This window comes from Methylophilus sp. 14, from assembly GCF_015354345.1.
Taxonomy (GTDB): domain Bacteria; phylum Pseudomonadota; class Gammaproteobacteria; order Burkholderiales; family Methylophilaceae; genus Methylophilus.
In genome coordinates this window covers 1-164,653 of record NZ_JADKYS010000005.1, presented here as the reverse complement: position 1 = coordinate 164,653, position 164,653 = coordinate 1, and the positions used below count along the sequence as shown (strand labels likewise).

Genomic DNA, 164,653 nt, shown 5'->3' with positions numbered 1-164,653 from the left:
TGACGCGCCGAGTAGCGCAATCAGCGTGGGAGTATTCGGCCATTGGCTGTTTGAGTTCCGCAACAAGCCACGAAGTGTGTGGCTTGTCAGGGCGAGTTTCGTGACTGGCTTATTTTGTTGATAACTAAGACTGCGCAGCAGTCTGTTACGGCGTAGGCTAACTCGCGAAGCGATGTTAAGCGTAGCGGCCGTAGCCAACAACGCAAGGGAGCCGAAGGCCGTGATGGCTGGATGTCGTCCTCTTTGGTTACTTTCTGGGGGACAAGCACCAGAAAGTGACTCGCCAATAGGCGAAATAAATGTCACAAGTATCTCAGAGATATAAATTCAAAGCGGCTAATCCTTAGAGCGGCGCTCTTCCAAAACACCCCAAACCAAACTCAACACCAGCAACAATATCGCACTCACCACAATCACCGCTAACTGCGGTGCCTGATAAAGCTGTTTCACAGGCGTCCGCGCAATCGCCTGAGCATTCGCCTGATAGGTTTCCACAATATGTGATTTCACTGCCGAAATGCGTTTCGTCAAATGTCCCGCAGAAAAAGAATACCCTTTTAACGAGAGTTCTTTTGGCAGACTCAATGCAGGCAAATGCCAGCTTGAGGAGGTTTGCTGTGCTTCTTGCGTAAGTTGCACACTCATCACAAGGCCCGGCGTGACAAAAGCTTCAGTATCGACTTCATCGGCTTTTTTAATCCTGTGCGTGAGGGTATGCAGGGTTTGTGCATTAGGCACGGCGATGAGTTGCGCGGTGCCACTGCGTTCATCTGGACGCAACAAGATGCCGCGACTGCGGCTTAAGGTGATGGATTGTTGCACAAAGCGCTGCTGTAGCACCGGGCTTTGCGGATAGAGTTTGGCGGCCAGGCTGTTGACACTTTCGCCTGGCAATAGCGGCCACAGCATGGCTTGTTCGTGTTTGGGATTCGCAATGCCAAGGGCTGCTAGGGCAGGTTGGCTAGCCAACAGGCTAAAAGCTAAAAGCAGCCCCATCATCACCGGGTATGATTTGCACTTACTCGGTTGATGATGGCGGTGGGTCATCAGCTGCCTAATTGCTGCCTGGCTTGCGCGATGGCGCGGCGCACTTGGTCTGGCGCGGTGCCACCCGTGTGGTTACGGCTGGCGACGGAGCCTTCTAGTGTGAGCACTTCAAAGACGTCTTCGCTGATGGTGCTACTAAAGGCTTGTAGCTCAGCCAGGCTAAATTCGGCGAGGTCTCGGCCTGATTCCACACCGGCTTTCACGGCGTGAGCGACCACTTCGTGCGCATCACGGAACGGCATGCCTTTTTTCACCAGGTAATCGGCCAAGTCGGTCGCGGTGGCAAAACCTTCCAGTGCGGCCTGGCGCATATTGTCGGCTTTGACAGTGATGCCGCGCAACATGTCGGCGTAAATCTGCAAGGTCACCAGCAAGGTGTCAGCGACGTCAAACAGCGGCTCTTTGTCCTCCTGGTTGTCTTTGTTGTAGGCCAGTGGCTGGCCTTTCATTAAAGTGAGCAGGCCGATTAAGTGGCCATAGACACGGCCGGTTTTGCCGCGCACTAACTCTGGTACGTCGGGGTTTTTCTTTTGCGGCATGATGGAGGAGCCGGTACAGAAACGGTCGGCAATATCAATAAAGCCGAAGCGCGGGCTCATCCATAAAATCAACTCTTCAGAGAAACGTGACAAATGCATCATGAGCAATGAGGCCGCGGCGTTAAATTCAATCGCGAAGTCGCGGTCAGACACGGCATCCAGCGAGTTTTGGCAGACGCTGTCAAAGCCTAATAATTCAGCCACCAACTCACGTTTGATCGGATAGCTGGTGCCTGCCAGTGCGGCGGCGCCCAATGGCAAGCGGTTGATACGTTTGCGCGCATCGGCAAAGCGCTCGGCATCGCGGTTGAGCATTTCAAAATAGGCCATCAGGTGATGGCCAAACGTCACAGGCTGGGCCACTTGCAAGTGGGTAAAGCCAGGCATGATAGTGGCGGCGTGTTGATCGGCTAAATCCAGCAATGAAGTTTGCAGGGCGCGGATGCCGGCAATGGCATCATCGACCACACTGCGCAGCCACAGGCGCACATCGGTCGCCACCTGGTCGTTACGTGAGCGGCCAGTATGCAAACGTTTACCCGCATCGCCGATTTTTTCGGTCAGGCGTCTTTCAATGTTTAGGTGCACGTCTTCCAGGTCCAGCAGCCATTCAAATTGCCCAGCTTCAATCTCGGCCAGAATCTCGCCCAGGCCGCGTTTGATGTCGGTGACATCTTGCGCTGAAATAATCCCTTGTGCGCCCAGCATGGTGGCGTGGGCGATCGAGCCTTGAATGTCGAATGTGGCCAGACGCTTGTCGAAATCGACAGACGCTGTGTAGCGTTTGACCAGCTCGGCCACTGGCTCGTTAAAGCGGCCAGACCAGGCTTGGTCTTTTTGGTGCAAAGATGACTGTGTATTGGAATTGGACGTTGTCAAAACAAAAATTCTTTCTGCCAGAAATAGGGCGCACAGCGCATGCTTGCGCCAGTGGCACTTAATACTTATGATGCTGGCACGACATTATAAACGAACATCACGCCGTGCGTAAAAGTAGCCGCATCCCCAATTTTCGCAATCTGGGCATACACTTACGTGTATTGTTGTTGCACCTGTGTTTGCTGGCCTTGCTCACGGTGTATGACGGCCAGTCTGGCTGGAATGTCACGTTGTGGGCCAGTGACCTGGCGCGTATAGGCAGTCAGTGGTTGCCGCCACTGTTGCTGGTGTTGGGCGCGCTCACGATGGCATACCCTGTGATTAGCCGCTGGCCTTATCGACAAGCCTTGTCAGCCCTGTTTTTGCTGGCGATTGGCATCACTGCACTGTCTACCTATGGTTACCAGCGCTGGATTGCGCCATTGAGCGCCGCACAATATTGGCAGGTGATGTTGCTGTGTGTGGCCGATGTGCTGATGTGTTTGTATTATCTGGATTTATTGCAGCGCGCTTATTCACCGGCGATTGCCGAGGCGCGTTTGCAGGCCTTGCAGGCGCGTATCCGTCCCCATTTTTTGTTTAATAGCCTGAATGCTGCTTTGTCGCTGATCCGCAGCCAGCCGCAACGGGCTGAAACGGCGTTGGAAGACATGGCCGAACTGTTCCGCGTGCTGATGGCGGATAACCGTGATCTGGTGCCGTTGTCACAAGAAATTGCCTTATGCCAGCAATACCTGAATATCGAAAAACTACGACTAGACGAGCGGTTGCAATGTGACTGGCAACTCTCTGACATCCCTGCCGAGATGATGATCCCGCCGCTGATTCTGCAACCCTTGCTGGAAAACGCCGTATATCACGGGATAGAGCCGCAATCGCAGGGCGGCGTGGTCGTGATTGAAATCCACCCCAGCGGCAAAAGTTTGCTGTTGCGTATCAGCAATCCGCTGCCGCCACGTAGTGACAAGTCCGGTGGCAATAAAATGGCGCTCAAAAATATCCGTGAGCGTTTGCGCCTGCACTACGACCTGGAGGCGCAATTGCGGCAATATGAGGCCGACCAGCGTTACATCGTAGAAATCGTGATCCCGACGCGTCCCTTATCTGAGGTTGTGCATGGCTAACCAGCGTTTGCTCATTGTAGATGACGAGCCACTGGCTCGGCAGCGCTTGCGGGATTTGGTCGGCGATGTGGGCGGCTACGACGTCGTGGGCGAAGCCGCGAACGGCGTGGAGGCCATGGCGCTGTTGCAAACGTATGGTGTAGATATTGTGCTGGTGGATATCCGCATGCCTGTGATGGATGGCATTGAATTGGCGCAGCATTTACGCGGCTTGCCACAACCGCCCAACCTGATTTTTACCACCGCTTATGATCATTATGCGGTGCAGGCCTTTGAGCTCAGTGCGATTGATTATTTGCTCAAGCCCATCCGCAGTGAGCGCCTGGCAGCAGCCCTGGCCAAGGCAAAACCGCTGCAGACTAGCCAGTCACAAGCGTTGCTGTCTTTGCAGCAAACACACGACCATTTGAGCATACACGAGCGTGGCAAAGTGGTGCTGGTGCCTATCGCAGATGTGCTTTATTTACGGGCTGAGTTGAAGTACGTGACCGTACGCACGCGTGATAAAAGCTATTTGCTTGAAACCTCACTTAACCAGCTTGAACACACCTATGCTACGCAGTTTGTGCGTATCCACCGCAATGCGCTGGTGGCGCGCAATGCCATTAGCGGGTTTGAAAAACAGCGTATTGCCGAAGGCGAAGATGCCGGGGAGACCGCATGGGTGGTGCTGGTAAAAGGGATTCCGGAGACGCTGGTGGTGAGTCGTCGCCACCAGCATGTGATCAAGGCCGCCTGAGGGTGGCCTTTTTGAGGGGTTATTTTTTCTTCTGTTGCGCTTGATCAATCACTTTGGCTGCCCAGTCGCGGCCGCCCAGGCCAAAGGCGATGGCCAGTGCCAAAAATACGGCGCCAAACACAATCACAAACAATGAGTGAATCAATTGCATGCCAATGCCCAGTTGTTCCAGGGCAATGAAAATGGCCAGAATCTGGATGCAATATTCCGCAGACGTACTGATGATCAGCGCTTGCTCGAACTTGATGCTATGCAGCCAGGCAAACACCAGGCGGTTGATAAAGCGGGCAAACAGGGTGCCGAAAATCACCACCAAGATGGCGACAATAATATGCGGCAGGTAGCTGGCCAGCTCTTTGAGCAATGAGGCCACTTCTGTCAGCCCTAATGAATTGGCGCCGGTGATGACAAACAGCAAAATGACTAGCCAATAGACGACCTGGCTGATGATGCCGCTCAGCGTGACTTTATAGTTGGCGCTGCGCATAAAGGCCTCAAGGCCAGACTTTTGGGCAAAGGTATCGAAATGCGTCAATTCAAGAATGCGTTTTACGCCTAATCTCACCGCTTTTGCGACCAGCCAGCCGAAAAACAGGATCACCATGGCAGCCAGTAATTTAGGCACAAAATGGACCAGTTCGACCCAGAATTGATTGAGAGAAGAAAGGAAAATGTCGATTTGGTATTGCATGGATAGTCCTCCATTTTTATCATTGAATAGCGACTTTTCTAGCCACTTCGGGTTGCTATGCAGGTGTCAGCATAACTCAATCCGACTGCCTTGGGGAGCAAAAGGTTCATCTGTATCGGGCCGGTAATGCGCACGGAACAATCGTCTTGCCGTGCTAAAATGTTGCGCTAAATCCATTAAAGGTCAGATCGTTGTGAGTACATTCAATCCTCCTGCCAAGCTCGTTATTGCCTCACGTGAGAGTGCGCTTGCCATGTGGCAGGCCAAGCATATCCAGGCCAGGTTACAGGCCTTATATCCACAATGCGAAGTCAGCATTTTAGGCATGACCACCACTGGCGACCAGATTCTGGATTCCCCGTTGTCCCGCATAGGCGGTAAAGGCTTGTTTGTGAAAGAGCTGGAAAATGCGCTGGCCGATGGCCGGGCTGACCTGGCGGTGCACAGCATGAAAGATGTGCCCATGCATTTGCCCGACGGCTTCGTGCTGACGGCGACCGGTGAGCGTGAAGACCCGCGTGACGCATTTGTTTCTAACGACTATGCAAATCTGGAAGCCTTGCCTGAGGGCAGCGTGGTGGGCACCTCCAGCTTGCGCCGCCAAAGCCAGATACAGGCGCGCTTTCCGCATTTAAAAATCGAATCATTGCGCGGCAATGTGCAAACCCGTTTGCGCAAACTGGATGAGGGCCAATATGCGGCGATTATCCTGGCGGCCGCTGGGCTCATCCGCCTGGAGCTGGGCGATCGCATCAAAAGTTTCATTAGTCCGGCAGAGAGTATTCCAGCCGTGGGTCAAGGCGCATTGGGGATTGAAATTAATGCGGATCGCAGTGACCTGATGGCCGTGTTGGCGCCATTGAATCATGTGGATACGCAATTGTGCGTGGAAGCTGAACGCGGATTCAGCCGTGCGCTGGCAGGAAGTTGCACGGTGCCGCTGGGTGCTTATGCGACCAAACAGGGTGACACCATCACTATGCAAGGGTTTGTCGCCAGTGTGGATGGCAAGCAGATGCTTAAAGAAACTGTCACCGGCCATGCGGCTGAGGCAGAGAAACTGGGCCAGCAATTGGCGCTGCAACTGGTGGCACGTGGTGCCGATAAAATTTTGGCCACGCTGGATGGCGTGAAATGACTTTGCCCTTGGCCGGGATGCATATCGCGGTGACGCGGCCACCCGAGCAAGCCACCAAGCTGACTGCGGCGATCACTGGCGCGGGCGGCACCGTGATTTCCTTTCCGCTGCTGGATATTAAAGGCCTCGACGACCTGAGTGCTTTTCATGCGGCCGTCACGCCGTTAAGCCAGTTTGACTGGGCCGTGTTTATCAGCAGCAATGCCGTGCAATATGGTATGCCTTTATTGCAACAGGCAGGTATTGCGCCTGCGCTAAAATTTGCTGCAATTGGCCCAACCACAGCCGCCAGCTTGCAAGGTTTTGGCGTGACAGAGGTGCTGACGCCGAGCGAACGATTTGACAGCGAAGCCTTGCTGGCGCTGCCTGCATTGCAACAGATGCAAGGGCAGCGCGTACTGATTGTGCGTGGCGTGGGCGGGCGTGAGGTGCTGGCTGAGACCTTAAAGCAGCGCGGCGCAGAAGTGGTGTTTGGCGAATGCTACCGCCGTGTGAATCCGCAAAGCAGCGCCCAACCATTAGAGCAGGCTTACGCCAACGGCCAGTTACACGGCATCGTTGTCACCAGCACCGAAGCCTTGCGTTTTTTATTGGCACTGGCGGGCGAGGGTGACTGGTTAAAAGCGACGCCTTTATTCGTCAACCATGCGCGTATCGCCGAGCAGGCGCGTGAATCCGGGTTGACTGCCTTTAGTGCAGATCAGTCTGGCGATGCCGCCATGCTCAGCCTACTGCAAACACATCTTTCAGCCTGCGCTGGCTAATTCTTTGACTTGCGTCTGCAAGCCATCAGCCCTAAGCCCGCTAACAGCATCATATAGCCATCAGGTTCGGGCACTGCAGAGACATTAATGCCAGCGCTGTTCATCACGGTGATTCGTGATTCTTGAGTAAGCATCTGGATTTGTGCGGTTGAGAGTACCAGGCTACCTGCCAGCTCTGGCCTATGAACGATGGTTTGGTGAGCGGCACCCGTGCTGTTACTCACGCTGATGACGGCACCAGGATTCAAGTCTATATTAAATGACTGCCATGCAATCACTGGGCGCGGTGACCAAATGTCTAAGGGCGTGGCGCCACTGGTCAGCACTAGCGTGCGTGTGGTGTCGAATAGCACGTTGCTGCCTATGCTCAAGTTGCCAGTCAAGTTTGATAAGCTAATTTCCGGCGCATAGAGACTGAGGTTGTTGAGTGTGAGGTCACCACCGGCGAACAGTGATATTGTGCTGTCAGACTTTAGCCAGCCACCATCCAGGCTCAGGTTGCCTGTACAGCTTAATGAGATACCGCTGACTGATGAGAGCGCCATATCCCCGGAGCAGTTCGTGTTTGCCAGGCTGATTTGTGCACTGGCGTGGCTTGCCAACGGCATGCAGGCAAGCAAACAGGATAATACTGACAGGCGTAACATTTCACACTCCTTTACATAAGGCATTGAGTGTAGCGGGGCAGGCGTTGGTGTTGGGTGATGCTTTAATGAAGCACAGACTAGTCCATGCGCATGATCGTTTTGTACGATGGTACTTGACAAAATAAACTAAATAACTAATTATATAGTTATATGAAAACAGTGACCCAAGTTCCAGAACCCTGGAACGCTATTTCAGAGCTCTTCGTTGCGCTGGGTGATGCCCACCGGCAACGGATTTTGCTATCGTTCGAAAAAAACGAGCGGCTGACGATTCTGCAAATTGCAGAGAGCTCGCAGTTAAGCCGCACCGCGGTCACACATCATTTAAAAGTGCTCGAACGAGGGGGCGCCTTGCAGAGCGAGAAAATTGGCCGCGAAGTCTATTTCTGGGTCAATCAATCATTTATGCAGCAGGCACTGCAAAACGTGCTGGACTACATCAAAGACGAAATATAAAAGAATTTAACAGGGAGCAAACCATGCTGGTGAGTGTATTAAGGGGGATCTGCCGTCTGCTGTTCCGCGTGCAGGTGACAGGGCTGGAGAACGTGCCGCAGGAAGACCGGTTGTTGATTATTGCCAACCATGAGTCGTTTCTGGATGGCTTGTTGTTGGGCTTATTTTTGCCCAAGCGCGCGACTTTTGTGGTGCATACCGGCGTGCTAAAAAATATCTTTTTTCGCTGGTGGTTAAAGCTGACGCCGCATTTATCCGTCGACCCGGCTAGCCCGCTGGCGATGAAGAAAGTCGTACAGCGCTTAAATGCAGGCGAGAATGTGGTGATCTTCCCTGAGGGCCGCATTACCCTGACCGGCGCCTTGATGAAGGTGTATGACGGCCCTGGCTTTGTGGCGGCTAAAACTGGTGTCAAAATCTTGCCAGTCAGAGTTGAAGGCGCAGCGCAGTCCTATTTTGGCCGCTTATCCGATGCGCATCCACGCAAACTGTTACCGCGTGTGACCCTGAAGATTTTGCCCACGACTGACATCCGTATTGAGCAGCACGGCCATCATGCGCCACTCACGGCCAAGCAGCGCCGCCGGATTGCGGGTGAGGCCATGCGCGGCATCATGCAGCATATGCTGTTTAAAACCCAGCAAAGCAAAAGCCTGTTTGAAGCGTTCTTGGACGCCATGGATAAATATGGGGCCAGGTCGCACATCATCGAGGATATGAACCAGGTTGAAGATACCTACCAGGAAGTGCTCAAGCGCAGCCTGGCACTGGGGCGCATCGCCACCAAGGTCAGTCACCCTGCTGAAGTGGTCGGCGTATTGATGCCAAATATCACCAATACGCTGGCACTAGTGCTGGGGATGAGCGCCTTTAAAAGAATCCCTGCCATGCTCAATTACACTGCTGGCGCAGACGGTATGCGAAATGCTTGCCACGCCGCCAATATCCGTACGGTGATCAGTTCACGCAAATTTATTGAAGCGGCCAAGCTGGAGGAGACGGTCGCCAAAATGAGCGATTTGAATATTGTTTACCTCGAAGACTTGCGTAGCCAGTTTGGCATGTTGGACCGTGCCTGGCTCATGGGCTACGCCTTACATTACCCGCGCGCGGCCATGGAGCCGGTCACTACCGAAGAGACTGCAGTGGTGTTGTTTACCTCTGGCTCCGAGGGCAAGCCCAAAGGGGTGGTGCATAGCCATAAAGCCATCCTGGCCAATACGCACCAGATTTTGGCAACACTGGATTTCAGCCCGGCGGATAAGTTCATGATGGCTTTGCCGCTGTTTCACGCCTTTGGGTTTACCGGCGCCTTGCTGCCTTTGTTAAACGGTATCCCCATGCTGCTGTTCCCCTCACCGCTGCAATACAAGCTGATCCCGGAAGTGATTTACGACAAAGGCTGCACGGTGTTTTTCTCTACCAGCACGTTTCTGGGCAACTACGCCAAATATGCACACCCGTACGACTTTTATAAATTGCGCGTGGTGTTTGCCGGCGCTGAAAAACTCAATGAAGAAGTGCGCAAGATTTACCACGAAAAATTTGGCATCCGCATATTAGAAGGCTATGGCACCACCGAGTGCGCGCCTGTGGTGGCAGCCAACACGCCGATGGCTAACCGCAATGGCACAGTCGGCCAGTTTTTTCCTGGCATTGAGCACAAACTAGAGCCGGTGCCAGGCATCGAAAACGGCGGCCGTTTGTTGGTCAAAGGCGACAACATCATGCAGGGCTATTACCTGTATGACAACCCTGGGGTGTTGGTTGCACCGCAAGACGGCTGGTATGACACCGGCGATGTGGTTGAAATAGATAGTGAAGGGTTTATTCATATCAAAGGCCGCGTTAAACGCTTTGCCAAAGTGGCTGGTGAAATGGTCTCGCTCGAAGTGGTGGAGAAAATGGCGACTACCGCAGCTCCGGAACAACAACATGCTGCTACCACGGTCGCAGATGCCAGCCGCGGTGAAAGCATCGTACTGTTTACCACCGATGCCAAACTCAAGCGTGAAGATTTGCAGATTGTGGCTAAAAACATGGGCGCGCCTGAAATAGCCATCGCCCGCAAAATCATTGTAGTGGCGCAAATCCCGGTGCTGGGCACGGGCAAAACAGACTATGTCACATTGAAGCAGATGGCGGAAACAGCTGCATGAATCGCAGACAGTTTATGATCGCTGGTGGTGCCTTACTCTGTGCAGGCTTGACAGAGGCTGCCTGGAAATATGTGCCAGACAGCGGGTTGAAACACCCATGCGTTGCAGCTTTTCCAGCTTCACTACGCGAGCATGAAACCTGGAAAGTGCTGTGGCAAGACATACGGCCTGATCAGGTTTGGGATGCGCATGTGCATTTGGTTGGTGTGGGTGATGCATCGAATGAGACATGGTTTAACCCAGCGATGGATGAGTGGCTGCATCCTCAGCTCAAGCTGCAAAAATCATTCTATATCAATGCTACCTGTGCCGATCCTGCACAAATAGATGTGACTTCCGTGAGCCGCATGGATGCGTTGGCACAAGCATTACCACCAGGCATGAAGCTGATGTTATTTGCGTTTGACTGGCATCGCGATGCGCAAGGCCAAGTTCTCAAGCAGCACTCAATCTTTCATATTTCCAACCAATATGCGGCGGCGATTGCCCAGCGGCAACCAGATCGCTATGAATGGGTGGCTAGTATTCATCCATTCAGGCCAGATGCAGTTGACGCACTTGAGCACGCTCATGCGCATGGTGCCAAAGCCATCAAGTGGCTGCCTTCTGGCATGGGTATAGATCCAGCGTCAGCCAAGTGCGATGCTTTCTATAAGAAGGCGGCAAGTCTAGGGATCCCTATTATTAGCCATACAGGCCAGGAGAGTGCTGTCCCGGGCGGTGATCAGGCCTATGGCAATCCGCTGAGAATGCGGCGCGCACTCGACCATGGTGTGAAGGTCATTCTGGCACATTGCGCAAGTGATGGCATGGATCAAGACCTGGATCATGCAGGCCGCAGTATTCGCAGTTTTGATTTGTTCACCCGTTTAATGGATACGCCGGACTATCAAACCTTGTTGTATGGTGATATTTCAGCCACAACACTGATCAACCACGCTTGGGTTTTGCCGGAGTTAATCAAACGACAGCACTGGCATCCCAGGCTGGTGCATGGGTCGGACTATCCGTTACCTGGCATCATGCCACTCACAAACTTAAACACTTTAATTGCAAATGGCTGGTTGAGTGAGACGCACAAGCCTTTTCTAATCACTTTAAAAAATCACCATCCCTTGTTATATGACTTTGCCTTGAAGCGGTTGCTGAACATCAACGGCCAAAGTTTCTTACCTGTTGTTTTTGAAACCAGACATATTTTTGAGCGAACATGACCAATCCATTCAACTTACTAAGCCAGCAACGCTTCGGCCCTTTTTTCTGGACACAGGGTTTAGGCGCGTTTAATGACAATGTGTTTAAAACCGCCTTGATTACGCAAGTGGCGTTTAACACCGCCAGCCTGACGACGCTGGATGGGGCGACATTAGCGACCTTGCTGCCTGGCCTGTTTATTTTGCCGTTTTTCCTGTTTTCGGCCTCGGCTGGGCAATTGGCAGATAAATACGAAAAATCACAGATTATCCGGCTGGTGAAGGGGCTGGAGATTTGTATCATGCTGTTTGCCAGCATCGGTTTTTTAAGCCGCAGTTTGGTCATGCTGGCGCTGGCATTGTTTTTAATGGGCGTGCATTCCACCTTGTTTGGGCCGGTAAAGTACTCTTATTTGCCACAACATTTACAGCCCAGTGAACTCACGGCGGGCAATGGCCTGGTCGAGATGGGCAGCTTCGTGGCTATTTTGCTGGGGCAGGTGTTGGGTGCCTGGCTGGGTAGTCTAGAGCAACATGCCTTGTTTACCAGTTTGAGTGTATTGCTGGTCGCTGTCTCCGGCTATCACCTGAGCCGCGGTATTCCGTTGTCACCGGCGCCTGTGCCTGAGATCAACATTAATTGGAACCCGATCACCGAAACGATCAAGAATGTGCGCACGTTCTGGGCGCAGCAAACCTTGTGGGTGGCGATTGTTGCCATCTCATGGTTCTGGTTCTTTGGGGCGACCATGCTGGCACAGTTTCCTAACCTGGCAAAAAATGTGTTGCAGGGCAGCGAGCGTGACTTTATCAGCCTGCTGTCGATTTTTTCAGTGGGCGTGGGTGTGGGGTCGGTTTGGTGTGAAAAGCTGTCCAAAGGCAAACAGGAGCTGGGCCTGGTCATGCTGGGGGCGGCAGGGATGTCCTTATTTGCCTGGGATTTTGCTACGACCACCAGCGGTATTCAGCAGCAGTTATTGGCTAATCCCGTCTTAAGTTTGCATACGCTGGGCGGTGTTGATTATGCGCGCATGTTGCTCGATGTCGCTTTGCTGGGGGTGAGTGGCGGTCTGTATATCGTGCCGCTGTATGTGTTGCTGCAAAGCCGCGCCGAGGCTGGGTATCAGTCACGCGTGATCGCGGCTAACAATATTATGAATGCCTTGTTTATGGTGCTTTCGGCCGGATTTTCGGTGTTGTTGTTTGGCATGGGTGTCAGTATTCCGCAATTGTTTGCCATTACGGCCGCGGTCAATGTGCTGGTGGCTATTTATTTATGTTTGCGTCAGCCGGAGTATTGGCACAGCGTGCGTGATTACCTGCGTGGGTTGAGGGGGTAGGCATGCGTCGCATGATGGGTGTGGGCTTAGGCCTGATTTCGTCGTTTGCCTGTAGCGAGCCTGGAAGCAGTCAGCTGGGCTTATATGCACAAAACCAATTTCAAACGGTCAATGGTGTGTGCTCGCCATGCCAGGCATTGCCGCAAGCGTTATGGTATTTTCGTCATGAAACCTTTGCCTTGCCGCACAGCAATGCATTGGTGACCCATTTTGACGCTACTAAGCGTGGCGTTGAGGATACGCAAGGATTAACTCCGGAGGCCTTACCTGCCTTAGTGTGGACGGGTGCCAATCAGCACCGGTCAGGGTTGACCTTGAATGCTGAAGCAACGACGGTTACTAGCGTAGAAGGGGCGCGATTGGGATTTAAATTAGTGCCCAAGATCGCCAGCAATCGCTCGTATTGGAACGCTAGCACCAGCCATTTTTTCAACCAAGGCCCACTGACCATCCGTGGTGAGCTGGAGGGGAAAACGTTGGAAGAGCAAGCATTGGTGGCGCGTACAGTCTGGCCGCAAGCATTTAAACTCGACCTCACGGCGGGCACACGCCCTTTGCAAGCAGGTGAAAGCCTGCAATCACTGGTGCAGTTTGCCCATGGAGGTGCCCGCAGCCCGTATCAAAGCCGCTTGCTATGGGAGAAGTCGCCCGGTGCAGCACAACAGTCGTCCGGCAAAGCGGCGTTAGGCATTTTGCTCAATGGCGCGCAAGGCGATGACGACGAAGCGCATGGCGGGCATTTTGCATTGGCCACCGGCGTTGTTGGTGCCGAGGGAGAGTATGCATCGTGGCTGGTGAATAATTATTACAACCTGGCCAGCAACAGCGAAAAAGGCATTATTGCCGGGGTGACGCCGTTTGATAAATACATGGGCGACCTCAATAGCGGGCAATCCTTTTATCGGCCTTCGTATATGCTGGTGGCCGTGTTTAGCCAGGCAGACATTCCCCAGCAGATTCAGGCTCTCAACAATCGCGTTTTCCAGCATTTTTACCGCAATGACTTTGTCTATGACCGCGCCCGTGAAAACTGTGCAGGTATCAGCATAGATACCTTGCGCAACTTAGGCTGGCAAGTGCCGCCACGGGGTGTGGAAAGCCTGCTCAAAGCCAGCGCAGCTTACTGGTATGTGGCGGCGACGGAGCGCAGCCTGCAAAAAGGCCGCGCCATTTATGACTACCTCAATACTGAAATGACCCGGCTGTTCCCTGCCGTGGCATTTGATGCAATTGGCAATGACCTGCTCAATATTGCGCACACGGGTGACAAAACCACGCTCACCTCAACCGTCATGCAGCCAATGGCTGAACAGTTGGAAGCCATTTACTTTGTGCGCATCCCGCAATTTCCTTCCAGCCGGGCAGATGGCCTGGCGCCGGTATATAGCTTTGCGCAATACCTGCAACAGGCACCGGCGGATAGAAGCCAGTGGCAAATTATCCCGGTGACGCCGAATCCGTTGCCAGAACCGTTGAAAGAAGGGTTGGCGCTAGAAGAGCAAGCACCCGCGTTGGTGCCAATGCCAGTGATTTTGTTTTTAATCAGCATACTTGGTGCTGCGTGGGTCATGTGTAAGCTGCTCAGATGCTGGTTGAAAAGGCTGCTGCGCCGTTAGTGGCGGCATGCAGTCACAAAACAATTTCCGGGCGACGTTGTCCTAACCTGGGACATATCTTTATTGGGAGCTTGCTCTATGCAAATCGCCTTGAATCGAAAACTCATCCTGACGGCCATTATCTGTTTGCTGCTTTACCAGGTCGGCACCTGGATCACAATCGTGGCAGGTGCCGTATGGGGCGCTGGGGCAGCGGTGATAGTTGCTGTGGTGTCTTATGTTTGCGCACGCCTGGCAAAGCGCGGTGCGACCAGCACGATCTGGTTCTTGATTCCCACCTTGTTGTTTACGGTGATTCCGCTGCTGGCAAAAGCCTGGAGTTTATTCACCAGCCAGACCGGCATTGTCGATATGCTGGTGGATTTAGTGCCGCTGCTGGTGGGCTTTGTGATTCCGGTAGGCTTGCTGTCCGTGGTGTATCTAGACCTGCGCAAAAAGTCTGTTTTGCCTGAGTAGCGTTGGCCCTGCGCGAACAATCGTGAATAACCCGTTATAATCACACGCTTGAATCAATCTGATTAAGCAACCATGCAATCAAGTTACTTCGGCAAGCCACGTTCCACTTCAAAATTATGGGCCATTGGTCATTGGTTTGGCCCTTATGCACCGCTCATTGTCATGTTTATCAGCGGGCTGCTGTTGCTTTCGCTCACGCGCCTGGGTCTGGTGGCCTGGAAATGGGAGCGTGTGCAAGCCACGGGCGAGTTCTGCCAGATTTTGTTGCAAGGCGTGCGCGTGGATGTGATCCAGCTCGGCTTGCTGGCACTCATTCCTGTCTTGCTCTCACCCATATTGGCGACGCGGAAATTATTCAAGGTTTGGCGTGGCTTCACTTACTGGTGGGTATTGTTATCACTGGTCTTGCTGGTGTTTCTGGAAGCGGCCACGCCTGGCTTTATCCTCGAATACGATGTACGGCCTAACCGTATTTTTGTCGAATACCTTAAATATCCGCACGAAGTATTTGGCATGTTGTGGCAGGGCTTTAAGACCGAGTTGGTGTTTGGTCTGGTCATGACGTTGGTTGCGTTTGTCGCCGTGGCCAAACTGCTTAAACCCTGGCGTCAGGCTGAGGCCAAATGGGCAAGCCCGGCGGTGTGGCTGGTGTGGCCGTTGATACTTGTGTTAACGGTGTTAGGGATACGCTCAACGCTGACACATCGCCCAGCCAATCCTGCCCTGTTCGCGATTACGCAAGATAGCATGGTCAACAGCCTGATATTGAATTCGACCTATTCTGTGTTTTACGCCGCCTATAGCTTGCAGCACGAAGCGAAATCAAGTGCGATTTATGGCAAGCTGCCACGCGAAAAAATCTTTGCCCTGACCGGCGCGCAAGCGACGGATATCCCGACGCTGACGACACTGGTGCCTAGTGTGACACGCGACAAACCGTTGAACCTGGTCATTTTGCTGCAAGAAAGTCTGGGGGCGGGGTTTGTTGAGTCACTGGGCGGCAAGCCGGTGACGCCAAATCTGGAAAAACTCAAAGCAGAGGGTATCTGGTTCACACACTTGTATGCGACCGGCACGCGTTCGGTGCGTGGCATTGAGGCCGTTGTCACCGGTTTTCAACCAACGCCATCCGACAGCACCGTCAAGCTGGATTTAAGCCAGAAAAACTTTTTTACTTTGGCCTCTTTGTTGTCCAAGCGCGGCTACCTCACCGAGTTTATTTACGGTGGCGAATCCCATTTTGATAATATGCGCAGCTTTTTTATGGGCAATGGTTTCCAGCAGATCACCGACCAGCCTGACTTCAAGAACCCGGTATTCGTGGCTAGTTGGGGCGCGTCAGATGAAGATTTGCTCAATAAAACCCATGAGCAGCTGATGGCGCATCATGCCAGCGGCAAACCCTTTTTTACCCTGGCATTTAGTTCTTCCAACCATGCGCCATTTGAGTTCCCGGATGGTCGTATTGAGCTTTATGAGCAGCCCAAAGCCACGGATAACAATGCGGTGAAATACGCCGATTACGCGATAGGCGAGTTCTTTAAAAAAGCCAAGGCCAGCCCTTACTGGAACGATACGGTGTTCCTGGTGGTGGCTGACCACGATATTCGCGTACGTGGCGATTCACTGGTGCCGATTGAGCACTTCCATATCCCGGCGCTGATACTGGGCGGGGCTGTGCAGCCAAAAACGGTGGATGCGATTGCCAGCCAGATTGATTTGCCGGTGACAGTGTTGTCATTAATGGGTATAGAAGCCCAACACCCAATGACTGGGCATGACTTGTCGAATGTGAGTGCTGACTACCGTGGCCGCGCCATGATGCAGTACAACTACAACTTTGGCTGGATGCAACAAATGGGGCCAACGGTGGTTGAGAATGAGGTCGTGGTGCTGCGCGAAGGCAAGCCCGCTGCATTCGGACGTTATGATCCTGCCAGCAAGCAATTGCAAAATACGGCCGCGCCTGCTGATGGCGTTGCGTTAGCTGAGCGCGCATTGGCGAATAGCCTGTTGCCTGCGCTGTTGTATAAAGAGCAGCGTTATCGCTTGCCGGAGTAAAACTCGTTTTGAAGAAGACACAACCTTCGATGCTCACGCGCCAGGTCATGATAGATGGTCTGAAATATATCGCTGCGGGTGGTTTATGGCTCAAGAACAGTCACTTGCCCGCAATCACGCATACGATTCCTGAGGATTTTACCGGGCTATGCGTGGCGAGCAATGCTGACCCGGCCACCGATGACTACGTGCTTGCGCAATTGCAGGCATTGGATGTGAAGCGCGTGCGCCTGGATATCAGCGATGACGATGCACGACCATTTCAGGAGCGCTTTTTGCGTCGTTTGCTGGCAGCAGAATTTTCGGTGACGCTGCATGCCGTACAGCCTTATGAGGCGGCCAGAAATATGCGCAGCAACGAGGCGCAGGCCAGCTGGAAGCAGTTTATCAGCGAGTTGCTGCAAAGCTACGCCACAAGTATTGCAGCACTGGAGATAGGCAATACCGTCAATCGTAAAAAATGGGCGGGTTATGACATGCCTGGTTTTATGGTTGCCTGGCAAATTGCTTACGACTTGGCCAGGGAATATCAGGTCGTGGTGGTGGGTCCGAATATCCAGGATTTTGAGCCTGTCTACAACATCAATCTGCTCAAGACCTTGGGCTCAGAGCGCCGCTTGCCGGATGTGCATAGCAATAATCTGTTTGTGGAGCGCGTGGTTGAGCCCGAGCTGGCGGATTTCCGTATTCTCAAGCACAAGTGGACGCGCGTGCTCAAATTTAACCTGATTAAAAAAGCCAAGCTGCTGCAAAAAATCGGCGAAGATTTCGGCGTGCCTACGCTGGTGTCACCCGTGGCATTTTGGGCGATTTATCGTATCAAGCGCCGTTTTCCTGACGGCGCACAGAAGCAGGCCGATTATGTCACGCGTTATTTCACCTTGCTCGCAGCGGCGGGGGCATTACGGCATGCCAATTGGGGGGCATTTGTCTGTCATCGTGAAGGCTTGATTGATGATGGCTTGAAAGATGCCGACTATCCAGCGCTGGAGCGCGTGGCTTATTACAAGTCAGCCGATGGTGTGGTGGCTGATTACCAGCAGAACCCGAGTTTTTCCGCCTTTAAAATGGTCAGCTATTGGCTCAATGGCGCACAGTATATTGCGCCAGTCAGCACCGGTAATGGCCTTGAAATCCACCGATTGCAACAGCATGGGCAAACGGTGCATATTGCCTGGACTGTGAACGGCCAATGCGCTTTATTAGACCAGATTTATTCACCGCATAGTTTGCAGCAAGCGCAACTATTTAACCGCGATGGTGAAGCCGTGCAGGGTAAGCAAATGCTCACTGAGTCACCTTTGTACCTGGTGTGGCCACAAGCTGAACAGATTGTCTTGCGCACGCCACGACCCGTGTTGAGTGGCACCGTGATTCACGCACATATCGCGGGTCAGCAGTATTTCCCGATTGAAGAGGGCGATTGGCGCGGCATGATTTTGGCGGCAAATGCCGAGCAGGCACAACAGTTGTGGCAGGCCTGGCACCCAGAAACCTTGCTGCCGCCAGCCAAGGAAAACGCTTTGCGCCATGCCAGAAACGCCATCTGGTCACTGCCCGATCCGCGCGATGCCACGCAACAGGTCACCGTTAAAAAACCGGTACGTATGTACTGGCATAAAACTTGGTTGGACAAACATAAACCGAGCAAAGCTAAACGTAGCTGGAATGGCGCCATGGAGTTGTTGCGCCGCGGCGTAGGCACAGCGATGCCGCTGGCCTACATCGAGCATGCCAATGACACCACCTTGCGCCGCAATTTTTATATTTCGGCGTTTGTGCCGCATGACTTTGCCATTTCAAAAGCCTTTTTGGCATTTAGAAACGGCCATAGCGAGTTTGAAGGCATTGCTGCCGACACCTTGTATCACGCCTTTGCCCGCTTTTGTTTGCATATGCACAATTCGGGTATTTATTTCCGCGACTTTTCTGGCGGCAATATCCTGGTGCAGCGCCAGGGCGAGCAATTGAATTTTGTCTTGATTGACACGGCGCGCCTGCACGCAACGCCCACCGCGACCATGATCAAGCAACGCCTGGCTGATTTGACACGAGCTTTGCACAAGTTGCATTGGGATGGCCGCAAGCAGTTTCTGCAGATGTATCTGGGCATGACCGGTCGCCGCCTGCAGTGGAAGTTTTTATGGCCGTTTTATGTCTATGACTTTAAGGTGACACTCAAGAAAACAATCGGCCGCAAAGGCATGCGCAAGCTGTTGCGCTATATCAAGTCCCGCTTTGCTTAAAGACGGCATCAGGCTAGACTCATGAAAATCATGAATGCATGTTGCGCAGTTTAATCACGACAATTGTGGCGGGCAGTTTTAATATGATCACACGTTGATAGCAATCGCTAACACGAATTTAAGATCAAGGAGAATGACTATGTGGACTAAACCAGCTGCTACCGAAATGCGTTTCGGCTTCGAAGTAACTATGTACGTTATGAACAAATAATTTGTTCTTAATGACATAAACGGGCGCTCAGGCGCCCGTTTTCATTTAAAGCCTGCGCTGCAAAACTTTTTATGGTCACGCAGCCTCCAATGCACAGATCATTCACAAGGCCACAAACCATGCCAACCATTGCGCACTGCGTGACTACATTAGGATTGCTGTTGTTTAGCCAGTCTGTGCTGGCTTGTCTGGATGCGCAGGCGTTGAATGGCTTGGCCGGCAAAGAAATGCAGTACATGCTGCAGCGTATTCCGCCAGCCTTTGCTGATGCGGTGAATGACCAGCTGATTCAAGGCCAAATGACGGCAGGTTCAGCAGACGCCTGCCAGGCACATTGGCAATTGCGTTTACCTGCGGCCGATATTGCCGAAGCACAAGCGCTATTGCAGGCAGAGCCTGCCAAGCAAATCATGCTCGCCGCACAGGGCTACCAGATTCCTGAGCAAGCTGTGTTGGAAGCCGATTTTTCGGTCGATGCTGGCAGCTTGCAAGTGAAGCATCAGGACACTTTGCAAACGTCAGCCTTGGGCAAATTGCGCGCCAGTGTGGAGTTGATGTATGCCATGCTGACGCAAGCGCGGGCCAATGGTCAAAGCTATGCCCAGCCCTGGACTGGCGCTGACAAGCAAGCAATCGTCGCGGATTGCCAGCAGGTGCTGAGTGTAAAACAGCCTGCTGCCTGTGAATGTTACGCCGATGGCCTGGCAGAAAAATACACCGCGCGCCAAGTCAGATACAACCGTTATCTATCCACTAATCCCTATGCGTTTGCCACCGGCAATGGCGCTGAATTCAAGCAACTGGATAAAAAGTTGCAGGCTGACTGTGGCCTGACGGCATTACGCTAACCTAACCACACTTAGTCATTCAGGTTAGTAATTGACCTGGCCAGACAGATACCAGCCGGTCTGGTTGTCTTTGTTGGCAATTCTGCCCAAATCAATATACGCCCCGGTGATGGACACATTGCGGTGTGGAAACCAGGTCATAAAAATATCCTGCGCGCTGTTTTCCTGATAAACAGATAAATTATCCGGTTTATAGCGTACCTCGCTACCAATCAGCCAGTTGTCCGAGAGCATGACGGCGGCAGACACCGCCGGATAGACGCGGTAATTGTCGTGCTTGTCGCCGCCAAAACCGAGCAGGCCAAACTGGTTGGCCTTGGTGGCGTGCAGATTGGCATTGAGTAGCAGGTTATAGCCGTTGATGGCGCCCAGAAACAGCTTGCTGGCCGCGACATAATAATCGATACCGCTGCGGTCTTTTGCGCCCAGCTGTTTGGGTACAAGATTAAAGTCTTCGTTATATTTATACTGGGCGCCGACTGATATTTGCGGCAACCAGCTATCCTGCTCGTAAATGGCATCCCCCAACAGCCGCACTTTTACGCCTAGCGTATTCAGGCGAATCTGCTCGCCGGGCACGGTGTCACTTAGGCCAAAGCGGGCCTGGCTGGCGCTCACTTCCACGCGGTTGAAAAACCCCAGTGCAACGCCTGTGGTGTCCAGCTTGAAGTCTCCACGGGTTTCAGCATGGGTGTAAAACAATGAGCCGCCGATTTGCTTGTCGGTGCCATAGCCGCTGATGACCGCCCATGGCATCAGGCCACCGCCTGCGGCGCCTTCAATTTGCGTGACGCCGCCTGTGGCTAGTAGCCGGTCACCGGCATGGGTGGGGGGTACTGTCGCACAAATCAGTGCAACGGCTTGCATGAGCCTGGTCAAAAGCGAATGAGGGGTATGCATCGGGCTGAGTTCCTTGATTTTGATTGTCGCATTATGTAATTATTGCGATAAATATGATTGTTGGAACAGCGTCGATAAAGCGGTGTTTATTGTCGCTTGGTGCTGCCTGCGTGCGCGTTAAGATGTGAGTATTGGCCCAAAGTGTGGAGAAAATGGAATGCGTTTTTTTGTGATGATGATAGTCACTATGTGTGCTGTTGCGGGGTGTGTGACGCAACCCAAAGCAGGGGCGAGCCTGTATCAGCGTATTGGTGGCCTGCCTATGCTTAGCAGAATTGCTAATCAAACCCTGGATATTGTCAGCAAGGATCCGCAAACCAGCCGTTCGTTTGAAGGGGTGAAAATGAAAACGCTGAAAGAAAGCCTGACAAACTTTTTGTGCGTGAAAACCGGTGGCGATTGCGTGTATGAGGGCGAAACCATGAAAAAGTCTCACGCCGATGCGAAAATCACCACCGCAGAATTTGAGCGTATGGTTGATGTCATGCGGGAGCGCATGGATGTGAACGGTGTGGGCACCAAAGAAAAAAATGAGTTGCTGCGTATTTTGGCGCCAATGAAGCGGGACGTGGTGACTGATTAGGGGTGGCAATGATGCGATGGTTCATGATTTTGACAGGGCTGTGTGTTGCCAGCGTCTGCGCGGCGGCTGAAGTCACAGCGGTTGTCACTGATGCGGCAGGTAAGCCAGTGGCTGATGCGGTGGTGGCTTTTTATGACGGCAAGACAACCGCGTTGCCTGCGGGGGCAGGTGGCAAAATTGTGCAAAAAAATAAGATGTTCAATCCCAAGGTGACCATCGTTCAAACCGGGACCAAAATCAATTTTCCAAACGAGGACACGGTCAGGCACCATGTGTACTCGTTCTCGCCAGCCAAAAAATTTGAGTTAAAACTGTATGCGGGAATCCCGGCTGATCCGGTGCTGTTTGACCAAGCGGGCGTGGTGACGCTGGGATGCAACATTCATGATTCTATGGTAGGGTACATTTATATTGTAGATACGCCGTTTTTTGCCAAAACCGACGACAAAGGCAAAGCCGTCCTTAAGTTAAATGAAGGGCACTATAATTATCAGGCTTGGTTGCCAGGACAAACTAAGCCTGTTGTAGAACAAAAGATAACCATAGAGGGTGCGACCGAGGTCAAGATCACTCTCCCCTAGAATCACACTGCATGATTAAGTTCAAACATATACATTCGCGCATTGCCTTTAGTTTTTTAACGGTGGTGGTGTTGATCCAATTGGCCGGGCTGATTCCGCTTAAATACGCCCTCGATAAACACGCGAATCAACTGGCTGAAGAGCAAATGAATGTCGGTGAGCGCGTATTCGTCAGCTTGCTGCAACACAATACACAAAGCCTCAAACAGGCGACGCAGGTACTGGCTGCTGACTTTGCTTTCAGAGAGGCGGTTGCCACCAATGACGCAGGGACCATAGAGTCCGCACTGGAAAGTTATCAGGGGCGCATTCATGCCCAAATTGCATACTACATCAGCAGCCATGACGACCTGGTGATTGGCACTGCCGACAATGAGCAAGCCTTGTTTGGCGAAAACGCCAAAGAAGATGCCATGCATGCGATTATTGAAAATCAAAGTGGCACCTTGAAGTTTGATATTGTGGAAGGTAAACCTTACCAGTTGATCACAGTGCCGGTGAAAGCCCCGGAAACCATCGGCTGGATTGTGATGGGCTTTGCGGTGGATGGTCGGCTAGCCAGTCAAATTAAGCAATTAACGCACCTCGATGTCACCTTTGTGCAAAAAACCCAGCAACGGGCCTGGCAATTAGTCAGCAGCACGACAACCCCAGAGCTGTCTAACTTGCTGGTGAAAACGGTGGCCGATATTTATCGGCAAAAACTGTCACTGCATCGCGTCAACCTCAATGACCAGGCCTATCACCTAAAAATCCGCTCCTTGCATGAAACCAAAGACGAGGCGTTTTTGGTGGTGTTACAAGGCTCGGTAGAGCCTTTTACGCAAGATTTGAACACGCTGTTCAAAGTCATGCTGTTACTGACATTCATCGGCGTGTTGATTTTTGCCGCCCTGATTTGGTATGTTTCGCGTAAAACGACAGAGCCGATCGCGGCGCTGGTGAAAGATGCCGATAACATTGCCCTTGGGGATTACGAAAAAGAAATCCAAGTGAATAGCACCGATGAAGTCGGTCATTTGGCTAAAGCGCTTAACAGTATGCGCGAGGCCGTGTTGCAACGCTCTTTGCGCATCCAGCGGCTGGCGTTTAATGACGAACTGACCGGGCTTTCTAACCGTCTCGCCTTCAACCAGGGCGTGCATCAGGCCATCACCACCCATGCGCAAAGCCAGCAAAAACTGAGTGTGATCGTCATTAATATTCATCGCTTCAAACCAATCAATCAAACGTTGGGGCGCGATTTTGGCGATGATTTGCTGCGCCATGTGGGCCAGGTGCTCAAGCAAAATGTGCTGGGCGAGCTGGATATGGTGGCACGGCTGGATGCGGATGAATTTGCCGTGTTATTGCAGCACACCGATCAAGCCCAAGCTACGCGTTATGCAGACAAGATTCAGCACCTGTTTGAACAGCCGGTGAGTGTGCAAGGACAGGCGATTGATGTACGCACCGGCATCGGCATTGCGTTGTACCCGGATCACGGGCTGGATGAAGAGTCTCTGCTCAATCATGCCGAAACCGCTTTGCAGGAATCACGCGCCAAAAAATCGCCCTGGATTGTCTATAACACGGCGCTGGAAATCGACCAGTCAGAAACCCTGACCCTGATTTCTGACTTGAAAGAAGCCATTCAGCACGACCAGTTGCTGCTGTATATCCAGCCCAAGATTGACGTCACCACCCGCCGTGCTTTGGGCGGCGAGGCGCTGATCCGCTGGGTGCATCCTGAAAAAGGCATGATTTTTCCTGACCAGTTTATTCCGTTTGCCGAGCAAACCGGCATCATCAGCGACATTACCAACTGGATGCTGCGCCGCGCTTGCCAAGTGCTGGCCGGGTTTAAACAGCAAGGCTTGCACATCACGCTGGCGGTCAATTTGTCCACGCGCGACCTGAATAATATGGAGTTGCCAGAGCAGATAGGTCATTTATTGTCCTCACACGGGCTCGATGCCAAATCGCTGAAGCTGGAAATTACCGAAGGCAGTTTGATGCAGGACCCAGAGCGTGCCGAAGTGGTGGTGAAAAAGCTGGCGGCCATGGGCCTGCACCTGGCAATTGATGATTTTGGCACGGGCTATTCATCGTTGGCCTACCTGCGGCAATTACCAGTACAAGAGCTCAAAATTGACCGCTCATTTGTGATGTTTATGGACAAAAACAGCAGCGATGCCAGTATTGTGAAATCGACCATAGACCTGGCACACAATATGGGCCTGATCGTGGTCGCAGAGGGCATAGAAAACGAGTATGTCCTTAACCAGCTGGCCAGATTGGGCTGTAACGAAGGCCAGGGCTACTTTATTGGCAAGCCGATGCCAGAAAAAGATTTTTCGGTGTGGCTGGAGCGCTGGGAAGGTCAAAATGAGATCGATATTGATATCGGTGATGATCTGTCCTATGACCTGAACCCACAGGATATTGAGCCGCAGGGGCAAGACCCTTTTAAACTCGATCATCTCAGCTAAGCAGTTGAGTGATACACAAGCCTCACCTTATGGTGAGGCTTTTTTGTTTGGTGATTAATTTTGTTAATGGATGCCATTAAAACATTCAACTTTATTTCACAAACCAACCCGCTTATGATGGTCACATAACCCTACAGGAGATTGTTATGAGCCAGATCAGAATGCATAAAAAAGCTAATTTCATTGTGCACTATGTGATTAATTATTTTCATAAATAAGTTTTAAATATATTGCTATTAAATAGCGTGCTATTTATAATCGAAACATATGAATGAGCCAGTCAAAAATAAAACACCGGTATTGCAAGAGCAGTTATGCTTTTCGGTATATTCGCTGTCGCTGGCGATTAACAAGGTGTACCGGCCATTGTTAAAAAAGCTGGATCTCACTTATTCACAGTACCTGGTCATGCTGGTATTGTGGGAAGGCGATCAGCGCACCGTCAGTGATATTGGTGAGCAGCTGTTTCTCGACTCAGCCACCTTAACGCCTTTGTTAAAGCGGCTGGAAGTGGCGGAACTGTTGCAGCGTGTGCGCTCCAGCCAGGATGAGCGCCAGGTGATTATTTGCCTGACTGAGTCAGGGCGGCAATTGCGCCAGCAAGCGGCAGGCATTATGGATGACATGCTGTGTGCCATGGGCTGTTCACTGGAGGAGCTGGGTGCATTGCGTGAGCGCCTGGATAGCTTGCGCAATCATTTGATTCAGCACGTTGCCTGAGCCTCAGGGCCTAAAAACAGGGGTTTCATTTTTTTGACATTTAAGTAGTGCACGATTTAATTTTGCGTTATCAACCTAGAAATAATTTTTTAATGGGAACACTTTTTAACCGAAGGGAATGAAGATGAAATTAAGCGCCGTTGTCAGTCTGTTATTTGCCGCGTCACTCACCGCAGCCCATCCCGCTCTGGCGGATGATAAACCGGTGACCGAGCAGTTGGTGGATACTTTAACGACTTTGTCTGGTGGGCCACATGCGGGTTATCGCGCCAACCATGCCAAGGGTGTGATGGTAGAAGGCACATTTACACCAACTGCGCAGGCAGCCGGGATTAGCCAGGCCGCGCATTTCCAGAAAGCGTCGCCAGTACTGGTACGTTTTTCTAATGCCACGGGCGTGCCTAATATCCCCGATGCGAACGGTAATGCTTTTCCTAAAGGCATCGCCATCCGATTTCAATTGCCAGATGGCACAGCGACTGACATTGTGAGTATTTCTGTGAATGGCTTTCCGGCTGCCACGCCCGAGGACTTTTTGGGTTTGCTCAATGCGGTACGTGATTCGCAAGGCAGCACGGCTAAACCTAGCCCGGTGGAGCAGTTTTTAGGATCGCATCCGGCAGCGCTTAAATTTGTCACCACACCCAAACCAGCGCCGGTGAGTTTTGCCACGCAGCCATTTTTTGGGGTGAATGCGTTTCAATTTACCAATGCAGCAGGCAAAGCAGTGTATGGCCGCTACCAGATTGTGCCGGTGGCTGGCGCACAATATTTAAGTCAGGAAGTCGCTGATAAAGCGTCCCCCGATTACCTGATGACAGACATTGTTGAGCGCGTGCAGGCCAAAGGCGTGCAGTACAAAATATTGCTGCAATTGGCTGAGCCGGGTGATGAGGTGAATAATGCGACGGTGGTATGGCCAGAAAGCCGCAAAACCGTAGAGTTGGGTACGCTGACTTTAAATAAAGCGGTGGCAGACAGCAAAGCAGCAGAAAAACCGATTATGTTTAACCCGCTGCAACTGACTGATGGCATTGCCCCTAGCCAGGATCCTATCTTGCTGGCACGGCCAACCGCTTATGCTGTGAGTTTTGGCAGACGTTTAGCGCATTAAGTTTTACAGTGAGTCATGCGCGGCTGGTTATTACAGCCGCGCATTTTTTTGCGAGGTTTAATTGGCGGCAAACGTAATGGCTTTACCGTTAATGCAATAACGCAAGCCACTTTCTGTTTTGCCATCGGGGAACACGTGCCCCAGATGCGCGTCACAGACATTACATTTCACTTCTATGCGCTGCATGCCATGGCTCTCGTCGGCAAAGTAGGCAATCGCATTGCTGGCCAGCGGTTGGTCAAATGAGGGCCAGCCTGAGGCAGATTCAAATTTCTGCCCAGAATCAAACAGCACTTGCTCACAGCAGGTGCAGGCGTAGCGCCCCGGCGTAAACGCGACACACATTTCAGAAGAAAACGGCCGTTCGGTTGCACTCAGGCGGGTGATCGCAAATACTTCATCATCCAGAATCTCACGCCAGGCGCGGATGGATTTCTGTAATTTGTGATCGGGTGCCAGGTTACCTTCCCTGGCCAGTTTGAGAATATCTTTCCATTTCAACATGATGTTTATCCATTCGCTGGTGGTGCACGGCACAGACGACAAAAAATGCTAAACCAGTGGTTTCCCCTGTCTTTTTCACACATGCAGGCCGACCACTGGCAGATAGACTACAGACTATCGAGTATAACATTATCGCCATGGTTCGCCAGGCAGGAGGCTTCCCTTGATCGTCAGATCCAGACCCCATTTGTTTGAGCTGTTTTTTATTATTAAAGGCTCAATTGTGCTCAGAATCATGCCGCTGCTGGTATTTGTAGCGACATTATCTGCGGCGGTGGTGTCGGTGTATACCTTCAGGCCAGACTGGTTGCCTAAATTTGATGGCGGGCCATTTGCCTTGCTGGGAATCACCTTGTCCATTTTTCTCGCTTTTAGAAACAATGCCTGTTATGAGCGCTGGTGGGAGGCACGTAAAATCTGGGGCGAGTTTGTACTGACTTGCAGAAGCCTGGGGCGTTTGAGTGTGGTGCTGGATGAGCCCGGTAGCGCGATCAGCAGCCAGCGCCAAAGCCTGTTGAAATATGGCATTGCCTATGCGCACGCATTATTGATCCAGCTACGCCCGGCCAGCTCATCATTCAAGCTACAGGCCATGCTGCCAGAGACGCTTTATCAGTCTGTGCGTACCAGCCGCAATCCACCAGAAGTCATTTTGCGCGCCATGCAGCAGTTACTGGTAGAGGCTTTGCGCAACCAACAAATCGAAGTGATCCAGTTTCAAATGCTGGATGAGTTGTTGCAAAAGCTGGCGCTTGCGCAGGCGTCTTGCGAGCGTATCCAGAATACGCCTATCCCGTTTGGTTATACGCTGTTGCTGCATAGAACCGCTTATACCTTTTGTTTTTTGCTCCCGTTTTGTTTTGCCAATACCCTTGGTTGGGCGACGCCGTTTGTGACCGCGCTGGCAGCCTATACTCTGTTTGGCCTCGATGCCTTGGGTAATGAGCTGGAAGAACCTTTTTCGTTGGGCGCCAATGCCTTACCGATTAATGCCTTGACCGATATGATAGAAATTGACCTCAAGGAAGCGTTGCGCGAGAGTGATATACCGCCTTCACCACAGCCTAAAGACTTTGTGTTGATGTAAGCGTTAAAGGGACTCCAGAAACTGTAGCAGAGCGGCGCGGTCTTCTTTGTTCAAGCGCATAAAACGTTCACGGGCGCTATCCGCCTCGCCGCCGTGCCATAAAATCGCCTCCTGCAAGTCTCTGGCGCGGCCATCGTGCAAAAATCCCGCATTGGCATGCACGGTTTTGGCTAAGCCAATACCCCATAACGGTGGCGTACGCCATTCACGTCCGTTGGCTAAAAAGTCTGGCCGATGATCTGCCAATCCGTCGCCCATATCATGCAGTAACAGGTCGGTATAAGGCGTGTGCGATGATGCGCGTATCGCCTGGCTGGTGCGTAGCTGGTCAGTATGGCATTCAATACACTGCGCCCGTTTGAACAAGGCCGCACCACGGTTGATTTGCGCGGTGGGCGAGGCTGGGGGTGGTACTGCCAGGGCACGCAGGTAGAACTGGATGTCGTCTAATTGCTGATCAGTGAGCTCGGGCAACTGGCTGGCTTGGCTAAGGCAGATGGCTTGTTGAGGCGTACAATTTTCCTGCGGAAACAGGCTGGAAGTAATACTTAAGTCACCGTGAAAAGCACTGGCAATCTGTTGCCGCAGATTAGGCACATTGGCCTTCCAGCCAAACTTTCCTATGACGGTTTTTTGTTGTGCGATATCCCATACACGATTTGGTCGACCTGCAATGCCTGCGGGTTTTCGGCGTTGTGTTTGCCGCAAAATATCTTCATCGCTGATGCTTGCTAGCACTGCCAACCCAAACACCGCGGGTGCAATACGGGGCGATGTTTGTATCTGGCCGAGCGGGCCGTAAGCCAGCTCGCTAAAGCGGAGAGTGGGGCGCCGCAACGTCATCACCTCGCCATCTGCAAAGGTGATGCTGACGGGGTCATAGTCTATTTGGGCAATACCTTCGCCCGCTAGGCCGGGAATACCAAACTCATTAAGCTGGTCGCCATAGACCGGATGCGGCAGGTTGCCATGTTGCGGGACAGCCACGCTAAGCCTTACTAGCATGGCTTTCATCGACTGGTGGGGGCCATCAGGCGCAAAACCACGGCCATTGCCAGGATGGCAGGCCACACACGAAAAACGGTTATACAACGGACCTAGTCCGCTAAAGCGGCTGTCTTCGCCCCCGGGAATCGTCCACACCTGGCGAAATAGCGTGCGTCCGGCCTGGAATGCACTTAAGGCTTTAGTATCTGCCAATAGTCCGTCAACTGGTTGGGTGTAGGCGTCAGCGGTGCGCAGAGGTGGCGGGCTGGGGCTGGTTGTCTCATGCGCATAGGCTGTCTGGACCAACAGGCAGTACAACAGTATGCGTATTGTGGCGTGCATGGCGGCTTACTGGCTGCCCAGTAAAGCTTGCAGCGCATTGGCGGCTGCCTGGTAGCGGGTTTTAGCGAGGTCAGACCACTGCTTGATCAAGGCTTCACGTTCAGCACTTTGACTGGCCTGGAAGGCGGCAATATTTTCGGTTGAAAATAGCGCTTGCTCAGTGAGTAAAGGTTGCAGCAATTGTTGCTCGATATCGCTGATCCTGCCCACATCACGCTTTAAATGGCGCGCAAAAGTAATATTCACAAACAGGGATTGCAGCAATGCCTGATGTTTGACCAGGCTGGCTTCGAAATAGGTGTTGAGGATATTCTGCGCAATCACATCGCGCACAGCGTCTTCTTTGGACGTGGCGGCGGCATAAGGATTAAAGTAGCCAGCAGGCCGTTGGGCATACACGGCGGGGTCGACCGGTAGTTTGCGGATATCCGGCGTAAATAATAACCGCTGCCCGGCTGGCGAGAGTGTGAACTGTGCAAACGCTTCAGCGGCCGCCTGGTGCGGCGCTTGTTGCAAAATAGCGACGTGGGCAGGGGAGTAAGCCACAATCGGCGGGTAGCGATATTGCAGCGGCGCACCTTTGGCGATGGCCGATGCCGCAAAAAAGTCCATGGTCAGGCCGACCATCGCCCGCCCGCTGGCCACCTCGTCGGTGATAAAGGTTGAGGCGCTATCAATAAAGCGGCTATTCATAGTGATTCTGGTTAACATGCCCCAGCCATCTGCCCATGATTGGCCACGCAACATGGCATCAATCAGGCCCGTCGCAAAGCCAACCTTGCTTGGTAGCGGGAACGCAATTTGGCCCTGCAGTGCCGGGTTAGCAAGGTCTTGCCAGTGTTGTGGTGGGCGCAGCTTTGCTTTCTCAAAAGCAGCAGGTGCAATCACCATGCCCAGGCCTGCGATTTCAGTCGCGGCATATAAGCCCTGTGGGTCATTGAGCAAGGTGCTATGTAAGCTGGTAGGTGCATGTATCCATGACGGGTTTAGCTGTTGCAACAAACCTTGTTTCGCCAACTGGCTAAAGTTTTGCCGCGACGGTGTCCAATACACATCCACCTCACCCTTGTGTTGGTTGAGATAGCTTAACGCGTCATTCGATTGTTTCCACAATACCTCCAGCCGGTATTCTGGAAACTGTTGCTCAAAAGCGGCCTCAAACTGCGAAATCATTTCCTGCGGATAGCTGGTCATGACTACCACCTTGTCGGCGGCGGTTGCAATCATGCTGGCCAGTAGCAGGCCACCGCCTAGAAGTAGTTTTTTGAATGCACTTGCAAGATGGTGGCGGCTGGTCATGGCAATGGGTCCGATTAAAACAGGTAGCTCAGGTTGGTAAACCACATGCGACCCGGGTTAGGGAAGCCAAAGTCCAAATAGTAGTTTTTATCTGTGAGGTTGTTCACGCCAACTTCTGCTGTCAGGTTGGTCACAGGCTGCCAGGCGGCTTTGAGGTTCATGATGGTAAACCCATCAATTTTGGCCGTGTTGCTCACCCAGCGGCTGCTGTTGTATTCGGCAAAGCCAATAATGCTCACTGCATTTACAGGTGTCCAGGTCAGGTTAGTTGTGATTTTGGTTTCTGGCACACCGGTAATTTTAGTATCGTCTTTCAGGTTCTTGATATCCATATTAGTGATGTTGCCACCTAATTGCCATTGATCGCCCAGTGGTGTGTTCAGACTCAACTCTATGCCGCGGATACGCACTTCACCGACGTTTTGTTGCTGACATTGATTGGTCGGTGAGCAGGTGGCTGCACCGTTAAGGTTCACACTCTGTATTTTGTCCTCAATTTCGTTCTGGAAGACTGCAATTTGCGCAGAGGCTCCAGACCAAGGCTGGCCTTTGTAGCCGACTTCGTAATTGTGTGCCTGTTCAGGCTTCAGGCTCGGGTTTTCGATGTAGTTGCCAAGGCGGGCAGAGTAGCGGTCTTTGAGTGTAGGCAAGCGTGTCTTTTGAGCAGCGCTGGCATAGAAAGCGACGTCAGGGCGCCATTGGAATGAAATCGCGGCTTGAGGGTCATTCGCCTTCTGGTCTTTGGGTAGAGAGTAGCTCGAACCGACTTTATATACCTTGTCTGGGTCAATTTCATGGTGCGCAAACCCAAGAGTGGCTGTGGTGCGGTCGCCAAGCTGTATGGCGTCTTCCAGCGAGATTGAACGCAGGGTGTCTTCAAACTTTTCTCCAGTCACTCCCAGGCCATCGATGCCTTTGTGTTTATCGACCTTGTATTGGCTAAAGAAGCGTAGTGTGTTGTTCTGGATTCTGGTTGATTCGAACTCAACCATCGCGCCATGCGTGCGATCATCATAGATACTGACTCCGGTGCTGACACTGCCACTGCCGGAGGTTTTAGGCACGGAATAGGTACCATCGGTGTAGGATTTTAGGGTGTTATCAAATTTATCAACAAATAGGCGCAGTTTGACCGTTTCATAGTTGCCCAATGCAGTTTTAGAAATAAAGTACAAACTTTCCTTATCCCATTCAGGCCACTTCCAGTAGCGCACGCCACCCTGACTGCTGTCCGTGATTGTCGGGTTCCCTTTTTCACCATTTTGCTTATAGTAAGACAGCGCATACTCATCGGTATCGTTAGGCGTAATCCCAAACTTCAGTGATACTTTGCTATCTTGATACTGTGAGTTATCGCGCTTGCCACCATTTTCTGTGGTTGTTGGCTTGAAATCATTCGATAATCTAAAGCCATCGCTATCCCGGTAACTAACGCCCGCTTGTGCATACCAATTGCCCTGGTTGGTGCCAATATTAAAGTTGGCCTCATGTGTATTTTGCTGACCATAACCAATACGTGCATCGCCTTCCAGCGCTTTGGTCGGCTTGCGTGAAACCAGGTTAATTGCGCCGCCAAGTGTGTTGGGGCCGAAGGAGACGGAACTGTAGCCTTTGGACAGCTGAATCGCCGCCAGGTCAGAGGTGGTGAATCGGCCCATATCCACATAGCCGTCATAAGGCACATATACGGGAATCCCATCAATAAACAACGGTACCTGGCGGATATCGTAGCCACGTACAGAAATCATTTGCTCGTTACGGCTGTTGTTAGACAGCGTGATGCCAGGGAGCAGATTTAATGCGGAACCGATGGTTTCGCGGTTAAATTTGCGCATGTCGTTGATCAGTAATGTGTCACTCATCACGCCAGCATCCTGATTTTTAGGCGCGGTGACGACAATCTCACCTAAAGTAAAAATGTTGCTATCTTCGGCCAGTGCAAGCGCGCTGGCACCTCCCAGCAGGCAAGCAATGATGCCTGCAATTTTTTGTTTTGAAGTTGTCACGGTGGTTGTCCTCTCTGTTTCAGTCTTGTTTTTATAAGAAAATCTTTTCGATATGTCCGTGAGGGAATAACGATAGGCGAAAAATGCCCACTTTTATTACCCATTAAACAATGGTGGATTTTAGCATCGTTATATACAAACGGGAATAACTGTGCGCGCGTTCTGTTTTTTGTCGGCGTAGATGTCGTTGCAGTAGTGAGGTGGCAGGTTTTATGTGATTGCCAATCAACTTGGCGAGGGTGATGCGCACCACTGTAGCTGTTGCTGTGGTGCGCGTATTTTTGAGTGAAGGATATTAGAAATCGAACTGGGCACGCATGGTGATTGCATCTTCGTGATCAAACGTATAGCTTTTATTGGTGCTGCTTGCAGGGGTTGTAACGGTCACGGGCGTATCAAAGTGCGTATGCACGTAGTTGGCGACTAAGCGTATATAAGGCGTCAGCATCCAGTTGGCACCAATCGTCCAGGTGTCAAATTCATTGGAGCGGATAGCATTGCCTGCAGTATCTGTAGTCAGACGACCAGTGCCAGCGGCATTTGCAGTTACAAAGTCACTACCATCAAATTTGCTGTATCGTGCGCCCAGTTGCAATGCTCCCCAGCCATCGCCGCCCCAGGCAAAGTCCTGCTTGGGACGCAAACGTCCAAACATGCCGTCTTTATAGGTGCTGGCAAATGTTTCACCGGTCACTATCCAGTTGATGCTGGCATACCATGCGGTCAAGTCGCGATCAAAATTACTGCCATCAAACTTCTCCTGGATATGTTCGGTTTGAAATTTGAGTGGTCCGTGTGCGAGTGCCAGTTCGTAACCTTGGCGGCTACGGTCAACCGCTCGGGTGAAAGTATCCGTGGAGAATACTGTATAACCACGACCTTCTGTCTGCACATTGAGTGTAGTGATGCTGCCAGGTTCTTGTTGGCCTTTGGCATAAAAGCCGCCTACGTGCACCACGCTGTCTTTCCAGTTTGCGAATTGTGCAATATTACCAACGACGCGTAGCAATGCGTCTTTGTTGTCATATTTGGCATCGGTTTCGTCACCGTTAGCGGTTGTCGTATTGACACCTTTACCATCGGTCCATGACGCGTTATAAAACAAACCGGGGATCGGCTCGCCAAATACCATTACACCACGGTCAAAGGTTGGGCCCAACAAATAATCAGTAGAGCCGCGTTCTTGAAAGTCAGTAAAGTTGGCGTTCATTGCCCGCTCAAGACCATAGAAGGGTTTGAATTGGCCGGCGCGGAATTTAAAACCATTAAAGTGGGTATAGTCGACGTGCGCATACGTTAAACCGACGCTGCCATTGTTCGCGGTGCCGCTATATTCGGCCTCTAACCTGGCTGCGAAATCTTTCATTGAGACATTCGCTCCCAAACGTGCGCGGCGTATGTTAAAGGTATCTGCTGCGGCGATGTCGGGTGCAAAGCTGCGGTAATCTGCTTGCACGCGACCGTTGATGCCGAGCCTCCACGCACCGCTGCCATCTTCAAAACTCAAGCCGTTTTTAAAGTTGGCATACACCGGCTGGCCAGTAGACTGGCCGCGCGCTGCTTGCAGCGTTTTTAACTGATCCGCCATGGCCTCAATTTTTGATTGTTGCTCACGCAGTTGCAGCTTTTCTTCTGTTGCGATGGCATGCGGCGATTCGGCGGGTTTGCTGGAGGTGGCTTTTAATGCTTTCAATTCATTTGCCAGCATTTGCATTTGCTGCTGTTGTGCTTCTAGCATCTGCTGTAATTGTGCAATGCGGGCATCTGTCTCTGCGTCCGCCCAGGCGGGTGTGATGCTTAAACCCAGCATCACCGTGCTGACTGCCGCGGTCATTTTTTTAACGCGTGAAAAAGGCACTTGTTGGCCGGTGGCAATGCATATTGCCAGATCTTTTACGTGGTTCACTAAGGTTGTCCTCTCGTGATAAATAGGGTGTCTTTCGTCGATGGCCACTATTCTGGTTAGACTCATGCGCTGAACACGCAAGAATAGCGGTCAATTCACTGCAGAGATTCTAGCGCCGCTATATTCGTGCAGGAATATCGATAAAGGGATATTGATGCGGATAATCAGGATGGATTTTGGCACAGCTTGATTTGAAGGCAGGCGCTAAGAAGAGTAGCGTTTGTTACTTAATTCTTGGGTCTCAATGGCGGGCTGGTCATGCGCCATCAGGTCGGCTAATACCTGGCCTGATCCGCACGCCATGGTCCAGCCTAAAGTGCCGTGCCCGGTGTTCAGCTAAACATTCGTGTAGCGGGCGTCTGCCTGGCCGATGATGGGTGTGCCATCTGGTGTCATGGGGCGCAAGCCGGTCCAGAATAAGGCTTGCGAGACATCGCCAGCATGTGGGAATAATCCATTGAATACCATTTCCAGCGTTGCGCGGCGGCGAGGGTTGAGCTGTAAATCAAAGCCTGCCAGCTCAGCCATGCCACCGACGCGGATGCGTTGGTCAAAGCGCGTAATGGCCACTTTGTAGGTTTCATCCATGACAGTGGAGACAGGTGCCGCATCGGGGTTCGTGATGGGGATGGTCAGTGAATACCCTTTAACTGGGTACACTGGCAGATTCAGTCCCAGTGCCTGCGTGAGTGGGCGTGAATAGCTGCCGAGGGCCACCACGTAATGGTCAGCTTTCAGTGTTTCAATGCCAGCATGGCTTTGTATTTCCACGCCTTGCAATTGATTGTGCTGCGTGATCAGGCGCTGGATGCTGGCGTCTTGGATGAATTGCACGCCCAGCGCCTGCGCCTTCGCCGCCAACTGGCTAGTAAATAACTGGCAATCGCCGGTTTCGTCGCCAGGCAAATATAAGCCGCCTAGTAACTGGTCTTTTACGTGCGCCAGTGCAGGCTCAATACGTACGCAGCCAGTAGGATCCAGATGCTCAAAAGGCACGCCCATGCGGCTCAGCACGGCAATATCTTTGGCTTCCGCGGCGAGTTGTTTGTGGGTGCGGAACACTTGTAGCGTGCCACGGCTACGCGCTTCGTAGTGAATGCCGGTATAGGCGCGCAAGCTGCGCAGGCAATCGCGACTGTATTCTGCCAGGCGCACCATACGTGATTTGTTGAGGTCGTAGCACGTAGTAGAGCAATTGCCTAAAAATTGTGCAATCCATTGCAGTTGCCATAGGCTGAAATCGGGCTTGAGCGAGAGTGGTGCATGGCGTTGAAATAGCCATTTGAGGGCTTTGGGCGGTACATCCGGGCCTGCCCAGGGTGCCGCATAGCCAGGTGAGATCTGGCCTGCATTGGCAAAGCTGGTTTCCAGGCCAACCGCTGGTTGGCGGTCTATGACGGTGACTTCAAACCCTTTTAATGCCAGGTAATGAGCACTTGTGACACCAATCACACCAGAACCCAGCACCAACACACGCATGATGACACTCCTACGACGGCAACTGACGATATCACTTATGTTTTAAATGACATCAGCCATATTATCAAACTTGATAATCAAGTATGCGTAAGGGGTATGTTTTAATCGCCCTAAGCCGTGAGTTTTTCCAGCGCTTCCACCATCACTTTGGCGGGGTCACAGTCTGTTTGCGCAGCAATTTCCACCATGCCGGTGGGGCTGGTGACATTCACTTCAGTTAAATAGTCACCAATCACATCGAGCCCGACTAAAAACAGGCCGTGTTGTTTGAGGGTTTTGCCAACTGTGGACGCGATTTCCTGGTCGCGGGCACTGAGCGGTTGCGCGACACCTTTGCCACCAGCCGCGAGGTTGCCGCGTGTTTCGCCGGTTTTGGGGATGCGGGCCAGCGCATACGGCAACGGTTCGCCATTGATGATCAGGATGCGTTTATCGCCTTGGCTAATCTCAGGAATATAGCGCTGCACCATGATGGTTTGTGTTTCAAACTGGGTCAGGGTTTCCAGGATTGCGTAGATGTTAGGGTCGTCTTTACGTAATCTGAAAATACCACTGCCGCCCATGCCATCCAGGGGTTTGACGATGATGTCACCGTGTTCGGCCAAAAAGGCTATTATTTTCTCTTGTTTGCTGGTGACGATAAAAGGCGGGGTGAATTGCGCAAAGCGGGTCACCGATAGTTTTTCGTTCCAGCCGCGAATAGACGCCGGGTCGTTGATGATGCGTGAGCCTTGTTGTTGCGCTAGTTCGAGTAAATAGGTGCTGTAGAGGTATTCGTTATCAAACGGCGGGTCTTTGCGCATGAGTACGGCATCAAAACTGTGCGGTGCCTGTGTGGTTTTGTCACCGGTTTGCCAGTGGCCATCTTCAGCAAAGGCAAAAGGCTGGGCATCGACCTTGACGGTGTCGCGTTGCAGGTGCCAGTCGTGCTGTTCACACACATAGAGTGAGTGGCCACGCGCCTGAGCAGCGCGCATGATGGCAAGGCTGGTGTCTTTGTAGCTTTTGAGTGATGCCAGCGGATCCAGAATAAACAGCAGTTTCATTATGCGCCTCGGCGGTGTTTAATCATTCAACGGGTCGTTTTCTTGCAGCTCCATGCCTGCGGCTAACAGTGCCAGGCGCGCGACCACGCCATAGGCATAGAAGCGGTTTGGCGGCGCATCAGGCGCGCCCGCACAGTCGGGCAGGGTACAGGGTTTTTCAAACGCGAGAGGGGCAAAATGCATGCCGGGCGCGTTGAGGTTTTCATCAATGCCGCGGCTGGTATGCACGCGGTAAAAGCCACCAATCACAAAGTGGTCCATCATATACACCACCGGTTCGGCCACGGCATCATTGATGTTCTCGAAGGTGTATACGCCTTCCTGGATCATCACTTCAGATACCTGCATGCCTTCTTTAATCACCGACATTTTGTTGCGCGCTTTACGGTTGAGGTCGCGCACTTCATCCGCCGATTTGACGCTCATGATGCCCATGCCATAGGTGCCTGCATCGGCTTTGACGATGGCAAACGGTTGTTGGGTGATGCCGTATTCGTCATATTTGGCCTGAATCTTTTTCAGGATGGCGTCGACTTTGTCTGCCAGTAAGTCTTCACCGACGCGGGCATGAAAATCAATGCCGCTGGCGGTGTCAAAATACGGGTTCAGCAACCAGGGGTCAATCTGCAGCAATTGCGAAAACTCGTCGACCACTTTGTCATAAGCGGCAAAATGTTGTGATTTACGGCGGGTAAACCAGCCTGCATGCAAGGGCGGAATCAGCGTTTGTTCCAGATTTTGCAGCATGTCTGGCACGCCGCCGGACAAGTCGTTATTGAGCAAAATGGCACAGCTATCAAAGGCTGGATAATCCACGCCTTCAAACGAAGCCGCGTTTAATTGCAGGCGATTTTTGACGCGCACCAGTGGTTCCAGAATCAATGGCAGGCCGTCATGGGTTTCCAGTTTGGTGATTTCGGTAATCTCAGGGGACAGGCTGCCGACGCGCACTTCCATGCCTGCGGCTTTGAGGAGATTGCACAGTTCAACCACGTTGCGCAGGTAAAAGGTATTGCGGGTATGGTTTTCCGGGATGAGCAACAAACGGCGTGCGTCCGGACAGATTTTTTCGACCGCCACTTGGGCTGCTTGCACAGCCAGGCTCAGAAACTCAGGATTGAGGTTGTTAAAACCGCCAGGGAACAGGTTGGTATCCACAGGCGCCAGTTTGAATCCGGCATTGCGCAGGTCTACACTGGCATAAAACGGGGCAGGGATTTCCTGCCATTTGGTCCGAAACCAGTGTTCGATATCCGGCATGGCTTGCAACACGCGTTTTTCCAGCGTGTATAGTGGACCGCTCAAAGCCGTTGTTAAGTGTGGAACCATGTTTGCTCCTGTGCTTGTTATTGGTGGGCCGGGGTATCGGCGCTATTTATGCTGATGGTTGCTCTATCACGGCGTGCGCTTGTTGATCCGCATGATAACTGCTGCGTACCATCGGTCCGCTGGCTGCGTTGTCAAAGCCCATGGCGTCGGCCTGTTGTTTAAACCAGTCGAAGGTTTGCGGGGTCACATAGCGCAACACGGGTAAATGGTGCACGCTAGGTTGCAGGTATTGCCCCAGCGTGAGCATGCTGACGTTATGCGCACGCAAGTCACGCATGACCTCAATAATTTCTTCATCGGTTTCACCCAGTCCTAGCATGAGGCCAGATTTGGTAGGTACATCCGGGTACATCAGGCTGAATTGCTTGAGCAGGTCTAGCGAGTGTTGGTAGTCAGAGCCTGGGCGCGCCTGTTTGTAGAGGCGTGGCACGGTTTCCAGGTTATGGTTCATGACATCTGGTGGCGCTTCACGCAGGATTTTGAGTGACACATCCAGGCGGCCACGGAAGTCTGGCACCAGGATTTCGATTTTAATCTGCGGCGATTGCGCGCGAATGGCGCGGATACAATCGACAAAGTGTTGGGCGCCACCGTCAGGCAAGTCATCACGGTCTACCGAAGTCACCACCACATAACGCAGCTTCATCTGTGCAATGGTACGCGCCAGGTTTTCCGGTTCGTTTGGGTCAGGCGGTAAGGGCTTGCCATGCGCCACGTCGCAAAACGGGCAACGGCGGGTGCAAATGTCGCCCAGAATCATAAAGGTGGCCGTGCCGCCGCTAAAGCATTCGCCGATATTGGGGCAACTGGCTTCTTCACACACGGTGTGTAGATTGTTATCGCGCAGCACCTGTTTGATTTCCTGGAAACGTGCCGAATCAGGCACTTTCATGCGTATCCATTCCGGCTTGCGTAGCATGGGTTGCGGCACGATTTTAATCGGGATGCGCGATGTTTTGGCGGCGTCTATTTCTTTCACACCAGCCACTTTTTTGGCCTGGCGTACGCTGACCGGATGTTCTTGGTTGGCATTATCTGACATGCGTCAGTTTCTCTTTCAATCGTTGGGTTAAATCTGCTGCGATCTCTGTCATATTCAGCGCGATATTTAAGTCCCGGGTTTGCGTCATTTGCATGCCGGCATAACCACACGGGTCAATGTCGGCAAACGGCTGTAAATCCATGTCTATATTCAAGCTCAGGCCATGATAGCAGCACTGGTTTTTCAGGCGTAGTCCCAGCGAGGCGATTTTTTTTCCTGCGACATACACGCCGGGTGCATCTGCACGCGCTTCGGCGGCAATACCATGCGCGGCCAAAAATTCTATCAGGCTGTTTTCCAAGATGGAGACAAGTTGCCGCACATTCAAGTGGCTACGTGCCAGATCAATCAGGCAATAGATGATGAGCTGCCCGGGGCCGTGGTAGGTAATCTTGCCACCGCGGTCGACATTGACCACGGGGATGTTGTTTTGCGGCAGGCGTACACCCCGGCGGTTGAGGCCTAATGTGTAGACGGGTGGATGCTCGGTGACCCATAGCTGGTCGGGGGTGTCTTGGCTGCGTGCTGCGGTAAAGGCCTGCATGTCAGCCAGCGTGGCCGCATAATCAGTCAGGCCCAGCTGGCGGATTTGCAGAACAGGCATGGAGGCAAAGCTGGTTACAGCACGACCTTGACCATCGGGTGCGAGGTCAGGCTGCGATAAATATCGTCCAGTTGTGGTTTGGAGGTGACATACACCAGGCAGGTCAAACTCAGGTATTTGCCATTGCTGCTGCCCCGCATTTCGATCAGGTGCGTGTCGAATTCTGGCCAATGGCCCTGGATAACACGGGTGACTTCAAGGGTGAAGTCATCATGCGTTTCACCCATGACCTTGATCGGGAAGTTGGTTGGAAACTCAATCAGGGTTTCTTCCGCCGCAGGCGTTTGCTCTTGCTGGGTCATGGGGTCACCTACCTTTGTGTTCGTTCAGCGTTATGACAACAAGGGTTTACTGCAAATACAGGCGGACCTGGTCAATCATGCGTGAGAAGATATTGCTGGCCTCAACGGCATGTAAGGTCACCAGTGGCACGCTATGCACCACTTTGCCACCCAGGCTAAAGTCCACTGCGCCCACAGTTTGATGCGCTTTTAATGGCGCCTCCAGTGGTTTGGCAATGCGCAGGTTCGCCTTCATATTGGCATATTCACCTTGCGGTAATGTTAAATAGACTGGTTTGGCGACCGTTAAATCAACTTCGCTTTCGGTGCCTTTCCAGACTTTTTGACGCGTAATGGCTTTGTCTGCTGCGTAAATCAGCTTGGACTCATAAAACTGGAAACCAAAATTAAGTAATTTTTGGCTTTCAGCAGCGCGTACATTATCTGAAGTGGTGCCAAGGACCACGGAAATCAAGCGGAAGTCACTGCGTTTGGCGGAAGAAATCAGGCAATAGCCAGCAGATTCGGTGTGGCCGGTTTTCATGCCATCGACGCTAGGGTCGATAAACAACAGGCGGTTGCGGTTAGGCTGCGTGATGTTGTTATAGGTATAAGACTTCTGTGAGTATAAACGTGCGTAGTCCTGCGGATAGTCGCGGATCAAGGCGTTGGCCAAGATAGACAGGTCACGCGCCGTTGTTGTATGCGTCGGGTCTGGCAGGCCAGTGGCATTGACGAAGTGGCTGTTTTTCATGCCCAGCGCCGCGGCTTTTTTGTTCATCAGGGTCGCGAACAGTTCTTCGCTGCCTGCAATGCCCTCTGCCAGCGTAATGGCGGCATCGTTGCCGGACTGAATAATCAGTCCATGCAGCAGCTCATCCACCGTCACCGTCATGGTGGTGTCGATAAACATTTTTGAGCCTTCGACCTTCCAGGCTTTTTGGCTGACTGGCAAGGTTTGTGTCAGTGCCAGGCGTTTTTGCTTCACTGCTTCAAAAGTCAGGTAAGCCGTCATCACCTTGGTGAGCGAGGCGGGCTCCACCGGCATATCCGGGTTGTTAGCCGCCAGCAGGCTGCCAGTGTTGGCATCACGCAATACAAAGGCTTTGGCCGCCAGCGTTGGGGTCGGCACATTGCCAGTGATGGCTTCTGCCGCCACGGTCATCAAAGGAATCGAAAGTAGAAAAGCAATACAAGAACGCCACATGGTCATCATTTAACGAGAAAAAAACTTAATGAGAAAACAGCTCACAGGAAAATACTAGCGCGAAAAAATCAGCGCGGGTAACTGCAATTGGTCACGCATCTGGTTGGCGGCCTGGGTCGCCAATGCGTGATCTGGATAAGGCCCCAGAACAATCTGGAACACTTTTCCATTATACACTTTGTTGAGCAGGGATTGTGTTTCGGGCCGTGCACTGAAAATGCGCTGTTGCAGGCGGTCTGCGTTTTCTTCCTGGCCGAAAGCGCCTAGCTGCACATATACGCCATTTGCATCCAAGGTCGACAATGGTTTTGCCGTGGTCATGGTGCGCGTGACTTGCACGGTCTCTTGCGGCAGTGCTTGTGTGTTTGTCGTGGGTTGCGCGGTTGTTGCCGTGCTCTCTGATGGCTGCGAGGGGTCGATTAATGTCACCTGTACCTGGGCCGAACCGTGGCGGGTGATATCCAGCTGTTTGGCGGCGGCATAAGACAAGTCAATAATACGATCACGGCCAAAGGGCCCGCGGTCATTGACGCGCGCCATGATGGTTTTGCCATTGCTGAGGTTGGTCACGCGTACATAACTCGGAATCGGCAACGTACGGTGTGCCGCGGTCAGTTTGAACATATCATAAGGTTCACCACTGGCGGTTTTGCGGCCATGAAACTTCTTGCCATACCACGAGGCATGCCCGGTTTGCGTGTATGGCGTGCTGAGGTCAGACATAGGCGTCACGGTTTCACCGTTGACGATATACGGCTTGGTCGTGCCTTTGACAATCGGCTCCACCTTCGGTGTGATGGTGGTTTCGAGCGGAATATTCGGGTCTATGCCATCGGTGGCATTGCCGCTGCTTTCAGGTTTAGGGTCTATATTAATCACTTTGGGGCCGCCCATGACTGAGCCAGTGCTGGACGGCGCATTGGTGGCAGGCATGGGCGCGCTGTTGGCAGGGCTGCTCGCTGCTGGTTTTGTCGGCGGTGTTGAAGGCGCGGTCTGCCGCGGCGGCATGCTACTGCTACAGGCGGCCAGCCAGATTGTCAGCGTGATGATGCATAACCGTTGCAAGTGAAAAAACATCCTGTTCCTTAATCGGTATTGACGCGCCTAATCTGTGGCGACCAGGCGTTTGTGTGATTGCACACTCATTAACAAGCCCAGGCTCAGGCCTAGGGTTAACAGTGACGTGCCACCATAGCTGACCAGTGGTAACGGAATCCCGACCACGGGCAAAATGCCGCTCACCATGCCCATGTTCACGAAACAATAGGTAAAGAAAGTCGCTGCAATGCTGCCTGCCAGCAAGCGTGAAAAGGTACTCTTGGCTTGTGACGCGATAATGAAGGCGCGGCCAATAATAATGGTAAATAGCAGCAATAACAGGCTGCAGCCGACCAGGCCAAATTCTTCGGCAAAGACGGCAAACACAAAGTCGGTCGTTCTCTCGGGCACAAAGTCGAGTTGCGACTGTGTGCCATTGAGCCAGCCTTTGCCGGTACTACCGCCGGAACCAATGGCAATGGTGGCCTGGATAATATGGTAACCAGCGCCCAGCGGGTCCTGGCTTGGGTCGATGAGAATCTCTACCCGGCGTCGCTGGTAATCGTGCAACATGGACCATAAAATCGGCAATGCGGCGCCAAATGCAATGGCGCTGCCAAAAATAAACTTCCAGCTGAGTCCGGCCAAAAAGATGACATAAAAACCGGCAGCAAACACCAGTGTGGCGGTGCCCAGGTCGGGTTGTTTCGCGATCAATAATACCGGGACCAGCAAAATGACTCCTGCGACCACATAGTCTGCGGTACGCAGCATGCTCTCACGCTTGGAGAAATACCAGGACAGCATGATAGGCACGGCCAGTTTCATCAGTTCGGATGGCTGGATTTTGGTCACGCCGAGGTTGAGCCAGCGCCTGGCGCCATGGCTAATATCTCCCACCAGGGCGACTGCAATCAGCAAGGACAAGCCTAACAGGTAGGCCGGTAAGGCAATGCGCTCGATATGCTGTGGTTGCGTGTTGGCCACCAGCAACATGACGCCCATCATGACCACGATATTGACGAGCTGTGCATTGACTTTGAGCATGGATTGCCCGGACGCGCTGTAGAGCACCATCAGTGCGACCACCAGCACCATGAGCACGGTGGCCAGCAAAATGGAGTCGATATGCCGGATAAAGTGGCCTATCCATTGTCTAATCATGAGGCTCCTCCTCTACTTCAGGCGCATTGGTGACCGTGGTTTCAGGCACGGGGGCTGCATTGGGGTCCACCGGTACTTTGCCTAGCAAGTAATAATCCATGGCCTTGCGTGCAATGGGGCCCGCTGTCGAGCCACCGTGGCTACCATTCTCGACAATGACGGCGATGGCAATTTTCGGGTCTTCTGCCGGGGCATAGGCAATAAACCAGGCATGGTCGCGATGGCGTTCGGCAATCAGTTTTTCGTTGTATTTCTCATTTTGCTTAATGCCAACCACCTGCGCAGTCCCGGTTTTGGCGGCAATGTCATAGCCTGCATTGGCACCGACGGCTGCAGCCGTCCCGCCAGGCCGGGTCACGTCCATCATGCCCAATTTGACGATATCCAGATTCTGCGGATTGAGCGGGAGCTGGTCGGCAACGGTGTGTGGCAGCATCTTGACCTGATTCGTTTTGGCATCCACGATGGCGTTGACCAGGTGTGGACGAATGGCTTTGCCACTATTGGCCAAGGTGGCGGTGGCATAAGCCAATTGCATGGGTGTGACCAGGGTATAGCCCTGACCAATGCCGACGATAACGGTTTCACCCATATACCACGGTTGTTTATAGCGTTTTTGCTTCCAGGCCGGGGTAGGCAGCAAGCCGGACAGCTCGCCCTGGATATCAATATTGGTTTTCTCGCCAAATCCAAAGTGGCGTACAAAGTCAGTCAGCCGCTCAATTCCCAGTTCGACAGCCAGGCCATAAAAAAACGTGTCACAAGACACGGTAATGGCTCTGCGCATATCAACGGCGCCATGGCCGGAAGGCTTCCAGTCGCGGTAGCGGTGGCGGCTGTTGGGCAGCATGAAATAGCCTGGATCACTGATGGTGAAAGGCGGCTGGCGCTTGCCCGACTCCAGCCCGGCCAATGCCACAAAAGGCTTGAAGGTAGAGCCTGGCGGGTAAATGCCTTTGAGTGAGCGGTTAATCAGCGGTTTGTCTGGTGAATTGTTCAGGTTGTTCCAGTTATCGTAATCAATCCCATCCACAAACAGGTTGGCATCAAATGATGGCATGCTGACCATGGCCAAGACCTCACCGGTCTTCGGTTGTATGGCGACCAGTGCGCCCCGGCGCCCAGCGAACTCATGCTCGACGATTTCCTGCAGCTTGGCGTCCATGGACAGCACAATGTTGTTGCCAGACGTGGGGGACGCGCTTGAAAGCACACGCACAGCGCGGCCATCGGCATCAATTTCTACCTGCTGGAAACCGGTAATGCCATGCAGGTCTGCTTCATAGGCTTGTTCTACACCGGCCTTGCCTATATGTTCGGTGCCTTTATAGTTAGAAAGCTGGTTGCTCTCTTTGAGTTGTTTGAGGTCGTTTTCATTGATACGGCTGATATAGCCAATGCCATGCGTACCCAGTGTGCCATAAGGGTAGTGTCTAAAAAGTCGCGATTTGAGCTCAACACCCGGGAAACGGAAGCGATTGACGGCAAACTTGGCTGCTTCGTACTCATTGAGGTGGGTGCGGATGGGGATGCTCTCAAAGGTGTGACTTTGCGCGCGCAGTTTTTTAAAGCGTTTTAAATCGGTGGCTGAAATTTCGACCAGCTTACCCAGTTCGGCAATCGTGTCCTGCAAATCATCTGTTTTGGAGGGGGTGATTTCCAGCGTATAGACAAAAAAGTTATGCGCCAGAATGATGCCGTTACGGTCTGAAATCAGGCCGCGGTTGGGTGTGATCGGGACAATCGAAATACGGTTATTCTCCGCTAGAGTCTGGTAGTAGTCGTAGCGGAAGACTTGCAGGTAGTAAAAACGGCCAAGCAGCGCAGAGAGTGCGCTAAGGACCATCAGGACCAAGAACACCAGACGAACTCTGAACTTGTGTTGTTCGTTTTGGTGGTTTTTGAGTTCGGTGCTATACCCCATTGCTTATAACTTCTTCGGGCGGGTCAGTTCGCCAAACCAGATAATCATGCATTGCCACAATATGAGGTCGGAAATCACGGGTAAGCCGTAAGTCCAGTCTGGCAATTCGCCGCCAGCAAATAGTTTAAGCAGCAAAATCAGCGCGCGTTGCGCACCAAACAGAAAGATGACATATAAATAAAGTTGCCAGCGGTTAAACAGCACCAGGCGGCGCTGGTAAATCAGGCCGAGGAACGCGGTCACTGCAAAGGTCAGTGCATGCTGTCCGAGCAGGCTGCCAGTCGATAAATCGACCAATAGCCCGGCAAACCAGACCCAGCCAATGTTGCAATGGTAGGGCGCTTGCAACAGCCAGTAAATCATAATCACTAGCAAAAAGTCTGGGCGGATAATGATGCCGGTATTGGACCAGGGGTAGAGCTGGAAGGTAAGCCCGACCAGCATGGTAAACAGGAATGTGCTGAATTTAACCGGCTTCATGGGTGCTCCGGTGTGGCAGGCGTATTTTCGGGTGTTGCTGCTGCGCCACCGTCGGGGCTGGCAGGGGCCGCATCTAAAACGGGTGTTTCTGTGGCCGGATGGGGATCAACGGCGGCGTTGTTTTTTTGCAGTACTTCCACCACCGACTGGTCCAGGTGTTGCGCATTGTTGCGCGGCAGCACAGGGCGGTTTTCGCTGGCCTGGTTCATGGCAGGTGTGTCTGGCATCTTGAGGATGAGCACGTGTTTATGGTTGTTGACGCCTGCAATCGGGCGGCTGATGATTTTGGCAAACGGCGAGTCCTGGCTTTGCTTGATCTGGGTGACGACGGCCACCGCCAATCCTGCCGGATACACGCCATCAATGCCGGAGGTGACTAATTTGTCGCCGACCTTGATGTCTACACTGGTGGGCAGGTATGGAATATCCAGCGTGTTACGCTTGCCCTCGCCGAAAGCAATCGCACGTAACTGGTTGCGCTCAATCTGGATGGGAATCGACAGTTTTTTATCGGTAATCAGTGTCACTTCGCTGGTGAATGGATAGACGCGTGTAATTTGCCCCACCACGCCCTGTTCATCCACCACGGCTTGTCCGGGGGTGATGTCATGGCGGCTGCCGCGGTTAAGCGTAATGATGTTGCTGAACGGGTCGCGCCCCATGTGCAATACTTCGCCTAGCGTGGCTTGCGGAATAATGGGCAAATCCCCTGCCAGCAGCGTGCGTAAATGTACGTTTTCGGCATCCACGGTGGCCAGTCGCTGTAAGGCGGCATGGTCTATCAAGGCTTGTTGTTTGAGTTTGAAGTTGTCCTGAATGAGCTGATTGTGCGAGGTGAAGTAGGTGTTAATGTTGCGTCCCCACTCATTAGGGGCGCTGGCCAGTACTTCCAGCGGGTGCAGGGCGGTGCTAAACCATTGGCGAACCTGGCTCAGGTAGTCAAAGCGCGCATCCACCGCCATCATCACCAGTGAGAGTGTGCAAAAAAACATCAGGCGTGAGAAAGGCTTGGGTCCCTGTATAAAAAAAGCCGGGGACTCCTGAGGGTCAAGCTGTTGGTGTATGCCTTTTAGCATGATCGGGTGCGCGCCAACGTTGCCCCGAATTATTCGTTAGCAAAAACGTTGCCCAGCTTATCCATTTCTTCCAGCGCACGGCCACAGCCGCGGGCGACGCAAGTCAGCGGGTCTTCGGCAACGATGACTGGCAGGCCAGTTTCTTCTACCAGCAGGCGGTCCAGGTCGCGCAGCAGGGCGCCACCGCCGGTCAGTACCATGCCTTTTTCAGCAATGTCTGCACCAAGTTCTGGTGGCGTTTGCTCCAGTGCAGATTTCACCGCGCCGACGATAGAGTTCAGTGGCTCAGTCAGGGCCTCGAGGATTTCGTTGCTGGAAATGGTGAATTTACGTGGCAAGCCTTCTGCCAGGTTGCGGCCAGTGACTTCCATTTCAAGGACTTCAGAACCCGGGAAGGCAGAGCCGATTCTTTTCTTGATGGCTTCAGCGGTGGGCTCGGAAATTTGCATGCCGTAGTTGCGGCGGATGTAGTCGATAATCGCCTGGTCAAACTTGTCGCCACCTACACGCTCAGACTTGGCGTACACAATACCGCCCAGAGAGATCACGCCAACTTCAGTCGTGCCGCCGCCGATATCCACCACCATAGAGCCTGTCGCTTCAGCTACTGGCATGTCAGCGCCAATCGCGGCAGCCATTGGTTCTTCAATCAGGAATACCTGTTTGGCACCTGCGCGCTCGGCGGATTCTTTAATCGCGCGGCGCTCAACCTGGGTAGAGCCAACCGGCACACAGATAATGATGCGTGGGCTGGGTGAGAACCAGCGGGATTCGTGTACTTTGCGGATAAAAAACTTGAGCATTTGCTCGGTGATGGTGAAGTCGGCAATCACACCATCTTTCATCGGGCGGATGGCCTGAATGTTGGCAGGCGCACGGCCCAGCATGCTTTTCGCATCTGAACCAACGGCTAACAACACTTTTTTGCCATTGGGGCCGCCTTCGGTACGAATCGCCACCACCGACGGTTCATCCAGCACGACGCCTTTACCACGCACGTAGATCAGGGTGTTGGCGGTGCCAAGGTCAATGGCAAGGTCATTGGAGAAGTAGCTGTTGAGTGAACCGAACATGTTTTATCCTGTGAAGTTTCCGACTTTAGAACTGCTCGCTAAGTGCGGCATAAAATCAAGGTATAATAGCGCAAAACGCACATGAAATTAAGACGTGCTTTCAAAATCTTACAGACAATTAACCAGACATGGCACTGAATCTAGATGATATCAAGCGCATCGCTCACCTGGCCCGCATCGAGGTGAGTGACAATGAGGCGCAAGAAACCCTGAACAAACTTTCCGGTATCCTCGGTTTGATCGAGCAAATGCAGGCTGTCGATACCACCGGTATCACCCCCATGTCGCACTCGCAAGATGTGACACAGCGCCTGCGTGAAGATGTGGTTACCCAAACCAACCAGCGCGAGCTGTTTCAATCGATTGCCCCAGCGACACAGGATGGCCTGTACCTGGTGCCCAAAGTCATTGAATAAGCACATTTTCTACGCGACTTTACGCGTGATTAACTAATTTTCAGATACAGCCGCTATGATTAACAGCAGTCTTAAACAGCTGGGCCAGCAGTTGGCCAGCAAGCAAGTTTCCAGTGTTGAGTTAACGCAAGCCTATTTGCAGCGCATGGCGCAGCTTAACCCGACCATCAATGCCTACGTCACCATCGACGAAGACAAAACGCTGGCGCAGGCCAAAGCGGCAGATGCCCGCATTGCGGCGGGTGATTTCGGCCCATTGACCGGCATTCCGCTGGCGCAAAAAGATATTTTCTGTGCCAAAGGCTGGCGCACCACCTGTAGCTCAAAAATGCTGGAGACGTTTATTTCTCCGTATGACGCGCATGTCATCAGCCAGTTTGATGCGGCCGGTGCGGTCAATTTGGGTAAAACCAATATGGACGAATTCGCCATGGGCTCCTCCAACGAGACCAGTTATTTTGGGGGCGTAAAAAATCCCTGGGATTTCGATCGTGTGCCGGGTGGTAGTTCAGGCGGTTCTGCGGCAGCGGTCGCGGCGCGCTTGTGTGCGGCAGCCACGGGTACTGATACTGGCGGTTCCATTCGCCAGCCAGCATCGCTGTGTGGTTTTACTGGCCTCAAGCCAACCTATGGTTTGGTGTCACGTTACGGCATGATCGCATTTGCTTCGTCTTTAGATCAGGCAGGCCCGATGGCTAAATCGGCAGAGGACTGTGCCTTGATGCTCAATGTCATGGCTGGGTTCGACGAGCGTGACTCCACCAGCGTTAATCGCGAAAAAGAAGATTACACGCGCGGCTTGGCCAACATGACTGGCGCGCAGCCGCTCAAGGGTCTGCGTATCGGCTTGCCTAAAGAATACTTTGCCGAAGGCCTGAGTGCCGATGTGGCGCAAGTGATTGAAACCGCGATTGCGGAATACAAAAAACTCGGCGCAGAGATCGTTGAAGTTAGCCTGCCTAATAACAATCTGTCTATCCCCGTGTATTACGTACTGGCGCCGGCCGAAGCCTCCAGCAACCTGTCACGTTACGACGGTGTGCGCTACGGCCACCGTGCGGCTGAATACAACGACCTCATGGAGATGTATATGAAGTCGCGTGCCGAAGGGTTTGGTGCCGAGGTCAAGCGTCGTATCCTGATTGGTACCTACGTTTTGAGCGCCGGTTACTACGATGCCTACTACCTCAAAGCACAGCAAATTCGCCGCCTGATTGCACAGGACTTTGTAGAAGCATTTAAGCATTGTGATGTGATCATGGGGCCAGCTGCCCCTTCGACAGCCTTTAAAGCCGGGGAGAAGACCAGCGACCCGGTCGCCATGTACCTCGAAGATCTGTATACCATCGCCGTCAATCTGGCCGGTTTGCCAGGCATGAGTATCCCGGCTGGTTTTGCGCAAAACAGTGAAGGTAAAGCGCTGCCGGTAGGTTTGCAGATCATTGGTAATTATTTTGATGAGGCGCGCATGCTGGAGATCGGCCACGCCTATCAACAAGTGACAGACTGGCACACACGTATGCCGGAGGGAATCTAAATGCAGTGGGAAGTCGTCATCGGGTTGGAAACCCACACTCAGTTACAAACTAAATCCAAACAGTTTAGCGGTGCTTCGACCACCTATGGGGCTGAGCCAAATACGCAGGCGTGTGAAGTGAGTATCGCTTTGCCAGGTGTGTTGCCGGTACTCAACAAAGAAGCCGTTGAGTGTGCCATCAAGTTTGGCCTGGCGATTGAGGCTGAAATGGCGCCACGCAGCGTGTTTTCGCGCAAGAATTACTTTTATCCTGATTTGCCCAAAGGTTACCAGATCAGCCAGTTCGAGTTGCCTGTCGTTGGTAAAGGCAAAATCACCATCCAGGTGCCTGCGACTAAAAATACCGAGGCTTACGAAAAGGTAATCAATATCACGCGTGCGCATCTGGAAGAAGATGCAGGTAAATCTGTACACGGCGCCGTTGAAGGCATGTCGGGCATTGACTTGAACCGCGCCGGGACGCCGTTGCTGGAAATCGTGACTGAGCCGGATATGCGTAGCGCGGCCGAGGCCGTGGCTTATGCCAAAAAACTGCACGAGCTGGTGCAGTGGATAGGTATCTGTGACGGCAATATGCAGGAAGGCAGCTTCCGTTGCGATGTTAACGTGTCAGTACGCCCCAAAGGGTCTGATAAATTAGGCACACGCCGTGAGATCAAAAACCTCAACTCGTTCAAGTTCATGCAACAGGCGATTGAGTATGAAACCCAGTGGCAAATCGAAACATTGGAAGATGGCGGCACCATTCAACAGGCCACCGTGCTGTTTAACCCGGATACGGGTGAAACGCGCGCCATGCGCAGCAAGGAAGAAGCCAACGATTATCGCTACTTCCCTGACCCTGACTTGCTACCATTGGAAGTCACTGAGGCGGACAAAGCACGTGTAAAAGCGCTCATGCCTGAGTTGCCGCAAGCCTTGCAGGCGCGTTTGGTGAGTGAATACCAACTGTCGAGCTACGATGCCAGCACATTGACTGCCTCACGCAGCCAGGCCGATTATTTTGTGGCGACCGTGGCCGCAGGCGCAGAGCCCAAGCAAGCGGCAAACTGGGTCATGGGCGCGTTGTCAGCCAAGCTCAACGCCGAGGAAAAATCTATTGTCGATAGCCCGGTGTCTGCTGCGCAATTGGCTGCTTTGCTCAAGCGGATTGCCGATAACACGATTTCTAACAATGCGGCCAAGCAGGTGTTTGAAGGTTTGTGGGCGGGTGAGGGCGAGGTGGACGCCATTATTGAAGCCAAAGGCCTTAAGCAGGTGTCTGATACTGGCGCGATTGAAGCCATTATCAATGAGGTGCTGGCCGCGAACCAGGCCATGGTCGATGAATATAAAGCCGGGAAAGAAAAAGCCTTTAACGCGCTGGTCGGCCAATGCATGAAGGCCTCCAAAGGCAAGGCCAATCCGGCACAGGTCAACGAGTTGCTGAAAGCCAAACTGGGTTAAACCGGGATGCTGCCTGAGTATGGCAGCCCTCCCGCCAGTCACTTAATCTTCTTCAAGCCAGTTGTTGTTAATCTCTAGCAAGTCTGGCAAGCATTGCAGCATGGCATCGACGATGGCCGGGTCAAAGTGTTTGCCACGATTGGTTTCTATTTCTGCCACCGCCTGTTCTACTGGCCAGGCTTCCTTGTAAGGGCGTTTGTTGAGCAAGGCATCAAACACGTCAGCGACGGCGACGATGCGTGCCTCAATCGGAATCGCTTCCCCTTTTAAGCCGAACGGATAGCCGCTGCCATCCCATTTTTCATGGTGATAAAGCGCCACAGAGTGGGCCAGCTTGATCAGTGGTGATGTAGAGTTATCGAGGATTTTTGCACCCATTTCCGGGTGTTTTCGCATCAATGCCAGTTCTTCCTCATCCAGCTTGCCCGGTTTGAGCAACACATGGTCTGGAATGCCGATTTTGCCGATGTCATGCATGGGCGCGGCATGAATCAGTTGTTCTGAGAAGTGCGCATCCATGCCCAGTTGCAAGGCCAGCCTGCCGGAGACATGGCTCATGCGCATGACGTGCAGGCCGGTTTCATTGTCTTTAAACTCGGCGGCACGGCCCAGGCGCTGGATCAGCTCCAGGTGTGTACGTTTCAGTTCATCGATATGTACCAGCGATAAGTGCGTTTTCACGCGCGCGCGTACCAGTGCCGGTGAAATCGGTTTATTGATGTAATCCACGCCACCTACGGCAAAGCCTTCCGATTCATCCGCCTCTTCGGCCAGGGCGGTGACAAAAATCACTGGAATGGTGTTCGTTTCCGGGTCACTTTTGAGTTGCCTGCAGACCTCAAAGCCGGTCATGCCCGGCATCATCACGTCCAGCAAAATGAGGCTGGGCTTTTCTTTTTTGACCAGTTCCAGGGCATCCATGCCGTTTTTGGCAAAACTCAAGCGGTAGTTGTCCTGCAGCACCTGTTTTAATACTTTAAGGTTAAGTGGTTCATCATCCACAATCAGAATTTTTGCTTGTTGTGCGGTGTTATCCATCATGAGGAGGCCTCCTGGGTCTGGATTGCCAGTAGCTGGTCAATATGCATGGTCGCTTGCTCAAAGTCAAAGTCATTCAATAGCTGCGTAATGGTGTTTAACGCCGTGCGCCAGCTGGCCGGGGCGTGTTGAACCAGTTGGCTGACGAGCGCATCATCCAGTTCATTCATGGCGACCAGTGTCCGTAACGCTTGCAGCCAATCCAGTAATTGTCCGGCTGGCAGGGCTGTCTGGTCGGTGGCGGCGGACAGTGTTTGCTGCGAAAGCAAGGGGGTGATGGACGCATGCAGTGACTGCACGTCAGCTTGCAATTGTGCCACCAGCGCTGGGCAGGTATGCCATTGCTCCTCACTGACCTGTTCCAGGGCATGGTAGCTTTCCTGAATAGTCAATAACGCGAGATTGGCGCTCACCCCTTTATTGGCATGTGCGATTTGTTTAAGCAAGGCGTGATCTTGCGTAGCAATCGCTTGCTGGAGGGTGGTGATATGTTTGCGGGATTCTTGCACATACACATTGACTTCATGCAGGTAGGTTTGCTGGTCGCCCCATAACTGGATGCCTTTTTTCAGGTCAAAATGCGTTGTTGCAGGCATGGAGGGGCTAGTATCGGTGCTGATTGCGACCGCTTCCAGTTGCAACACGCGCTGAATTTCTGCCAGTAATAATGGCAGCTCAATCGGCTTGGACGCAAAGCCATCCATGCCAGCTTCTGCGGCGGCCAGCCGGTCTTGCTCGAGCACGCTGGCGGTCAATGCAATAATTGGCGTTCTGGCCCTGCCGGACTGTTGTTCCAGTGTGCGGATATGCATACTGGCGCTGAGGCCATCCATGACCGGCATTTGCACATCCATCAAAATCACGTCATATGGCTGGGCTTGCCAGGCGTCGACGACCTCTTGGCCGTTGCTGGCCAGGGTGAGTTGGTGACCTTGTTTTTCCAGCACAATGTTGAGCAATCTGCGGTTTTGCTCAATATCATCTGCGGCAAGAATGTTGAGCGCTGGCAAGGTGAATGCCAACGCACCGTTTTGCGCTGAACTCTCCGGCGCACTGCCTTCTGCCAGTGACAGCGTGACGGAAAAGCAGCTGCCTTTGCCAATTTTGCTGTTGGCCGTAATGCGGCCACCCATCAACTCTACCAATTGTTTACTAATGGTGGTGCCCAGGCCGGTGCCGCCAAAACGGCGGCTCATCGAGGCATCTGCCTGCGTAAAAGGCTCAAAAATCACATCCAGCCGGTCTTCATCGATCCCGATGCCGGTATCAATGATGTCAAATTGCACTTCGCCGGTGGCTGTCAGGTGCACATTGAGTTCAACATGGCCGGTTTCGGTGAATTTGATGGCATTGCCCAACAGGTTGGTCAGCACCTGGCGAATGCGGTGTTCAGCGCCGATATAGTAACCTGCTGCTTCTGGCGCTAAATTCAACTTCAGGTCCAGCTGTTTTTTGCGTGCCTGTAACCACAGGGACGAAATCAGGCCATCGACCATTTCGCGCATGGAGAAATCCAGCATCTCCAGTTCCAGCATGCCTTTTTCCAGCTTGGCACTGTCGAGAATATCATTGAGCAAATGCAGTAATGACTTGGCAGACTGGCTGATCGTCGATAAATAATTACGTTGCTCAGGCTGCATAGGCGTATCCAGCAACAACTCGCTAAAGCCAATAATCGAGTTCATGGGTGTGCGAATTTCATGACTCATGTTTGCCAGAAAGGTGCTTTTGGCATTGGCGGCCTGTTCGGCGGTTTCTTTGGCCGCCAGCATGTCCCGCTCCATTTGCTTGCGCTCGCTGATGTCCATCATAAACATCAATACCTTAACCACTTTGCCATCCACGTCACGCACCGGGCTATACGAGGCATTAATCCAGATTTGTTTGCCTGCCTTGCCATAACGTAAAAATTCGCCATGTACAAACTCACCGCGGCGCAGCGACGACCATTTTTGTTTGTAGGCATTCGTCAGCGCAAAATCAGGTGGGCAAAAAATAGAGTGATGGCGGCCCTGAATCTCTGCCAGTTGGTAGCCCAGCAGGTCAAGAAAGTGCTGGTTGGCATTGATGACAAAGCCATCAATGGTAAATTCAGCCACATTGGTGGCGTAGTTAATGGCATTCACAATGCCTTCAAATTCAGCATTCTTTTGTTTAGAGTCGGTAATATCCAGCAAGACACCGTCCATGGCATACGGGACGCCGTCTTTGTTCAACAGCGGCGAGGCGAAGGCTGAAATCCACTTTTCATGGCCGCTACGATCGGTGATCCTGAACTCGACCTCAAAGCTCTCCAAGCGTTTAATTGCCTTGACGGCAATTGGCCTTACACGCGCTATATCGTCATGGTGTATCAGGGGGGAAAATCGTTGTTGCCCACTTACAAAATCACTGGCGGGCCAGCCTGTCATTTGTAGCGCTGCGTCGCTGATCAGCAAGATATTCCATTCACCTGCCAGGCTGACACGAAAAGTCACGCCTGGGATGTTGTTCATCATAGACTGGATCTGCTGGTCTTTTTGCCGCACCGCCTCTTCAATCGCTTTGCGGTGGCTGAGGTCGGTGATAAAGCCGACGTATAAGGTTTCGTTGGCAAGTTTGACTTCACCAATCGCCAGCCTGATCGGGAACGTGCTGCCATCTTTGCGCATGGCATCGAGGTCACGGCCTTCGCCGATAATTCTTGCCTCGCCAGTTGCCTGGTAGTTTTTCAGGTAATACAGGTGGTTGGAGCTATCAGGTTCTGGCATCAGCAGCGAAATGTTTTTACCTTTCATCTCTGCCTTGGTCCAGCCAAACAGTTTTTCAACCGCGTCATTACAGGCGATCATTTCACCGGTGGTATTAATGGTGACAATGCCGTCTACTGCGGTATCCAGGATGGTCGACAAGCGCGTCTCACTGGCCTGGATGGTGGCCAGCATTTGCCGGTAGCGTATCAATGCGTTAATCGCTGTGGCGATAACGCCAATCAAAATGGTGACCAGCGTAATGCCCAGTGCCATGGTGATGGACTGGTTGTCGTCCGGGTTGAAGCCAGGTTTGGCGACTCCCAGAAAGCGCGCAGAGGCCATGCCGGTGTAGTGCATGGCGGTGATGGCGCTGCCCATGAGTACGCCGCCGAGGATGATGCTCACTTTGGGCGGGATTTTGCCTTTCTGGTTTAAGAATATGCCTGTCCACAGTGACAGCGTGGATAAGGCCACCGCGACCACGACAGACACCAGCACCCATACCAGGTCAAACTTGAGTTCCGGCTCCATACGCATGGCGAGCATGCCTATGTAATGCATGGTGCCTATACCGGCGCCGACGGCGAATCCGCCTTTAAGCAGTTTGCGGTAGTCGATCTGTGTCTCTGACATTAAGTTAAGGGCATAGTATGAGGCAAGAATACCAGGCATCATTGAGACAAGCGTTGCGTCGGGGTAGTAAGAAACCGGGGTGCAGATCTGGTAGGCCAGCATGCCAATAAAATGCATGGCCCAGATGCCAGCGCCTAATGAGACTGAGCTGGCGATGATAGAAAAGCGGCGTGACACCACAGAAGTCTGTTTTTGTGACAGGCGTGTTAATTGCAGCGCCAGAATAGACGAGCCGATGGCGACGACGGCCGACAGAACGACCAGCCAGCCATCATAGCTACCATAGAGCAGGGCGGTTGGAGCGCCTGCCCTGAAAAAGAAAATACCGTACCAATCCATGCGATTCGCCTTGTGCGTTACTGTGCTTATACTACTTCCCACCTATAGTCTAACGGCAGCAGGGCGGTGGCGAATGCCGGAATAATTGAGGATTCCGTGCTTAGTTTATGCAATGCGTGACGGCGTGAATGATTGCGATCGACACCATTGAAAAACCCTGCCGAAGCAGGGTTTGTGAGCTTGGCAACGCTTGTTTAGTGCGCACACAAGGCGTGGCAAAGCAACTGGTAGCAGATAGTCACGAAGCCAACCGTAGTAATGACAAAACTGATGGCGGAGAACACTTTCCATTTGGTTTTGCTCCAGAAGTCAGGGTCAAACGCCGCAATCACAAACACGGTAGGGTTGGTAAAGCCGCCAATCGCCACACAGACACAGGCAAAGTGGTGCAACTCTACGCCGGCTGCCTTGGCTGCACCAAAAAATCCCAGGTTAAACAATGCCATCAAGGCATAGTCGACGTGGGCCCGTATCATGGTTTTGTAGTCGACCAAAAAGTCGCCGTCTATGCCTTTGATGGGGAACCAGCGCGCAAACGTCATCAACCATGCTGACAAAATTAAAGCCATGGCGCAGGCGACTGCACCGATTAATAAAACTTCCATATGATCTCTCCTGAGTTCCTGAATTGAAATAAACCCCGTATGTTTTTGTAGTCGGGTGATGTGATTGTAGACAGGTCTGTCTATTTGTCAATGGCAGGCAGATGCAAAACTTTGTTTTGCTTGCCTTATCAGGCGTTTTCCAGCACAATTCGGCCGTTGCTAGGGGTCTGTAAGTCCTTCGTTTATTCAAGGTTTGCAGTGAGAGTTACCCTTCGAACCTGATGTGGTTGAGACCACCGTAGGGAATGCAAACCTCCATATGCATCCTTACGTCTTTTCTTTTAAGGATGCTCTAATGAATGCAATTGATAAAAATATCAAGTTCGTCAACGCTGATGCAAAAGTTGACGAAGCTGCGACCAAACCATTTGCCAAATCGCGCAAAATCTACGTTGAAGGTTCCCGCCCTGATATCCAGGTGCCATTCCGTGAAATTTCATTGAGTGATACACCGTCCAGTTTTGGTGGCGACACTAACCCGCCAGTGGTGGTTTACGATACTTCTGGTCCTTATACCGACCCAACCGTCGATATCGATATCCGTAACGGTTTGCCTGCGTTGCGCGCGCCATGGATTATGGAACGTGGCGATGTAGAACAACTGGATGGCCCGACCTCTGAATTTGGTCACCAACGCCTGGTGGATCCGCAACTGGCCGAAATGCGCTTTAACCTGCACCGCAAACCGTTGCGTGCCAAAGCTGGCCAAAACGTGAGCCAGATGCACTATGCGCGCCAGGGCATTATCACGCCTGAGATGGAGTTTATTGCCATCCGTGAAAACCAGCGCCGCGAAAACATGAGCGAGTTGCTGCAAACCCAGCATCCGGGCCAAAACTATGGTGCCAGTATTCCACCAGTGATCACGCCAGAATTCGTGCGTGACGAAGTCGCGCGTGGCCGTGCCATTATCCCCGCCAACATCAACCACCCGGAAATCGAGCCGATGATTATTGGCCGTAACTTCCTGGTCAAAATTAACGCCAATATCGGTAACTCAGCACTGGGCTCTTCTATCTCAGAAGAAGTCGAGAAAATGGTGTGGGGCACGCGTTGGGGCGGCGATACCGTGATGGATTTGTCCACCGGCAAAAACATCCACGAAACCCGTGAGTGGATTATCCGCAACTCACCGGTGCCAATTGGTACCGTGCCTATCTACCAGGCGCTAGAAAAAGTGAACGGCAAAGCAGAAGATTTAACTTGGGAAATTTTCCGCGATACGCTGATTGAGCAAGCAGAGCAGGGTGTGGACTATTTCACCATCCATGCCGGTGTGCGTTTGGCTTATATCCCGATGACCGCCAAACGTATGACCGGTATCGTGTCACGTGGTGGTTCCATCATGGCCAAATGGTGTCTGGCACACCACAAAGAGTCTTTCCTCTACACGCACTTTGAGGAAATTTGCGAAATCATGAAGCAGTACGATGTGAGTTTCTCACTGGGTGATGGCCTGCGTCCTGGTTCTATCTACGATGCTAACGACGAAGCGCAGTTTGCTGAGCTGAAAACGCTGGGTGAGCTGACGCAAATCGCCTGGAAGCACGACGTACAGTGCATGATCGAAGGCCCAGGCCACGTGCCTATGCACCTGATTAAAGAAAACATGGACCTGCAACTGGAGCACTGTGGCGAAGCCCCGTTCTACACCTTGGGCCCATTGACCACTGACATCGCGCCAGGCTATGACCATATCACTTCCGGCATCGGCGCCGCCATGATCGGCTGGTATGGCTGTGCCATGCTGTGCTATGTAACACCAAAAGAGCATTTGGGCTTGCCGGATAAAGAAGACGTACGCGTGGGTATCATCACCTACAAGATCGCAGCACATGCGGCGGATTTGGCCAAAGGCCACCCAGGTGCGCAGATTCGTGACAACGCATTGAGTAAAGCCCGTTTCGAATTCCGTTGGGAAGACCAGTTCAACCTCGGCCTGGACCCGGAAAAAGCCAAGGAATTCCACGACGAAACCTTGCCACAAGAAGGCGCCAAACAAGCACATTTCTGCTCCATGTGCGGCCCGCATTTCTGTTCGATGAAAATTACGCAAGACGTGCGTGACTATGCGGATAAATTAGGCGTAGACGAACAGGCTGCATTGCAAAAGGGCATGCAGGAAAAAGCGATTGAGTTCGTGAAAAAGGGTAGCGAAGTGTATCAGAAGGTGTAATGCCTGATTCATGCCCCTAAAAAGCCAGCAGCGATGCTGGCTTTTTACTGTGTGGCGTGCAACAGACACTCTGCTCGGCGCCGCTTGCAAACGCTGCCAGAAGTAGCCGCCGCCGTCACAACAGTGTTAAGGTATGTCTGTCTGTGTAAAAGAGGTGTGCCATGGCATTGTTAGACGATGTATTAAAAGAGTTGCCTACCTACTTGGGCAAATTTACCCGCCTGCTGATGCAGCCATCGCAATTGGTGCATGACCACCTCAATACGGATGACCCGAATGCACTGTTGGAGCAATCGATTGCCTTTTTGCTGCTTTCTTTCACCATTGCGCTGGTGCTGGCCGTGGTGTTTCCTGAAATGACCAACCCGGTGCAACTGGCGACCGATGAGGCTGGCATGGCCGCTCATGCATTTGCCGCCATACGGTTGTTGTTTGAGTTGTTGGGCTTGTCGGCACTGGCTTACCTGGCGGCCAAAGTGGCCGGTGTGCAAAGCGGCTTTCAGCGCTTTTTTGGCCTGATGTGCGCGGCCTGCGGCGTCATGCTGGTGATACAGGTATTTGCCGCTTCGCTCACCAATATCAGCCTGGCCGACCCGGTCACTGCAAAAGCATGGATACAGTTGGAAAAAGGCATGGCGACGCTGAAACCTTTGATTGAGCAAAACGTGCTTTGCGCAACCGATGCCAGCAGTGGTGAAGTGCGGCCAAACGCTGCCTTGGGTGCACAGTTTCAAACACAACTAACAGCCTTGCAGGCGATTTACATGCAGGTAACCGACAGGCCATTATTTAAGTTGGCCGCAGGCCTGCAGTTACTGGCAGGGCTGATTCTGCTGATCTGGTCAGCCCGGTTATGGGCGATGTATCTCAAAGGCCATGCACTCAGTACGGGTAAGCTGATATTGGCGACGGTATTGCTTGTTGTATTCACAGGGGCGGGCACGCTGGTGTACGAACTGGTGAATGCGGGGCGCACCATGATGGACTTGTATCGACATTGCGGCTAAATTATTTGGCGGGTATTTGCGGCGCTTATTCTCTGATTCTGTATTGCCAATCCGCGCTATAGTCCACATTCCAAGCAAGCGGCTAAAGGGCATCCATCATGGCGGACAACCTGCAAAGCAGTATCGTAAGAGATTTTCGACAAACACTGTTGTGGCCGATACAGTTGATGACCGATCACAGTGCGGGCGCCGTGCACCGTCCCTGGCAGCTACTCAAAGCCGCGCCTGATTCGCCATGGGTCGAGATACAAGACGAGTTTTTGCAGGATTCGCCGCATCTGAGTGAAACCAGATATCAGGAATTCGTCACCTTTTTACCATTTGCCCAGCGTTTTTTATACGGCGAAGGCAAGCATGGCCGCGAGTCTGGCGGCTATGGTGAGTCGCCCATTCATATTTTTACCCGCAGTGATATTAGCCAGGTGCGCATTACGCTGCATGGCGAGGCGGAGCCGCTCATCTTGCGCGTCTCCCATGTCGAGTTGTATTTCTTCTTTGATATTGATGTGGCCATGCTGGCATTTGAAGTGACGGGCAAAGACCTGCCACTCAAGTCGGCCATGGAGGTAATGTACCGCCTGGGCCGCACCTATCCTAATTACTGGGATGACACTGGCGAGGGCGGGCATTGTGCGCAATTGATTGAATGGCTGGATCAGCAAGGACAAGTCATTGCGCGTTCAGATTACGAAGACAAGGCGCGCTACCTGGCCTATGTGAAAGAAAACCATGTGCCCTGCGTGTCCTTGCACTGGCTGGCGTTGTTGCATCCGTTGGTGCCGCATTACTCCGGTCAGCAGGGCGAGCTACGCTACCGTGAAATTGAATATCAGCGCATGCCGCTGATGGCTTATTTGTCGTTTGACGATGTGAGCCAGCTGAGTCGTGGTGACCTGATCCGGCTAGGCCTGGTCTGCCAGCCATGGCATTCGGAAACCCTGCCGTTTACCGAGCACTTCTTGCAGGAGTTCGAAAAGAATAATTGCTATGACCGCTATTGGGACGAAGCCCGGCAAGACCCGTGGAGCACTACCCGCATCATGTGTACCGGGCAAAACTTTGTTGTCGTTGGCAGCCACCAGCACCGCGTGTTTACCAATGAGCGCACAGGCATCAAGCGTCATTACCAGAACCAGTATTTCCTGCTGTTTTTAATCGCACATTTCCAGAAAGCGGCTTTGCTCATGTTGTCAGACCGCATGGTGCAGGCCATCAGTCGCCTGGATATCCAAAGTGAAGACTCGGTTAAAAATTTCCGTAACCGTATCCGCAATGCTACCGCCGTGTTTTTACGTTTTACCCATCGCTACTGGTTTGAAAATGTGTCTGACCAGGCCGTGGCCAAAGACCTGTTTACACTGATGCTGAAGCAACTGGATTCCGTCAGCCTGTTTGAAAAAACCCGGCGCCGCATTATGGATATGGCCGAGTATTTGGAGGGCGAAGAAATCAAGCGCCAGGCGGATACGGTTGTTCGCCTCACAGTTGTGACCATTTTAGGCCTGATCGGCACCATGACAACCGGTTTACTAGGCATGAATTTGATTGACCTCACACAAGCCAGCACGATGGAGAAGCTGGCGTATTTTTCCATCGTGTTTGTCCCGGTCAGTTTGCTCACGTTTTACACGGTGATTAAATCCCGGCGCTTATCCTTGTTTCTCGATGCGCTCTCCAACGAAGGCGCTGGTTTGCGCTATAAGCTGGCCAAGTTGCGCAGTGTCTGGGTTGGTAAGCTGGATGACAGATAAATCTTGCGTTATTGGTGGCAAGGCCGTCCAGCACAACAGGTGTTAAAAAGTGAATCTTTGCGTTTAAACACTATCAAAACTCTACCAGCGAACGACTGGCAATATTGATAGGAGAACGACATGAGACGCAGGCTCTATTTTGTTTTACCCAATATTAGAAGTGCACAAGCGATGATGAATGAGTTGCTGCTGGAGAGAATTGATGAAGATCACATTCACTTTCATGCAAAAAATGAACAGGCCCTGGGTAACTTGCCCAAAGCCAACGCAGTAGAAAAGTCTGATGTGGTTTACAGTGCGCTGGCGGGGTTTGTGTTTGGTGCCGTGTTCGGCTTGTTAGGCGGCATGCTGGCGTATTTGGTGCCCTGGTGGTTTGGCGAGGTCACGCTCATGGTGATCCCGTATTGCATGGTGTTGGGCGCGCTTTCATGTGCAGCCTGGGCCGCTGCGGTGGCGACGGCCGCACCTAGTTACCGTATCAAATCATATTATGCCCAAATTGAGCAGGGCAATATTTTGATGATCGTCTCTGTGCCTTTGCGTAGATTGAGCGAGGTGCGCCAGCGGTTAATGCGGCATCATCCGGAAGCCATGTACAGTGGGGTCTGGCCAGCAGAACACCGGCTCTTTCCTTAAACGGCCCTCATATGAAAAAAGCCAGCAATGCTGGCTTTTTGTTTAACTGGCTTCTTTTAACCATACCGGGCTGATTTCAAAACTACCGCCCTCATAACTTACCAATATCTGCCGGTCTTGAATGGTGAAGCTGATGGTAAGCCCTCTCGCAGCGGCGGCAGCTAATTGCTCAGTCTCGGGCAGGTTAATCACCGTGACATTGTCGAGCTTGAGTACCGCTTTATGGTTCTGCTCCCACCACATGTCCGCCGTCCTGCCGCCATACAGCACTTGCACTACCTGCGCTGAGCGGCCACAGGCTTTGCGGATGTCGCGCTCATCAGGCAAGCCTACGCAAATCCAGCGCTCAATCGCACCGGTCAGGTCTTTTTGCCAGAGATCAGGTTCGTCGTCTTCGCTCAAGCCCTTGCCAAACAGCAGCGACTCATCGGCATATAGCGCGAAGGCCAGCAGGCGCACCATCAGGCGCTCATCTGTCTCTGAAGGGTGTTTGGCCAGTGTGAGGTGATGTTGCTGGTAATAATGCCGATCCATATCGGCAATATTGACGTCTATCTTATAAATGGTGGATTTAAGGGCCATGCCTGTGCAGTGCAGTCTGAATTAAAAGTGCTGCGAGTATAGCAAACCTGCGCGCGAACATGGCGCGTCGCGTGCATGTATCTGCCGGGTTACAACAAATCGCTTGCTAGTTTGACAAAGTGGCAGGTAAAATAAAAATGAAACGTTTTATTTTTATTTTATGTTAGAACCTGTACAAGTGAAAACCAAAGTCGGTCGCCCCAAGTCAGGGACTGAGCAAGAGCGCCATGTATTGTTGCTGGAGCAGGCGCTGGAGCTGTTTATGACTGAGGGCGTGGCGCAAACCAGTGTGGCACATATTGCCTCTGTGTGCGGCGTGTCTACGCGGACGATTTATGAGCGCTTTAGCAATAAATATGAGTTGCTGATTGCAGCCATGCGGCACATGGTGGAGCAGGATGTGTCTGCCATGTTTAAGGTAGAGGATTTGCACAACAAGTCATTACAGCAGGTGCTGACCGATATTGGCCGCTTCGCACTCAATCGTGTGATGGAGCCACGCATGCTGTCTTTTTTCCGTATCGGCATTGCCGAGGCGTCGCATATCCCCGAGCTATCACGTGCAATGAAAACCGTCGGCCCGCAGCGCATCCACCAGATGCTGGCCGATATTTTCCGTTTTTATGCGGCGCAAGGCGTGCTACCAACGCAAGATTTTATGCGGGCAGCGGAGTCGTATTGTGAGTTGCTGATTGCGACCCCTCGGACCAAGGCACTGTTTGGGGTGCTCGAGCCGGACTGGGATGCCGAGGCACATCTGGCATTTGTGGTGAGTTTGTTTTTACGTGGATTAGAAGGAATGGAGCCAGTTCATGCAGCGTCATAAACACTGGGCCTGGCTATTACTGTGTTTGCCACTGGCAAGCTGTTCGGTGATTGATGAATATATTCGACCCAAACCTGTGATTGCCGAGCAATGGCAGGCGCCTTTGCCACACAGTGGGAATGTCGCCGCATTAAAAGATTGGTGGGCACAATTCAAAGATCCGGTGCTTGACCAGTTATTGGCCGAGTCGCAAAAAGAAAGTCCTTCGCTGGAAATCGCACTGGCCAATATCCGTGTGGCGCGTGCCAATGTATTGTCGGCGCGAGCACAAGGCATTCCTGATTTAACCAGCACAGGCAGCGTCACCAAGAGTAAAGGCGGTGGTGGTAATGCGGCTTTCCCATCCAGCACGATTGAAATTGACTCCGTGTCGCTGGATGCCAGCTGGGAGGTTGACCTGTTTGGCAAGGTGAAAGCGGCCAAGCAGGCGGCCAAAGCCCAGCTTGAGTCGAAAAAAATTGCCTGGCATGACGCACGCCTGACGCTGGCGGCAGAAGTGGCCAATAACTATGTGAATTATCGTGCCTGCCAGGCTTCAGTGCAGGCATTGCAGCAGGCTTATGATTCGCGTGCCGAGACCGCGCGTTTGACAGGCATTTCAGCCAAGGCTGGTTTCTCTGCTCCGTCTGACCTGGCGCTGGCAGAGGCAGCGACGCGCGCCAGTGAGTCTACGCTCGATGGTCAGCAGGCAGAGTGTGATGGTTTAATCAAAGCATTGGTTGAGCTGACGAATATGCCAGAACCGGCGTTGCGCGATGCTTTAGCCAAAGGCAAAGGCATGCCAGAACCGGCGATGTTTGATGTCAGTGCGCTGCCTGCAAACTTGCTCACCCGTCGCCCGGACCTGGCGGTAGATGAACGCAACTTGGCCGAAGCCAGTGCCAATATTGGCGTCTCTAAAGCACAAATGTACCCCAGCTTGACGTTGACCGGTTCGATTGGCTACCGCCGTACCAATTTTAACGGCATGGTGACGCGTACAGATTCCTGGTCTTATGGCCCCTCGCTCAAATTGCCTATTTTTGATGGCGGCACCTTGCGTGCAGACCTCGCCGAGGCGCGGGCTAACTTTGACAGCTTGCTCGCGACTTACAAACAAGACGTGCGAACTGCCGTCAAAGAAGTCGAGCAGGCACTGGTTAACCTGGACAGCGCCACGCGACGTGCACAATCTGAGCAGGCCAGTGCGCAGCAATACCAGCAATATTTTAAAGCGGCTGAAATTAACTGGAAATCCGGCGGTCTGGATCTGCTGTCGCTGGAAGATGCGCGCCGCCAGAAAATCAACGCTGAACTCAATGTGATTACGCAGCAAAAGAACCGGGTCTTGCAGTGGATCGCCTTGTATAAGGCATTTGGTGGCGACTGGCTAGAAACACAGGCTACCCAGCAGGCTGGCAAACCTCTGAAGCCCATGGAAAAAAGGTAAGCATGATGGCAAAAAAACTGACAAAAAAAACAACATTTCTCATTATTTCTGCGTTACTGGTGGGGGTGAGCGTGTGGTTCTGGCAACACCCTTTGCACCAGGCTGAGCTGGCAGAAAAACGCGGTAACCGTCAACCGGCCGCCACGCCGACGGCTAGCCCAGCCACACAGGCGCCGGCCTCTAAAGCTGCTTTGAGTGTAGAGGTGACGCAGCCCGCGGTGGTGCAATGGCCGATGACGCTGGTGCTTAACGGCAGCATTTATCCTTGGCAAGAAGCGCTGGTGAGTGCAGAAATCTCTGGATTGCGTATTCAGCAAGTGTTGTCCGATGTGGGGGCGCAAGTGAGCAAAGGCCAGGCCTTGGTCATGCTGGCCGATGAAACAGTCAAAGCCGATTTGCAAAAACAGCTAGCGACTGTTGAAAAAGACAAAGCGGCCCTGGCAGAGGCCAAAAGCAATGCAGACCGTGCACGTGAAATTAAAGATAGCGGTGCCTTGTCGGCCCAGAAAATTAATGAATACCTGATTGCCGAGCAAACTTCGAAAGCAAACCTGGCATTGTCTGAGGCTGAGCTGGAAAACCAGAGAATCCGTTTACGCCAGACCAAAGTGGTGGCGCCGGATGATGGGGTGATTTCGTCACGCTCGGCCAACCTGGGCAATGTGGTGTCCTCTGGAACCGAGTTGTTTCGGCTGGTGCGCCAAGGCCGGATTGAATGGCGCGGGGAGGTGAATGCCGATCAGCAAACGGCGTTACGTGCCGGACAACAAGTACGTTTAACCTTGTCTGGCGGCAACGCGGTGACAGGCAAGGTGCGCCTGATTTCGCCGACGGTGGATAACAATACGCGCAATGCGCTGGTGTATGTGGATATTCCTAAAGACAGCGCCAAGCCGGGCATGTATGTGCAGGGACAAGTGGATATTGGTCAGCAGCAAGGCTTGGCCGTGCCATTAAGTGCTGTGACTTATCGCGATGGCTTTGCCTATGTGTTTGAGTTAACGGCAGCGGATGCCCAAGGATTGCGCAAAGTGGTTCAGCGCAAGGTACAAACCGGCCGCACGCGTGGCGAACAAATTGAGTTACTGGGCAACCTGAATGCAAACGCCCAATTGGTGCTGAGTGGTGGCGCATTTTTAAACGATGGCGACACTGTGCAAGTGGTCACCTTGAGCAAGCGTAGCGGGGCGTAAGTATGAATTTTTCGGCCTGGTCTATCCGTAACCCGGTTCCGGCGATTTTGCTGTTTGTGGTGCTGAGCTTTCTCGGCCTGAAATCGCTCAATCAGTTAGGCAAACAAAACTTTCCTGATATTGAATTGCCGGTCATCACCGTGAGCGCGGCGTTGGAAGGTGCGGCGCCGCCGCAGCTGGAGACCGAAGTGGCGCGCAAGATTGAAGACAAAATTGCGACCATCGGCGGCATTGAGCATATGACCACCACCATCACTGATGGTAGTGTCAGCATTGCCGTGCAGTTCACCATTGATACCAAAAGTGAAGAAGCACTCAACCTGGTACGCAATGCAGTGGATAGTGCACGTTCCGAGTTGCCTGCCGCCGTGACGACGCCCACCGTGTCCAAAGTCACAACCTCTGGCAACGCCATTCTCACCTTTGTCGCCTCGGCCGATAATATGGACGAGGGCGAACTGTCCTGGTTTGTCGATAACGAAGTCAGCAAGGCCATGCTGGCCGTCAATGGGGTCGGCAAAATCACACGTACTGGCGGGGTAGACCGCGAAGTGCAGGTCAACCTGGATCCGACCTTGATGGCCGGACTGGATGTGGATGTCAGTGATGTGTCGGCACAGCTCAAGCGCGTGCAGCAAGATGCCTCTGGTGGCCGTGGCGATATTGGCGACAATATCCAGTCTGTGCGCACCTTGGGGGCCTTGCACAGTGCAGACGAAGTGCGCAATCTTGATATTCCGCTCGGCGATGGCCGTCATATCAAGTTGTCACAAGTGGCCGAGGTGCTGGATACCTATGCCGAGCGCACCACCTATGCCAGTTATGATGGCAAGCCGGTGATCCGTTTTGAAATCACGCGCAGCAAAGGCACCAGCGAAGTCACCGTGGCTAAAGATGTGCGTGAGGCGTTGCAAAAGTTTGAACAATTACACCCGCAGGTCAATATTGTCGAAGCGTTTAACATGGTCAAGCCGGTAGAAGATAACTACGAAGGCTCCATGCACCTGCTGTATGAAGGCGCGCTGCTGGCGATTTTGGTGGTGTGGTGGTTCCTGCGCGACTGGCGTGCCACCATTATTGCGGCTGTGGCCTTGCCATTGTCCATGATTCCTACCTTTGCCTTTATGCAGTACTTTGGTTTTTCACTCAATGTGCTGACCTTGCTGGCCATGGCCTTGGTGGTGGGTATTCTGGTCGATGACGCCATTGTGGAGATTGAGAATATTGTGCGCCATTTGCGCATGGGCAAAACACCTTATCAGGCGGCGATGGAAGCCGCTGATGAAATCGGGTTTGCCGTGATTGCGACGACATTTACCCTTGTGGCGATTTTTCTGCCAACGGCCTTTATGGGCGGCATTCCGGGTAAGTTTTTTAAACAGTTTGGCATCACCGCGGCTATCGCTATTCTGGGGTCATTAGTGGTGGCGCGCTTGTTAACGCCCATGATGTCCGCCTACCTGCTCAAACCGCATGCGGCTAAAGAGGAAGAGGACTCCTCTTCCATGCGTGTCTATTTGCGCTGGGTAGGCTGGTGCTTGCAACACCGCAAAACCGTGGTGGCAGGATTCATCTTGTTTATTATTGGCTCGTTGAGCCTGATGCCGCTGTTGCCTAAAGGCTTTGTGCCCTCTTCTGACAGCAGTCAGACCAAGGTCAATATTGAGTTGCAGCCAGGCACGCCGTTGGCGCAAACGCGGCATGTGGTGCAGATGGCCGAACAGATCGTCAAGCAACATCCTGAAGTGAAAGCGGTATTTAGCGCAGCAGGCTCTGCCAGCACGGGCGGCGGCGGGCCAAATGCGTCACAAAATACGACTGATGTACGTAAAGGCAGTTTGGTGATCAGCCTCACTGACCGTAGCGAGCGCAAACAAAAGCAATCCGAGATTGAAGCGGACTTGCGCGAACGCTTGAAAAACCTGCCCGGCGCGCGCGTGACTGTCGGTATCGGCGAATCCGGCGAGAAGCTGCAAATTACCCTGGCCAGCGATGATGCCAATGCTTTAACCAGTGCCAGCCAGCAATTGCAACAGCAATTGCGCACCTTGAAGGGCGTCGGAAATATTACTTCCAGCGCCAGCTTACAACGGCCAGAGGTACAGATTATCCCAGATGTCGACAAAGCTGCCGAACTGGGTGTGACGGTGGAGTCCATTGCGCAAGTGATTCGTGTGGCGACCTCGGGCGACTTTACCAACACCATGCCTAAATTGAACTTGCCGCAGCGCCAGGTACCGATTCGTGTGCGTCTGGGGCCTAGTGTACGTACCAGTTTGCAGGAAATTGCACAATTGCGTGTGCCTTCACGCAACGGTAGCGTCAGCCTGGAAACCGTCGCCACTGTGCGCATGGGCAGCGGTCCGCAGCAAATCGACCGTATGGACCGCATGCGCAATGTCACCTTTGATATTGAGCTCAACAAGCGCCAGATCGGCGAGGTTATGCGCGAAGTGCAGCAACTGCCTGCCATGCAAAACCTGCCGCCTAGCGTGAAGCAGCTTGAGGCTGGTGACGCCAAACGTATGAATGAATTGTTCAGCAGCTTTGGCGGCGCCATGATTATCGGCGTCATGTGCATCTATGTCGTGCTGGTATTACTGTTTGGCGACTTCTTGCAGCCAGTGACGATTCTGGGTGCGTTGCCGCTGTCATTAGGTGGCGCTTTCTTCGCCTTGTTGGTGACGCATAACAGCTTCTCCATGCCAAGTGTGATTGGCCTGTTGATGCTGATGGGCGTGGTGACCAAAAACTCCATTTTGCTGGTGGAATACACCATCATGGCGCGTAAAGAGCGTCAATTGAGCCGATTTGACGCCATTATCGACGGCTGCCATAAGCGCGCCCGGCCGATTATCATGACCACCATTGCCATGGCGGCCGGCATGATGCCGATTGCCTTGGGCTGGAGTGCCGACCCCAGTTTCCGTTCACCGATGGCGATTACGGTGATTGGTGGCTTGATAACCTCGACTTTGCTAAGCCTGGTGGTGATTCCGGTGTTGTATACCTATGTGGATGATTTGCTGGGGTGGTTGAGAAGGCTGGCGCGATTGGCACGCAAGCATGTTTAATGTTTGTAGGCGTCATCATTAAGGTAAAACAAGGCGTGCTGAGAGGTGCGCCTTTTTTGTATGCGTCATTCCGGCGTAGGCCGGAATCCAGGCAAGGTGAGATAGTCGTAAAGGTTGTTCTTTAGATTATTCGTTGTAGGGTGGGTATGTATGCCCACGCGGGTTTTGTGGTTGTTTGTTGGGTTGCTTTTCGCTTTTTCAGCGAGTTACTTTTCTTTGCTTGCACAAAGAACAAGTAACCAAAAGAAATGCACCCCAGCTTCCGCTTGTATCCTGTGCTACTCGGCTTGCCGGGCGGCCATCGAAACTCAACCTGGCAGCTCACACAAAGCGTGAGCTGCTGCGGGATTCGGACAGCCGATGACCGAAATCCCCCGCCAATCCTGTGTTGCTCGGCGCGTCAGATGGGGACCCCGAACACCTACTGAGCGCAGCGGTTTGTGATTTTAAGAAGTGAATCTGGCTTTTAAAACTTCCCAATTTAGGCAGTGTCAGTTTGGCGAGAATAATCCCATCCCATCACGCTGAGTAGCGGAGACAAAATAAGAGTAGAGGGAGCGACTGTCCGAATCCCGCGGTGGGCTGCGGGCTTTGCAGCCCGCTAGGTTGAGTTTCGTGACCGCTTATTTTGTTGAGCAACGCAAGGAAGCCGCAGGCCGTGATGGCTGGGTGCCCTCTTCTTTGGTTACTTTCTGAGGGGCAAGCATCAGAAAGTGACTCGCCTAGAGGCGAAAGAAGGTTATCGAATTAACAACAGAATTTGAGATTAAGTAGATCAGGACTTCAGCGCACATTCCACACGCTCAATCACTATCTTTTGCAACTGATCCCTGACTGCAGCACTCAGTGGCTGCCCCTCGGAATCCCGCACAGGCTCTCCCCAGTGACTATTCGGAAAGTGCTTGTCACTCTCGAATCTGGGTAGTACATGCCAATGCATATGCGGTGTTTTATTACCCAGGCTTGCCAGGTTGATTTTGTCCGGTTGAATCACTTCACGCATGGCGCTTTCTACTGCAAACACCACTTTCATCGTGCGGGCACGATCAGCGGGGGGCAGGTCGGTCATTTCTTTGACGTGCGCCAGTAATTCAACGCGGCAATAGGCAGGATAATCGGCGTCGTGCAGTAATACCACGCGGCAGAAGTCGTCCTGCCACAGCAGGTCGTGTGGCGTTGGGAGGCAGAGTGCGCAGTCACTCATTAAGAGACTGCCAGCATTCTGTCCAGGGTCAGTTTGGCCAGTTTAGCTTCGTGTTCTGGCACTTTGATCTGGTTGACCACATTGCCTTCGGCCAGGTTTTCCAGGCACCAGGCCAGGTGTTGCGGGTCGATACGCGCCATGGTTGAGCATTCGCACACCACATGGCTCATAAATTGCACCAGTTTGTTTTGTGGTTTCATTTCTTCAGCCAGGCGGGTGACCAGATTGAGTTCGGTGCCCACCAGCCACTTGGTACCAGGCTCGGCTTCGCTGACAGTGCGCAGGATATATTCGGTTGAGCCGACGTAGTCTGAGTTGATGCAGACTTCGAATGCCGTTTCAGGATGCGAAATCACTTTGCCGTCCGGATGTTGGGCGCGGAACTGGTCGATATTCTGTTTGCGGAACATTTGGTGTACCGAGCAGTGGCCTTTCCATAACAGGATTTTGGCATCCCTGATTTGTTGCTCGGTGAGACCGCCCATGGGCAGGTCTGGGTCCCATACGGGCATTTGCTCGAGTGGGATGCCCATTTTGTGGCCGCTCCAGCGCCCCAGGTGCTGGTCAGGGAAGAACAGGATTTTTTCGCGCTGGCTAAAACCCCATTCGAGGATTTTAGGTGCGTTGGTACTGGTGCACACGATGCCACCATGTTCGCCGCAGAAGGCTTTTAAATCGGCTGCCGAGTTAATGTAGGTGACCGGTGTGATGGTTTCATCAAAGTTGAGCACTTTGTTCAACTCACGGTAGCTGCGCTCTACCTTGGCCAGGTTGGCCATGTCTGCCATCGAGCAACCAGCCGCCAGGTCTGGCAATACGACGATTTGTTCGGGGCGGCTCAGGATGTCAGCTACTTCGGCCATAAAATGCACGCCGAGGAAGACGATGTATTCGGCATCCAGGCTGTCGCAATATTTGGACAGCTTGAGTGAGTCGCCGGAGTAATCTGCATGGCGGTAGACGCTTTCATGCTGGTAATGGTGACCTAAAATGACCAGGCGTTTGCCCAGTTTCTTGCGGGCAGCCAGAATACGCGCCTGACAGTCGTCGTCTTGCGCGGCTTGAAATTTCTCAAATTGGATGGTGGCAGTTTGCATGCTTTCCAGACATCGGGCCAAGCCCGGCTTTCACAAAAATCATATTTTACAACCGATTAGGATTTATCCCAATTAAAGCGGTTGCTCATAAACTAAGATGGTGGTGCTCCCCTAGTTTTTTCAAGGCGTCGACATTGGTCCAGCTGAATACTTTTTTAGCCGCCTCCCGCCAGTCTACCCATTCGTAGCGGGTATGCTCGTCTGGCGCTAGCGTGACGGGCAGGGTGGCTGGCAAGCAGAGCCCAAACAGGTGCTCGGTGTTTTCTGTCACCCCGGGGGCGTAGCGGTAACGCCAGTGCGGGTAAATCTCATAGAGATTACTGGTTTGCCAATCCTGAAAGTCGTAAGCCAGCGCATTGAGGCCGGTCTCTTCTTTCACTTCGCGAATCGCTGCGTCATAGGGTGTTTCACCTTCTTCTATGCTGCCGGTGACTGATTGCCAGAAGCCTGCTTTGTCCGCGCGCTCGAGCAGCAGTACTTGCAAATCCGGGGTGTGAATCAAAATCAGGGCTGAAACGGGAATCTTGTAGGGGTGTGTCATACAAATATTGTCTATAAATGCTAGCTTCTTGTCCATGACGGCAGGCGATTCAATCTTTGATGCGCTGAAAGATTGTCGTAAGCCGTAGTCAGTATTATCATCAAAAAACAACATAATAGAGAACATAGGGAATGATTCAATGTTGAGGCGTCAGCTAGGCTGGGCATGCGTGATGCTTATGACGAGCGTGCAGTGTTTACTGGCTGCCGATGCCGCGCCGGGTGGTATTGCTGATCCCGTTGCATTAAATCAATTGTCTTTACAGCAGGCAGAGCAGCTATTTGCTGGAGGCAACCGTGAATTGCTGGCCGCCAAGCGCGCCGTGGAAGAGGCTGAGGCGGATACTCTCATTGCGGGCCAGCGTCCTAACCCTGTCTTATCGCTGGGGCTCTCCAGCGTCAATGTCAATCGCGGCCAGGGCAATCAAAACCAGAGTGGTGCCAATGGCCTCTGGGACAAAACCTATAACTCCGCTTTGCAGGTTAGCCAGCTTTATGAGCGCGGCAACAAGCGCGAGCTGCGCACGGCGGTCGCCGAGAGTGCGGTCAAGGCTTCAGGGTTTGACTTGAAAGAAACTTACCGCCAGCAGGCACTGGCGATGGCCACCGCCTATTTTGACCTCAAGCTGGCACAGGAAACCCTGTTAATACAGCAGGCCAACGTTGGCTCTTATGACAAGACTTTGCAGGCCGCGCAGTTGCGTCTCAAGGCGGGGGATGTGGCCTCTGCCGATGTTGCACGTATCCGCGTCGATGCCTTGCGTGCCAGCAATGATTTACGGCAGGCGCAAGCCACCTTGCAAAAGGCGCAAGCCATGCTGGCCTATTTGCTGGGTAAAGACCAGGATGCTTCCAAACTGTATGTGACCGACCCTTGGCCTAGCCTGCTGGCCGACCAATTGGCCACGACAGAAAACAGCTGGTTGCCGCAACGCTCAGACGTGCAAGCCGCAGAGGCGCGCATGGAGCAGGCGCAACAGGCGAGAAAACTGGCTGAATCCCTTAAAACCCGTGACCTGACCTGGTCGCTGGCTTACCAACATTTTCCAGGGCAAGAGCCCGGCTCTGCGCCAGATACGGTGGGTGCCTCGGTGAGTATTCCCTTGTTTACCAATTATCAATATGATGGTGAGGCGGCGCGCGCCGAGGTCGGTTATACCAGCGCGATGGAAGCCAAAGAGCAGGTCCGGGCCGCTGCCGTGGCTGAGATGCGACGGGCCAAAGCCGATTTAGAGGCCGCTGTCGATAAAAATCGTCGCTTTGACCAGAGCATCCTCAGTGAAGCACAGCAGGCGGCGGATGCTGCCGAGTTTGCTTACCAGCATGGCGCCATGAGTGTGATGGACCTGCTGGATGCGCGGCGTATTTTACGCGCCTTGCAACTGGAGTCTGTCAGTGTCAAAGCCGACTATGCCAAATCCCTCTCTGCCTGGCTGGCAGCCACCCGCCAGGCGTTCACCCCTCAAGACTAACTGCCTATGACCATGCCCAAACTCAATTCTGACACGACATTGACCGCCGCGGCCAAACGTAGCGTTGCGTTGGCAGTACTGGCCCTGATGATTGCTGGTCAGGCAACTGCCGCAGACAAAAATGCTGGGAATCCCCGTGACGCCAATGAAATCGTGCTCACCGCAGGGTCGCCACAGTTGAACAGTCTGAAAGTGGAGCCTGTGAATGAGATTCCGGTGCCCGTGACTGAACCGTTGAACGGCAAGATTGTGTTTGATGAAAATCGGACGGCACGCATTTTTTCCCCGGTGGCCGGGCGGGCGTTGAGCATTAAGGCCCAGGTTGGGGATGTCGTGAAAACGGGTCAGACTTTGCTGGTGATGGATTCACCCGATGTGGGGGGGGCGGTAGCCGATGTGCGTAAGGCGCAAGCGGACATGCAGTTGAAGCAACAGGCGCTGGAGCGCAGCCGTATGCTGGTAGATCACGGCGTGCTGGCGAAAAAAGAGGTTGAGGTGGCGCAGGCAGATTGGGCCACGTCACGTGCAGAGTCGGAACGGGCCGGTGCGAGATTAAAAAACCTGGGTGTTTCAACAGCAGCCAATGATAATTATGCAGTGCGCTCGCCGATTGCCGGCGTGGTGGTCGATCGTAAAATCAATCCTGGCAGTGAAGTGCGGCCGGATGGGACAGGTCCTTTATTTATTGTCACGGATCCTGGCTCTTTATGGGCCAGTATCGACCTGCCTGAGCGAGAGTTGAGCCGGATTTCACAAGGTCAGAAGCTCAGTGTGCAGGTGGATGCTTATCCTGATGAAGTGTTTAATGGTGAAGTGAAAACCATAGGTGTCATGGTAGACCCAACCACACGTCGTATCCCCGTGCGTTGCACGGTAGATAGTAAAGGCAAACTCAAGCCGGAAATGTATGCCCGTATCACGCCACTGGATAATAGCCAGCACCGCGTGATTCGTTTGCCCAACAGTGCGCTGATTACTGAAGGTTTATACAGCTATGTGTTTGTTGAAGAGCTGCCCTTGCATTTTAAAAAGCGCAAAGTCACGCTGGACTTGCAGCGCCGCGAATACGCCACGGTGAAAGAAGGCTTAAAAGCAGGCGAGCGTGTGGTGGTTGGCGGGGCGATTTTATTGAACTCTGATTTGTCGGTGAGTAAATAGAGCATGCTAAGAGGCTTAATTACTTTCTCGCTGCAACAACGGGTATTTTTACTCATAGGCGCAGTCGTGCTGACCATTTTTGGTTGGGTCGCGGTGCAAAACCTGCCGATTGAAGCGTTCCCGGATGTGGAGGATGTGCACGTCATTATTGTGACGCAGTCACCCGGCATGGCACCCGAAGAGGTAGAGCGCGTCGTCTCGCTACCCATAGAGCATGGCATGAGCGGCGTGCCAGGCCTGGCGCAGATTCGCTCGGTATCGATTACCGGCTTATCGGTGGTGACATTAACCTTTGCCGAGCGCACCGAGGACTATTTTGCCCGGCAGCAAGTGCTGGAGCGTTTGCAAGGCGTGAGCCTGCCCACCGGCCTGCAACCCACCCTCGCGCCGCTGACCACAGCCGTCGGTGAAGTGTATCGCTATCTGGTTGAAGCGCCCAAGGACATGCCGCAACGCGAGGTGCGTGCGATCCAGGACTGGAAAATTATTCCACAGTTGCGCATGGTGCCCGGTGTGGCCGATATCACCAGTTTTGGTGGCACGGTTAAAGAATATCAAATCAAGCTGGACCCGTATCGCCTGAAAAAATTTGACGTTAGCATAGACCAAGTCAACCAGGCGGTAGGCAATAACAGCAGCAACGTCGGCGGCGGCCTGATGCACCGCGGCGATGAGTCGCTGGTGGTGCGCGGCATTGGCCTATTCCATCGCCTGGATGATATTGCGCAGTCGGTGGTGGACACGCGTGATGGCAAACCGATTTTGGTGAGCGATCTTGGCCAGGTGGTGATTGGTGACCGGCCGCGCTCAGGCATCGTGTCGTTCAACCAGCAAGATGACATCATTGAAGGTATTGTATTAATGACCAAAGGTCAAAATGCGGCCAAAGTGATTGAGTCCTTGCGTGCCAAGGTGGAGGTGGTGAATGAATCATTGCCCGCCGGGGTGAAGGTGGTGCCGTTTTATGACCGAACTGGCTTGGTACATCACACCGTGCATACCGTGTCAGAAAACCTGATTGTGGGCGCCTTGCTGGTGGTGACGATTTTGGTAGTGTTTTTGCGTAACTGGCGGGCTGCGCTGATTGTGGCTTCCGTTATCCCACTGTCTTTGCTGTTTGCCTTTATCGTGATGGATCTGCGTGGCGTGTCGGCTAACCTGATTTCACTGGGCGCGGTCGACTTTGGCATTATTATCGACAGCGCGGTGGTGCTGGTCGAGGCACTCATGGTGCGGCTGGCGATGGCGGATGCCAGTAACCCGACCCACAGTGGTCTTGCCTGGCGTATGCAAACCTTGAAAAGTACGGCGATTGATATGGGGCATCCCATCCTGTTCTCCAAGGCCATTATCATCACCGCCTTTCTGCCTATTTTTACCTTTCAGCGGGTGGAAGGTAAAATTTTCTCGCCCATGGCATTCACGCTCAGTTTTGCTTTGCTCGGAGCCATTATCCTCACCTTAACCCTGGTGCCCGCCTTGCTGTCCTACACCATGAGCCGCGAAGACATGGCGGAAAAACACAGCGACTGGATGCATCGCTTGCAAGAAACCTATCGTAATATCCTGCTCAAAAGCAGCCAATCGCGGGCACTGGTGGTGATTGCTTCAGTCGCTATTCTTGGCGTGTCTGTGGTCTCTGCGCCTATGCTGGGGTCTGAGTTTTTGCCCAAGCTGGACGAAGGCAATATCTGGCTCACGGTTGATTTACCGCCTTCTGCCAGTCTCGAGAAAACCAAGGACGTCGAGCGCGAAATCAGGAAAATCCTCAATAGCTACCAGGAGGTGCGGCTAGTGGTGGCGCATGTCGGGCGGCCAGATGACGGCACGGATCCTAAAGGGCCGTATCACATGGAGATTCTGGCTGATCTCAAGCCGCATAGCGAATGGAAGTTTGCTGATAAAGAAGCGCTGATTAAAGATATGTCGCGCCGCATCCATGAGATTCCTGGTGTGCCGACCAACTTCTCCCAAGTGATTCAGGATAGTGTGGAAGAGGCATTGTCTGGCGTGAAAGGGGAAATCGCGGTCAAGATTTTTGGCCCGGACCTGGCGATTCTTGAGCAAAAGGCGGCCGAAGTCGTCGATGCCATGAATACCGTGCAGGGGGCAACCGATGTGGCGGCGGTGCGTATCTCAGGTAATTCAGAGCTGGATATCACGCTCAATCGTAACCAGTTGTCACGTTATGGCTTGATGGTGGGCGACGTGAATACCACTGTACAAACGGCACTGGCCGGTAACCCCGCCAATACGTTTTACGATGGTGACCGCCATTTTGATGTGACCCTGCGCCTGGATAGGCCGTTCAGGGATTCTGTTGACGATATTGACGAGTTACCGATTGCTTTGCCCAATGGTGGCGGCAGTATCCCGTTGAGCGAAGTGGCTGAGGTGACGATCAAGCAAGGGGCTTCGCGCGTCAGCCGCGAGGCGGGCGCACGCATTGTGTCGATCAAGGCCAATATTACAGACAGGGACCAGGGCAGCTTTGTCAAAGAGGCGATGCAAACGGTGAAGGCGCAGGTCAAATTGCCGCCTGGCTATACCATGACCTGGGGCGGCCAGTTTGAAAACCAGCAACGTGCCATGAAGCGCCTGATGGTGATTGTACCGCTATCCGTCTTGCTGATTTTTGTGTTGTTGTTCTGGGCGTTCAAGTCGGTGAAAAATGCCTTGCTGGTGTTGCTGATGATTCCGTTTACGCTGGTGGGCGGTTTGGCAGGTTTGGCTGTGGCGGGCCTGCATTTGTCCGTGTCTGCGGCGGTGGGTTTTATTGCGCTGGCCGGTATTTCGGTGCAAAACGGTGTGATTATGGTTGAGCAGATTAAGAACCTGATGCGTGAAGGCCGCAGTGTGACCGAGTCTGTCATCGACGGCGCCGTGGCGAGATTGCGCCCGATTTTAATGACTGCATTGATGGCGGGCTTGGGCTTGATGCCAGCAGCACTCTCGCATGGCATCGGCTCAGAAACGCAGCGACCGTTTGCTGTGGTGATTGTGGGTGGCTTGATTACCGCCACGCTATTCACGCTATTGCTGCTGCCCTTGTTGTTCCCGCTGTTTTCGGATCTACGTCGGCGTCAGTCGTAATGGCTTGGTTTTAGTTAACCAAAGTGGTGGTTTATTTCAGCCAGCAATCGTAGCTCTTGCGCTGCGCTTTAAATTAAATTAATTAATAATCAATGGGTTGTGATTTTCTGGGAGTTGGCACGTTATATGCATTTAAGGAGATAGTCACTCAGCTTGCAGGTTGGGCGACCTTGCAACCTCCAAAATGTAAGTATGAGCAGCATCTGCATATAACCACAACAATGAGCATTTTTCCCCGATTATCCTTTCCCGAGGATATTGCTTGCCCCAAGCTCTCGAGCTTGGGTTTTTTTTGCCCAGAATGCGGGTTTGAACCAGTTTAATTAACCTTGATTGCGCTTTTCAGCGTTGACCAAATTCTTGGGTAACTGGAAGACGACGTTTTCAACCACGCCTTGCAGTTCCTCCACGTGGGCGGCGCCCATGTTTTGCAAGGCTGTAATCACTTCTTTCACCAGCACTTCAGGCGCAGACGCCCCGGCAGAAATGCCGACTTTGCGTTTGCCTATGAGCCACTCGGCTTGCAAATGGCTGGCGTTATCGACCATATAGGCTTCCACGCCCTGGTTTTTGGCCACTTCACGTAGGCGGTTAGAGTTTGAGCTATTGGGTGAGCCGACAATAATCACCAGGTCACAGTCTTTGGCCATGATTTTGACCGCATCCTGGCGGTTTTGTGTGGCGTAACAAATGTCATCACTTTTAGGCGCTTTAATCGTTGGAAAGCGCACTTTCAAGGCATTGATGACCTGAGTGGCGTCATCCACTGACAGTGTGGTTTGTGTGACATAAGCCAGTTTGTCAGGATCTGCCACTTGTAGTGCGGCCACATCTTCCGGTGTTTCGACCAGATGCATGCCTGCTTCAGACTGGCCCATGGTGCCTTCGACCTCGGGATGGCCTTTGTGGCCAATCATGATGATTTCCAGGCCGTCATTGCGCATCTTGGCGACTTCGATGTGCACCTTGGTGACCAGCGGGCAGGTGGCGTCAAAGGCAGTCAGTCCACGCGACTCTGCCTCTGCGCGCACGGCTTTGGACACGCCATGCGCACTGAAAATGACAATGCTGCCTGCCGGAATTTTTTCCAGTTCATCGACAAAAATGGCGCCTTTGTCACGTAACTGGCCGACGACAAACTTGTTGTGTACCACTTCGTTACGCACATAAATCGGTGCGCCGAATTTCTCGAGCGCTTGCTCAACAATAATGATGGCGCGGTCCACGCCAGCACAAAAGCCGCGTGGATTGGCGAGTACGATATCGGGTGTAGTGTGTGTTTGCATAAATCAATTCCGTGAAGGATGCTGCTGCATTGCGAGGGTGAAAACCAATGTCAACCACAAGGTCTGGCAGGCATCAGGTATAATCTGCATTTTTGTCGCTCGTTGAAGCCCATGTTATGAAAAACACTGCTACTTTGCTGATTACCTGCCCGGATACCAAAGGGATTGTGGCGGCGATTGCGCAATTTTTATATGAGCACAATGCCAATATTTTACACGCAGACCAGCATCAGGATGCGGAAAATAATCTGTTTTTGATGCGCGTGGAATGGGATCTGAGCGATTTCAATGTCGCCGTGGCCGATTTTGAACAGGCGTTTGGCCCAGTCGCGCAACGTTTTGACATGACCTGGCAACTCAAATTGTCTGAGCAGAAAACACGCATGGCGATCATGGTGTCGCAATACGATCACTGTCTGGTTGACTTGTTGCATCGTCATCACAGTGGCGAACTTGCTTGCGATATTCCGCTGATTATCAGTAATCACCGGGACACGGAAAAGCTGGCGCAGTTTTACGGCATCGACTTCCACTACCTGCCCATGACCAAAGACACCAAGGCCGAGGTTGAGGCGCAGCAATTTGCCTTGTTTGACCAATATGGCGTGGATTTAATTGTGCTGGCACGCTATATGCAGATTTTGTCGCCGGACTTTGTCGCGCGGTATCCGCAAAAAATCATCAATATCCACCACTCATTCCTGCCCGCGTTTATTGGTGCACGCCCTTACCACCGTGCGTTTGAGCGCGGCGTGAAGCTGATTGGGGCGACCAGCCACTATGTGACTGAAGTGCTGGATGAAGGCCCGATTATCGAGCAGGACCTGGCACGTATTTCGCACCGCGACCAGGTGGAAGACTTGATTCAGAAGGGCCGCGACCTGGAGCGTGTGGTGCTGTCCAAAGCGGTGCGCTGGCATATCGAGCATCGTATTCTGCTCTATGCGAACAAGACAGTGATTTTTGATTAAACTGTTTCACTCAATAAAAAACCGAAGCTTTGAGGCTTCGGTTTTTTATTGGGCGTAGTGATGCTTAAGGCAGCGTGCGTTCCAGTTTAAACAGGTCGGCAATTTGCTCGCGCTCACGGATCACATGCACCTGGTCGCCATCGACCAGCACTTCTGCCGCACGGGCACGCGTGTTGTAATTGCTGGCCATGCTCATGCCATAGGCGCCAGCAGAATGAATCGCCAGGTAATCGCCTTCCTCAATGGTCAAGGTGCGGTCATGACCTAAAAAGTCACCGCTTTCACACACCGGGCCGACGATTTCATATACTTGTGCTTGAGCCGTGGATGGCGCAATGGTGGTGATGTTGTGGAATGCGTCATACAAAGCCGGGCGCATCAGGTCGTTCATGGCGGCATCGACGATGGCAAAGTTTTTGGATTCGCCAGGCTTCAGGTACTCAACCTTGGTCAGCAACACACCGGCATTACCCACCAGTGCGCGGCCAGGTTCAAACAGTACTTTCACGTTTCTGCCTGCCAGTTTTTGCAGGATAGCGGCGGTATAGGCAGCAAAGTCTGGTGGCGTTTCGTCGCTGTAAGTAATCCCTACGCCGCCGCCCACGTCTATGTGCTGAATATGAATGCCTTTGGCAGCCAATGCGTCCACCAGGCCAAGCACTTTATCCAGCGCATCCAGGAAAGGAGACAGCTCGGTGATTTGTGAGCCGATATGGCAATCCACACCATGCACCACAATGTTGGGTGACTGCGCTGCTTTTTCGTACAAACCCAGCGCATCTTCAAACGCCACGCCAAATTTATTGTTCTTTAGGCCGGTTGAGATGTAAGGGTGGGTTTTGGCGTCCACATTCGGGTTCACGCGCAATGAAACCGGTGCTTGTTTGCCCAGGCTGGCCGCGACTTGCTGGATGCGATCCAGTTCATTGACGGACTCGACGTTAAAGCAAAAAATACCCGCTTCGAGCGCGGCTTTAATTTCAGCATGCGATTTGCCTACGCCCGAGAACACCACTTTTCTCGGGTCACCGCCTGCTGCCAATACACGCGCCAATTCGCCACCAGACACAATGTCAAATCCGGCCCCTAACCTGGCAAACAGGTTCAAAATCGCCAGGCTGGGGTTGGCTTTCACGGCAAAACAAATCAGGTGGTCATGGCCGACCAGGCCAGCCTGAAAGCGCTCAAAGGCCTGAGTTAATGCAGCGCGTGAATAGACGTAAGTGGGTGTTTGATGGGCGTGGGCAATGTCACGCAGGGCTACATTTTCGGCATGTAGCAAACCTTGTTGGGTCAAAAAAGCGGTCACGATGTTGAGTTACTTGGTTGAGGTTGAGGGTATTGGCGTTCAGGAATGTACAAGTCTCCCTTGAGGCCGCAGGCACTCAGTTGGGCCAATAACAGGGCCGCAGCCAGTAATCGCATCCAGCAGGAAGGCATGATTTACAGTCCAATATAAACAAAGACTTATTTTACCACTAAACCTCAGACGGCTTATGGTCGCTGTTTTTGACCGCTTGTCGGCTGATCTCAACCGCTGGTCGGCTAGTGCTGGACATGACAGCCACCTGTTTGCATGATAAGGCCATCTAAAAAGGGATTGGATCATGAAGCGCCCAAATCAATATGGTTTTAGCCTGATAGAAATGATGATAGTGGTGGCGATTATTGGCTTGCTGGCCAGTATTGCCGTGCCAGGGTATCAGGACTATGTCAAAAGTGGTAACGCCGCCGAGGCACCTGCCAATCTGGCTAATTGCCGCGTGCAGGCCGAGCAATTTTTCCAGGATAACTTTACTTATGTGGGATTCGCCTGTGTGCCCAGCGATGCCAAGTCTTTTGATTACAGCATTGATAACCAGTCAGCGACCACTTATACCTTGAAGGCTGCTGGTAGAGCCGCCAATAACATGGGCAACTTTGAGTTTACCGTCAATCAGGATAATGCCAAGACGTCCAAGTTTGATGGCACAGTGGGTGGCACGTGCTGGCTGACTTCGTCTTCAGGGTCTTGCTAAAACATGCGTCAGCAAGGATTTACATTGGTAGAGCTGGTGGTAGCCATGGCGGTATTGATTGCGCTTGCCACTGTTGCGATTCCGGCCTTCCAGACTTCGATTGGGAATGCCCAGATTCGTACCGTCGCGGAGTCTATCCATAGCGGTTTGCAGCAAGCCAGGATGGAGGCGATCAAGCGCAATGCCAGGGTCAAGTTTACCTTGCAAACCAATAGTGCCTGGCAAATTGGCTGTGTCACCGTGGTCACGGGGTGCCCGGCGCTGATTACGCAAAGAAACGCCACCGAAGGGTCGTCTACTAATACAGCCGTGTCTGCAGATAACTATACCGCCGTGTTTAGCAGCTTTGGTACGCGTGACCCGGCAACGGCAGTGGGGCTGACAGTGGTCAATGTGACCAATACGCAAGTCAAGAGTGAGGAGCGCCGCGCGTTGCGTGTGATGTTGGCAGCCGGTGGCAATGTCAAAGTGTGTGATCCGGCCGTTTCGACCGTGGGAGATCCGAGAGCATGTTAGTTTTTTCACGACAAAAACGTTCTGTTGCCATACGCTTGCAGCAAGGCTCGGTGCTGATTGAGTCTATGGTGGCGCTGGTGATTTTTAGCATGGGTGTGCTGGCACTGGTGGGCCTGCAAAGTGCCATGATTAAAAACAGTAGTGACAACCGCTACCGCGCAGAGGCGCAGTTGATTGCACAAACGCATATTGCCAACATGATGGCCTATGGTGGCGATGCCGCAAATTACATTACACAGGTCGACAGGGACAAAATTAGTACCCAGTTGCCTAATGGTACGTTAACGTTCTCAGCGCTGACCAACACCATGGTGACAGTCACCGTTGGCTGGCAGGTGCCTGGTGGTAGCCGTCACCAGGTGAATGCGTCCAGTTATTTGTTTGATGTGATGCCATGATGCGGCCTTCAGCGATGTTCTCACGTCAACACCCTGGGCGCGCAGAGGCTGGCCTGAGTCTGGTTGAATTGCTGGTCGGGCTGGCGATTGGTCTGGTGGCAACGTTGGCTATCAGCAATTTGTTTAGTGGCTTTGAGGCGCGAAAACGCATGATTGCCGGCGGTTCAGATGCGCAGTCAAGCGGCGTGCTGGCCATGTATTACATACAGCGCGATGCGCAGAATGCGGGCTACGGCCTGCCTTTGTATAACAGTAGTGACCCATCTCCTTTGTTGTGCCCGATCAACACCTCGATTAACCAGGGTGGCGTGGTAATCAACCTGTCGCCAGTGGTGATCGTGGATGGTGGTGCTGGTAACGACATCGTACGTATCCGCTATGGCAATCCTGCTAGTGGCGGTGCATCCTTGCGCGCCACGGGGACCATGACAGCACCAACGTTGGATGGACGCCTGATTGGTTGCCAGGAGAATGATGTGGTGCTGTTTCATCAAACACCGACTAATCCGAATTGCAGCCTTGGCCGCCTGCAAAAAGTTAATTCTGATCGCACCATAAATACCTTGTCTGAAATTAATACACCGCCCACGGCCAGCCCGGTGAGCATTTTGAATGGTGCCGACTGGGTGCGCTTTTCTTGTTTGGGCGCATGGAATCAGTATGAATATACGGTGAATGCCACCATGGAACTGACGCGCACCGGAGGCACATCCGGCACCACGCCATTTCCAAATAGCGCGGCGGTACCCGTGGCCAGTGATATTGTGGCCTTGCAGGCGCAATACGGGATCACCGAGACCATAGACCCCACGGCGACCACCGCCACCGCTGCCGCTTATTTGAACCGGGTTGATCGCTGGGTTGATGCCACGGGTGATTTTGGGCCGACCATGGCGCTCATGGACCGTAACCGTATCCGCGCAATCCGCATCGCAGTGATCGCCAGGGACGGCAATCTGCAAAGAAACACTGTGAGCCAGGCATGTAATGGTGCCGCAGCAGGCGTGAGCAGAGTGTGCATCTGGCAGGCAGATGCCAATCCTGCCAGTGTTGACTTAAGTGGCGTGCCTAACTGGCAACGCTACCGCTACCGTAGCTTTGAAGCCACTATCCCGCTCAGAAACATTATTTGGAACCGCGATGCGCTATAGCCTTTTATCGTCCAGGGTGGCACGCAGGCCTTTGGTTCGCCAAAGCGGTATCGTGCTGTTTTTTGCCTTGCTGGCACTTGCCGTGATGTCGATTGCGGCGGTGGCCCTGATACGCAGTGTGGATACCAATGCCTTGCTGTCCGGCAATATGGTGTTCCGCCAGTCTGCCACGACGGCCTCAAATGTGGCATTGGAAGGCATTGCGCAGAGCATTGCTAAAAACGTATCGCTGTCGGTGAGTACTGCGCACCATCCTGGCTTGGGGTATTACGCCAATTGCAGCCAGTTTGATACCCAACCCGATGCGCTGGTGTGTGATGGCAATCAGTTAACGACGATGGCGTGGAGTGACGGCAATAGCAGCCTCGCCCCCAGCCAGACCGATGGTAATGATGAAATCCGTAACGGTGTAGACCGCCAGGGGAATGAAATCCGTTATGTCGTAGAGCGCATGTGTAATTACAGCGATGCGGAAATTGCTGATGGTGCGGCGTTAAGTGATGCTTCCCGTTGCATGATGGCCAGTTCACCCAGCAATGGCGAGAACTGCTCTCATAATATTTCGAATATTGAGCTCTTCAAGCGCTGTATCGCCAGTTCGGATTCACCGCTATACCGGGTCACCCTGCGCATCGCCGGACCCAAAAATACCGTCACTTTTTTGCAAACGTTTATCTCCAACTAAATGGGTGGAACGATGAAAAGCCAACATTGGATCAAAAAACTTTTCTGGCTGGGCATATTGCTGCCAGGGCTTGTGCAAGCTGAATTTCTGGATCTGGCGACCATGCCGTTGCAAACCTCTGGCAGTTCGGATGTGAAACCAAATCTCATGTTTGTGCTGGATAACTCGGGCAGTATGGGCTGGGATTATGCGCCTGACTGGTCAAACTCGTCTTCACCATGGTTGTTTGAGAATGCGGATTACAACACGCAGTACTACAATCCAGAGGTGCAATATAGCCCGCCGTTGACCTATCTGGGCGCCAGCATGGCCGATCAGACCAATTATGCGGCGGTGCCAAATGAGGTCAATGATGTGGGCGGTGGCAAAAACGGGACCACTGATATCCGCTCCCTCGCTAATTACTATGCATTTATTCCTGGCGAGTTTTGCTCTACCCCTAGCCTGACCAGTTGCGTGATTGCAAAAGAGGCGACGGGAGTCTATGTCTATCCGTCTAATATCCGCTGGTGTAACACCAGCACGGCCGCGACCAGACGCAGTCTGACCGGCTCCATGTATTGCCAGAAGATTCGCAATGCCAGCAGCACCGTGAATGACGGCAATACTTATACCAATTTGCGCCGGCCTATCTCCACTTATACGCTGACGCTGAACAAGACCAGCAACAATGCGTCCATACAAAGCATCAAAATCAATAATATTGAGCTGTTATCCACGACCGTCTCGGTCAACAATTCATACAACAGCAGCCAGTTTGCCAGTGAAGTGCGTTCTAATATGTGCCGAACCAGTCTGTCTGGCAATTGCAATCTGAGCGGCAATACGGTCAATATCAGCGGCAATGTACTGACGATTATTACGCCCGCCGGTGAACCAGTGAATACCGCCGCCCCGATTCAGGTCACCATGACAGGCGGCAACTTCACTGCTCAACTGACGACCAACACCACGACCGACATCCCCGGCAGCATGGTTTACGTCAAGATTTCCAATAATGTTGCCTACACCGCGCCTGGAAAAACGGCCAAAGGACTGGACAGGCTGGATTGTGCAGGTACGACTTGTACGCTTACCGAGGAAATGACCAATTTTGCTAACTGGTGGGCGTATTACCGTACAAGGATGCAATCGATGAAAACGGCAGCCAGCCAGGCATTCAAGGCGCTGGATTCCCGTTATCGCGTGGGCTTGGTGACCATTAATAGTCCGAGTTCCAATTATCTGGCACTGGCACCGTTTAACACTAGCCAGAAGCAATCCTGGTACCAGAAACTGTTTGCGGTGTCTGCTAGTGGCGGCACCCCGTTGCGTACGGCGCTATCCAGCGTAGGGCGGCATTTTGCTGGTAAAAAAACATTAGGCAATGATGACCCGATGCAATATGCCTGTCAGTCTAATTTCACCTTGCTGACCACGGATGGTTACTGGAACGACAGTAGCAACCCAACCCGTATCAATAGTACAGCCATCGGTGACCAGGACGGTAGCAGTCCACGGCCACAGTTCGACAGTAGCGCCAAGTCCAACACGCTGGCGGATACGGCCAAGTATTTTTACGATACGGATATACGGGATAATACGTTCTCGAATTGTACTGGGGGCTTAGGCTCTTCTGTGTGTGGTACAACCAATGATTATCCAAAACAGAATATGGTAACCATGACCTTGGGCCTGGGCATTGACGGCACATTGGTTTACACCGAGGACTACAAAACGCGGACCTCCGGCGATTTCAAGGATATTTCTTCCAATGCAAAAAACTGGCCGGACCCAACCCTCAATGAGGATGGCACCCGTATTGATGACTTGTGGCATGCGGCGGTAAACGCAGGCGGCACCTATTACAGTGCCAGCAATCCCAAGCTGTTACGTGAGTCGTTGGCAAAAGGCCTGTCAGAGATCAAATCTATCCAGGGCGCCAGTGCCGCCGCTGCCGCCAGTAGCCTGGCACCGACCAATGGGGATAACTTCCAGTATGTGGCCAGTTACCAGTCCGTGAAGTGGACAGGCAATCTGGAGGCACGCACGGTCAACACGACCTCTTTGCAAACCTCAGAAAGCGCCGTGTGGTGCGTTGAGAATGTGGCCGCAGAAACATGTACCTCACCTGCAACGGCGGCTAGCCAGGATGGCAGACTTTACTGCAAAACGACGAACTCCGACCAGACTGCGTGTGGCAGTGCTGGCGGGGCGTTAGGCGCAGACATTGGCATGAGTGAGCCAGCCTCCTGCTATGTGCCGATTGCAAGCAGTTGTATCGGCAAATTGCAGAATCAGCTGGGTGCAAACCGCCAAATTTTCTTTAATGGCAATAATGCCATGGTGTTGTTTACCGCAGATAACCTGCCTGTGCAGTATCGCACTACGCTCGAAAATGGCTATAAAGCGCTGAGCCAGATGCAGGGCTTGCCAGCGAGCGATGTCAGGATGACCGATCCAGACAAGGTCGGCAAACTGGTTGATTACCTCAGAGGCAATAAAACCTATGAAGACAGAGGCCTGAATGCCACCGCTGAGAACCGCCTCTTCCGCGAGCGCTTGGCCACGCTGGGAGATATTTCACAGTCACGTCCGGCCTATTTCAAGGCTTCTAATGTGGATTATCTGGATGCCGGGTATAAAGCCTATAAGGCATTAAGAAAAGCCTTGCCGAATGGCGTGGTCTATGTGGGCGCCAATGATGGTATGTTGCACGCTTTTAACGCCGAGAACGGCAATGAGTTGTGGGCATTTATTCCCACCCCGGTGATTGCCAACCTGGCCAATCTGGCCGATAAGGAGTATGGCGCCAATTACCATACCAATTATGTCAATGGCAGTCCGGTGGTCACTGATGTTTGTGTCTCTGGTTGCAGTGGCGAGAGCGCTGTGTGGCGCACCATCCTGGTTTCCGGTTTAAATGGCGGCGGCCGTGGCTATTTTGCCATTGATGTGACGAACCCCGGTCGCCCCGTGTTGCTGTGGGAGTTTTATGCACAGAGCACCGGCGAGAATAGTAATCTGGGTTATACCTTTGGTAACCCGCTGGTGACTAAAATGCAGGATGGCCGCTGGGTAGTGCTGGTGACTTCGGGCTATAACAATGGCACCAATGCGCGTAAATTGAATGACGGTACATTGGTCGCTAACACGCCAACCGGGAATGGCGGCGGTTACCTGTATGTGCTCGATGCCAATACCGGCAGTCTGTTAAAAACACTTTCTACCGGTGAGGGCAGTGCTGGCGATCCTAGTGGCCTGTCCAGAATCTCGGCCTATGCTGACCAGATGTTTGAAAATAATATGGCCTTGAATGTGTATGGTGGTGATTTAAATGGCAACATCTGGCGCTTTAACATCAACACCAATGCGGTGACTAAAATTGCGACCTTGCGTGATGGCGGTGGTAATGTGCAAAAAATCACTACCCAACCAGAATTGGGTAAGGTCGACAATAACAAGGTGGTCATGGTGGGGACAGGGAAGTTTCTCGAACCGGCTGATTTGACAAACACCCCACAGAACTCTGCATATACGTTTAAAGATAACGGGCAAACCACGGCGATCGGGCGTGCGCAACTGACGACGCAATCACTCAGTGGTGATCGTGTCGTGACTTCCAGCGGGACGGTCAACTTTGACACCGGCTATGGCTGGGTGCTGGATTTCCCTGCGGGCGAGCGCGTTAACCTGGACCCCTTGTTGTTAAATGGTGCTTTGCTGATGCCCACCATGGTGCCTAGCAGTGAGGCCTGCAACGGGGCAGGCTATGGCTGGTTTAACTTCTTTAACTATAAAAAAGGCGGCTCTTTGCTGACCAGTGGCATCGTTTCCGAGCGCATGACGACCCCGGCAGTGGGCTTCAATATCGTTTATGACGGTAATGGCGTGCCACATGTGGTGGTGACGGGCAGTAATGACCCAACACCGCAGCAGCTGAGTCTGGACGACCAGGTGTTTGGCCTCTCGGCGACGAGCAGGTCGACTGAGATTTTTAAACAGAAGACCAATGGCAGCTATGGCACCAAGCAAAGCTGGCATGAGCTCATACAGTAAGCGTGACAGCATTAAAAAAGCCCCGGCAGGGGCTTTTTTAATTTGAGCGAGTTATTTAACCTTGATGGCGAATAGGTACAAAATCACACAAATCGCTACAACAACGCCAATCAGAGTATAGATGCCTACCGCGCCTAAAAACATGGTTGCCTCCTGTGATGGTGATGGTCGAAGGTTTATTTTAGGCAAACACTGAGTCAGTGTCTAGGCGTGGTCGAGACGCATGGCCTGAGGGTAGCGTGGCAGAGGTGCTGCGTGAATTTGGTACGAATTAGCCGCGGCTGGTTGCCGGGCAACAGCGCTGGGCGTTATACCACTTCCAGGGAGAGTTCTGCAGGTTTGTAAATCGCTTGAATATTATTGTCAGCCACAATGTCTTCCGCCAGGTACATAATGTCCTGTGCAGTCATCAGCTCAGGCATGCTGGCGGTGTAGGTCAGTGGCTCATCTTGCCATTCGCTCATGATTTTTCCTTTATTAGCTGGTATGTATAACTGTATTAACGTCATGCTTGCTCCATTCTTAAGTCGGGCATCCTGATTTATGGCGGTCATTCATGTTGCCATTGATTAAAACTATGTTAACCAGTCTGTGTGACGCTTTCGTGAAGTGCATGCATTGTTTAGATGACAATCTCCTTGCTATCTATCTGCCATGAAATGGCGCACAATCAATGCCATTGGAGCGAGGGTTGGTTATGAAAACTGCGAGAGTATTGGTTGTGCTGGTGATTGGTGTGCTGGGTTATGCGGGGTTTTGGTACTGGCAATCTCTGACCGAGGTTGAGCCAACTCAGCAGCAGAGTGATGTCGCGCAGGCGATTAATCAGTGTGATCTGATTGCCAGCAAAGCCGCAGCGGGTCTCCCTGAAGCATTGCCGTTTCAAAAACTGGAAAAAGCAGCACGGCAGTCACGCGTACTGGATCGCTGCATGCAAGATCGCGGCTATGCGCAGAATCCAGCCTGGGTGACTGAGGCCAATCAGCAAGCGCAGCGTATCGCCCACGAGCAAGGGGTTTCCGAGGCTGAGGCATATGAAACGCTGCGGCGCCAGGCCATGTTAAAGGCGCAGCCAAACGTCGTTGGCTATTGGCGCAAACCTGCCTGAGTGATTAGCGTTTTTGGCCGAGGTAGTCGGTTTTACCAAGCGGCACGCCCAGGTGACGCAAGATGTTATAGGCCGTGGTGGTGTGAAAATACACGTTGGGCATCACCCATTTCTCCAGGTAGTCCAGTCCGGTAAACGTCAGGTCGACCTTGCGGATGGTCAACACGACTTCTTTACTGGCCGCGCCTTCCAACTGTTCTGGTTTGATTTGCGCCAGAAAATCTACGGTTTTATCAATTCTGGCATACAGCATCTCAAAGCTGGTTTCATCATCGGCATATTGCGGAATCTCTAATCGGGCCAGTCTTGCCCCCGCGCCTTTACTCATGTCGCTGACCAGTTGTACTTGTTTGGTCAGTGGGTACATATCGACAGCCAGGCGACTGTTCAGCAGTACTTCCGGCGCCACTTTTTTCTGTTCAGCATACAGCTCGCCTTGTTGCAGGATGTGTTTCAGGTTTTGTAAGGTGCGCAACAATGGCGCGATACTGACGTCGTATAAATGCATGGCGTAACTCCTCTAATAGTCATAACGCCGATATTGTAACGCTTCTGCAATGTGGGCATCGCTGATGTGTTCTGAGCCTGCCAGATCGGCGATGGTTCTGCCAACCTTGAGAATGCGATGATAACTGCGGGCAGACAGGGAAAATTTTTGCATGGCGCTTTGTAGTAGCTGGCTGGCTTGTTCGCCGAGTTGGCAAACCGCTGAAAGCTCCAGTGGTCCGAGTGTGGCATTGGGTTTTTGCTGGCGTTGCATTTGCCGCTGCCTTGCCAGCATCACGCGGGCGCGCATGCTGCTACTGTTTTCACCGGGATGATGCTGGCTCAACTCCTCAGGTTTCAGTGCGGGCACATCAATATTCATGTCAATGCGGTCTAAAAGCGGCCCGGAAAGTTTGTTTTTGTAACGTAAAATTTGCTCAGGCGTACAGCGACAGCGTTGGTTGTAATGGCCAAAATAGCCGCAAGGGCAGGGATTCATGGCGGCAATCAATTGAAATTGTGCTGGAAAAGTCGCCTGCCTGGCGGCACGCGAAATCGTAATGTGGCCGTTCTCCAGCGGCTCACGCAATACCTCCAGCACCTTGCGGTCAAATTCCGGTAGCTCGTCCAGAAACAGCACGCCATGATGCGCGAGGCTGATTTCACCGGGGCGGGGCACGCTGCCGCCGCCAACTAAGGCGACGGCCGAGGCGGTATGGTGTGGTGCGCGCGAGGGGCGTTTTTTCCAGTCTGCTACCGGAAATTGTCCGGACAGTGACAAGATGGCCGCGCTTTCCAGCGCTTCCTGCGTCGTCATCTCGGGCAAAATGCTGACGAAGCGATGCGCCAACATGCTCTTGCCTGTGCCGGGTGGCCCGCTCATGAGCAAACTATGCTGGCCTGCTGCCGCAATTTCCAGTGCGCGCTTGGCACGTAGCTGCCCTCTGACCTCATTGTAGTCTGGTTGCTCGCGTTGCGGGGTGGCTGAGACTGCCGGATGCTGGGGTAGGGATTGCTTGCCTGACAGGTGGGCGCACACCTCGAGCAAGCTGTTCGCTGCGAAAATGGTGCAGCCTTCTACTAAACTGGCTTCGTATGCACTCTCTTGGGGCAGAATGGCTGCTCTGGCGTTGGATGTATCCTGAAGCAGTTGATAAGTCATGGCTAATGCGCCACGAATCGGCCGCAGTTCACCTGTCAGCGCCAACTCGCCAGCAATCACATAGTTGGCAAGATGTTGCCGCGGTAATTGTCCGGAAGCGGCCAGTATGCCCAGTGCAATGGGCAAATCATAGCGGCCGCCTTCCTTGGGTAAGTCGGCAGGCGCCAGGTTGACCGTAATGCGGCGTGCAGGAAACTCAAATTGTGCGGTTTGTATCGCCGCACGCACACGATCCTTGCTCTCTTTCACTTCTGTTTCAGGCAGTCCGACGATGGTGAAGCTAGGCAAACCATTGGCCAGATGCACTTCTACCACCACCTCTGGCGCGTCCATGCCGCTCAATGCACGACTGTATAGCACCGCCAGACTCATGTCGCATCCTTGAAATATCAGAATGCTAACAATTGTAAATTAATTTTTACTTTTTGACTGTGTGTGCCTGTTCTAGCTGGCTAATTTTTTCTTCCAGTGTTTTTAATTGTTGCTGGGTGCGTGCCAGTAACGCGGATTGAATATCGAATTCTTCGCGCGAAACAAGTTCCATTTTGGTGAGCGCGCCCTGAAATAGTGCATGCAAATTGGTTTCTAGCTCTGAAATGGGGCTTGAATCCGCTAGTTGTTTGATTTTAAAAGATAATTCTTTAATTTTTTCATTGGTGAATAGCATGATGAAGGCTCCTTTGCACAATATTTTAGCATGTATAGCGGGCTTGAAAATATAATTACCTCAATATATAAACACCATTTTCAATTAAAAACAATTTATTGCGATGTTATTTTAATATTTTGGATTTAATTTATTATATAACTATATGATTTAATTTATTTATATGGATTGGCACGTGCCTTGCTTTGTGGTCAATGTTGTTTCATTCTCGTTTACAACAATTCGATCAAAGATTTTCACAGAGAGAGGACTCATAAATGCGTCAATCTATTTTGCTCACAGCAGTTTTGGGTGCATTATCTTTTGCACAAGTTTCATACGCAGCTGAAGAAGCTAAAGAAGAAGCTTCAAGTTGGGATGCAACTGCAAACATCAGCTTTGTTTCTGACTACTACTTCCGTGGTTTGTCACAAACATGGCACAAACCTACCGTACAAGGCGGTATGGATATTACGCACTCCAGCGGTTTTTACGCTGGTATCTGGGGTTCTGGCGTGACTCCTAACACATATCCTGATGCACAAACTGAAATTGACGTGTATGCAGGCTACAACGGTACTATTCCAGCAGTGGAGAAGTTAGGCTACACCGTTGGTATTTACTCATACATGTATCCGGGCGGTTCCTGGAAAAAATATGATGGTTTGACTGCTGACCAAGGTAAAAAATCTGGTGGTAAATGGGACACTACCGAGTTGAACTTTGGTTTGTCATATGACTGGATCAGCGCTAAAGTATCCTATACTCTGACAGACTGGTTTGGCGCCGAGAAGGCAACAGGCTGGGATGGTAGCACTAAAGGCTCTATGTACATGGAGCTGAACGCGGCTTATCCACTGCCATGGTGGGATCTGACTCTGATTGCGCACGTTGGTCACATGAATGTGGCGGGCAAGTTGCAAGCTTCCGGTTTCCCGACCGCTAACGGTGCACCTGGCACGTACGAAACTAACCCTGACTATACTGACTGGAAGTTGGGTCTGAGCAAGGGCTTTGCCATTGGCAAGAGTGAAGGCTGGGCGGCTGGTTTGTACTGGGTTGAAGCAAGCAATGACAAATACTGGGGCGGTGGCTACGGCGGTACAAGCTTTAGCCGTTCCATCAACGGTACTACTGAAACAAAAGACTTAAACGATGGCCGCCTGGTGTTCACACTTGGCCGTACATTCTAAGTTATAAGTAACAAAGTTTAGATCTGGCGGGCATTGTGCCCGTCAGAGTTAACAACGGGAGAAGCAAATGAAATTTGTATCCGCAATAATCAAGCCATTTAAGCTTGATGAAGTGCGTGAGGCTTTGTCCAACATTGGCGTACAAGGCATCACAGTCACTGAGGTCAAAGGGTTTGGCCGTCAAAAGGGACATACCGAGTTATATCGTGGGGCAGAATATGTCGTGGATTTTTTGCCTAAAGTGAAGCTTGAGGTCGCCATTAAGGACGACATGCTGGATCAGGTCGTGGATGCGATTGAGAAAGCGGCTGCAACGGGCAAAATCGGTGATGGCAAAGTATTTGTCTTCGATCTGGAACAAGTTTACCGTATACGTACCGGCGAAACCGGTCCGGATGCGCTATAAGAAAGGGCTTCAGCTATGAAGAAAATTCTTTCCATGTTATCGCTGGTCGCCTTGATTGGCCTGGCGGCAACCCCAGTCAGCTACGCTGAAGAGACTGTGACAGAAACAATCACAGTTCAAGAAACAGTTACACCTGAAGCAGCACCGGCGGCTGAAGCCCCTGCTGCAGAAGCCGCGCCAGCAGCAGCTGAAGCGGAACCAGCGCCAACACTGGACGTTGGTAATACTGCCTTCATGATTATTGCCACAGTGTTGGTGATTTTGATGACTATCCCTGGCCTGGCTTTGTTCTACGGTGGTTTGGTGCGTCAGAAAAACATGCTTTCCGTGTTGATGCAAGTGTTCGTAGTATTTTCGCTGATTTCTGTATTGTGGGCAGCTTACGGCTACAGTATGGCATTTAGTGAAGGTAACGCGATTGTTGGTGGCTTGAGCAAGGCATTCCTGTCAGGCATTACCACTGATAGCTTGTCTGGCACGATTCCTGAGTATGTGTTCCTGACTTTCCAGATGATTTTTGCGGCACTGACCCCAGGTCTTATCGTTGGTGGTTTTGCTGAGCGTATGAAGTTCTCTGCTGTCTTGCTGTTCACAGCTTTGTGGGTGACGTTTGCTTACATCCCAATTGCGCATATGGTTTGGGGTGGTGGTTACTTGGCTGAGTTGGGTGCTAAAGACTTTGCCGGTGGTACAGTTGTGCATATCAACGCTGGTGTGGCTGCCTTGATCGGTGCTTTGATGTTGGGCAAACGTATTGGTTACGGTAAAGAAGCAATGCCTCCACACAGCCTGGTGATGACGATGATTGGTGCATCTTTGCTGTGGGTGGGTTGGTTCGGTTTCAACGTAGGTAGCGAACTGGCTGCCGATGCGACTGCCGGTATGGTGTTGGTCAACACACAATTGGCAACGGCTGCAGCGGTAATTGGCTGGATTCTGGCTGAGTGGCTGTTCCGTGGTAAACCAAGCATGCTGGGTGCAGCGTCAGGTGCTGTTGCTGGTCTGGTTGCGATTACCCCTGCTTGTGGTTTCGTAGGTCCAATGGGCTCTATCATCCTGGGTTTCACTGCCAGCTTTGTCAGCCTGTGGGGCGTAACTAAACTGAAAGGTGCGCTGGGTTATGATGACTCACTAGATGTATTCGGTGTGCACGGCTTGGCAGGTATCTGGGGTGCAGTGGGTACCGGTGTGCTGATGGCTCCTGGCTTGGGTGGTGTCGGTTATGCCGAAGGCGTGACCATGGGTGGTCAAGTGACGACTCAAATCATCGCTGTGGTGGTGACATTGATCTGGACTGGTATCGTTAGCGTCATTCTTTACAAAGTTGTAGACGCTGTTGTAGGCTTGCGTGTAAGTGAAGAATACGAGCGCGAAGGTCTGGATACAACAGAGCATGGTGAGCGTGCTTATAGCCTGTAATCCATGATGTGAAAAAGAAAACGGCTCATTGAGCCGTTTTTTTTTGAACTTAATAAAATGCATTGCAATCCATGTAGTGGGCCTGTACTAAAATAACTCTTACCATGGCAAATCTAACCCCCTCTTTGTTGAGCCCCGTACAACGGGTATTAAAACTCGCCTCTTTTGAAAAGCAGGATATCCTGCTACTGGTTTACCTGACACTGGCCTATGGCGTGTTGGGTATTGCGACGCCGGTGGCGGTGCAAACCATGGTCAATATCGTCACCATGGGTGGTGTGCTGCAGCCGTTGTATGTGGTTGGTTTTATCCTGTTTTGCTTGCTGGCCTTGTCGGGGGCGATTTATGCCATTGAGAGTTTCCTCGTTGAGCTGATACAGCGCCGCATTTTTGTGCGCCATAGCCTACTCATTGCGCAAAATACTCAGCAAATTCATGTCTCTGTCTATGACCAGCACAATCCAGTCGAGCTGGTAAACCGTTATTTTGATATCCAGACCGTGCAAAAATCTGTGGCAACCCTGCTGACGGTTGGTCTGACTGCTTTGCTGCAAGGCTTGATTGGCAGCGTGGTCTTGCTGTTTTATAGCCTCTATTTCGGTATCCTCGTGATCCTGATGCTGATAGTGTTATGGGCCATCGTCGTTTTGCTAGGCAGGCAGGCAGAAACCACCGCCCTTAAAGAATCCAAGGCCAAATACGATATGGCTGCTTGGCTGGAAAACATTGCACGTAATAAATGGTTATCCAAGTTTTATGGTGCAAAGCAACGTACAACAGATAACACTGAGATACTGGCACAAAACTATCTGGGTGCCAGAGTAAAACATTTTCGCGTATTAATGACGCAGTTAATAGGCGCTGTGGGCATGTATGCGGTGATAGGTACCGGCATGCTGATTCTGGGCGGTACCCTGGTGATCAAAGGGCAGATTAACCTCGGCCAGTTTGTGGCCGCAGAGTTGATTATTTTTGGCGTGTTGTCCGCCTTTGTGCGCTTTGTGACCAAGCTGGAGTATTTCTATGACTTACTGGCTGCGGTCGATAAATTAGGCGTGTTGGAAACCTTGCCGGTGGAGGCTGCTGGAGAACATCAGTCCAGCTTGGAGGGGTATCAGCCGCTGAAAGTGGCTGGCCTGGGGTTTAGTCATCACGGCCAACCAACATTAATGAGTGAGGTCAGTTTCGAACTGCAGCGCGGCCAGAGCCTCGCCATTCTGGGTGCATTGGGCAGTGGTAAAAGCACCTTGCTCGAGCTGCTGACCGGACTCAGGCAGCCTGCACAAGGCTATATCAGTTATGGTGGTATAGACTTACGCCAGTTGAACCTGGATCATCTGCGTGACCGTATAGGGGTGGCGAACAAAGTAGAGTGGCAGCATGGCTCGATTCTGGATAATCTGCGCCTGACCCGCACCGAGATTGGCCTGGATGCCATGGTCGAAATATTGCAAATGCTGGGCTTGTGGGAGGATATCAGCCAGTTACCGCAAGGCATGGATACGATATTGACTGATTATGGCGCACCCATGACTTACACCCAATTGCAACGCCTGATGTTGGCCAGGGCGATGATAGGGCGTCCGGATTTACTGATTATCGATGGTTTGCTCGATGGACTCGGCCAGCAGGAACTGGACCAGGTGCTGACCTTGCTCAAGCGCCACCAGTCACAATGGATGCTGATTGTGACAACCCGTTTCCCCCATATTGCGCAGCAATTCCAGCAGATGATGACGCTGGATAGTCAGCGTGGCCAGGCAGGGGGCGATCATGCATAATCGATTGCAAAATACCTTGATGGGCTCCGTGCAAACGCCGCAGCGTTTGCGTGTCTGGATTAAACGGCTGGCCTGGTTGCTGGTAGGCTTGCCAACCATGTTTTTGTTTTTGCCCTGGCAGCAGAACGTGACGGCCTTGGGGAAGGTGACTGCTTACTCGCCTTCCGAACGTGTGCAGACCATAGATGCGCCTGTGAATGGCATGATTAATCGCTGGCACGTGCAAGAAGGCTCGCAGGTGAAAGAGGGCGATTTGCTGTTGGAGATTGCCGATACGGATCCCAACTTTAAACAGCGCCTGGAAGCGCAACGTGATAATTTGCAAAGCAAGCTTGGCGCCAAGCAGGATGAATTACGTGCTTATGAGCTACAAAAGCAAAACTTGACGGCGGCACGCGATGCCAAGATTTCAGCCGCACAATACAAGCTGGATGTGGCTAATCAGAAAATCCGCAGTAGTCAGGAAGCGGTGAATGCCGCGCAGGCAACACTCGACGCTGCCAGCCAGCAAGTGCAGCGCCTGCAACGCCTGTTTGGCGATGGCCTGGTGTCCAAGCGCGATCTTGAAGTCGCCGAACGTGATCATATTATCGCCAGCCGCAACCTCAATAGTGCGCAGGCACAATGGCAGTCGGCCAAAGCCGAGGCCAGCTCTGCCGCGGCCGATATCCAGCAAACCCGCTCGGATACCCAGGCCTACCTGGACTCGACCTCTGCCGTGATCAATAAAATTCGTGGCGAAGCCGCAGACAGTGAAAACAGCCTGCATAACTCCGAAATTTCCTTGGCGCGGCAAAATATGCAGCGTATCGTCGCGCCCAGGGATGGCACCATTTTCCGGTTGCCAGTGAATTCGCAATCACAAATTATCAAGCAGGGCGATCCTTTGTTAGTGATTGTGCCACATACCTCGCAGCGCGCGGTCGAGTTGTGGGTCGATGGCCGTGATGCGCCGCTGATTACCTCCCGCAGCAGTGTCCGGCTGGAATTTGAGGGTTGGCCCGCGATACAAGTCCCAGGCTGGGCACAGGTCGGCGTGGGCACCTTTGAAGGTGAAATCTCGTTTGTCGACCCGACGGACAATGGCAGTGGCCACTTCCGTATCATGGTGGTGCACAAAGCCGGGACGCCAGAGTGGCCGTCTGCCAGGTTTTTGCGCCAGGGCATCAGTGCCAAAGGCTGGGTGTTGCTTGAGCGCGTGACCATAGGCTACGAGTTGTGGCGCTTGCTCAATGGCTTCCCGCCACGCATTCCGCCTGAGCCTGTACCCTTGAACCAGGCCGGAGGCAAAGCGGCATGACGCGCTGGCTGGTCACCCTGTTAGCCCTTGCCTCGCCATGGGCTACGCTGTGGGCGGATGACGTTACGGACACGCGTGCGCGGCAGCGTCTGGAAAAATCAGAGGGGCGTGCGCTGGAATCTTATAGCCAGCAGCCTGGCGTGCCGCTGCATGATGCAGTCAAGCAACAGCAGCAACGCAAGTCGTCAGTGACCGTCGACCTCAAGAGTGCGTTGAAGCCGTTTGATAGCCCGGAAACTGACAGTATCGCCCCGCAGGGGCAAGGTGCCCAAGTCACCATTGCCGATATTCGCCAGCGCGCGCTACAAAATAATTTACAGATCAAAGTCGCCAAAATGGACCCCGAACTGGCCAGGCAATCGCTGCGCGAAGAGCAGGCCAAGTTTGACCAGGTGATTTTTGCCTATGCCAAATATGCCGAAAAAGACACGCCCGCCATGTCTGGGGATAAGGTCATTATCAAGTCAGACAATGCTTTGCTGAATGGCGAGCTGGCCAAACTGAACCTGGATGCGCAGAAAAAGGAATTCTGGGATGTGGAGGCCGGGGTCAAAGTGCCTTTGCGTACCGGCGGTACGGTGACTTTAAGTGCGCCGTTGGAAAACCGCCAAAGCTTGGGCAAGTTCGCCAGTGACCAGTATCGCAGTGCCCTGCGTTTTTCGTTTAGCCAGCCTTTGTTGCGCAATGCTGGCACGCAGGTCAATGAAGCCAGCATCCGTGTCGCTGAGTTAGACCGTGATAGCGTACAACTGAAAACGCGATTGCAGACGATACGCATTGTGGCAACCGTAGACAAGGCTTACTGGGAGCTTTACGAGGCGTGGGCGGCACTGGATGTACGCAAAAACCAGTATGAATATGCCAGCCAGAACCTGGCCATGGTCAAGCGCCGGGTGCAAGAAGGCTTGACCGCAGCGGTCGAAGTGAACCGGGCGCAAATTGGTGTCGCTGACCGTATGGAAGCGCTGATTGTGGCTGAAACCAATCTCAAACTGGCCCAACGGCAATTACAGTTTTTGCTTAATGATTTGCCTGACGACCAGGCAGGACAGTCGCCCTGGGTGCCGATGACGGCACCTAACCTGGTTAGGTTTGAATTTGACCGCGCACATTTGATCCGCGATGCGCTGGATAGCCGTATTGAATTGCTGGATCAAGAGTTGAAGTTAAGTGCTGACCTGGTGCAGATTGATTACCTGCAAAACCAGACCCTGCCATTGTTTACCCTGGATTATCAATATGGTGCTTTGTCTGGGTCTGGCGAGCGGTTTGGTGATATTGGCCAGGACTTATTTGATGGCCGCTATCGTGACTGGTCGGTGGGCTTGAAGTTTGAAATGCCAGTGAGTAACGAGGCCCGCAAAGCCAAGCTGGACCGGGCTGTGGCACAGCGCATGCAACGCCTGACGACCAAAACGCTGCAAACATTGACCGTAAAACGCGAGATTCATGACACGCTGGATAAAGTCGAACAAAACTGGCAACGCATTATTGCGGCGCGCCAGCAGGTGCTGGTGGCGGGTATCAACTACGAGGCTGAACTCAAGCAATTTAATGAAGGCTTGCGCACTATGACCGAGGTGCTGGAAACGCTGACACGTTTAGGTGAGGCACAACTGAAAGAAATCCGCGCGATCAGTGACTATCAAGTTGCTTTGGTCGATATGGCCTATGCAACCGGCACCGTGCTGGGGCACGGCCACATTAGCTTGCAGTAAGATTATTCACTGCCGGATTTACCCGGGGAGAGGGCTTCGGTCAGTTGCAGCAGGTTCATGCGGTGTATGCCAGCCTTTTCGCCATTTTTACGCGGTGCGGTGCGGATATCATCGGTTTCAAACACACTGATGCGTTGCGTGCCAAAGCGCGTTTCCACCAGTAACACCGGCACCCGTTTGCGGACCAGGTCATGTTTTTGCTTGCCAGGACGGTCAGACATGCGGAATTGCTGTTCATCCAGCCGGTAAGGCACATTCTGGTTGAGCAGGTAAATCTCCAGTTCTTTACCACTTTCAGCAAACACGTGGATATCGGTGTCTGCGTAAGGGCCTGCCGTGCCCTCCATCACCGAGCCAATCAGGTGCGGGTTAAATTTTTTGAGTAACTGCATGGTGTGCAAGGCGGCTTGCCGCAACTCCAGCAGGTGCGCGGCATCGTTTTCATCAGCATAGAGCGCGTGATACTCGCGCAACGCGGAGTCAATCTCAGCATTGGTCGGCAGTGGTGCATCCTGTTGTATGCCCATGAGCTTGACCGCTTTGCGCTTGGCGCGGCCATAGTCGCTAATGCCTTCCTCAAACATCAGGCGTGCGGCGGACTGTGCTATTTCTTGCCTTAGATCACTTGAAAAGTCGTCAAACATCGCATCAGGCTTTAAGTTGAATTCGTTTCTAATTGGGGCTGAGTAACTTTGCCGCCGGGTTTACCTGCAGCTTTTTGTCCTCATTGTTGCCACCGCTATGATCGCCAATCAGACGCTCCAGAAAAGACGGCTCGTTGTCCTCTGGCGCATGCTCTGCCTCTGGGTCAAACAAGCCTGGCAGGTTTTCTGGCTGTGATTGCGGCAAATGCTCTTCGTAGAAGTATTCATAAATGCCAGGGTCATCTTCACCCACTTGCGCACCAGTGTATGCATCGACCTTCAACTGCAAGACCCCGTCAGGCACTTTGTATTGGTAGATAGGCAAGCCGGTCAGGGTTTGTTGCATGTAATTGATCCAGATGGGTAATGCGGCACGGCCGCCAGTCTCACCACGCCCCAGGTTGTGCGGATTGTCATAACCGACCCAGGCCACTGCCACTTCTTTCGGATGATAACCCGCAAACCAGGCATCAAACTGGTCATTGGTGGTACCGGTTTTACCGGCGATGTCCGGGCGGCGTAATGACAGCGCGGCCCTGGCCGTACCGTCGCGCACCACATCTTGCAGCATGGTAGTGATGATAAAGGCGTTACGCTGGTCGATTACACGTTGTTGCGACACATGTTTGCCTGCCTGCACGGCTTGAATCACCTTGCCGCGGCTGTCGATAATCTTTTCAATCAGGTAAGGGTGTACCTGGTAACCGCTGTTGGCGAAGGTGGCGTAGGCGGCTGCCATTTGCCAGACTGAGGAAGAGCCTGCACCTAGCGCAGTAGACAGGTAAGCCGGATGATCTTTGGGGTCAAAGCCGAATCTGCGCAGGTAGTCTTGGGCATAGCGGGCACCAATAGCATTCATCAGGCGGATGGAAATGGTGTTTTTTGATTGTGCCAGGGCTTCGCGCAAGCGCATCGGGCCTGCGTATTTCTCATCGTAGTTACGTGGCTCCCAACTGCTATTGCTACCTGTTTCGGTAGAGGTGAAGCTGATAGGCGCATCTTCAAACACACTGGCCGGGCTATAGCCTTTTTCGAGTGCGGCCGAGTAGATAAATGGCTTGAAGCTGGAGCCCGGCTGGCGGCGGCCTTGCGTCACATGATTGTATTTGTTGCGCTGGAAACTGAAACCGCCGATCAGGGCCTGTACCTGCCCGGTTTCCGGATTGAGTGCCATAAAACCGCTTTCCACCTCTGGCAATTGCACCACTGACCAGCCGTCATTCTGCTGGTAAACCCGGATCACCGCACCAGGCACCAGCGACAATGGCGTGCGTTTGGCGGGTGGCATATGGTTTTTCACCAGCAAAATGGCTTTGTCCTGCAATTTGAGCACGGTGCCACGCTTGGTCACCAAAGTGAGCAGGTTGGGCTCAACCTTGGTGACCAAGGCGGGCACAAACTGGTTATAAGTGACAAAATCCCGCAACAGTTCGCTGGCACCGCTAGCGGTCAGTTTGCCTGCTGGTAGCGAAATAATCTGCTCGGCACCACGGAATCCATGGCGCAATTCAAAATTGATCATGCCCTGGATCACGGCGGTGTTCGCCGCTGCCTGGTGTTTGTTATTGATGGTGGTGTAAACACGCAGGCCACTGGTATACGCTTTTTCGCCATAACGTTTATACAAAGTCGCCCGCACAATCTCAGCCACGTATTCGCCGCCCAGGGCTTGCACTTGTCGTCTCGACGACTGGAACTTGAGCGGCGTGTTCATCGCCTGCTCAAATTCGCGGTCGCTGATCATACCGTAGCGGTGCATGTCGCGCAGCACTTCATGCTGGCGCTTGATGGCGAAGTCCGGGTGAATATAAGGGTCGTATTTGCTCGGTGCTTTTGGCAGGCCAGCCAGCAAGGCGGCCTCCGCCAGGTTGAGTTGCTTCAGGTCTTTGTCGTAATAGGTTTTGGATGCCGTGGCAAAGCCATAAGCGCGCTCGCCCAGATAAATCTGGTTCAGGTAAAGCTCAAGAATCTTGTCTTTGCTGATGGCGTTCTCAATTTTGATCGCCAGCATGGCTTCTTTAATCTTGGTCCAGATATTACGTGGTGTATCCGGGTTGCTGAAGAAGTTTTTAGCCACCTGCATGGTGATGGTGCTGGCGCCCTCATGGCCGCGGCCGGTCAGATTGTTGCGGATGGCGCGCAAGATGCCGGTGGTATCAATACCGTTGTGCTGGTAAAAGCGACGGTCTTCAATGGCCAGGATCGCGTCTTTCATGACTTTGGGCGTTTGCTCAATCGGCACAAAGGCGCGGCGTTCCTGGCCAAACTCGGCAATCAGGCCACCTTCGGCATCGTAAATGCGCAACGGTAATTTCGGATGGTAATCCGTAAGGGCATCCAGTGAAGGCAGTGACGGATAGAGGATGCTGATCATCAGCACCAGCAGGGCGGCGACGATCAAGCTGCCGGTAATGGAAAGAAAAAGAAGGGACTGCAACCAGTTTCTTGAGTTCATGCGTCTTGCTGCCATCGTGAGAATTACCCATGAATTGTAATCTTTTTTTGCCAATTCAATGGCAGTTAATTATGGAATCATGTAAATAATCAGCATTCTTCTGGCTACCATTAAGGCCGGGAATTTGCTTGTCGCCATGAAATGGTGTGAGTTGGCATGGTTGATGCATAAGCTAACGAGCATCCAAATATTAAAAAAGGGCAATACAGTTGAGTCTGGGCTTTTTACAACGCAAAAAAACCAGTTTTATTGGTGTAGATGTCAGCGCAACCGCCATCAAAATGGTGGAACTGAGCGCCGTGGGCAAACAACAATTCCGACTGGATGGCTATGCCAATGTGACCCTGCCTAAAGGGGTCATCAGTGATGGCAATATTAACGATTTGGCGCTGGTGGCTGACACCATGCGTTCGGCTTGGCGTTTGCTGGGATCGCGCGCGCGACAGGTGGTGCTGGCATTGCCAACAGCCGCGGTGATTTCCAAACGTGTGATCATGCCAGCTGGCATGCGTGACGAAGACCTGGAGTTGCAGGTGGAGTCAGAAGCCAATCAGTATATTCCTTTCCCGCTTGAAGAAATGAACCTCGATTTTCAGGTGCTGGGTCCTATGGGCAAAAGCACGGATGAAGTTGAAGTGTTGATTGTGGCGGCCAAGAAAGAAAAAATTGATGACCGGGTTGCCGTGGCAGAGGAAGCTGGCCTGAAGGTGAGCATTATGGACGTGGATGCCTATGCTACCGAAACTGCCTATCGTCAGATTCTCAAACAGTTGCCGCAACACAGCAAAAAGACCGTCACCATGATTCTGGATATCGGTGCGCATGTGACCCATGTCAATGTCATGGTCGGTACACAGTCGATTTATGCTCGGGAGCAAGCCTTTGGTGGCGCCATGCTGTCACAGGAGATCCAGCGCCGGTTTGGTCTGTCGCCTGAAGAGAGTGAAATCGCCAAGCGTCAGGGCGGCTTGCCTGAGTCTTATGAGGCTGAGGTATTGCAACCTTTCCTGCAAAACCTGGCGGGTGAGGCGGCGCGTGCCGTGTCCTTTTTCACCAACTCTACCCAATATAACAAGGTCGACCATGTGTTGCTGGCCGGTGGCGTTTCGGCGACCGAAGGCCTAGCGCCATTGATAGAAGAGAAAACTGGTGTGCATACGCTGGTGGCCAATGCTTTCAAGGGGATGGCGCTGGCAAACAAGATCAAGTCTTCACAGCTTGAAACAGATGCGCCAGCACTGATGATTGCCTGTGGCCTCGCCCTGCGGGGAGTGGATGCATGATTAAAGTTAACCTGTTACCTCACCGTCAAATCAAGCGTGCCGAGCGCCAGCGCGAGTTTGGGCTTATGGCGTCGCTGGTGGCCATTGCCGCTGCGGCCATCCTGTTTGTGAGCTGGAGCTATATTCATAGCAAAATGGATGCGCAGCAGGCACGTAACCAGCGCCTGCAGGATGAGATGGCGCGCCTGGACAAGGAAATTGCCATCATCGGCAATTTGAAAGAGCAGATTAAACATGTGCTGGAGCGCAAGCAAATTGTCGAGGGCTTGCAGAGTGACCGTAACCAGGCAGTATCGATTCTGGATGAGTTAGCCAGGCAGTTGCCAGAAGGCGTGTTTCTCAAGAGCGTCAAACAACTGGAAGATGAGATTGAACTCAAGGGCGTGGCTGACACCAATGCCAGGATTGCCACGCTGGTTCATAACCTTGGCGCTTCGCCGATTATGCACAACCCTAATCTGGTTGAAATCAAGGCCAACACCAATGCACTGGGTATCAAAGAATATGAGTTTGTGTTGCGGGTATCTTTAAAACGCGAAACTGCCAAAGAGGACCCCGCTAAACATAAGCCTGCCGGGGCCAAAGGATAAGCGAGAATGCAACTTTCAGATTTTAATAATATTGACTTAAAAACGGCCGGTAATTTACCGCTACCGATGAAAGCCGTGTTGCTGGCGATTTTGGCTGGTGCATTGCTGGTATTGGGCTACGTGTTTTTGCTCAGCCCTAACCTGAAGGCATTGAAAGCCGAACAAGAAAAAGAGCAGGGTCTGCGTGACGAATACCTGGCTAAAAAAGTACAGGCAGTCAAAATTAAAGCCTATGAGCAACAGGTCGTTGATATCCAACGCACCTTTGGCACCCTGCTCAAGCAGTTGCCGGACAAATCTGAAATGGATGGCTTGCTGACCGATATTAACCAGGCTGGCTTGAGCCAGGGCTTATCGTTTGAAGGCTTTGTGCCGATGCCGGAAATTTTTGCCGAGTTTTATGCCGAGAAGCCCATCAATATCAAGGTGTTGGGGCATTACCACGAGCTGGGGGCTTTTGTGACAGAGGTGGCCAAACTGTCACGTATCGTGACTCTACACAATTTGCAGATACAGCCTGCCGGTAAAGAGGATAAGCAGCCGCACAAGGATATGCTGGTGATGGAGGCCGTGGCAAAAACTTACCGTTACCTGGATGCAGAAGAGGTGGCTGCACGTAAGGCTCAGGAGAGTAAGGCAGGGAAGAAATGATGCGTAACCACTACTTAATTGCCCTGATTCCAACGCTATTGCTGTCCGCATGCGGCTCATCACAAGATGACGATTTGACCCGCTTTATGGAAGAGGCCAGCCAGACCATGGGGGCACCGGTAGAGCCGTTGCCTCAAGTGCAAGGGTTTGCCCCCAAGCAATATAACGCGGATAGCACGCTGCATGATCCGTTTGTGCCCCGCAAAGCGGCAGTGCAGAACACTAACCAGCCTGACCTGACGCGACGCAAGGAGCCATTGGAAGCCTATCCGCTAGAGAACCTCAAGTTTGTCGGCGTATTAAGCAAAAAGAACAGCATGTTTGCCACTATCCAGACCCCGGATAACCTGGTGTATCAGGTCAAACCTGGCTCGCACCTAGGGGAGAAGTTTGGCGTCATTACGGCACTGACAGAAAACCGTCAGACATTGAAGTATGAATTAAAAATCAAAGAGACGATTCAAGACCCTGGGAGCGGTGAGTGGTCTGAGCAAATGACAACATTGGAACTGCAGGAACATCAATGATGAAAAATTTAAGCTATTTTATGGCCAGGGTGGCATTCTTGTCTGTGGCGCTGGCGCTACAGGGTGTTGGCATGGCGGCGGAGGTGCCCGCGGCCAGTAACCAGTTGCAGGCGGTAGATGTCACAGCGCAGCCGGGAGGGCGCCTGGATGTGCAACTGCAACTGTCGCAGCCATTGGCGGCAGCACCGGTCAGTTTCATCTTGAGTAATCCGCCCAGAATCGTGTTTGATATTCCCAATACCGTCAACGCTACCGGTAAAAATGTGTTGCCGGTGAATCAGGGAGTATTGAAGTCAGTACAGGTTGCACAGGCGAGTGATCGCAGCCGTGTTGTATTAAATTTATCCAAGCCGGTCCAGCATCAATTACAGTTGCAGGAGCAAACCTTGCTGGTGGGCCTGACGCAAGAAGGCGCTGAGGTACCTGTTGCGGCTGTGGCCGCCAAGCGCTTTTCTGAGCAGGAAGTGTCTGCTGGCCACAAAATCCAGAAGATAGACTTTGTGCGTGGCAAAAATGGTGAAGGCCGTATTTTGGTGGATTTGTCGGATAACCGTGTGGGCGTCAATGTGCGCAATGCGGGGAAAACGGTGGTAATCGATTTTGCCGATACTGAACTGCCAGAAGCCTTGCAACGCCGCCTGAATGTGATCAACTTTAATACGCCTGTGTTGTATGTGGATGCGTTACGGCATCACAACCAGGCACAAGTCGTGATTGAGCCGCAAGGGGATTGGGAGCAGTCTGCATACCAGACCGATAAGCGCCTGGTAGTCGATATCCGCCCATTGGCAAAAGACCCTAACAAACTCATCCAAGGCTCCAAGCAAGGCTATGCGGGTGAAAAATTGTCTCTGAACTTCCAACGTGTAGACGTCAGGGATGTATTGAAAGTGATTGCTGACTTCACCGGTAAGAACATCGTCGTCAGCGACTCAGTGTCTGGCAGCGTAACCATCGGCCTGAAAGATGTGCCATGGGACCAGGCGCTGGATGTGATCATGAAAAGCAAAGGCCTGGACATGCGTGTCAATGGTAGTGTGATTTCGATTGCGCCAGCAGAAGAGTTTGCCGCCAAAGAGAAAGCGCAGCTCACGGCTGAGGCGGAGCGCGAGACGCTGGAAACCTTGCGTACAGAAGTATTTTCATTGAAATACCAGAAGGCGGTGGACTTCAGGAATATGCTGCTTGGCGGCGGCACCAGTGGTTCAGGTGGCTCGACGTCTGGCACGTCTACCGGTTCGTCAGGTGGCGCATCGGCTGGTCGTATGAACCGCATTCTGTCGCAACGTGGTAGCGTGACATTTGATGCGCGCACCAATACCATTTTTGTGCAGGATACGCCAAGAAAACTGGACGAAATTCAGACCATCATTAACAAGGTGGACGTGCCGGTGAAACAGGTCATGATCGAGTCGCGTATGGTGATCGCTTCCAATACCTTCTCTAAAGCCTTGGGTGCACGCTTTGGTATTTCGCAAACTGGGACACCAGGGAGCAATACCAATCTGTCTATCGGTGGTTCGCTAGGCAACAAAGCCACTGCCTATACTGCACCGACAACGGCAGGCGGTACTGGGACTTATACACTGGGTACGCAAGGGGGGACCGTACAGAGTGCGACGCTGGGTAACTACACCGTTAGCTCCAATGGCCAGCCTGATTTGATGTCCAACCTGCCAGTGACCAACGCTTATGGCGGTATTGCGCTGAGTTTGCTCAAGTTGTCGGCCAATTTATTGCTGAACCTTGAATTATCCGCTTTGGAAGCAGATTCACGTGGTAAGGTGATTTCCAGTCCGCGCGTGACCACGGCCAACCAGCAGAAAGCGCGTATTGCGCAGGGGGTGGAGATTCCTTACCAAAGTGCCACCAGCAGTGGTGCAACTGCAGTCAGCTTTAAAAAGGCTGAGCTCAGTTTGGAGGTGACCCCGCAAATTACGCCAGACCAGAAAATTATTATGGATCTGGATGTACGCAAAGACAGTCGTGGTGAAACCTTGCCCGGTGGTGTGGCGATTAATACGCAAAACGTACAAACGCAGGTCCTCGTTGGCAACGGCGAGACCGTGGTATTGGGTGGGATTTACGAGCAGGTTTCTCGCAAATCGACCGACAAAGTACCTTTCTTTGGTGACTTGCCTGTGGTCGGTTACGCGTTTAAACGCAACACCAAGCAAGAAGATAAAACCGAGTTGCTGATTTTTATCACCCCTAAAGTGATGGATGAAACACTGGCCTTGAACTAATTAGCGTACACAAACGTGCGCGATTACTGACAGCCGACAGGCTTTGCCTTAAAATGCCCAACTGAAACAGTTGGGCTTTTTTATGGGTGCGCAAATACCAAACAACATATTTTTGATCGGTTTGATGGGGGCAGGCAAGACCACGGTTGGCAAATTGATTGCCAAAAGTCTGGGCAAGACCTTCTACGACACGGATCATGTGATTGAACAGCGCACCGGCGTCAAGATTCCGACTATTTTTGAGTTAGAAGGGGAAGCTGGCTTCCGCAAGCGCGAAACCTTGACCCTGGAAGAGTTTGCGCAGCAGGATAATATTGTGCTCGCTACTGGCGGGGGCGCGATTATCGCGCCGGAGAACCGAGACATTCTCAGACGTTATGGCTATGTGATTTATCTGCGCGCCAACGTCAATGAGTTGTATCTGCGCACGCGCAACGATAAAAACCGTCCTTTACTGCAAAATGTGGATGTGAAAGCCAAGCTGGAGCAGTTGTTTCACGCACGCAATCCACTTTATACCGAAACTGCACACCTGATTGTTGATACCGGACATCAGCCAGTGTCGGTGATTATCCAAAAAATTGAAAACGCCCTCAATGCGGTGGAGCCATCATGCAAACCTTAACCGTCAGCCTGGCTGACCGTAGCTATCCTATTCATATCGGCAGTGGCCTGCTGGGGCAGGCAGAGCTTATTTTACCCTACCTCAAACGCAAGCAAGTGGCCATTGTCAGTAACACCACGGTAGCGCCGTTATATATGCAGGCGATTGCGCAGCCCTTGCGCGACGCGGGTGTTAGCGTGATTGAAATTATTCTGCCGGATGGTGAAGCGCACAAAAATAACCAGACCTTGCAAATCATCTATGATCATTTGCTGCAAAATCGCTGTGAGCGGAATACCACTCTAATCGCCCTGGGCGGTGGTGTGGTTGGAGATTTGACCGGCTATGCCGCGGCCACCTATTTGCGAGGCGTGCCGTTTATCCAGGTGCCGACGACCTTGTTGTCACAAGTGGATTCCAGCGTCGGTGGTAAAACCGGCATCAACCATCCACTGGGCAAAAACATGATAGGTGCGTTCTATCAGCCCAAACTGGTGTTGGCTGACATTGATACCTTGAAAACATTGCCACAACGCGAGTTGTCAGCCGGGATCGCCGAAGTGATCAAATATGGCCTGATTCGCGATGCAGACTTTTTTGACTGGCTGGAAACCAATATGTCCGCCCTGATGGCGTTGGACACCGCCGTTGCCAGCTATGCGATCTATCGCTCGTGCCAGAATAAGGCTGAGGTGGTGGTGGCTGATGAGCACGAACAGGGCGAGCGTGCTTTGCTCAACCTGGGCCATACTTTCGGCCATGCCATTGAGAATGCCATGGGTTACGGGGTTTGGCTGCACGGGGAAGCCGTGGCGACAGGTACGGTGATGGCGGCAGATCTGTCGCAGCGCATGGGCTGGCTCAATGCGGCGCAAATTGCCCGCATTAAAACCATTATGCAGGCAGCAAAGTTGCCCATAGACGCCCCAGACCTGGGTGCAGACGAGTATCTGCGCCTGATGCAGTTGGACAAAAAAGTGTCCGATGGCCGTATCCGGCTGATCTTGCAGCAGGATATTGGCAAGGCGGTGATGACGGCAGATTATGACGCTGATAAATTAAAACAGACGCTGTCGCTCACGGTGTAAGCACAGAGACTCGACATGACCTTAGCCCGGTTTGCCGCCCATCCTGAACAGACGCGAGGCCGCAAGGTCGGTGAGCAAGAGTCACCGTTGCGCAATGTGTTTCAGCGCGACCGCGACCGTATTATCCACTCCACGGCTTTCCGCCGCCTGGAGTATAAAACACAGGTGTTCGTCAATCATGAAGGCGACCTGTTCCGCACCCGGCTCACCCATAGTATCGAGGTGGCACAACTCACCCGGGGGATTGCACGTACACTGGGGCTGCATGAGGACCTGGCCGAAGCGATTGCGCTGGCGCACGACCTTGGTCACACGCCATTTGGTCACGCCGGGCAAGATGCACTCAATCATTGCATGCGCGACTACGGTGGGTTTGAACATAACCTGCAGTCCTTGCGCGTCGTAGATGTGCTGGAAAACCGCTATGCCAGTTTTGATGGCCTGAACCTGACTTTTGAAGTGCGTGAAGGCATCCTCAAGCATTGCTCACGCAAAAATGCACAGATGCTAGGTGATGTCGGCGAGCGTTTTTTACGCGGCGAATCACCCAGCCTGGAGGCGCAAGTCACCAATTTTGCCGATGAAATCGCTTATAACAATCATGATGTAGACGACGGTCTTCGCTCAGGCTTGATTACGATTCAACAGTTGTCCGGTATCCAGCTATTTGCCGAAAACATGGCCGAAGTCAAAAAACTGTATGGTGACATAGAAGAAAAACGGCTGGTGCATGAAACCATACGCCGCATGATCAATGTGCTGGTGGTCGATTTATGCCAGCAAAGCCAGCAGGCCATTGCCGCTTTGAATCCGGCCAGTATTGACGATGTGCGTAAGACGCCTGACTATCTGGTTGGCTTTAGCCAGGCGCTGGATGAAAAAAACCTGGAGCTCAAGCAGTTTTTGCGCAAGCATCTTTACCAGCACTATCGTGTCAATCGCATGAGCGCCAAGGCGCGCCGCATTATTGAAGAATTGTTTACGGCGTTTATGGATAATCCTGCCCTGATGCCGGATGAGTATCAATTAGCTGCCAAGCAGAATCAGGCGCGTGCCGTCGCTGACTATGTGGCTGGCATGACGGACCGCTATGCGATTCGGGAGCACCGACGCTTGTTTGCTGTGGAAGAAAGCTGGTAACGCTGGAGGCAATAAAAAAGGCTGCAATACTGCAGCCTTTTTTATGATGCATTGCTTGCCAAGATTATTTTGCGACTTGTTTCTCGCGCATTTCGTCCAGTGTTTTGCAGTCGATGCATAAAGTGGCCGTCGGGCGGGCTTCCAGGCGTTTGAGGCCGATTTCAATGCCGCAACCTTCGCAGTAGCCATAATCACCGCTGTCAATATTGCGCAGGGTCTCGTCAATTTTCTTGATCAGTTTGCGTTCGCGGTCGCGGTTACGCAATTCCAACGCCATGTCAGACTCTTGGCTGGCGCGGTCATTCGGGTCAGCAAAGCTGGTCACTTCGTCCTGCATGGTATGCACGGTACGGTCAATATCGTGACTCAGTTCGGATTTCCAGTCATTCAGGATTTTGCGGAAGTGATCCTGCTGCTTTTTGTTCATGTATTCCTCACCGGCGGCTGGCTGGTAAGGGGTGAAGGATTTGTTAACGGTATCTGCCATGATGGTTCCAAACAACGAAACTACTGAATAGTTATTGCCAAAAAAGGCGTGGTTTACTGCATTACGTCAATCAACAATCGCGCGAGTGTACACCAGTTTAACCACCATGCAAAGTTTCTTTTATGGGCGTTAAACTGGCAGCGGCTAGACTTGCTCGCGCAGTTCCAGCGCTTTTAATGTGTTTTCCATTAAGGTGGCGACGGTCATCGGGCCAACGCCACCTGGCACCGGGGTAATATGGCTGGCGCGCTGGCTGGCAACGGCAAAATCCACGTCGCCGGTAATCTTGCCATCCGGCAAGCGGTTAATACCAATATCGACCACAATCGCGCCAGGTTTAATCCATTCCCCTTTGATCAGGCCGGCTTTGCCCGCTGCGGCCACAATTAAGTCGGCGCGGCCAATATGCGCAGCCAGGTCTTTGGTGTGGCGGTGGCAACTGGTCACGGTGCAACCGGCCAATAGCAACTCCAGACCCATGGGGCGGCCGACATGATTGGAGACGCCCACCACTACGGCATCCAGGCCCTTGAGAGCGATGCCGCTGGCTTGCAGCATTTTGATCACACCATAAGGTGTGCAGGAGCGCAGCAAGGGCTGGCGTACCGCCAGGCGGCCAATGTTGTAAGGGTGAAAACCATCGACATCTTTGGCTGGATCAATCAGGGCCAGGATTTCTGTTTCATCTATATGGTGTGGCAATGGCGATTGCACCAGAATGCCATCCGTTCCATTGTCCGCATTCAACTGCCTAATCAGCGCAAACAATTCCTCTTGAGATGTGCTGGAGGGTAAGTTGTGTGCGACTGAAACGATACCTGTTTTTTCGCAAGCCAGGCGTTTGTTGCGCACATAAATAGCAGAAGCAGGATCATCGCCTACTAAAATCACCGCGAGGCAGGGCGCACGTTTTCCGGCCTGCACACGTTGATCGATATTGGCTTTAATATCTTCTAGCAGTTGACCGGCAATTTGCTTGCCATCAATAATATGAGCGCTCATGAACAAAATATTTGTCGTAAAAAATAGAATTTTATCACATCGACATTGACACGAAATCAGAAAATCGGTTATATTTCCGTCTTCGGCGTGTAGCGTAGTCTGGTAGCGCGCCTGCTTTGGGAGCAGGATGTCGGGAGTTCGAATCTCTCCACGCCGACCAGTTTTCTCTGGATTGCCTGATCGGCATGTAACTACTTTATCTGCTCGTAGCTCAACTGGATAGAGCACCAGCCTTCTAAGCTGGGGGTTACAGGTTCGATTCCTGTCGGGCAGGCCAAAATCTTTCCCAGTGGTGGCTATAGCTCAGTTGGTAGAGCCCCGGATTGTGATTCCGGTTGTCGTGGGTTCGAGCCCCATTAGCCACCCCATTCTTATTCTCTTCTGTCTTAAATTCAAAAATGGTTGCTTAAATTGGCTCTGTTTACCAATAGGTCAACGCCATGCTTTTGCTAAAGTGTTCGAAAAAACAATTGTCGCGAACATGAATACACCTTTGAGTTTGAAAAAATTTATGCAAAGCCTGATTGACCTGACCAAGGTCAGGGAGAGCCTTGCACTTGATCCGGCGTTGCTTTCATTAATGCAGCACTGGATGTCCGTGTTTGCGACCCAGGCACAGCCGGTCAGGATGCAGGTGTTGTCCAAACGGCAACTGGTCTCCGTGATGGATACCCAGGAGTCCAGCACAGACCCAACCTTTGAAGCCTGGCCGCCAGAAGTGTATACCATGCTATTGGGTTATTTGAATCAAGAGCATCGTCAGCATGCCTGTTTTGATACCGCCAGCGGCAAGCTGCATGTGTTCCCACTCAAACAAAGTATTTCCCACAAAAATGCCATCCTGCTGATCCAGCACGAAGCGCTTTCGACGGAAGAGATCGATCTGGTGGAACAATGCTTGCAGATGTTCCAGCACTACGCCGGGTTGATTATTGAAAACGAACGCGATGCCTTAACCGGCCTGCTCAATCGGAAAACATTTGATCAATGCGTAGGCAAAATCCTGCTTAATGACTATAAGCCGGAATACCGATTCCCCTTGCACCACTACCTGGTGATTTTCGATATTGATTTTTTCAAACGGATTAACGACACCTACGGCCATTTAATTGGTGACGAAGTACTGCTGTTGTTATCCCGTTTGATGCAAGAAGCTTTCCGGGATGGTGACTTGCTGTTCCGTTTTGGTGGCGAAGAGTTTGTCGGCGTATTTTCCTGTGCCGAAGAAAATGACATCGTCGTATTGCTCGATCGGTTTAAAGAGGCGTTAGCCGCGTATGCGTTCCCGCAAGTAGGGCAGGTGACCATCAGTATCGGCTGCTCAAAAATGGCACTGAATGTGTTGCCGAACACCGTGCTTGAGCATGCGGATGAGGCTTTGTATTACGCCAAAGAGCATGGTAGAAATCAAATTTGCTACTATGAAACGCTGATCGCGCAAGGCCTGCTCAAGGACAGCATGATTACCGGCGAAATCGAGTTGTTTTAGTTTTTCACTTGCTGATTGGGTAGCATGGGCTGATTGGGTAGCATGGGCTGATTGAGTAGCATGGGCTGATTGAGTAGCATGGGCTGATTGAGTAGCATGGGCACTAAAATAGTGTCCGCCGACTGACAATCTCGTCAGTGGGATGCGTTTTTCCGCATGAGTATTTGACATTCATTATTAATATTAATTAATATGTGTTAAAAAATGTCATATTCGTAACGGGGGACGTTGATGCGCTTTGCTATCATCCTGCTGTGTTGTGTTTGGCTCGCTGCATGTATACGGCAGCCGCTGGATGCGTCTACACACTCCACGTTGCATTTGCCAGACAGTCTCCCGGCAGAAACCAGTCCTGTTGCCGTTTATCCTGAAGTCGATATCTCCGAGATCGAATCTACGCGCGCGATCACGCCGCCCTTAAAATCAGCGACCCCCACCTTATTGATTAACCTGGTTGTGCATGATGCGCCTGTGCAGGAGGTGTTGCTGGCCATTGCGCGCGAAAGCGGTTTGAATATTGATGTGCACCCAGGCTTGCGCGGCAAGGTGAGCCTGCATGCGATCCAGCAGTCGGTGCCATCTATCCTGGCGCGCATGTCCAAGCAGTTGGATATGTATTACGAATGGTCGCATGGTGTGTGGTTGATTACGCCAGACATGCCCGTCATTCGCAGCTATAAATTGAATTATGTCAATATGAGTCGAGACACCACTGGCTATATAGGGGTCGCCAGTGAAATCAATAGCGCTGGCCGGGCCGCAGCGGGTAATGGCAGTGGTTCACAAGCGGTCTTGGCGCAGGGAGGTAACAGCAATAGCTCAAGAACGGCGGTGACTTCGCAATCGCGTTATCACTTGTGGGAAAGCGTTGTCGAGAATATACAGGCGCTGTTAGAGGAAACGGATAAGGCCAGCACGGCCCGTGATGAAGTGCTGGAGGGGGCTGCGTCACGTTTGGATATCCCCGCACCAGCGGCCGACTCGGCCACCAGCATGCAAGCCTCTCAACATGCTGGTGAAGTGTCAGCGCAGCCATCGGTCACTACACCGGTTGCCTTGGAAAAAATAAAACAGGCACATGTCCGCTGGCATGCTTCGAGGCTGATTGCCAATCCTGAAACCGGTATTCTGACGATCCGGGCGTCACAAAGCCAGCAGGCACAAGTCAGGGCTTACCTGGAGTCAGTGATGCAAGTGGCGGCCAGGCAAGTGCTTATTGAGGCCACGATTGTAGAAGTTGAGCTGGGTAAAAGTTTTCAGATGGGCATAGACTGGAGCCGGTTGTCAGCCTCTGCGCAGCAGCGCGGATGGCAGTTGGCGCAATCGCTAGGCAGTGATGCGGCACAGTTCAATCGCGCCGCAGGTAGCTGGGAAAGTAATAACAGCAAAAATGCACTAGGCCAGAATAATGGCAGCGTGGCATTCATGCTCGGTTACTTTAATCCGTTTAGTCGTCTGGGTAATTTAAGCGCCAGCGTGACCTTGCTTGAGCAATTTGGCAAAACACGCGTGTTATCCAGCCCTAAATTAATGGTGCTCAATAACCAGACTGCGATTCTCAAGGTCGTCGATAACCTGGTGTATTTCACGATTCAATCGCAAATTTCCCAAAGCAGCAGCAATAGCGGCAGCAACTTACAGGCAGTCACCACCACTGCCAATACCGTCCCGGTAGGGCTGGTGATGGCTGTTACCGCACAAATTAACAGCCATCAGCGGGTGAACCTGAATGTACGCCCCACGGTGTCCAAAGTGTTGCGGTATATCGAAGACCCCAATCCGCAATTAGGCAGCGGCAGTACACGGATTGTCAGCAGCATTCCTGAAATACAGGTGCGTGAAATGGAGTCTGTGCTGAATATTGCCAGTGGCAATATTGCTGTGCTGGGCGGCCTGATGCAGGAGGATCAACGCGAATTCACCGACCGCGTGCCTGGTGTGTCCAGGTTGCCAGTACTGGGGCAAGTGTTTACCGGCAAAAATCAGGCAGCGAAAAAGACGGAGTTGATTGTGTTTCTCAGGCCGACTGTTATCGGGCGAGCCGATGTGCGGTCGGGGGATTTGCAATCGTTTCAACCTTTATTGCCTGATGAGTTACCTGCTGATGCCTTTGAAATCAATGTGGGGGAGCCCTCATGAAACCAGCCTTTCATCGTTGCATGCGGTCGCTGGTTTCGTGGCAGGTGCCAAGGCGCGCAGCCCTGAATGCTTACCGCAACGCATTGATACACACAGACCTCAAGCGCGTTGAGGTAGGATTAAGTTACTTGTTATGGGCTTGTGTGGTGTTGATGAGTAGTCTGCTCTGGCCCGCTGGCTATCACTTCTGGTTTGGTGGTGACGATGGCTTGGCCGCAAAAAGACCTACTGGCTTGAGCCAATCGGTCAGCGGGTTTAACCCACCCCAAGTCCCCGTATTGGCAAAGATCGCCCTATCCAATCAATTGCCCAGTCTATTTAGATTTAAACCCGTGGGCGCGCATTCTTCTAAAGACGTCAGCCTTCATGCACCTGAGGCCCAGATGGTGCAGCCAGCAGCCAAGCCTGCTACGCAACCACTGCATCTGGCATTGCATATTCAAACGCTGCCGCAATTACACGCCAGCCTAAAACCAGCACTCAATATAGCGGTACAACAACTGCTTTCAGGCCAATTGGCGCAGGCAAGTGACTCGTTTGAGCGGGTGTTGCAGCAAGATCCGCATCAAGTGATTGCCCTGGCGGGCATGCTCGTTGTCACCAGTCAGCGCGGTGAGATTCAGCAGCGTGAAGACTACTTAAGCAGACTCCGTAGTGAGATCCCGGATTATGCGCCCGATGACGACCTGTTTTTAATGCAGTTGGAGGAGTGAGCATGTTGGCCGCCGCAGACAAAAGCCGTCTTGGAGAGTGGATGTTGGCAAAAGGCATGATTACCGCAGATCAACTGGAGATCGCTTTAATTGAGCAACAAAAACACCAGCTTCTGTTAGGGCAGCAGTTAGTCAGGCTGCATTTTGTCACAGACGCCATGATACGGGATGTGTTGGCGCAGCATCACGCGCAGGAAAGCATTGATTTACAGCAGGTGATTGTGGATCCCGAAGCGCTGGCGCTGGTGCCGGAAGCTTTTGCCCGCCAGCATAAATTGTTACCGCTGGATTTGTCCGCAGACAAGCAAGTCATGCGTGTGGCCTTGTCTGGTCACAATCATATGCTGGTGTTAGATGCGCTGCGGCATACGTTGGGTGGCAGCATACAGCTCAAATCGGTATTGGCAACGGAAGCACATTTGGAGCAGGCGCTGGATAAGTGTTATGGGCATAGCTTGTTGTTGGACAGTCTCTTGCGTGAAATTGAGCAGGAGGGTAACGCGCCAGCCTCGCTCGCCGCGCAGCAGGCATCCCGGCCAGTCATCAGGCTGGTCAATGCCGTGTTGATTGATGCAGTCAAACAAGGCGCGTCGGATATCCATTTTGAGCCTGAGCATGCTTTTCTGAGGATACGTTACCGTATCGATGGTGTGTTATGGCAGATTCGCTGCCTGCATGACCGCTATTGGCCTGCCATGTGTGTACGGCTAAAGATATTGGCCGGGATGGATATTGCCGAGCAGCGCACGCCACAGGATGGCCGGGTCAATATGTTTTTATGTGGGCGGCAAATTGATTTCAGGGTGTCCAGCCACCCGACATTGCATGGTGAAAATCTTGTATTGCGGGTATTGGACCGCGACAAGGCGATTATCCCGCTGGCGTCCATGGGCTTGCGCGCGCCACAATTGCAGCGTGTCAAAAACATGCTGGAAAAGCCGGAAGGCTTGCTGATTTTAACGGGCCCGACGGGCAGCGGGAAAACCACCACCTTGTACTCCATGCTGGGTTACCTTAATCATGAGCACGTCAATATCATGACGCTGGAAGACCCGGTCGAGTATCCACATTCGCTTATGCGGCAGACCTCGGTCAATGCGGCAAACAAAGTCGATTTCATCAATGGTATCCGGGCCATTTTACGGCAGGATCCTGACATCATCCTGATCGGCGAAGTCCGCGATGAGTCTACCGCGGCCATGGCCGTGAGGGCGGCAATGACAGGCCATTTGGTGATGACTACCTTGCATACCAATAGTGCAACCGCCGCTTTTTCGCGGCTGCAAGATCTGGGCGTCAGCCCGCATATGATGGCGGGTTGTCTGGTAGGGGTGATTGCGCAACGCTTGCTAAGACGTTTATGTCGTCACTGCAAGCGCCAAACGGTGGCTGATCGTGCGCTGGAGCAGTTGTTGCGCCACACCTGCGCGCCAGTACAGACCTGGTCGCGGCCTGTGTTCGAGGCAGAAGGGTGCGTGCATTGCCGCATGAGTGGCTATCACGGCAGGTTGGTCATTATGGAGGTGTTGACCATGCATGCCGAGATGCATGCCATGCTGGCACAACCCATGGTCATGTCGCAAGTACAGCAACAGGCGCGGCTGCATGGCTATACAACCCTGGCGGAGGAGGGGCTGCAACTGGTTAACGCGGGGGAGACCAGTGTGCAGGAGCTGCGCCGGGTTGTCGATTTAAGTGCGCTTGAGACCGAAGTGGCTAGCCCATGACCAGTTATCGCTATACCGCTATAGACCAATATGGCCAACGGCACCGTGGGGTGCTGGAGCTGCCCAATGAGCAGATGCTCACGGTGAGTTTGCAGCAACAGGGCCTGGAGTTGCTGACTTTCAGGATGGGCCAGCCATGGTTGTGGCGGCAACCCAGGGTCAATACGCAGACGCTGATTTTATTTTGTGTGCAAATGGAGCAATTACTGCAAGCAGGTGTGCCATTGTTGCAGGCGCTTGCCGATCTTGCTGAACAAAACGAACATCAAGGCATGAAGGCGGCATTGCGCACCGTACAACGTGATCTTGAAGCTGGCAAGTTATTGTCGCAAGCGTTGCAAGCGCAACCCAAAGTTTTTCCGCCTTTGCTGGGGCAGTTGATTGATGCGGGTGAGCGTACTGGCCAGTTACCCGAAATTTTCGGGCATTTGACACGTACATTATCGTGGCAGGCCGAGCTGCGGTCACAAGTCCGTCGTGGGCTGACTTACCCGGCGGTGTTATGTGTCATGGTGGCAATTGCTGCCTATGTCATGTTGACTTTTCTGGTGCCGCAAATGGCCAGTTTCTTACAAAGTCTGGGCCAGGCACTGCCTTGGTCTACCCGCCTATTGCTGGCACTGTCTGATGGAATGATGGCTTATGGTGGATGGTTGTTGCTAGGCATCATCGCCATGGTGACTGTATTCACGCTGGCGATACACCGTTCACCGGTCTTTGCCTTTTTTCTGGACCAACAACTGTTGCGGTTGCCGGTGGTTGGGCGGTTGGTGCATCAACTGGTGTTGGCCAGGCTTTGTCGCTTTCTTGGCTTGATGTATCAGACGGGAATCCCTTTATTACAAGCCTTGGCCTGGTGCCAGCCTTTATTGCAACAGCGCGTCATGGAGCAGGCGCTGGCGGAGGTGTATCAGCGCGTTCAGGCCGGGGAAAGCCTGACGGCAGGATTTGCCGCCACCCAGCAGTTCCCACCCCTGATGTTGCGTATGTTAAGTGTCGGTGAAACAACGGGTGCGCTAGATCGCATGTTGTTTCAGCTGGCAATGGTTTATGACCGGGAGGTGCAGTCACAACTGCAGATGTTATTGCGGTTGCTTGAGCCTGCACTTACCATCACACTGGGCATGATGTTGTTGTTTTTAATGGCCGCGGTGATGTTGCCGGTGTATGACAGCTTTTCAAGCCTGCGCTATTAAATATGGCAAGCCATCATTTCATTGTTCTGGTCGATCAAACGTGCTGGCGTGTAGTGCATGTGTGCGGTCAGCAAGCGTTAGCCATGCGCACGTTTGAGTGTGACGATAGTCGTCGCCAGGAAATCTTGCGTTGGTGGCAACAGTTTCCGCAGGCAAGAGTCTCGTTCCTGACCAATCATGCGGATGAGCATTATCACGTGGAAACCTTGCCGAAGGTGCGTGGGTCGGCCGGGCGCCAGTTGTTAATGCGCAAGCTGGCAGCATGGCCTTTTTCGCAAGGCATGCATGCGGTTTGTCGTTTGGGCCATGTGAAAACATTACGCCGGGAGAGCCGCTTCCTGTTTGTGGCACTCGCTTATCCAGCCCTGGCTCACTGGCTGTCGGTGTTGCAAGCACAGCCTATTCGCGTCCAGGGGGTGTACACACAAGCCTTGAGCCTGGTTTGCTGGCTACCCGCAACGCTGCAAGGGGTGATGCACGGGTTGTGTGTGCAATATACGGCACAACAAGTCCGTTTCAGTTATATCCACCAGCGGCGCCTATTCTTTAGCCGCCTGATTTCGTTGCCGTCAGACACGCTTTCTACGCCAGAGGATTTTGTTGGCCGGATTGCGCAGGAGGTGGCGCAAATACGCATGACTTTAATTCATCAGCATTGGTTACAAGAGGCTGATGCATTATCACTTGTCTGGCTGGGCCAGGCGCCTGTAAACCTGCTATTAATCAAAGCGCAGTTGCCTGCTGGATGTGTATGGGCTGAGGTCTCAGATATGGATGGGCATTCAAGAAACCGGGGCTTGCCATCTGGGCTGCATGCCATGGAATGGGCGGCGATACAGCCTATATTAAAGGGTGGTCCGTTGCCTAATCTGGCCCCTGAGCCTGTGTTGTTGCTGGATAGCAGTGCGCGTATGAAGCGTCACTTGCATTGGGCAGGGGCAGCGATGGTTTGCTTGACGGCTCTGATCTGCTGGGTCAGCATACAAGCCACCTACCAGGCGCAGGTGCAAATGCAGCAGGTGAAGCGCCAACTGCAAGTTGGGCAGCGCACACCCGCTGAGCATATCAATCAGGCACAGTTCTCTGGCATACGCGCATTGACGCAAGCCGTGCAAGGGTTACAGGCTTCTGTGCGATTGCCAGAGCATGCCTTGGCCCTGATGCAGCAGGTGTTAACGGGCCTCCCTCACTGGCAGGTAGCCTCACTGGCGTGGGATTTCTCAGAGAGCTCCCCGCAGGTTGATGCCGCTACGCAGCATCCCTCTCGCTGGCGGGAAACGCTCACTGTGACATGGTTGCAGGGTGATCGTAGCGAACAGGCGGCGATGGAATGGCAGCAATTACTGACGCGATTACGAGGGTTGCCTGAGATCGAAAAAGTAGAGGTGCTCACGCCTTCAGCATCCGCAAGCAACGCTCAGCGGCAAGGCAATACAGGTCAGGCGCCAGCGCCGGATCAGCCACCCGTGCTTAAGCTATATCTGCGGGATGTGAATCAGGCGGCCACTTGATGAAAGTCACTGCTTACTGGCCAGCGTTACGTGCAACTTTGATCGGTTGGCTAGTCGTGCTGTGCCTGCTTGTCGCTGTGATGGCTATCACATTAAATGACCAACGGGTTGCTGACGATGGCTGGAGTCAGGCCAGGCGTCAATGGCGGCAACAGCAGCAGCAAACAGAGCTTGAAGCCAGTTATCAGCCTGATATGCATTACTTTCTTGCGCATCGTATCGGTTGGCAAGCCCATGGCTTAATGCAGTCGCCGGATTTCGATCGTTGGGATGGCAATTTGGTCTCCATGCAGCAACAGTTTGCCTTGCCACATGTTGCTTATGAAATTGCACCGACGGTGTCGTGTCCTGCAGATGCCTGTCGTGCGCAATGGCCAGCCAGTCAGCCGCCGACCTTGAATTTCACGGCGACGTCCATACAACTGCGCTGGTCAGTGCCTCATGAGTCTGCCGTCATCGATTGGTTGCAGCGGCTTGAGCATGCATATGGCGGATTGTTGCTGGTGCGTCGTTGCAGCTGGATATTGGCGGAAGGCGCCGAGATGATCGCTGCGCAATGCGACCTGGACCTGTTTAATTTCCCTCATGTGCTACCCGCTGAGCTGATGGGTGCGCAATGATGAGGTCTGCCCATGTTGCCCGAGGCGTGCAAACCGGTGTCGCTATCTGGATGGTGTTACTGTTGTTGTCTGGCATGGGCACATGGATGCTGTATAAGGTACCTGGAAACTATCCTGCCCGGCAACGAGCGATGCAGCAAACAATCGCGTCATTGGCGATAGCGCAGCAAGCCTTATTGTCTTATGCCCAGCAGCCTTTGGGGACGACTCCGTGTGAATTGAATTGTCCGCGTCCTGGTGATTTGCCCTGCCCGGACCGCAATAATGATGGCATTGCTGAAACCTCGTGTAGCAATACCTCTCGCATAGGGCGGTTGCCGTGGAAAACCCTGGGGGTGGGTGATGTGCGTGATGGCAGTGGTGAGCGCTTATGGTATGCCGTCTCCGAGCGCTACAAAAACAATCCGCGCCTGCGACCGTTAAATCTGGATACGGCAGGCACATGGAGTGTGGTTTCGTCAGAAGGTGTGGTGTGGGATGCGACGCAAGGCAATGGGGTGGTTGCCGTGTTAATTGCGCCCATGCAGCCGCTCACGCGGGAGGATGGCTGGGTGCAGCAACGCATGGACGCGACCAGTGAAGTAGCGAAGCATTACCTGGATATACAGGGGGCTAGCGATAATGCCAATCCGCAGGAAAACGCAGCACGTAGCTTTGTCAGGACATCATCCAGCATACATTTTAATGATGTTGTCTGGCCGATGACTGCTAGCCAAATGCATCAGGTCATGCAAAAACAAGTGCTGGCAGAGGTAAAACGCAGTCTGCGCTGTGTTGCGTTGCCATGCCTTGCTTATCCGATACCCGCAGCCGTTGACGATAGTAGTTGTTTGGGTAACCAGGCCTTGAGTGCCGGACAATGCCTTTCTGCGGCGGCCAGCATCGGCCGCTTGCCGCTCGATGCGAACGCGCACTGGCCATGGGCGACAGAGCATGTGCTGGACGGTAATCCACAACACCACTGGTTTCAGCAAAATGCATGGCGCGAACAAGTGTTTTACCTGCCAGGTCAAGCGCAGGCCAGTATTATCCTGGCGGGTGAGCGTTTGGCCGGGCAGATCCGTGACAGTGCTACGGATAAACTGCATCTGAACGCCTATCTTGAGGCCTCCACCTTGCTTGCGCTGCATCTGCAAGATGCCTCTGTGCTTAATCTGCCGAGCAATGATCTGCAGGATAAGGTGAGTCGGCCATGAATCCGGTGCCGCAAACTCGCCCAATTCGCCTCCGGGCCGTCATGTCGGGGTTTAGCTTGCTCGAAATGGCGCTGGCATTGGTGATTTTAAGTTTGATGATGGGCTGGCTAATGACGCCATTGCGGGTGCAGCAAGCCTTGCAAAAATATCAGCAAACAGAACAGCGGCTTTATGCGGCACAGCAAGCATTGCTTGGCCACGCGATTATTTATCATTATTTGCCCTGCCCGGATACCGACCAGCCGCCAGATGGCTGGGAAAATGTATCGGCAAACCAAAGTTGTGCAGGGGATGAAGGCGTGCTGCCATGGCTGCAACTAGGCCTGGTGGCGACCGATGCCTGGGGACGGTTTTTGCGCTACCGTGCGGATAGTACCTTTACCCACCACACACAATGGTTCTCTGTGTCTGCGGCCGAGAATGCCAGCAATATTCAAGTGGTAGGTGACGTCGGGGCATTAATCAGTGCGCCTAGCCGCCCGGCTGCCATTATCCTTTCGCATGGCGAAAACGGGCTGGGTGGCATACAATCGGTGTCTGGCGGGCAAGCCTTTGTGATGGCCGCCCCTGTGCATGTGGATGAGCAGGAAAACGCTGATGGCGACCTGGTTTTTGTCGATAAAGCCCAGCAGCAGGTGGGTGGCGCGGTGTTTGATGACCGTTTGGTGATGTTGTCGCCCAAAGTGTTAATACAGCAAATGGTGCAGGCGCAGCGCCTGCCTTAAAACGGATGTTTCATGCAAGACGATTTATTGTTACGTTATAGTCGGCACATCATGTTGCCGCAAATTGAATTTGCCGGGCAAGAGAAGCTCACGCAAAGCCATGCGCTGATGATTGGTGCGGGTGGCTTGGGCGCGCCAGTAGCCATGTACCTGGCTGCCGCTGGTGTGGGCACTTTAACCATTTGTGATTTTGACCAGGTCGATTTAACCAACCTTCAACGCCAGATTATCCATACCACCGCGGCGGTTGGACAAAACAAAGCCCTGTCTGCGCAGGCGACGATTGGCAGCTTAAATCCTGAGGTCAATGTGCATGTTGAAACCCTCCGACTCAACGCAGAGGCGCTTGCCGGGCGTGTTGCGGCTGCAGATGTAGTCATTGATTGCTCGGATAACTTCGCGACGCGCTACTTATTGAACCAGTTGTGTTTTAACCACAAAACACCATTAATCTCTGGTGCCGCCATTCGTTTTGAGGGGCAATTAAGCGTGTTTGATTTTCGTCATGATGAAAGCCCTTGCTATCACTGCCTGTATCCTGATGTAGGGGGTGATCAGGAACTGCGTTGTGCTGATAACGGCGTGTTTGCGCCGCTCGTTGGCATGATAGGTACCGCACAGGCAGCGGAGGCCATCAAGGTTTTGCTCAATATCGGCCAAACCATGCAGGGCAGGTTGCTGTTACTGGATGCATTGAGTGCCGAATGGCGCACCATACGCCTGAAAAAAGACCCGACGTGCGCGGTCTGTGGGCCGCGTGTTTAAGTCTTTGCGTTGAGGGCATTCACCAGTTCGGTAATCTCCCATTCGCACCCGCCACATCCGCTCAGTGCGCCTGAGTAGCGTGAAATGGCGTCCAGGTCTTTGCCTTGCGCGACCAGCTCAATAATCAAGCCCCGCGTTGTGCCGCTGCAACTGCACAAGACTTCTTTCGGGTTTTCTTCTTCAGTGTCCGCCATCCGCATACTATCCTTTAAAGTTGAATTTTAAGGCAGATGCCCGTGCTGTGCCAGTTTCTACAACTTTTGCACATACTTGCTGCGATGGTGAAAGCCCGCTAGCATGCATAACATCTCTACGAGAGGACTGTCAGATGAGTAAAGGCGTTCGTTTATCTGAAAAGTGGTTTAACCGCGCATTGTGGGCCGTGGCTTTTATCTTCGCCTGGTTTTTAACGGGGTTGGGTAAGAATATTATCGGTGACCTGCCACGCGTGGAAACCGAATACACCACCGAGCACTACGTTAACCAGCGTGCCATTGAGCCGTTGCGCACGCAACTGAGCGGCATTGCCCAGCAGCGGCAGCGATTGGCTGACCAGCAGGAACAAGCCAGTTTGCAGCTGACGATACGGCAAAAAGACTATCAGGCCGCGCGCAGTACTTTTGATAACTGGGTGGCAACGCGAGATGTGACGCAGTTATCAACGCAGGATGATGAGCTGGTCAGGCGCACGCAACAGCTGGATGCACTCAAAGTGCAGGAGCGTCATGCTGAGAAGTCGATAGAGCAGATTCAGCAGAAGCAAACGAACCTGTTCCAGCATGAGGCGCAATTGCAAACGCAGATCAATGCCATGGAAGAGGTGGCACGTAAAAAATTTGACGAGGCTTACCAGCACAAGGCCACACGCGTGTTTTTGTACCGCTTGCTCCTGACCCTGCCTTTGCTGGGGCTCGCCGCCTGGTTGTTTGTGAAGCAACGCAAATCCCAGTACTGGCCCTTTGTCTGGGGCTTTATTATCTTTGCGTTGATGGCCTTCTTCGTTGAACTAGTGCCGTATTTGCCAGATTATGGCGGTTATGTACGCTATATTGTCGGTATTTTGCTCACTGTGGTTGGTGGCAAATATGCTATTGCCGCATTGCAGCGGTATCTGGCGCAGCAGCAACTGGCCGAATCGCAACCTGAGTTCCAGCGCCGGGAAGAGTTGGGGTATGACACTGCCTTAGAGCGCTTGGGCAAGAGTATTTGCCCGGGCTGTGAGCGGCAGGTAGATCTCAAAAATGAGCACAATGACTTTTGCATGCACTGTGGCATTTGTCTGCACAATTATTGCACTGGCTGCAATGCGCGAAAAAATGCTTTTGCCAAGTTCTGCCACAAATGTGGCACCGTCGCCTGATTGCCAGGCGACGATGTCACATTTGTAGGCTGCAATTATTTGAGTTTATTTAATTGGGCTTGTAACTTTTCAAGACTGGCGCTGAACTCAGCCAGGCGGGCTTTTTCCTGCTCCACCACGGCTGCCGGGGCGCGGGCGACAAAGCTTTCGTTGCCCAGTTTGCCGTTGGCTTTGGTAATTTCACCCTGCAAACGCGCAATTTCTTTACTCAGGCGCTCTTTTTCAGCGGCAACATCAATTTCCACTTTGAGCATCAGTTTGAAGTCAGCCGCCAGCATCACTGGCGCATCTGCTTCTGGGAGCTCCGCCACAATGTCGACGTTCTCCAGCTTGGCCAGTGACTTGAGGTAAGGTGCAAAAGCGGCCAGTTGCTCAGCGTCACCCGCGGCAATCAATGGCACCTTGGCGGCAGGTGAAATGCTCATTTCGCCACGCAAGCTTCGGCAAGCCTCTACCGCTGTTTTCAGAGTGGCCACCCACGCTTCAGCCTGTTCATCAATTTTTTCCAGGTCTGCCTTTGGATAAGTCTGCAGCATAATGCTCTCAGTGCTGCGTGACTTGTCTTTCAGCTCGGTCATTGGCGCGATGGTCTGCCAGATTTCTTCGGTAATAAACGGAATAATCGGGTGTGCCAGGCGCAAAATGGTTTCCAGTACGCGCAACAAGGTGCGACGGGTGGCGCGCTGCTCGGCCTCGCTGCCGCCCTGGATTTGTACCTTGGCGATTTCCAGGTACCAGTCGCAATACTGATCCCAGACAAATTCATAAATGGCCTTGGCTGCCAGGTCAAAGCGGTAGTCGTTAAACGCGCGCTCCACTTCGGCTTCGGTGCGTTGCAGCAGCGACACAATCCATCTGTCTGCCTGGCTGAATTTGCGGCCACCAGCTTCGCAGCTTTCTGCGCCAAAGCCGTTGTCCTGGCCTTCAGTGTTCATGAGCACAAAGCGGGTCGCGTTCCACAGTTTGTTGCAGAAGTTGCGGTAGCCTTCGCAGCGTTGCAGGTCAAATTTGATGTCGCGACCAGGCGAAGCCAGACTGGCAAAGGTGAAGCGAAGCGCATCAGTGCCATAAGCGGCAATGCCTTCTGGAAACTCTTTGCGTGTGCGCTTCTCGATTTTCTCGGCATCTTTCGGGTTCATCAGGCCGATGGTGCGTTTTTTCACCAGTGATTCCAGGTCGATCCCGTCAATCAGATCTATCGGATCCAGCACATTGCCTTTGGACTTGGACATTTTCTGGCCTTCTGCATCGCGGATCAGGCCGTGCACGTAAACGTGCTTGAACGGAATTTTGCCGGTGATGTGCTTGGTCATCATGACCATGCGCGCTACCCAGAAGAAGATAATATCGAAGCCGGTGACCAGCACTGATGATGGCAGGAATTGCTGTAAAGCCTGGTTTTGCGCGTCAATCGCGTCATCGCCCGTCCAGTCCAGGGTAGAGAATGGCCACAGGGCAGACGAGTACCAGGTATCCAGCACATCGTTGTCGCGCGTTAGAGCCCCGGTGTCACCGTCTTTAGCGGCCATGGCTTTTGCCTCAGCCTCATCGTGCGCTACATAGACTTTACCGTGTTCGCTATACCAGGCCGGGATTTGGTGACCCCACCATAATTGGCGAGAAATACACCAGTCTTGAATGTTGTTCAGCCACTGGTTATAAGTATTCACCCAGTTTTCCGGGTAGAACTTGATTTCGCCATTAGCAACCACCTCCAGCGCTTTTTCGGTGATGCTCTTGCCGTCGTGACCTGCTTTGCTCATGGCCACAAACCACTGGTCGGTGAGCATGGGCTCAATCACCACATTGGTGCGGTCGCCACGTGGCACTTTCAATTTGTGTTTTTCAACCTTGACCAAAAAGCCACCGGACTCGAGGTCTGCCACGACTTGTTTGCGCGCAGCAAAACGCTCCAGCCCGACCAGATTGGCAGGTAAGGTGATTGCGGCTTTGGCGCTACCGTCAGCGGCGTAGACTTCAGCGCTTGCAGGCACAAAGCCCTGCAGGTTGAGGATGACGACTTTGTCCAGGCCCTGGCGTTGACCAACCATATTGTCGTTAAAGTCGTGGGCTGGCGTGACTTTTACCACGCCGGTACCAAATTCTTTATCGACATACTCGTCGGCAATCACCGGGATTTCGCGGTTGCACAACGGGAGTGTGACGTTTTTGCCAATTAAATGCGCATAACGTTCATCCTCTGGGTTAACCATGACAGCCACGTCACCGAGCATGGTTTCCGGGCGCGTTGTCGCTACAGTCAGCGAGCCGGAGCCATCCGCCAGTGGGTAATTGATATGCCACATGGAGCCGTCTTCTTCTTCCTGGACTACTTCCAGATCGGACACGGCGGTGCCCAGTTTCACATCCCAGTTAACTAATCGTTTTCCTCTGTAGATCAGGCCTTCGTTATACAGGCGTACAAAGGTCTCAGTAACCACCTTGTTGAGGCCTGCATCCATGGTGAAGCGCTCGCGCTGCCAGTCGGGCGAGGTGCCCAGGCGGCGCATCTGTTTGGTGATGGTGCCGCCGGAATATTCTTTCCACTCCCAGACTTTTTCCAGAAACTTTTCGCGACCCAGATCATGGCGGCTCACGCCTTGTGCGTCGAGCTGGCGTTCCACCACAATTTGCGTGGCAATGCCTGCGTGGTCGGTGCCTGGTTGCCATAAGGTGTTGTCGCCACGCATGCGGTGGTAACGCGTCAGCGCGTCCATAATGGTCTGGTTAAAACCATGGCCCATGTGCAGCGTGCCGGTGACGTTGGGTGGGGGCAGCAAAATGCAGAAGTTATCTTGCACTTGCGGGTTCATGCCGGCGGCGTAAAAGCCTTTACCTTCCCAAAAAGCATACCATTGGCTTTCTATGGTTTTTGGGTCGAATGATTTTGCGAGTTCGCGGTTGGTTTGAGTGTTTGATGTCGGAGTATTCATGCGCGGGATTTTACCACGCCACACAGGCTCGCAGCGCAGGCGCAGGCGCTAGTTTGTGCAAAGGCCGCGCGTGAGGCTGGGTTCTACCGCTTTCCAGTAGCGGCTGAAACGCATGAGTTGGTGGTCGCTTAACGGCGTTTCTGTCAAAACAGGCTCGGTGCGCCACTCAATATCCAGCCCTGCTGCCGCTTGTTTGAGTGCCTGTTGCGGCGTGTTTTGGGTGATGATCCGACCCTGCGCGAGCCGCGCCAGTACTTGATTGGTTTGTCCCAGCCAGATATCTACCCCTGGCATTTCAGCCAGGCAGTCAGCCATGAATTGCAAGCGCTTGAGTGGCCAGTGCTGGTACAGTGCCGGGTCGAATATAAATACAGCGGGCAGGTTAAAGGCGCATAGCGCATGCGTTGGTGACAGCATCTCGTCGTGTATCCATACCAGGCTCGCGACGCCTTTGGGCGTGGGGGGCGGCGGTTTTATATGATGGGCGGGTGGGGGTGCGACCACTGCCTCAGTAAACAGTTGTTGATACAGTTGTTCATAACTGCCTTCAAACGGGCAGCTGACACGACATTGCTGGCACCAGGATTCGCCGCCAAACTTGGTCAGATTTTCTTTGTTGAAAATATAAGGCTTGCTGCTGAAACTGGAGGAGATCCATTGCCAGGATAGATGGTTGGATGCCGTGTCGCCATCCAGTAGTTGTGTTTCAAACCAATCGGCAGCTTGTCGCCAGTCTACCTTGAGCCAATGCACGACATAAGCCGCAAACCACATGCGTGCATGGTTGTGTACATAGCCATGTTGCTGCAATTGGCGCACGATTTCATCCATGCACACCAGCCCGGTGAAGCCTTGTGCAATAAAGTCTGGCATGGGTTTATCGCCTAAGCCTACCTTGGGAGACTCCATGGGCTGCATGATCGCTTCACCAAATCGGTACCAGACCTGGCGGAAATAATCTCGGTAACTGAGTTCTGCGGCGAGTTTGTGCGAGTGTTTGCCAAACCGTGCCTGCACGTCCGCCATGGTTTCTTGCAGCGACAGGCAGCCATGGCGCAGGTAGGGCGATAAGCCGGTCGCTGCGCCTGTGAGCTGGTTGCGGCTACGCGCATAGTCTTCAGCATCCACCGCCGATAGCCGCGCTAATGCAGACGCACGTCCGCCTTGCCAAGCCGGGGACAAGTCTGGCCCCGAGGCTTGCGGAAAGCAGTCACGGATTTGTGCCAGCCGTTCGTAACGGTCAGAGGCAAGCGTGATACGCGTAGGCGGTTGAGTCATTGCAGCATTTTGACACAAGTAGTCATGCCATGCTTTCAAATATTCATCGTTGCTCAGAGGCGGTTTGTGCAGGCAGGATGGTAGTAAGGTTTGGGCAGTTAGGCAGCACGACTTCTTCTATTGCGCGCTTTCAGACAGTTTAAGTAAACAGTTCGATCAGCGTATTGCTTTGCCAGAACCATAGTGCGCCTGCAACTGCCAGAAAGAGAATGGTTAAATGCACGGCACCCCAGCATCGATAGGTGTTGCGTAACTTTTGTGGTGATAGATTGGATAATAGAAATGGCCGACCATTCTTTGGTGCCCGCATCACATGGATGCCATCTGCTGCGCGGATCTCTCGATGTTCTTTCTCGACTTCACGCATCGCCGCCCTGCGTGCTAACTCCCACTCTTTCAGGTCAATCTCGCCATTGCCATCCAGGTCAAAGCGTTGCAACAAAGATTGTTTGTTTTCTTTCCAGGATGCCAGCAAGACCGCTACATCTGAGTTCAAATCGAGCATGGCGTTGGCACCGCCTATGGTTGTGAACTCGCCTAAGGCATACACTGCGTCGCTCCTCAGCAGCTCTTCCACGTATTTAAAGCCGCCTTGGCTCACTACCTTGCGATCGGGAGAAATGACTTCTGCGTGATCTGGATCGATCACACAGCTGCCCGTGCCATCGCTCATCTCTATCATACTGTCACTGGTCTGATTGCTGACCTGGCGCCAGCCTTTGTCTTCTTTTTCATAGACGCGATAACGGTACCAAATACAGCGCGTATGGCTGTAGGGGCTAATCAGTAAATTGTTAAACGCCATCGCAGTGCGCCCATATAGTTCAACATAGCCTTGTGCAGCGGAGGCGATGCGTGAGGTCGGTGTATCTGAAATGACACGACATCTTTGATAGTTGGCTGCCCAGGCCCAGAGGCTGATGAGGCCGATCACACTGCAACAGCCTATCCATACCCGTTGATTATGGGCATACACGGCCATCAGCAACAAGGTCAGATGGCCAACGGATGTAATCGCGTCGTTATCGTGACCGCGTAAAAACTGCAACATGGTGCAATTTAACTATTAAAGCGTTTGCCGATATCGATGTCTCGTAGTTCTTCACTGGCAAAACGCATGAGCTCAAAGCGGGGAAAGTTAAATAGTTTCGCCACTAACAGATCGGGAAACTGTTCGATACGTACGTTGTTGATATTCACGCTTTCATTGTAAAACTCACGGCGGTCAGCAATGGCGTTCTCTAGCCCACTGATGCGAGATTGTAAATGCAGGAAATTTTCGTTGGCTTTTAATTCAGGATAGGCTTCTGCCACGGCAAACAAATGGCCTAAGCCAGTGCGCAATGCCCCTTCGGCGGTGCCCAAGGCGTTCACGTCATGTGACTGCTGCGCTTTAGACACCTGTGACCTGGCTAACATCACCCTTTCCAGGGTGTCTTGTTCATGCTTCATATATTGTTTGCAGGTATCAATCAGTTTAGGCAACTCGTCATGACGCTGCTTCAGCAGTATTTCAATATTTGACCAGGCTTTGGCAATGTTGTTTTTAACGCTGACCAAACTGTTATACAGCATGATGATATAAAGCGTTAACACTGCGAATATGACTAAGGTGACGATCTCCATAATACTCCCTGTTTGGTAACGACGTTAAGCGGATAACTTATGCATGCTAATACAGGCAGGGGTATTACCATGGATGCAATAGGCAGCAAAAATACGTTCTTTTCTGGTAGGATGTATTCAAAACAATGGGGGTGAGCACGGTGCAACTGGTCTGGAGTTGGGGCGTTATTGGCCTGATTTTATTGTGTCTGGAAATGATGTCCGGGACTTTGTATTTGCTTTGGCCTGGCGTCGCAGCCTTGGTCATGGCGTTATTTTCCTGGGCATTTCCAGCCTTTGGTCTGGCCTGGCAAATCGTCATCTATGCCATGTTTTCCGTATTGGCCGTCGCCATCTGGCGCAAGCGCGAACAAGCGCATCCGGCGCCGCGCGTCGGGCAGGCACAGGGGGAAGAGATTGGTCGTCAGGGCGTGATCACCGTTGCCGTCAGCCCGGCCCAGCCAGGCAAAATTCGGTTTAGCCAGGGCGTGATGGGCAGCAAAGAATGGACCGCCTATGCTGACGTAGACATCGCGGTCGATCAGCCTGCCAGAATCATCGCAGTGGAAGGCAATGGCTTGCGTGTTGCGCCACTGACACAACACTAAACTACACCGGCCCAAGACGTTTGGGGTGGCTGCATGCAGCAGCTCAATATTTTTCAGCAGAGGAAACCACATGGAAATCAGCATCATCATATTGATATTGGCGATTATTGCCATCGTTAAAGGCGTGCGCATTGTGCCGCAGGGCGAAGAGTGGGTAGTTGAACGCCTTGGCAAGTTTGCCGGTATTTTAACGCCGGGCTTGCATGTGATTAATCCCATATTGAGCACGATTAGCTATAAAGTGACCACCAAAGACATCATCCTCGATGTGCCTGAGCAGGAAGTCATTACCCGCGATAACGCAGTGATTCTGGCCAATGCGGTTGCCTTTATCAAGGTGACTAACATTGAGCGCGCTGTATACGGGATTGAAAATTTCCGTGAGGCCATGCGCAATATGGTGCAAACTAGTTTGCGTTCAATTATTGGTGGCATGGATTTAAACCATGCATTGACCTCGCGTGACCGCATCAAGGCAGAGTTGAAAGAGGCGATTGCCGATGAGGCGCTGGATTGGGGCTTGACCGTGAAAAGTGTTGAGATTCAGGATATCAAGCCTTCTGCCAATATGCAGGATGCGATGGAAAGGCAAGCCGCTGCCGAGCGTGAGCGCGTGGCAGTGGTCACCGAGGCCGAAGGTGCCAAACAATCCCTGATTCTGAATGCGGAAGCGCGTCTGGAAGCGGCGCGCAAAGATGCAGAGGCGCAGATGGTCGGTGCCAAGGCGTCAGCCGAGGCGATCAAAATGATTACCGAAGCGGTGAAAGAAAATAACGCCTCGGCAACGTTCTTGCTCGGCGACCGTTATATCCAATCCCTGCAAAAAATGGCGGATTCCAATAACAGTAAAATCGTGGTCATGCCGGGCGATGTCGTCAGCGCTGTGAAAAGCCTGGTGGGCGGCGGCAAATAAGTCATCCCTCACTGTCGCCTGTTTCTTTTGTTTTCCAGCTGCGTTGTGGCCTGTTTGCTCGCAGCTGGCATATTTCCTGCATCTTCACTGCCTAAAATCATAATTCCTAAAAGGAGTGGCAGTGGCTATCCGTGTCGCTTTACATCACCGCACGCGTTATCAGTTCGACCGACTGGTCAATTTATCCCCACATGAAGTCCGCTTAAAGCCTGCCGCGCATGCGCGCACGCCTGTGTTGTCGTATTCATTGACGGTGAATCCGGAAAAGCACTTTATCAATTGGCAGCAAGACCCTTACGGCAACTATATTGCCAGGTTCGTATTCCCCGAAATGGTGCGTGAGCTCGATTTTACGGTCGATTTGGTGGCAGACATGACTGTCATCAACCCGTTTGATTTCTTTGTGGAGAAGTATGCCGAGCATTTCCCATTTAATTACACCGAGCAACAGGCGTTTGAGCTGACCGCCTATTTGCAAGCGGAGCCCATGGGGCCTTTGCTCACGGGCTGGATGGATGCTATACGCAGTGAGGTGGTGCAGCCGGAGGTTGGGATTGTCGATTTCTTGGTGGCGGTAAACCAGCGCCTGCAAGGAGCGATTGGCTACACCGTGCGCATGGAACCAGGCATACAGACGCCCGAAGACACCTTGCAAAAACGTACGGGTTCCTGCCGTGACTCCGCCTGGTTGTTGGTGCAAGTAATGCGTCAGCTTGGCCTGGCGGCGCGTTTTGTTTCTGGCTACCTGATACAGCTAAAAGCAGATGTGGAAGCGCTGGATGGCCCCAGTGGCACGGATAAGGATTTTACTGACCTGCACGCCTGGACAGAGGTGTTTATCCCCGGTGCTGGCTGGGTCGGGCTGGACCCAACGTCCGGTTTAATGGCAGGCGAAGGGCATATTCCGCTGGCCTGCACGGCGTTGCCATCCTCGGCCGCACCGGTGATGGGATTTACCGATGTCGCCGAAGTGACGTTTAGCCACGAGATGCGTGTCACCCGTATTCACGAAGATCCGCGTGTGACCAAGCCTTATAGCGAGCAAGACTGGCAAGCCATCGTGAAATTGGGCGAGCAGGTCGATAAACAACTGAACAAGATGGATGTGCGCCTGACGCAGGGGGGGGAGCCGACCTTTGTCTCGATTGATGATATGGATGGCGCGCAGTGGAACACCCTGGCGCTGGGGGAGCATAAGCGCCAACTGGCAGGGGAGCTGGCAGGGCGGCTCAAGGCCCAGTTCGCGCCTCACGGCTTTTTGCATTACGGCCAGGGCAAGTGGTATCCCGGTGAGCCGTTGCCGCGCTGGGCGATTAATATCTACTGGCGGCCTGATGGCAAGCCGGTATGGCGCGATGCCAGCCTGTTTTCAGCCGAAAGTGGTCAGGATGGCTACACCGCCAAACAGGCGCAGGCATTTGCGCGGCATCTTGCCGATATGCTTGGATTCCCGCCAGCCTGTGTGGTGCCTGCCTATGAAGATGTGTGGTCGCTGGCACAGCAAGAGCAACAGTTGGCGCACAATATTGACCCGCTCAAGGCCGACTTGAAGGATGGTGCCGAGCGTAAGCGGCTGGCCAATGTGCTGAATCAGGGCTTAGGCTCGGTCGTCGGTTATGTCATGCCATTGAAACCGGTAGAGTCGCAAGCGGCCGGTGAATGGCTGACCAGCAAGTGGCCGTTGCGGCGCGAGCATCTCTATTTGCTGGCGGGCGATTCGCCGATGGGGTTGCGCTTGCCGTTGTCTTCATTGCCATGGCAATTGCCTGCGGAGATTGAGCCTGAATTTGCGCTGGACTCGTTTGCTGAGCAGGCGGCGCTGGGTGATGCCAAGGTGCCCAAGGTCAGGTTAAAACACAAAACAAACCAGCCCGCCGCACGCGAAGTGATTCATACCGCCTTGTGTGTGCAGGTCAGGCAAGGCCGCTTATATGTATTTATGCCACCGGTGACCCGACTGGAGGATTACCTGGATTTGCTGAGTGCCATTGAGCAGACCGCCAGTGACCTCAAGCTCAAGCTGTGGCTGGAGGGCTATACGCCACCGCGGGATAGTCGCCTGAAGTTACTCAGTGTGACACCAGACCCCGGCGTGATTGAAGTCAATATTCATCCGTCCAGCAGTTGGAAGGAGCTGGTTGCGAATGTCAGCACATTATATGAGGCGGCGCGTGTATGCCGGTTAGGCACAGAAAAATTCATGTTGGATGGCCGCCATACGGGGACTGGCGGTGGTAACCATGTGACGCTGGGCGGCGAAACAGCCGCCGACAGCCCGCTGTTAAGGCGGCCGGATGTGTTGCGCAGCCTGATTACCTACTGGCAAAACCACCCGGCACTGTCTTATTTGTTCTCAGGCACTTTTATTGGCCCCACCAGCCAGGCACCGCGGGTGGATGAGGCGCGCGACGATAATTTGTACGAGCTGGGCATTGCTTTCCAGCAGATGGAAAAAATGCTGCCACCGGGCAAAGAAAGTGCGCAGCCCTGGCTGGTCGACCGCTTGTTACGGCATTTGCTGGTCGATTTGACCGGTAACACGCATCGCGCCGAGTTTTCTATCGACAAACTATATTCGCCAGATGGCCCGACCGGGCGGCTGGGGCTGGTGGAGTTCCGGGCGTTTGAAATGCCACCGCATGCGCGCATGAGCCTGCTGCAAAGCTTGTTGTTACGTGCGCTGGTTGCACGTTTCTGGAAAACGCCTTATACCGGCAAACTGGTGCATTGGGGCACTGAATTACATGACCGCTGGATGCTGCCACATTTTGTGGCGCAGGATATGGCCGATGTGGTGGCCGACTTGCGTGCAGCAGGCTATGCCTTTGAGCAACGCTGGTTTGAGCCATTTGTCGAGTTCCGGTTTCCACGTTATGGCACCGTGGCTTATCACGGCATAGAGCTGGAACTGCGGCAGGCCATAGAGCCCTGGAACGTGCTGGGTGAAGAGGTGTCTGGCGGCGGCACTGCGCGTTATGTGGACTCGTCCGTGGAGCGCATGCAGCTGCGCGTCCGTGGCCTGACCGATGGCCGCCATGTGGTGACCTGCAATGGTCGTCCGCTGCCCTTGCAGGCAACCGGCAATGCGGGCGAGCATGTGGCGGGCGTCCGCTTCCGCGCCTGGAATCCGTGGTCAGCCTTGCATCCGACCATCCCGGTGCAAGCGCCTTTGGTGTTCGACCTGGTAGATACCTGGAGTGGCAAGTCATTAGGTGGGTGCACCTATCATGTGTCACATCCGGGTGGGCGCAATTACAATACTTTCCCGGTTAATGCCAATGAGGCAGAGGCGCGCCGATTTGCGCGTTTCTGGGCGCATGGACACACGCCGGGCGAGATGGATGTGGTAAAAGAACCACCGAATCCGCGTTTTCCGTTTACGCTGGACCTGCGTTGGCAGGCCAAGGCGTGAACATCCTGTTACACTCATTGTCTTGTTATGTAATGTCTTTCTTCTCCTGATCTCGCATGCAACCAGTGCTTAACCAGCTGTATTTTTCTGACCGCTACAACGAACTGTTGGATAGCAGCGGACAGGCGCGTCCGCACTGGCAGGCCTTGCTGGCACAGCTGGAGTCTGAAGAGCCGACCGCCATGCGTAAACGCGTGGAAGCCGTGCAGCGCCAGGTGCGGGATAATGGTGTCACCTATAATGTCTATGCCGATACCCATGGCGTGCAGCGGCCCTGGGATCTGGATGTCCTGCCACTGATTATTCCGCAAGACGAATGGCAGCACATTGCCGCTTCGGTTGCACAACGCGCGACCTTGCTTAACCAGGTATTGCTGGATGTGTATGGCGAGCAGCGGCTGTTGGCCGATGGTCAATTGCCCCCGGCATTGATTTACGGGCATAACGGTTTTTTGCCGTCATGTGTCGGGATTCCACATTATGACAATATTGCCTTGCATAACTATGCCGTCGATATTGCGCGCGCACCTAACGGCCAGTGGTGGGTGGTGTCTGACCGCACGCAAGGGCCGACTGGCGCAGGCTATGCGCTGGAAAACCGTACCATTATTTCGAGTGCGTTTCCCGAGCTGTTCCGTGATCTGAATATTGAGCGCCTGAGCGGCTTTTTTGCCAGCATGCGCGATAGTTTGGCGCACTGGGGACACCGCGTGGCGGATAACCAGGCACGAACGGTACCCGGCATCACCGCGCTGGGTCAGGGTGAGCCGCCATTGGTGGTTATTTTGACCCCCGGACCTTATAACGAAACCTACCACGAGCAGTCCTTTCTGGCGGGCTACCTGGGCTACCCGCTGGTGCAAGGCAGTGACCTCACCGTACGCAATGGCGTGGTGTGGCTAAAAACCATTGCCGGGCTCAAGCCTGTGCATGCGATTTTGCGGCGTATTGATGACGACTACTGTGATCCGCTGGAGCTGAATGCCGAGTCCTTGCTGGGCGTGGCTGGCTTGACGCAGGCCGCGCGATTGGGCAATGTGTTGATTGCCAATGCCTTGGGTGCCAATTTGCTGCAATCTGGAGCCTTGCTCGGTTTCTTGCCTAATTTATGCCAGTCAGTCTTAGGCGAAACCTTACGCATGCCTTCGGTGGCGACCTGGTGGTGTGGTGAGCCAGCCGCCCTGGAGTACGTCATCCAGCACCTGGATGACCTGGTGATCAAACCGGCTTATCCGCAAGTGCGGTCGTCGCCTATTTTTGGTGAGGATTTGAACCCGGGCCAAAAAGAGTCGCTGATCGCCAAGTTGCGTGCACAACCCGACCACTATATTGCGCAGGAGCAAGTGGATATTTCACATGCGCCGGTGCTGACCAGCCACCAGAGCCACCCGCAAATCGGCTCGCTGGCCGTGAGCTTGCGGGTGTATGCCTTTGCGACGCCCAACGGCTATGCCATCCTGCCGGGTGGTTTGTCGCGCGTGGCCAGTGGTAAAGATGCCCGCGTCGTGACCATGCAGCGCGGCGGTACCAGCAAAGATACCTGGGTGTTGTCGCATGACAGCCAACCGCCGTTCAGTTTGTTGCGTAAAACCAATTCCAGCCAGGACCTGGTGCGTGAAAATGCCTACCTGTCCAGCCGCATGGCAGAAAACCTGTTTTGGTATGGCCGTTACTCGGTGCGCAATCTGCAAAAAGCCATCATGTTACGTGCCACCATCCGCGCCTTGCTCGAGTACACGCCGGAGATGCGCGACGGCGAGTGGGCAACCATGCAGGGCTTGTGCCAGTGGTTTGACCTGTTACCCAACCCGGAAGACGAAGAGGCGATTGCCAGTTGGCAACCCTGGACGGATGATGATATTGAACCGTTGCTGATCCAGGCCGTATTCTCACAACAGTCCAGCAGTTTGGCCACCAGTGTGCAGCAACTGTTTCAGCAGGCATTTAACCTGCGTGAGCGCATTTCGAATGACCATTGGCGGACGGTGAACGTATTGTCACGCCTGTTTATTACCCGCCATCAGCATGCCACCCTGCAGGATGCCTTGTCTTATATTGAGCAGGCAATCAATCATTTTGTGACGTTGACCGGCTTTGCCATGGATTGGATGACGCGTGACCTGGGCTGGCGTTTTATGTCCCTGGGGCGGCGTATAGAGCGCTTGCAGTTTATGTGTGTGTTGTTGAGCCGCGCCTTGGCCATGCCACAACACAGCAACCTGGAATGGTTGTTGCAAGTGACCAATAACCTGGTCACCTATCGGGCACGCTATGCTGCACAGCCAGAGTGGTTGCCTGTGCTGGACTTGTTGTTGATGGATGACAATAACCCTAATTCTGTGGTGTTTCAGATCAAAGGCCTGGTCAAGTATCTGGAAGAAATGGACGCGCAAGACAATGCAGGCGGCATCGCCACCGAACTGAATGATTGCTGGCAGGCATTGCTGCAACTCGATCCTGATCAATGCTTTACGGCAGGAAATACTGCTTTGGCCGAGTGGCTTAACCACACCTATGCGGTGACGCTCACCTTGTCGGATCGCTTGAGTCTGCGTTTTTTCAGTTATGCCAGTCCGCTGGTGACGCCCGGGCATTAAGGGAAAATGATGCGCTACCAGGTCGAACATCAAACCATATATAGCTATGATACGTCTGTGATCCAGTCGCAACAGTTATTGCATATGATGCCGCGCCAGACGGACTTCCAGCAGTGTGTTTCTTATACGCTGGCGTGTGAGCCACCGCCCGCCGAACAGTCGCGGCGCTGTGATTTTTTTGGCAACCATAATGATTATTTGACACTGCTGACCCCGCATCAGTCACTGGAAGTCACCTCACGTTTCCAGGTGGAGGTACAGCCACGCCCCACCATGCAAACACTCACGCAAAGCCCCGCTTGGGAGCAGGTGCAGGCTATGTTGCAATTGCAGGGGACGCAGCATCTCGAAGCCACGCCGTTTATTTATGCCACGGCAAGAGTGAAATGCAGTGAGGCGTTGGCCACGTTTGCACAAACGTGTTTTACGCCGCAACGTCCGTTGCTGGAGGCCGCCATGGCGTTGACACAGCAGATTTACGCCGAGTTTGAGTTTGATGCGCAGGCAACGGATATATCAACGCCGCTGGACGAAGTACTCAAAGGCCGCCGTGGCGTCTGTCAGGATTTTGCCCACCTCATGATCGGTGCTTTGCGTTCATTGGGCCTGGCATGCCGTTATGTCAGTGGCTATATCCTGACCCATCCGCCAGAAGGCCAGCCACGCATGGTTGGCGCAGATGCTTCGCATGCCTGGGTGTCTGTCTATTGCCCGGTCAATGGTTGGGTGGACTTTGACCCGACTAACAATTGTCTGGTGCAGCAGGAACATATCACCGTGGCCTGGGGGCGCGATTTTGGGGATGTGTCGCCCATGCGCGGCGTGGTGCTGGGGGGCGGCCAGCAGCAACTGACAGTCAGTGTGACGGTGACGCCACTAGCGTACGCCGTAGCCTAGCGTCACTTTCAGCGCTATTTAGCCGTTGATTTGATATTGATCAACTCTCGTCGTTCGTACAACGGTTAATCTACGTCCTGTGAGGAGTAGGTAAGTAGTAAAGTCCACGTTAGCCCCGACTTGTCGGGGCATTTTTTTACCTGTCGCTGTTAGCCATAGCGTTTCTTATATTCGTCTTTAAGTAATTGCCTGAATTCAGTCATGGTCATCGACAAGGCGCCGCCAGGATCATTTTTGCGCCAGCGGCCTATGCCTTTGGGGCCTGCCGCTTCGTCATGACCGAGGACATAATCAAAATCAAAGACGCTGGGGTTGTTTGCCTTGGCCCACAGCAAAAACTCAATCAGGGTGGTTTCCTGTGCTTTAGTGTAGGGGAGATAAGCCCCAGCCAGAATGTTGTCGCTATTTTTATCAATCACGCGCACTTTTTTGGCGTCTATCGGTTGCTTATGGCCGCTATCCCAATAGGTGTAGTACTTACCGTTATGCACCTCTAGCCGCCCCGGGTTGGTGATTTCTATGCCGACCAAAAAATTGGACACGCCATTGCGTTTCTCGCCAGCAATGGTCCAGGCACTTTCACCTGCGTGGTAGCCCCATTGGTTGAGAGGGTTTGCCTGCACCAGTTTGCCATCGGTGCTGATGCAGCAAAAGAAATACGGGCTGCTAGCAATCGCACTCACCGCGTTTTCCAGGCCTTTGGTGTATTGCCCTGCCGTAAAGTGCACGATGGCGCCATAAGGATAGGCTTTCGGGTATTCGCCCTGGGCGGCGCGTTTAATGTCTGTGCGTATGACGGCTTCCGGGTACCACAACTTTCTTTCGCCGACAGGATAACGCTTTTTTTCTGGGGCAGCTTCCTCAGGATGCAGGCTGGGGCGCGGTGGTTCCGGTGGCCTGAACTCTTCGGGAACCGGCTCTTCGAGCAGTTGCGACAGGATTTCAATCTGGCTTAGCGCCAGTGCATCGACTTTGGGGTCGGCAGACAGCCTGGCAATTTGCATGGCTGACCAGCGCAAGGTATACAGTTTTGCTTTATCCATGGAGGGGCTCCTTGATTGTTTAAGTGCCGCCACCTGTTCATCCACGCTGCTGTGGCGATCTCTGTATGGCATGAACAGCCTCTGCGACTGTCATGTGGTTTTATATTAGCCACCCTTTGTTAAGTTGTGTTGTTTTGATTGCGTGTGAGCGCTAAATAAAACCACTTGCGCAAAAAAGTGTGTGTTTGACCGCAACTCAGGCGCGGTAAAATAGCGGTTTATTTCCGCAATGAGTGTTGGCCGTGATTAAAGCAGCGATTTTTGATATGGACGGTCTGTTGATCGACTCCGAGCGCATTATTATGCAGGGCTGTATACAGGCAGCTGCCAGCATAGGCATTACTTATACCCAGGCCGAATATGTCGAGTTAGTCGGGCGCGTCTGGTCGGACTCGACCCGTCTGATGACGCAGCAGTTAGGCAGTGAAGCTAATTTTCAGCATGTGATGCAGGGCTTGAATACTTTTCTCGACGCGCGCGATCATGTGTTCCCGCTCAAAGACGGCGCGCATGCCTTGTTGCAGTACTATCAGTCGCAAGGCATTGTCTGCAGCGTGGCGTCTTCTTCGCCCATGCCGCATATCACACATCGTTTAACCCACACTGGTGTGCTGGATTACTTTAGCCATGTCACCAGCGGGCAAGAGGTGAAGCGCGGCAAACCCAATCCAGATATTTATTTGCTGGCGCTGGAAAAACTGGGCTTGCATGCAGACGAATGCATTGCCTTTGAGGACAGCGAGCTAGGCGCGCAAGCGGCGATTGCGGCTGGCTTGCGCGTAGTGGTGGTGCCAGACCTTAGGCAACCTAGTGACCAAGTCCGCGCAGGGGCGCATCGGGTGGTCGAGAGTTTGCAGCACTGGCTGATGCACCATGAGACGCTTGCGGGTTGTGTGTTATAGCAAGACTGCTATGGCTGAGACAGTAACCAGGCCGTTTCTTCAGCAGGATATTGTCCTTTCAAGCCTTTTTCCATGAAGACACTGCCCAGTACTGTGCACTGGTAGTCTGCCTGGTAGTGTGTGCCAACTTCCTCTTGGCTGACGCTAAACGGCGGGCCGGGCACTAAAGACTGGTCATAGGCAAAACTAATCAGGAGTTGCGGCGCGGTGTGCGTGAGATTGATTAAGTGCTGGCTGTATTGCCTGCGCATTTCATTCGGTAGCGCAATCAGGGCGGCACGGTCATATACGGCATCCACTTGCCCCAGCAGCGGCTGGTCCAGTGCAAAAAAATCCCCTTGAAATATCTCTAGATTGCCTGCGCGGTAGTGGCTGAGCGTCCCTGTCTGCGTGATTTGCGGGGTGAGGTTGAGCTCAGCAAACAAGGCATCTACGGCCAATGCGCTGAGTTCGACTCCCACCACTTGCAAACCTTGCGCTAACAGCCAATGAATATCTAGCGTTTTGCCGCAGAGCGGCACCAATATGCGTTGGCCTGGCTGCAATTGCAATGCCTGAAAGTGAGCCAATAAAAACGGGTTCACCTCACCTAAGTGAAAGCCGATTTGCTGGTGTTGCCAGCGCTGATGCCAGAAGTCGTGATGCATGGTATTTAGGTCATGAAAAGCAGCGCATAGTATAAGGCAGATTACTTGCCCGCTAACTGGCTCAGTTTGGCTTGTGCTTCCAGTACCCCTTCTTCCACCCCGGCGGCTTCTGTGAGTTTGGCGACGTTGTCGCGCGTGAAAAAACCATCAAAGCCATCATAACGTTGTACATATTCAATAATCAGCGATGAATGCTCAGAGGCATTAGAAAATATTTGTTTGAGGCCTTCTTCTTTTGAGCCTATCACATCCAGCAAAAAGCCCTTGCCCTGGCTGGCGATGGCATTGACGACAAAGTCGATATTTTCTTTGCCATCGCGCGTGCCGTCTTTCACCGACAAAGCAATATGATGCAAACGCGGGCCATAGTTACGCACAAAGGTTTCGGTAGGTGAGGGCAGTTTTTCCAGATGATTGACAAAATAAGGCGTGTTATTGGCCGTGAACACCTTGGCCGGGCTCTTGGTTTCGGCAAAGCCGTGCACGCTTTTCGTGACGTTGGTAGACGAGTTCTGGTCCCAGATATTGTAAGCGCCCCAGAAGAAATAGCTGGACCAGGATAAATATTCCAAAATGGCCACTTCGCGGTTCTGGCTATAGACGCGCGTGGCCAGGTGATCCACCGGCAAAATCAGGTCGTCGATACGCAGCTTGGCTTGCTGGTCTTTGGCTTGCTCATAGGCGGCTTGAACATCCGCGCGTATGGTGCTGATGCCTAGCGAATACACACGCAGTTCGCCGGGCTCACGTTTCATATAGCCGACGATATTGTGCGTATATGGTGACGGCTTGCTGATAGCCACATTGCCCGGTAGCTCCAGTTTGCGTACCTCGTCTTGCGTAAAGAAGCGGAACTCGCGTTCCTCCTGTAATTTCACCACTTCATGCATATTGCTGACGCGGATGATCTCGCCCATATAACGGCTGTTAGGTTTGCGCGCGCCTACCGGATAAATTTCATTCAGTGAGCGGAAAATGCCGCGCAGATTAGGGTCTTTCACCTCGCGCACCAGCAAATCCGGCGAGTTGAGGTCTATGCGCAATACATGGGTCCAATGCTTTTCACTCTCCAGCGTGACCAGGTAGTGGTAAGACGTCATCAGCGAGAGTTCGGCGATATATTGAATCGAATGATCCGGGTCTACCGTAATCATCAACGCATCAATTTCCTGAATCATCTCGGTCAGGCCCATCTGGTCACGCTCTTCCAGCAGCTTTTGCAGATATTCCTCAAAGAAGGCGGAATTTTGTTTATCGCCGTGGCGGGCAAAGTCGAGAGAGTTGATCATGGTGTACAAACATTAAATGTAAAACCATGTTTAAGCAAGGCGCGTACCCAGGTTGGCCTGCGTGCGTAAATATCCGCACAATGGCGTCAAATCAGTGTGATTGTAGACGTTTGCTACGCCATTAAAGTAACAGGGCAGCTATCGCTGCCCTGTTTTAGTGCCTGTGTTCAGGCGAATTAGCGGCCCTTGCCACTGAGCGAGCCGCGCTTGAGTATCGGGTCGTCGTAGGAAATGCAACGCCCCATGCCGAGAAAACTCGGGCGCATGCCGATTGGGCAACCATTGCTGCGCTCAAACTCTTCTACTTTGACTTTAGCTACCTCAGCCTTTTTGGCATCTTTAAATTCCCAGTAGCCGTTCGAGTGCAATATCACTTCATCGCCTTCTGGTGTTTTGGCTTGAATATCATCGTCTGCCGCCTGGGTGGCAAAAACAATCTGAGGCAATAAGAGAAATAAGATGGTGAGTAGTGTTGATCGCATGCGAACTCCAATATTGGGTGTCAAAAGTCAATCGGCCGTTTGAGTAAGCGCTGTCGCTTGTTTGGGGAATTTTTTAATCAGCCACTGCAACACTTCTAGCTGATCCGGTGAGGTCGCCCGACGCACCTGTATGAGTAGTTTTTGCAAGTCTGGTCTGGTAAGTGTTGCGTTGGATGCGCCCTCATTACATACAGAACAGATTGCCCGCAAGTTAGAGGGATCATCAGTGCCGCCTACACTCTTATCGATCACATGGCCAATGTGCAGCCTGGTTTTTCTGGTGCTGTCGTAAGGGTGTGGCTCACCGGCAACGGCACCACACATCTGGCAGGTAAAACCATTTCTATCAAGCACAAAAGCTCGAGTTTCCTTTGAAATAGCTCTGGCAAAAGCTGGCTGAGGCTTTGGCGTTTCCAGCAGATATTGACCTGGTTTAAGATCGCTGCGGTCATTGTGTGTCAGAATCTGATAGCCTTCTTCAGTTCTCAGTTCCCTGACTCTTCTTCCCCATTCGGATTGATTGTCTGCAATGACGCGCAGTTCATCCGAGTCCATTACCCTGCCAATATTGGCAAGAAAATGTGCTCTGAGTTTACCTCTAGCACCACCGCGCAATTTTTTATCTCCTGCTGCCATACTATGCTCTTTTTAACTTTGGTTTTGCGGCCAGTTCTAATGCGACCTTAATCTGTTTTCCGACAGCGCAGGCGACTGGTGGAGGAAAGGCATTGCCGATTTGCCTGTAAGCAGAAGTTTTTTTGCCATAAAACTGCCATGTGTCTGGGAAGCCTTGAATTCTGGCAGCCATTCTGACAGTTAACCTCGGCATGCCAACAAAGTCTTTCGCAGGAGGTTCATTCGCAATTCCCATGCCGTCGACTCCAAGTGTTGCCCAAGCTTTTTTTGCCCGCGTAGGACCTAAGTCAGGGCCTCCATGTTTTTTGCTGCCGCCCACTAAAGTCGGTGCGATGTCTGCAGCAAACTCACGCCATGCTTGTGCACCATACCAACCATCAGCAGCCATGAGGTCGTACAATGCCTCTCCAACTGTTGGAGGTCTTTTCTCGTTTGGGACGGGCCATGAAAAGTGTTCAGCAGCATTTTTTTCTATTGCCACAAAGATGACTCTTGGGCGTAATTGAGGCACGCCAAAATCACTTGCGTTCAGTAAGCGCCACTCGGCAACATAGCCCAGTTTGCGCAAATCATTAACTAGCTTGGTCCTATACTCATCAAAAACGGTGTCTAGTAGGCCGCGTACATTCTCAAGCATGACGGCTTTAGGTTTGCATTCTGCAACTAGTCTAATCGCTTCTGGGAACAGGTCTCTTTCGTCTTCATGCCCGAGTTGTTTGCCCGCTCTGGAGAAAGGTGGGCAGGGAACACCGCCAGCAAGCAATTCAATCCCTTGAAGTGAGACTGCCTGGTATGTGCGTAAGTCACCCTGCGTGACAGACCAATGGGGGCGATTAAGCTGTAACGTGTGGCACGCCTGTACATCCAGCTCTACCAAGCTGGCATGACTAAATCCTGCCTGCTCCAGCCCCAGCGCTTGGCCGCCTGCGCCTGCACATATTTCAATGGAATTAAACATTTATTGTAACTTTGCGTTGTTTGCGGTTGGTTCCGGACGAGTTTCTGAAATTGTTGAACTGTCCGCTTACCCATGTGAACTATGATGCCATAAAAAAACCAAGTTTTTAAGCTTGGTTTTTTATACTTAATTAGCCATGCCGTTATGCCTGAGCAACGCATCCATGCTTGGCTCGCGGCCTCTAAAGGCGACAAATGACTCCATGGCCGGGCGGGCACCGCCTTGGGCCAGAACTTCATTTTTAAAGCGACTACCTGCGGTTTCAGACAGCACGCCCAGCTCTTCAAACAGGCTGTAGGCATCGGCAGAGAGTACTTCCGCCCATTTGTAGCTGTAGTAACCAGCCGCATAACCACCGGCAAAAATATGACTAAAGCTGTTGGGGAAGCGGTTCCATGCTGGTGGGCGTAACACAGCCACTTCGTTGCGCACTTGTTCCAGCACATCCAGCGCGGTTTGTTTGCCTGCGGGGTCAAAGGTGCTATGCAAACGCATGTCGAACAATGAAAACTCGATCTGGCGTACTGTCTGCATGCCGGCCTGGAAGTTTTTGGCCGCGACCATTTTGTCAAACAGGGCGCGGGGCAATTGTTCACCGCTGTCTACATGCGCTGTCATATGGCGCAACACATCCCATTCCCAGCAGAAGTTTTCCATAAACTGGCTAGGCAGTTCTACCGCATCCCATTCGACGCCTTTGATGCCAGACACGCTGTACTCATCAACCTGGGTCAGCATGTGGTGCAGGCCATGGCCAAACTCATGGAACAGGGTGATGACTTCGTCGTGCGTAAACAAGGCGGGTTTATCACCGACCGGGGCCGAGAAGTTACAGGTCAGGTAGGCGACAGGCAGCTCAATGCCGTTGGCGGTTTTGCGGCGCGTAATGCATTCGTCCATCCATGCGCCGCCACGTTTGCCATGGCGCGCGTACAAGTCGATATAGAAATAGGCAATTGGCTGGCGCTGCTGGTCGCTGATCTCGTAAAAGCTGGCATCTTTATGCCACAGTGGGGCATCGGTTTTGCGCACTTGTACGCCAAAAATGGTTTCGACTACTTTAAACAAGCCAGCCAGCACTTTGTCTTCGGGAAAGTATTGTTTCATTTCCTGGTCAGAGAAAGCATATTTTTCTTCGCGCAGTTTTTCGCTGATAAACGCCACATCCCAGGCTTGCATATCGCTAAAACCAAGTTTTTCGGCATAGGCTTTCAATTCGGCCATGTCTTTTTCAGCATAGGGTTTGGCGCGTTTGGCTAGCGTGTCTAAAAATTCAATCACTTGTGCTGGCGTGTCAGCCATTTTGGTGGCCAGCGACAGTTCGGCATAATTGTTAAAACCTAACAGTTGCGCTTCTTCGCGTTTGAGTTTGAGCAGGTCGGCAATCAGGTGGGTGTTATCCCACTCTGTTTTGCTGAACTCTGAGGCGCGCGTGGCGTAAGCGCGATAAAGCGTTTCCCGCAGGGCGCGGTTTTCGCAATATTGCATGACCGGCATATAAGACGGGAAGTGCAGCGTGAACAGGTAACCGGTTTTGCCTTCGGCCTTGGCGGCTTCGGCTGCTGCCTGCAAGGCATCTTCGGGCAGGCCGCCAAGCTCTTCCGCGGTGGCGACGAGGTGCTTGAAGTCGTTAGTATTGTCGAGGATGTTCTCTTCAAACTTGCTGCCCAGCTTGGATAATTGCTCGGCAATTTCTTTAAAGCGCACTTTTTCTGCGGCGGGCAATTCGGCGCCACCGAGTTTAAAGCCACGGACTTCATTGTCGATGATTTTTTGCTGTGCACGGCTAAGCTTGCTGTAGCCTGCGCTGGACTGGATTGCCTTGTATTTGTTATACAGGCGTTCGTCTTGTGATAAATCGCTATAAAAATCAGTTAACTTGGCCAGGTTGTCATTGTAGGCTTCACGCAGTTCTGGCGTGTTGACCACGGCATTCATATGGCCGACTGGCCCCCAGCTACGTGATAATTTTTCAGAGTAGTTTTCAATCGGTTGCACAAAGTTTTGCCAGTCAGGCGTCTCGCTGGCCGTGGCTAACTGCTCAACCAGGGCACGGCCTTCAGTCAGCAGGCTGTCAATCGCCGGCGACACATGCTCGGGGCGGATGTCATTGAATTTTGGCAGGCCGTTAAAAACGAGTAATGGATTAGTGCTCACAACGGTATCCTTTGAGGGTTTGCAATATCTGATAGAGGCCTATTATTGGCCAAATGTTCACGTTTGGGTGATTGTATATATTGATGATGGTGATGAGTTTTACTAAATACAAGGCGGCGGCTAGAGCAGCTCACCATTATATTTTTTAATCAGCGGGACAATTTTTTCCAGGTCATTGAATGACAGGATTTTTTTGGCCTGCTTGGCCAGCACATTCTCTTCACTTTGCAGGATTTGCGATTTCACGCTCAGGATATGCGCCGGGTGCATGGACAACTGGCGCATGCCCATGCCAACCAGCAGGCGCGTCAATTTGATATCACCAGCCATCTCACCACAGACCGAGACGGATTTGCCATATTTGGCCGCGGCCTGAATCGTGATCTGGATCAGACGCAACACTGCCGGGTGCAGCGGGTTATACAAATGTGCGACGGCGTCATCGGCGCGGTCAATCGCCAGCGTATATTGAATCAGGTCGTTGGTGCCTATTGATAAGAAGTCCAGCTCTTGTGCAAAGGCGTCTGCATTAATGGCGGCAGCAGGGATTTCTATCATGCCGCCGAGCTGGATCTGCTCGTCAAACCGAATTTTTTGCTGGCGTAACGACTCTTTGGCCCGTTCTAGCAATAGTTTTGTTTGCCGCAGTTCTGCCAGGGTCGACAGCATGGGAATCAGGATTTTAACTTGCCCGTAATGCGACGCGCGTAGCAACGCGCGAAACTGCGTATGGAAGATATGTGGCTCGGCCAGGCAATAACGCACGGCGCGCAAGCCTAATGCCGGGTTGGTGGCGGTGACCACTTCGTCTGGGTTGAGCTGTTTGTCGGCACCGATATCCAGTGTGCGGATGGTCACCGGATGGCCTTTCATGGCCTCGGCCACGTGTTTGTAGGCCTCGAATTGTTCCTGCTCGTCTGGCATTTCTGCACGGTTCATAAACAGAAACTCGGTCCGGTATAAACCGACGCCCACCGCACCGGAGGCTTTGGCACTGATCACGTCTTCCGGCACTTCAATGTTAGCGAATAAATCAATCGCCACGCCATCCACGGTCACTGCTTTGGTCGTTTTGATCAGTTGTAGTTTTTGTTGTGCCAGTTGCCACTGGTTTTGTTTGAGTTGATACTCGGACAGGACTTCCGGGTCTGGATTGACGATGACGACGCCTGCCGCGCCATCGACGATCATCAGCTCGCCATCGTTGATTAAGTCACGGGCGCGTTGCAGTGCCACAATGGATGGAATATTCAGACTGCGAGCGAGGATGGCGGTGTGCGAGGTGACGCCGCCGACATCGGTGATAAACGCAGCAAACTGGTGGTGTTTAAACTGGATGGCGTCGGCTGGTGACACGTCATGTGCGACCAGGATCATGGCGCGCTCTTGCCGCGCCTGCAGTTTCTTTTCGCTGGCAGCCAGTTGGTCGCGGCCCAGCAATACCTTGATCACCCGCTCAACAACTTGCACCACATCCTGTTTGCGCTCACGCAAATAGGCATCTTCGATGGCGTCAAACTGGGCAACAATATCGTCCATTTGCTGCTTGAGCGCCCATTCGGCATTGCACAACTCATTGCGGATAATCGTCTTGGGTGCCTCGGAGAGTGACTTATCCGTTAGCATGGCCAAATGGGTGTTAATAAATGCACTCAGCTCGGCAGGCGCATTTTTGGGTAATTGTGCTTTGAGTTGCTCCAGGTCCTGCTTGACCAAGCCAATGGCGCGTTCAAAACGTGCAATCTCTTCATCGACGCCATCGGCATCAATTTTAAAATGCACCACCTCCAGCAAGGCATGGGAGATCAAATGTGCATGGCCAATGGCAATGCCACTGGACACGCCCACGCCGTGCATGCTGAAACTGGTCAATTATTCGCCCTCACCAAAGTAGTCGTTCACCAGCGCCTGCAGCGCCGCAATTGCTTGCTCTTCATCTGCGCCCGTGGCTTCGATATCAATGATGCTGCCTTTGGCCGCGGCCAGCATCATCACCCCCATAATGCTTTTGGCATTGACGCGTCTGCCATTTTTCTCCACCCAGACCTCACTTTTAAACTGGCTGGCAGTTTGGGTGAATTTGGTGGAGGCGCGTGCGTGCAAGCCGAGTTTGTTGATGATTTCGAGAGAGAGTTTTGCCATAGAGGTTTAAGTTATTGGGCGTGGTGACAAGTGGTTTTGGTAAAGTGGACGACGCCATCGCGGCCGCCACTGAGGGCTTTCTGGATACAGGAATGCAGGCCTTCATGACGGTAATTCAACACGCGTACCAGCATGGGCAGGTTGACCCCGGCGACGCCTTCAATTTCGTCAGGCGTCAGCAAGCGGGTGACAATGTTGCAGGGTGTCGCGCCATAAATATCTGACAACACCAGTACACCCTGACCACTATCCAGTTGCTTTACCAGTACCTGCGCCTTGGGCAATACGCTGGCCGGGTCATCATGTTTGGAAATTTCCAGGAAATCCAGCTGTGCCGGGCGATTGCCCATCACATGGGTTGCGCAATCGATCAGGCTGGGGCCCAGACTGCCATGCGCAATAATCAATACACCAATCATAATTTTGCTCTCAGACTCCGTAATTTAAGGGCTAACCGTGGCATGGGCATCCTGTAATTCACGATGACGGATCATGACCTGATGCTGTTGCTTGAAATATGCCCCTAGTTGTTCCACCAGATAGACGGAACGGTGTTGCCCCCCTGTGCAGCCAATGCCAATGGTGACATAGCTGCGATGGTCGTGATAAAAGCTTGGTAGCCATTTTTCTATATAGTGCTGAATGTCACGCTGCATTTCAAGCACCATGGCTTCGTTTTGTAAAAATTGCTGGATAGGCGCTTGTTTGCCATTGTAAGGACGCAAAACCGGGTCGTAATGCGGATTAGGCAGGCTGCGCACATCAAACACAAAGTCGGCATCGAGCGGGATGCCGTGTTTGAAGCCAAACGAAATAAACGACAACACCAGCGAGTGCGGCCGTGCCTCCTGATAGCCTTGCTCAATTTGCAGCATCCAGTCGCGCGTATGGTGGCGCAAGGCATTAGCGGAGAGGTTGCTGGTGTCTACATGATGCCCCTGGTTATTCAGGCCAGAGAGCAGGTCTCGTTCGTGGTTGATGCTTTCAGCGAGCGCCTGATCGGGTGTGCTGAGTGGATGTTTGCGGCGTGTTTCAGAAAAGCGTTTGACCAGGGTTTCCAGGCTGGCGTCCAGAAACAGCAGATGCACGGCAATGCCTTGTGTTTTCAGGGCTTGTACGATGTCGGCCAAAGACTCAATGGCAATGCTGCGGCTATCAACGCTGACTGCCACTTTGGCGGCATCGCGGTCGGCAACGTGGCTTTGAATATGCGGCAGCATGGTGGCGGGCAGGTTATCAATACAGTAATAACCGCTGTCTTCAAACACACGCAGCGCGATGGTTTTACCCGAGCCTGATAAGCCTGTGACAATCACCAGTTGCATGCGCGTGACCACTTTTTGTTCATCGTAATTTGCTTTCTCTGAGCATGATTTGTTTTTGCCGCTGGGTGAGCTGCTTGGTGGCATTGACGCCGCGCAGCAACAGCATATGGTTACGCACGGCGGCTTCAACCAGCACCGCAATGTTGCGGCCAGCCGCAATCGGGATAATGACCTTGCTGACCTCAACATCCAGCACATGCTGGGTTTGCCGGTTTGCACTCAAGCGGTCCAGGTCTTGTGGCTTCATTTCATCGGCCAGTTCCAGCTGTATCATCATATCCAGCGGTTTAGTCGGTTTGACCGCATTATCGCCATAGAGTGCGCGGATGTTCAAAATGCCCAGGCCGCGCACTTCCAGAAAATCCTGCAATAACTCGGGGCAGCGCCCTTCAATGCGCTCGGGGGAGATGCGGTAAAAGTCGACAATATCATCTGCCACCAGGCGGTGCCCACGTGAAATCAGCTCCAGCGCCAGTTCGCTTTTACCAATGGCCGCACTGCCGGTAATCAGCACGCCAAACCCCTGCACCTCCATAAACACACCGTGCATGCTGGTGGTTTCTGCGGTGGACACCGCCAGATAATGGCTGAGCAACTCCATGAGCTGCGGGCTGATCATGGGTGTGGTAAATAAAGGGGTTTGTGTTTGCTGGGCGGCTTCCAGCATGATGGGCGGCACTTTTTCGCCGTTGGCGATGACCACCATGGCCAGGTCGGTTGAAAATAAATTGCTCACTGCCTGTTGCAGCGCTAGGATACTCAGGCCCGCCAGGTAGTCCATTTCGGCACAGCCCAGCACTTGCACGCGGTTAGGGTGCACAAAATTCAAATGCCCGACCAGCGCCAGCGACGGTTTGGTCACGGTGCCGGAGTTCAGGATTTTTTGACTACCAGATTCGCCAGCCACCCATTTCAATTTGAGTTTGCTGCGTATCTGCTTGTACAAATCAGCGACTGAGATTTGCGCCATACGTGTTGTAAGCATGTAAACAGGATGTTGACATCCATTTTACAACTGAATGCAGGCTGGTGGGAGTGAAACGACGTAAAAGTGGTGGTGCGCTGGTATTGCAGTGGAGCTGAGTTGGTGGTGGGTGAATTCTCTACCCGTACGGGTAGAGAATCGTAGGCAAGACTTAGGAACTTAACTGATGTTTGACTGCACCACCGGATTTATGGTGGTCACCGTTTTTTTCCTTATGTTTCAATACCTGACGGTCAAGTTTGTCAGTAAGCATGTCGATGGCGCTATACATATTCTCGTCGGTGCAGGCAGCGTGCAAATCGTTGCCTGGAACATGCAGCGTGGCTTCAACCTTTTGGGCAAGCTTTTCAACAGACATGGTGACTTTGACATCAATCACGTGATCGAAGTGATTGCTGATGCGGGAGAACTTGGATGACACGTACTCACGCAGTGCCGGAGTGATTTCTAAATGATGTCCTGTAAGTTGTAAATTCATGACAAACTCCTTTTTCTGAAATTATCCCATCGGATTTTTCACCTATAAAAAAGAAGTGAAAGTTCGATAAGACAGTTTCAGTTTACTCTTTTGAGAAACAGATGCAACCCGGAAGTGAAACGGTTTTTTGATGTTAATCAGAAATTGTGCAGACTTTTTTTGCCTAGGTATGCGCGTCTGCGGGCGCTTGCTGGCGGATTATTTTGCCTTTCTCAAAGTGAGGTTAATCCGCAGGTTGCCGGTGAGTGGGTGCTGGTTGGGACGGATGGCAGCCACGCCGTGATAATAGCGCCGACTCTCGCCGCCCCAGACCACCACGTCGCCATGTTGCAGGGGAATACGCACTGCTTTGTCGCCGCGTTGGGCACCGCCAAACAGGAATGTCGCTGGCAGGCCGATGGATACGGAGACGATGGGCTGTGAAAAATCTTGTTCGTCTTTATCCTGATGTAAGCCCATTTTGCTGCCTGGCGTATAAATATTAATCAGGCAGCTATCAGGCACAAACTTGAGGTAGCCTGCTTTTTCTGCCGCGTTTGCGGCAAGCTGCAGGATCACCGCCGGAATGGCGGGCCATGGCTGTTGGGTGGCTGGGTTGTGTGCACTGTAGCCATAGCCTTGCGGGCCGCTGACCCAGCCCCAGGTGCCCATGCTGCTGGTATTGACCGACATGAGGTGCCCCATGGGCGTCATCATCTGTTGCGCAGGATAGATAGACAAGTGGTGCTGCAGGCACGACCAGAGCGCGGCCATGTTTGGCAAGGCAAAACCAGGCAACCAGCAGGCGCCCGGTGCCAGTGGCATGGCCTCGTGAGCCTGGTCAGCAAATAAGTCCATGGCCTAAGGCATCCATTGAATAGAGATATTCCTCTGCTTGGCCAACTGCTCCATGCGTGGAATCGCCCGCTCCAGCCGCAGCAGGTAATCTGCGGCGGACTCCTGGTGAAAGCCCATCACCATGACGGGTTGGCGTGCATTGAGCAATTGTTCAAACAGTGCCAGCAGTTGCCTGGTGCTGGTGTAGTCTGCCATCGCGGCGTTATCCGGATACTCCATCAGTTGATAACCCAAGGCATAGGGTTGGTCTAGCGGTGTGCTTTGCGGGTGTAGTTGCTGTAGCAGCTTCACCAGCGGGCTGTCGACATGCCAGCGCGTCGTGAGTAAGTTGGCGTCTATGCGTGAGCTATCCCATAAGAAATGATTGGCTTCGAGTGCCGCTTGCAGTTTGGGGCCGAATTGCCAGGCCCCGGCGCGGAAATGCCGTGGATATTTGAATCCGTTGCTGACCATCAGCGCACTGGCACAACTCACCAGTTGGGTGAGCTCAGTCTGGCTGTAGGCATATTCCAGGCTGACAGTATGGCCGCAACTGGCTTGCGCACAGTGTTCATCACTATCAGAAATAGACGGTGCAGCCTGGTAGCGGACGCCGCAATACTCTACCAGGGTGCGCATGGGGTGGATATGCAGGCCTATGGTGTCCTGCGGTCGCAAGGTACTGCGTATCTGGCTACCAACTTGTGCCCGGTTGACACCGGGCTGGAGAAAATAAGCCGGGTTTAGCAGGTGCAACAATGGCACCTGCGGAAACTGTTGCCGGAATTTTTGCATAGCTTGCAGGTTGTCATCTTGCAGTGACAAGCCTTCCCAGTCGACCGTGACCCACACCTGCATCACCTCTTGTGCCATCGCAGGTGGCGGCAGATAAAGCCATATGGTCATCAGCAAGACTCGTAAACAGGCGCGCATGTGGGTGTTCCCGGCTGGGTGAGCGGTCAGGGCGGGTGCGCTCCATCTATATCGGCAGGGTCGCACGGAGTCAACGACGGCTCATCAGCGTATTCGCCTACTGCCTGATTCACTGCACCCGCCATGCCATTGTAGGAGATTCCGCGGCAATCTGCCATGCATGGCGATAGCGTATAATTCAAGCTATGTCTTTATCCGTCCGTCAGATTCTGGCCCATCAGGGCTATGCTTTCCCTAAATTGCTGACCTACCGTATTTTCATGGTGCTTTCATACCAAATGATGATGGTGGCCATCGGCTGGCACATTTATGAACTCACGCATGATCCCTGGTCATTGGGTTTAATTGGACTGGCAGAAGTCATCCCTTATATGGGCAGCGCCCTGTTTGCCGGGCATGCGGTTGACCATTATTTTTCGCGCCGTGGATTCGCGGTCGTGTCTGCCCTGTTTCTGGCATTGAATGCCGGTTTGCTGGTCTTGATTACCCAGCACCCGACGGCACAGACGGTCTGGTGGATTTACGGCACGGTCGCGCTGACTGGGTTTGCGCGTGCCTTGATTTCGCCAAGTTACAATACCTTATTCGCGCTGATTATCCCGCGCGCTTCGATTGCCAAGGCTTCCGGTATTGGCAGCTCTATGTTCCAGATCGGCCTGATTGTGGGGCCTGCCATCGGTGGCCTGCTGATTGGTTTTGCCGATAAATCGATTGCTTATGGCTTGTCTGCTACGCTTGCACTGGCGGCTGCGATGGCGGCCAGTATATTGCGCGTAGCCGAACATCGTAGTCATGAACCGATGAAAGTCTTTGCCAGCATAGGCGAAGGCTTGCAATTTGTGCGCCGTACACAGGTGGTGTTGGGCGCGCAGTTGCTGGATATGTTTGCGGTGTTGTTTGGCGGCACGGTGGCCATGCTGCCCGCCTTTGTGCACGATATTTACCAAATGGGCCCGGAGGGCCTGGGGGTGTTGCGTGCGGCACCTGCCGTGGGGGCGATTGTGACCAGCCTGTGGCTGGCAAAACACCCGATTCATCAGCATAGTGGCCGCTGGCTGTTGCTGGCGGTCGCAGGGTTTGGGTTGTGCATGATTGCGTTTGGATTATGCAGTACCTACTGGCTGGCCATTGTGATTCTGGCCATTTCCGGCATGATGGACGCGGTGTCAGTGATCTTGCGGCAAACCATTCTGCAACTGGCGACGCCAGACAATATGCGTGGCCGTGTGTCAGCCATCAACGGTATTTTTATCGGCTCGTCCAATGAGCTGGGGGCATTTGAGTCTGGCCTCACCGCCAGGCTCATGGGGCTGGTGCCGTCAGTGATCTTTGGTGGCTGCATGACCATCGCCGTGGTGGGCGTGACGGCGGTCAAGGCACCCAAGTTACGCGACCTGCATCTTTCGCAGTTACATTAATGCCATGCGTGATCTGGAGTCGTTGTTTCAAGCCCTGCAACGCTCTGATTTTCGCGCCCGTTTCAAATTAAATGCCAAAGACCTGCACTATCTGCAACAAAAAGGCCTGCCTATCATTTTGGATCATGCCGAACGCTTTGTTGCCGAGCGGTTAGCACCTGCGGTAGTCGCCAACGATGGCCAGCAAACCCCTATGCGCGGTCATCCGGTGTTTGTGGCGCAACACGCCACGGCTACCTGCTGCCGTGGCTGCCTCGCCAAATGGCATCGCTTGCAAGAGGGCCGGGCACTGACCCTGGAAGAGCAGGCGTATATCGTGGTGGTAATTGAGCATTGGCTGGAGCGCTATCTGCAAATGCCGGTATAAGAGCTGCTAAACATAAAAAAGGGAGAAGGCCAGTGGCGTTCTCCCTTTTTATATGCGACAAGTGTTATTGCTTGGTTGGCACTGCTTCTGCCGTTTGCCAGCCGCCGCCCAGTGAGCGGTACAAATCTACCACTGCTGAGACCTGCTGTTGCTTGGTTTCAATCAACTCCATTTTGGCATCCAAAGCATCACGCTGCGTGAGCAATACTTCCATATAGTCTGCGCGCGCGGCTTTAAACAGCTGGTTGGCGACGTCAATGGATTGCGTCAATGCCTCCACTTGCTTGTTCTTGAGCTGGTAGTTTTTATCCAGATTGTCGATATTGGCAATCTGGTTAGCCACTTCCATATAGGCATTGATAATCTTTTGCTCGTAGTCGTAAGCTGCCTGAATCTGCATGGCGTTGGCGCTCTTGTACTGCGCTTCAATTGCGTTCCGGTTGATCAGCGGAGCGACCAACTCGCCACCAAATGAAGCCATGACGGATGCCGGAATATTGAGCAGGTATTTAGGATCAAACGCCTGAAAGCCTAAACCTGCGCGGATAGAGAACGACGGATAGAAGTTGGCTTTGGCCACATCAATATTCAGTTTGGCGGCAGACAGTTCCAACTCGGCCTGGCGGATATCCGGGCGGTTAGCTAACAACTCGGACGGCACACCGGTTTGCACCATCTTGGATTGCATGGCCATAAAATCAGCCGAGGCGCGTGCAATCGGTTGTGGCGTTCTCCCCAGCAGATAGTTGATGCGGTTTTCAGTCTCAACAATGCTTTGCTTGAGCACATACTGGCGGCTCTGGTTTTTCTGCACTTCGGCTTCAAACCGTTTCACGGCCAGTGAGTTGGCGCGCGCGTATTGCTGCAACTGCTTCACCACATCCAGCGCATTTTGCTGAATCTTGATGTTCTTATCCAGCGTATCCAGTTCATTGTCCAGTGCAACCAGCTCGTAATAGGCATGTGCCACTTCGGCCACCAGGTTGGTGACCAGGAAGTTTTTGCCTTCAATAGTCGCCATGTACTCCATGACTGCCACTTTGGTCGCATTACGCAGTTTCTTCCACACGTCCAGCTCCCATGACGCGACCAGCCCAAACTGGTAGTTGCCTAAAAAGCGTGGGTTAGAGCGGCCTTCCTTGATATCCAGGTTTTCTTCCACCGCGCCGTTACGGGTGTACTTGCCGACTTTCTCTTTATCGGCGCTGGCGCCGATGCCGACAAACGGCAAATATTCACCTTTACGGGCCTGGATTTCATTCTGGGCAACCGTAATGCGTTGCGCCATGATATGAATTTCCTTGTTGTTGTTAACCGCAGTATCAATCAGCGCAGTCAGGTGAGGATCCTCGAAAAAATCCTGCCACTTCACGCTGGCACTGCTGCCTGCCGGCGTGACGGTTTCCTGATACTGCGTGGGCAGGCTAGTGTCTGCCTGTTTGCTGGTAATCAACGGAATCGCGCACGACTGCAGCATCAAAGACACTGCACCGGCAACCATCCATGTTAAATGCTTATTCTTCATCGTCATCATCATCCTGATGGGAGTTGTATTTGTAAGTCTCGGTCAGAGGTTCGGTCTCTTCTCTGCGGATCATGGACTTGCCATCGGCCAGCGTACCAAAAATATAGTACAAGCCAGGAATCACGATCACACCGAAGATGGTGCCGAACAGCATGCCGCCCATGGCTGATGTACCAATGGTGCGGTTACCCACCGCGCCTGCGCCGGTGGCAATCACCAGTGGAATCAGGCCTGCAATAAAGGCGAACGAGGTCATCAAAATAGGGCGGAAACGGGTTTTAGCGCCTTCAATCGCTGCATCGCGGATAGACATGCCTTGGCCATGTTTTTGCACGGCAAACTCCACAATCAGCACGGCGTTTTTACCCAGCAGGCCAATCAGCATAATCAGGCCGACCTGTGCGTAAATGTCGTTAGCGAGCCCCAGTATTTTGAGCAGGAACAGCGAGCCAAAAATACCGGCAGGCAGCGACAGAATCACCGCAAACGGCAAAATAAAGCTCTCATACTGTGCCGCCAGCACCATATACACAAACACCAGCACCACGATAAAGATCATCAGCGCTTCATTGCCGCGTTTTTCTTCATCGTATGAGAGGCCTTCCCAGGCGATGTCGTAGCCTTTTGGCAGGGTGGCACGCGCCACTTCCTTCACCGCATTAATGGCTGATTCCGTCGTGTAGCCAGGTGCGGGCTCAGCCCGAATTGCCGCTGAGTTGTAAAGGTTGTAACGCGTAATCTCGTTAGGCCCCTGGCGCTTTTTCAGCGTCATAAATGCCGAGTAAGGCACCATTTCACCATCTTCGTTTTTGACAAAGTAGTTCAGCACATCACTTGGGTAGCGGCGGAACTCCGGCCCTGCCTGGGTATAGACTTTAAAGAAGTTATTAAAGCGGATAAAGCCTTGCTCATAAGTACTACCAATGAGGATGTCCAGGTTGTTCATGGCATCTTCGATAGACACTTTTTTCTGCATCGCCAACTGGTTGTCGATAATCAACTCATATTGCGGATAGTTGGCCGCATAGAACGTGAACAAGCCGGTTAACTCCTTGCGCTTGCCCAGGTTTTGCATGAACTCCTTGTTGATTTTATCGAACACGTAGTAGTCAGCGCTGGTGGTTTTATCCAGCAAACGCAGTGACAGGCCAGACGCGGCACCATAACCAGGCACTGCTGGTGGCTGGAAGTACTCAACCACCGCACCAAAGTTCTTGGTTTTTTCTTCCAGTTCTTCAATGATCTGCTTCACCGATTGCTTGCGCTCAGACCAGTCTTTGAGGTTGATAATACACGTGCCGGCGTTAGAGCCACGCCCTTCAGTCAACACCTCGTAACCGGCCAGTGAAGACACAGATTCCACACCTTCCACTTGCTTGGCCAGCGTTTGCAGATGACGCGCCACCTTGTTGGTGGTTTCCAGCGTGGAGCCAGGTGGCGTTTGAATAATGGCGTAAATCATGCCCTGGTCTTCACCGGGGATAAATCCGGCCGGCAAGATTTTGTCGACATAGAAAATACCAGCCGAGAACAGCGCCAGTACGATAAATGTAACTGTGCGCAGGGTGACCACTTTTTCCAAAAAGTTGGTATAGCGGCCAGTGACTTTTTCAAACACCCAGTTAAAACCATCCAGAAACACTGAAATTGGTGTTTTGCGTTTGGGTTGGCCATGTGTGTCTTTGAGAATCATGGCGCACAGCACGGGTGTTAAAGTCAGCGCTACTACACCGGACAATACGATAGAAGAGGCCATGGTAATCGCGAACTGGCGGTAAAACACGCCCACCGGGCCTGGCATAAAGGTAATCGGGATAAACACAGAGGTCATCAGCAATGTGATTGCCACAATCGCGCCGCCGATTTCACCCAGCACGCGTTGCACCGCTTTGTAAGGGCCGACATGGTCAGAGGCCATTTTGGCATGCACCGCTTCCACCACCACGATGGCGTCATCCACCACCACGCCAATGGCGAGCACCAGTGCAAACAGCGTGACCAGGTTAATACTGAGCCCAAACGCTTTCATGACAAAAAACGCGCCAATCAGCGAAATCGGCACCGCCAGCGTTGGGATCAGCGTCGAGCGCCAGTCACCCAGGAAGATAAACACTACCAGCGCCACCAGGATAAAGGCTTCTGCCAGCGTATGGATCACTTTTTCAATCGAGGCATCGAGGAACTTGGAGACGTCGTAATTGATTTCATAGTCCATGCCTGCCGGAAAGCTTTGCTTCAGCTCTTCCATTTTGGTTTTTACGTCAGCAATCACCTCGCTGGCGTTGGTGCCGTAGTTTTGCTTGAGCACAATCGCGGCCGATGGGTAGCCGTCTTTGTTGGAGTAAATATCAAAAAACTCACTGCCTAACTCAATTTTGGCAATGTCTCTCAGGTGCAAGATTTCGCCGTTGGAATCAGCGCGGATAATAATGTTGCCGTACTCTTCAGGCTTGTTGTAGCGGCCTTTGTAGACCAGTACATATTCTTTGGATTGCGCGTAAATCCCTGAGCTCTGGCCTAACCGACCTGGGCGGCCGATCACACTCTGGCTGCTGATCGCATCCATGACTTCTTTACTGGACACCTTGTAAGCACGCATACGCTCAGGGTTGAGCCAGATCCGCATGGCAAACTGGCGGCTACCCAGGTTTTGTGCCTGCGCAATGCCGTGTACACGCTGAATTTCAGGAATCACGCTGACGTTGACGTAGTTAAACAAAAACTTCTCGTCGGCGTTTTTATCTTTACTGTACAAGTTCACATACATCAGCATGCTCGGTTGTACCGTGTTCACAATCACCCCCTCTAACTGTACCAAGGGGGGGAGTTTGCTCATGACCTGATCCAGCCTGGTTTTCACCAGCACCATGGCCGCGTTGGGGTCTACGCCGAGGTCAAAAATGACCTGTATCGTCGCTTCACCGGCACTGGTAGCGTCAGACACAATGTATTTCATGCCTGGCACACCGTTGATGGCGCGCTCGATAGAAATCAGTGATGACTGCACCAGCACGTCGGCACTGGAGCCTGGAAATGCCAGTGTGACAATGACGCGTGGCGGCGCAATTTCAGGAAACTGTGAAATCGGCAGGGTTTTGATCGACAGAAACCCAAGGAAAATCATCACCAGCGATAGCACAATCGCCATCACCGGTCGTCTGAGGAAGATGTTTAACATGTTTTTTTCACCTTAAGGGTTATTCTGCGTACAGTTCCAGCTCGGGAACGACTTTTTCAGGTGCTCGGTAATCGGTGTCGATTTTTTGACCGTTTCTCACGCGGCGCAGGCCTTCCAGCAGCACCGTGTCGGTGTCTTTGAGGCCAGATTTCACGATAAACAAATGCGGCAGTTCGGCAGCGATTTGAATCATGCGTTGCTCGATTTTTTTGTCTTTATTCACCACATAAACAAAGGTTTTATCCAGCACTTCAAAGGTGGCTTTTTGCGGGATCAGCATGGCGTTAGGGTAAGGTACGTCTAGCAAAATGGTGCCGGTTTCGCCATGGCGCAGCAAGCTGTGCGGGTTAGGGAAGTCAGCCCGAAACTCGATGTTGCCGGTTTTGTTGTCAAAGTCGGCTTCAACCGTTTCAATGGCACCGGCCTGGTCAAACAAGGCACCGTTAGCCATGCGCAGTTTGACCGGCACGCCCTTCTCGTTTTTCTGATGAATTTTAAAGTCCAGGTATTCGGCTTCGGGCACGTTGAAATACACCCACATGCGGCTGTTGTCAGACAGCGTAGTCAGCAAATCGCCTTCGTCGAGCAAGCTGCCTTTACGCACCAGCAGATGGTCCATAATGCCGGTAAACGGCGCGTTGATATTGGTAAAGTTGAGGTGGGTTTGTGCCAGTTGCACTTCGGCATTGGCTTTGTCCAGTTTGGCTTTGCCCAGCGCCAATTCGTTTTGCGAGACAATTTTTTTCTCAGCCAGCGCCTTGGTGTTTTCATATTCGATTTGCACGGTTTTGGCTTCGGCCTGTGCTTTTAATAAATCGACCTGGTAAACGTTAGGCATGATCTTGAACATGGGCTGACCCTGTTTGACCACCTGGCCCTCGCCAGCATACACGTCCTGCAAGTAACCACGCTCCAGCGCACGTAATTCAATATGCTGGATGGCATGAATCTGGCAGACATATTCCTTGGTGATCATGGTGTCTTTGTGCCATGGCGTGGTGACTTCGAGTTTTGGTGGCGCTTCTTCGTGCGCCTCTTCCTGATGACAAGCGCTGAGCAGAGAGCCAAGCAAGCCTAAAACGATTAAGTTCTGTTTAATCATAATGTGTTCTTATCTTAAAAAATGAAGAGAAATACTTGCAAAAACAGGTGGTTGGCGAAGGCTTGACTGCAGCGGGCCGCTCTTGATTGTCAGACTATCCTTTCTTGTTGCAAACCACAACCGCTAGCCTAGGCTCCGTCCTGCGTGGACGTTGGGGGAGATACTGGTAACAACGAGGAGAGAGCGGCGATCAGCGGCGTATTGCAGGGCGCAAACGCGAATGACACCTGGGCTAGACGGGCGGTGCGCGCGAATGCAGGTGACGGACAAACACCGGGCGTGGGGTCACGCGGCGGCGAGGCAGGGCCAGCAATGCAAACAGCACCACACAAGCAACAGTCATGCTTGCGGGAGGGGAAATCAGGGGGGTAAGAGAACTGAAAGGTGTTTCGCCATCACTGGAGTATTCGACCACTTCGGCCACGCGTACACGCACCGTGTCGTCACTGTAGCTGGAGTGATCAGAGAACTCAGCGACCAATGCAAAGCCGAGCACAGCCAGCAGCACTGTGACGACCCACAGTCTGAGCTGCAACGCGGCGGTGTTCAGATGTTTATGCATAAGTCAGTTAACGGAAATAAAACGTCAATTCTGTAGTGGTGTGTGCGTTATATCGCCAGAGGCGCAGTCATTATTCAAAGTGAGATGGCTGATCGGTCAATATCGGCACAGCCATAAAATATATTATCGTAAATGCTCTTTACATTGCTTACATTAAACGCTTTTACATAGCGAATGACAAGACGCAATCAAGCCTAGTTCGAAGAAAAGCGCCATTTGTAAGCTGGCTGTCAGTTTTGGGTGCACCAAGTTGGTGCGTTCGTTTGCGTAGTTTTGGAGATGGTCGCCTAACTTCTGTCGCCTTTAGTCTGGTGTTTGCCCCCAGAAAGTAACTAAAGAAGTCGTCGTACGGTGGTCGTAGGTGCACACGCGGATGGTTTGCTTATATCGTGTCTTGCGGCTTTCCTCGTCATTCCGGCGTAGGCCGGAATCCAGGCAGGGTGAGATAGCCATAAAAGGTTGTTCTTTAGATTGGTCGTTGTAGGGTGGGCATTTTTGCCCACGCGGTTGTGGTTGTTTGTGCTGTTGCTTTTCGCTTTTATAGCGAGTTACTTTTCTTTGCTTGCACAAAGAATAAGTAACCAAAAGAAATGCACCCTAGCTTCCGCTTGATTCCTGCGTTGCTCACCAAAACAAGCGGTCAC

The 164,653-nt window shown here is 52.6% G+C and carries 141 protein-coding genes, 3 tRNA genes, 1 pseudogene and 1 riboswitch; of the genes and pseudogenes, 79 read left to right on the top strand and 66 right to left on the bottom strand.

Annotation, left to right across the window (positions count from 1 at the left end; all coding sequences use genetic code 11):
* Positions 1-336: 336 nt before the first annotated feature.
* Entirely contained in the window at positions 337-999 is a 663-nt protein-coding gene (locus INP78_RS12420) for a hypothetical protein (protein WP_228522869.1), read from the bottom strand.
* 47 nt (positions 1,000-1,046) lie between these two features.
* Positions 1,047-2,465 carry an argininosuccinate lyase gene (gene argH / locus INP78_RS12415; protein WP_194742505.1) on the bottom strand — a complete coding sequence of 473 codons (1,419 nt, stop codon included), beginning with the start codon at positions 2,463-2,465 and terminating at the stop codon, positions 1,047-1,049.
* 104 nt (positions 2,466-2,569) lie between these two features.
* On the opposite strand from argH, the gene INP78_RS12410 reads away from it, so the two are divergent.
* Together INP78_RS12410 and INP78_RS12405 are read left to right on the top strand one after the other, a co-directional pair.
* Entirely contained in the window at positions 2,570-3,589 is a 1,020-nt protein-coding gene (locus INP78_RS12410; RefSeq protein ID WP_194742504.1) for a histidine kinase, read from the top strand.
* Positions 3,582-4,328 (top strand): LytTR family DNA-binding domain-containing protein, encoded by a 747-nt coding sequence (locus INP78_RS12405; RefSeq protein WP_194742503.1) that lies wholly within the window; start codon positions 3,582-3,584, stop codon positions 4,326-4,328. Before INP78_RS12410 ends, INP78_RS12405 begins: the two co-directional genes overlap by 8 nt.
* Positions 4,329-4,347: 19 nt before the next feature.
* Here INP78_RS12405 and INP78_RS12400 read toward each other — a convergent pair whose 3' ends face one another.
* The gene (locus tag INP78_RS12400) at positions 4,348-5,019 is read right to left on the bottom strand and encodes a hypothetical protein (protein WP_194742502.1); all 672 of its coding nucleotides are present in this window, start codon (positions 5,017-5,019) and stop codon (positions 4,348-4,350) included.
* A gap of 193 nt (positions 5,020-5,212) precedes the next feature.
* Between INP78_RS12400 and hemC the strand changes: the two genes are divergently transcribed.
* On the top strand, positions 5,213-6,157 hold the full coding sequence (gene hemC, locus INP78_RS12395) for a hydroxymethylbilane synthase (protein WP_368667993.1): 945 nt from the start codon (positions 5,213-5,215) through the stop codon (positions 6,155-6,157).
* Complete coding sequence (locus INP78_RS12390; protein ID WP_194742501.1) at positions 6,154-6,921, top strand: uroporphyrinogen-III synthase; 768 nt, start codon at positions 6,154-6,156, stop codon at positions 6,919-6,921. The genes hemC and INP78_RS12390 overlap by 4 nt, the downstream gene beginning before the upstream one ends.
* Here INP78_RS12390 and INP78_RS12385 read toward each other — a convergent pair.
* Complete coding sequence (locus tag INP78_RS12385) at positions 6,918-7,568, bottom strand: PEP-CTERM sorting domain-containing protein (protein WP_194742500.1); 651 nt, start codon at positions 7,566-7,568, stop codon at positions 6,918-6,920. The genes INP78_RS12390 and INP78_RS12385 overlap by 4 nt on opposite strands.
* Before the next feature lie 150 nt (positions 7,569-7,718).
* On the opposite strand from INP78_RS12385, the gene INP78_RS12380 reads away from it, so the two are divergent.
* From INP78_RS12380 to INP78_RS12335, 10 genes are all read left to right on the top strand, one after another.
* Positions 7,719-8,024 carry a helix-turn-helix transcriptional regulator gene (locus INP78_RS12380; RefSeq protein ID WP_194742499.1) on the top strand — a complete coding sequence of 102 codons (306 nt, stop codon included), beginning with the start codon at positions 7,719-7,721 and terminating at the stop codon, positions 8,022-8,024.
* 23 nt (positions 8,025-8,047) lie between these two features.
* On the top strand, positions 8,048-10,183 hold the full coding sequence (gene aas / locus INP78_RS12375; protein WP_194742498.1) for a bifunctional acyl-ACP--phospholipid O-acyltransferase/long-chain-fatty-acid--ACP ligase: 2,136 nt from the start codon (positions 8,048-8,050) through the stop codon (positions 10,181-10,183).
* Positions 10,180-11,397: an amidohydrolase family protein gene (locus INP78_RS12370; protein WP_194742497.1), complete on the top strand. Its 1,218-nt coding sequence runs from the start codon at positions 10,180-10,182 to the stop codon at positions 11,395-11,397. The genes aas and INP78_RS12370 overlap by 4 nt, the downstream gene beginning before the upstream one ends.
* A complete protein-coding gene (locus INP78_RS12365; protein WP_194742496.1) occupies positions 11,394-12,716 on the top strand; it encodes an MFS transporter in 1,323 nt (440 codons plus the stop codon). Before INP78_RS12370 ends, INP78_RS12365 begins: the two co-directional genes overlap by 4 nt.
* A gap of 2 nt (positions 12,717-12,718) precedes the next feature.
* Entirely contained in the window at positions 12,719-14,332 is a 1,614-nt protein-coding gene (locus INP78_RS12360; protein ID WP_194742495.1) for a hypothetical protein, read from the top strand.
* A gap of 78 nt (positions 14,333-14,410) precedes the next feature.
* The gene (locus tag INP78_RS12355) at positions 14,411-14,788 is read left to right on the top strand and encodes a hypothetical protein (protein ID WP_194742494.1); all 378 of its coding nucleotides are present in this window, start codon (positions 14,411-14,413) and stop codon (positions 14,786-14,788) included.
* 72 nt (positions 14,789-14,860) lie between these two features.
* Positions 14,861-16,849 carry an LTA synthase family protein gene (locus tag INP78_RS12350; protein ID WP_194742493.1) on the top strand — a complete coding sequence of 663 codons (1,989 nt, stop codon included), beginning with the start codon at positions 14,861-14,863 and terminating at the stop codon, positions 16,847-16,849.
* Positions 16,850-16,857: 8 nt separating this feature from the next.
* Positions 16,858-19,095: a lipopolysaccharide kinase InaA family protein gene (locus tag INP78_RS12345; protein WP_368667992.1), complete on the top strand. Its 2,238-nt coding sequence runs from the start codon at positions 16,858-16,860 to the stop codon at positions 19,093-19,095.
* 139 nt (positions 19,096-19,234) lie between these two features.
* A complete protein-coding gene (gene pqqA / locus INP78_RS14660; protein ID WP_081624291.1) occupies positions 19,235-19,306 on the top strand; it encodes a pyrroloquinoline quinone precursor peptide PqqA in 72 nt (23 codons plus the stop codon).
* Positions 19,307-19,395: 89 nt separating this feature from the next.
* Positions 19,396-20,154, top strand: coding sequence for a hypothetical protein (locus tag INP78_RS12335; RefSeq protein WP_194742492.1), 759 nt, complete (start codon positions 19,396-19,398; stop codon positions 20,152-20,154).
* Between the two features lie 24 nt (positions 20,155-20,178).
* Here the strand turns inward: INP78_RS12335 and INP78_RS12330 are convergent, their stop codons facing one another.
* Positions 20,179-21,021: a DUF3034 family protein gene (locus INP78_RS12330; RefSeq protein ID WP_194742491.1), complete on the bottom strand. Its 843-nt coding sequence runs from the start codon at positions 21,019-21,021 to the stop codon at positions 20,179-20,181.
* 205 nt (positions 21,022-21,226) lie between these two features.
* Between INP78_RS12330 and INP78_RS12325 the strand changes: the two genes are divergently transcribed.
* From INP78_RS12325 to INP78_RS12305, 5 genes are all read left to right on the top strand, one after another.
* Positions 21,227-21,637 (top strand): group 1 truncated hemoglobin, encoded by a 411-nt coding sequence (locus INP78_RS12325; RefSeq protein ID WP_228522868.1) that lies wholly within the window; start codon positions 21,227-21,229, stop codon positions 21,635-21,637.
* Positions 21,638-21,645: 8 nt separating this feature from the next.
* Positions 21,646-22,218: a methylamine utilization protein gene (locus tag INP78_RS12320; protein ID WP_194742520.1), complete on the top strand. Its 573-nt coding sequence runs from the start codon at positions 21,646-21,648 to the stop codon at positions 22,216-22,218.
* Between the two features lie 11 nt (positions 22,219-22,229).
* Positions 22,230-24,689, top strand: coding sequence for an EAL domain-containing protein (locus tag INP78_RS12315; protein WP_194742489.1), 2,460 nt, complete (start codon positions 22,230-22,232; stop codon positions 24,687-24,689).
* 267 nt (positions 24,690-24,956) lie between these two features.
* Positions 24,957-25,409, top strand: a complete 453-nt coding sequence (locus INP78_RS12310; RefSeq protein ID WP_194742488.1) for a MarR family winged helix-turn-helix transcriptional regulator — start codon at positions 24,957-24,959, stop codon at positions 25,407-25,409.
* Between the two features lie 124 nt (positions 25,410-25,533).
* On the top strand, positions 25,534-26,523 hold the full coding sequence (locus INP78_RS12305) for a catalase family peroxidase (RefSeq protein WP_194742487.1): 990 nt from the start codon (positions 25,534-25,536) through the stop codon (positions 26,521-26,523).
* Between the two features lie 57 nt (positions 26,524-26,580).
* Here the strand turns inward: INP78_RS12305 and msrB are convergent, their stop codons facing one another.
* Positions 26,581-27,027 carry a peptide-methionine (R)-S-oxide reductase MsrB gene (gene msrB, locus INP78_RS12300; protein WP_194742486.1) on the bottom strand — a complete coding sequence of 149 codons (447 nt, stop codon included), beginning with the start codon at positions 27,025-27,027 and terminating at the stop codon, positions 26,581-26,583.
* A gap of 163 nt (positions 27,028-27,190) precedes the next feature.
* Between msrB and INP78_RS12295 the strand changes: the two genes are divergently transcribed.
* Positions 27,191-28,114 (top strand): bestrophin family protein, encoded by a 924-nt coding sequence (locus INP78_RS12295; RefSeq protein WP_194742485.1) that lies wholly within the window; start codon positions 27,191-27,193, stop codon positions 28,112-28,114.
* 3 nt (positions 28,115-28,117) lie between these two features.
* Here INP78_RS12295 and INP78_RS12290 read toward each other — a convergent pair whose 3' ends face one another.
* The 12 genes and pseudogenes from INP78_RS12290 to INP78_RS12235 form a co-directional block, all read right to left on the bottom strand.
* Positions 28,118-29,443: a di-heme oxidoredictase family protein gene (locus tag INP78_RS12290; RefSeq protein ID WP_194742484.1), complete on the bottom strand. Its 1,326-nt coding sequence runs from the start codon at positions 29,441-29,443 to the stop codon at positions 28,118-28,120.
* A 6-nt stretch (positions 29,444-29,449) separates the two neighbouring features.
* Positions 29,450-30,742, bottom strand: a complete 1,293-nt coding sequence (locus INP78_RS12285; protein WP_194742483.1) for an ABC transporter substrate-binding protein — start codon at positions 30,740-30,742, stop codon at positions 29,450-29,452.
* A gap of 14 nt (positions 30,743-30,756) precedes the next feature.
* Complete coding sequence (locus INP78_RS12280) at positions 30,757-32,748, bottom strand: TonB-dependent receptor plug domain-containing protein (protein WP_368667991.1); 1,992 nt, start codon at positions 32,746-32,748, stop codon at positions 30,757-30,759.
* A 295-nt stretch (positions 32,749-33,043) separates the two neighbouring features.
* The gene (locus INP78_RS12275; protein WP_194742482.1) at positions 33,044-34,654 is read right to left on the bottom strand and encodes a porin; all 1,611 of its coding nucleotides are present in this window, start codon (positions 34,652-34,654) and stop codon (positions 33,044-33,046) included.
* Positions 34,655-34,858: 204 nt separating this feature from the next.
* Positions 34,859-36,133: pseudogene (locus INP78_RS12270) on the bottom strand (D-amino acid dehydrogenase).
* Positions 36,134-36,243: 110 nt separating this feature from the next.
* On the bottom strand, positions 36,244-37,179 hold the full coding sequence (gene gshB / locus INP78_RS12265) for a glutathione synthase (RefSeq protein ID WP_194742481.1): 936 nt from the start codon (positions 37,177-37,179) through the stop codon (positions 36,244-36,246).
* 18 nt (positions 37,180-37,197) lie between these two features.
* Positions 37,198-38,508, bottom strand: a complete 1,311-nt coding sequence (gene gshA, locus INP78_RS12260) for a glutamate--cysteine ligase (protein ID WP_194742480.1) — start codon at positions 38,506-38,508, stop codon at positions 37,198-37,200.
* A 46-nt stretch (positions 38,509-38,554) separates the two neighbouring features.
* On the bottom strand, positions 38,555-39,550 hold the full coding sequence (gene lipA / locus INP78_RS12255) for a lipoyl synthase (protein ID WP_194742479.1): 996 nt from the start codon (positions 39,548-39,550) through the stop codon (positions 38,555-38,557).
* Positions 39,540-40,154: a lipoyl(octanoyl) transferase LipB gene (gene lipB / locus INP78_RS12250; RefSeq protein WP_194742478.1), complete on the bottom strand. Its 615-nt coding sequence runs from the start codon at positions 40,152-40,154 to the stop codon at positions 39,540-39,542. Before lipB ends, lipA begins: the two co-directional genes overlap by 11 nt.
* A gap of 14 nt (positions 40,155-40,168) precedes the next feature.
* Entirely contained in the window at positions 40,169-40,456 is a 288-nt protein-coding gene (locus INP78_RS12245; RefSeq protein WP_019880868.1) for a YbeD family protein, read from the bottom strand.
* Positions 40,457-40,502: 46 nt separating this feature from the next.
* Entirely contained in the window at positions 40,503-41,600 is a 1,098-nt protein-coding gene (locus tag INP78_RS12240; protein ID WP_194742518.1) for a D-alanyl-D-alanine carboxypeptidase family protein, read from the bottom strand.
* A 96-nt stretch (positions 41,601-41,696) separates the two neighbouring features.
* Positions 41,697-42,536, bottom strand: a complete 840-nt coding sequence (locus INP78_RS12235) for a septal ring lytic transglycosylase RlpA family protein (RefSeq protein ID WP_228522867.1) — start codon at positions 42,534-42,536, stop codon at positions 41,697-41,699.
* Here INP78_RS12235 and INP78_RS14590 point away from each other — a divergent pair.
* Positions 42,535-42,711 carry a hypothetical protein gene (locus INP78_RS14590; protein WP_228522866.1) on the top strand — a complete coding sequence of 59 codons (177 nt, stop codon included), beginning with the start codon at positions 42,535-42,537 and terminating at the stop codon, positions 42,709-42,711. The genes INP78_RS12235 and INP78_RS14590 overlap by 2 nt on opposite strands.
* 35 nt (positions 42,712-42,746) lie before the next feature.
* Here INP78_RS14590 and rodA read toward each other — a convergent pair whose 3' ends face one another.
* From rodA to INP78_RS12210, 5 genes are read right to left on the bottom strand one after another with little or no spacing between them, the layout of a single operon-like run.
* Positions 42,747-43,844 (bottom strand): rod shape-determining protein RodA, encoded by a 1,098-nt coding sequence (gene rodA, locus INP78_RS12230; protein ID WP_194742476.1) that lies wholly within the window; start codon positions 43,842-43,844, stop codon positions 42,747-42,749.
* Positions 43,837-45,768, bottom strand: coding sequence for a penicillin-binding protein 2 (mrdA, locus tag INP78_RS12225; RefSeq protein WP_194742475.1), 1,932 nt, complete (start codon positions 45,766-45,768; stop codon positions 43,837-43,839). Before mrdA ends, rodA begins: the two co-directional genes overlap by 8 nt.
* 3 nt (positions 45,769-45,771) lie before the next feature.
* Positions 45,772-46,248, bottom strand: a complete 477-nt coding sequence (gene mreD / locus INP78_RS12220) for a rod shape-determining protein MreD (RefSeq protein ID WP_194742474.1) — start codon at positions 46,246-46,248, stop codon at positions 45,772-45,774.
* Positions 46,245-47,324 (bottom strand): rod shape-determining protein MreC, encoded by a 1,080-nt coding sequence (mreC, locus tag INP78_RS12215; RefSeq protein WP_194742473.1) that lies wholly within the window; start codon positions 47,322-47,324, stop codon positions 46,245-46,247. The genes mreD and mreC overlap by 4 nt, the downstream gene beginning before the upstream one ends.
* A gap of 29 nt (positions 47,325-47,353) precedes the next feature.
* Positions 47,354-48,397, bottom strand: coding sequence for a rod shape-determining protein (locus tag INP78_RS12210; protein WP_194742472.1), 1,044 nt, complete (start codon positions 48,395-48,397; stop codon positions 47,354-47,356).
* Between the two features lie 128 nt (positions 48,398-48,525).
* Between INP78_RS12210 and gatC the strand changes: the two genes are divergently transcribed.
* Genes gatC through gatB form a run of 3 tightly spaced genes read left to right on the top strand, consistent with a single transcriptional unit; the run spans position 48,526 to position 51,796 of the window.
* On the top strand, positions 48,526-48,813 hold the full coding sequence (gene gatC / locus INP78_RS12205) for an Asp-tRNA(Asn)/Glu-tRNA(Gln) amidotransferase subunit GatC (protein ID WP_194742471.1): 288 nt from the start codon (positions 48,526-48,528) through the stop codon (positions 48,811-48,813).
* A 55-nt stretch (positions 48,814-48,868) separates the two neighbouring features.
* A complete protein-coding gene (gene gatA / locus INP78_RS12200; protein WP_194742470.1) occupies positions 48,869-50,350 on the top strand; it encodes an Asp-tRNA(Asn)/Glu-tRNA(Gln) amidotransferase subunit GatA in 1,482 nt (493 codons plus the stop codon).
* Positions 50,351-51,796, top strand: a complete 1,446-nt coding sequence (gatB, locus tag INP78_RS12195; RefSeq protein WP_194742469.1) for an Asp-tRNA(Asn)/Glu-tRNA(Gln) amidotransferase subunit GatB — start codon at positions 50,351-50,353, stop codon at positions 51,794-51,796.
* Between the two features lie 42 nt (positions 51,797-51,838).
* Here gatB and INP78_RS12190 read toward each other — a convergent pair whose 3' ends face one another.
* The 3 genes from INP78_RS12190 to INP78_RS12180 form a co-directional block, all read right to left on the bottom strand.
* Positions 51,839-52,837, bottom strand: coding sequence for a two-component system response regulator (locus INP78_RS12190; protein ID WP_194742468.1), 999 nt, complete (start codon positions 52,835-52,837; stop codon positions 51,839-51,841).
* Positions 52,834-56,538: a PAS domain S-box protein gene (locus tag INP78_RS12185; protein WP_194742467.1), complete on the bottom strand. Its 3,705-nt coding sequence runs from the start codon at positions 56,536-56,538 to the stop codon at positions 52,834-52,836. The genes INP78_RS12190 and INP78_RS12185 overlap by 4 nt, the downstream gene beginning before the upstream one ends.
* 194 nt (positions 56,539-56,732) lie before the next feature.
* Positions 56,733-57,143, bottom strand: coding sequence for a hypothetical protein (locus tag INP78_RS12180; protein ID WP_194742466.1), 411 nt, complete (start codon positions 57,141-57,143; stop codon positions 56,733-56,735).
* Between the two features lie 151 nt (positions 57,144-57,294).
* Positions 57,295-57,406: riboswitch (TPP riboswitch) on the top strand.
* Positions 57,407-57,438: 32 nt separating this feature from the next.
* Here INP78_RS12180 and thiC point away from each other — a divergent pair.
* From thiC to INP78_RS12160, 4 genes are all read left to right on the top strand, one after another.
* The gene (gene thiC, locus INP78_RS12175) at positions 57,439-59,319 is read left to right on the top strand and encodes a phosphomethylpyrimidine synthase ThiC (RefSeq protein WP_228522865.1); all 1,881 of its coding nucleotides are present in this window, start codon (positions 57,439-57,441) and stop codon (positions 59,317-59,319) included.
* A 161-nt stretch (positions 59,320-59,480) separates the two neighbouring features.
* Positions 59,481-60,326, top strand: a complete 846-nt coding sequence (locus INP78_RS12170) for a hypothetical protein (RefSeq protein ID WP_194742465.1) — start codon at positions 59,481-59,483, stop codon at positions 60,324-60,326.
* A gap of 98 nt (positions 60,327-60,424) precedes the next feature.
* On the top strand, positions 60,425-62,077 hold the full coding sequence (locus INP78_RS12165; RefSeq protein WP_194742464.1) for a hypothetical protein: 1,653 nt from the start codon (positions 60,425-60,427) through the stop codon (positions 62,075-62,077).
* Positions 62,078-62,197: 120 nt separating this feature from the next.
* On the top strand, positions 62,198-62,713 hold the full coding sequence (locus tag INP78_RS12160; protein WP_194742463.1) for a hypothetical protein: 516 nt from the start codon (positions 62,198-62,200) through the stop codon (positions 62,711-62,713).
* A 42-nt stretch (positions 62,714-62,755) separates the two neighbouring features.
* Here INP78_RS12160 and INP78_RS12155 read toward each other — a convergent pair whose 3' ends face one another.
* Positions 62,756-63,295 carry a YaeQ family protein gene (locus INP78_RS12155; RefSeq protein ID WP_194742462.1) on the bottom strand — a complete coding sequence of 180 codons (540 nt, stop codon included), beginning with the start codon at positions 63,293-63,295 and terminating at the stop codon, positions 62,756-62,758.
* A gap of 160 nt (positions 63,296-63,455) precedes the next feature.
* Here INP78_RS12155 and INP78_RS12150 point away from each other — a divergent pair, with 160 nt between their 5' ends.
* From INP78_RS12150 to INP78_RS12135, 4 genes are read left to right on the top strand one after another with little or no spacing between them, the layout of a single operon-like run.
* Entirely contained in the window at positions 63,456-64,121 is a 666-nt protein-coding gene (locus INP78_RS12150) for a TetR/AcrR family transcriptional regulator (RefSeq protein WP_228522864.1), read from the top strand.
* A complete protein-coding gene (locus INP78_RS12145; protein ID WP_194742461.1) occupies positions 64,108-65,550 on the top strand; it encodes an efflux transporter outer membrane subunit in 1,443 nt (480 codons plus the stop codon). The genes INP78_RS12150 and INP78_RS12145 overlap by 14 nt, the downstream gene beginning before the upstream one ends.
* Before the next feature lie 2 nt (positions 65,551-65,552).
* Positions 65,553-66,743 carry an efflux RND transporter periplasmic adaptor subunit gene (locus tag INP78_RS12140; RefSeq protein WP_228522863.1) on the top strand — a complete coding sequence of 397 codons (1,191 nt, stop codon included), beginning with the start codon at positions 65,553-65,555 and terminating at the stop codon, positions 66,741-66,743.
* 2 nt (positions 66,744-66,745) lie between these two features.
* Positions 66,746-69,817 carry an efflux RND transporter permease subunit gene (locus INP78_RS12135; RefSeq protein WP_194742460.1) on the top strand — a complete coding sequence of 1,024 codons (3,072 nt, stop codon included), beginning with the start codon at positions 66,746-66,748 and terminating at the stop codon, positions 69,815-69,817.
* 775 nt (positions 69,818-70,592) lie between these two features.
* Here INP78_RS12135 and INP78_RS12130 read toward each other — a convergent pair.
* From INP78_RS12130 to nudB, 3 genes are all read right to left on the bottom strand, one after another.
* Entirely contained in the window at positions 70,593-71,021 is a 429-nt protein-coding gene (locus INP78_RS12130) for an HIT family protein (RefSeq protein WP_194742459.1), read from the bottom strand.
* Positions 71,021-72,118, bottom strand: a complete 1,098-nt coding sequence (gene nadA / locus INP78_RS12125; protein WP_194742458.1) for a quinolinate synthase NadA — start codon at positions 72,116-72,118, stop codon at positions 71,021-71,023. The genes INP78_RS12130 and nadA overlap by 1 nt, the downstream gene beginning before the upstream one ends.
* Positions 72,119-72,203: 85 nt before the next feature.
* Positions 72,204-72,659, bottom strand: a complete 456-nt coding sequence (gene nudB / locus INP78_RS12120) for a dihydroneopterin triphosphate diphosphatase (protein WP_194742457.1) — start codon at positions 72,657-72,659, stop codon at positions 72,204-72,206.
* A gap of 172 nt (positions 72,660-72,831) precedes the next feature.
* On the opposite strand from nudB, the gene INP78_RS12115 reads away from it, so the two are divergent.
* The 3 genes from INP78_RS12115 to INP78_RS12105 are packed head-to-tail and all read left to right on the top strand — an operon-like array spanning position 72,832 to position 78,381.
* Positions 72,832-74,130 carry a TolC family protein gene (locus INP78_RS12115; RefSeq protein WP_228522862.1) on the top strand — a complete coding sequence of 433 codons (1,299 nt, stop codon included), beginning with the start codon at positions 72,832-72,834 and terminating at the stop codon, positions 74,128-74,130.
* A 12-nt stretch (positions 74,131-74,142) separates the two neighbouring features.
* A complete protein-coding gene (locus INP78_RS12110; RefSeq protein ID WP_228522861.1) occupies positions 74,143-75,288 on the top strand; it encodes an efflux RND transporter periplasmic adaptor subunit in 1,146 nt (381 codons plus the stop codon).
* 3 nt (positions 75,289-75,291) lie between these two features.
* On the top strand, positions 75,292-78,381 hold the full coding sequence (locus INP78_RS12105; protein WP_194742455.1) for an efflux RND transporter permease subunit: 3,090 nt from the start codon (positions 75,292-75,294) through the stop codon (positions 78,379-78,381).
* 323 nt (positions 78,382-78,704) lie between these two features.
* On the opposite strand, the gene ispH is transcribed toward INP78_RS12105, so the two are convergent.
* Positions 78,705-79,667: a 4-hydroxy-3-methylbut-2-enyl diphosphate reductase gene (ispH, locus tag INP78_RS12100; RefSeq protein ID WP_194742454.1), complete on the bottom strand. Its 963-nt coding sequence runs from the start codon at positions 79,665-79,667 to the stop codon at positions 78,705-78,707.
* A 116-nt stretch (positions 79,668-79,783) separates the two neighbouring features.
* Between ispH and purU the strand changes: the two genes are divergently transcribed.
* Positions 79,784-80,638: a formyltetrahydrofolate deformylase gene (gene purU / locus INP78_RS12095; RefSeq protein ID WP_194742453.1), complete on the top strand. Its 855-nt coding sequence runs from the start codon at positions 79,784-79,786 to the stop codon at positions 80,636-80,638.
* A gap of 64 nt (positions 80,639-80,702) precedes the next feature.
* On the opposite strand, the gene lysA is transcribed toward purU, so the two are convergent.
* Both lysA and INP78_RS12085 read right to left on the bottom strand, forming a co-directional pair.
* Positions 80,703-81,947: a diaminopimelate decarboxylase gene (gene lysA, locus INP78_RS12090; RefSeq protein WP_194742452.1), complete on the bottom strand. Its 1,245-nt coding sequence runs from the start codon at positions 81,945-81,947 to the stop codon at positions 80,703-80,705.
* Positions 81,944-82,063: a lipoprotein gene (locus INP78_RS12085; protein ID WP_228522873.1), complete on the bottom strand. Its 120-nt coding sequence runs from the start codon at positions 82,061-82,063 to the stop codon at positions 81,944-81,946. The genes lysA and INP78_RS12085 overlap by 4 nt, the downstream gene beginning before the upstream one ends.
* 182 nt (positions 82,064-82,245) lie before the next feature.
* Between INP78_RS12085 and INP78_RS12080 the strand changes: the two genes are divergently transcribed.
* Genes INP78_RS12080 through INP78_RS12055 form a run of 6 tightly spaced genes read left to right on the top strand, consistent with a single transcriptional unit; the run spans position 82,246 to position 89,444 of the window.
* The gene (locus INP78_RS12080) at positions 82,246-82,656 is read left to right on the top strand and encodes a type IV pilin protein (protein WP_194742450.1); all 411 of its coding nucleotides are present in this window, start codon (positions 82,246-82,248) and stop codon (positions 82,654-82,656) included.
* 3 nt (positions 82,657-82,659) lie between these two features.
* On the top strand, positions 82,660-83,172 hold the full coding sequence (locus INP78_RS12075; protein WP_194742449.1) for a GspH/FimT family pseudopilin: 513 nt from the start codon (positions 82,660-82,662) through the stop codon (positions 83,170-83,172).
* Positions 83,166-83,570 (top strand): hypothetical protein, encoded by a 405-nt coding sequence (locus INP78_RS12070; protein WP_194742448.1) that lies wholly within the window; start codon positions 83,166-83,168, stop codon positions 83,568-83,570. Before INP78_RS12075 ends, INP78_RS12070 begins: the two co-directional genes overlap by 7 nt.
* The gene (locus INP78_RS12065) at positions 83,567-84,721 is read left to right on the top strand and encodes a PilW family protein (protein WP_194742447.1); all 1,155 of its coding nucleotides are present in this window, start codon (positions 83,567-83,569) and stop codon (positions 84,719-84,721) included. The genes INP78_RS12070 and INP78_RS12065 overlap by 4 nt, the downstream gene beginning before the upstream one ends.
* Positions 84,711-85,406, top strand: coding sequence for a pilus assembly PilX N-terminal domain-containing protein (locus INP78_RS12060; protein ID WP_194742446.1), 696 nt, complete (start codon positions 84,711-84,713; stop codon positions 85,404-85,406). The genes INP78_RS12065 and INP78_RS12060 overlap by 11 nt, the downstream gene beginning before the upstream one ends.
* A gap of 12 nt (positions 85,407-85,418) precedes the next feature.
* The gene (locus INP78_RS12055; protein ID WP_194742445.1) at positions 85,419-89,444 is read left to right on the top strand and encodes a pilus assembly protein; all 4,026 of its coding nucleotides are present in this window, start codon (positions 85,419-85,421) and stop codon (positions 89,442-89,444) included.
* A 308-nt stretch (positions 89,445-89,752) separates the two neighbouring features.
* Here INP78_RS12055 and INP78_RS12050 read toward each other — a convergent pair whose 3' ends face one another.
* Positions 89,753-89,908, bottom strand: a complete 156-nt coding sequence (locus INP78_RS12050; protein ID WP_019880917.1) for a hypothetical protein — start codon at positions 89,906-89,908, stop codon at positions 89,753-89,755.
* A gap of 233 nt (positions 89,909-90,141) precedes the next feature.
* Here INP78_RS12050 and INP78_RS12045 point away from each other — a divergent pair, with 233 nt between their 5' ends.
* Complete coding sequence (locus tag INP78_RS12045; RefSeq protein ID WP_194742444.1) at positions 90,142-90,552, top strand: hypothetical protein; 411 nt, start codon at positions 90,142-90,144, stop codon at positions 90,550-90,552.
* A 4-nt stretch (positions 90,553-90,556) separates the two neighbouring features.
* Here the strand turns inward: INP78_RS12045 and INP78_RS12040 are convergent, their stop codons facing one another.
* From INP78_RS12040 to INP78_RS12030, 3 genes are read right to left on the bottom strand one after another with little or no spacing between them, the layout of a single operon-like run.
* Positions 90,557-91,060 carry a DUF1993 family protein gene (locus INP78_RS12040; protein ID WP_194742443.1) on the bottom strand — a complete coding sequence of 168 codons (504 nt, stop codon included), beginning with the start codon at positions 91,058-91,060 and terminating at the stop codon, positions 90,557-90,559.
* A gap of 12 nt (positions 91,061-91,072) precedes the next feature.
* Positions 91,073-92,572: a YifB family Mg chelatase-like AAA ATPase gene (locus tag INP78_RS12035; protein ID WP_194742442.1), complete on the bottom strand. Its 1,500-nt coding sequence runs from the start codon at positions 92,570-92,572 to the stop codon at positions 91,073-91,075.
* 46 nt (positions 92,573-92,618) lie between these two features.
* The gene (locus INP78_RS12030) at positions 92,619-92,867 is read right to left on the bottom strand and encodes an accessory factor UbiK family protein (protein ID WP_194742441.1); all 249 of its coding nucleotides are present in this window, start codon (positions 92,865-92,867) and stop codon (positions 92,619-92,621) included.
* Positions 92,868-93,124: 257 nt separating this feature from the next.
* On the opposite strand from INP78_RS12030, the gene INP78_RS12025 reads away from it, so the two are divergent.
* From INP78_RS12025 to INP78_RS12000, 6 genes are all read left to right on the top strand, one after another.
* Positions 93,125-94,039, top strand: a complete 915-nt coding sequence (locus tag INP78_RS12025; protein ID WP_194742440.1) for a TorF family putative porin — start codon at positions 93,125-93,127, stop codon at positions 94,037-94,039.
* Positions 94,040-94,106: 67 nt separating this feature from the next.
* Positions 94,107-94,445 (top strand): P-II family nitrogen regulator, encoded by a 339-nt coding sequence (gene glnK, locus INP78_RS12020; RefSeq protein ID WP_018986930.1) that lies wholly within the window; start codon positions 94,107-94,109, stop codon positions 94,443-94,445.
* 15 nt (positions 94,446-94,460) lie between these two features.
* Complete coding sequence (locus INP78_RS12015) at positions 94,461-95,864, top strand: ammonium transporter (RefSeq protein ID WP_194742439.1); 1,404 nt, start codon at positions 94,461-94,463, stop codon at positions 95,862-95,864.
* A 104-nt stretch (positions 95,865-95,968) separates the two neighbouring features.
* Positions 95,969-97,645, top strand: a complete 1,677-nt coding sequence (locus INP78_RS12010; protein ID WP_228522860.1) for a peptidase domain-containing ABC transporter — start codon at positions 95,969-95,971, stop codon at positions 97,643-97,645.
* A complete protein-coding gene (locus INP78_RS12005; protein WP_194742438.1) occupies positions 97,638-98,945 on the top strand; it encodes an HlyD family secretion protein in 1,308 nt (435 codons plus the stop codon). Before INP78_RS12010 ends, INP78_RS12005 begins: the two co-directional genes overlap by 8 nt.
* Positions 98,942-100,663, top strand: a complete 1,722-nt coding sequence (locus INP78_RS12000; protein WP_194742437.1) for a TolC family protein — start codon at positions 98,942-98,944, stop codon at positions 100,661-100,663. The genes INP78_RS12005 and INP78_RS12000 overlap by 4 nt, the downstream gene beginning before the upstream one ends.
* 2 nt (positions 100,664-100,665) lie before the next feature.
* On the opposite strand, the gene INP78_RS11995 is transcribed toward INP78_RS12000, so the two are convergent.
* Positions 100,666-101,307, bottom strand: coding sequence for a hypothetical protein (locus INP78_RS11995; protein WP_194742436.1), 642 nt, complete (start codon positions 101,305-101,307; stop codon positions 100,666-100,668).
* A gap of 28 nt (positions 101,308-101,335) precedes the next feature.
* Positions 101,336-103,762 carry a penicillin-binding protein 1A gene (locus INP78_RS11990; protein WP_194742435.1) on the bottom strand — a complete coding sequence of 809 codons (2,427 nt, stop codon included), beginning with the start codon at positions 103,760-103,762 and terminating at the stop codon, positions 101,336-101,338.
* A 209-nt stretch (positions 103,763-103,971) separates the two neighbouring features.
* Here INP78_RS11990 and INP78_RS11985 point away from each other — a divergent pair, with 209 nt between their 5' ends.
* The 8 genes from INP78_RS11985 to INP78_RS11950 all read left to right on the top strand — a co-directional run bounded on the left by INP78_RS11985 (position 103,972) and on the right by INP78_RS11950 (position 111,891).
* The gene (locus INP78_RS11985; protein WP_194742434.1) at positions 103,972-105,045 is read left to right on the top strand and encodes a pilus assembly protein PilM; all 1,074 of its coding nucleotides are present in this window, start codon (positions 103,972-103,974) and stop codon (positions 105,043-105,045) included.
* Positions 105,042-105,635 (top strand): PilN domain-containing protein, encoded by a 594-nt coding sequence (locus INP78_RS11980; RefSeq protein ID WP_194742433.1) that lies wholly within the window; start codon positions 105,042-105,044, stop codon positions 105,633-105,635. Before INP78_RS11985 ends, INP78_RS11980 begins: the two co-directional genes overlap by 4 nt.
* A gap of 6 nt (positions 105,636-105,641) precedes the next feature.
* On the top strand, positions 105,642-106,286 hold the full coding sequence (locus INP78_RS11975; RefSeq protein ID WP_194742432.1) for a type 4a pilus biogenesis protein PilO: 645 nt from the start codon (positions 105,642-105,644) through the stop codon (positions 106,284-106,286).
* Entirely contained in the window at positions 106,283-106,813 is a 531-nt protein-coding gene (locus tag INP78_RS11970) for a pilus assembly protein PilP (RefSeq protein WP_194742431.1), read from the top strand. Before INP78_RS11975 ends, INP78_RS11970 begins: the two co-directional genes overlap by 4 nt.
* Positions 106,810-109,059: a type IV pilus secretin family protein gene (gene pilQ, locus INP78_RS11965; protein WP_194742430.1), complete on the top strand. Its 2,250-nt coding sequence runs from the start codon at positions 106,810-106,812 to the stop codon at positions 109,057-109,059. The genes INP78_RS11970 and pilQ overlap by 4 nt, the downstream gene beginning before the upstream one ends.
* 82 nt (positions 109,060-109,141) lie before the next feature.
* On the top strand, positions 109,142-109,684 hold the full coding sequence (locus tag INP78_RS11960; protein ID WP_194742429.1) for a shikimate kinase: 543 nt from the start codon (positions 109,142-109,144) through the stop codon (positions 109,682-109,684).
* Complete coding sequence (gene aroB, locus INP78_RS11955; protein ID WP_194742428.1) at positions 109,672-110,751, top strand: 3-dehydroquinate synthase; 1,080 nt, start codon at positions 109,672-109,674, stop codon at positions 110,749-110,751. Before INP78_RS11960 ends, aroB begins: the two co-directional genes overlap by 13 nt.
* Before the next feature lie 15 nt (positions 110,752-110,766).
* Complete coding sequence (locus tag INP78_RS11950) at positions 110,767-111,891, top strand: deoxyguanosinetriphosphate triphosphohydrolase (protein WP_194742427.1); 1,125 nt, start codon at positions 110,767-110,769, stop codon at positions 111,889-111,891.
* Positions 111,892-111,955: 64 nt separating this feature from the next.
* On the opposite strand, the gene dksA is transcribed toward INP78_RS11950, so the two are convergent.
* Together dksA and folD are read right to left on the bottom strand one after the other, a co-directional pair.
* Positions 111,956-112,378 (bottom strand): RNA polymerase-binding protein DksA, encoded by a 423-nt coding sequence (dksA, locus tag INP78_RS11945; protein WP_019880976.1) that lies wholly within the window; start codon positions 112,376-112,378, stop codon positions 111,956-111,958.
* 144 nt (positions 112,379-112,522) lie between these two features.
* Positions 112,523-113,380, bottom strand: a complete 858-nt coding sequence (folD, locus tag INP78_RS11940; protein WP_194742426.1) for a bifunctional methylenetetrahydrofolate dehydrogenase/methenyltetrahydrofolate cyclohydrolase FolD — start codon at positions 113,378-113,380, stop codon at positions 112,523-112,525.
* An 83-nt stretch (positions 113,381-113,463) separates the two neighbouring features.
* Here folD and INP78_RS11935 point away from each other — a divergent pair.
* The 13 genes from INP78_RS11935 (at position 113,464) to INP78_RS11875 (ending at position 125,461) form a co-directional block, all read left to right on the top strand.
* Positions 113,464-113,540 (top strand) — tRNA-Pro (locus INP78_RS11935).
* 40 nt (positions 113,541-113,580) lie between these two features.
* Positions 113,581-113,657: transfer RNA gene (locus INP78_RS11930), tRNA-Arg, on the top strand.
* Positions 113,658-113,672: 15 nt separating this feature from the next.
* Positions 113,673-113,748, top strand: a tRNA-His gene (locus INP78_RS11925).
* Between the two features lie 125 nt (positions 113,749-113,873).
* A complete protein-coding gene (locus INP78_RS11920; protein WP_194742425.1) occupies positions 113,874-114,869 on the top strand; it encodes a GGDEF domain-containing protein in 996 nt (331 codons plus the stop codon).
* 231 nt (positions 114,870-115,100) lie between these two features.
* Complete coding sequence (locus INP78_RS11915; RefSeq protein ID WP_228522859.1) at positions 115,101-117,008, top strand: pilus (MSHA type) biogenesis protein MshL; 1,908 nt, start codon at positions 115,101-115,103, stop codon at positions 117,006-117,008.
* Positions 117,005-117,721 (top strand): hypothetical protein, encoded by a 717-nt coding sequence (locus INP78_RS11910; protein WP_228522858.1) that lies wholly within the window; start codon positions 117,005-117,007, stop codon positions 117,719-117,721. The genes INP78_RS11915 and INP78_RS11910 overlap by 4 nt, the downstream gene beginning before the upstream one ends.
* Before the next feature lie 2 nt (positions 117,722-117,723).
* Positions 117,724-119,448 (top strand): GspE/PulE family protein, encoded by a 1,725-nt coding sequence (locus INP78_RS11905; protein WP_194742424.1) that lies wholly within the window; start codon positions 117,724-117,726, stop codon positions 119,446-119,448.
* The gene (locus tag INP78_RS11900) at positions 119,445-120,644 is read left to right on the top strand and encodes a type II secretion system F family protein (RefSeq protein ID WP_194742423.1); all 1,200 of its coding nucleotides are present in this window, start codon (positions 119,445-119,447) and stop codon (positions 120,642-120,644) included. Before INP78_RS11905 ends, INP78_RS11900 begins: the two co-directional genes overlap by 4 nt.
* A 2-nt stretch (positions 120,645-120,646) precedes the next feature.
* Positions 120,647-122,155 carry a hypothetical protein gene (locus INP78_RS11895; RefSeq protein ID WP_194742422.1) on the top strand — a complete coding sequence of 503 codons (1,509 nt, stop codon included), beginning with the start codon at positions 120,647-120,649 and terminating at the stop codon, positions 122,153-122,155.
* Positions 122,155-122,775 (top strand): hypothetical protein, encoded by a 621-nt coding sequence (locus INP78_RS11890; RefSeq protein ID WP_194742421.1) that lies wholly within the window; start codon positions 122,155-122,157, stop codon positions 122,773-122,775. Before INP78_RS11895 ends, INP78_RS11890 begins: the two co-directional genes overlap by 1 nt.
* Entirely contained in the window at positions 122,772-123,971 is a 1,200-nt protein-coding gene (locus tag INP78_RS11885) for a hypothetical protein (protein WP_228522857.1), read from the top strand. The genes INP78_RS11890 and INP78_RS11885 overlap by 4 nt, the downstream gene beginning before the upstream one ends.
* The gene (locus INP78_RS11880) at positions 123,968-124,696 is read left to right on the top strand and encodes a type II secretion system protein (RefSeq protein WP_194742420.1); all 729 of its coding nucleotides are present in this window, start codon (positions 123,968-123,970) and stop codon (positions 124,694-124,696) included. Before INP78_RS11885 ends, INP78_RS11880 begins: the two co-directional genes overlap by 4 nt.
* A gap of 12 nt (positions 124,697-124,708) precedes the next feature.
* Positions 124,709-125,461 carry a molybdopterin-synthase adenylyltransferase MoeB gene (locus INP78_RS11875; protein WP_194742419.1) on the top strand — a complete coding sequence of 251 codons (753 nt, stop codon included), beginning with the start codon at positions 124,709-124,711 and terminating at the stop codon, positions 125,459-125,461.
* On the opposite strand, the gene INP78_RS11870 is transcribed toward INP78_RS11875, so the two are convergent.
* Positions 125,458-125,655: a (2Fe-2S)-binding protein gene (locus INP78_RS11870; RefSeq protein WP_194742418.1), complete on the bottom strand. Its 198-nt coding sequence runs from the start codon at positions 125,653-125,655 to the stop codon at positions 125,458-125,460. The two genes, INP78_RS11875 and INP78_RS11870, sit on opposite strands and share 4 nt — an antisense overlap.
* A 134-nt stretch (positions 125,656-125,789) precedes the next feature.
* Between INP78_RS11870 and INP78_RS11865 the strand changes: the two genes are divergently transcribed.
* Positions 125,790-126,821, top strand: coding sequence for a serine endopeptidase (locus INP78_RS11865; protein WP_194742417.1), 1,032 nt, complete (start codon positions 125,790-125,792; stop codon positions 126,819-126,821).
* Positions 126,822-126,856: 35 nt separating this feature from the next.
* Here the strand turns inward: INP78_RS11865 and INP78_RS11860 are convergent, their stop codons facing one another.
* From INP78_RS11860 to INP78_RS11845, 4 genes are all read right to left on the bottom strand, one after another.
* On the bottom strand, positions 126,857-129,754 hold the full coding sequence (locus INP78_RS11860) for a valine--tRNA ligase (protein ID WP_194742416.1): 2,898 nt from the start codon (positions 129,752-129,754) through the stop codon (positions 126,857-126,859).
* A gap of 48 nt (positions 129,755-129,802) precedes the next feature.
* Positions 129,803-131,032 (bottom strand): FAD-binding domain-containing protein, encoded by a 1,230-nt coding sequence (locus tag INP78_RS11855; RefSeq protein ID WP_194742415.1) that lies wholly within the window; start codon positions 131,030-131,032, stop codon positions 129,803-129,805.
* A 139-nt stretch (positions 131,033-131,171) separates the two neighbouring features.
* Positions 131,172-132,083: a hypothetical protein gene (locus INP78_RS11850; protein WP_194742414.1), complete on the bottom strand. Its 912-nt coding sequence runs from the start codon at positions 132,081-132,083 to the stop codon at positions 131,172-131,174.
* Between the two features lie 8 nt (positions 132,084-132,091).
* Positions 132,092-132,658, bottom strand: coding sequence for a LemA family protein (locus tag INP78_RS11845; RefSeq protein ID WP_194742413.1), 567 nt, complete (start codon positions 132,656-132,658; stop codon positions 132,092-132,094).
* 125 nt (positions 132,659-132,783) lie between these two features.
* Between INP78_RS11845 and INP78_RS11840 the strand changes: the two genes are divergently transcribed.
* From INP78_RS11840 to INP78_RS11820, 5 genes are all read left to right on the top strand, one after another.
* Positions 132,784-133,245 (top strand): NfeD family protein, encoded by a 462-nt coding sequence (locus tag INP78_RS11840; protein WP_228522856.1) that lies wholly within the window; start codon positions 132,784-132,786, stop codon positions 133,243-133,245.
* A gap of 70 nt (positions 133,246-133,315) precedes the next feature.
* Complete coding sequence (locus tag INP78_RS11835) at positions 133,316-134,158, top strand: SPFH domain-containing protein (protein WP_194742412.1); 843 nt, start codon at positions 133,316-133,318, stop codon at positions 134,156-134,158.
* Between the two features lie 121 nt (positions 134,159-134,279).
* Positions 134,280-137,570 (top strand): transglutaminase family protein, encoded by a 3,291-nt coding sequence (locus tag INP78_RS11830; RefSeq protein WP_194742411.1) that lies wholly within the window; start codon positions 134,280-134,282, stop codon positions 137,568-137,570.
* A 56-nt stretch (positions 137,571-137,626) separates the two neighbouring features.
* Positions 137,627-140,167, top strand: coding sequence for a circularly permuted type 2 ATP-grasp protein (locus INP78_RS11825; RefSeq protein ID WP_194742410.1), 2,541 nt, complete (start codon positions 137,627-137,629; stop codon positions 140,165-140,167).
* A 9-nt stretch (positions 140,168-140,176) separates the two neighbouring features.
* On the top strand, positions 140,177-141,064 hold the full coding sequence (locus tag INP78_RS11820; protein WP_194742508.1) for a transglutaminase family protein: 888 nt from the start codon (positions 140,177-140,179) through the stop codon (positions 141,062-141,064).
* A 149-nt stretch (positions 141,065-141,213) separates the two neighbouring features.
* Here the strand turns inward: INP78_RS11820 and INP78_RS11815 are convergent, their stop codons facing one another.
* Entirely contained in the window at positions 141,214-142,107 is an 894-nt protein-coding gene (locus INP78_RS11815) for an N-acetylmuramoyl-L-alanine amidase (RefSeq protein WP_194742409.1), read from the bottom strand.
* A gap of 242 nt (positions 142,108-142,349) precedes the next feature.
* On the opposite strand from INP78_RS11815, the gene INP78_RS11810 reads away from it, so the two are divergent.
* Positions 142,350-143,009, top strand: a complete 660-nt coding sequence (locus INP78_RS11810; RefSeq protein ID WP_194742408.1) for an HAD family phosphatase — start codon at positions 142,350-142,352, stop codon at positions 143,007-143,009.
* A gap of 8 nt (positions 143,010-143,017) precedes the next feature.
* On the opposite strand, the gene tmpT is transcribed toward INP78_RS11810, so the two are convergent.
* The 14 genes from tmpT to INP78_RS11740 all read right to left on the bottom strand — a co-directional run bounded on the left by tmpT (position 143,018) and on the right by INP78_RS11740 (position 155,830).
* Positions 143,018-143,656: a thiopurine S-methyltransferase gene (tmpT, locus tag INP78_RS11805; RefSeq protein WP_194742407.1), complete on the bottom strand. Its 639-nt coding sequence runs from the start codon at positions 143,654-143,656 to the stop codon at positions 143,018-143,020.
* A 41-nt stretch (positions 143,657-143,697) separates the two neighbouring features.
* Positions 143,698-144,945 carry a hypothetical protein gene (locus INP78_RS11800; protein ID WP_194742406.1) on the bottom strand — a complete coding sequence of 416 codons (1,248 nt, stop codon included), beginning with the start codon at positions 144,943-144,945 and terminating at the stop codon, positions 143,698-143,700.
* A gap of 176 nt (positions 144,946-145,121) precedes the next feature.
* Positions 145,122-145,427, bottom strand: coding sequence for a hypothetical protein (locus INP78_RS11795; RefSeq protein WP_194742405.1), 306 nt, complete (start codon positions 145,425-145,427; stop codon positions 145,122-145,124).
* 27 nt (positions 145,428-145,454) lie between these two features.
* The gene (locus INP78_RS11790) at positions 145,455-146,063 is read right to left on the bottom strand and encodes an HNH endonuclease (RefSeq protein WP_228522854.1); all 609 of its coding nucleotides are present in this window, start codon (positions 146,061-146,063) and stop codon (positions 145,455-145,457) included.
* Between the two features lies 1 nt (position 146,064).
* Positions 146,065-147,021, bottom strand: a complete 957-nt coding sequence (locus tag INP78_RS11785) for a DNA cytosine methyltransferase (RefSeq protein WP_194742404.1) — start codon at positions 147,019-147,021, stop codon at positions 146,065-146,067.
* 126 nt (positions 147,022-147,147) lie between these two features.
* Complete coding sequence (locus INP78_RS11780; protein ID WP_194742403.1) at positions 147,148-149,178, bottom strand: M3 family metallopeptidase; 2,031 nt, start codon at positions 149,176-149,178, stop codon at positions 147,148-147,150.
* 120 nt (positions 149,179-149,298) lie between these two features.
* Positions 149,299-151,050, bottom strand: coding sequence for a phosphoenolpyruvate--protein phosphotransferase (ptsP, locus tag INP78_RS11775; RefSeq protein ID WP_194742402.1), 1,752 nt, complete (start codon positions 151,048-151,050; stop codon positions 149,299-149,301).
* Complete coding sequence (locus INP78_RS11770) at positions 151,051-151,320, bottom strand: HPr family phosphocarrier protein (protein WP_029147815.1); 270 nt, start codon at positions 151,318-151,320, stop codon at positions 151,051-151,053.
* An 11-nt stretch (positions 151,321-151,331) separates the two neighbouring features.
* Complete coding sequence (locus INP78_RS11765) at positions 151,332-151,739, bottom strand: PTS sugar transporter subunit IIA (RefSeq protein ID WP_019881015.1); 408 nt, start codon at positions 151,737-151,739, stop codon at positions 151,332-151,334.
* Positions 151,740-151,763: 24 nt separating this feature from the next.
* Positions 151,764-152,645: an RNase adapter RapZ gene (gene rapZ, locus INP78_RS11760; protein WP_194742401.1), complete on the bottom strand. Its 882-nt coding sequence runs from the start codon at positions 152,643-152,645 to the stop codon at positions 151,764-151,766.
* Between the two features lie 19 nt (positions 152,646-152,664).
* The gene (gene hprK, locus INP78_RS11755) at positions 152,665-153,615 is read right to left on the bottom strand and encodes an HPr(Ser) kinase/phosphatase (protein ID WP_194742506.1); all 951 of its coding nucleotides are present in this window, start codon (positions 153,613-153,615) and stop codon (positions 152,665-152,667) included.
* A gap of 166 nt (positions 153,616-153,781) precedes the next feature.
* Positions 153,782-154,108: a ribosome-associated translation inhibitor RaiA gene (gene raiA, locus INP78_RS11750; protein ID WP_194742400.1), complete on the bottom strand. Its 327-nt coding sequence runs from the start codon at positions 154,106-154,108 to the stop codon at positions 153,782-153,784.
* Between the two features lie 198 nt (positions 154,109-154,306).
* Positions 154,307-154,945 (bottom strand): DNA oxidative demethylase AlkB, encoded by a 639-nt coding sequence (gene alkB / locus INP78_RS11745; RefSeq protein WP_194742399.1) that lies wholly within the window; start codon positions 154,943-154,945, stop codon positions 154,307-154,309.
* A 3-nt stretch (positions 154,946-154,948) separates the two neighbouring features.
* The gene (locus tag INP78_RS11740) at positions 154,949-155,830 is read right to left on the bottom strand and encodes a hypothetical protein (RefSeq protein WP_228522853.1); all 882 of its coding nucleotides are present in this window, start codon (positions 155,828-155,830) and stop codon (positions 154,949-154,951) included.
* Between the two features lie 212 nt (positions 155,831-156,042).
* Here INP78_RS11740 and INP78_RS11735 point away from each other — a divergent pair, with 212 nt between their 5' ends.
* Together INP78_RS11735 and INP78_RS11730 are read left to right on the top strand one after the other, a co-directional pair.
* Positions 156,043-157,275: an MFS transporter gene (locus tag INP78_RS11735; protein ID WP_194742398.1), complete on the top strand. Its 1,233-nt coding sequence runs from the start codon at positions 156,043-156,045 to the stop codon at positions 157,273-157,275.
* Positions 157,276-157,279: 4 nt separating this feature from the next.
* The gene (locus tag INP78_RS11730) at positions 157,280-157,642 is read left to right on the top strand and encodes a DUF4186 domain-containing protein (RefSeq protein WP_194742397.1); all 363 of its coding nucleotides are present in this window, start codon (positions 157,280-157,282) and stop codon (positions 157,640-157,642) included.
* Between the two features lie 64 nt (positions 157,643-157,706).
* Here INP78_RS11730 and INP78_RS11725 read toward each other — a convergent pair whose 3' ends face one another.
* From INP78_RS11725 to INP78_RS11705, 5 genes are all read right to left on the bottom strand, one after another.
* Positions 157,707-159,167, bottom strand: coding sequence for a TolC family protein (locus INP78_RS11725; RefSeq protein ID WP_194742396.1), 1,461 nt, complete (start codon positions 159,165-159,167; stop codon positions 157,707-157,709).
* The gene (locus tag INP78_RS11720) at positions 159,157-162,345 is read right to left on the bottom strand and encodes an efflux RND transporter permease subunit (protein WP_194742395.1); all 3,189 of its coding nucleotides are present in this window, start codon (positions 162,343-162,345) and stop codon (positions 159,157-159,159) included. The genes INP78_RS11725 and INP78_RS11720 overlap by 11 nt, the downstream gene beginning before the upstream one ends.
* Before the next feature lie 19 nt (positions 162,346-162,364).
* Positions 162,365-163,447: an efflux RND transporter periplasmic adaptor subunit gene (locus tag INP78_RS11715; RefSeq protein ID WP_194742394.1), complete on the bottom strand. Its 1,083-nt coding sequence runs from the start codon at positions 163,445-163,447 to the stop codon at positions 162,365-162,367.
* Positions 163,448-163,679: 232 nt separating this feature from the next.
* Positions 163,680-164,009, bottom strand: a complete 330-nt coding sequence (locus INP78_RS11710; RefSeq protein ID WP_194742393.1) for a hypothetical protein — start codon at positions 164,007-164,009, stop codon at positions 163,680-163,682.
* 303 nt (positions 164,010-164,312) lie between these two features.
* The gene (locus INP78_RS11705; RefSeq protein WP_194742392.1) at positions 164,313-164,462 is read right to left on the bottom strand and encodes a hypothetical protein; all 150 of its coding nucleotides are present in this window, start codon (positions 164,460-164,462) and stop codon (positions 164,313-164,315) included.
* Between the last annotated feature and the right edge of the window lie 191 nt (positions 164,463-164,653).

What these genes read in the sequence shown, in the direction of transcription:
- INP78_RS12420 (WP_228522869.1), bottom strand. Translation starts at nt 999, where the DNA reads ATGATGGGGCTGCTTTTAGCTTTTAGCCTGTTGGCTAGCCAACCTGCC.
- INP78_RS12405 (WP_194742503.1), top strand. Translation starts at nt 3,582, where the DNA reads ATGGCTAACCAGCGTTTGCTCATTGTAGATGACGAGCCACTGGCTCGG.
- INP78_RS12400 (WP_194742502.1), bottom strand. Translation starts at nt 5,019, where the DNA reads ATGCAATACCAAATCGACATTTTCCTTTCTTCTCTCAATCAATTCTGG.
- INP78_RS12390 (WP_194742501.1), top strand. Translation starts at nt 6,154, where the DNA reads ATGACTTTGCCCTTGGCCGGGATGCATATCGCGGTGACGCGGCCACCC.
- INP78_RS12385 (WP_194742500.1), bottom strand. Translation starts at nt 7,568, where the DNA reads ATGTTACGCCTGTCAGTATTATCCTGTTTGCTTGCCTGCATGCCGTTG.
- INP78_RS12380 (WP_194742499.1), top strand. Translation starts at nt 7,719, where the DNA reads ATGAAAACAGTGACCCAAGTTCCAGAACCCTGGAACGCTATTTCAGAG.
- aas (WP_194742498.1), top strand. Translation starts at nt 8,048, where the DNA reads ATGCTGGTGAGTGTATTAAGGGGGATCTGCCGTCTGCTGTTCCGCGTG.
- INP78_RS12370 (WP_194742497.1), top strand. Translation starts at nt 10,180, where the DNA reads ATGAATCGCAGACAGTTTATGATCGCTGGTGGTGCCTTACTCTGTGCA.
- INP78_RS12365 (WP_194742496.1), top strand. Translation starts at nt 11,394, where the DNA reads ATGACCAATCCATTCAACTTACTAAGCCAGCAACGCTTCGGCCCTTTT.
- INP78_RS12360 (WP_194742495.1), top strand. Translation starts at nt 12,719, where the DNA reads ATGCGTCGCATGATGGGTGTGGGCTTAGGCCTGATTTCGTCGTTTGCC.
- INP78_RS12355 (WP_194742494.1), top strand. Translation starts at nt 14,411, where the DNA reads ATGCAAATCGCCTTGAATCGAAAACTCATCCTGACGGCCATTATCTGT.
- INP78_RS12350 (WP_194742493.1), top strand. Translation starts at nt 14,861, where the DNA reads ATGCAATCAAGTTACTTCGGCAAGCCACGTTCCACTTCAAAATTATGG.
- INP78_RS12335 (WP_194742492.1), top strand. Translation starts at nt 19,396, where the DNA reads ATGCACAGATCATTCACAAGGCCACAAACCATGCCAACCATTGCGCAC.
- INP78_RS12330 (WP_194742491.1), bottom strand. Translation starts at nt 21,021, where the DNA reads ATGCAAGCCGTTGCACTGATTTGTGCGACAGTACCCCCCACCCATGCC.
- INP78_RS12325 (WP_228522868.1), top strand. Translation starts at nt 21,227, where the DNA reads ATGATGATAGTCACTATGTGTGCTGTTGCGGGGTGTGTGACGCAACCC.
- INP78_RS12320 (WP_194742520.1), top strand. Translation starts at nt 21,646, where the DNA reads ATGATGCGATGGTTCATGATTTTGACAGGGCTGTGTGTTGCCAGCGTC.
- INP78_RS12315 (WP_194742489.1), top strand. Translation starts at nt 22,230, where the DNA reads ATGATTAAGTTCAAACATATACATTCGCGCATTGCCTTTAGTTTTTTA.
- INP78_RS12310 (WP_194742488.1), top strand. Translation starts at nt 24,957, where the DNA reads ATGAATGAGCCAGTCAAAAATAAAACACCGGTATTGCAAGAGCAGTTA.
- INP78_RS12305 (WP_194742487.1), top strand. Translation starts at nt 25,534, where the DNA reads ATGAAATTAAGCGCCGTTGTCAGTCTGTTATTTGCCGCGTCACTCACC.
- msrB (WP_194742486.1), bottom strand. Translation starts at nt 27,027, where the DNA reads ATGTTGAAATGGAAAGATATTCTCAAACTGGCCAGGGAAGGTAACCTG.
- INP78_RS12290 (WP_194742484.1), bottom strand. Translation starts at nt 29,443, where the DNA reads ATGCACGCCACAATACGCATACTGTTGTACTGCCTGTTGGTCCAGACA.
- INP78_RS12285 (WP_194742483.1), bottom strand. Translation starts at nt 30,742, where the DNA reads ATGACCAGCCGCCACCATCTTGCAAGTGCATTCAAAAAACTACTTCTA.
- gshB (WP_194742481.1), bottom strand. Translation starts at nt 37,179, where the DNA reads ATGAAACTGCTGTTTATTCTGGATCCGCTGGCATCACTCAAAAGCTAC.
- gshA (WP_194742480.1), bottom strand. Translation starts at nt 38,508, where the DNA reads ATGGTTCCACACTTAACAACGGCTTTGAGCGGTCCACTATACACGCTG.
- lipA (WP_194742479.1), bottom strand. Translation starts at nt 39,550, where the DNA reads ATGTCAGATAATGCCAACCAAGAACATCCGGTCAGCGTACGCCAGGCC.
- lipB (WP_194742478.1), bottom strand. Translation starts at nt 40,154, where the DNA reads ATGCCTGTTCTGCAAATCCGCCAGCTGGGCCTGACTGATTATGCGGCC.
- INP78_RS12245 (WP_019880868.1), bottom strand. Translation starts at nt 40,456, where the DNA reads ATGACCCAGCAAGAGCAAACGCCTGCGGCGGAAGAAACCCTGATTGAG.
- INP78_RS12240 (WP_194742518.1), bottom strand. Translation starts at nt 41,600, where the DNA reads ATGACCGTGGCGGCAGAAGCCATCACTGGCAATGTGCCGACCCCAACG.
- INP78_RS14590 (WP_228522866.1), top strand. Translation starts at nt 42,535, where the DNA reads ATGACTGAGCCAGTGCTGGACGGCGCATTGGTGGCAGGCATGGGCGCG.
- INP78_RS12235 (WP_228522867.1), bottom strand. Translation starts at nt 42,536, where the DNA reads ATGGGCGGCCCCAAAGTGATTAATATAGACCCTAAACCTGAAAGCAGC.
- rodA (WP_194742476.1), bottom strand. Translation starts at nt 43,844, where the DNA reads ATGATTAGACAATGGATAGGCCACTTTATCCGGCATATCGACTCCATT.
- mrdA (WP_194742475.1), bottom strand. Translation starts at nt 45,768, where the DNA reads ATGGGGTATAGCACCGAACTCAAAAACCACCAAAACGAACAACACAAG.
- mreD (WP_194742474.1), bottom strand. Translation starts at nt 46,248, where the DNA reads ATGAAGCCGGTTAAATTCAGCACATTCCTGTTTACCATGCTGGTCGGG.
- mreC (WP_194742473.1), bottom strand. Translation starts at nt 47,324, where the DNA reads ATGCTAAAAGGCATACACCAACAGCTTGACCCTCAGGAGTCCCCGGCT.
- INP78_RS12210 (WP_194742472.1), bottom strand. Translation starts at nt 48,397, where the DNA reads ATGTTCGGTTCACTCAACAGCTACTTCTCCAATGACCTTGCCATTGAC.
- gatC (WP_194742471.1), top strand. Translation starts at nt 48,526, where the DNA reads ATGGCACTGAATCTAGATGATATCAAGCGCATCGCTCACCTGGCCCGC.
- gatA (WP_194742470.1), top strand. Translation starts at nt 48,869, where the DNA reads ATGATTAACAGCAGTCTTAAACAGCTGGGCCAGCAGTTGGCCAGCAAG.
- gatB (WP_194742469.1), top strand. Translation starts at nt 50,351, where the DNA reads ATGCAGTGGGAAGTCGTCATCGGGTTGGAAACCCACACTCAGTTACAA.
- INP78_RS12190 (WP_194742468.1), bottom strand. Translation starts at nt 52,837, where the DNA reads ATGATGGATAACACCGCACAACAAGCAAAAATTCTGATTGTGGATGAT.
- INP78_RS12185 (WP_194742467.1), bottom strand. Translation starts at nt 56,538, where the DNA reads ATGGATTGGTACGGTATTTTCTTTTTCAGGGCAGGCGCTCCAACCGCC.
- INP78_RS12180 (WP_194742466.1), bottom strand. Translation starts at nt 57,143, where the DNA reads ATGGAAGTTTTATTAATCGGTGCAGTCGCCTGCGCCATGGCTTTAATT.
- thiC (WP_228522865.1), top strand. Translation starts at nt 57,439, where the DNA reads ATGAATGCAATTGATAAAAATATCAAGTTCGTCAACGCTGATGCAAAA.
- INP78_RS12170 (WP_194742465.1), top strand. Translation starts at nt 59,481, where the DNA reads ATGGCATTGTTAGACGATGTATTAAAAGAGTTGCCTACCTACTTGGGC.
- INP78_RS12165 (WP_194742464.1), top strand. Translation starts at nt 60,425, where the DNA reads ATGGCGGACAACCTGCAAAGCAGTATCGTAAGAGATTTTCGACAAACA.
- INP78_RS12160 (WP_194742463.1), top strand. Translation starts at nt 62,198, where the DNA reads ATGAGACGCAGGCTCTATTTTGTTTTACCCAATATTAGAAGTGCACAA.
- INP78_RS12155 (WP_194742462.1), bottom strand. Translation starts at nt 63,295, where the DNA reads ATGGCCCTTAAATCCACCATTTATAAGATAGACGTCAATATTGCCGAT.
- INP78_RS12150 (WP_228522864.1), top strand. Translation starts at nt 63,456, where the DNA reads ATGTTAGAACCTGTACAAGTGAAAACCAAAGTCGGTCGCCCCAAGTCA.
- INP78_RS12145 (WP_194742461.1), top strand. Translation starts at nt 64,108, where the DNA reads ATGCAGCGTCATAAACACTGGGCCTGGCTATTACTGTGTTTGCCACTG.
- INP78_RS12140 (WP_228522863.1), top strand. Translation starts at nt 65,553, where the DNA reads ATGATGGCAAAAAAACTGACAAAAAAAACAACATTTCTCATTATTTCT.
- INP78_RS12135 (WP_194742460.1), top strand. Translation starts at nt 66,746, where the DNA reads ATGAATTTTTCGGCCTGGTCTATCCGTAACCCGGTTCCGGCGATTTTG.
- INP78_RS12130 (WP_194742459.1), bottom strand. Translation starts at nt 71,021, where the DNA reads ATGAGTGACTGCGCACTCTGCCTCCCAACGCCACACGACCTGCTGTGG.
- nadA (WP_194742458.1), bottom strand. Translation starts at nt 72,118, where the DNA reads ATGCAAACTGCCACCATCCAATTTGAGAAATTTCAAGCCGCGCAAGAC.
- nudB (WP_194742457.1), bottom strand. Translation starts at nt 72,659, where the DNA reads ATGACACACCCCTACAAGATTCCCGTTTCAGCCCTGATTTTGATTCAC.
- INP78_RS12115 (WP_228522862.1), top strand. Translation starts at nt 72,832, where the DNA reads ATGCTTATGACGAGCGTGCAGTGTTTACTGGCTGCCGATGCCGCGCCG.
- INP78_RS12110 (WP_228522861.1), top strand. Translation starts at nt 74,143, where the DNA reads ATGCCCAAACTCAATTCTGACACGACATTGACCGCCGCGGCCAAACGT.
- INP78_RS12105 (WP_194742455.1), top strand. Translation starts at nt 75,292, where the DNA reads ATGCTAAGAGGCTTAATTACTTTCTCGCTGCAACAACGGGTATTTTTA.
- ispH (WP_194742454.1), bottom strand. Translation starts at nt 79,667, where the DNA reads ATGCAAACACACACTACACCCGATATCGTACTCGCCAATCCACGCGGC.
- purU (WP_194742453.1), top strand. Translation starts at nt 79,784, where the DNA reads ATGAAAAACACTGCTACTTTGCTGATTACCTGCCCGGATACCAAAGGG.
- INP78_RS12085 (WP_228522873.1), bottom strand. Translation starts at nt 82,063, where the DNA reads ATGCGATTACTGGCTGCGGCCCTGTTATTGGCCCAACTGAGTGCCTGC.
- INP78_RS12080 (WP_194742450.1), top strand. Translation starts at nt 82,246, where the DNA reads ATGAAGCGCCCAAATCAATATGGTTTTAGCCTGATAGAAATGATGATA.
- INP78_RS12075 (WP_194742449.1), top strand. Translation starts at nt 82,660, where the DNA reads ATGCGTCAGCAAGGATTTACATTGGTAGAGCTGGTGGTAGCCATGGCG.
- INP78_RS12070 (WP_194742448.1), top strand. Translation starts at nt 83,166, where the DNA reads ATGTTAGTTTTTTCACGACAAAAACGTTCTGTTGCCATACGCTTGCAG.
- INP78_RS12065 (WP_194742447.1), top strand. Translation starts at nt 83,567, where the DNA reads ATGATGCGGCCTTCAGCGATGTTCTCACGTCAACACCCTGGGCGCGCA.
- INP78_RS12060 (WP_194742446.1), top strand. Translation starts at nt 84,711, where the DNA reads ATGCGCTATAGCCTTTTATCGTCCAGGGTGGCACGCAGGCCTTTGGTT.
- INP78_RS12055 (WP_194742445.1), top strand. Translation starts at nt 85,419, where the DNA reads ATGAAAAGCCAACATTGGATCAAAAAACTTTTCTGGCTGGGCATATTG.
- INP78_RS12050 (WP_019880917.1), bottom strand. Translation starts at nt 89,908, where the DNA reads ATGAGCGAATGGCAAGATGAGCCACTGACCTACACCGCCAGCATGCCT.
- INP78_RS12045 (WP_194742444.1), top strand. Translation starts at nt 90,142, where the DNA reads ATGAAAACTGCGAGAGTATTGGTTGTGCTGGTGATTGGTGTGCTGGGT.
- INP78_RS12040 (WP_194742443.1), bottom strand. Translation starts at nt 91,060, where the DNA reads ATGCATTTATACGACGTCAGTATCGCGCCATTGTTGCGCACCTTACAA.
- INP78_RS12035 (WP_194742442.1), bottom strand. Translation starts at nt 92,572, where the DNA reads ATGAGTCTGGCGGTGCTATACAGTCGTGCATTGAGCGGCATGGACGCG.
- INP78_RS12030 (WP_194742441.1), bottom strand. Translation starts at nt 92,867, where the DNA reads ATGCTATTCACCAATGAAAAAATTAAAGAATTATCTTTTAAAATCAAA.
- INP78_RS12025 (WP_194742440.1), top strand. Translation starts at nt 93,125, where the DNA reads ATGCGTCAATCTATTTTGCTCACAGCAGTTTTGGGTGCATTATCTTTT.
- glnK (WP_018986930.1), top strand. Translation starts at nt 94,107, where the DNA reads ATGAAATTTGTATCCGCAATAATCAAGCCATTTAAGCTTGATGAAGTG.
- INP78_RS12015 (WP_194742439.1), top strand. Translation starts at nt 94,461, where the DNA reads ATGAAGAAAATTCTTTCCATGTTATCGCTGGTCGCCTTGATTGGCCTG.
- INP78_RS12010 (WP_228522860.1), top strand. Translation starts at nt 95,969, where the DNA reads ATGGCAAATCTAACCCCCTCTTTGTTGAGCCCCGTACAACGGGTATTA.
- INP78_RS12005 (WP_194742438.1), top strand. Translation starts at nt 97,638, where the DNA reads ATGCATAATCGATTGCAAAATACCTTGATGGGCTCCGTGCAAACGCCG.
- INP78_RS12000 (WP_194742437.1), top strand. Translation starts at nt 98,942, where the DNA reads ATGACGCGCTGGCTGGTCACCCTGTTAGCCCTTGCCTCGCCATGGGCT.
- INP78_RS11995 (WP_194742436.1), bottom strand. Translation starts at nt 101,307, where the DNA reads ATGTTTGACGACTTTTCAAGTGATCTAAGGCAAGAAATAGCACAGTCC.
- INP78_RS11990 (WP_194742435.1), bottom strand. Translation starts at nt 103,762, where the DNA reads ATGAACTCAAGAAACTGGTTGCAGTCCCTTCTTTTTCTTTCCATTACC.
- INP78_RS11980 (WP_194742433.1), top strand. Translation starts at nt 105,042, where the DNA reads ATGATTAAAGTTAACCTGTTACCTCACCGTCAAATCAAGCGTGCCGAG.
- INP78_RS11975 (WP_194742432.1), top strand. Translation starts at nt 105,642, where the DNA reads ATGCAACTTTCAGATTTTAATAATATTGACTTAAAAACGGCCGGTAAT.
- INP78_RS11970 (WP_194742431.1), top strand. Translation starts at nt 106,283, where the DNA reads ATGATGCGTAACCACTACTTAATTGCCCTGATTCCAACGCTATTGCTG.
- pilQ (WP_194742430.1), top strand. Translation starts at nt 106,810, where the DNA reads ATGATGAAAAATTTAAGCTATTTTATGGCCAGGGTGGCATTCTTGTCT.
- INP78_RS11960 (WP_194742429.1), top strand. Translation starts at nt 109,142, where the DNA reads ATGGGTGCGCAAATACCAAACAACATATTTTTGATCGGTTTGATGGGG.
- aroB (WP_194742428.1), top strand. Translation starts at nt 109,672, where the DNA reads ATGCAAACCTTAACCGTCAGCCTGGCTGACCGTAGCTATCCTATTCAT.
- INP78_RS11950 (WP_194742427.1), top strand. Translation starts at nt 110,767, where the DNA reads ATGACCTTAGCCCGGTTTGCCGCCCATCCTGAACAGACGCGAGGCCGC.
- dksA (WP_019880976.1), bottom strand. Translation starts at nt 112,378, where the DNA reads ATGGCAGATACCGTTAACAAATCCTTCACCCCTTACCAGCCAGCCGCC.
- folD (WP_194742426.1), bottom strand. Translation starts at nt 113,380, where the DNA reads ATGAGCGCTCATATTATTGATGGCAAGCAAATTGCCGGTCAACTGCTA.
- INP78_RS11915 (WP_228522859.1), top strand. Translation starts at nt 115,101, where the DNA reads ATGCGCTTTGCTATCATCCTGCTGTGTTGTGTTTGGCTCGCTGCATGT.
- INP78_RS11910 (WP_228522858.1), top strand. Translation starts at nt 117,005, where the DNA reads ATGAAACCAGCCTTTCATCGTTGCATGCGGTCGCTGGTTTCGTGGCAG.
- INP78_RS11905 (WP_194742424.1), top strand. Translation starts at nt 117,724, where the DNA reads ATGTTGGCCGCCGCAGACAAAAGCCGTCTTGGAGAGTGGATGTTGGCA.
- INP78_RS11900 (WP_194742423.1), top strand. Translation starts at nt 119,445, where the DNA reads ATGACCAGTTATCGCTATACCGCTATAGACCAATATGGCCAACGGCAC.
- INP78_RS11895 (WP_194742422.1), top strand. Translation starts at nt 120,647, where the DNA reads ATGGCAAGCCATCATTTCATTGTTCTGGTCGATCAAACGTGCTGGCGT.
- INP78_RS11890 (WP_194742421.1), top strand. Translation starts at nt 122,155, where the DNA reads ATGAAAGTCACTGCTTACTGGCCAGCGTTACGTGCAACTTTGATCGGT.
- INP78_RS11885 (WP_228522857.1), top strand. Translation starts at nt 122,772, where the DNA reads ATGATGAGGTCTGCCCATGTTGCCCGAGGCGTGCAAACCGGTGTCGCT.
- INP78_RS11880 (WP_194742420.1), top strand. Translation starts at nt 123,968, where the DNA reads ATGAATCCGGTGCCGCAAACTCGCCCAATTCGCCTCCGGGCCGTCATG.
- INP78_RS11875 (WP_194742419.1), top strand. Translation starts at nt 124,709, where the DNA reads ATGCAAGACGATTTATTGTTACGTTATAGTCGGCACATCATGTTGCCG.
- INP78_RS11870 (WP_194742418.1), bottom strand. Translation starts at nt 125,655, where the DNA reads ATGGCGGACACTGAAGAAGAAAACCCGAAAGAAGTCTTGTGCAGTTGC.
- INP78_RS11865 (WP_194742417.1), top strand. Translation starts at nt 125,790, where the DNA reads ATGAGTAAAGGCGTTCGTTTATCTGAAAAGTGGTTTAACCGCGCATTG.
- INP78_RS11860 (WP_194742416.1), bottom strand. Translation starts at nt 129,754, where the DNA reads ATGAATACTCCGACATCAAACACTCAAACCAACCGCGAACTCGCAAAA.
- INP78_RS11855 (WP_194742415.1), bottom strand. Translation starts at nt 131,032, where the DNA reads ATGACTCAACCGCCTACGCGTATCACGCTTGCCTCTGACCGTTACGAA.
- INP78_RS11850 (WP_194742414.1), bottom strand. Translation starts at nt 132,083, where the DNA reads ATGTTGCAGTTTTTACGCGGTCACGATAACGACGCGATTACATCCGTT.
- INP78_RS11845 (WP_194742413.1), bottom strand. Translation starts at nt 132,658, where the DNA reads ATGGAGATCGTCACCTTAGTCATATTCGCAGTGTTAACGCTTTATATC.
- INP78_RS11840 (WP_228522856.1), top strand. Translation starts at nt 132,784, where the DNA reads ATGGGGGTGAGCACGGTGCAACTGGTCTGGAGTTGGGGCGTTATTGGC.
- INP78_RS11835 (WP_194742412.1), top strand. Translation starts at nt 133,316, where the DNA reads ATGGAAATCAGCATCATCATATTGATATTGGCGATTATTGCCATCGTT.
- INP78_RS11825 (WP_194742410.1), top strand. Translation starts at nt 137,627, where the DNA reads ATGCAACCAGTGCTTAACCAGCTGTATTTTTCTGACCGCTACAACGAA.
- INP78_RS11820 (WP_194742508.1), top strand. Translation starts at nt 140,177, where the DNA reads ATGCGCTACCAGGTCGAACATCAAACCATATATAGCTATGATACGTCT.
- INP78_RS11815 (WP_194742409.1), bottom strand. Translation starts at nt 142,107, where the DNA reads ATGGATAAAGCAAAACTGTATACCTTGCGCTGGTCAGCCATGCAAATT.
- tmpT (WP_194742407.1), bottom strand. Translation starts at nt 143,656, where the DNA reads ATGCATCACGACTTCTGGCATCAGCGCTGGCAACACCAGCAAATCGGC.
- INP78_RS11800 (WP_194742406.1), bottom strand. Translation starts at nt 144,945, where the DNA reads ATGATCAACTCTCTCGACTTTGCCCGCCACGGCGATAAACAAAATTCC.
- INP78_RS11795 (WP_194742405.1), bottom strand. Translation starts at nt 145,427, where the DNA reads ATGCGATCAACACTACTCACCATCTTATTTCTCTTATTGCCTCAGATT.
- INP78_RS11790 (WP_228522854.1), bottom strand. Translation starts at nt 146,063, where the DNA reads ATGGCAGCAGGAGATAAAAAATTGCGCGGTGGTGCTAGAGGTAAACTC.
- INP78_RS11785 (WP_194742404.1), bottom strand. Translation starts at nt 147,021, where the DNA reads ATGTTTAATTCCATTGAAATATGTGCAGGCGCAGGCGGCCAAGCGCTG.
- INP78_RS11770 (WP_029147815.1), bottom strand. Translation starts at nt 151,320, where the DNA reads ATGGCAAAACTCTCTCTCGAAATCATCAACAAACTCGGCTTGCACGCA.
- INP78_RS11765 (WP_019881015.1), bottom strand. Translation starts at nt 151,739, where the DNA reads ATGATTGGTGTATTGATTATTGCGCATGGCAGTCTGGGCCCCAGCCTG.
- rapZ (WP_194742401.1), bottom strand. Translation starts at nt 152,645, where the DNA reads ATGCAACTGGTGATTGTCACAGGCTTATCAGGCTCGGGTAAAACCATC.
- hprK (WP_194742506.1), bottom strand. Translation starts at nt 153,615, where the DNA reads ATGGCGCAAATCTCAGTCGCTGATTTGTACAAGCAGATACGCAGCAAA.
- raiA (WP_194742400.1), bottom strand. Translation starts at nt 154,108, where the DNA reads ATGAATTTACAACTTACAGGACATCATTTAGAAATCACTCCGGCACTG.
- alkB (WP_194742399.1), bottom strand. Translation starts at nt 154,945, where the DNA reads ATGGACTTATTTGCTGACCAGGCTCACGAGGCCATGCCACTGGCACCG.
- INP78_RS11740 (WP_228522853.1), bottom strand. Translation starts at nt 155,830, where the DNA reads ATGACCATATGGCTTTATCTGCCGCCACCTGCGATGGCACAAGAGGTG.
- INP78_RS11735 (WP_194742398.1), top strand. Translation starts at nt 156,043, where the DNA reads ATGTCTTTATCCGTCCGTCAGATTCTGGCCCATCAGGGCTATGCTTTC.
- INP78_RS11730 (WP_194742397.1), top strand. Translation starts at nt 157,280, where the DNA reads ATGCGTGATCTGGAGTCGTTGTTTCAAGCCCTGCAACGCTCTGATTTT.
- INP78_RS11725 (WP_194742396.1), bottom strand. Translation starts at nt 159,167, where the DNA reads ATGAAGAATAAGCATTTAACATGGATGGTTGCCGGTGCAGTGTCTTTG.
- INP78_RS11720 (WP_194742395.1), bottom strand. Translation starts at nt 162,345, where the DNA reads ATGTTAAACATCTTCCTCAGACGACCGGTGATGGCGATTGTGCTATCG.
- INP78_RS11715 (WP_194742394.1), bottom strand. Translation starts at nt 163,447, where the DNA reads ATGATTAAACAGAACTTAATCGTTTTAGGCTTGCTTGGCTCTCTGCTC.
- INP78_RS11710 (WP_194742393.1), bottom strand. Translation starts at nt 164,009, where the DNA reads ATGCATAAACATCTGAACACCGCCGCGTTGCAGCTCAGACTGTGGGTC.
- INP78_RS11705 (WP_194742392.1), bottom strand. Translation starts at nt 164,462, where the DNA reads ATGGCTATCTCACCCTGCCTGGATTCCGGCCTACGCCGGAATGACGAG.